General features: G+C 37.4%; 190 protein-coding genes, 2 tRNA genes and 4 pseudogenes (2 of these 196 cut by a window edge). 103 read left to right on the forward strand and 93 right to left on the reverse strand.

Annotated elements, in window-relative coordinates:
• From IPJ83_16610 to IPJ83_16745, 28 genes are all read left to right on the forward strand, one after another.
• Positions 1-131: the end of a hypothetical protein gene (locus tag IPJ83_16610; protein MBK7882156.1), read on the forward strand. The gene continues 520 nt to the left of window position 1, outside the view; the window shows 131 of its 651 coding nt (coding positions 521-651); its start codon lies off the left edge, out of view; the stop codon is at positions 129-131.
• Positions 128-757, forward strand: a complete 630-nt coding sequence (locus IPJ83_16615; GenBank protein ID MBK7882157.1) for an outer membrane beta-barrel protein — start codon at positions 128-130, stop codon at positions 755-757. The genes IPJ83_16610 and IPJ83_16615 overlap by 4 nt, the downstream gene beginning before the upstream one ends.
• An 81-nt stretch (positions 758-838) precedes the next feature.
• The gene (locus tag IPJ83_16620) at positions 839-1063 is read left to right on the forward strand and encodes a hypothetical protein (protein MBK7882158.1); all 225 of its coding nucleotides are present in this window, start codon (positions 839-841) and stop codon (positions 1061-1063) included.
• A gap of 18 nt (positions 1064-1081) precedes the next feature.
• Entirely contained in the window at positions 1082-1729 is a 648-nt protein-coding gene (locus IPJ83_16625) for a hypothetical protein (protein ID MBK7882159.1), read from the forward strand.
• Entirely contained in the window at positions 1726-2355 is a 630-nt protein-coding gene (locus IPJ83_16630; GenBank protein MBK7882160.1) for an outer membrane beta-barrel protein, read from the forward strand. The genes IPJ83_16625 and IPJ83_16630 overlap by 4 nt, the downstream gene beginning before the upstream one ends.
• A 402-nt stretch (positions 2356-2757) precedes the next feature.
• Positions 2758-3531, forward strand: a complete 774-nt coding sequence (locus IPJ83_16635; protein MBK7882161.1) for a DUF2711 family protein — start codon at positions 2758-2760, stop codon at positions 3529-3531.
• Positions 3532-3809: 278 nt separating this feature from the next.
• A complete protein-coding gene (locus IPJ83_16640; protein ID MBK7882162.1) occupies positions 3810-4004 on the forward strand; it encodes a hypothetical protein in 195 nt (64 codons plus the stop codon).
• Between the two features lie 245 nt (positions 4005-4249).
• Positions 4250-5179: a DJ-1/PfpI family protein gene (locus IPJ83_16645; GenBank protein ID MBK7882163.1), complete on the forward strand. Its 930-nt coding sequence runs from the start codon at positions 4250-4252 to the stop codon at positions 5177-5179.
• Complete coding sequence (locus IPJ83_16650) at positions 5176-7707, forward strand: hypothetical protein (GenBank protein ID MBK7882164.1); 2532 nt, start codon at positions 5176-5178, stop codon at positions 7705-7707. Before IPJ83_16645 ends, IPJ83_16650 begins: the two co-directional genes overlap by 4 nt.
• Positions 7704-8171, forward strand: a complete 468-nt coding sequence (locus tag IPJ83_16655) for a hypothetical protein (protein MBK7882165.1) — start codon at positions 7704-7706, stop codon at positions 8169-8171. Before IPJ83_16650 ends, IPJ83_16655 begins: the two co-directional genes overlap by 4 nt.
• A gap of 11 nt (positions 8172-8182) precedes the next feature.
• Complete coding sequence (locus IPJ83_16660; protein ID MBK7882166.1) at positions 8183-8710, forward strand: DinB family protein; 528 nt, start codon at positions 8183-8185, stop codon at positions 8708-8710.
• Positions 8711-8712: 2 nt separating this feature from the next.
• On the forward strand, positions 8713-8922 hold the full coding sequence (locus IPJ83_16665; protein ID MBK7882167.1) for a DUF1272 domain-containing protein: 210 nt from the start codon (positions 8713-8715) through the stop codon (positions 8920-8922).
• 716 nt (positions 8923-9638) lie between these two features.
• A complete protein-coding gene (locus IPJ83_16670; GenBank protein ID MBK7882168.1) occupies positions 9639-10112 on the forward strand; it encodes a DUF2589 domain-containing protein in 474 nt (157 codons plus the stop codon).
• Between the two features lie 34 nt (positions 10113-10146).
• Positions 10147-10965, forward strand: a complete 819-nt coding sequence (locus IPJ83_16675) for a hypothetical protein (protein ID MBK7882169.1) — start codon at positions 10147-10149, stop codon at positions 10963-10965.
• Between the two features lie 2 nt (positions 10966-10967).
• Positions 10968-11567 (forward strand): hypothetical protein, encoded by a 600-nt coding sequence (locus IPJ83_16680; protein ID MBK7882170.1) that lies wholly within the window; start codon positions 10968-10970, stop codon positions 11565-11567.
• On the forward strand, positions 11564-12034 hold the full coding sequence (locus tag IPJ83_16685) for a peptidase M15A (GenBank protein ID MBK7882171.1): 471 nt from the start codon (positions 11564-11566) through the stop codon (positions 12032-12034). The genes IPJ83_16680 and IPJ83_16685 overlap by 4 nt, the downstream gene beginning before the upstream one ends.
• Position 12035: 1 nt before the next feature.
• Positions 12036-12938, forward strand: a complete 903-nt coding sequence (locus IPJ83_16690; GenBank protein ID MBK7882172.1) for a C1 family peptidase — start codon at positions 12036-12038, stop codon at positions 12936-12938.
• Between the two features lie 9 nt (positions 12939-12947).
• A complete protein-coding gene (locus tag IPJ83_16695) occupies positions 12948-14702 on the forward strand; it encodes a S8/S53 family peptidase (GenBank protein MBK7882173.1) in 1755 nt (584 codons plus the stop codon).
• 10 nt (positions 14703-14712) lie between these two features.
• Positions 14713-15393 (forward strand): hypothetical protein, encoded by a 681-nt coding sequence (locus IPJ83_16700; GenBank protein ID MBK7882174.1) that lies wholly within the window; start codon positions 14713-14715, stop codon positions 15391-15393.
• Positions 15394-15408: 15 nt separating this feature from the next.
• Positions 15409-16236 (forward strand): caspase family protein, encoded by an 828-nt coding sequence (locus IPJ83_16705; protein ID MBK7882175.1) that lies wholly within the window; start codon positions 15409-15411, stop codon positions 16234-16236.
• A 2-nt stretch (positions 16237-16238) separates the two neighbouring features.
• Positions 16239-17180: a DNA/RNA non-specific endonuclease gene (locus tag IPJ83_16710; protein ID MBK7882176.1), complete on the forward strand. Its 942-nt coding sequence runs from the start codon at positions 16239-16241 to the stop codon at positions 17178-17180.
• A gap of 198 nt (positions 17181-17378) precedes the next feature.
• Entirely contained in the window at positions 17379-18023 is a 645-nt protein-coding gene (locus tag IPJ83_16715) for a hypothetical protein (GenBank protein ID MBK7882177.1), read from the forward strand.
• A gap of 21 nt (positions 18024-18044) precedes the next feature.
• Positions 18045-18689, forward strand: a complete 645-nt coding sequence (locus IPJ83_16720) for a hypothetical protein (protein MBK7882178.1) — start codon at positions 18045-18047, stop codon at positions 18687-18689.
• Positions 18671-19459 (forward strand): hypothetical protein, encoded by a 789-nt coding sequence (locus tag IPJ83_16725; GenBank protein MBK7882179.1) that lies wholly within the window; start codon positions 18671-18673, stop codon positions 19457-19459. Before IPJ83_16720 ends, IPJ83_16725 begins: the two co-directional genes overlap by 19 nt.
• The gene (locus tag IPJ83_16730; protein ID MBK7882180.1) at positions 19452-20105 is read left to right on the forward strand and encodes a response regulator transcription factor; all 654 of its coding nucleotides are present in this window, start codon (positions 19452-19454) and stop codon (positions 20103-20105) included. The genes IPJ83_16725 and IPJ83_16730 overlap by 8 nt, the downstream gene beginning before the upstream one ends.
• A gap of 230 nt (positions 20106-20335) precedes the next feature.
• Complete coding sequence (locus IPJ83_16735; GenBank protein MBK7882181.1) at positions 20336-21202, forward strand: caspase family protein; 867 nt, start codon at positions 20336-20338, stop codon at positions 21200-21202.
• 251 nt (positions 21203-21453) lie between these two features.
• Positions 21454-22923, forward strand: coding sequence for a sodium:solute symporter (locus IPJ83_16740; protein ID MBK7882182.1), 1470 nt, complete (start codon positions 21454-21456; stop codon positions 22921-22923).
• Position 22924: 1 nt separating this feature from the next.
• A complete protein-coding gene (locus IPJ83_16745) occupies positions 22925-23737 on the forward strand; it encodes an N-acetylmuramic acid 6-phosphate etherase (GenBank protein MBK7882183.1) in 813 nt (270 codons plus the stop codon).
• A 44-nt stretch (positions 23738-23781) separates the two neighbouring features.
• Here the strand turns inward: IPJ83_16745 and IPJ83_16750 are convergent, their stop codons facing one another.
• The 4 genes from IPJ83_16750 to rlmB form a co-directional block, all read right to left on the reverse strand.
• Positions 23782-27867: a gliding motility-associated C-terminal domain-containing protein gene (locus tag IPJ83_16750; GenBank protein MBK7882184.1), complete on the reverse strand. Its 4086-nt coding sequence runs from the start codon at positions 27865-27867 to the stop codon at positions 23782-23784.
• Positions 27868-28056: 189 nt separating this feature from the next.
• Positions 28057-28590 carry a gamma carbonic anhydrase family protein gene (locus IPJ83_16755; protein MBK7882185.1) on the reverse strand — a complete coding sequence of 178 codons (534 nt, stop codon included), beginning with the start codon at positions 28588-28590 and terminating at the stop codon, positions 28057-28059.
• Between the two features lie 2 nt (positions 28591-28592).
• Positions 28593-29480 (reverse strand): TraB/GumN family protein, encoded by an 888-nt coding sequence (locus IPJ83_16760; GenBank protein ID MBK7882186.1) that lies wholly within the window; start codon positions 29478-29480, stop codon positions 28593-28595.
• 97 nt (positions 29481-29577) lie between these two features.
• Complete coding sequence (gene rlmB / locus IPJ83_16765) at positions 29578-30318, reverse strand: 23S rRNA (guanosine(2251)-2'-O)-methyltransferase RlmB (GenBank protein MBK7882187.1); 741 nt, start codon at positions 30316-30318, stop codon at positions 29578-29580.
• A gap of 49 nt (positions 30319-30367) precedes the next feature.
• Between rlmB and IPJ83_16770 the strand changes: the two genes are divergently transcribed.
• Positions 30368-33934 carry a T9SS-dependent M36 family metallopeptidase gene (locus IPJ83_16770; protein ID MBK7882188.1) on the forward strand — a complete coding sequence of 1189 codons (3567 nt, stop codon included), beginning with the start codon at positions 30368-30370 and terminating at the stop codon, positions 33932-33934.
• Positions 33935-34052: 118 nt separating this feature from the next.
• Here IPJ83_16770 and IPJ83_16775 read toward each other — a convergent pair whose 3' ends face one another.
• A complete protein-coding gene (locus tag IPJ83_16775; protein ID MBK7882189.1) occupies positions 34053-35027 on the reverse strand; it encodes a Fic family protein in 975 nt (324 codons plus the stop codon).
• 442 nt (positions 35028-35469) lie between these two features.
• Between IPJ83_16775 and IPJ83_16780 the strand changes: the two genes are divergently transcribed.
• Entirely contained in the window at positions 35470-36747 is a 1278-nt protein-coding gene (locus IPJ83_16780; GenBank protein MBK7882190.1) for an aminotransferase class V-fold PLP-dependent enzyme, read from the forward strand.
• 7 nt (positions 36748-36754) lie between these two features.
• Here the strand turns inward: IPJ83_16780 and IPJ83_16785 are convergent, their stop codons facing one another.
• Complete coding sequence (locus IPJ83_16785; protein ID MBK7882191.1) at positions 36755-37123, reverse strand: VOC family protein; 369 nt, start codon at positions 37121-37123, stop codon at positions 36755-36757.
• A gap of 297 nt (positions 37124-37420) precedes the next feature.
• On the opposite strand from IPJ83_16785, the gene secDF reads away from it, so the two are divergent.
• On the forward strand, positions 37421-40516 hold the full coding sequence (gene secDF / locus IPJ83_16790; protein MBK7882192.1) for a protein translocase subunit SecDF: 3096 nt from the start codon (positions 37421-37423) through the stop codon (positions 40514-40516).
• 455 nt (positions 40517-40971) lie between these two features.
• Here secDF and IPJ83_16795 read toward each other — a convergent pair whose 3' ends face one another.
• The 11 genes from IPJ83_16795 to IPJ83_16845 all read right to left on the reverse strand — a co-directional run bounded on the left by IPJ83_16795 (position 40972) and on the right by IPJ83_16845 (position 58755).
• On the reverse strand, positions 40972-41844 hold the full coding sequence (locus IPJ83_16795; protein MBK7882193.1) for a hypothetical protein: 873 nt from the start codon (positions 41842-41844) through the stop codon (positions 40972-40974).
• A 2-nt stretch (positions 41845-41846) separates the two neighbouring features.
• The gene (locus tag IPJ83_16800; protein ID MBK7882194.1) at positions 41847-42485 is read right to left on the reverse strand and encodes a class I SAM-dependent methyltransferase; all 639 of its coding nucleotides are present in this window, start codon (positions 42483-42485) and stop codon (positions 41847-41849) included.
• A gap of 79 nt (positions 42486-42564) precedes the next feature.
• Positions 42565-46986, reverse strand: coding sequence for a gliding motility-associated C-terminal domain-containing protein (locus IPJ83_16805; protein MBK7882195.1), 4422 nt, complete (start codon positions 46984-46986; stop codon positions 42565-42567).
• Between the two features lie 14 nt (positions 46987-47000).
• A complete protein-coding gene (locus IPJ83_16810) occupies positions 47001-51398 on the reverse strand; it encodes a gliding motility-associated C-terminal domain-containing protein (GenBank protein MBK7882196.1) in 4398 nt (1465 codons plus the stop codon).
• A gap of 133 nt (positions 51399-51531) precedes the next feature.
• Complete coding sequence (locus tag IPJ83_16815) at positions 51532-52209, reverse strand: tetratricopeptide repeat protein (protein ID MBK7882197.1); 678 nt, start codon at positions 52207-52209, stop codon at positions 51532-51534.
• 5 nt (positions 52210-52214) lie between these two features.
• Complete coding sequence (locus IPJ83_16820) at positions 52215-53141, reverse strand: VWA domain-containing protein (GenBank protein MBK7882198.1); 927 nt, start codon at positions 53139-53141, stop codon at positions 52215-52217.
• A gap of 67 nt (positions 53142-53208) precedes the next feature.
• Positions 53209-54231 (reverse strand): VWA domain-containing protein, encoded by a 1023-nt coding sequence (locus IPJ83_16825; GenBank protein ID MBK7882199.1) that lies wholly within the window; start codon positions 54229-54231, stop codon positions 53209-53211.
• Positions 54228-55538, reverse strand: a complete 1311-nt coding sequence (locus IPJ83_16830; GenBank protein ID MBK7882200.1) for a hypothetical protein — start codon at positions 55536-55538, stop codon at positions 54228-54230. Before IPJ83_16830 ends, IPJ83_16825 begins: the two co-directional genes overlap by 4 nt.
• On the reverse strand, positions 55535-56404 hold the full coding sequence (locus IPJ83_16835; GenBank protein MBK7882201.1) for a DUF58 domain-containing protein: 870 nt from the start codon (positions 56402-56404) through the stop codon (positions 55535-55537). Before IPJ83_16835 ends, IPJ83_16830 begins: the two co-directional genes overlap by 4 nt.
• A 3-nt stretch (positions 56405-56407) precedes the next feature.
• Complete coding sequence (locus IPJ83_16840) at positions 56408-57730, reverse strand: hypothetical protein (GenBank protein MBK7882202.1); 1323 nt, start codon at positions 57728-57730, stop codon at positions 56408-56410.
• A 26-nt stretch (positions 57731-57756) separates the two neighbouring features.
• Complete coding sequence (locus tag IPJ83_16845) at positions 57757-58755, reverse strand: MoxR family ATPase (protein ID MBK7882203.1); 999 nt, start codon at positions 58753-58755, stop codon at positions 57757-57759.
• 69 nt (positions 58756-58824) lie between these two features.
• Between IPJ83_16845 and IPJ83_16850 the strand changes: the two genes are divergently transcribed.
• A complete protein-coding gene (locus IPJ83_16850; protein ID MBK7882204.1) occupies positions 58825-59523 on the forward strand; it encodes a hypothetical protein in 699 nt (232 codons plus the stop codon).
• 76 nt (positions 59524-59599) lie between these two features.
• Here IPJ83_16850 and IPJ83_16855 read toward each other — a convergent pair whose 3' ends face one another.
• From IPJ83_16855 to IPJ83_16865, 3 genes are all read right to left on the reverse strand, one after another.
• Entirely contained in the window at positions 59600-60163 is a 564-nt protein-coding gene (locus IPJ83_16855) for a GNAT family N-acetyltransferase (protein MBK7882205.1), read from the reverse strand.
• Positions 60164-60462: 299 nt separating this feature from the next.
• A complete protein-coding gene (locus IPJ83_16860) occupies positions 60463-61500 on the reverse strand; it encodes a hypothetical protein (protein ID MBK7882206.1) in 1038 nt (345 codons plus the stop codon).
• A gap of 2 nt (positions 61501-61502) precedes the next feature.
• The gene (locus tag IPJ83_16865) at positions 61503-62981 is read right to left on the reverse strand and encodes a vanadium-dependent haloperoxidase (protein MBK7882207.1); all 1479 of its coding nucleotides are present in this window, start codon (positions 62979-62981) and stop codon (positions 61503-61505) included.
• A 174-nt stretch (positions 62982-63155) separates the two neighbouring features.
• Between IPJ83_16865 and IPJ83_16870 the strand changes: the two genes are divergently transcribed.
• From IPJ83_16870 to IPJ83_16905, 8 genes are all read left to right on the forward strand, one after another.
• Positions 63156-63854, forward strand: coding sequence for a response regulator transcription factor (locus IPJ83_16870; protein ID MBK7882208.1), 699 nt, complete (start codon positions 63156-63158; stop codon positions 63852-63854).
• 114 nt (positions 63855-63968) lie between these two features.
• Entirely contained in the window at positions 63969-64235 is a 267-nt protein-coding gene (locus IPJ83_16875; GenBank protein ID MBK7882209.1) for a tyrosine-type recombinase/integrase, read from the forward strand.
• A 150-nt stretch (positions 64236-64385) separates the two neighbouring features.
• On the forward strand, positions 64386-64616 hold the full coding sequence (locus tag IPJ83_16880) for a hypothetical protein (protein ID MBK7882210.1): 231 nt from the start codon (positions 64386-64388) through the stop codon (positions 64614-64616).
• Between the two features lie 42 nt (positions 64617-64658).
• Positions 64659-64904 (forward strand): type II toxin-antitoxin system RelE/ParE family toxin, encoded by a 246-nt coding sequence (locus tag IPJ83_16885; GenBank protein MBK7882211.1) that lies wholly within the window; start codon positions 64659-64661, stop codon positions 64902-64904.
• 252 nt (positions 64905-65156) lie between these two features.
• Positions 65157-65498 (forward strand): type II toxin-antitoxin system RelE/ParE family toxin, encoded by a 342-nt coding sequence (locus IPJ83_16890; GenBank protein MBK7882212.1) that lies wholly within the window; start codon positions 65157-65159, stop codon positions 65496-65498.
• Between the two features lie 4 nt (positions 65499-65502).
• A complete protein-coding gene (locus IPJ83_16895; protein ID MBK7882213.1) occupies positions 65503-65829 on the forward strand; it encodes a helix-turn-helix transcriptional regulator in 327 nt (108 codons plus the stop codon).
• Positions 65830-66377: 548 nt separating this feature from the next.
• Positions 66378-66518: a hypothetical protein gene (locus IPJ83_16900; GenBank protein ID MBK7882214.1), complete on the forward strand. Its 141-nt coding sequence runs from the start codon at positions 66378-66380 to the stop codon at positions 66516-66518.
• Positions 66509-66766 (forward strand): Txe/YoeB family addiction module toxin, encoded by a 258-nt coding sequence (locus IPJ83_16905; GenBank protein MBK7882215.1) that lies wholly within the window; start codon positions 66509-66511, stop codon positions 66764-66766. The genes IPJ83_16900 and IPJ83_16905 overlap by 10 nt, the downstream gene beginning before the upstream one ends.
• Here the strand turns inward: IPJ83_16905 and IPJ83_16910 are convergent, their stop codons facing one another.
• The 7 genes and pseudogenes from IPJ83_16910 to IPJ83_16940 all read right to left on the reverse strand — a co-directional run bounded on the left by IPJ83_16910 (position 66767) and on the right by IPJ83_16940 (position 71517).
• Positions 66767-67186, reverse strand: coding sequence for a hypothetical protein (locus IPJ83_16910; GenBank protein ID MBK7882216.1), 420 nt, complete (start codon positions 67184-67186; stop codon positions 66767-66769). It lies immediately after the preceding gene.
• Between the two features lie 19 nt (positions 67187-67205).
• Positions 67206-67862 (reverse strand): hypothetical protein, encoded by a 657-nt coding sequence (locus IPJ83_16915; GenBank protein MBK7882217.1) that lies wholly within the window; start codon positions 67860-67862, stop codon positions 67206-67208.
• A gap of 238 nt (positions 67863-68100) precedes the next feature.
• Positions 68101-68565 (reverse strand): hypothetical protein, encoded by a 465-nt coding sequence (locus IPJ83_16920; GenBank protein MBK7882218.1) that lies wholly within the window; start codon positions 68563-68565, stop codon positions 68101-68103.
• A gap of 3 nt (positions 68566-68568) precedes the next feature.
• On the reverse strand, positions 68569-69261 hold the full coding sequence (locus tag IPJ83_16925) for a hypothetical protein (GenBank protein ID MBK7882219.1): 693 nt from the start codon (positions 69259-69261) through the stop codon (positions 68569-68571).
• Positions 69262-69466: 205 nt separating this feature from the next.
• Positions 69467-70069, reverse strand: a complete 603-nt coding sequence (locus IPJ83_16930) for a hypothetical protein (GenBank protein MBK7882220.1) — start codon at positions 70067-70069, stop codon at positions 69467-69469.
• A gap of 571 nt (positions 70070-70640) precedes the next feature.
• A pseudogene (locus tag IPJ83_16935) lies at positions 70641-70871 on the reverse strand (RHS repeat-associated core domain-containing protein).
• Between the two features lie 277 nt (positions 70872-71148).
• The gene (locus IPJ83_16940; protein ID MBK7882221.1) at positions 71149-71517 is read right to left on the reverse strand and encodes a hypothetical protein; all 369 of its coding nucleotides are present in this window, start codon (positions 71515-71517) and stop codon (positions 71149-71151) included.
• A 418-nt stretch (positions 71518-71935) separates the two neighbouring features.
• On the opposite strand from IPJ83_16940, the gene IPJ83_16945 reads away from it, so the two are divergent.
• Positions 71936-72085, forward strand: a complete 150-nt coding sequence (locus tag IPJ83_16945; GenBank protein ID MBK7882222.1) for a hypothetical protein — start codon at positions 71936-71938, stop codon at positions 72083-72085.
• Between the two features lie 216 nt (positions 72086-72301).
• On the forward strand, positions 72302-74395 hold the full coding sequence (locus IPJ83_16950; GenBank protein ID MBK7882223.1) for a T9SS type A sorting domain-containing protein: 2094 nt from the start codon (positions 72302-72304) through the stop codon (positions 74393-74395).
• Between the two features lie 393 nt (positions 74396-74788).
• On the opposite strand, the gene IPJ83_16955 is transcribed toward IPJ83_16950, so the two are convergent.
• The 5 genes from IPJ83_16955 to IPJ83_16975 form a co-directional block, all read right to left on the reverse strand.
• Positions 74789-77473, reverse strand: a complete 2685-nt coding sequence (locus IPJ83_16955; protein MBK7882224.1) for a response regulator — start codon at positions 77471-77473, stop codon at positions 74789-74791.
• Between the two features lie 33 nt (positions 77474-77506).
• Entirely contained in the window at positions 77507-78139 is a 633-nt protein-coding gene (locus tag IPJ83_16960; GenBank protein ID MBK7882225.1) for a ribonuclease H family protein, read from the reverse strand.
• Between the two features lie 21 nt (positions 78140-78160).
• The gene (locus IPJ83_16965) at positions 78161-78589 is read right to left on the reverse strand and encodes a phosphoheptose isomerase (protein ID MBK7882226.1); all 429 of its coding nucleotides are present in this window, start codon (positions 78587-78589) and stop codon (positions 78161-78163) included.
• A gap of 115 nt (positions 78590-78704) precedes the next feature.
• Positions 78705-80720 (reverse strand): S9 family peptidase, encoded by a 2016-nt coding sequence (locus IPJ83_16970; GenBank protein MBK7882227.1) that lies wholly within the window; start codon positions 80718-80720, stop codon positions 78705-78707.
• Positions 80721-80757: 37 nt separating this feature from the next.
• Positions 80758-81075 (reverse strand): DUF3467 domain-containing protein, encoded by a 318-nt coding sequence (locus IPJ83_16975; GenBank protein MBK7882228.1) that lies wholly within the window; start codon positions 81073-81075, stop codon positions 80758-80760.
• A gap of 591 nt (positions 81076-81666) precedes the next feature.
• On the opposite strand from IPJ83_16975, the gene IPJ83_16980 reads away from it, so the two are divergent.
• Complete coding sequence (locus IPJ83_16980) at positions 81667-83142, forward strand: hypothetical protein (GenBank protein MBK7882229.1); 1476 nt, start codon at positions 81667-81669, stop codon at positions 83140-83142.
• A 182-nt stretch (positions 83143-83324) separates the two neighbouring features.
• On the forward strand, positions 83325-84875 hold the full coding sequence (locus IPJ83_16985) for a SulP family inorganic anion transporter (protein ID MBK7882230.1): 1551 nt from the start codon (positions 83325-83327) through the stop codon (positions 84873-84875).
• Between the two features lie 59 nt (positions 84876-84934).
• On the opposite strand, the gene IPJ83_16990 is transcribed toward IPJ83_16985, so the two are convergent.
• Entirely contained in the window at positions 84935-85435 is a 501-nt protein-coding gene (locus IPJ83_16990; GenBank protein MBK7882231.1) for a peptidylprolyl isomerase, read from the reverse strand.
• Positions 85436-85682: 247 nt separating this feature from the next.
• On the opposite strand from IPJ83_16990, the gene IPJ83_16995 reads away from it, so the two are divergent.
• The 4 genes from IPJ83_16995 to IPJ83_17010 all read left to right on the forward strand — a co-directional run bounded on the left by IPJ83_16995 (position 85683) and on the right by IPJ83_17010 (position 93260).
• Positions 85683-86906 (forward strand): MFS transporter, encoded by a 1224-nt coding sequence (locus tag IPJ83_16995; protein MBK7882232.1) that lies wholly within the window; start codon positions 85683-85685, stop codon positions 86904-86906.
• Positions 86907-87045: 139 nt separating this feature from the next.
• The gene (locus IPJ83_17000) at positions 87046-89868 is read left to right on the forward strand and encodes a TonB-dependent receptor (GenBank protein ID MBK7882233.1); all 2823 of its coding nucleotides are present in this window, start codon (positions 87046-87048) and stop codon (positions 89866-89868) included.
• Between the two features lie 523 nt (positions 89869-90391).
• Positions 90392-92308, forward strand: coding sequence for an acetate--CoA ligase (acs, locus tag IPJ83_17005; GenBank protein ID MBK7882234.1), 1917 nt, complete (start codon positions 90392-90394; stop codon positions 92306-92308).
• Between the two features lie 463 nt (positions 92309-92771).
• Complete coding sequence (locus tag IPJ83_17010; GenBank protein ID MBK7882235.1) at positions 92772-93260, forward strand: YkgJ family cysteine cluster protein; 489 nt, start codon at positions 92772-92774, stop codon at positions 93258-93260.
• A gap of 401 nt (positions 93261-93661) precedes the next feature.
• Here IPJ83_17010 and IPJ83_17015 read toward each other — a convergent pair whose 3' ends face one another.
• The 7 genes from IPJ83_17015 to odhB all read right to left on the reverse strand — a co-directional run bounded on the left by IPJ83_17015 (position 93662) and on the right by odhB (position 102670).
• Positions 93662-95848: a radical SAM protein gene (locus IPJ83_17015; protein MBK7882236.1), complete on the reverse strand. Its 2187-nt coding sequence runs from the start codon at positions 95846-95848 to the stop codon at positions 93662-93664.
• Positions 95849-95937: 89 nt separating this feature from the next.
• The gene (locus IPJ83_17020; protein MBK7882237.1) at positions 95938-96609 is read right to left on the reverse strand and encodes an SdpI family protein; all 672 of its coding nucleotides are present in this window, start codon (positions 96607-96609) and stop codon (positions 95938-95940) included.
• Positions 96610-96613: 4 nt separating this feature from the next.
• Complete coding sequence (locus IPJ83_17025) at positions 96614-96868, reverse strand: winged helix-turn-helix transcriptional regulator (protein ID MBK7882238.1); 255 nt, start codon at positions 96866-96868, stop codon at positions 96614-96616.
• A 235-nt stretch (positions 96869-97103) separates the two neighbouring features.
• The gene (locus IPJ83_17030; protein MBK7882239.1) at positions 97104-98324 is read right to left on the reverse strand and encodes a PDZ domain-containing protein; all 1221 of its coding nucleotides are present in this window, start codon (positions 98322-98324) and stop codon (positions 97104-97106) included.
• Between the two features lie 149 nt (positions 98325-98473).
• Positions 98474-100822, reverse strand: coding sequence for a CotH kinase family protein (locus tag IPJ83_17035; GenBank protein MBK7882240.1), 2349 nt, complete (start codon positions 100820-100822; stop codon positions 98474-98476).
• A gap of 104 nt (positions 100823-100926) precedes the next feature.
• Positions 100927-101430: a hypothetical protein gene (locus IPJ83_17040; GenBank protein MBK7882241.1), complete on the reverse strand. Its 504-nt coding sequence runs from the start codon at positions 101428-101430 to the stop codon at positions 100927-100929.
• Between the two features lie 10 nt (positions 101431-101440).
• Positions 101441-102670 carry a 2-oxoglutarate dehydrogenase complex dihydrolipoyllysine-residue succinyltransferase gene (gene odhB, locus IPJ83_17045; GenBank protein ID MBK7882242.1) on the reverse strand — a complete coding sequence of 410 codons (1230 nt, stop codon included), beginning with the start codon at positions 102668-102670 and terminating at the stop codon, positions 101441-101443.
• A gap of 232 nt (positions 102671-102902) precedes the next feature.
• Here odhB and IPJ83_17050 point away from each other — a divergent pair, with 232 nt between their 5' ends.
• The 3 genes from IPJ83_17050 to IPJ83_17060 all read left to right on the forward strand — a co-directional run bounded on the left by IPJ83_17050 (position 102903) and on the right by IPJ83_17060 (position 105745).
• Positions 102903-103697, forward strand: a complete 795-nt coding sequence (locus IPJ83_17050) for a hypothetical protein (GenBank protein MBK7882243.1) — start codon at positions 102903-102905, stop codon at positions 103695-103697.
• Positions 103698-103755: 58 nt separating this feature from the next.
• The gene (locus tag IPJ83_17055; GenBank protein MBK7882244.1) at positions 103756-104934 is read left to right on the forward strand and encodes a T9SS type A sorting domain-containing protein; all 1179 of its coding nucleotides are present in this window, start codon (positions 103756-103758) and stop codon (positions 104932-104934) included.
• 247 nt (positions 104935-105181) lie between these two features.
• The gene (locus IPJ83_17060) at positions 105182-105745 is read left to right on the forward strand and encodes a TlpA family protein disulfide reductase (GenBank protein MBK7882245.1); all 564 of its coding nucleotides are present in this window, start codon (positions 105182-105184) and stop codon (positions 105743-105745) included.
• 146 nt (positions 105746-105891) lie between these two features.
• Here the strand turns inward: IPJ83_17060 and IPJ83_17065 are convergent, their stop codons facing one another.
• From IPJ83_17065 to IPJ83_17080, 4 genes are all read right to left on the reverse strand, one after another.
• A complete protein-coding gene (locus IPJ83_17065) occupies positions 105892-107250 on the reverse strand; it encodes a PQQ-binding-like beta-propeller repeat protein (GenBank protein MBK7882246.1) in 1359 nt (452 codons plus the stop codon).
• 129 nt (positions 107251-107379) lie between these two features.
• Positions 107380-108615, reverse strand: a complete 1236-nt coding sequence (locus IPJ83_17070) for a PQQ-binding-like beta-propeller repeat protein (protein ID MBK7882247.1) — start codon at positions 108613-108615, stop codon at positions 107380-107382.
• Positions 108616-108620: 5 nt separating this feature from the next.
• Positions 108621-110039, reverse strand: coding sequence for a hypothetical protein (locus IPJ83_17075; protein ID MBK7882248.1), 1419 nt, complete (start codon positions 110037-110039; stop codon positions 108621-108623).
• Between the two features lie 76 nt (positions 110040-110115).
• Positions 110116-111135: a T9SS type A sorting domain-containing protein gene (locus tag IPJ83_17080; GenBank protein MBK7882249.1), complete on the reverse strand. Its 1020-nt coding sequence runs from the start codon at positions 111133-111135 to the stop codon at positions 110116-110118.
• Positions 111136-111599: 464 nt separating this feature from the next.
• On the opposite strand from IPJ83_17080, the gene IPJ83_17085 reads away from it, so the two are divergent.
• The 5 genes from IPJ83_17085 (at position 111600) to IPJ83_17105 (ending at position 116081) form a co-directional block, all read left to right on the forward strand.
• Complete coding sequence (locus IPJ83_17085) at positions 111600-112877, forward strand: NAD(P)/FAD-dependent oxidoreductase (GenBank protein MBK7882250.1); 1278 nt, start codon at positions 111600-111602, stop codon at positions 112875-112877.
• 111 nt (positions 112878-112988) lie between these two features.
• Positions 112989-113987, forward strand: coding sequence for an energy transducer TonB (locus IPJ83_17090; protein MBK7882251.1), 999 nt, complete (start codon positions 112989-112991; stop codon positions 113985-113987).
• Between the two features lie 99 nt (positions 113988-114086).
• A complete protein-coding gene (gene rfbA, locus IPJ83_17095) occupies positions 114087-114965 on the forward strand; it encodes a glucose-1-phosphate thymidylyltransferase RfbA (GenBank protein MBK7882252.1) in 879 nt (292 codons plus the stop codon).
• Between the two features lie 78 nt (positions 114966-115043).
• Positions 115044-115460, forward strand: a complete 417-nt coding sequence (locus IPJ83_17100) for a BrxA/BrxB family bacilliredoxin (protein MBK7882253.1) — start codon at positions 115044-115046, stop codon at positions 115458-115460.
• Between the two features lie 9 nt (positions 115461-115469).
• Positions 115470-116081, forward strand: coding sequence for a hypothetical protein (locus IPJ83_17105; protein ID MBK7882254.1), 612 nt, complete (start codon positions 115470-115472; stop codon positions 116079-116081).
• 163 nt (positions 116082-116244) lie between these two features.
• On the opposite strand, the gene IPJ83_17110 is transcribed toward IPJ83_17105, so the two are convergent.
• Positions 116245-119238, reverse strand: coding sequence for a CHAT domain-containing protein (locus IPJ83_17110; GenBank protein ID MBK7882255.1), 2994 nt, complete (start codon positions 119236-119238; stop codon positions 116245-116247).
• 451 nt (positions 119239-119689) lie between these two features.
• On the opposite strand from IPJ83_17110, the gene IPJ83_17115 reads away from it, so the two are divergent.
• Positions 119690-121291 (forward strand): T9SS type A sorting domain-containing protein, encoded by a 1602-nt coding sequence (locus IPJ83_17115; protein MBK7882256.1) that lies wholly within the window; start codon positions 119690-119692, stop codon positions 121289-121291.
• A 12-nt stretch (positions 121292-121303) separates the two neighbouring features.
• On the opposite strand, the gene IPJ83_17120 is transcribed toward IPJ83_17115, so the two are convergent.
• On the reverse strand, positions 121304-121963 hold the full coding sequence (locus IPJ83_17120; protein MBK7882257.1) for an NAD(P)H-binding protein: 660 nt from the start codon (positions 121961-121963) through the stop codon (positions 121304-121306).
• Between the two features lie 99 nt (positions 121964-122062).
• Here IPJ83_17120 and IPJ83_17125 point away from each other — a divergent pair, with 99 nt between their 5' ends.
• From IPJ83_17125 to IPJ83_17135, 3 genes are read left to right on the forward strand one after another with little or no spacing between them, the layout of a single operon-like run.
• A complete protein-coding gene (locus IPJ83_17125) occupies positions 122063-122758 on the forward strand; it encodes an SDR family oxidoreductase (GenBank protein ID MBK7882258.1) in 696 nt (231 codons plus the stop codon).
• Between the two features lies 1 nt (position 122759).
• Positions 122760-123230, forward strand: coding sequence for a tryptophan-rich sensory protein (locus IPJ83_17130; protein ID MBK7882259.1), 471 nt, complete (start codon positions 122760-122762; stop codon positions 123228-123230).
• A gap of 3 nt (positions 123231-123233) precedes the next feature.
• The gene (locus IPJ83_17135) at positions 123234-123704 is read left to right on the forward strand and encodes an SRPBCC family protein (GenBank protein ID MBK7882260.1); all 471 of its coding nucleotides are present in this window, start codon (positions 123234-123236) and stop codon (positions 123702-123704) included.
• Between the two features lie 103 nt (positions 123705-123807).
• Here the strand turns inward: IPJ83_17135 and IPJ83_17140 are convergent, their stop codons facing one another.
• Positions 123808-124467, reverse strand: coding sequence for an NAD(P)-binding domain-containing protein (locus IPJ83_17140; protein MBK7882261.1), 660 nt, complete (start codon positions 124465-124467; stop codon positions 123808-123810).
• Positions 124468-124583: 116 nt separating this feature from the next.
• Positions 124584-125447: a hypothetical protein gene (locus IPJ83_17145; protein ID MBK7882262.1), complete on the reverse strand. Its 864-nt coding sequence runs from the start codon at positions 125445-125447 to the stop codon at positions 124584-124586.
• Between the two features lie 125 nt (positions 125448-125572).
• Here IPJ83_17145 and IPJ83_17150 point away from each other — a divergent pair, with 125 nt between their 5' ends.
• Entirely contained in the window at positions 125573-128884 is a 3312-nt protein-coding gene (locus IPJ83_17150) for a PD40 domain-containing protein (protein MBK7882263.1), read from the forward strand.
• Positions 128885-129383: 499 nt separating this feature from the next.
• On the opposite strand, the gene IPJ83_17155 is transcribed toward IPJ83_17150, so the two are convergent.
• Positions 129384-129866, reverse strand: a complete 483-nt coding sequence (locus IPJ83_17155) for a DUF456 domain-containing protein (protein ID MBK7882264.1) — start codon at positions 129864-129866, stop codon at positions 129384-129386.
• 992 nt (positions 129867-130858) lie between these two features.
• On the opposite strand from IPJ83_17155, the gene IPJ83_17160 reads away from it, so the two are divergent.
• Entirely contained in the window at positions 130859-132313 is a 1455-nt protein-coding gene (locus tag IPJ83_17160; protein MBK7882265.1) for an SDR family NAD(P)-dependent oxidoreductase, read from the forward strand.
• A 403-nt stretch (positions 132314-132716) separates the two neighbouring features.
• Here the strand turns inward: IPJ83_17160 and IPJ83_17165 are convergent, their stop codons facing one another.
• Both IPJ83_17165 and IPJ83_17170 read right to left on the reverse strand, forming a co-directional pair.
• The gene (locus tag IPJ83_17165) at positions 132717-133790 is read right to left on the reverse strand and encodes an IS110 family transposase (protein MBK7882266.1); all 1074 of its coding nucleotides are present in this window, start codon (positions 133788-133790) and stop codon (positions 132717-132719) included.
• A 387-nt stretch (positions 133791-134177) separates the two neighbouring features.
• Positions 134178-134651, reverse strand: a complete 474-nt coding sequence (locus tag IPJ83_17170) for an Lrp/AsnC family transcriptional regulator (protein MBK7882267.1) — start codon at positions 134649-134651, stop codon at positions 134178-134180.
• 134 nt (positions 134652-134785) lie between these two features.
• On the opposite strand from IPJ83_17170, the gene IPJ83_17175 reads away from it, so the two are divergent.
• The 15 genes from IPJ83_17175 (at position 134786) to IPJ83_17245 (ending at position 153613) form a co-directional block, all read left to right on the forward strand.
• Positions 134786-136102, forward strand: a complete 1317-nt coding sequence (locus IPJ83_17175) for a cystathionine gamma-synthase family protein (protein ID MBK7882268.1) — start codon at positions 134786-134788, stop codon at positions 136100-136102.
• 249 nt (positions 136103-136351) lie between these two features.
• The gene (locus tag IPJ83_17180) at positions 136352-137377 is read left to right on the forward strand and encodes a protein rep (GenBank protein ID MBK7882269.1); all 1026 of its coding nucleotides are present in this window, start codon (positions 136352-136354) and stop codon (positions 137375-137377) included.
• Positions 137378-137996: 619 nt separating this feature from the next.
• Positions 137997-139715 (forward strand): hypothetical protein, encoded by a 1719-nt coding sequence (locus IPJ83_17185; GenBank protein ID MBK7882270.1) that lies wholly within the window; start codon positions 137997-137999, stop codon positions 139713-139715.
• Between the two features lie 5 nt (positions 139716-139720).
• Entirely contained in the window at positions 139721-140281 is a 561-nt protein-coding gene (locus tag IPJ83_17190; protein MBK7882271.1) for a hypothetical protein, read from the forward strand.
• 202 nt (positions 140282-140483) lie between these two features.
• Positions 140484-140930: a hypothetical protein gene (locus IPJ83_17195; GenBank protein MBK7882272.1), complete on the forward strand. Its 447-nt coding sequence runs from the start codon at positions 140484-140486 to the stop codon at positions 140928-140930.
• 185 nt (positions 140931-141115) lie between these two features.
• Positions 141116-142324, forward strand: coding sequence for a site-specific integrase (locus IPJ83_17200; protein ID MBK7882273.1), 1209 nt, complete (start codon positions 141116-141118; stop codon positions 142322-142324).
• Between the two features lies 1 nt (position 142325).
• A complete protein-coding gene (locus IPJ83_17205; GenBank protein ID MBK7882274.1) occupies positions 142326-143192 on the forward strand; it encodes a hypothetical protein in 867 nt (288 codons plus the stop codon).
• Positions 143193-143393: 201 nt separating this feature from the next.
• Positions 143394-143621, forward strand: coding sequence for a helix-turn-helix domain-containing protein (locus IPJ83_17210; GenBank protein ID MBK7882275.1), 228 nt, complete (start codon positions 143394-143396; stop codon positions 143619-143621).
• 78 nt (positions 143622-143699) lie between these two features.
• A complete protein-coding gene (locus tag IPJ83_17215) occupies positions 143700-146015 on the forward strand; it encodes a DUF3987 domain-containing protein (protein MBK7882276.1) in 2316 nt (771 codons plus the stop codon).
• A gap of 12 nt (positions 146016-146027) precedes the next feature.
• On the forward strand, positions 146028-146336 hold the full coding sequence (locus IPJ83_17220) for a hypothetical protein (protein ID MBK7882277.1): 309 nt from the start codon (positions 146028-146030) through the stop codon (positions 146334-146336).
• Between the two features lie 174 nt (positions 146337-146510).
• The gene (locus IPJ83_17225; protein ID MBK7882278.1) at positions 146511-149297 is read left to right on the forward strand and encodes a DEAD/DEAH box helicase family protein; all 2787 of its coding nucleotides are present in this window, start codon (positions 146511-146513) and stop codon (positions 149295-149297) included.
• Complete coding sequence (locus IPJ83_17230; GenBank protein ID MBK7882279.1) at positions 149294-150610, forward strand: restriction endonuclease subunit S; 1317 nt, start codon at positions 149294-149296, stop codon at positions 150608-150610. The genes IPJ83_17225 and IPJ83_17230 overlap by 4 nt, the downstream gene beginning before the upstream one ends.
• A 43-nt stretch (positions 150611-150653) precedes the next feature.
• Positions 150654-151706 (forward strand): hypothetical protein, encoded by a 1053-nt coding sequence (locus tag IPJ83_17235; GenBank protein ID MBK7882280.1) that lies wholly within the window; start codon positions 150654-150656, stop codon positions 151704-151706.
• Positions 151707-153212, forward strand: a complete 1506-nt coding sequence (locus tag IPJ83_17240) for an SAM-dependent DNA methyltransferase (GenBank protein ID MBK7882281.1) — start codon at positions 151707-151709, stop codon at positions 153210-153212.
• Between the two features lie 161 nt (positions 153213-153373).
• Positions 153374-153613 (forward strand): hypothetical protein, encoded by a 240-nt coding sequence (locus IPJ83_17245; protein ID MBK7882282.1) that lies wholly within the window; start codon positions 153374-153376, stop codon positions 153611-153613.
• A gap of 615 nt (positions 153614-154228) precedes the next feature.
• On the opposite strand, the gene IPJ83_17250 is transcribed toward IPJ83_17245, so the two are convergent.
• The 10 genes from IPJ83_17250 to IPJ83_17295 all read right to left on the reverse strand — a co-directional run bounded on the left by IPJ83_17250 (position 154229) and on the right by IPJ83_17295 (position 160273).
• Complete coding sequence (locus tag IPJ83_17250; protein MBK7882283.1) at positions 154229-155389, reverse strand: DUF1566 domain-containing protein; 1161 nt, start codon at positions 155387-155389, stop codon at positions 154229-154231.
• A gap of 320 nt (positions 155390-155709) precedes the next feature.
• The gene (locus IPJ83_17255) at positions 155710-156195 is read right to left on the reverse strand and encodes a hypothetical protein (protein ID MBK7882284.1); all 486 of its coding nucleotides are present in this window, start codon (positions 156193-156195) and stop codon (positions 155710-155712) included.
• Between the two features lie 38 nt (positions 156196-156233).
• Entirely contained in the window at positions 156234-156572 is a 339-nt protein-coding gene (locus tag IPJ83_17260; GenBank protein ID MBK7882285.1) for a hypothetical protein, read from the reverse strand.
• 15 nt (positions 156573-156587) lie between these two features.
• Positions 156588-157733 (reverse strand): hypothetical protein, encoded by a 1146-nt coding sequence (locus IPJ83_17265; protein MBK7882286.1) that lies wholly within the window; start codon positions 157731-157733, stop codon positions 156588-156590.
• A gap of 12 nt (positions 157734-157745) precedes the next feature.
• A complete protein-coding gene (locus IPJ83_17270) occupies positions 157746-158081 on the reverse strand; it encodes a hypothetical protein (GenBank protein MBK7882287.1) in 336 nt (111 codons plus the stop codon).
• A gap of 299 nt (positions 158082-158380) precedes the next feature.
• Positions 158381-158770 (reverse strand): hypothetical protein, encoded by a 390-nt coding sequence (locus IPJ83_17275; GenBank protein ID MBK7882288.1) that lies wholly within the window; start codon positions 158768-158770, stop codon positions 158381-158383.
• A 117-nt stretch (positions 158771-158887) separates the two neighbouring features.
• Positions 158888-159064, reverse strand: a complete 177-nt coding sequence (locus tag IPJ83_17280; protein ID MBK7882289.1) for a hypothetical protein — start codon at positions 159062-159064, stop codon at positions 158888-158890.
• Positions 159043-159471 (reverse strand): hypothetical protein, encoded by a 429-nt coding sequence (locus tag IPJ83_17285; GenBank protein MBK7882290.1) that lies wholly within the window; start codon positions 159469-159471, stop codon positions 159043-159045. The genes IPJ83_17280 and IPJ83_17285 overlap by 22 nt, the downstream gene beginning before the upstream one ends.
• A 44-nt stretch (positions 159472-159515) precedes the next feature.
• Positions 159516-159785 carry a hypothetical protein gene (locus IPJ83_17290; protein ID MBK7882291.1) on the reverse strand — a complete coding sequence of 90 codons (270 nt, stop codon included), beginning with the start codon at positions 159783-159785 and terminating at the stop codon, positions 159516-159518.
• A 2-nt stretch (positions 159786-159787) separates the two neighbouring features.
• Positions 159788-160273 (reverse strand): hypothetical protein, encoded by a 486-nt coding sequence (locus IPJ83_17295; protein MBK7882292.1) that lies wholly within the window; start codon positions 160271-160273, stop codon positions 159788-159790.
• Positions 160274-160400: 127 nt separating this feature from the next.
• Here IPJ83_17295 and IPJ83_17300 point away from each other — a divergent pair, with 127 nt between their 5' ends.
• The 3 genes from IPJ83_17300 (at position 160401) to IPJ83_17310 (ending at position 162199) form a co-directional block, all read left to right on the forward strand.
• Positions 160401-160622, forward strand: coding sequence for a DUF4372 domain-containing protein (locus IPJ83_17300; protein ID MBK7882293.1), 222 nt, complete (start codon positions 160401-160403; stop codon positions 160620-160622).
• 20 nt (positions 160623-160642) lie between these two features.
• Positions 160643-160918 (forward strand): hypothetical protein, encoded by a 276-nt coding sequence (locus IPJ83_17305; GenBank protein ID MBK7882294.1) that lies wholly within the window; start codon positions 160643-160645, stop codon positions 160916-160918.
• Positions 160919-161386: 468 nt separating this feature from the next.
• Positions 161387-162199 (forward strand): hypothetical protein, encoded by an 813-nt coding sequence (locus IPJ83_17310; GenBank protein MBK7882295.1) that lies wholly within the window; start codon positions 161387-161389, stop codon positions 162197-162199.
• A gap of 502 nt (positions 162200-162701) precedes the next feature.
• Here IPJ83_17310 and IPJ83_17315 read toward each other — a convergent pair.
• The 11 genes and pseudogenes from IPJ83_17315 to IPJ83_17365 all read right to left on the reverse strand — a co-directional run bounded on the left by IPJ83_17315 (position 162702) and on the right by IPJ83_17365 (position 172224).
• The gene (locus IPJ83_17315; protein MBK7882296.1) at positions 162702-163190 is read right to left on the reverse strand and encodes a T9SS type A sorting domain-containing protein; all 489 of its coding nucleotides are present in this window, start codon (positions 163188-163190) and stop codon (positions 162702-162704) included.
• Positions 163160-165067 (reverse strand): hypothetical protein, encoded by a 1908-nt coding sequence (locus IPJ83_17320; GenBank protein MBK7882297.1) that lies wholly within the window; start codon positions 165065-165067, stop codon positions 163160-163162. Before IPJ83_17320 ends, IPJ83_17315 begins: the two co-directional genes overlap by 31 nt.
• A gap of 498 nt (positions 165068-165565) precedes the next feature.
• The gene (locus tag IPJ83_17325; protein MBK7882298.1) at positions 165566-165925 is read right to left on the reverse strand and encodes a hypothetical protein; all 360 of its coding nucleotides are present in this window, start codon (positions 165923-165925) and stop codon (positions 165566-165568) included.
• Positions 165904-167094, reverse strand: a complete 1191-nt coding sequence (locus tag IPJ83_17330) for a hypothetical protein (protein ID MBK7882299.1) — start codon at positions 167092-167094, stop codon at positions 165904-165906. The genes IPJ83_17325 and IPJ83_17330 overlap by 22 nt, the downstream gene beginning before the upstream one ends.
• 752 nt (positions 167095-167846) lie before the next feature.
• Entirely contained in the window at positions 167847-168128 is a 282-nt protein-coding gene (locus IPJ83_17335) for a DUF3871 family protein (GenBank protein MBK7882300.1), read from the reverse strand.
• The gene (locus IPJ83_17340) at positions 168121-168774 is read right to left on the reverse strand and encodes a DUF3871 family protein (protein MBK7882301.1); all 654 of its coding nucleotides are present in this window, start codon (positions 168772-168774) and stop codon (positions 168121-168123) included. Before IPJ83_17340 ends, IPJ83_17335 begins: the two co-directional genes overlap by 8 nt.
• Positions 168755-169589: pseudogene (locus IPJ83_17345) on the reverse strand (AAA family ATPase). The gene IPJ83_17340 and the pseudogene IPJ83_17345 overlap by 20 nt, the downstream one beginning before the upstream one ends.
• Before the next feature lie 157 nt (positions 169590-169746).
• The gene (locus IPJ83_17350; protein ID MBK7882302.1) at positions 169747-169962 is read right to left on the reverse strand and encodes a hypothetical protein; all 216 of its coding nucleotides are present in this window, start codon (positions 169960-169962) and stop codon (positions 169747-169749) included.
• A gap of 507 nt (positions 169963-170469) precedes the next feature.
• Positions 170470-170559, reverse strand: a tRNA-Arg gene (locus IPJ83_17355).
• 163 nt (positions 170560-170722) lie between these two features.
• Positions 170723-171649, reverse strand: a complete 927-nt coding sequence (locus tag IPJ83_17360) for a right-handed parallel beta-helix repeat-containing protein (GenBank protein MBK7882303.1) — start codon at positions 171647-171649, stop codon at positions 170723-170725.
• A 113-nt stretch (positions 171650-171762) separates the two neighbouring features.
• Positions 171763-172224, reverse strand: coding sequence for a hypothetical protein (locus IPJ83_17365; protein MBK7882304.1), 462 nt, complete (start codon positions 172222-172224; stop codon positions 171763-171765).
• Between the two features lie 270 nt (positions 172225-172494).
• Here IPJ83_17365 and IPJ83_17370 point away from each other — a divergent pair, with 270 nt between their 5' ends.
• The 3 genes from IPJ83_17370 to IPJ83_17380 all read left to right on the forward strand — a co-directional run bounded on the left by IPJ83_17370 (position 172495) and on the right by IPJ83_17380 (position 174424).
• Entirely contained in the window at positions 172495-172971 is a 477-nt protein-coding gene (locus IPJ83_17370) for a BatD family protein (protein ID MBK7882305.1), read from the forward strand.
• Positions 172972-173021: 50 nt separating this feature from the next.
• Positions 173022-173984: a BatD family protein gene (locus tag IPJ83_17375; protein ID MBK7882306.1), complete on the forward strand. Its 963-nt coding sequence runs from the start codon at positions 173022-173024 to the stop codon at positions 173982-173984.
• A gap of 254 nt (positions 173985-174238) precedes the next feature.
• Complete coding sequence (locus tag IPJ83_17380; GenBank protein MBK7882307.1) at positions 174239-174424, forward strand: hypothetical protein; 186 nt, start codon at positions 174239-174241, stop codon at positions 174422-174424.
• Between the two features lie 396 nt (positions 174425-174820).
• Here the strand turns inward: IPJ83_17380 and IPJ83_17385 are convergent.
• Positions 174821-176288, reverse strand: a pseudogene (locus IPJ83_17385) (amino acid permease).
• 109 nt (positions 176289-176397) lie between these two features.
• Between IPJ83_17385 and IPJ83_17390 the strand changes: the two are divergent.
• The 3 genes and pseudogenes from IPJ83_17390 to IPJ83_17400 all read left to right on the forward strand — a co-directional run bounded on the left by IPJ83_17390 (position 176398) and on the right by IPJ83_17400 (position 179234).
• Positions 176398-177866 (forward strand): annotated as a pseudogene (locus tag IPJ83_17390) (amino acid permease).
• A 205-nt stretch (positions 177867-178071) separates the two neighbouring features.
• Positions 178072-178710, forward strand: a complete 639-nt coding sequence (locus tag IPJ83_17395; GenBank protein MBK7882308.1) for an FAD-dependent monooxygenase — start codon at positions 178072-178074, stop codon at positions 178708-178710.
• Positions 178701-179234, forward strand: coding sequence for a hypothetical protein (locus tag IPJ83_17400; GenBank protein MBK7882309.1), 534 nt, complete (start codon positions 178701-178703; stop codon positions 179232-179234). The genes IPJ83_17395 and IPJ83_17400 overlap by 10 nt, the downstream gene beginning before the upstream one ends.
• 277 nt (positions 179235-179511) lie before the next feature.
• On the opposite strand, the gene IPJ83_17405 is transcribed toward IPJ83_17400, so the two are convergent.
• The 4 genes from IPJ83_17405 to IPJ83_17420 all read right to left on the reverse strand — a co-directional run bounded on the left by IPJ83_17405 (position 179512) and on the right by IPJ83_17420 (position 184062).
• Positions 179512-180180: a TerC family protein gene (locus IPJ83_17405; GenBank protein ID MBK7882310.1), complete on the reverse strand. Its 669-nt coding sequence runs from the start codon at positions 180178-180180 to the stop codon at positions 179512-179514.
• Between the two features lie 4 nt (positions 180181-180184).
• Positions 180185-180763 (reverse strand): DUF1684 domain-containing protein, encoded by a 579-nt coding sequence (locus IPJ83_17410; GenBank protein ID MBK7882311.1) that lies wholly within the window; start codon positions 180761-180763, stop codon positions 180185-180187.
• Positions 180764-181083: 320 nt separating this feature from the next.
• Positions 181084-182001 carry a hypothetical protein gene (locus IPJ83_17415; GenBank protein ID MBK7882312.1) on the reverse strand — a complete coding sequence of 306 codons (918 nt, stop codon included), beginning with the start codon at positions 181999-182001 and terminating at the stop codon, positions 181084-181086.
• A 306-nt stretch (positions 182002-182307) separates the two neighbouring features.
• Entirely contained in the window at positions 182308-184062 is a 1755-nt protein-coding gene (locus IPJ83_17420; protein ID MBK7882313.1) for a BamA/TamA family outer membrane protein, read from the reverse strand.
• Here IPJ83_17420 and hemW point away from each other — a divergent pair.
• Positions 184016-185191 (forward strand): radical SAM family heme chaperone HemW, encoded by a 1176-nt coding sequence (gene hemW / locus IPJ83_17425; GenBank protein MBK7882314.1) that lies wholly within the window; start codon positions 184016-184018, stop codon positions 185189-185191. The two genes, IPJ83_17420 and hemW, sit on opposite strands and share 47 nt — an antisense overlap.
• Before the next feature lie 209 nt (positions 185192-185400).
• Here hemW and IPJ83_17430 read toward each other — a convergent pair whose 3' ends face one another.
• The 9 genes from IPJ83_17430 to IPJ83_17470 all read right to left on the reverse strand — a co-directional run bounded on the left by IPJ83_17430 (position 185401) and on the right by IPJ83_17470 (position 195832).
• Complete coding sequence (locus tag IPJ83_17430; protein MBK7882315.1) at positions 185401-188067, reverse strand: T9SS type A sorting domain-containing protein; 2667 nt, start codon at positions 188065-188067, stop codon at positions 185401-185403.
• A gap of 155 nt (positions 188068-188222) precedes the next feature.
• Entirely contained in the window at positions 188223-189248 is a 1026-nt protein-coding gene (gene galE / locus IPJ83_17435; protein MBK7882316.1) for a UDP-glucose 4-epimerase GalE, read from the reverse strand.
• Positions 189249-189471: 223 nt separating this feature from the next.
• A complete protein-coding gene (locus IPJ83_17440) occupies positions 189472-190566 on the reverse strand; it encodes an aminopeptidase (GenBank protein ID MBK7882317.1) in 1095 nt (364 codons plus the stop codon).
• Between the two features lie 19 nt (positions 190567-190585).
• The gene (hflX, locus tag IPJ83_17445; GenBank protein MBK7882318.1) at positions 190586-191794 is read right to left on the reverse strand and encodes a GTPase HflX; all 1209 of its coding nucleotides are present in this window, start codon (positions 191792-191794) and stop codon (positions 190586-190588) included.
• 71 nt (positions 191795-191865) lie between these two features.
• Positions 191866-192219, reverse strand: a complete 354-nt coding sequence (locus tag IPJ83_17450) for a rhodanese-like domain-containing protein (GenBank protein MBK7882319.1) — start codon at positions 192217-192219, stop codon at positions 191866-191868.
• Between the two features lie 43 nt (positions 192220-192262).
• Positions 192263-192337: transfer RNA gene (locus tag IPJ83_17455), tRNA-Val, on the reverse strand.
• Positions 192338-192440: 103 nt separating this feature from the next.
• Entirely contained in the window at positions 192441-193481 is a 1041-nt protein-coding gene (locus IPJ83_17460) for a response regulator (protein ID MBK7882320.1), read from the reverse strand.
• Positions 193481-193855: a response regulator gene (locus IPJ83_17465; GenBank protein ID MBK7882321.1), complete on the reverse strand. Its 375-nt coding sequence runs from the start codon at positions 193853-193855 to the stop codon at positions 193481-193483. Before IPJ83_17465 ends, IPJ83_17460 begins: the two co-directional genes overlap by 1 nt.
• A 9-nt stretch (positions 193856-193864) precedes the next feature.
• Positions 193865-195832, reverse strand: coding sequence for a GHKL domain-containing protein (locus tag IPJ83_17470; protein MBK7882322.1), 1968 nt, complete (start codon positions 195830-195832; stop codon positions 193865-193867).
• A gap of 701 nt (positions 195833-196533) precedes the next feature.
• On the opposite strand from IPJ83_17470, the gene IPJ83_17475 reads away from it, so the two are divergent.
• From IPJ83_17475 to fabG, 5 genes are all read left to right on the forward strand, one after another.
• Complete coding sequence (locus IPJ83_17475; GenBank protein ID MBK7882323.1) at positions 196534-197379, forward strand: TerC family protein; 846 nt, start codon at positions 196534-196536, stop codon at positions 197377-197379.
• Positions 197380-197490: 111 nt separating this feature from the next.
• Positions 197491-197814 carry a hypothetical protein gene (locus IPJ83_17480; protein MBK7882324.1) on the forward strand — a complete coding sequence of 108 codons (324 nt, stop codon included), beginning with the start codon at positions 197491-197493 and terminating at the stop codon, positions 197812-197814.
• Positions 197811-198185, forward strand: a complete 375-nt coding sequence (locus tag IPJ83_17485) for a group III truncated hemoglobin (GenBank protein MBK7882325.1) — start codon at positions 197811-197813, stop codon at positions 198183-198185. The genes IPJ83_17480 and IPJ83_17485 overlap by 4 nt, the downstream gene beginning before the upstream one ends.
• A 125-nt stretch (positions 198186-198310) precedes the next feature.
• Positions 198311-198898, forward strand: a complete 588-nt coding sequence (locus IPJ83_17490) for a methyltransferase (protein MBK7882326.1) — start codon at positions 198311-198313, stop codon at positions 198896-198898.
• A gap of 198 nt (positions 198899-199096) precedes the next feature.
• Positions 199097-199840, forward strand: a complete 744-nt coding sequence (fabG, locus tag IPJ83_17495; GenBank protein ID MBK7882327.1) for a 3-oxoacyl-ACP reductase FabG — start codon at positions 199097-199099, stop codon at positions 199838-199840.
• Positions 199841-200004: 164 nt separating this feature from the next.
• On the opposite strand, the gene metH is transcribed toward fabG, so the two are convergent.
• The 3 genes from metH to IPJ83_17510 all read right to left on the reverse strand — a co-directional run bounded on the left by metH (position 200005) and on the right by IPJ83_17510 (position 206174).
• Entirely contained in the window at positions 200005-203709 is a 3705-nt protein-coding gene (gene metH / locus IPJ83_17500) for a methionine synthase (GenBank protein MBK7882328.1), read from the reverse strand.
• A gap of 275 nt (positions 203710-203984) precedes the next feature.
• On the reverse strand, positions 203985-204941 hold the full coding sequence (metF, locus tag IPJ83_17505; GenBank protein MBK7882329.1) for a methylenetetrahydrofolate reductase [NAD(P)H]: 957 nt from the start codon (positions 204939-204941) through the stop codon (positions 203985-203987).
• A gap of 78 nt (positions 204942-205019) precedes the next feature.
• The gene (locus IPJ83_17510; GenBank protein MBK7882330.1) at positions 205020-206174 is read right to left on the reverse strand and encodes a prolipoprotein diacylglyceryl transferase; all 1155 of its coding nucleotides are present in this window, start codon (positions 206172-206174) and stop codon (positions 205020-205022) included.
• Positions 206175-206273: 99 nt separating this feature from the next.
• Here IPJ83_17510 and IPJ83_17515 point away from each other — a divergent pair, with 99 nt between their 5' ends.
• The gene (locus IPJ83_17515) at positions 206274-206843 is read left to right on the forward strand and encodes an outer membrane beta-barrel protein (GenBank protein ID MBK7882331.1); all 570 of its coding nucleotides are present in this window, start codon (positions 206274-206276) and stop codon (positions 206841-206843) included.
• Here the strand turns inward: IPJ83_17515 and def are convergent.
• Complete coding sequence (def, locus tag IPJ83_17520; GenBank protein ID MBK7882332.1) at positions 206840-207388, reverse strand: peptide deformylase; 549 nt, start codon at positions 207386-207388, stop codon at positions 206840-206842. The genes IPJ83_17515 and def overlap by 4 nt on opposite strands.
• A gap of 563 nt (positions 207389-207951) precedes the next feature.
• Between def and IPJ83_17525 the strand changes: the two genes are divergently transcribed.
• The gene (locus IPJ83_17525) at positions 207952-210306 is read left to right on the forward strand and encodes a gliding motility-associated C-terminal domain-containing protein (GenBank protein ID MBK7882333.1); all 2355 of its coding nucleotides are present in this window, start codon (positions 207952-207954) and stop codon (positions 210304-210306) included.
• Position 210307: 1 nt separating this feature from the next.
• Here IPJ83_17525 and mnmG read toward each other — a convergent pair whose 3' ends face one another.
• Positions 210308-212173 carry a tRNA uridine-5-carboxymethylaminomethyl(34) synthesis enzyme MnmG gene (gene mnmG / locus IPJ83_17530; GenBank protein ID MBK7882334.1) on the reverse strand — a complete coding sequence of 622 codons (1866 nt, stop codon included), beginning with the start codon at positions 212171-212173 and terminating at the stop codon, positions 210308-210310.
• A gap of 158 nt (positions 212174-212331) precedes the next feature.
• On the opposite strand from mnmG, the gene IPJ83_17535 reads away from it, so the two are divergent.
• The gene (locus tag IPJ83_17535) at positions 212332-213327 is read left to right on the forward strand and encodes a cation transporter (GenBank protein ID MBK7882335.1); all 996 of its coding nucleotides are present in this window, start codon (positions 212332-212334) and stop codon (positions 213325-213327) included.
• An 18-nt stretch (positions 213328-213345) separates the two neighbouring features.
• On the opposite strand, the gene IPJ83_17540 is transcribed toward IPJ83_17535, so the two are convergent.
• Entirely contained in the window at positions 213346-214245 is a 900-nt protein-coding gene (locus tag IPJ83_17540; GenBank protein MBK7882336.1) for a M23 family metallopeptidase, read from the reverse strand.
• A 74-nt stretch (positions 214246-214319) separates the two neighbouring features.
• Here IPJ83_17540 and IPJ83_17545 point away from each other — a divergent pair, with 74 nt between their 5' ends.
• Positions 214320-217304, forward strand: a complete 2985-nt coding sequence (locus IPJ83_17545) for a hypothetical protein (GenBank protein ID MBK7882337.1) — start codon at positions 214320-214322, stop codon at positions 217302-217304.
• Positions 217305-217355: 51 nt separating this feature from the next.
• The gene (locus IPJ83_17550) at positions 217356-217967 is read left to right on the forward strand and encodes an alpha-ketoglutarate-dependent dioxygenase AlkB (GenBank protein MBK7882338.1); all 612 of its coding nucleotides are present in this window, start codon (positions 217356-217358) and stop codon (positions 217965-217967) included.
• A gap of 176 nt (positions 217968-218143) precedes the next feature.
• Here IPJ83_17550 and IPJ83_17555 read toward each other — a convergent pair whose 3' ends face one another.
• Entirely contained in the window at positions 218144-223498 is a 5355-nt protein-coding gene (locus tag IPJ83_17555; GenBank protein MBK7882339.1) for a T9SS type A sorting domain-containing protein, read from the reverse strand.
• 321 nt (positions 223499-223819) lie between these two features.
• On the opposite strand from IPJ83_17555, the gene IPJ83_17560 reads away from it, so the two are divergent.
• The 6 genes from IPJ83_17560 to IPJ83_17585 all read left to right on the forward strand — a co-directional run.
• Positions 223820-224488 (forward strand): PorT family protein, encoded by a 669-nt coding sequence (locus tag IPJ83_17560; protein MBK7882340.1) that lies wholly within the window; start codon positions 223820-223822, stop codon positions 224486-224488.
• 200 nt (positions 224489-224688) lie between these two features.
• Positions 224689-225399 carry a hypothetical protein gene (locus tag IPJ83_17565; protein ID MBK7882341.1) on the forward strand — a complete coding sequence of 237 codons (711 nt, stop codon included), beginning with the start codon at positions 224689-224691 and terminating at the stop codon, positions 225397-225399.
• Positions 225396-226421, forward strand: coding sequence for a c-type cytochrome (locus tag IPJ83_17570; GenBank protein ID MBK7882342.1), 1026 nt, complete (start codon positions 225396-225398; stop codon positions 226419-226421). The genes IPJ83_17565 and IPJ83_17570 overlap by 4 nt, the downstream gene beginning before the upstream one ends.
• Positions 226422-226886: 465 nt before the next feature.
• Positions 226887-228497 (forward strand): sulfatase-like hydrolase/transferase, encoded by a 1611-nt coding sequence (locus IPJ83_17575; GenBank protein MBK7882343.1) that lies wholly within the window; start codon positions 226887-226889, stop codon positions 228495-228497.
• Between the two features lie 38 nt (positions 228498-228535).
• Positions 228536-229897, forward strand: a complete 1362-nt coding sequence (locus tag IPJ83_17580) for a YHYH protein (GenBank protein ID MBK7882344.1) — start codon at positions 228536-228538, stop codon at positions 229895-229897.
• A 468-nt stretch (positions 229898-230365) separates the two neighbouring features.
• On the forward strand, positions 230366-230686 hold the 5' end (the start) of the coding sequence (locus IPJ83_17585) for a hydrogen peroxide-inducible genes activator (protein MBK7882345.1). It continues 624 nt past the right edge of the window; the window shows 321 of its 945 coding nt (coding positions 1-321); it begins with the start codon at positions 230366-230368; the stop codon falls past the right edge of the window.

Here is a 230686-nt window from a genome sequence, read left to right on the forward strand (position 1 = left end):
TTTTGGAGCCCCTGCTATTAATGAAAGACAGGAGTGAAATTGTACCTCTTGATCCTAATTTACCAAAAGTTATAAGGCAATTTAAGACTCATTCAGTGGAGTTGTATTTTATGTATAAATTCAAAATATGATGAATTCTAATATTGGATATGTATATCTTATGATTTGTTGCTTAAATGCATTGATCACTCCTGTGATGGCTCAGAGCGAGACTATTAGGTTTGGGTTTTCGGTAAATAAATATGCTTTTAATCGATTTAATTATGAAGTGAATGACTCAACAGACATAAATGGAACCGGATTTACTGTTGGATTTTCTTATGAGAAACCTATTCTGAATCGTACGTCAGTTCTAATTGGCTTCGGATTTTCACAAAGAAACAATGAAGTGAAGTATTTTAAATGGGATAATGCGGACAGGACCCATTGGGCATCTTTTCCAATAAGTATGAATTATTACTTATTTAAAAATTTGGCTGTGGAATTAGGATGCCAGTATGAACATTTAATATTTAAGCAAAAATTCGTAGAGTATTCGGATTCGTTACAACAAAAACCCGGTTACACGAAGTATGATATTGGATTGATAGCCGGGATACGGTTTCAAATCCACCATGTTGAATTGAATGGTTGCTTTAATTACGGTTTAAGAAACATATATAGCATTTATGGTTTTGACCCCGCAAGGGGAATTGGGATAAATGCATCAGCCAAAAGTTATTACATTAAAATTGGATTAAATTACCTGTTTCAATGATTTCAAAAAAATATGAACTATTAGTGTAAATTTTAGAATGATTAAGTTAATAGCTGGCACTAAAAGGTTAAAAACTCAGATTTGATAATCAGTAACCAACTCGACCAGATTAGGCTAACCGCGGAATTAATTTTAAATAATGGGTATTATTACAAATCTTATCCTAATGGACCTAACGGAGGAATTTGTCCTTATGGAGGCTCTTTTGATGGTGCCAATTGTTACTTGGGGCCTGTTCCATCAGGATATGAAGGCAAGGCCTTCGTTTACAACAATTGCTATTATGTAGCTCCAAAATGTCCTTAATATTAAAAAATAAATAGAATGGATTCTACACCAACGATAAAAACAATTTTAATTTTCGGCTTGCTCCTTTGGTCAATTAATTTATTTGGTCAAAAAACAAGAACTTTATTTGTATACGGAGGCCCCAGTATAACCAATGTTCAAGAAATAATAAACGGTGAAAAACATTTCTTTGCTTCGCCGGAAAGACCTTATTATTCTTTACGATATCATTTTGGAATTTGTGTTGAAGAAAATATTTTCTCAAAAGAATATTTAGGCGTCAAATACGGATTATACTTTGATAAAAGGGCTTCATCTCACACCTCCTTTAACAAATACAATGAGGATTTCTATGGGTTTATTGGCATTCCACTACAAATCACTTATAAGCCATTAAAGGATCGGGATATTCAGTTTGAGGCCGGGGTAAGTTTTCAGTATTTAGTATATTCGAAATATCTTTTTATGAAGCCATTTAAAAACTTTGAAATTGATTATACAGTAGGCATTCAAATCCATTTATTGAATAATCTGTATTTTGGAGCTCGACTTTTAGAACCACTTTTTCTTTTAAGAGAGAAAGGTAATGTTATAAATATAGATCCCAGTGTTCCCAAAGAGCGGCGACTGTATAAGACCCATGCCATGCAGTTTTCATTAAGTTACAAATTCACAATGAGATGAAAAAAAACATACTGTTCTGCATCATACTCATTTTATATTTTCTATTGAATAAAAACATATTATTTGCTCAATCAAATACTGTTTTGTTAAATTTTTCACTGAATAATTATAAGCTTGACAGATTCAACCTTCCTGAGCTAAATGCTGCTATTATATCTGGGAATGGCTTTAATCTTGGCTTTGCCTTTGAAAAACCTATATGCAAAAAATCTTCCATTTTGCTGGGATTTGAGTTTTCGAAGAGAAAATATGATTATTCCATTGGTCAAAGAAATAATAATTTTAATGATAAATATGCCTCATTCCCGATAAGTATAAACTACTACTTATTTAAATTCATAGCTATTCAAGCAGGAATGCAATTTGATCATTTAATATTCAAGCAAAAATTTATTTATTATAAAGATGCTCCAAATGATCAAGTATCAGGATACACTAAATACGACATTGGCTTAAATACTGGAATTCGAATTCAATGGTATAATTTTGAAATAAACGGCAGTTTCAATTATGGACTTAGAAATATTTATTGTGTGAAATTTCTTGATCCAGTTACAGGGAAATTACTTGATGACTTTGCAAAAAGCCATATATTTAAATTCGGAGTTAGCTATTTATTCAAATGAATATTATCATCTGATAACCGTTTAGCCAGTCCTGCCTGATTATAACTACATGTTGCACTTCATACATTGATCCACCCCAACAGGATGAAGATGGCACCTTTCTGCCAAAATAAAAGTTGTATGCCCATTGAAGCATTTTAAATCACCAATTAAAATTGTGTTGGTGGATAGATGAGTAACAGTTTTCTATCGCCCTTGCCATAAACTCAACAGTAAAAGTCAATATCTGTGATGTTCTTACAATACCTACTAAAACTTTACCAAATAGTTGTTTTAGGAAAGTTTACAGTTCCCACTAAATCATTCGAATTTCTATTTATCTTTACCCTTGTACAATAAACATTAACCTTTTAGAAATGATCCGGACATAAGACTTATAAGTTTTTAATACTAAATTTCGGTATGATATACAACACTCCTGAATTATCAGAAGAAATGATAAAAAGTCTAAGTACACAAAATTACAGAGACTGGCCCCTCATGAAGAGATACCCGGAATATGATGAATGTTTTGTTGCGTTCCATCCATTTTTAAAAATAAAAAATGGCCATGAAGAGTATATTAAGTTTGAATCCTACAGCAGACCAAATAAATTTGAAATTCAAAAACATTGTGAACCACTTAGTTGGTTAGAAATAATTAATTTAACCGGAATTATTGATATAAAAAGTCTTGACAGAGCCTTGGCATTTCTTCATAGAGCCTATAGTTTTGGTGAAAGAACAGAATATTACAAATTAATAAAACATTTGGTGAAAGACAGGTTGGATATTCTTCCGGCAGAAGTCGATGATCTTCCATTAATCATAGAAAATAAAATTCTGCATAAACTAAGATCTCTTGATTATGATTCAGTTCTAATATATTCTGACTTTAATGAACATAAAGAATTAATAAACATTGATAAGCTAATAGAAAATCCAATTGGTCTACCAACTCATGTAAGAATTGGAACTCCGGATGAAAAGATATTAATAGTTCAAGATTTTGATCAAAGATTTGCATATTTTTTCAGCAATAAGTCGACATTATACGACATTATTGAATCTACAAATTTGGAAGGTTTCTTTTGTAATGAACACACTCCTGAATCTTGGAACTACTACCCTATTTTGGAACCAGAAAAAATTGACTGGTCTGAAGATATGAAGAATTCCTATGAAAATAATTTTTAACCGTAAAAAAATAGGTACAACAAATTTATTTTCTTTACAATCTGTGCGAACAATGGAAACTCACTTACACCTTTAACTAGGATAGGGATGTAAATACCACGGACGATATTCGACCAAGCAACTATAAATGTATCCATTTATTAGAATGTTAAACTAATGATAGTACTTCAATAGACATATTCGGAATACCATCATAAATAAATCCGAACAATTATCTTCTACTTCAAAAAAACATTTATTAAATTGAAAATAAGGGTACAAAATAACGAATAGCGGAAATGATATACGCTCACACTCAATTTAGTATTGCTTCGCAATATAATTGCATTATGATGGTCGATGGATTAGAAACTGGAGATACAGGATCAAAAATGTCTAAATTAGAAGGAACCGCGATGTATGTTAATAATCTGAAAGTAAAATCATGTCAGACCTATAACAACAAGAGGGACATTAGACCGTTTCAAAGATAAAGAAATTTACTAAAATATCCATTTAGTATTTTTATTACACATTTCAATTTACACTTGGAACAAATTTGAGCATTATTCAGGTAAAGAGTTGATTCAGAATATAGAATCCAGGAACTAAAATACAGCTTTAGATTTTTAAGCATCATTACGCAAGATTATTATGGAATTTCCATGGCCGAAAATGTCTAAAAACCGTCCGGTACAATTAGTAATTTATTACGACTTTTGTGGAAAGATATGCTCCAATGGCAATAAAATTTACATTTCTTATACTCCCACAAATTCACTTGCTGGATTTGGCAGGTGCAGACCAGGCTATTCATGAAGCGATAGAATATAATGCCGATTTTAAAATAGAATATTGCGGCCTTAATGAAAACGCAAATGTAACTACCACAGGTGGATTAACCATTGGCAAGGTCAGGCATTTTTCAAAAGTAAAACTTAAAAAAGAAGATTTCTTGATTGTCCCTGGTTCATCTTATACATATCTCAATTCACAAGATTTTAAATCTAACAAGCAGCTTTTCAAATGGATTATAAAAGAATATAGAAAAGGTGTCAATATTTGTAGTGTCTGCATGGGAGCTTTTGTATTAGCAGAAGCAGGTATACTAGATGATAAAATCTGTACCACTCATTTTAAAAAAACTAAAGAATTGCAAAAACAATATCCAAAAATTAAAGTTCAAGAGAACATTTTGTATACCGAAGAGGACAATATTTATACCAGTGCCGGGATTGTAGCCGGAATAGACCTTACTTTACACATCTTAGAAAAAATAAAAGGAAGTTACTTCGCACACTTGGTTGCAAGAGAACTAGTTGTTTACAATAGAAGAAATGGTAACGATAGCCAGGAAAGCAACTTCCTTAAATTTAGAAATCACATTCATTCAGGAATACACAAAGTCCAAGATTATATCATAGCACATATTGAACAAAAGCATTCACTGAATAAGTTGGCTGTAATGGCCAACATGAGTGAACGAAATTTTACCAGAATTTTTAAAAAAGAAACAGGAATAACTGTAAATGAGTTCGCTACAAAAATAAGAATTGAAAAAGCCAGAGAGTTAGTAAAAAATCCTGACAGATCAAAAATTGAAATAGCCAATTTGGTAGGTTTGCAAAGTGAAAAACAATTGAGTAGAATATTAAAGATAACAAAATGAGAAAAATAATTGGAACAGTTATACTCTGTTTGGCAATACTGCAATTATCCTCCCAAAATATTGATACTAAACATATTCAACTTATTCTTGAATTTGATTGGGTAAAAAAACAAGCCTATGGAAGTGTAAATATAACCTGCTCACCATTAAAAGAAACCGATACCATAATTTTAGATGCAGGTGAATTGAGTATTCATAATGTATTGTTAAATAATTACAATTTGCCATTTATTTATAATCCAATTGAAAATTCCAAAAATTTAATAATTAAATTAAATCGGAACTATAAACCAAATGAAGAGCTAAAAATCAAAATTGATTACAACACAAACCATGAAAACAGATCAGACCCTAATGCAATCAGTGGTAGTTTTGGAAAAGGACTTCGATTTCAACAACCAACCAGTACTTCACCCAATAAACTCAGACAAATATATAGTGTTGGCGAACCAGAAGGCAACAAGTATTGGTTTCCATGCAATGAAGACATAGCAGATATTCATACCACAGAAATATATGCTACTATTGAAAAACCTTTTATGGTAATTAGCAATGGCATGCTACTGAATGTGAAAGACCACCCAAATGGTAAGCATACATTCCATTACCAATCCAATGTTGCTTTTCCCAATTATTTAGTTTCCATTGTGATTGGTGAATATTCCAATTATTTACAATTAAACGGATCAACACAGATATTGAATTACGGATATCCACATGAAATGGAGGCAGTAAAAGCTACCGTAGAATTGCTACCAGACATGATGAAATTTCTGGAAGCAAAAACTGATTATTCATTCCCATACTCAACCTATACTCAGGTCGTGGTACAGGACTACCCCTTCCCCGGGTTGGTTGGACAAAATGGAGTTGCCATACTTTCTGATAATTATATTGATGATTTTAAGGTTCACAAAGATTTTCAATATTTGTGGGATGGTGTTGCCATGCAAGCCCTCAGCAATCAATGGTTTGGCAATTTATTAATGCCCGTAAAATGGAATGATGTTTGGCTCAACAATGCATTTGCGCAATACTTTGCAGGACTGTATACCGAAAAATGTCATGGAAATGCTGAATACCAATTGTGGTATTATCCCTATGAAAAATGGAATGTAACTTCAGAATGGGAATCCGGCAATAAGCACCCTCTTGTTCCTGAAACGATACAGGATTTGAATAAATTTACTGCCGATGGTTATTCAAAGTACAAGGGTGCATTGGTTTTGCACATGTTACAAAATGAATTGGGAGAAGAAGATTGGTGGAATTCTATTCGCAGTTTCATACGTTTATATGCCCAAAAACAAATCAGTACGGAAGATTTTCAGAAGACAATTGAATCCATAAGTGGAAAAAACTATCAATGGTTTTTTGACCAATGGATTTATAAAATGGGAATGCCTAAATTTAAAGTATCAAAAAATTACAATGCCACTCAAAAAATTCTCTCTATAGTAGTGGAGCAAAATGAAAGTAAATCAGGCATCAATCAATATCAGCAGGTCAATTATTTTGAAGGTAAAATTTACATTGAAATAGATAACCAAATCGAAACTATTCTTTTAAAGCCGAAAAAGGTAAATACTTACAATTTTTCATTGCCAAATAAACCAGGATTTGTAAATTTTAATTATAAACAAACATACTTAAGTGAAACCGATTTCCCAAAATCAACAGAGGAATATCTGGACCAACTACTACATAGCAAGGATTTGTTGGCCAAGCAAGATGCTGCTAACAACTTAGTTGCTTATACAATAGACACTACTTTGCCCATTGCCCTTAAAAAGAAAATAAAAAATGCACTGATTCAGGAGGTACAATCAAATCAGTATTGGAGATATAGAATGTTCGTACTAGGTGCATTATCACAAATTACTCCACCTCCCTATGACTCAGCAATGATTACAGTTTTGAAATCAATTATTCGAAATGAAAAATCGTGGCTAAAAAGCACTGCAATAAGTATATTGGGTAATTCCAAAGACCCAAAGTTTGAAGATATATATATAAATGAATTAAGAGATGAAAGTGATAGAGTGATTAATTCAGCAGCCATATCATTAGGCAAAACCAAAAATCCAAAAGTTTTTGAAATATTAATGAATTTAGAAAACGAAAAATCGTGGAAAAATCAAAATAGAATAAGTGCATTAAACGGGTTGCAACATTTAAATTCTCCAAAAGCTCTAGAGTATGTGTTGACTTGTATCAAAGATATTCAATCGCCACGATGGTATTTGGCAACACCTACATGGGATTATCCCTTTGCTGCAGTAAATACGCTGATTGCGCTTGGTAAAGGAGATTTGGGATTTCCCATCTTGTTTGTGCGATTTAAAAAATCCTTGCAGGACAATGATCTCAATGACATTTTTCAAAATGTTCAGCTAATAAACTTACTGAAAGATGAAAGAACCAAAGAAATGTACATTTTACTAAAAGATAAATTTAAGAATGATTCCTTTGTCCTGGAATCGATCAATAATTATGAATTCCAATATTTGGAAAGTTTGAAATCATGAAAATTTCCAGCACTTACAAACCTCGTCCCATTCGTTGTTTGGGTCTCTTAAAACATGCCGAATGGATTTTAAAAGTCTACAGCATTTCTTATCAAAATGAGCGGATAAATAATGATGAATTAATTCTTGCAAAATCCCATCTGAATAACTGGTTGTCAAAAAGTCAAGCTTACCCCTTAGAGTCCTATCATTTGGCTACTCTGATCCTTCATGAAGCGAAAGAAGGTGTATTTGCTAATATTAACTGGTGGATCGGTGAAAATATGCTCCAAAATTTTGTTTACCTAAAAAAAATAAACGACCATAATTTTAAACTATATTCTGAAGGTGGAATGGCCACCTGCGTTTGGGAAATGGCAATATGGTGGCACGAGCGCAATTCCTGGGTAAAGTACATTTTGATGCAAAATGAAAAACCAAATGTGGACGAATATTTGAAAGATCAATTAAACATAGATATTTAAATTAATCTAAAATGAATAAATCTGATATCAAAAAAATGCCTGAATATTTCAACCGCTACATAAATTATGCGGAAGATGTCACTGTTGTGGATTCACTAAAAATTAGTTTACTCGAATTAGAAAACGCCCCAATAGAGACTTGGAAAAATATTGGAGAACTAACTTATGCTGTTGGAAAATGGACTATAAAAGATATTTTACAACATTTAATTGATACTGAAAGGGTGTTTATCTATCGCATTACGGCCATTGCCCGTGGCGATCAGCAGGTAATGATACCCTATGATGAAGAGGAGTTTGCCAAAAACGCTGAAGCCTATCGAAGAACAATTGAAGACCTCATGGACGAACTATTGCTGATTAGAAAAGCTACCATAAAACTCTTCCAATCTTTTACCCACTTAATGGTACTAAAACAGGGCAACGGCTACAATGGTATCCAATACTGCCCATTATCTCTGGGATTTATGTTAGCCGGTCATCAACGTTGGCATTTTAAAGTAATAGAGGAAAAATATTATCCCCTATTAAATAACTGATTATGTTAAGAATGAAAATGCAATGTGAAAATTGTGGCAAGGATCTTCCATTAGATAGCAAAGAAGCCATGATATGCAGTTTTGAATGCACCTTTTGCTGTCAATGTGCGCAGGGAATATTAAAGAATATCTGCCCCAATTGTGCCGGAAATTTAGAAAAGCGACCAAAAAGAATAGTGAAACCAATACCAAATGATCAGCTAAAAAATTAGGTTCCTATATAGAATTCGAACATATAAAATTATCCGTTTATAATATTTTTTACAGCTATTACTGTAAATTCAACAAGGCTAATAGCTTAATAAATAATGCGTATCTAATCCTTACTAATTTATTTGAAATAAAAATAATTAAAGTTGTATCTGAGTTCACTTTTGCGTGAGTTTACTAAAATGATTTCAATCGATTTCCAGCTGATATCAATTTCTTGAATTAAATAGTAAATTAAATCAATCAAGTTGATCCTATCTGGATGCCCACAGACCTAAAAATTGAATAAATTCAAAAAATCTAAGAAACAGTTCCAACAGATTAATCTTAATTTATCTTAAAATCCATTAATAAGGTGATTCTGCATCTGAATCCCGGAAAAAAACCCTTCACCTATCAGGAATTTTCCCCTTGTATTATGTAGTTCAGTTCATGCAATTTTGTAGCAATTATTACTCACCAGACTAAAATAATTGTCATGATCAAGAAAGCCAGTAAATCTGCCAACAAACCAATTCAGAAAAACGCATCTAAAAGGACTACTGTTAAATTACCTGTAGAAGGTAGAAGTCCACAAGCCAAAGATTTGGATCAAATCGTTCACAATTTATCCACTCATGCCATTGCACTCAATGATGGACTAAATAAAAAGTCCTCCTCTACCTCCCGTGATAATTCACAACTGGGTCAGGAGCTCAACAATATTGATTTCAAAGCTATGATAGGCGGGCCTCTTCAAGCCACAGTTGAGGCTCAGGTGGCATCCGCTGTTGCTACTATTGACTTTATCAAAAAAGTTGGATTTAGAGAAGACGATCCTTCACAATTGGTGATGGTAGATTTCAGTTACAAAAAACAAAATCCTGACGGCACCAAAGAAGATGTTTCCGTTATTGTACCATTAATATCCACTTTACCCATTCCATCGCTTCGTATTGATTTCGTAGAAATTGATTTTAATGCCCGTCTTAATTCCATCGACACATCCAATACTACCAACGATTTTAAACTGAATGTAAACGGAAGAGGCGGTTTTGGTCCGGTCAAAGTATCTGCAAGTGTATCTTACCAGCGATCATCTTCAACAGGTTCTAAAGTAGAAAGAGAATACAGCCTTAAAGTAAAAGTAAGGGCAGTACAGGATGAAATTCCAAAAGGACTTGAGAAAGTATTAGAACTGCTTTCAAAATAAGTTTACTGGAAAATACTTAAATCGTAAATAAAAGATGGTCACACTTTCCGATTACCTCGGCTACCTATTCATAGAAATCACCCGGGCGAGACACATGGCAGACCAATACTCAGTCAGTCTTGCTGAAGCAAACAGCAAAGACCCATTGCTAAAATATATGTCTGTACCCAGGTTTAAAATCCCGGAGATGGAACTGAATGTGCCGGTATTAATTAGTGGCGCCAAATTTAATCAGACCTTAAAATTTACAGATGGAATCAGCGAATTCAGTCAATTAATTAAAAATGAACTCAATAATTCTTATAGAAAATTTTTACTCAAAAAGAATAATTCCGTAAACACAATAGGTCTTGTGAGTAAAATTGATTTTAGCCACATCTTTTTACCCGGTAAAATAAACACATCTGGCAATTCAAAAAAGTCTGTAAAACGATCGAATGAAAGAGATGATGAAAACCTGAATCGGTTGATCACTGAATTCTATGATTCTTTAAAAGAAAATCTCGTCCATAAGGAAGATTTAATCCTCGCCTATTATGGAAAAATATTTTCGAGAATGCTTGAAATTCAGGCAGCAATGGACGCTTATAAAACACTTTATCCAAACAACGAACTATTTAAACAAAGTGCTGAAAATATTAACATCTACATCAATTCCAAAACAATTGTTGACAAGACAACCATTACCAATTTATTGGTGAGTCCGGAAACCAATCTCATCAAAAATGGAGCCTCTGACATTTCTGTTTTCAGTGTCAAAGCAAAAGTAAATGAAGAAGGGATATATGTGAAATCTGTAAGAGACGTGACTAATCACAATCATTTAGTTGAAGGCGAAATAATCTACGAATAGTTATGTTTAGAAAATTCCATTTTGCAGAAGTTAAAGAACTAGAACTCATTTATGAGTTACTTAAGAAGTGCTATACTATATACCAAAATAATGACAACAATCTACAGGATATCATCCAACAGTTATTGACAGCAGCTGAAAAATATTTCAGTCTCAGAGGACTGAAATCCGAAGAAGGAAAAGTAATGTCCCTAAAAGCAGAACTTTCTACTGCTGAAAGAGGCATTCATCCTTACAGCCTGACAATTATCATCACAGGTAAAAGAAAAATGAATGAGATGGTACAATACAAGGTGCTCCAGGAAATTGAAGAAATTTTAAGGACAAAATTGCAGGAACTCAATTTCCAATTACAAAACGCCTACCGGCTGTGCCAACAGATCATTACAAAAGCATTGGACTCGCAGTATTTGACGGAAAGCGAAATGATCGCAGCCATCAATATACACAAGACTGAAAATTTATGGCAAATTCTAATCCAACAAAATGATTTGCGTCCATCCTGTCGTCAATTGATGAATCAGGTGAGTGAACCTGACATACTTCTATTATTAAATGAATCCACTCAATATTTAATCCAACCAAATCCGCAGAACATATGATGCTAAGTGAACATTTTAGTCTGGATGAAATGCAGGCAAGTGAAACGGCTGCAAGATTGGGATTTAAAGAACAATACGCACCCTCATCTCTTATTCAAGAAAATTTAAAAAGCTTGTGCCATTTTATCCTCGAACCTATAAGATATGATATACATTCCAGACTGCATGTCAGCAGCGGCTATCGGTGTCCGCGACTGAACACCAAAATTGGCGGAGCTAAAAACAGTATGCACATATTTGGAATGGCCGCTGACATTGTTCCAACTGAAAATTTAAATGTCGACCAACTTTTCAAAGTGGTAGCATCAAGCAAATTGCCATTTGATCAGATCATCCATGAATTCGGCAGGTGGGTTCACATATCCTACGATCCCTATTTAGCAATCCCAAGACGGGAAATTCTGAAGGCTTACAAAAATAAAGCGGGTAAAACGGTCTACGAATTTGTCAAACCAAATAATATATAAAATGTATAAACAAACCTATGGGTGGCTTCCTGATTATCCCGACCTGCGTGATAAATATTTCGACACAACGGCCAAAAATGATAAATCTTACCTGCAAGCGTCAGATAAGCAATCAATTGTGCATTTAATAAAAGAAGTGGAAAATAAAAATAAGTCCAGGCAAAATAATATACCTAAAGTGGTAGATCATTTACACCGATATTTTCCTAAGATAGAAGACCAGGGTGACTTCAACAGTTGCACCGCTCATGCAGCTTGTGCTCTGGTAGATTATTTTGAAAAACGTATTTCCGGTGAATGTGATCCTAAATCAAGATTGTTCCTATATAAAGCTACACGTAATTTATTACAAATCAAAGAAGACGTAGGCGCATTTAACAGGATAACCATGAAAGCGATGGTATTGTTTGGGATACCTCCTGAAAGATACTGGCCATTTGAAAAACAAAATCTCAATCGTGAGCCAGATGCATTTTGTTATGCCTATGCTTCCAATTTTCAGGCGATCCAATATTATCGGTTGGATAAATATGCTATGACGCCGAGTTTGCTCATCATGGAGATTAAAAGGAATTTAACCTTAGGACTTCCACTAATGTTTGGCCTAACCTTATACTCTAATATAGAAGAATGCCAACAAGGAATCATATGCTACCCTTCTGAAAAGAGAAAAAGAATAGGAGGTCATGCTTTGGTTGCACTTGGATTTGATGATCACAAATCCATTGTAAATGACAATGGTATCAAAACAAAGGGTGCCTTTCATGTTCGCAATTGTTGGGGGACTTCATGGGGTGAAAATGGATATGGATGGCTTCCTTATGAATACGTCATTCAGGGCATGACGAAAGATTGGTGGAGTATCATAAAACATGAATGGATAAATAATAAACTTTTTGAATAAACTGATATAATGAAAAATAAATTCCAAAACATTGAGCTATTGGTCAACATGGGAACCAGCTCAAGATCATTGAACAGATCTTCATTTCTGAAGACATTGTCAGATGAAGGCATTGAATTTGAAACAAAAGATTTTCGTGCACATGAAAAAAAAATAAAACAAAAAAAAGAAATAAGATCTTCTAGAACAAAGGAAAATTTAGATCAATTTGAAAATAATCAAAGATTTATGTTTAAATCCAATGTTCAGGATCATGAAATAAATCCATGGGATTTAGCACATAAATTGAAACACTCCATGAAATCAGTCTCTTGCTTTGTGGAACCTGATACTGTTTCAGAATTCGTCATTCAAAGAAAAATAAACGACAATGAAGAACCATCCCACCGATCCATTGGAAAGCAGAATGATGGAAATTTTGATGCAGACTGGATGCCCCACGCGAATACCATCTGGCACTTGGATGATGCCCATTCACAACTCATGTCGGCTAGAAAAGAAGCAGAGGAATTAAATTCGGATAAATTAGTCAGGATTGGGCATCTGGACACAGGATATGATCCGGGTCATCCTCAACTTCCGCCAAGACTAAATACAAAACTGCAAAGAAACTTTATACCAGGAGAAACACCAACTTCAGCTGTAGATCCTTTGAATAAAGCAGTTTTATATATGCCTGGTCATGGTACAGGTACATTGGGAATTTTAGCCGGAGGTAAATTTGTGGGTAATGGATTTAACGATAAAATAGGAGGAGCACCCTTTGCCGAAATAATCCCATGCAGAATAAGCAACACTGTTGTGCTGATAAAAACCAGCGAATTTGCACAAGCCCTTAATTATTTATCAGCACTTCACAAATCAGGTGAAATGGTTCACATCGTTTCCATGAGCATGGGCGGTGCTCCAAGTCAGGCATGGGCAGATGCTGTAAATGAAGCCTACGAATCAGGTATCTTAATGGTCTCTGCAGCCGGTAACAATTACAATGGAATACCTATTAGAAAATTGGTTTATCCTGCTAGGTTTGAAAGAGTCATTGCTGCTTGCGGTGCAACTTTTGAAGATGCCCCATATTATCACAAGAAAATTGGGGAAATGCAAGGTAATTACGGTCCGTCAAAATCTATGAACTATGCATTGGCTGCCTATACACCAAACATGCCATGGGCTGTCTCGGAAAACAAATCACTTAGTTTCAGTGGTGCCGGAACTTCTTCTGCAACTCCCCAAATTGCAGCAGCTGCAGCATGCTATCTTAAGAAGTATTACGAAGAAATTACTGCTCTGCCGGAACCCTGGATGCGTGTTGAGGCAGTACGAAATGCATTGTACACATCAGCTGCTAAAAAAGTAAATTCTGTACTTGAAGAAAATGATTACCGCTCATATTTTGGCAATGGAATTTTAAGAGCTTCAGACGCATTAAAAATTACGGTACCAAAAAAAGGTAATAATTTAATCAAAGCAAAAGATGCAGATGTAGGCTGGTTCCCAATTTTGTCCACCATATTCAGATCCGTAGAATCCGCTACGGCTTCACCCGATGCCCAAGGACTCAATATGCTAAATATTGAACTGGCGCAAATTTCCTACCACAATACAGAATTGAACAAATTGATGAACAATGATGAAATTGAATTCCTTGGTTTGAGTAAAAAAAAGAAGGGGGAGATATTGGACTTCTTAATCTGCCTCCCTGAAACTTCAATGACCCTAAAATCATTTCTTAAAAATAATTATAAATCATTTATCTCTATGTAATTCCAATCATATGAAAAGTATATTCATCAAATTAATCGACGGACTACCGCTATTTGAAATAATACTCATGTTCTCAGGACTATTGGTGCTGATTGTCCTGTTGATTTTGCTAGTTTTTCTGATTTACAAAAACCGAAATTATACACCTATATTTTATGGGTTTGTTATTCCAATCATCATGATGGGCTGGTCAAGTATAAAATCCATTGAAATAAACGGAATTATTAAAGCAATGAAAACTCAGGTGGCAGAAACTATTCAACATCCAACAGAAGATAATTATCAAAAATTAGATTCTATCAATAAAATTTCCAACGAATACAAATTTAAATCTCCTGAAAACAATTTGCTATTGGCTAAAACCAATATTCTGTTGTCGAATCCACAAAAAGCAGAAGAAGAGTTGAATAAAATAAATCTTACAAAAATAGATCAAAAAGAATTGCAAGAATTAAAATCAAGTATTGAGAACATCAAAAATACAGAAGCGCTCATTTCTCAATCTACCGCCTCCCCGGATGACACTACACTCACAGCCGGATTAGAAAAGAATGTAAGCGAACTAAAAGACTCAAAATTACCAATTAGAAATTCAAAGATTATCATTCAAAGGGCAGAGCATAAAATAAAACAATTGGAGGCGCGAAAAATTGAACTCCAGACTTCCAAAAACAAAAAAACAGTAAAATAAATAATTCAAATCAATATGAACAAAGCACTGTTAGTAGGAATCAACCAATACGATTTACAACCATTAAAGGGATGTGTGAATGATATTCAGGACATGTCTGAATTCCTCATAAAAAAATGTGGCTTTCAACATAAAGAAATTCGCAAATTGACTGACTTCAGAGCTACCAAAGCAGCCATACTGAAGAGACTCAAATGGTTAATAAAAGGGACTTCCGCAGGAGATCGCATTTACTTTCATTACAGTGGACATGGCACGCAAATTGCCTCAAGATCTGAAGACGACGAAATAGATGGAATGGATGAATTAATATGTCCGGTAGATTTTAGTTTCAATGGAGAATCAGGTATAGAAAATGGAATTCTTGACAATGAATTGTATAAAATATTTAAAGAGATACCCAAAGGCGTACATTTCATATGGGTTTCTGACTGCTGTTGTTCAGGAACGCTCACAAGGGCCATCAGAAGAAATAATAATCGACAAAGTAGATACCTAGTCCCTCCGGAGGATCTTGCTTGGAGAAATGAGACCGCGATGATAACTGGAAAAAAAATTACAAAAATTGGCAAATCTGTAAACAAATTAAATGTGGCCTTTCTCTCTGCTTGTAAAGATCATCAGGAAGCAGATGACGATCTATTTGAAAATGGGTATAATGGAGCCCTCACATACTTTTTACTTAACATTTTAAAGACTCCAAAAGGGCATACACAGAATTTCAATCAAATACATTTGTCGGTACAAAAAAAATTGATAAAAGCAGGATACTCGCAAAACCCTATGGTGGATGGATCAAAAGATCTGCTGGAAAAAACTTTTTTCAATCAAAATCAAAAATAATTATGCCTCCAATTCTGGGCTATAGGCCAAACTTCATTTCATCTTTATTGCAAGTAAATTTACCAGTATTGAATGATGAACAAAAATCAGATTTAGTAAGTCATGATGATGAATGGGAATGGAAATACAAACACTATAGTTTAGCCATGTGCAAATCCCGCAAACTTGCATTCTATACTGCTTCAAATCTAAATGGTAAACTTTTCAAATCAGTTAAAAGAGCAAGTTTATTTCCTTCCGGAAATGATGAATGGAAAAATGATTCAAGATTTAAAAATCATCAATGGGGCATTGAATTGTATAAAGCACAAAAAAGTGATTTTGACAGGGGCCATCTGGTCAAAAGAGAAGATACGCAATGGGGCTACACCAAAAATGATGCAAAAAATGCTGCATTGGACACCTTCCATTATTCAAATTGCGCGCCTCAATTACCCGAGCTCAACCAGAAAAAATGGGAAAATTTAGAATTCTATATCTTAAAAAAAGAAACAGTACAATACAAATTAAAAGTAAACGTATTTACCGGCCCGGTTTTGAATTTGAGTGATCCACATTTTGTAACAATCGTTGACCAGCAACAAATAAAATTACCGGTTTTATTTTGGAAAGTAATCTATTATTCTGGTGATGGTAAACAGTTAAAAATTGCTGCCTTCCTGATGGGCCAGGAAACCTTGATGAGACAAAAAGGAATCATTGGAGAAGCACGCACAAGATTACTGAATGAACATTTTCAAAATTTTGAAGATGCGGAAACCTACCAGGTCAATATAAAAACAATAGAACAACTCACTGGTCTGACTTTCCAGAAAGCTTTCGAACCCTATGTTGATCCAAGACCCATGAAAATACTCCTCAGCGACATTCAGGTTAGGGACGGCTTCTCAATGGATGAAAATCCCATGATTGATGAATTTGAATATTCTGGAATAAGTCTCTAATGAATTGAAACGAAAATCCCGGAAGTCAGCTGATTAAGCTTACATCAGGCACAGGCAAAACACCCTTTTTGAATGGGTTTTATCCCCTATTTTAATAATTAATCATTTGATAATCAATATTACCTGTGCTATGAATCCATTTTTATTAAAAATTCATTATTTTTATAACTTAAGTTTGTCAAAACAAAAATCTAACAAATGAAAACTAAAATTCGAATCACCTTTTTCAAATGGAGCTCACTGATCATCTTTCCCCTCTTAATGCAATGTACCCCCTCATCTGATTCATTAAAACCACTGACTCCGATTCCTGCAAATGATGTTATTCAATTGATCAAGGAATACAAAACCAAAAGGAGTGATGTAATTAACGCACATTTCGATTCATTAAACAGCTATGGCGAGGGCTTCTCTGATTCCAGATTTATCACTTTTGATGCAGACACCTTAGAAAACTTTATCAGACAGATCAAATTAAAAATTGAAAAAAATCACCTGGATATCGAACTTGGAGGGGTGCGCTGTTTTTACACGGTCTATCCGGATATACTCCAAGGGCCTTATTTAGGAAGAGTAAACCCATCATATAAAAATCACCATGCAATATTAATGGTTCCGACTTTTATTAATGACGCCGGAGATCATCAGGAATTTGATATTGACCAATTTGAAGATGTAGGAGGTTTCAGAAAACCAAAGGACTTGAAATTGTTATTTTCCGGAGATGATAAAGTTCAAAATCCGGAAACAAATTTCTACTTTCTGAATATGGGAGGACTTTGTCCGCCACCATTTGCTGATTCATGCAAATCTACTTTATTGGGACTTGCTGATGGCCAATAGAAGAAAAATATATTCTAATCCATGTCCGCGATATTAAAAGACTGCGTATTTGTATTTGAGTTTCTGGCAGCTTTTGTTGGGATTATCACCTTTTTACGAATACGCAGTTCCATCTTACTCTATCTAAGTTTAATATTACTTTTTGTCTTTGTAAGTGACTACTACGGATTTCTAAACCAAAAATCAAGTGAATTCAGTAAATTTAAATATTACAACATCGTACTATTTCCACCTTTGGTTTTGTATATCGGCACGTATTACTATCTTTTGGCAAATCCTAAAGCAAAAATTTGGGCTTTGATTGGAAGCCTACTTTACATTGGAATATATGTAGTGAATATTAAATTTTTACAACCAATCCATGCAGAATTCCTGACATATTCCTATTGTTTTGGTTCGTTATTACTCTGTATAAATATTCTGGTCTATCTAAAAGAGTCTCTAGAAAAAGACAAACTGCCTATTTTGAAAGAATCGCCTTTCTTATGGATTTCCTTTGGACTCTTCACCTATTATGGAGTTAACCTCCCATTTATTGGATTTTACAATTATCTTGCTAAAGTTTCACAAGAATTTTTAACCATATACTTTAATTTGACATTTGTGCTATCCTGTATTATGAATTTGTTAATCTGCATAGGCTTTTTATGTTTCAAAATCAGGTAGAATTTGCAATTGTAATTGGCACCTTGATGCTTTTTATTTTATCTACCAGCCTTATTTTATTCTATTGGAAATATGTAAACAGCAGGAATCTCCTGATTAAAGAAAGAGAACACGAAATTTTTCTTCACAAACAGGCATTAATAACGGCCCAGCTGGAAATTAAAGAAGAGACACTTAGACAAGTTGGATATGAATTGCATGACAACATTGGCCAGCTAATGACTTTGGCTAAAATACATGCAAACAGTCTACACAAACTACAACCCAATGAGCATACACTACAAACCATTAACAGCATTTCAAAAGCACTCGAAGAACTCAGAAAACTTTCTAAGTCCCTGGACTCAAACGCGCTTAAAAATCTCAGTCTTGTTAATCTAATTTCTCAAATTCTTCAACAAATAGAAAAACTTGATGCAATACATTGTACAATTAATGTAGAAAATAGTGAATATGAAATAGATCATGGTGTTAAAATCATTTTATTCAGGACTACGCAGGAAATTCTTACGAACGCCCTGAAACATTCTAAAGCAGATCAAATTTGTATTAATTTAAAATTTGGAGAGCACGAACTTATTCTCGAAATTACAGACAATGGAATAGGTTTTGATCCAGCTTTAATGCCTACAGTTGAAGGAAATGGAACTGGTATAAATCATATCCAAAATAGAGTTGGCATCATTGGAGCCAAATTGCACATTGAATCTTATCCAAATAAAGGAACAAAATTCATCATCATTTACCCCACAAATCAACACCATGCATAAGATCATACTTGTTGAAGATCATTTTTTAATGGCGCAGGCCATAAGCCAGGTAATTGAAAAAAACAATCAGTATAAAGTATTGAAAATTTGTAGAAATGGGAAAGAATTAATGCAACTATTGACTGAGCAAAAAGTAAGTCCCGACCTTATCATGCTGGACATCAACATGCCCGTCATGAATGGATTTGAAACAGCTGAATGGCTTCAAGAAGAATTTCCCAAAATTAAATTTATCACACTTACCATGAATGATGATGAAGCATCTCTGATAAAAATGTTCACACTTGGTGCTAAAGGGTATATTTTGAAAGATGCGGATGAGGATCATTTATTGGACGCAATCCGAATTGTGATAAAAGATGGGTTCTATTTTAGTGAGCACGCTTCCCAGATACTCTTTGGTGCAATGAATTTCAAACAAAATAAATTGTCCTCTGCAAAACCAGAAATCCAACTTCGAGAAAAAGAGATTGAATTATTAAAATGGTCATGTACTGAGTTAACCTATAAGGAAATTGCAGCTAAAATGAACCTCAGCCCTAAAACAATAGATGGATATCGAGAATCAATATTTGAAAAATTAGAATTGCACTCTAGGGTAGGCATGGCTGTATATGCCATAAGACATGGGATATTTAAGATTTAATTTCATTTGTCCTAAGAAATATAATTTTTCTTGTCTCTATTCATATTATTGCCGAAGAAAATTCACCCTAAAAATGCAGGTAAAATCCTGTAACAATAGAAGAAATATCCCCTTGATAAAGGCCCTTACCTAATGACATCTTTGTAGTATCAATTATAATTTATTGTAGTTGTAGGGGATTCCGAAAACCTGTTAGAGTAGGAAATTAAATAACTATTTAAAAATAAATTATGGCAAAAAGAGCAGTAGTGGTCGGAATAAACGACTATGCACCAATTGGTGTCGGAGGACCGGATCTTCGAGGTTGTGTTAACGATGCCAGAGATATGGCTAACACTCTGGTAATTTGTGGTTTTCCTGTTCCTAACATCAGAATTCTTACAGATAGGAATGCAACTAAAGCTAACATTTTAAATTATTTACGTTGGCTGGTTAGCACTTCTGTTCGTGGAGATTCCATAGTATTTTATTATTCTGGACACGGGACAAGAGTCACAAATGTAGGTGCTGATCTTGAAATAGAAGGATTGGATGAAGCAATTTGCCCTCATGACTTCAATACAGCAGGATTTATTACTGATGATGTGTTTAAATCCATTTTTGATACATTGAAGCCTGGTGTGAATCTGGAAGTAATTTTTGATTGTTGTCATTCAGGAACCGGAACAAGAATTCTATTCGGACCAAACTTTGAATTAAATCGCATCGGTGTGGAGAATGACGAATATTCAGCAGTAAGAACTATTGAACCAATGTTGGAAGATGAATTTTATTATGCTTTTCATAGGGAATTCGAAACAGATGAAAACAAGAAGGCTTTACCACTTAAAAAAGCATTAGTGCCTGTTTCTACATTGAATCATACCTTGTGGGCAGCATGCAAAGATAATCAAGTGAGCATGGAAGGAAATATAGGCGGTTCTATAAGAGGATACTTCACTTACCACTTTTGCCGATGCCTTCGTGCAGTATCTGGAAACATTACAAGAAGATTACTGGATGCCCAGGTCGCAAATGCACTACATGCCATGGGTGCAGCACAAATCAACCAAACTGAATCAAAAAACACTGAATTTGCTCAAAGGATTTTTACTTAAAAATCCTGGTGTGGTAAATTAAAAATCTGATATCTATCACAACTGTTTAAAGTACTATGGAAAAGAATATATCATTCCATTAGTTTATATGGTGTTTTGTTTGTTTAATTAATGCCATGAAGATCTGATCCATGATTGGTTCATTCATGGCATTTGCCTGTTTACGTGAACCTGTGACAATTTTTCTAAACCAAATAGGATATTCTCTCAAGACTTCTCCAATTTCCCCTATTTTCGTCCAAAATTTCAACATGTCTCAGGCCTTGGTACTGCTTATTGTTTTGATTGGATATTTCTGTCTGTTGATTGCCATTTCTTTTTTAACAGGCAAGGACAACTCAAACGAAAGTTTCTTCAGTGCCAACCGCAATTCAAAGTGGTATCTGGTAGCGTTTGGGATGATAGGTGCTAGCTTGTCTGGGGTAACATTTATCAGCATCCCTGGTGTAGTAGGTGCAGGAGGCGTAAATCAGAATTTCAGTTACATGCAGATGGTTTGGGGGTATTTGATCGGATACATGATCATCGCAAACGTCCTCATGCCGATTTATTACCGATACAACGTTACTTCGATTTATGAATACCTCAATGAGCGACTGGGCATTCATGCCTACAAGACCGGAGCAGCGTTTTTTCTTTTATCCAGACTGATAGGCTCCTCCTTCAGGATGTACATTGTGGCCATGGTGATGCATCAATTTATTTTTTCACATTATCATTTGCCATTCTGGCTCACTGTTCTGGTATCCATTTTCCTGATCTGGGTTTATACTTTCAGAGGAGGAATAAAAACCATCGTAATTTCTGATACGTTTCAGACCTTTTGTATGATTGGTTCACTTATCCTCACCATTTATTTTTTGAGTGAAAAATTTGACACCAGTTTTTTAGGATATTTCAAAAAGGTTTTAGCATCTGATTATGGAAAAATATTTTATTTTGATGCGGGGTGGAGTGATTCAAACTACTTTTTCAAACAAGTCATTGGTGGCATGCTCATAGCACTGGTCATGACCGGTTTGGACCAGGACATGATGCAAAAAAATCTTACCTGCCGAAATCTCAAAGAGGCCCAGTTAAACATGTTTAGTTTTTCTATGCTGCTGTTTTTTGTGAATTTTGCATTCTTGTCCTTGGGCGCAGGACTTTATCTGTTTGCTGCTCAAGAAGGCATTGCTTTACCTGCTAAGTCTGATCAATTGTTTCCGATGATTGCATTCAACTACCTCACCGGATTTGGATCCATTTTATTTCTGCTTGGTCTAACAGCTTCCAATTACGCCAGCGCAGATTCTGCATTGGCATCTCTGACTACATCCTATTGTATTGATTTTTTAAATTTCCGGACGGTGAAATGGGATGAAAATAAAAAGAAAAAAATCCGAACTCTGGTGCATTTGTCTTTTTCACTCCTGATATTTCTGGTCATCATTATTTTTTATTGGTTGAACAATGATGCAGTTATCAATAAAGTGTTCCAGTTTGCAGGATATACCTACGGTCCGATCTTGGGTTTGTTCAGTTTTTCGATTCTCTCTAAAAGAAAAATTAAATTTAATTCCTGGCTACCGGTTGTTTGTATTGCAGCACCATTACTTACCTATTACATTAATGAGCATTCCAAATCCTGGTTTGATGGTTTTACATTTGGAAATTTATTGGTAGCAGTCAACGGAATAATTTGTTATTTAGGTTTGTATCTGATCTCTTCAAAAAAATAGCATGCAAGAATTTAAAAGAACTACAGAATCAGAATCAGGACATCACGATTTGGAAAATAAAACAGTTTCTGAATTGCTTAGAGGAATGAATGAAGAAGATCAAACCGTACCAAATCAGGTGGCACAATGCATTCCTCAAATAGAATCCCTAATCCATGAATTGGTACCCAGAATGAAAGAAGGTGGAAGATTATTTTATATTGGCGCAGGAACAAGTGGAAGGTTGGGCATTGTGGATGCATCAGAATGTCCTCCTACATTTGGAATTCCTCATGGATGGGTCATTGGCATTATGGCAGGTGGTGATGGTGCCATTAGAAAAGCAGTTGAATTTGCAGAGGACAGTGAGACCCAGGGATGGGATGATTTGCAAAGTTACGGAATTGATTCGCTAGATACCGTAATCGGCATTGCCGCAAGTGGAACAACACCCTATGTCATACACGCATTAAAAAAATGTCAGGAGAGAAATATTCTCACCGCTTGCATCACTTGCAATCCCGGTGCACCCATAATCCATTTTGCAGACTTCCCTGTAGTGTGTGAAGTAGGTCCTGAATTTCTGACAGGTAGCACCAGACTAAAATCCGGTACTTCACAAAAATTAATTCTTAACATGATCAGCACTGCAACCATGATTCGCCTTGGCAGAGTAAAAGGAAATAAAATGGTGGACATGCAACTTACCAACAACAAACTGATTGATCGTGGTGTACGTATGATTGTTGAATTAAAATCAATTCCTGAATCAGAAGCAAGAAAAATTTTATTGGAAACAGGGAGCGTCAGAGAAGCACTATCGAAATTAAAATAAAAGTATAATATTTTCTAAATTCAAAAAACGCTAAAAACCTTATATTATCTGATCAGACTTACCTCACCCGATAATTTTTTCTCTATCCCGGTTTTGAATTTTACCACAATATGATATACATACACACCAGGTATTAGATCTTGTCCCTTGAACTCCCCATTCCAACCGGTATGGTAATCGTTTACAGCAAAATTTGTTTTATTAAAAACCTGCGCTCCCCACCGGTCATAAATCTCCATTGATTTTACTTCAGTCACTTCATCCACATCCCCAAACACGGTGAACCCATCATTAATCCCATCCCCGTTTGGTGAAAAAACATTGGGTACATAAACATGATTCTTGCGCACAAAAATGATCAGATCGTCCACATCATAGCAGCCATATTTATTATATACTGTTGCCTTCAACCTTGCTTCTCCATCCGGCTTAAGACTTATAGATACACAAGTATCGCAGGAAATATTTGTATTTACATCCCAGTCAAGACGAACATAAGCTCCATTTATTTTTGCATCCACCAATACAATCTGTCCCAATTCAATTTCTCTGTCCACACCTAAATCAAGGTCTACACTTTCAGGTTTAATCAGCGTAATTAAAGTATCTATGGAACACAAATTTTTATCTCTGATAAATAATTTATGCTGACCCGGAGATAACGAACTGAAAACAGGATTGCCGGTAAAATTTATCCCATCCAATGAATATTCAAAAGGAGCTGTTCCGGATAAAATATTTTTTACTTCCAGTACACCTACACTGTCTACATCAGGACAAGGGATAGGGGTCACTTGCAATTCACTGATAAGGGGTAATGGTAGTTTGACTAAAGAAATCGAATCCAGATATACACAAGATCCATTAATGGTTTTTGCCTGATACACATATCGCCCCGGAGGCAGCTCCTTGAAATTGAGCTGATCTCCGATCAACTGTGGACCATTTAACACAATATTTCCTACACTATCTTGCAAGTAGGATCTTAGACGAATGAAATCTCTCTCATTGGCACAATAGTTAATGGTTGTATCGTAAAATAATTTTCTGGTAGGACACAACAGCGGACTACATTCCAAATCATCTCCTATACGCTCACTACATGGTCCTCCATCAATGGCAAAAAGTCTAAAAACAATGGTATCCTTTAATCCCTGCAAACTAATATGATAAGTAGTATCCGAAGTACGGTGTCCGTTTTTACCTTTTAATAATTGTACACGATAGTCCTTAGCCCGTGCAACTTTTTTCCAGCGGAAAGTAACTGAGGTGTCCGTTGAAAAACATTCTATTTCCGGTTTTTCAAGAGGCGGCAATACTTCCACATCTTTAGTGGTTTCGTCCAAACAACCCTCCTCATTCAATTTTAACTTTATAGTTTTTTTACCCGGTTTGTCCCATTTAATTTCAAAATCCGACTTGCTCAAAGTCCGGATAAATCCGTTGGCTAAATTCCATTCGAAAGAAGTAGTATCCTCCTTCCGCCCAAAAAATCGCAACAATAAAAATGAATCCTGACAAACAACACTGTCCAGATTAAACAATGCAATGGGATTTTCCCTGATCAAAATATTTTTTTGTGCAGGATATGTACATCCTGATTCAGAATATTGTGCAGAGATTCTGTGAATCCCTTTTCCGGCAAGGATCGGATCAAAAATGCCCTGCAAACTGTCCACAATTCCGGGACCGGAAAATACCCATTTTCCCTGTGCCGAAGGTCCGGAAATTTCTCCGGATATCATTACGGTATCCACACCGATATTTAAACAAATAATATCCGGAGCACTAATCTTAGGACTTCGGTTAGGACAATCGATCGCTTTGCAATTCAGTATAAAATACTGATCGCCACACACACTGTCGTGCTGCACCAAACGTATCCCAACTTCTTCTCCCCTGCCCAGGGAATTAAAAACAAAACTGGAATCTGAAATCCGGTTACCTGTATTCCCTTTTATAATCTCGGTGGTATAATGCACATTGGAAATGGAATCCCAAATAAAAACCACAGCAGTATCTGAGGTAATGCATTTTACAAATGGAGGTGGCAGCGGCTTTTTAACCAACAAATCATCGCAAAAATCACTGGCGCATCCCTTGCGAATGGCTCGCATACAAATTCGCTTAACGCCTTCACTGGAAACCAGATCCGAAAAATGATCCACGCCCTGTGGAAGCACACTGTCTTGTTGAAATAATCTGAGGATTCTTTGATCTCCGGATGGACTATTCCACCTTATCCTTACACTGTCCCCAACACACAATAATTTATCCTCTATAGCAAAATCTGCCGAAGGATATGGCAAAGCAATTAATCGAAAAGTAAAAGTCTGCGGACATTCCACACCATCGGGATAAACGAAAATGGTGGTATCTGAATTTACTACCCAGTAATCTTGAAAAACAGGACAAGTCAAATTATCGCAGGCGAAAAATGAAACTGAATCCGGCTTAGGTCCGGAGTATTGCACATTCAATTTACTGAATCGGATGGTATCTCCTGCGCAAACTTCTACATCAGCAATTTGTAATTTTGTTATAGGCTCGACGCGCACAGGAACTCTTAATAAATCCGTACAAATTCCATTACTGGCTTTGATAAATAATGCGGTATCCTGATCAAACAGGATAAAACTATCCTGAATCTGACTAAGGGAATCAATCGGCAGGCGGGAATAAAATTGAATAACTGCATTTGAATTTTGTACATCCATAATAGAAATGTCTGACAAATACAAAGTATCTCCTTTACACAATTTAACCGGTGCGTTGAGCCTTAACTCCGGCTTAAGTCTGGAACCTTTTACCTCTATTTGAACAAAATCTGCACAATTATTTTTTGGACCGGTTGGCACTTTTAATACTAATCTGTACACGCCCGGAAGATTAACTTTTGCATCCTGATTGCTAGCAATGGTGTCCCCTTTATCATTCAACCAACAATAATCATTTACAGGCAATCCATTAAAACTGGAAGAATCTGCATACAGGTACACAAGCGTATCTGTACAACTAAGATCTCCGGATTTATAAGCTTTTGCAACCAGCTTATTGATGGTCAGATCTAACCTTACAATGGAATCGCAATAAGGTGGGATTTTTGATTTTTTTAAAACAATATATTTACCTGTACTGTCAAAAGTTTGGTTGTCAATTTTTAAAACTCCGGGCCAGCAAATCGTAGTATCCAGCGATCCATCTTCTACATCCAACTCTTCAACCGTTACACTTACGATGCTGTCACAATTGAAACTGTTTTTCAAATTCAAGACCGTAATTCCGGGACCAAATGTTTCATTTCCGAGCGTATATAACCGTCCTTTACAAACATAAAAGGGACCTAAATCTGTAGGCGGAGAATCATCACCAATGAGCACATCCAGACATACCTCATTTCCGGTATGACACACATTCAATCCCTTTACACATATTTGTCCCTTTCCGGGAGTATCCCAAAGAACTTCCACTTCATTATCATTCTCCCGGAGGATGCTTCCATTCACCACACGCCATTGATATTCGCAGGCACCAAAAATTTCAGCAATTTTATACGTAGCAGACTTACCAACACAAAATCTGGTAAGACCCATAATTTTGCTGTTGGTATTTGGAACTGGAGCGGTTGCGCTGCCTGCCGTAACCGTAATATCTACATTACATTCATTGGGACCGTTACCATCCCACACGAGATAATAAATACAACCCGGTTTCAAAGGTGCGTTTGTAGAAAAAGCCCAGGTTTGATTGGCATACATGTTGGTGTTGCAATTGGACACCAGGGTGAAGCTGCTGCAATCCGGTGAGGAATAAATGCCCATCTCCACCCCATTTGCCTGATTACATGCCGAAACGGCTACATTGATGGAAAGATTTGGAGAACCTGCCACAAATGCCAACCATTGCATGCTGTGAACTACCATGGTACAAAACCCGGGAGGAGACTGTCCCATGATGGTGTTGGTAGTCCTTGCAGAAACCCCATTGAGATCACAGACGACGCAAGCTCCGGAACAATCATTAGATAGCGGTACAGGATTTGGTCCGCAAGGGGAATGCATCTGTCCAAAGCCTACGCTTTGAAACAAAATCCAGAGTACTACAAGTTGGCTTACCCGGCGTAGATGCATTTGCTAATTTAATCATTTTAGACCGGTAATAACTAACCGACCTGCCAGGTTAATTCCAAGATCATGCCACTTTATACCATCTTGGCTTCAACTTAAAAGAAAGCAACATATGTAAGTAAGTAACAGCTAGCTTATTCCTAAAATACCTGCTGTGAGGATACTTCCGGCTTAGCTTAAAAAAAAATAAAATTATTTTTCAAATTCTTCCTGTGCGTCAAACCAGGAAGCATACATCTGATAATTATCTGCGGTGCGCTGGATAAAAAACTTGAAATTATCCGCATCCAAAGGTTTAAGTTTACGGGCCGGAATTCCTGCATAGATAAATCCGGATTCCAACACTGCATGTTCCGGTACCAATGCACCCGCAGCAACAATAACGTGGGATTGAATTTCCGCATGATCCATTATGATTGCACCCATTCCAACCAATACTTCAGGATGAATTTTACACCCGTGTATAAGGGCTCGATGTCCGATACTTACGCGATCACCGATCTCTGTGATGGATTTTAAGTAAGTACAATGAATGATCACCCCATCCTGAATATTCACCTGTTCTCCTATTCTGATGGAGTTCACATCGCCTCTTACTACCGCCTGAAACCAGACACTACTGTTGGCACCTATGACGACATCTCCTATAATGCTTGCATTGTCTGCAAGGTAACAACTGGGATCAATAACAGGGGTGAACCCACGGACAGATTTTATGAGTGCCATAATTACTTTTTCAGAACTGGTTCCACCACAAAATTTTCTTTTCTCAACAAACTGATTACACCTTCCTTACCGCCGAGATGTCCTGCGCCTACTGCAAAAAAACAAGGTTCCTCTTTCATCACTTCAGCCATGATCGGAATCCATTTTTTATTCCTGTTGTTCAACATCATATCGAGATAAGGATTAAGCGCTGTTTCTTCGCTTGAGATGGATTCAGCAAGTTTGTTGAGATCCTGGGCGATATACGACTTGATCATCTCTTTTAACCCTGATGATTCCTCATCATTGGATTTCAAGGATTCTACAAGCATTTGCGCCTGTGCCTTGTATGGAATGCTATCAAATACGGACAACTGAAACGCAACGGTCTCTAAGCCTTTGACAGGAATAGATTGCTTCTTTGCCATTTCATTAAATTCCATTTCGTAAGACTTTATATGTCCTTCTTTGAAATTCTGTGGATTCATTTCCGGTGAGCCGAAGGCACTTAAGAACATTGGTTTCATGCGTTCAAAGAACATCATAGGCAATCCCATTTTTTCAAAATGCGCGGACACTAAATCGTATTCTGTTTTGGTCAACAAATCTGCCAATGAAGTATCGTTGGCCATAAACATCTGATCCATCACACCGGCAAGATTACTCATGTCCATCATTTCATCCATCGCAATCTCCAAATACAAATTACGCGTTTGACGGAAACATTCCTCTGTTCCCTTGGGTAAGAAATAATCTTCTGTAGGAATCATATGTATAGTACCAAACAGATAAGAGGGCTTTTCTAAGCCATTGCCGGATATTTTCCAAAGTAAAGCATTGGAAAGAGAATCCTGTGCATAAGTAAAGAGGTTCGATCCCAAAAGGGATAAGAGCAAAAATATTTTTTTCATTTAAATAAATTCATTGCGTGTACTTGCAATTTTTTTTTACAAATAAATTTTATAATAAAATATTATCCTATCAATGAAAATCAGAATAGCCGTCAGATTAATCCTGCTCGCTTCGCCATTGATAAAATATTATTCCTGCGGAAACGGAAACGTTCAGAGAATTGATGTGTCCTGCCTGAGGAATACTGATCGAATAATCCAGACAGTTTTTAACTTCAGGTGAAATCCCAAGATCCTCTGCCCCCAAAACAAAAACTACTGAAGTTTTCAAGTCTGCTTCACGAAGATGCAGATCAGCTTTCTCATCTGCACCGAGAATAACAAATCCCATCTTTTTTAGTTCGCGAAGGGTATGCACAGGATTGTTGACTTTACACACCGGGATCCTGAGGAGGGCTCCTGCCGACACCTTAATCGCTTCCTGGTTGACTGGTGCACTGTTGCGACTTCCTATAATGAGTCCGGTAATACCCATGACCTCAGCCGATCGGGCAATGGCTCCAAAATTATGCACATCCGTAACCCCGTCCAGCAAGGCAAAACAAGGATTTTGGCCTGCTTCAAATGCCATGTGGACCAAATCTTCCACTTTGTGGAATTCAATCGGGCTGATCATGGCCAGAACCCCTTGATGATTTCCTTTACACAGCTTATCCAACTTGGTACGCGGAACGGTCAATACGGACACTTTATGTTGTCTGGATAATTTTATTAACTCTTTTAATACCTGATTATCAAGGTAATCCCCGAGATAAACTTTTTGTAAGATTTTTCCGGCAGCGAAAGCTTCGTGTAAAGCGTTCTTACCGATTAACCAATCAAAATTTTGCTTTGCCATAAATTCTCGAAATATCGTAATTTAGCCACTTCTAATCAACTACCACATAATGAAAAAAATTATCTATTTTCTCCTTATTATTAACATTTTATACATTAATAATAGTTTATTCGCTCAAAATTTACAAGCCCTAAATCTGGGCAGACAATATCTGGAATCCTCAAAATCCGCTTGGAATTTGAATGCTACAGATTTGAAAGACTTGCTGGTGACGGACCAATATCAGTCTGACCACAATGGCATGACCCATATTTACTTCCAGCAAGCCTACAAAGGTATTCCGATTTACAATGCAGTTACCTCTGTCCATGTCTCCAAAGAAGGAAAAGTTTTTGACAGCCCCTGCCGCTTTATAGGTAACCTTGAATCTAAAGTCAATGCTACCCAGCCAAGACTCAATGCGCTTCAGGCTCTTGAAAAGCTGATCTATCATTATGACGTAAAAAATGCAGTCCTGCCGTTGGAAAAAAGACGTAGCAATGATAAGGAGCGCTATTTTGAAAAAACTAATTTTACCCATTCCGATATCCCTGCCAGATTGATGTATTTCCAAACTAAAGACGGAAAACTCCGTTTGACCTGGGATGTTTCCACAGATTTCGTGGACAGGGCTGATTACTGGAGCACAAGGGTAGATGCCATTACAGGTGAAATACTGGATCAACATAACTATACGGTGAAATGTAGTTTTGGCCATCAGCATCAGGAGAAATGCCTTGAACAGCATGCAAGCGCTGAACAACAAAAAAAGAACCAGCCTGTCATCAACGGAAATCAAGGACAAACCAATGTTTCGCTAGCTCCCAAACCTGCAGCAACGGTGTATAATGTTTTCCCGTTTCCTATAGAGAGTCCACTTCACGGAAACCGTCAGTTGGTTTCAGATCCAGCTTATCCGAATGCATCTCCTTTCGGATGGCACGATACCAATGGACAAGCAGGTCCTGAATTTACCCACACTCGTGGAAATAACGTAAGTGCCTATTTGGACAGAAATGGAGACAATGCGAACGATGGAGAAAGAGCAGATGGTGGAACATCCTTGAATTTTGATTTTCCTTTCGATCCTAAAAAAGAACCTGCTACTTACACTAAAGCAGCAGTAACGAATTTATTCTATGCAAACAACATGATGCACGATATTTTGTATCAGTTTGGATTTGATGAAAAAGCAGGAAATTTCCAACAAAATAACTACAACAAAGGTGGAACCGGAGCCGATCAAGTACTTGCTGAAGCACAGGATGGCAGTGGAACCAACAATGCAAATTTTGCTACTCCGCCGGACGGATCTTCAGGCAGAATGCAAATGTTTTTATGGACTGCTGCACCAGGTGAAGTAAGAGTGGATGCACCTTTGGAGATCGAAGGCTACCTTTCGGTCAATGGACCAACTGGCTGGGGAGGTAAGGTGACTACCACACCAATTACAGGAGAAGTTGTATGGTCTGATGACGGTGATCCGGGAAACGAAAAGAAAGGATGCAAAGACGCTCAGAAAAAATCCAAACTCGATGGCAAAATCGTCCTGATTGAAAGAGGACTTTGTGACTTCAGTGAAAAGACTTTCTATGCGCAAAAAGCTGGAGCAAAAGCAGTTATCATCTGTGGATTTGATGAACAAAATGTCGGCATGGCAGCAGGAGTAAATGCTGCATTGGTTACCATCCCAGCATATTATGCACGAAAGTCAGTATGTGATAAAATTGCACCATTTGTAGGCAAAGGCCTGGTCATTACGATAAAAACACCTGAAGATACCAATGCCGGACCGGATAGTCTGGATGGTGATTTTGACAACGGAATCATCACACATGAATATGGCCATGGTGTATCCAATAGACTCACCGGCGGGCCTGCACAAGCCAATTGCCTTAGTAATGCAGAACAAATGGGAGAAGGCTGGAGTGATTTTATGTCACTGATCATTACTGCAAAACCTGGCGACAGGCCCGAACAAGTAAGGGGTATCGGTAATTTTGCTACCTCCGCACCGATTGACGGAATTGGCATCCGAAGAAGACCTTATACTACCAATATGTCTATCAATGAATTCACCTACCACAATATCGACGCAGAAGAACATAATCTTGGTGAGGTGTGGACGGCTATGCTTTGGGATCTTTATTGGGCCATGGCAGATAAATATGGATTCGATCCAACTTTTTCCAATAAGAATGCAGGCAATAATCGCTGTATTCAATTGGTCATGGATGGGATGAAGTTGCAACCTTGCCGCCCTGGATTCGTGGATGGTCGAAATGCCATATTGAAGGCTGACTCTATTGCGTACAAAGGAGAAAATTCCTGCCTTATCTGGAGTGTGTTTGCACGAAGAGGTTTAGGATTTAATGCAAAACAAGGAGATTCTAATTTGGTCGGAGATGAAACCGAAGATTACGAATCTTATCCTACTTGTATAAACAAAACGGTCATCGCAAAATCAGCACCGTATGTAGTCAAAGCCGGTCAGGAAATTACCTACAATCTTAGCGTTAGAAATCTACGCGCAGGAGAAGTAAATAATGTAGAAATAGAAGACAACATTCCCGCCGGTTGTAGTTATGTAGCAGGATCCGCAAGTCTTAATCCAAAATCTGTAACGGCAGACAAGATTACCTGGGACATCAGCAATATGAAATCACTGGAAAATAAAACCATAACTTATAGAATTAAAACCGCTTCAGACAAATATTCCAATACCCGATTCTTTGATGATTTTGAAGACCCGAACACAGAATTCAATTATGATTTTTACCAACGCAAAGGAAACGGTATTTGGCTTTGGGCAGGAGGAGAAGGTTATCAAGGAAGTACAGCATGGATTTCAGAAAGTTCAGCTTCAGAAGAAAGAGATCACTCCTTCAACAACATAATACCAATTGATATGGGTGACGAAATAACTTCTTTATTGTTCTATCATAAAATCAATACCCAAAGCGGTATTGATGGAGGATTTGTAGAAATTTCTGAGGATGGTGGAAAAGTTTGGAACCTATTGAAAACAGATGATTTTCAAATCAACACATACGTAGGCGGAATATCTTATAATGCCATCGGAATTCCTTTAGTGCAGGGATTTTCCGGATACACTAAAGATTTCATTCCTTCTGTTGCAAGTCTTGAAAAATACAAAGGCAAAAAAATCAATGTGCGCTTTAGATTTGGAAATGACGACGCTACTGAATCCAGCAACCCTGGATTTAAAGGATGGATTGTGGATAATCTGGAGATCATCAATCCTTTTTTCTACAATACGGATTTTTGCATCAAGACAGGATTAGGCGAACAATACTGCGTAAATCTTCCAGGCAAAGGAACTTTGGTGGATTCTAAAAAAGTGGTGGGTACCAATAACCCAAGTGATGTAAACGGAACTGCAGCGATTTATCCAAATCCTGCAAAAGAAATATTAAACATAAAATTGGAAGCTAACCATGGCGTTAAACAAATCAATTTGTTGAATCTGAATGGCCAGGGATTAAGTTCCAAATATGTTTTTGGTCAGGAGAAACAATTGTTGCAATTCAACACGGACCATTTACCGAAGGGTGTAATTATCGTAGAGTTGATTCAAGAAAATAAAGTCAGCAGTTCTAAAATTATTCTGAAATAATATTTCTCTTAAAGATAATTAAAAGCCGTCCACCAATAAATGGGGACGGCTTTTTAATTCCCAAAACTATAATCAAACTCACTAACTGAAACTGTGAATTTTAATTCGAATATGGACACTAGCCGGAACGTAAAAGCTTTCTTTCCCGCTTGCGATTATTTATGTATTCTTTGATTGCTGCCGGCCGCGTATACCAAATGCGACCTTCCTTATAAGAATCTATTTTTCCCTGTCGTGCCAATAAACTAATATACTCTTGTCCATAAGGCAAAGCGGAATCTTCCACTAAATCTGCAATTGGAACATATTCATCCGCGTAATCTTCCAGATTACTGAGATAGATGCCCAGTGATCTGTCAGCAGCCCTGGCAATCAAACGAATCAACAAATCATAGTGGCCCTGATTTGCACGGTTAAGGGCCTGATAATATTTATTTCTGTCTACCTTAAGAATGATGACCGGTGGAAACGCCCATTTCATCAGCAACAAATTCATGATCAGCCTGACAGTCCTGCCATTCCCATCAAAAAAGGGATGTATCCACACAAACCGATGATGAAAAATACTGACCTTCACCAAAGGGTGCATGCTTTGATCGTCCCTACTCACCCAACCGATGAGATCTGACATGAGCTCGGGAACTTTCAGTGCATTGGGAGGAGTAAAATTAGCACCGAGAATGCGTACCCCCGAATTCCTATACCTGCCTGCAAATTCCTTCTCTATCTTACTCATGACCAATTCATGGATATCCAGAATATCCCGCTCCTTCAGCAGGTAATCGCCGGAAACCAATTCCTCCAGGTATTCTATTGCTTCCTGATGATTCACCACTTCAAAATGCTCGCGCAAACTCTTGCCTGCCACCGTCATCCCCTCTTCTATCACCATCCTGGTCTCCCGAAGATTTAAGGTATTGCCTTCTATACTGTTACTGTTGTAGGTCCATTCCAAATTAAGACTGCTCCTGATGGATTGTACCACCGCACGGGATAAAGGTCTGTGCCTGTCCAAACGCGTCTTTTTGAGGTCAATATTCAGCAATACTTCCTTCAAATCATCATAAGCATATTCTTTTACAGGCCATACCATACACAAATATACCTAAATATTTAATATCGTTTATATTTTTTATAATTTTTACCGATATTTAAATTTAAAATTTTTAATAAATGCATATATTTATTGACGCTTCTAATTATTTAAAATAGGTTAATTCTTACACCCTTCAAATCCTAAAAATTCAATATAAATGCTTTATTTTCAAAAATATATAATGATTTAGGATTATGGCATAATATCAACCAGAATTTGCCAGGGGGCTTCATCGCATCTGTAAATATGGGTCAAAAAATATCTACAAACCATTTTAATATCGGTTTAAAATATTTTATTATATTGCGATTATTAGTTATATGTTTTGATTTATTTAATGCTTTTGATGGACTTGCAGACCGTATTTCAGAACTTGATATATTTTAAAATAATGGTTCTTTCCGCTTATATTTGTTCGTAATCCACTAAACCTCCGTTCATGCAAAGACGAACCATTTTTAAATTATTGGCTGCCTCTTCAGCCGGTATTCTCTCTCCCTCCAGTTTACTGAAGGCTTCCGGGGATGAGTTCAAGCAAGCTGTTAATGACCTTAATCGACTCTCCCCATCAGACGATGAAACATTCTGGCATCAGATCCGGCTGGCCTATTCCGTATCGCCGACGTTAATTAATTTGAACAATGGAGGAGTTGCTCCCTCACCGAGGGTTGTGCAGGAAGCGGTGGAATATTACAGTCGAATGAGCAACGAGGCTCCTTCCTACTACATGTGGCGTATTCTTGACCAGGGCAGAGAACCTTTAAGACAAAAAATGGCTAACCTTGCTGGTTGCAGTGTTGAGGAATTAGCATTCAACCGCAACTCTTCTGAGGCTTTGGAGACCATCATTTTTGGGTTAAGACTGAAGGCAGGTGACGAAGTAGTACTGACCAAACAGGATTATCCGAACATGATCAATGCATGGAAACAGCGGGAAAAAAGAGAAGGTATTGTGCTTAAATGGATAAATTTTGAATTCCCGATTGAAGATCAAAGATTCATTGTGAAGAAATTCGAGGAGGCTTTCACTGATAAAACCAAAGTGGTTCATATTACCCACACCATCAACTGGAACGGACAATTATTGCCTGCCAAAGAAATTGCCCTGGCAGCTAAAAAAAGGAACATCGAAGTATTAGTAGACGCTGCCCATAGCTTTGCTCATTTCCAATACAAGATCAGTGATCTGGAGTGTGACTATTTTGGTACCAGTTTGCATAAATGGTTATCCGCACCTATTGGAAGTGGATTACTGTATGTACGCAAAGAAAAAATTAAAAACCTTTATCCAATGCTCGCCGCGGCAGATCCGGAAAGTGAGGACATCCGGAAGTTTGAAAGCCTTGGGACCCGCTCATTTGCCCTTGAACAAGCCATCGGGCAGGCGATTGATTTTTTCCATTTAATTGGCGCTGAAAGAAAATTCAACAGACTCCACGAACTTAAAATGTATTGGGTCAACAAAGTAAAATCACACCCGAAAGTCAAAATAATTTCTCCCCTTTCCAAAGAATTCAGCGGAGCCATTTGCTCGGTATTGGTTGAAGGTAAAACTGCAGGTCAGTTGTCTGAATTTCTTCAAAATGAATACAAAATCCACACGGTGGGCATTGATTGGGAAAACATCCACGGGGTAAGAGTTACCCCAAATGTTTACACCATGAAATCCGAACTCGATAAACTGGTGACCGGAATCTTAAAATTTGCAGACAGCTGATAAACTCCTAATGTTGGAACAAAGCACAGAAGGCTCCGGCCGGATCCTGTATCACGGCGTATTTGGAGGATCCCCCGTATGGTTTTGGGCCTGAAATAATTTTGCCACCGCTTTCCTGAACAGCCACCAGACTTAGCTCCAAATCTGCTACATTAAAATAAACCAACCACACCGGAGGAAGCCCTTCATTGGCACCTCTTGAATGGCAAACTCCGGCTTTTGTAAAACCATCTGTCGGACTGTTGAGACAGTAGTCCTCATAGTTACCCATGGATACTTCCTGCACCGAAAAGCCAATCACCCTGGCATAAAAATCTTTGATTTCCAATGCATTGGGTACTGTCAAATCCGCCCATTGGAAGGCTCCGATGTTAATTTTTTCACTCACTTGCTGATGGTTTTTTCAAAGATAGCTCTTTTACCCAATTGGAATAATTCTATCACTCAATGCATTATACCCACTCGCCGGACTGTTACTTCCTTCTCATTTTTTCCCTGGTTTTATCACATATTAAATAAATATAATATATTTATAACTATTAAAATTCAATTATTTATATATTATTAATTATCATCTATGTTATCTTCTTTTTTCTGATTTTTCATGCGGTAGTCTGCCGAATAGCTGTATATTTGCGGAGTTTTTTAAAATCTATTATAGAAATTACATATTATGAAGGAAAAGGGTATTGTTAAGTGGTTATTGATTGCCATGTTGGTCGTCTGTGTAGTACAGCTGATGTATTACCTTCCATCCATGAGGGTGGAAAGAGATGCAAATGATTATGCCAAGACTAAAAGCACAGGCATCACTGATGAAAATTTGGCTTACCAGGCCGAAAAACAAGCCAGAATAGAATATCTGGATTCCATGTCCGACAGGACCATTTTCAGTATTCCTTTACTCAAGGATTATTCTTACAACGACCTGAAAAAACAACAGTTGGCACTGGGTCTCGACCTCAAAGGTGGTTTGAGCACCATCCTTCAAATTGACTTGAGAGACTTTCTTGTTTCTCTTTCCGGCAACAATCAGGACCCGAATTTTAAAACTGCTCTGGACAATGCCAATGAGCGGTTGAAGAACAGTCAAGCCGATTTTATCAGCTTGTTTGTAGATGAGTATAAAAAAGTATCCGGTGGCAAAAATCTTGCTTCCATATTCTCCAGAAGTGCGACGCTTAAAGACCAGATCAACATCAACTCAAGCGATGCTGATGTGAACCGGGTAATCCGCCAGATGGCAGACGAAACGGTAGATCTTACCTTCAAAAGAATCAAGGATCGTATCGACAAGTTTGGTGCCATCCAGCCAAACATTTCCCTTGATAAAACAAGAGACATGATTTTGGTGGAGTTGCCGGGAATTGACAATCCTGAAAGAGCGCGCAGATATCTTCAGGCATCTGCCAAACTTGAGTTTTGGGATGTTTTCAGGGTGAACGACCCGGGGATCTTTGATGCTTTTGTAAATGCAGATACCAAATTAAAACAATTGGCTTCCGGAGATACCTCCAGTGTCGAGAAGAAAAATTTCAAACTACAAAACAGATACAATTACACCAGAGACTCTTTGGGTAATATATTAGACTCAACACTTGCCGGTGTAGACACCATTCCAGACAATCTAGACCCATTGGGTGATCGCGGACCATTGTTCGCTATATTCAGTCCCAATGGTGCTTCTCAGCAGGGTTTAAGTTATGCTCCTGCAGTCATGGGGGTTGTGGAAAAACAAAACAAGGAGAAATTTCTTGCCATGATCAACAGGGCTGAAATAAAATCTTTGTTTCCTACAGACCTTGAAATCAGGCTTGCCGCAAAAGCATCTAAAAACAGCACAACCAATGAAACTACCAATCAGTATGAGGTGTATGCCATCAAGAAGAGATTGGGCAGTGAAGGAGCAACTTTGGACGGAGAACGCGTTACAAGAGCATTTGCCCAACCGGACAACGTTACAGGAGGTACTGTCGTGAGCTTGTCTATGGACAGCAAAGGAGCTAAAATTTGGGGTGACATGACTACCCGTGCAGCTCAGGACAACAATCGTGAGATTGCCATCTCCCTCGATGATGAAGTGGTTTCCTGCCCTAGAGTAAATGAACCTATCCTGGGTGGAAGTTCTCAGATTTCCGGTAACTTCTCCATTGATGAAGCAAAAGATTTGGCCAACATTCTCCAGGTTGGAAAATTACCTGCAAAAACGAGAATAGTTCAGGAAGCATTGGTTGGACCATCCCTTGGAAAAGAAAATATTGAAAGGTCCCTTTGGTCCATCTTAGGTGGATTTTTCCTCGTATTGTTGTTCATGTTGATTTACTACACCGCAGGAGGTTTTGTGTCCATCATAGCGCTTTTCCTAAACATCGTCTTCATTCTCGCTGCATTGGCCTCCTTTGGTACCGTATTAACCTTACCGGGTATTGCAGGGGTGGTTTTGACAATGGGTATGGCCGTGGATGCCAACATCATCATTTACGAACGTATTAAAGAAGAGCTCTACGCAGGCAGAACTTATCTGCAATCCATTATAGAAGGTTTTAAACATTCTCTTTCTGCCATCATAGACTCGCACGTTACGGCCTTGCTATCTTCCATTGTACTCTTCTACTACGGATTAGGTCCGGTAAAAGGATTTGCCCTGGTTTTGATCATTGGTATCATATTCTCGGTATTTACCTCGGTATTGGTTTCGCGTTTGATCATCGACTGGTGGTCCGGCAAAGGAAGAACCATGTCTTTTGCCTCAAAAATGACTGCTCATGCTTTTAAGAATTTTAATTTTGACTGGGTAGGTAACAGAAAATATGCCTACATCTTTTCAGGAATTCTTACGGTCATTGGATTGGTTTCCTTCTTCACCAGAGGTTTTGAATTAGGTGTGGAATTTAAAGGAGGTTATTCCATCAATGTGCATTTTGACAAAGACGTTGATGTTGAAAAATTAAGAAACTCTTTGACTAAATCTTTTGAAGGAAATCCGATTGTTAAAAGTGTGGATACTAAAAATACTTTTAACATCACCACTTCCTACTTAATCAACGACAATTCCCCGGATGTAAACAACAAAGTAAAAGCAAAATTGCTGGAAGGTGTGAATGAAGCCATCGGGTCACAAATAACCACGGAAGAATTCAACAATCACGATGGAAAAGGAACTCATATCATCTCCTACAGTCAGGTAGGACCGGTTATTGCCGATGACATTAAGAATTCATCTTTGAAGGCCATCATATTCTCGTTGATGATCATATTCCTGTACATTTTTATTCGTTTTTACAAATGGCAATACAGTGCAGGTGCCATCATTGCATTGGCGCATGATACATTAGTGGTGTTGACTTTCTTCTCTTTGTTCCATGGCATTTTACCTTTCCCGATGGAAATTGATCAGGCGCTCATTGCAGCGATCCTCACGGTCATTGGTTATTCGATGAACGATACGGTAATCGTTTTTGACAGGATTAAAGAATACCTGAAAATGGATTCTGACAAATCCGAAAAAGAATTGATCAATGCCGCCATCAATACCACCTTGTCCAGGACCATCAATACTTCCCTCGTAACTTTGCTCACCATCGTAATCTTATTCTTCTTCGGTGGAAGCAGCATCAGAGGATTCTCATTTGCATTAATGGTAGGAATTATCATAGGAACCTATTCTTCCATTTTTGTGGCCACTCCAATTTTGGTAGACCTTTCAAAAAGTCTAAAAATCAAAGCGAGTAAAACACAAAAAATTGGAACCAAAGTAGCCAAAGTATAATTCACTAAGTTATATACGATCCAAAAACTCCCGATCTGAATAAGGTCGGGAGTTTTTTTTTCGATGATTTCACAAGGTCAATTTTTCTTTATTTGTATCCGTACAACAATTTCGCAATATTAAACTGGAGCTTTCCAAACACTATGTTAATTCTCATTATCTGATTATTCCGTTAGCCGCTTTCGCGCCTGCCTGCCGACGCAGTCAGGCAGGGTTCCATCACTTATCGTGCTGTCGCACGATACTCTGCTTAACGCAGAGATCGTTCAGTCATCCCAGCGTCAAACATTACGTTTATTTAAAGTAGTACCAATTAAAATGTACGTGAATTTCAAGCTAGGAAGCTCGAAATAACCACGGTTGTTTGATACCCTCCAGTTTCAAAGTAATTTCGCTTACAAAAGGTGAATTTTAAAAAAAAATGAATTCCATTTAGTTTAAAAATTTCTTCCATATCAGCTGAATAAACTCCAACTATGTTCATAATAAGGAATTCTTGCAGGACCAAAACCTTCAAAAAATCTTCGTACGCCCGGAATGTCCGAGCCCTCAAAATCAAGTATCTTATGGGTGGCAGAATACTTTTTAATGAGTTGATCAAACAAGGCATACATGGCTTTTTGCTTTTTGCCTGCTTCTGAATTAAATGAAATCAGATAACTGATTCTGCTTCCATCATCGGTAAACACCCCTATGCATAGAAGTTTATGATCTGCAGAGCGTACACCCAGCAACCATCCACTTCCATTCGAAATCAACCAATTCAAAAGTTTCTTAAATCTTATAAGATTGAATTTTTGAAGATAAGAAAATTCTTTTGCATGTACATCCAACCAAGTTTTCAATTCATCCACTGACACAGAATAATCAAAATAAAAATCACTGCTGTTTGCCTTTTCTATACTTCGCTTATGATGTGCAGAAAAACCATTGATTCCATTTTGTGCATAACTGTCCATATCAAGAATCAAATTGGTTCGCTCTCTAGCACCCTCAAAAAAAAATGGAGTTTGGACAGCACCAAAATAAAACCTTTTCTCTAAAGCAGATTTCCAACTCCTCCAATCAGATTCCGAAGGAATGTTTTTACCAATGATGTTTAACTGCTGACAAAAATCCTGCCGGTACACTTTTGCAAGACCAAAATACTTTCGGTTATAAGCTACAGGAATTCTTTGATTGGTTTGCTTGTTAAAAAATGCCCCCCAGTGATCACAACTAATGTCCAAATATTCTGAATGCCATTCTATTTTAGATTCAAAACTTTCTTGCAGGACCTCATTCCATTCAACAGTGTTAATTTGCTTACGCGATTTCCATTCCCACATGTTCACTTTTTAATTGCCAGTGTAAGCCCATCTCTCAAAGGTAAAATGAATGCATCCCAATCTCCGCTTTCACTTACCAAGGAATTAAAGTGATCCAGCACTGTAGTTTCCTGATCCTTATTTTCATCCAGTACTTTTCCATACCAAAGTACATTATCCGCAATCAACAAAGCACCCTTTTTCATCAGCGGAGAAACCAGCGCGAGATATTCCGGATATTGTTTCTTGGCTGCATCTATGAAAACTATATCAAATTCCAAATCAAGATTACTAATTCCTTTAAGGGCATCTTGTTTATGAAAAATTATTTTGGAGGCCAATGGAATTTCTTTTTTTACAAATTCAATGATGTGATCATAGGTATCCACAACCTCGAAGGTGTGCAACAGGCCATCCTCGTCTAATCCTTCCGCCAAACACAGCGCACTGTAGCCGGTAAATGTCCCAAGCTCTAAGATACATTTTGGTTTTTTTAGCTTTGACAACAGACTCAACAACCTACCCTGCGAACTGCTGCTCATCATCTGTGGTGACAAAGTTGATAAATGAGTTTTTCGTTCCAACATTTGGAGATAATCGGGTATTGGCGAACTTTTTTGATCGCAATATCGCATGAGTTCAATTCCTAAATCTGCTATCATTTATTACAAATTAAATTTCTTCAGTATGAAATTAATTCATGGAAATAGATTTAAGCTAGCTAACAAACCAGACAACATTTTATCTCACCACCGTGATGTCTCCATAATATTTCAGTATGGCATCTCCATTTTTAACTTCCAGGTAATAAACATAGACTCCGGGATTCACTTTTACATCCTTGAAAGTGCCGTTCCATCCCTGAGATGGATCATCTGATTTAAAATTGCTGTGATCAAAAACTGCTGCACCCCAACGATCCATGATCAACATGCGCTGCACCAAAACATCTCCTGTGTTACTCACCGGATAAAATACATCATTGGTCAAATCACCATTAGGACTGAAGACAGATGGAACAAAAACTTTTACATCTGTGGTCACTTTAATTTTAATCACTGCTTCATCCGTACAACCATTCTCATCCGTTACGACTACTTTGATTTCCTGATCTTTGTTGGCTGTGAGTATAGGATTTGGACAATCACTGCAACTCAGTTGATCAGCAGGAGACCAAACAATAGATTTGGGATTGCTACTGTTCTTAATGATTAGATTCAAGGTCTGTTGTGTACCGGCCTGTAATTGAATTTCCGGTATGAGATCCAATTCCACTCCGCTGGTAGTGATGATGTTGATGGTTTGATCAAACGTACAACCATTCCGATCCTTGATTTTAATCTGGTACATTCCTTGCGGAAGTCCGTTGAAATCCGGATTGGCCTGGAATGTTTTTCCATTGTCAAATGAATATTGGTACGCGGGCGATCCTCCATTTATTTGAGTCACCACAATTCTTCCATTGTCCAATCCGCAACTTGCATCCGTCCTGTCAATGAGTGCGGATCTTATTCTTGCAGTATCTTCTACCACTTCAACTGTTTTGGTAGTGGTGCATTTATTCCGGCTGAGTGTGACCACACAAGTGTACAATCCGGGTACGGTCACTGCAAATTGCGGTACACCGCTTCTGAAGCCATTTGGCCCAGTCCATTGGATGTTGAAGCCTTGAGGATTGATCTGCGCTCTAACAGGAGCTGATGACCTCAGACAAGTAATAGAATCTGCCAGCAAATCTACAGTAGGCGCCAAGGTATCAACACCAATACTTAGATTTAAAACACGCTCGCAATTTAAATTATTGGTAATGGTGACCTGATACGTACCACCACCGGATACGACCGGATTTTTATCCGTGCTAGAAAAATTATTTGGACCGGCCCAATTAAATCGCAAGGTATTGTCTAATGCGATCAGATTCAAATTGATCATTCTCCTGTTACAGGTGATGGTATCGTTTCGCAGTTGGGCATCGGGTAAAATTCTAAAATCAAAAACACGAATGGTATCGGTTCGCTCACATCCGAAAGCATTGGTAATTTTTACCGTATACAATCCTGCTTCGCGAACTTTTGCAGAATCTACATTACTGGTAAATCCATTTGGGCCGGTCCAGTTAATTGAACTGATATTCTGCATGCTGCTGACCAATAAAACGCCTTGATTATTTCTACAACTTAAAGAGTCTACCAATTTCAAATTGATATCCGGTAAGTCTCCAAATTTTGCAAGATACAATTGCGAGGTAGCTTCACATCCATTCGCATCAATCACTTTCAAGATATAAATTCCGGAATCCTGAACAACAGGATTTTGTTGCATGGAACTAAAATTATTTGGGCCGGTCCATTCATAACGGACCCCTTGGGTGCTGGATCCACCTTGCAGGTTGGTCTGAAGTTTATTGCAATTTAAAGTATCCCCTTTTGTAAATACATCCGGCAATACATCTTTTTGAAAAACATAAACATTTTCCACCGTTTTGCAACCGTTGGGGCCTGTAACTTCTATGAAATACCAACCTTCTTTTGTAACCGGCGTTATTGCCTGAGTGGACGTGAATCCTGAAGGCCCTATCCAAATGAAACTGGTATTTGCACTGATGGACTTGATGCTGATGTTCGCAGTGGTCTTACAAGTGATGGTGTCGGCAGCTATGGCAACGGTCGGTTTGACCAAATCTTCCAGAACTTGCACAGTATCTGAGTTCTCACAACCATTTTTTCCAATAATTTTTAAAATATAAATCCCTCCCCGATTAATCAGTGGAGCAGATTGAGATGAAGAAAAATTATTTGGACCGGTCCATGCAAAGGATGTTACCTGAGGATCTGCATTTACGCTTGGTACAATTCCATTGTTGAAACAATTGATGGTATCTGCATCCAGACTTAAAGCGGGTAAATTTTTATCTTCTGATAAGAGTATTGCTCCGGTTTTAGGACAACCATTTTTACCGGTTACGACCACTATGTATTCACCCGGATTGTTCACGACCGGATTTCTTAAATTGGACGTATAACCATTGGGGCCACTCCAACTGTACTTCAGTTGATCATCTGTAGACACCTCTAGTTGATGATTCAATTTGATGCAATCCAATGTGTCATTTATGAGCACTAATTGTGGAGTATCCAGATCTTTATAAATTTTGACCATGGCAGAATTCAGACAACCATTTGGCGCCTGAACGATGAGTATGTAATCTCCGGAATCAGTGACAGCATAACTGCTGTTATTTCCTAATATTCCCGTAGGTCCTAACCAGTCAAATCTGGCACCGGCGGTATTACTGGTAGCAGATATTTGCACAGATGTTTTTAAACAATTTAAAGTATCGCTGTTGGAAATTCCAAGATCCGGAATGGTCTTGTCCATGGCCACATAAACTGAATCAAAACCGGGACATCCTTCTTTTGTCAACAAACGCACAACATACCAGCCGGAATCGCTGACTGATATTTGCTTTTGTGAAGAAACAAAACCATTCGGTCCACTCCATTGCAAGGTACCTGTGGTGTCTGTATTTTTTAGTTTGACATCCACCATTGAATTTCTGCAATTAATGGTATCGGTTATAAAATCTACCGGAACGCTGGATTTAAAATTCACCACAAAAAAGGAATCTGTTTTTTCGCATCCGGTTGAATCTACGACACGCAGATAATGCCATCCTGTGTCTTTTACAAAAATGCTTTGCTTCGATATTTTATTTCCACCGGGATAGGTCCATTCAAAACTTGGTTTTGCACTGACGGAATATCCGGTGATCAAAACAGAGTCTTGTCCGCAACGGATGGTGTCACCATCAATGGATAAATCAACATCTGTCCTTAGGTCTTTGACAGTTACTTTTCCGGTGGCTTTACAACCGTAATCATCTGTGATGGTAATATCATAATCGCCCGGTTCTGTAATATTGAAATCCGTTGATTTGGTGTAGGTGTACCCGTTGGGGCCGGACCAATCAAAAGTAACTCCGGGAACTCGTGATTTCGCATCAATGGATCCTTTTGGATTTTTACAATCAATGTCTGTTGCTTTGAGTGTCAGATCAGGTGGCTTCACACTTCCTCCTACGGTAACGCTCACTTCTTTGGTGCAACCAAAAGGGCCGAGCACTTTCAATTTATAAGTTCCAGGTGCATCAATGACTGCTTTATTGGTTTTATCACCGCTTACAATTTTTCCATTGGTGGTCGTCCATTCGTAGGTGATTCCTGCTCCTGAAGAGGAACCTGAGCCATCCAGTGTAAGTGGTCTGTTATTGCAATCAATGTCATCCGGTTGTGCAATGTCCGCCATGAGTTCATAAACGGTGACCGTGACTTCATCTTTTTCTTCGCAACATTCGATAAATGAAATATCATCCAATCCACACAAACTGAACATTCCTGTACCTCCATAATTTGCGAAACAAATATTTGCGGAGGTAGAAGCCCCGGAATTCCAGGTAAAAGTTCCGTCATTCTCCAGACACAATCCGCTTAATGCATCCACCTGCCCAATTAAATTTCCATTGATCTTCACACCAATTGAGGGTGGAGAACCAAGCAAATAAAGGATTCCAAAAACCTTGAAGTAAATTTTATAAACTGTATTGGGATTTACGGTAACAGTTTGACAAAGTATATTTACTGCAGGTCCGGTAGGCGTAATGGCCATGGTAAATGCTCCGATGTTTGGGTTGCAACCAAATGCAGTGGCAATCTGCGGCACCGACATCACCATATAACCACCCGTGGACATCACAAAATTGTTGAGGTTGGTGTAAGGTGTATAGGAAGAAGTAGAGGGTGCGATGCTGCCATTTTCAAATCCGCCGTTGAGAAATTTGTTGCCTGACATGCCTCTTGCAGTCAAGGTGTAGGTCGTGGTGGACATCGGATTGGCAACCGGATTAAGAACATTCGGGTTGCTCAATCCATCAGGCGGTTCCCAGGTATAGGTACTAAATCCGCCGCTTATATTTGCGTTGAGCTGTTTTCCGACCCCTTCACAAATAGTGATGTCAGGGCCTGCATTGACCACAATATTACAACCATTTGGCATAGCGGTTTCCGATACAGGTTTTACAAACTGCTCACTCCTAAATTTTAATTGTGCTCCAGCCTGGAAAGAAAAAAATACTGCACACAGAATTAGTATCCAATTACACTTCATCAACTCTTCGTTTTTTATCTTAGTAATGTTATATCACCCTTAAGGGTCCATTTTTTACCATTCAATGCCTCAACTTCCACCCAGTATACATAAACTCCCGGGTTGCATTTCTGACCTTTAAAATTTCCATCCCATCCATGATCCGGAAGATTAGGAAAAGTATTTTTTATTTCGAATACTTTTTCTCCCCATCGGTCAAAGATTTGAAATACATTAATTTTTATTACTTCATTGTCGGGTCCGTACACAAAAACACGATCGTGGATATTGTCTCCATTCGGTGCAAACACATTCGGAACATAGACATCCGGTGTTTTAACTTTTACTTTAATGAGTGAAATGGATGCACATCCATTCTCATCGATAACTTTGACCGTGTAGTCTGTATTGACCAATGGTTTTGCAACAGGATTCAGACAATCGCTGCAACTCAATCCGACAACCGGTGACCACTCTACTGATTTAATTTTGGAAGGATCGATGTTAATGGTCAACAACAACCGTTCTTCAGATCCTAAATCCAACTGCAGCTCCGGTGGTAAATCAGTTGTGATAAATGGCGTCTGGATGATTTCAAAATTTTTGATAAATTCACATCCCGCATCATCTACTACAAGTAAATCATAAAAGCCTGGACTCAATTTACTGAAATCCGGTTTGTTGCTAAATGTCAGACCTTGATCCAGGGAGTACTTGTAATTACCGTGCCCACCTACCAAACTTAAAATACTGATCGAACCAAATAAATCTCCACAGATCGGGGAGATGGTCTTCAGATTGACATCTTTTATCAAATTGGCGTCTTCAATTACCCGAACCGGTTTAATAGTCTTGCAGCCATTCACAGGATTTTCAACACTCACCTGATAAATTCCTGCGGTGGAAACTTTGTGCACGGCCTGATTGGAAATATTTTTTCCCTGAGCATCTGTCCAGCTGATCCTATTGCCGGATAAATCTCCGAAAACATTTAAAGTGGATTCAAGATTTTTACAATTGATGCTGTCCGCATGCGCAGTAATCTGAGGGCGTGTTGTGTCGGCAAAAATATTTAACAATCCCTGGGTTGTACAACCATTTGCTGATGTGACACTGAGCTGATACAATCCCGGAATATTTGTTTTCTCAAACGGTAAATTACTTGTAAATCCTCCCGGTCCTGTCCATTTAATTTTGTCTTGTAGATTTTGTAGTCTAACCAAAAGATCTCCCTGCACATTACGACAGGAAATGGTATCGTCAACCGTTTGAATCACCGGCTTCAAAGTATCTACCAAAACATCCAATATTGCATCCTGGGTGCAAAAGTTATCGGCAGTCACCCGGACACTGAATCTACCACCTGCTGAAGTGGTTAAATTTCTGGTGTTTTGTTTCTGACCGGCAGGTGTAGTCCATTCGATCACAGAAGAGGCAGAAGAAGTTTGCGCTTGAAGAATTATATTTCTTTGGATGCAATTGATCGTATCTCCGGATACAATTAAATTAGGTTTCGCAGTATCCTGTACCACCAAAATGGAATCGGTATAAACACAAAGGTTTGGTGATTGCAAACTTAATATGTAGAAACCTCCTCTATTAACTTTGATTGCGTTAAGCGTGGAATTAAAATTTCCCGGACCAGTCCAAATAACGAGCGAATTCATGGACCCTGTTGCAAAAGAAAGATCTGCAATGGTTTTTTTACAATTCAAACTGTCGCCATTTAAAATAAATCTTGGCACAACGGTATCCTGTATCACTGTATAATCCAATTCCGAAGAACATCCCCTTGGATTGGTGACTTTAATTTTATAGACTCCGCCGAAAGATACATTAATGTTTGGCTGATTAGAATTAAAAGTACCTGGGCCGGACCATAAGTAGCTTAATGAATCCTTAGTTGAAATTGCCGATAAGCTGATATTTTTTATGGCACAATTGAGGGTATCGCCCTTAACAGAAAGATCGGGCTTGTCTCTGTCCACAATAATTTTTATCATCAAGGAATCTTTACATCCATTTTTATTACTGGCAATCAAAACGTAATCTCCCGGATTTTTTACAAAAGGATTTAGCGTTCCGGAAAAATAATTATTGTTCCATTTCCATTCCAATGTGCCATTATGATCCACTGCATTGGCAACAAGAGAGATGGAGTCCAGCAAACAATTCAACACATCATCTTTCCCTGTCAATTTAGGCCGGATAAAATCTTCCTGTACGGTAAAATCAATTTTACTTTCACAAAAATTAAGTGAATAGACTTTCAAAGTATAGTTACCAGACTTGGATATTCCCGGAAAAGTTTCTTTTGAAGAATAGCCACCCGGACCTGACCAATCAAATATCCACTGCGTGCTGTCTCCATTATGCTTTACTTTAAAATCCGGATGCAAACAATTCAAGGTATCTGTGGAAACATTCAATTTTGGTGCAATCGTATCCAAGGATACTTTTACAAGAATACTGTCGGCACATCCGTTTTTGGAAACCGCAGAAAAAATAAAATCACCGCCATAATCTACTGTCAAATCCTTTTGCTGGTAGCGATTACCAAATGGGTCTTTCCAATTCAACACTGCCCCCGGATCATTTGTTTGACCAGTTAATGTGGAAACACGTCGCAAGCAATTGATGGTATCATCTTTGGAAGAAAGCAAGGGCTTTTCCGTATCCTGTATGATGTCCACCTCCACGGAATCCTGACAGAAATTATTGGACTGCAGTGTGAACTTGTATTTTCCGGCTTTAAAAAATTTGTAGGTAAAGGAATCCTGTTGTAAGAATCCTCCTGACCCGGAAATAAAAAGATCTCTATACTTGCTGCTGCGATTGACCGTCAAGGTTGCCGAATCATGCAGACAATTTATGGTGTCCAGAAGAAAATCAATTTGTGGTTTATTTTTATCCACTGCCACATAGACAGAATCAAAACGAATACATCCTGAAGGTGTTGTGGTTTTCACATAGTAAAGGCCACTATCTGCGGTAGTCCAGTTGGGACCCATTTTTGTTTTACCTTTTGGACCGCTCCACTCGAAACTTGAATTAGGAATAGAAGAATTTACACTCAGAAAACTGCTGTCCGTTTTGCAATCGATGGAATTGGCATTCAACACAATTTTTGGATTATCCGCTCGCCCTATTATCTTGATTGAATCTACACGTTTGCAATTATAGGCATCTGTTACAGTAACGTAATAAGTACCTGCTTCAAAAACCAACGGATCTTTTACATCCGCATTGTAACCATTAGGGCCATTCCAGTCATAGGTAACATCCTGATCGCTGGTAGTTGTTTTGATCAGCGCAAAATTCTTTCCGCAACCAATGGTGTCTTTGGTAGAGAGATTTATCACAGGAGGAGTTTTATTTCCCATGACCTCTACTGTAACGGTTTTGCAACAATTTGGCAAAGGACTGCATACAGTCAGATTGTAAGTTCCGGGACCATCTATCGTAGGTTGCAAGGTTTTTTCACCGCTGAGAATTTTTCCGGGAGAAGCGGTCCACTGATAAGTCCAACCTGGACCTTTGGAAGATCCGTTTCCATTTAACTGAATAATATACTTGTCGCAAGTAATGATTTCAGGTTCTTCAATTTCCGCAATAATTTCCTGCACATCTACTTCTACTGTGTCTCTGATTTCACAAATTTTATTCAAAACAATGTCGTCAATGGCAAAATCATTTCCACCTGTGGCGGTATTTTGATTGACGATGCAAATTTCGATACTCGTATTTCCTCCGCTGTTAAACGTGGCAAAAAATTTCTCCCAGGCACACACGGCACCACTTGAATTAAAAATAGGGCCTACGGTACTTCCATTCACACTTACCTGGAGAATGGCAGGAGATGCAGGAGAAACAGAAGTACACCAAAAAGAAAATTCATAATCCATATCCGGTATCACCGGTACTTGTTGACACCAAACATTTTGCAAACTGGCGGCACCATTCAACACCATCATCAGGCCACCTCCGGAGGTATGATCCCCACAACTACCCCATGCAGAGTGTCCCAACTGAGGATTGGTTATTACATCATAAGTTCCCTCACAATCCAAATACCCAAAACCATAACATGGCGTAGAACCAACAGCATAATCTGTCGTATATCCTGTTCTTCCTGAACTAAATGTCCCGTTGATGATGAGATTCGTGGGGTCAAGACCTTTGGCAACCAAATAGTACGTCATGGGTCCGAATACGGTAACCTTAGGGGTTAGTGATTTCGGCCCACTTAGGTTGATGGTAGGCTCCCAAAAAAACTCCTTTGGGTTGCCTGTGATCTTCCCATTTAAAGTAACCATGTCCCCCGGACGACAGACGAGCATATCCTTTCCCGCATCGACTTTAAAGTTACACTGGGCTATAAGCCCACAAACCAACGAAGTATAAATAGAAAAAAGTAAGATTAATCTTTTCACATGGCTTCAATAAGGGTCTTAAAGTTAACCCTTTTCTTAAAATTCATGCCATGAAAAATAATTTCGAAAAGTGACTCAAATTTTCACAAAAATTATTCAAACGCTTCAACGCAACAATTGAAAAATGAAGAACCTACCAATCCTTTTCTCTTCTTTCCTTCTTGCGGTTCATCCGCTGTAACTTTTCCTTCACTTTTTTATCCTTATCGTCCACCATTTTAAGCAGTTGTTCTGCTTCATCTTTCTTTAAGTCACCATTACTCGGTGATTGATTTTCCTCTGTGGCAGATTTTTCTTCAGGACTTTTTTTATCTTGTTGTTGTTGCTGTTGTTGTTGCTGCTGTTGTTGCTGTTGTTGCTGCTGTTGTTGTTGCTGTTGCTTCTGTTGTTGTTGCTGTTGAATTCTTTGCTGCTGCAGGGCCTGAGCCAAATTAATTTTAGTCTCTTTGTCCTGAGGATTTAATTTTAAAGATTGTTTGTAGGCTTCCACACTTTTATCAAATTCCTTTTTGGCAAAGTAGGTGTTCCCAAGATTGTACAAAGCATGTGATTTTTTTACCTCATTACTACCCTCCTGACCAAGACTCTTCTCATAAGCAGATTTGGCTTCATCCAATCTTCCTTGTTGGTAAAGACTGTTGCCTATATTGAATTGCTGATCAAAATAAGGTCTGATTCCATTTACTTTCCGGTATTGTTCTTCCGCTTCCAGAAAATTAGAATCTCTGTATAATTTATCCGCCTTGCGAGATAACATATCCGGATTTTGAGCAAGTATCCATCCACTGTACAACCATATAAGAAAAATCATGCTTCTCATTTTGCAAAATCTTTTTTATAATTCAAAAATCCATCCAAAATCAATAATACTAAAGCGAGAAACAAAGGAAATTGATAATAGGATTCGTAATCATTAAAGGACTGATAACTCAAATCTTTCTTCATCATATTACCCATTTTCTTTCGAAGCTCTGTATACAGATTTTCACCTTGTTCAATTTCAAGAAGCATTCCACCCCCTGCTTCAGAAATTTCCTGCAACAATGCTCTGTTGGGTATGGTCTTGATCAATTCACCACTTTTATCGCGCTTATATGCTTCGACTGAACCAGGAGGATTTGGCACGTAGGACCCTTCTTCTGTGCCTATCGGAATACTTATTATAGTAATTCCTTCCTTTGCTGCTTGCTTTGCAATCTCTAATGACTCTCCTTCATGATCTTCACCATCACTGATCAGGATTAACATTTTATGAAAGCCATCCTTTTTTGGGAAAGACTTTATGGCCATTTTTAAGGCGCTGGAGATGGAAGTTCCCTGTGCAGGCATTGCGGATGGGGTCAACATATCCGATAAGAGTTGTATCGTTGCAATATCGGTGGTGAGTGGAGATTGGAGGTAGGCATCTCCGGCAAAACTGATCAACCCAATTTTATCTGCTGAAAACTTTTCGGTAATTTGTTTAATCAGCAATTTTGCTCGCGCAATGCGGGAAGGCTTGATGTCTGAAGCTTCCATACTTTGTGAAACATCCAGAGCTATAAATATTTCTGCGTTTTGTGATTTCATCTTTTCTCTCTTTTGACCAAATTGAGGATTGGCCAAAGTAATTACGATTAAAAATAAGGAGATACATAGAAAAATAAATTTTCTATACGCTACTTTACTGTCGGAAGATTCTGATTTTTTTAATTGAACCAGGTTACCGAGACTTGACCAAAGTTTCTGAGATCTACTCTGCATGTATATCTTTAACAGCAACATTAAAGGCAGTAAAATAATCAAGACACTATACCCGATCTCTTCAATCCTAAACATTTTTCAAGGGCATTAAAGGATTTAACAAATTTCCCAGAATCCACTGTAATAAAAGTAACGCAATGCCTAGAATTACAAATGGTCTGAATTCATCAGAATATCTACGGAATGTTTTGACTTCAATTTTTGTTTTTTCTAGCGCATCTATTTCACCATAAATTTCTTTTAATTGTTCTGTATTGGTTGCGCGATAATATTTTCCACCCGTATAGGTCGATATTTTTGATAAAAGTCCTTCATCAATATTTACCGGGGCCATCCCAAAAACAAACTCTCCATTTGCCTGTCGACCTATTGGCGAATAAGCCTCCCCTGTGCTTCCTACACCGATAGAATAAATTTTTATCTTATACACTTTCGCCAATTCTGCCGCGAGATCAGGACTAATCTCACCAGCATTATTTACTCCATCTGTGATCAAAATAATTACTTTACTGCTGGTAAGACTATCCTCTTTCAATCGATTTACCGCGGTCGATAATCCCATTCCAATCGCCGTCCCATCTTCCAGATAACCACATTCCAACTGGCCCAATAAATGATTTAAAACATTATGATCTACTGTTAAGGGACATTGGGTAAATCCTTCTCCTGAAAATCCTACCAATCCTATTCGGTCGTAAGATCTCTTGTCAATAAAATCCTTTGCTACCAGTTTACTCACTTCCAGTCTGTTGGGATTAAAATCCTGCGACAACATGCTTGATGACAAATCCATCACTAAAAAAATATCAATGCCATCTGCTTCAATTTTTTCTTCCCGCAATACCCATTGCGGTCTTGCCATGGCCAGGATAAAAAATGCAAGTGCCGCTATTTTGAAATAGGGTAAGATATTTAACAGGAATACTTTCCAGCTTTTCCTTGCCGAAAAATGCATCAAGGTAGGAAAGATCAATTCCACATCCTGACTCTGCTGATTTCTTATTCTGCGAAGCCACAAAAATGGTAATATACCCAAGAGTAATAACATCCAGGGATTTTGCCATTCCAATTGACTGAACCAGTTAATCATAATTCCTTATAATTCAGAATGAGTTTGTGTTGTTTACTTATACCGAATATCCCCGATTGAATGAGTCTTTCTTTTTTCCAGAACGCCATGATCAATAAGAAAGGTAAAAACACTACGATAAAAGGCAATGCCAGTAAAATGAGCATTACCCTCAGCGTAGGATGCTTCGTCTGATCTACTATACTTCTGTGCCATCTGGATAATTGGCCCACCTGCCTTTCATGCAACTGAACCCACTGTGCTGGCAAAGTGAAATAATTTTTCTGAACCATGTTTGAAATTAAAATTAAATCCCTTTGACCATAAGGACCAAATAATTCTAAAAGATTTGCAGGCACTTCTTCTTTCGGATTTTCGAATTGGGCTGACATCTCCACACCGAGGATTTTTTCAAAGGTATTTTTGTTTTGCATATCCAAAATTCTACCAAGAAAATCATTGGACTCTATAAACAATCGCACAAAATCCAGATGGTTTTGATGTTTATTTAATTCCAGATGGAGGTTTGCAAATTTAACCAAATCAATTTCTTTAAGAATAGTTTTAAATTCCTCCAGATGTTTAAAATCCAATTCTGAGTGTTGCATTTTTTCCATCAGCTCAGCTGTTGTAGATTCCATTGCCGGCAGATAGAAAGCTTCCGATACATACCTTCGCAAAATATCCGTCAAATGATCGTAATACAGTTTAACCTCGCCTCTTTGCCAAAGCTTTTGAGTACTTAGGTCTTCTAATTTTTTCAATGCTTTCTGGAGGGCTGTTTCTCGAACCCTGTACTCTATACTACCGGGTGTAATGCTGTCTGCTTTAAAAAATAAATACAACAGAAAAAGCATGCCCAACAAAACCAAAATACCTCCGATCAAATAATACGGTATATAATCCGGAGCCTCTGTTTCGATAATATCCTTAATGGGTCTTAATTGCTGCAAACTGTCCGGCACAAAGGAAACATCTAATTGAAGTGGATTACTTACGGCAGAATCATTTTTATAATAAACTCTGAAAGCCGGAATAAGGTATTGTCCACTGTCAAATACTGTAAACCTAATTCTTCGCTCATAGGATTTATCCGAAAGCTGTTCCCATCTGCCTTTCTCCAGAATTTCCATCCAGGAAATTGTATCCACGTAAGCCAGTGGATCTACTTGAAATTCAAGACTCGTACTTTTTTGTGTAAGTACTTGCTGATCTCCAATAAACATGGAAGTAGAATCAAGTGTCTGCTTAAAAATAAGCTGGGCAATCAGTGATTTACCCAATCCTGTCCACATAAAAATAAATACCAATAAAATCCTCATCCTCATTTACTCCTCCTTTTGAAAAATTGTAACAAAGTGGATATATATGAATACCGGATGTCGATCGCAAGAAAATCTGCCTTGCTTCGCACAAACGATGATTTTGTCTTCAACTGATGCTCCCTTTGTGTTTGTTCATGACTCCGTAGCCATTCTATGTCGGAGGTATCGAAAGAAATTCTCGCTCCGCTTTCCGAATCTATCAAATGAATGAGCCCAACTTTCTTCAATTGGATTTCCAATGGATCCAGAATTTGAATTCCAATCACATCATGTTTTTTGGCAACAATTCTGAGCGTGGTTTCTGGGATGGAAAGCTGGAAATCAGACAATAAAAAACAGATGCATCGTTTATGCAATACCCCATTCAGATATTGAAGAGGAACATCCAGATTACTTGCAGTTTGTTGATCCCGTGGAACAACAATCTCCCTTATGATTCTCAATATATGTTGTCTTCCTTTTTTTGGCGGAATATAGAGATGTACCTGATCACTAAATAAAATCAATCCTACTTTATCCTGATTTTGTGTAGCGGAGAAAGCCAATACTGCAGCAATTTCCGTAATCCATGCAGCCTTGGATTGTTCAGTCGAACCAAAGTAGGTGGATTTACTCACATCAATCATCAGCATGAGTGTAAGTTCTCTTTCCTCTTCGTACACTTTTACAAAGGTCTGTCCTGCTCTGGCAGTGACATTCCAATCTATATGACGCACATCATCTCCGGGAACATATTCCCTCACTTCAGAGAACGACATTCCTTTTCCTTTAAATACACTGTGATAGGCACCGGAAAAAATCTGCCTGCTCAAGCCCTTTGTCTTGATTTCAATCTGTCTTACTTTCTTTAAGAGTTCCTGTACTTCCATAAATTACCAAATTCTCTTCAAGGGTCCTGATCTTCTTAATTTGTCCTGCACCTTGCTGTAAGGCAGAAAAATCTTATACTCCCCCCACACCGGATTGCGTTGTGTGGAAAAGCATATTCCTGTGGGAAGCAAGGTCCAGTTGCTGAATGGATCCAGTAGAATAAAATGATTCAATTTATCATTATTTGCTTCCAAATATTGATTCTTGGTTTCTTCCAGAAAACCGTGCAGAATATTTTCAAACTCTTCGTCCTTATCAAAAATATCGGCAAGCGTAATTGCATCTCCATTTCTCCTATTGAAATTCAAGGAAGAAAATTGTATGCCTTTTTGACCGGGCCATAAAATCTGAAATGTACCACTGATAAAAAAGTCATTGACCCAATCTAACTGAATACCTAAAGAATATACTTTGTGCATTTCCTGTGCAGCAGATGCCTCAGCAAAAACTTTTGTCAGCCAGGTTTGTGTAAACGCGGTCAGCCATTTAGTAAATGCTTTATCCTCCAGTGCAATCTTCTTCATATTAGCCGAAGTTTTGTCCTGTGTCAAATTGCTGCAGGTAAAATTTACTGCATTGACTACATTAAAAACCATATTACCTGGCAATAATGTGCTGTCCGGAATTAATCTGAATTGACCCGGTTTATCAAATTTAATTTGTGCAAAAAATTTAGCAGCCTGATTGCATTGGTGTACACTCAATACCATCCATTCACAATTTACATCCTTGCAGTTTCCCTTAAACCAAAAAAGTGTAGAATCTGTGATGCAGCCAATATATCCTGAGACTCTTGCATCTTCGTAACATTGAAGATGTAAAAAATACTTACTGTCGGCGGTTCTATACTCACGGTAACTCAGACCAGGAGGACATTCAGAATTAATCATTGTGGTGCGTGGGGTTTGTTTCAACTGCAAGTGAAATCCCGAACTCTTATCTTGCTTCAACACGTCTGCCTGCAGTATACTGTCTTTGTAAACCCCGATCAATTGACCCCACTGAACACCGGAGGTATCAGACAAAATACATTTCAATTCTTCAGGGTTGTATTTTCCTTCCAAAATCAATTTTACTCCGGTATTCATGTTCTGTATGAACCCTTTCCATTCGTGCTGATCATTACCCAGCGTCAGAATGATTTTGTGGCCAAGATTGTTATCACCGATATATTGGTTAATCCAAACACCATAATCTTTTACGAGAAAAAGATTTTTAACTTCTTCAATGCGTTGATCCGCCTGTGCATGCATGGAATGGGAAAACATACCCATACCAATGATTAGGCTAATGGAAAAAAATAATCTTTTTAAAGAAGTGCTCATGATTTGCTAAGTAACTTTTGAGGATACTATGGCACTTCCACCTTAGAGAGAATGCGTGAAATTATATTTTCCTGATTGATATTCTCCGCTTCTGCTTCATAACTTAAGCCAATGCGATGTCTGAGTATGTCTTTGACCACATTCTGAATATCATCAGGAATGACAAATCCTCTCCGGTTAAGAAATGCATTTGCTTTGGCAGCTTGGGCGAGAAAAATACTTGCGCGCGGGGATGCACCATAATTGATCAAAGGAATCAGATCGGCCAACTTATAATCTCCCGGATTACGCGTGGCAAAAATTAAATTCAGTATATACTTTTCAATTCGCTCATCCAGATAAATTTTATTTACTGATTGCCTTGCTTTTAAGATATCAGAAACGTGAATCACCGGTTTAATTTCTTTGTGAATCTCTCCATTCAAATTCCTTCGCATGATTTCACGCTCCTCTTCCATGTTTGGATAGCCTACGACCACTTTCATCATAAAACGGTCCACCTGAGCTTCCGGCAATGGATAAGTGCCCTCCTGCTCGATTGGATTTTGAGTTGCCAACACCAAAAATGGCTCTTCCAGTTTGTAGCTCTCCTTTCCTATCGTGACCTGTCTTTCCTGCATGGCTTCCAACAATGCCGACTGAACTTTTGCCGGAGCCCTGTTTATCTCATCGGCAAGGACGAAATTGGCGAATACAGGGCCTCTGCGTACAGAGAAGTTATGATCCGCCGGATTGTATATCAAAGTCCCAATGATGTCCGCAGGAAGCAGATCGGGTGTGAACTGGATACGGCTAAAACTGGCGTCTATTGAACTGGCAAGGGTCTTTATGGCAAGAGTTTTTGCCAATCCCGGGAATCCTTCGAGCAAAATATGTCCGCGGGTCAGCAATCCCAGCATCATGCGGTTCATCATGTGCTTTTGTCCGACAATAACCGAACTGTGCATTTCCAACAAGCCATCCAAGAATCCGCTTTCTATACCAATTTGTTGATTAAGAGCTTCAATATCAATATATTGCGACATAAATATTAAATTTTTTATTAAATTAGTGTCCGATTTACAGACATTTGCGCCAGCAAACCGTTAATCAAGATGTTAAACAACGCAAAATTAGTTGTGTTTCGATATATCTACTTAAGCATTTTACTTAGTCTTAACATCTGGCAGCTACAAGGCCAACAAAAAGCCAATTTCATCAATGGATATGATCTGATTAATCAATTGCATGATGGACAATTACTGGTAAGACTAAAAAGTCACCACAACAAATTAACCGCTTTGCAAGGTGAATTGGATTCTACTTCCAAAAATATAAAATACCAACAAAGGGTTCAAAAAGAAATCCATTATTTAATGGCCGAAAGAGATTCATTCAATAAAAATTTAATCCTGGCCATGCAATCAAATTTTAAATTTTGTCCGGTATTTTATTTTTATGATAAAGATTTTCCGGAACTCAAGAAAAGCAATTTTACCTCCAGCCTTTATCTGGATTCTACCCTGGAAGCGAAACAAAATATTAATCTTGTCGGAGATGTGCAGGTTATTATGGCAGTTGGAGAAACCAAGGAACAGGGTTTAGAGGCCTTCATTTTTATGAATAAATATGGCAACAAATTACCCCCTCCTTTCCCCTCATATCTGCGTTTGAATTCATTGGTACCCGTTCTGAATGGATTGTTTTATGACAATCATTATGCATTGGACGCTGCATACTACAGTAAAAAATTACAAAAGAAATTTTCTAAACTTTATAAAAAAGCGAGCATCAGGGAAATTGAGGAGGAATGATAGTTTAGTATGCTTTAATAAAAATCTTCCTCGACAAAATATTCTACCTCACTTAAAAAAATTCAAGAGCGACACGCTAAACTATACGGATAAGTGAATAAATCTCTGAGTCCAGAAATTTTCCGTTGTAAAAATAGTTTTCACGAAAATAGGCTTCTTTTATAAAACCATTTTTGATCAATAAATTTCGTGAACGATCATTGAATGGATTGATGTTGGCTTCGATAGAGTGAACATGCATCTGATTAAATGCAAAATCCAGAACAGTCTGTAAAGCTTCTGATACCAAACCCTTACCCTGATGTTTGGTTTGCAGCATATAACCTACTTCCGTTCTGTAATTGGGTTTATCTATTCTCCAAAATCCAATCGTTCCAATTAATTTTAAATCTTCTTTTAAAGTGATGCCCCAATTGATACCATTTCCAAGCAACCGGTCTGCTTCGATCTGTCTGATCATTGCCTTTGCTTCGGCTGCACTTTTCATCATTGGTTTGTCAATGTATTTCATCACCTCCGGATCAGATCTCATTTGGAAAAAATATTTTGCGTCTGCGGGTAATATTTTCCTCAATCTTAAGCGGGAAGATTCCAGAACAGGAAAGGGTTCAAAATTTAGATTCAGTGATTTAACTTTCATTGGTTATTAAAGGTATTTAATATTTTTAAATCCAAGCATTACACTTTTTGAATACAAGAAAAAAGACTTAAATATGCGCATGAATTCTGTTGAACATCACAAAGTAAAATTTTGAAAGCGCATTTATTTTTATAGAGATTGACTTTTGGTAATACCCCAGTGCCCATTGCTCCATAATGACAAAAACCCTTCTATCATTATAGAAGGGTTTTAAATGTTAAGCTAAACTGACCAAGTTTAACCCGTACAAATTAGTTCATGGGGGTTAAAGGTCCTTTCGCTTAGGTGGGTGGGACATTTTATCGTTTGATGTCTTTCAATGAAAAACTGTAGTTTATCATGACAAATGGTTCTGTGTATTTGGCCGCTCCTCTTCCCCAAACCCAGTATCCGATTCCTCCGGTTATACTTAATTTGTTGTAAAATTTTAATTCGAGGTTGTAATAAGTCCTGAGCGTTTTACTGTTGTTGAAGTAGAAATTTTTTCTGCCATTGAAATAAAATCGATCCGTGAGATCCGGAGTTCCTCCATTTCCCATTCCGCCGATGTAATCCACAAATACGTTGGGACAAATTGAAAAATTCTTGGTAATCGGGAAAGTATATCCTCCTGCGACAGCAACAATTAATTGGTCTGCAAAAGCACCCTGTCTAAAGTTATACCCAACCTGTCCCCTGATAAAAGATCTGTATTTTTTATCCAGGTTACCCCCTATGTGGTAATTGATGCCAAAATCTCTTTTCAGCAATCCCCTCCACTCTCCGCTGGGTTCAACTACCGTATCCTGACCATTGATTTCATAGGTGAATCTGCTGTAATTGTCACCCTTTTCGTCATATAAATCCGGAAAGCGAGTGTTGACTTCCAAAGCCATTGGAATTTTTACAGGAAACTGATATTTAACCCTCAACCAGGAGTCTGTAAACCCACGGTTAATCTCCCATTCAGGTTCCGCCAATCGGATGGATGTTCCTGGAATTTTGCCAGGGTGAGAGGTGGTTCTCTCCCAACCATCCAACCAACAAATCAAGGCAGAAACTTCAAATCCCCAGCCCAATCCAATTCTTGGTTCGAAAAAAACATATCTGAAATCATGAAATTTACCATCAATCAATGGTGGTCCTTCCTGCAATGAATCTGCAGTCCAGGTATCGTCCTCGCCGGAAGCTGTACCCTTGGTATCAATGGATGTTGGGTACCAACGTTTACCGGCTGTCTTGCGGCTATAGCCCAAACCAAAATTGAATTCTCCTTTTGGCAAAGACCAGGGAGATTGTGCAAAACTGTCCTGAAGAAAAAGAAAGGCACAAATGATGATGAGAAATTTACATTTCATTTTTATGATTTGATTTTAATAGTTCCTTCGAAGTATTTTTTATACACATCCTTCCAAAGATATTGGGCGATGTCTCGACCCATCTTTAGACCGGCAACGTTGTCTGCTTGTATGTGGTATCCTCCCATAACCCTTGAAATACCCGCCATGTCTGCAGTGGCTGTAAACGTTTCCAATGGCAGTGACACCGGATCGCCCGGAGTCTCGGTAATAATTCCTGGTTTTCTGATTTCCTTTTCTCCAAATTTATCGCTACCGGTAAACAATTCCAGCATTTTGGCACAAGCTCCACTGACGGTGCTGTGGCCTGAAACGTAGGCAGGAAATGGCGGAGAAACAAAATTGGCCGGAGAATACGGATGCCATCTTTCTGCAGGCATTTCTATTGTTCCTTTGTCCGGTCCACCCCATCCTCTGATTTTTTCACCTTTGTGGTAATGTCTGACCAATGTCCATGGCCTGGAACTGTCGTAATATCTTTTGGTTTCCCAGCAGGCAATGAAAGCATCCATGGCGGTAGTTCCTACCACAAAAAACATCTTCACATCACGATCTAAATCGTTTTTATCTCTCTTAGAAACCATTTGAGCAAACTGCAACCAATGACCGGCTTGTCCGGTGGAACGCGGCCCGTCACGCATGAATTCTATGATGGCTTTTCTTTCAGGGGTAAGGTTGGAATTGAAATCAATGACTTCCTGAACTTCTTTTGCCAGTTGGTCAGATCCAACTTTAGGATATTCTGGAGCTCTGAACTGAGCAGAAGATTCTAGTCCGAATGGTTTTACCCGATACCAATGGGGGGTTAGGAAATTTACTAAAAAGGTGTCTCCTTTTGCATCCACAAAAGGCAGCGGGTGCCATCTGTCCGGGTTAATAACTTTTTTGTACGTATTTACCGGCTGGTAATAAGTATAATCAGAATAAGCTACCCGACTGCATCCTATCTCATCGCCATGTTGATTCGCGCCATCGTTTCTGCGGTAATCAATAAGCGCTTTAGCGACCTTATTGCCTACCCCCTCAGCCGTCTTAGGATCTGTGGAAGTATTTTTGGGATTGTATCCTGCCTTAGTAAATTCTTTGGTCAGGTAGTCTTTATCAGCAGGGTAAACATCCAGTAACACCCTGAAAATAGCATAAGCAATAGCCGTTTCTTTATTCTTTTTGGTACGTTCAGCCTTAGGGCGTCTTAAGCTGGTGCCAAATCTTGAACCGGCTGCTTTGTCGTCATAGGCTGCCCATGCATCGTACATGGCTGTAGTGGCAATCCCCAGTGACCTGGACTGGATGGTCGGACGGGCACCCACACGGTCCACATCATTGGCAGTAGCCTCCAGAGCCACACTTAACCATTTGTATGCAGCGGAGGGTTTGAATTCTTTGTCAAACTGACTGAAGCCGGTCTGAAGACAGATGGCAATCAGGAAAATCGGTAAGGTTTTTTTCAACAGCCCTAACAGGCTTGATTTAGTTTTCATGATATTAGTTTTTGAGTAAGCATATAATTTCAAGGGCCGAAAATAGCCATGCAAACAACGAAGGCTGTTGTACAATCCACCAAAATGGCTCGATAATTGATGAGTGAAGGTTTATAATGGACGAATAAAATCAAGCCGGCGTTTTTCCGGATTGGCTTTTCAAGATTAAAGCCCATGAAACTTAAGTGCCTGGTCATCGACGATGATCCTCTGATTTGCGATCTTATTAAACATTTCTGTGATAAAATCCCGGAGATCGAATACTGTATTTCTGCCGGAACCGGTATGGATGGTCTTCAGGTGTTGTCCGGACAGGAGATCAACCTCATCTTTCTGGATTTCAACCTCCCGGACATGAAGGGACAGTATTTGTTGGAAATTAAAAAAACCGATGTGCCGGTCATCATGGTAACATCCGAGGCAGAGTTTGCTGCAAAATCCTACGAGTATGAAGACGTCCAGGATTTTTTAGTGAAGCCCATTTCATTTGACCGATTTCAAAAAGCGGTACAGAGAATCCTGACAAAGCCACAGCAAAGCACTCCTATCAAACAAGACCAGGAGGTAATTTTTGTGAAGGACGGCACTAAATTCGTAAGACTCCCCTATCAGGACATATTGTACTTAAAATCAGAAGGTAACTACGTCTCCTTTGTAACCACCGACAAGACCATTCTCAGTCTGATCACCATCAAAGAGCTCGAAGAAAAACTACCCTCGTATTTTATGCGGGTCCACCGTTCCTACATTGTCAATCTGCAGCGAATGGAAAGCATCTCCACCGAAGAAATTGCCATCGGAAAACACCATATTCCCATCAGTCAAAAGTATCGACCGGATCTGATGCTGTATATCGGGAATGCGAATGAATAGGATTTTACATAATTAAATACAAAAATCTGAATTAAAGTGGCTCAGCGGAAATAGCTCCGTGATTTCATTGAAGTTACAATGTATAATAAAACAAGTAATCCCAATAGATAAAGGATTAAAAGCCAGACTAAATTCAAACCAAACAATGTAAGAAGTCTATCCAATGTTTTAAAACAAGCTATAGAAAAAGCAGGAATTAAGATAATTGTCACTTCACATTCCTTGAGACATAGTTGTGCTACATACCTCCTGGAAGCAAGAACAGATTTGAGATATATTCAAGAGTTGTTGGGGCACAACAGCAGCAAGACTACTGAAATTTACACGCAAGTCAGCACCAAGAACATACAAAAAATTACCAGTCCATTGGATACTTTCTAAGAAAATTTAATTAATTTTGGGAAAAGATATGCACACCTTTTGTTTCACCAATCCCTCCACCGATAGACAGACTTGTGCCACGAGGTGTTAGGTATATACGAGTTATACCTAACCGTACAAAATTATAAAAACAGAGTATATTTGCATAATATGACAAAAACAACAATAATAAAAAACATAAATAGTCTTTTGGAATCAATAGAAGATCAAGAAATGCTTGAATCCATTTATGATCTTCTTGAAAATTATAGGAATTCCAAGACTTTAAACACATGGGATAAATTAACAATCGAACAAAAAAATAAAATATTGCAAGCATATTCCGAATCGGAGAATGATGAAAACTTAATCCCAATGGATAAAGTAATAAAAATGAAATGACGATATTTTTTTACTAGCTCAGCAACTAAAGATCTTGAAAATATTAACTCTTATTTATCGCAGCATTGGGGAGAGAATTCACAATTAAAGTTTGAATCTAAACTTAGGCATTCATTAAATTTATTACCTTCTAATCCTAGACTGGGTATTTTAGAAAATGTTGCCAAAAATATTTATAGTATCCACGTGCATAAACATATCAGAGTTTATTATAGATTAACGCTTAAAAAGATAATAATCCTTTCACTTTTCGATGTTAGACAAAACCCAAATCTTCGCCCAACGTGACATGGCCGGTTGGGTATAACATGGCATAGACTCCACACCGCCAGCTAGAAGAAGTCTTTCATAATAAGCTGTATTTGTTTAGCAAGAGTTTAATTGTTATTTTTTGGTTTAAAGGGTTAGGTGGTGCAGCGTCTATGCCAAAACCGTTGTGCGACAGCTTAGAAAACCGACACCTGACAAAATCACGAGAAATATTGTTTCTAATTTTGGAAACTTTTATTATCTTTGTGACGTTTAACAAGACAGTATTGAATGAGATTTTTCGAGACAAAATTTTTAGAAGAAGCGGACGACTTTATTTCACAACTTGACCCGAAGACCATTAAGAAAATCTTTTACAATATTGACCTTGCTGAACAGACCAATGACCCAAAACTTTTTAAGAAACTTCAAAATGACATTTGGGAGTTTCGGACAATGTTCGCAGGACTTCAAATCAGACTTCTTGCATTTTGGGACAAGACAGATAATAAGGAAACTTTGGTAATAGCGACCCACGGTTTCGTAAAGAAAGTTGACAAGGTTCCGGCAAACGAAATTGACCGGGCAGTAAGACTGAGAGACAAATATTTTAAAAACAAACATAAAAAGTAATCATATGGCAACTAAAGAATTAAAGACTTACTCACTTGCCGAGATGAAAGATAAGTATATCGGCAAAGTCGGGACACAAGAGCGTGACGAGTACGAATATGAACTTCGTATGGACGTTTTAGGTAAAATGATTAAAGCCGCAAGACAAGAAAGAAACTTGACACAAGAAGAACTTGGACGACTTGTTGGGGTTCAGAAAGCTCAAATTTCAAAACTTGAAAGCAGTGCTAACAGTGCGACAATCGACACCATTATCAAAGTGTTTAGAGCATTAAAAGCAGAAATCAATTTTAACGTAAAACTTGAAGACAACTTTGTCAAAATCGCCTGACAGAAAAGAAAGCCGAACGTACAACACACGCTTTGCGCAACGGGGGCTGACATCGTTCATAGGAAGTTTCTGCCTCCATTGTAAATTCGTGCTGGCAGACAATTTAGTTTTCCAAAATCCCCCACTGCACCAAGCATGGAAACGTTTTGAGAAAACTAATTCAAAATAATTCGATAAACTCTTCTCTATATTTAACAACAAATAAATTTAAAAACATTTATTCCGTAATACAAGAATTCATGACTATTGGTTGCAATTTAAAGTAGAGCAACCAAAGCAACGGAAATCAAGTCCGGATGTCGTAAGGTTTTGTGATGGAAAAATCAGGGTGGATTATTAAGTTTCTTACTAAATTCGCTTTGTACTTTATGAATAAAGCCAAATCGATCAGTATGTATTAAATCCACTATGAGAAACTATATCCTTTCCTGCTTGATCCTCTCCCTTGTTTCCTGCACCCCGGAAAACAAGATAGACATCGTCAGAGAACCCCCTCCCGAACCAAAACCATCGAAGAGGTCGATGCTATAAAAGCTGCACTCCATGCCATGAAAATTGAATTTGAAGTTTCTAATGAAGAATACTATAATCCTGAATTTGTTGCTAAAATTGAGAAGAGCAGACAAGACTTTAAAGATGGCAAAGGCAAAGCATATACTACAGAACAACTTAATGCATTATGGAAGTAATTTTTCTTCCTAATGCTGAAGAAGATCTTAATTTGTGGGTATCGACTGGAAATAAATCCATCCTCAAAAAAATAGCTCAACTTGTCAAAGGCATTAAAGCCAATCCCTTTGATGGCATCGGCAAACCTGAACCACTAAAACAAAATCTATCAGGCGCTTGGTCTGGCAGAATCAACAAAGAACATCGACTTGTTTATGAAATTATTGACGATAAAATTTTAATTCTATCTGCTAAAGGGCATTATTGATCATATAATTTTAGTATAGAAATTATGTGCTTCTAAAAATTTCATAATATTCGCCCATTGCTCCTCATTGCAATCAAATTCCAACGTATATTTATTTTTATTCACTAAGTAAATATTTAGTACATAGTGATCATGCTTGCCTCGCTTTTCACGTGTCTTAATATATTCTATATTGCTATTATTAATATTTACATTTGATTTTTTAGGAAAAAAGTAAAAAGCTTTAATTTCCGTATCTGTAAAATGAAGCAAATAACATTTTTGGGCAGAAACAAATATAAAAAGGAAAATAACTAAACCTACTGCTAACTTACCTATTAGATGAATATTGCTACTAAAAATTACTAGGAATGCTATTATATAAACAGCTATCAATATATACTCTCTTCTTAATTGTTTTTGATTATCAATAATTAACATAAATGCTTAAGAGTATAAATTAATTTTTAAATAAATTTTGAATATCAAATAAATCCGAAATATTGGAATTTAATTGAATTAGACTTTTTTCAGAATTTATAGTTTTTAAATTAATTTGATTAAGAGAAGTATTAATCCCTCTAAGGCCAAATATTGCACTTCCATAATCTACTAATTTACTTTCTTTATTTGTGGCATCATTATATATATCGGCAGCAGAAAATCCAAAATTTAAAGCTTCAATTCCAGCAATTGCAATTTTTGCTCCTTGTATACCCTTTGCAGCAAGCCCAACCCCTGTCACAGTCGAAGCAATATTTGCCATTTGTAGATTAACACTAAGTGTTTTCTTTAAAGCAAATTTAAACCCATCTGGTCCCTTAAGTTTAACTTCATCAGATGGCTTATTATCAAATATGTTATTAATAACCCTATTCACATTGCCTACAAATCCTTCAGGATAACTATAAGTGTCTTCCTTTGGCTTATCACTTGGTTGAGGTGTTGGTGTTGGCGTGCAACTTGATGGAGGACATGTGGAAGTTTCTGGTGCTTTTTTCTTAGGATCACCTCCACCATCAGAATCTTCCTCACTCATTCCAGTTGGATCTATTATTCTTATTGGGTTATTAAATCCATATCGATATGGATTCCAACTAGGTGTTTTTTCTTCCATTGGATCGGCACTATATCAAATTTATGCTGCTAGTTCATACACCTAACATTTTAGGGTATACAAATATAACAATTCTTCTTCTGTCAGTGGGGCTGAAAAAAAATAAAAGTCTTTCAGTTAGTCTTCTTAATGGCAGAATTTATAATCAGATGCCGATGCAATCCTTGTCAAAATTATTAGGCACAAAGCACAGATTTCCGCCAATAGAAGGTAGAATACTTCAGTAAAAGAAATAATTCTATGGTAAACTTTTTATGTTTTCATTTGATAAATACGAGTCTATTCTATTAATATTTACTTTCAAATCTATTAATGTTCTAAATAATTTTTCAGAATTTTTTAAACTCATTGCAATAACATGTTTTACAATTTTTACATTATTTCTTTCTTTTATGTAAACCGTTGTGTAATGTCCCCGTTTATAAGAAAAGTAGATTTTAATTTCCTCAATCAGATCTAAATTGTAAAAATATTCCTTTTTAATAAAAAGCATAAAATACTTTAAAAAAAGGTCTTTATTTGTTACGACAATTTCAGCTTTAGATTTCATTGACCAATAAAAAAGGTAAGTTATTGCTACAATTGCTAGTGTCGAAAATAATTTTGCTGAATTCCAAAACCAAAACAGCATAATAAGGATAAATCCCAAAGGTAGATTTTCAATAATATTATGTTTAAAATAATATAATTTCCTTGCTGACATAAACTATTTAGGTTTTTTATTAATTTGATTAGATAACTCATATGCATCTTTTATATCACCAATATTTCCAACTCCTGGTTTTGCTTCAAAATGAGATTTCCAACCACCGAGTGTCGCATTAACTAATTTATTTAATTTTGCTCCATTTTCCCCTAAAGTAAATTCAGTGAAATTAAATCCAGTTAAATCATTTATTAAATCATTCGCATCATTACCCATTCCATACATTGTTATTCCATTTCCAAGAATAGAAGCCCCTTTTTTAAAATTTAAAGCAGCAAAACCTTCTCCTAATGAAAAAACATTTAAAATAACTGAAGCTTGTTTGCTGGCTATCTTTAGAACTGCAACCGTTCCACCTTCGCCTTTCAAATCTTGCTCTTTAACGCCATAGAAATTTTCTGTTGCGGACACTAATTTGTTATTCCATGATCTATTTTCTTTAACTTCAGGAGTCATGCTAGAATAAACTCCTTTATCCTTGCCCTCGTTATCTGTCCATTTATAATCCTGATTTTTATCAGTCCGATTAAAACATCCATCAGAATCACACCATGAATTTCCAGTAAAATTTTTAGGTGGAAATTTAGCTTCTTCTTCTCCCATTCCAGTTGGATCTATTATTCTTATTGGGTTATTAAACCCATAACGATAAGGATTCCAGTTGGGAGCTTTTTCTGCTAGTGGATCGACCACATACCACTTCTGTACTTAATAATCATAATCCTAACTTTTTAGGTCATACAAAGATAAAAGATATTTATTCTTCAAGCAATGGGGAGGCAAGAATAAAAAACTTGTTGGCAGATTACTTGATGATAGAACTTATGATCAAATGCCAATGCATTCCTTCTAATAATTATCAGCACAAGTTGAAAACCTGTGCCAAAATGGGGATTATTTAAATATCGCCATTCATCTTTAACATTAATTCAACATCTTTCTTTTCATTAATTGCATTAAGTCTTGTGACTATGGATTGAATACCTCTTTGTCGATTGATTAAGTGTTGTTCATAAAAAAATAATGACATTTTTAAATTATTATTTTCAAAATAAGAAAGAGCCAATAGATATCTTGCATCATTAATTATTGATTTATTAGTATTGTTCTTTATTTTTTCATTCTTTCCAACAATTTGATTAAGGCTGTTAATTGCCTCGATATGTAATTTATTTGCTCGTAATATTAATGCATAATTATATAAACAATAAGAATCATTAGGTGCTATTTTCATGTATTTTTTGGAAACTTTTAAAGCCTTTTCATATTCTCTTAATTCATAAAATGCTAGCCCATACTCGACAAGAATCCAATAGTCAAAATCAACTACATACTTTTCGTTTTTTAGAATTGATAGCAATTCGATTATTGTTACATATTTTTTATTATGATTTAATTTGATAATAATCTCATGTAATCGATCCAGATATTTTCGAATCAAAACTGGGTCTTTCTTATTTGAGTAATTTAAAATTTTACTAATCAATTGATGATTTGTCATTTTTTACTCTTTTATTAGGATTAGGGTCCTGTTTAAATTTTTTATTTTTATCTCCTTTATTAGAATTTCTTTGGTCACCAGTTCTTTCACCTGGTCTTACTTTAGTATGCTTGTCGTTACTTGATTTACTTTTACTTGTAGTGTGCTTAACTTCTTGTTGACGCTGTTTAATTGATTCAATTCTTTTATTAGTCTTCTCAGTAGGTGTTTTTCGGGCCTCAACTTTAGAAGGGCTAGCTAAATTGCTTAAGGCAGTTGTAGTTGTTGCTGCGCCATGAACTACAGCGGCTGTTGCTACTGGCGTTGCCAAAGCAGTAGCTCCTCCAGATGGTAATGCAAATGCAACAGCTGCAGCACCTCCAACAAACCCGACAGCAGTTTCAACAATTCCAACAGCTGCTGCAATTACGTCACCCGTTGTTTGCCCATATTCAGCTGCTTGTGCATAATTTCCAAATTGATTTGGGTCACCTCTTCCAGCACCAGCTAACATATTTGAAGAAACTGCATTTACAGCACCTGCAACAAAAGCAGTTGTATTTGCAGCGGCTTCTTTAAGCCAAGCAGGAGGGTCTGGCCACTTTCCATCAGGATCAGTATAAATTATTGGATTATTGAATGTATATATGTAAGGAGAATACTCTAATCCATCTTCTGTCAATGGATCGACACCATACCACACCGATATCCTAGGATCATAATACCTCGCCCCAAAATAATAAAGTCCGGTCTCCTCATCAACCTCCTTACCCGTGAACCTATACTTCGTAGAATAGCCCCCAGCTTTCTGTTCGGCCAGCAAGTTCCACTTTTAGACTTCACACTAAAGTAATCTTTATTTTTCAATCTTGGTTTTCATCAAGCCGATTGCAGGGGCAATCGGTTCCCTTCTTATCGAGTGATCTTTATCACTCGATTGGCGCAGTAGCGCCACCAGTCGGTCATCACCGAAAGGCAAATATAGGATAAATTGATAAGGATTTCCAGCCTCATCTGTTAAATATGTGCTTGATCCAATGTGATCTGGATGGAAGAAATATGTTACATTATTGGTGTTTATTACATGCCACTTTCGTGGTTCACTCCCTTGAAGCACTGTCGTGCTTCATTCCGACAAAATCGTCGGAAATCGGTCGCTCATCTTCACAGTCGTCTTCTTCTGGATCAGTATCTTCAATAATTAAGGTGTCGAATCCAAATTCAGTTCTGATTAATTCCAGATCTTCTGCTTGTCTATCAGGAAGTCCTGCTTTTTCTGATCCCGATAACTCTAGACTGTTGTCAACACTACTATCTACAGAACCAACTAATTTACAAGCTATTCTTTCAGTACCTGAATAATAATGATTCGTGACCATGTAATGTGGTCCCATAACCATGTAGCCACTGACATATTGAGCATAATTTCCTACAGTAGCATTGGTCTGGCTTTGTCCATTTAGATTCACTACAGCATAATTACAAATATTGAATTATATTTTTGTAATGAATAGAATGTTCATCTAAAAAACATTTTTTATGCATTACAATCCCAATACGGTGAGCGAGTATCGTGTGTTTATGATACTCAAGAATTTTTCATCCAAGACAATAAAAACATATCTCAAGATTGCCGACTAATTTTTGATATATTTTGACGCACGGTATCTCAATGAGTCAATGTGTGATGATCCGGTATGGAAATATCTGATAGATCGATTTGAAAAAGGTCTAGCATGGTCCCCTTAAGGGGAATTTAATTCCGATAATCCTCTATTCCAAAATTATTCAAGAATGTCTTATTTCTCCCCTGGAGCTTAACCAAGCTTCCTAGGCCAAAAAAAGAAACTAAACTTCGATCCATCCTTTCAAAGTAGGACGTGTAGCATGAATAATTCTTCTACCACATTTAAACATCAGTTCATCCTTTCACCAATTTATGCTAAAGGATGCAGGTTGAGCGAATTGAGAAACCATTGTCTGAATGATGTGGAAGGCAATCGAAATGAGATCCGCATCAATCCGAACATAGCTTAAACGAAGGTCAAGGGATTTAAAGTTACTATTAAAAGTGTCATTCCTTTGAATAATCTCATTGAATTCATAGGAAACCCCTTGTAGTTTAATTAATTAAACCGTATGTTTGTAGAGGATACGATATTTTATAGGGTCTATCTGACGAAAATTAGTCAGAAATGCATTATTTTGTCAAGCAAAGTATTAAATTAAAAGCAAGGATCTAAATGAATATATATGAAGTCTAGATATATTTTGGCAATAGCGATGTTTATTCAAGCTATTAATTGCCATGCGCAATGGAATCAAACCGACGGCCCATACGGCAATACGGATGTTTTGTCAATAATCCCAGATGACTCAATAATATTTACATTAACAAACTGTGGATTGTTTTCTAAAAAAACAATAAATAATGATTGGAATCTAAAAAATCCCCATTTATTTTTTTCTTCTTATACTAAAATAAAAGATAGCCTTTTTGTTGTCAACAATGGTATAAAACTAATTGATTTATTGAATCCTGAGAATTCGCCTACTAACATTTCCACTTTACCTTTTTCTACACTGACACATTCTGATTCCTGTATTTATGGAGGAGGAAGTCCTTTAGGATTTTATAAATCAAACAATTTTGGGAAAACGTGGATTAGGCATAACACTGGCTTGCCAATCGACACAGGTTCAAAGCCGGATCCCCCATATTATTATATTATTTATGATATAAAATCTGTAGAAATGACCTCAAAATATATCTTTTGCGGAACGACTAAAGGAGTTTACAGAAATTCTGAAATGCTAGCAACATGGACACCAGTTAATTCTGGATTACCTTTATCTACTGTTTCCTTTATAAAATCATTTAATGATACGCTTTTTGTTGCAATTGGAAATAGTTTATTTAAAAGTTTAGATTTTGGTAACAATTGGACCTTAATATTTAATTCCCCTTCTTCCATAACAACTGTCCTAAAAGTAAATAATCAATATTTAGTTGGAAGTTCCAATAATGGTATACACTATTCAATAGATAATGGTAAACGATGGAATACTTTAAATACTGGTTTACCAGATTTGAGTATCACGACTCTTGTTTACTATGATTCCATGATAATTTGTGGAACAAAATCCAAGGGTATTTTTTATAATCACAATGGCCAATGGATTACTAATAAATCTGGATTAATTTGTTCGAATATTAAATCATTGGCTAAAACAAAATCCGGATTGGTCGCAAATGATATAAATAACGTTTATGTTTCAAATAATGGAACCAACTGGGATTCAGTAAACACACCAAACATACCCAAGTATCCCAAACTAGGATCTGGAATTGGGTCTTTGGCAACTAATGGTGATACCATTTATATAAGTTATCACTACAGCACTCCTATTGCACCATTTTTTTACTCTTATATCAGATACACGAAAGACAATTGTAACACTTGGGACGAATTACTAACAAATCTTCCTTACACATTAAACGGCAAGCTTTATAAGATTTATCATGAAAATAATAGATTTTTTGCATATGTAGATAATAAAATATACTATACCGATAACTCAGGACTAAACTGGATAAATATAAGCCTTCCCTCTAAATATTGTAATCAAATTAAAGCATTTGTTAATTATAACTCCATCCCTTTTATAGCCACCTGTGGTGATGCACAACTTTTAAGGCTTGATAGTAACCAAAGTTGGGTCTTGTCAAATAATGGACTACCACCCAACGGAAAACCGATATCTTTAGTCAGTTGTGAAGGTGCGCTATTTGTGTATATTCAAAATTATGGGATGTTCGTTAGTTTTGACAACGGGAATTATTGGACTTTTGCAAATAATGGGCTGGTTACAAATATTTCAATCCGTGACTTTGCATACATCGGTAATAATTTATTTATATCTAGCAATTATGGCGTCTATTTCACAAATGATTTCGGCCAAAACTGGGTTTCCATTAATAATGGATTGATCAACTTAGACCTGAGTTCAATAAAAATAATGAATGATACTTTATATGTTGGCACATATGGAAATGGAATTTGGAAACGAAGCCTCCATGAAATTCCTGTGAATACACAAGACCCCCCACAATCAGATAAATCATTTATAATTTATCCTAACCCAGCTTCAGATTATATTCATGTTGCTAATAATTCTAATGCAGCAAGCTTCAAAATTATTGATATGATTGGGAAAGAAGTATTGTCTGGTAACTTAGAACCACAACATGAAATTAATATTTCGAAAATAATAGATGGTGCATATATATTCTTGATTCATTCAGGCACAAAAGTTCAGATGATGAAATTCTTAATTAATAAATGAAAAATTAAACCCCATAAAAGCTCTTTAGAAAATTGGTGTTTGTGCGGCTAAATGAACCTTCCAGACTTAAGCAGGACAAGTTGTGCTTACTATCAAGGTCTGCACTGAAGGACAATTTCTTGCTCCGAAATCCTGCACGAACGCAAAGCCGCAAAACGTTGTACGAAAACTAATTCAAAATAATTCGATAAACTCTTCTCTATATTTAACAACAAATAAATTTAAAAACATTTATTCCATAATACAAGAATTCATGACTATTGGATGCAATTTAAAGTAGATAAACCAAAGCAACGGAAATCAAGTCCGGATGTGGTAAGGTTTTGTGATGGAAAAATAAGGGTGGATTATTAGGTTTCTGATTAAATTCACTGTCAGCTATTCTAACAAGGTTCAATCCTTCTGAAACTTTAATCTTTCCTTCACAAAATAATTTAGATAAAATTCCATTTTCATTTGTACCAACTTCCACTTTTCATCCAACTCCTCAGAAGAGGTTTCAATGGGTAGACCATGAATTAACTGTTCCAGATCAAACAAACTGAATCGCCGCAGGCTGTTTACCAGCTTGTGTAGTATTCTATCTCTGAGCCCCGCATCATGCTGATCTACGGCGGTCTTAAAACCACTCATCGCATCTTGCCACTCAGCTATCAGGATTTCCAGTGCCCGCAACACTTTATCTTTTTGAAAATCATAATCCCGATACAACACTTCCACATCCGGTGCCGGATAAGTTTGCAGTGCTGCCAACTCATTAACGCGCTGAATTAATTTCTGAGGACTCACCGGTTTTTGTATTACGGCATCAAATATTTCCTCTCCTTCTGTGCTGACTCTCGAAATGTCGTGTGCACCTGTAACGCATACGATCGCGCCTCCATCCGGTTTAAATTTTCTGAGTTCACTCAGATGATCCACAATCTTAAAATCATCAAAATTATAATCCGTTAGTATGAGTTCAAACAAAAGACCGGGGGACAGTTCTTTAAGTTCATCGGGGTGATGAAGCTGTACATATTTTATTCCTGGCTTATCAAAAATATGCTTGTACAATAACTGAATCTGCGGATCATCATCGATCACCAAAATATTTTTATAACGATCATCAATACTCACAGGAAGTAAAGATTTGCTGACATTTGATTTTTGGTCCAGCACTTTCAGTTCCATTGCAAAAGAAAAATCAGATCCTTTGTTTAACTCCGATTTAATTTCCAGTTTGCTGCCAAACAAATCAAGCATCTGCACGACAATCGGCAAGCCTAATCCTACCCCATGAATGTTGCTGATGCCTTGACCGGAATCCATTTTCTGGAATCTTTGATGAATCAGATTTATCTGATCTGCCTGAATACCGATGCCCGTATCGGAAACTTCAAAAAATAATTTAAACTGTCCATCCTGAATTTGGCTGCCCTTTACTCTAAGCGTTATTTTGCCTTCGGCATGTGTAAACTTCAGTGCATTGGACAACAGGTTGTTGATGATCTGACTGAGTCTCAATCCATCAGTTTTAAAAACTTTTCCCTCTATGGTCTTGTCTAAAATTAATTCCAGCTCAATTTTTTTGGTCCTTGCTTCAAACAAGTATGCTTTGTGTATTTGTTGCAGCAACTGATCCAATTGAATCGGTTCACTTTGCAAAGTAATTTGCCCTTCTTTTAGTTTTGAATAATCGAGTACATCATTGACCAGCGCCAGTAAATTATCCGAACTGAATTTCAAGCTTTCTATTAAAGGCAATTGCTCAGACTTTGGATTGTTTTCAGCAAGCATTCTGGACATGCCGATGATGGTATGCAAGGGGTTGCGAATCTCATGACTCATGTTCTGCAGAAATTCTTCTTTTTGCCTGTTTGCTTCTTCTGCTTCATCTCTTGCTTTGGCAAGCGTATGAATATTTTGCTGGATAGTTTGTGACATGGAAGAAAAACTGCGCGCCAACATTCCTATTTCATCGTTCTGATGAATGGGTAGTTTTTCAGTAGAGAGATTTTGTCCAAAACTCGTCATGGATTTGGTGATGGACTCCAAACTCAAGGTCTGTTTTCTTAACCACCACAATGCTAAAAAAACAACTGCCAATACTATGAATAAAGTAATCAATAATATGGATCCCTGCCATCGGTAGAAAGGCACCAATAAAGTTTCCCTTGAGGCTTGCAAGCCCAGTATCAGGAAATAATCCTTCCGTGGATAATTAATTTTTTTATAGGCCAACAGATTTTTTTCTGTAGCAGAGGAGTGTATTTTCGATTGATCAGACTGCAAATTTTTGAGGTCAATTTTCAAATCCACAAATCCCGCAGGTTGTAAATTGTGTTCAAATCCAAATTCTTTTGCGGGATCAGGATGTGTAAGATAATATCCCTGATGGTTCATCAGATAGAGTTCAAATTCTTTTGGAACCGTCTTCTTTAATTCATCCAGAAAGGCATTCAGATTGGCATTGATGATGATGATTCCAAAAGTAGTATCCTGTATGAAAATCGGACAAGCCACTCTCAGTGTGCTCATCTGCGGATTACTTATTTTTCCATGCTCCTTGTTCAGGTCAATCACTGAAAAATAAACGGAATCTTCCGGGTAAGTCAAGGTCTCCTGAAAATAAGAACTGAATCCCTTTTGTTGCAATTGATCGCGCTGCACCAGATGGATTCCTTTTTCGAATTGATCAACGCGGATAATTTCCTGTCCTGCATTTTCCTTTCCAATGATTCGCAATTGTGCATAGTCAGGTCGGCTGGACATAAAACTGATGTAATCTTCTCCAAGTTTATTTCTCATCAATGGTACTCCTGACTGATACATGCTTTTGATGTAATCTTTCAGAAATGCGCTGCGCGAAAGAAAGAGAATGTCTTTTCGGATGTTGTTGATGTAAGAATTGATTTTCACATCCAGGATCTCAACGGTATGAGACAATTGTTGTTCAGAAGAAGAAATGACTATGTTGGAACTAATGCGGTAAAGGAAAAAACCTATTAGCGAACTACTCAACAAAATGAGCAGGATGTACACCACTGCATTTTTTACGGCCAGTGATACAAAACGATCTTTTCCAAATATATTCATTCACTCAAAGTTAATGGATCCTGAGCTGGTATTCTATTTTCTTCCAAAATCCGCCGGGATCTCTCCCCAGATTTCTGTTTCCCATTTGATGATGGGATTGGAATAAGTGTTTTGATTCAACCATTGAGTGGCCCGGTTCAGCAAATCCAAAATAGCCTTGTTGCTTGCATTAAATTCAATTTTGGTGTTTGGAATTTTTCTTTTTACCCAACTCATGGCTGTTTTAGAATCTGTATAGATCGGTGTCTGGGGTTTGTTTAATTTTTTAAGCAAGGCCAGAGCATGGACGAGTGCCAGAAATTCCCCAATATTGTTGGTACCGTGTACATAGGGCCCCTGATGAAACAGTTCGACACCGGTATAGGGATCCACTCCTCTGTATTCCATTTTGCCCGGATTGCCTTGACAGGCCGCATCCACCGTAATACTTCCTACAGGCACCACTTTTTTCCAATCCTGAGACCTCTGGGACGGCGCTTTGGCTTTTTGGCTGCCGGAGTAAGTATAGCCGGAGAGGTACGCATCATTGGCTTCATCCAGCGATTCAAAGGATTTGTATTTAGCGTCGGGGTATGCTTTGACTTGCTTCAGGCAATCTTCCCAGCTGTGGTACACGCCCGGAGTCTGCCCCTGCCAAACCACGTAAAATTTTTTCTTCGCTTTCAAGAATTTTCCAAATTGAGTAATTTAATCTTCAAAGACATCTGTCTCCTGAGTAGACTTGACCAAGGCGGTGAATTTGCCCATGTAACGGGTAGCTTTTACAATGTGGTTGTCGATCCAGTGGTAATTCCCTCCCCTTGGTTTTCCCATAATCAGACCATGATATCGAAATCCACATTCCTTCAACCATTGATCCGTAATGTCTCTAAGATCTTCCGTTCTGCTGGTAAAAAAATAAATGATGTGTCCCGCATCATACCATTTGTTCAACATCTCCAATGCATCCGGATAAGGAGCAACTGTTTTCATTCGCTCCGGCTCTTCGTTGGGTACATCATCACAAATGGTACCATCAATGTCAATCAAAAAATTCTTGATGCCTTCGCCAAGCATGGGACTCTTTCTTTGTCCGTTTTCATCCGTTTCAAAAATCAAATGATTGTTGTTCATCATGAAAAATATTTTATTTCCCTTGTTCCCATATATACCCTTGCAATATTAAATCTACAATTAAAATTAGCTCATTATCAAATTAACTCATTAGCTATTTAACTCATTAGCTAATTAACTAATTCTTCAACCATTTATCCAACCATCCAAAATATTCTTTCTGCCAGAGCAATCCATTTTGTGGCGTTTGAATCCAATGTCCTTCTTCAGGAAACAGAACCAATCTGCTTGGAATATTTTTCAATTGGGCAGCCTGGTAGGCTTGCAGTCCTTCGCTGACAGGTACCCGAAAATCTTTTTCTCCATGCATCACCATGATCGGAGTATCCCAATTTTGTACATACTTGTGCGGTGAAAATTTTTCATATTGCATGGCATGGGCTTTATCCCAGAAAGGACCTCCAAAATCATAATTTACAAACCACATTTCTTCGGTGGTTCCATACATAGACTCCAGATTAAACACACCACAATGTGAGATGAAACATTTAAATCGCTTGTTGTGATTTCCTGCTAGGTAGTAAACGGAATATCCGCCAAAACTTGCACCAACAGCTCCCAATCTATCTTTATCAACAAAAGGTTCCTTGGCTGCATCGTCGATGGCACTCAAATAGTCTTTCATGCATTGTCCTCCCCAATCTTTGGAGATGGCAAGATTCCACTCTTGACCAAAACCGGGCATCCCTCTGCGGCAAGGTGCCACAATCACATAACCCTTGGAGGCCATCAGTTGGAGATTCCAGCGATAAGAAAAAAACTGGCTCACAGTGGATTGCGGTCCACCCTGACAATACAATAAAGTGGGATATTTTTTCTTTGGATCAAAGTCCGGAGGCAGGATCGTCCACACCAGCATTTTTTTTCCATCTGTAGTCTGAATCCATTTTTGGCGGACCTCTGCTTTTTTAATTTTATCCCAGACGCTTTTATTTATCTGCGTCAACTGAACCGCTTCGCCAGTCATCCCGTGAATGGAATATATTTCAGCCGGATTGGTCATCGAAACTCTTGAGCCGATCAATCCTTTTGGACTTACGAGGATGCTTTGGTAATCATGAATTCCGGTAGTGAGTTGTTTTACTTTAGCCGTTGCAATGTCCTGCATCATGATTTGGTTGCAGGCATTGACAGCACTGATGAAATAAATAAATTTTCCATCCTTAGAAAAAGTGGCATGTTCGGCATTGTTGTCAAACTTAGCGCCCAACATCTTTTTTTCTCCGGATTTAAAATTGTAGAGGATGAGTTGATCTTTATCCGCTTCATAAGTTGGCGTCAACATGGCATTCCACAGCACCGAGTTGCCGTCAGGAGAGAAGATCGGAGATTTATCATATCCCTGATTGAATCCACTGATGTTGCGGGTAGATTTAGTTTGAATATCGTACAGAAAAATATCGGTATTGGTGTTGAGTGCATAGTCTTTGCCGCTGTATTTCTTACAACTGTAGGCTATCATTTTGCCATCGGGTGAAAAACTCACTTGCTCGATTCCATCATTCGGTTCCACAGGAGCTTCAAATGGTTCATTTACAATGTTCACAGGTTCCCCAACCAGCATCCCGTTTTTTAGTTCCACGGTAAAAACATTGCTGTCATGACCATCATCCCAGGTTTTCCAGTGACGATACATGAGATCATTGTACAAACGGGCGTTTGCAAGAGGCAGGCCGGGATAAGTTTCCGTAGTTGTTTTACGGTATTTCACATCCTGCAGGAAAGCTATTCTGTCGTTTGTAGGCGCAATCACAAATCCATTCATCTCCAGGTCAGCGAGTTTGTATTGGTCGCTTCCGTCTGGATTGCAGGAATAAAGGAGACCATTTGCAAGAAACAGGATTTTTTTCCCATCCGGCGTAAATCTGGCATTGTTTTCATGCCCTTCATAATTCGTTATTTTTACCGGAGGGGTAGTTCCATCGGTCTTGCAGACGTACAAGTCAGTATTCCCTTTATTGGCTACGATGTTGAAATAGGTAACTGAATACACTACGCTTCCGCCATCCGGAGAAACATCTTCCAATGCTACCCGCCCCAATTTCCAAAGGGTCTCTTCAGTGAGTAATTCTTTTTGGGCATGGAGGATATAGTTTGTTACAATAAAAATAAAAAGCAAGTTTAGGTACTTCATATTAGTAATATTCAATATCAAATAAATTGTAATGCGATCAGGCCTGGGCGGTAGGTGTGTTAAATGACATAGGAGGAAATTGCGGCGGCTCTGGATCCTGAATGGTTCCGAACTGATTTTCAAACTTACTTACATTGTCCGCCAGGGCCTTTAGGAGCCTCTTGGCATGTTGTGGTGTAAGGATTATTCTAGACTTCACTTTTGCCTTAGGTATGTTAGGCATAAGCCTTATAAAGTCGAGTACAAACTCAGAGTGGGAGTGTGAAATGATTGCCAGGTTTGAATAAACGCCTTCCGATACTTTTTCAGAAAGCTCGATGTTGATTTCATTGGGATTCTTTGGTTGATCAGCCATTTTTTAGATTTTAGTTGCAAATTTAAAGATTAAACAACAAAATTCCCAATCTGGTTTTCAAGAGGGACCATAGAAGCCGCATATTAAAAAGCCATGATCTTATTGAATCTCACGTATGGTGAAGCGTCTTTGTTAAAAGAATTAGGTAGCGGGATGCATTCAAAATGCTGTAATTATAATGCATCGCAGTTTAAAACTGCGACAAACAAAAGTGGTTAATTCTAGCCTCACGGCTTGAACTTTACGCAAGTTTTCAAGGCACAGATTTTAACGTAATGTTTGACGCTGGGAAGTATGACTGAACGATCTCTGCTTCAGCAGAGTATCGTGTGACAGCACGATAGGTGAAGGACTTGTCCGACCACTGGCGAAACTGCGAAAGCGGCTTCACGTACACTTTAATTGATACTGCTTTTATTCAATGTAATGTTTTATGCTGAGAAACATCAACCAACCTATTATTAATTTTCAAAGACTATAATTTTCAAATTAACTCATTAGCTCACTAACTGATTCTCACATTTTGTAATTTCTTGACTTGAAATACTTTAAAGTATTTAAAATTTTGTTAGATTTGTGAAAAATTCAATCATGAAAATACTTTTTAGCACAATTTTAGTACTCCAATTAAGTTTTTCTTATTCGCAAATTGATTTTAAAACAGTTGATGTAGATAAAATATCAAAGTCTTTTATCATAGATAAATTTTTAGGGTATAAAGATGGAATTTATTATTTCCAATACCTAATCATAAAAAATATAGTTCAATTTGATCGAAAAAAAACACAAGGACTTGGCGTAGTTATGTTTGACAAAGATTTAAAAGAAATACGAAGATTTGAAGTAAGTGGTAAAGAAAAAAAAGAAAATTTAATTGCAACTTACTTTAAGGATGGTAAATTACATTTAATAGCATCATATGACAATAAGGAAAATAAAATTATAAACCATTACTCATTTGATAATAGCGGCAATCGTATTGGTGCAATAGAATTACTGGTTACCGATGAAGATTCTAATATAGATGTAGATTTCTCATTGGATTCAAGTAAAATTTTAATAGTCAACAAATTTGATCCTAATACAAAAAATGAAAATTGTAAATTAGATGCTTGTGTAATAGATAAAGATGGGAATTTGCAATGGAAGAAGTCCAGTTCACTAGGAAATTCCAAGGAATTTGATTTCAAAGCATTCAAAATTAATAATGAAGGTAACCTTTATGTCATTATGCAAGCATTATCTAAAAATGATGCATATTCTTACAATCTTTTTAATTTGAATAAAAATGGTTCACATACCACAAAGTTGGTCACAAGTGGGTACATCGGAATTGTAAAAATGTATGAAACAGAAGACGGTTGTTACCTTACAGGATTCAATTATAATTTAAAAAAAGGAATTCATGTTAATCCATTTTTAGTTAGAATAAATGATAAAAAGACTGAATTAATAGTACCTAACGAATCAATTAATGAAGACTATTTAGCACCGTTAATAAAAAATAAATTTTACAAAGATAAAGATGGTTGGTCTGGATATACTTCATTAGTACATGCTTGGAAAAATGATAAATCTGAGCACAGAATTGTATGGGAAGCTTCATATTTAAGCATTGAAAAAGTTGGAGGAATCCAGTATAAATACAATGAGTGCAAACATTACTTTATGTTTATTTACGATGCAAATGAAACATTGAAAGACATAAAAATTTGCCCAAAGGAATTGGCAACTGACGCTGATTACTTTATCTATCCGGTACAAAGTTTTGTTCAAAACGATATAATGTATGCTGTGTTTAATGAGCAAGAGAATAACATTAATCTTACTTCGATTGATAAATGGAAAAACAAAGGAGATCAAATACCTATTTTAAGAAGATTTAAACCAGATGGAAGTATCAAAGATATTAAGTTAAATAAAAACCTAAATAATCAAGGTGTGATTCCAAATGCATCCGGTTTAACTTCTGAAGGCAATTTGATATTTTACTTTGGCGAATTTAAATTTTTAAAAATTAAGGACTTTAAGATAGGTTTGATAAATATTAATAATTTTGAAAAATAACAGGATGTGGTTAGCTGAATTCAATTCATTGAATTCGAAATTCTCCAAAATATTCTAAATATTACATTGCCAAGTTTGACGCTGTGAATTATGGCTGAACGATCTCTACTGAAGCATAGATCGTTCAGTTATCTCTTATTCTCACAATCCTCTATCTTTGTAGCTAACAGTTGAGAAATGAGATGAGGAAAAAAATCAAATACTACCGCCTTATCTGGCTTAAACATGATTTGCCCGCGGGTCTTGCGGTGTTTTTTGTGGCCCTGCCGTTGTGTCTGGGCATTGCACTGGCCTCGGGTGCACCCTTATATTCAGGTCTGATGGCCGGAATCATTGGCGGCGTAGTGGTGTCTTTAATCAGTGGCTCGCAGCTGGGTGTTTCCGGACCTGCAGCAGGGTTAACAACTGTGGTGGCTGCGAGTATAGTTTCATTAGGTGATTTTAGGATGTTCTTGCTGGCGGTGATAGTCGCCGGAATGTTTCAATTGATTTTGGGCTTACTTAAATTGGGAAGCATCGCCCATTATTTTCCATCCTCGGTCATCAAAGGAATGTTGGCAGCCATCGGAATTATCTTGATTTCAAAACAAATTCCAATTGCACTGGGATATGACGAACCTGACTTTTGGAACAGTGGATTCCTGGGATTATTCTCTGAACACAAGTTTTTATTGAACTTCATTTCGTTCAACAAAAGTCTCACCACCGGTACGATCGTGATCACCATGCTTTCCCTTGGATTACTGATATTTTTCCAGGGAAAATATGCACACAAATTTAAATTATTACCTGCACCACTAGCGGTAGTTGTATTGGGAATTATTTTTAATCAGATTTTTTATCAGGCAACTTCGGATTACTCTTTAAAACACACGCAACTTGTTCAAATCCCCCATAATGTTTTTACACATATTGTTTTTCCCGATTTGTCTAAAATTTTTACCACCCACATCATTTGGATACAGGGAATGATCATTGGATTACTTGCAACTTTGGAGACTTTGTTGTGTGTAGAGGCGGTGGATAAGTTGGATAAAAGAAATCGCATCACACCGGTTAACCGAGAGCTTCTTGCACAGGGAATAGGCAACATTCTTTGTGGTCTGCTTGGCGCCATTCCCATCACCGCTGTAGTAGTACGTGGTGCTGCCAATGCAGATGCAGGAGGGCGAACCAAACTCGCTTCTTTCACCCATGGCATTCTACTCCTTGCTGCCGTTCTGGCTATTCCATTTTTACTCAATTTAATTCCTTATGCGTCTCTTGCAGCCATACTTTTATTTACCGGTTACCGCCTTACACCACCCAAATTATACAGGAATATGTGGAGCCTTGGATGGAGACAATTTTTTCCATTCCTGATCACCATTGTGATAATTCTTGCAACAGATTTATTAATCGGTGTCAGCATCGGATTGCTGATTTCCATTTATTTTATCATACAGAATAATTTCAAGGCAGAATACCGCATCAGTAAAAAAATGGCCCACGATACAGAAATACATTACATCAAACTCAACAGCAATGTAACCTTCCTGAATAAAGTAAATTTGCGGAAAGCACTCGACCTTATTCCAGAATACAGTGTATTGACGATTGATGGAAGTGAATGTAATTTTATCGATTACGACATCCTGGAGATTATAAGCGAATACGCCAACAAAGCACATGATCGCCACATCGAATTACATTTACATGGGATTGAAAAAGTAAATGTTACCGCTTTGCATTAAAACAAAAAAAAGTCCCGCAGAATATCTGCAGGACTTTAAAAATTAAAATATAATTTTTTTTATTTCACTTCTCCGCTTTCAGAGATTTTTACTTTTACGGAAGTTGCTCCACTGCGTGATCCCACAGCCTCCATTTTACTCACCACGTCCATTCCTTCAACCACTTTACCAAACACCACATGTCTTCCATCTAACCAAGGGCAAGGTACTGTAGTAATAAAAAACTGCGAACCATTAGTGTTCGGACCAGCATTGGCCATAGATAGTAATCCGGGTTCTGTGTGCTTGATGATAAAATTCTCATCATTGAATTTTTCACCATAAATGGATTTTCCTCCGGTGCCGTTGTGATTGGTAAAATCACCTCCCTGACACATAAATTGTGGAATGATACGGTGGAATCCGCTTCCCTGGAAGCCGAAACCTTTTTCTCCGGTGCACAACGCCCTGAAATTTTCAGCAGTGATGGGCGCAACGTCTGCGTAAAGTTCAAAAACAATTCGCCCTGCAGGCTGATCGTTGATGGTAATGTCAAAAAATACTTTTGGATTGGTAGTCATTTTTTTAGAAGCTTTTTGATTTTGGGCAGCAAGGTAACTTGATCCACAGAAAAGACTGGCCAAAACCGGTAAAAAAATATAGAGAATCTTTTTCATGATAAAAATTTTCCCTTAAACGTAATCGGAATTATATTATTGCATACTTCCTAAAAAATGTTTTCTGAACCAGGACTGCCAGAAACTAAACCTCAGGCCTTTCTATTCATAAATTTAAAGCTAATTTGCAGGTTCAAAACTTGTTTAAGACATGTCCTTCTCTGCCTCTGACAAAGCTTTAATAAATTCACTGTTGGTGTCCACCCTGGGATACTTTGTCGATGTATACGATCTCTTACTGTTTAGCGTAGTGCGTAGTAAGAGCCTTCGCGAATTGGGTATACCGGAAGAAGCTCTGCTGGAATCAGGACTCAGCTTACTGAATTGGATGCTTATCGGGATGATGGCCGGTGGTGTCGTCTGGGGTATTTTGGGCGACAAGAAAGGTAGGCGCTCCGTTTTGTTTGGTTCCATCCTGATTTATTCTTTGGCCAATTTCCTGAATGCATATGTCACCGATGTAGGAACCTACAAAATACTTCGTTTGGTAGCAGGTTTTGGACTTGCCGGAGAATTAGGCGCCGGAATCACCCTGGTGTGCGAACTCATGAAGCCCGACAGAAGAGCTTATGGGACCTTGCTGATCACAGCCATTGGTCTATTGGGTGCTGTCTTTGCCGCATACATTGGTCAATATTACGATTGGCGGTTTGCGTACAAACTCGGCGGAATGATGGGCTTTGCCTTGCTTTTACTAAGGATAGGCTCCAGGGAAAGCACAATATTTGAAAAAAGTCAGGATCTAAACATTAGCCATGGGAATTTTCTACAGTTGATTACCCGGAAAGATTTGTTGCTGCGTTATCTGAAGTTAATTTTATTAGGCTTGCCGATATTTTTTGTCATTGGCATTTTGGTTACTGCAACGCCAGAATTTGCAAGGGCTTTTGGAATGAATGAGATTCCTGAAACCGGGTTCGCGATTATGATCAGTTATACCTTTATTTCTCTTGGCGATATTCTATGCACCTTTCTAAGTCAATTATTGAAAAGCAGAAAGAAGGCTCTGGCCATTTTTCTATGGATTAGTTTAGCTGGCATTTTGGTTTTTCTCTTGTTTCCAGGGCAAACCCCGCTGGCTTATTACTGGCATTGTGCCATCATGGGCATTGGCATAGGATACCTTTCCTTGTTGGTTACATTTGTTTCCGAACGATTTGGCACAAATTTGCGTGCAACCGCAACTATTTCTGCACCAAATTTTATCCGGGGATTGTTGCCTGTCTTCGTTGCTCCAATATTTCTGTACATAAAATCACAATCCGATCTCATTACTGCAGGAGTGGTGATGGGCATTCTCTGTACCATTATTCCTATGATATTGCTTTTATGGATTAAAGAAGATTATGGAAAATCTATGGATTGGGTAGAATAAATTTCTTTTTCTGGCCAATTAAAATCCATTCAACGAAACTAATTCCCGTTTGCTTATCCAAATTTTATTTCAGGAAATTAAAAGTAAATCAATTATTATTTTTAGTTTCGTAAATCAAACCATCTAAAACCATCTACACGTGAAAAATTTAAGTCTGATTTTACTCCTGTTTGCTTTTTGCTCAGGTTTTCAAAGTATTGCACAAACGAATGTGATTCGCGGTAAAGTGACCGATAAAATCAATGGAGAACCCTTACCAGGAGTCAATGTAGTGATTTGGTCAACCACCAAAGGGACAGTGACTGACCCGGATGGAATGTACACCATTGCTGCACCAGCCAATGGAAAACTTGAATTTACCTATCTGAGTTACGCAAGTCAAATTGTGGATATTGCAGGAAGAAATGACATCGACATCAGCCTCATGCCTACCAATTCAGAACTGGATCAGGTGGTTGTTGTAGGATCCCGAAGACCAGGAAGAATTCTTATGGAGTCCACTACACCGATTGATGTAGTGAATGTCAAACAATCCATTCAGACTACTGCACGTATGGATCTGACTTCTATGTTGAATTATGCTGCGCCTTCTATCAATTACAACAAACAATCAGGATCAGACGGAGCAGATCATATCGATTTGGCCACATTGAGAGGACTTGGACCTGACCAATCACTCGTACTGGTCAATGGCAAACGAAGACACCAGACTGCGTTTGTCTCTGTCTTTGGAACAAGAGGCAGAGGAAATTCAGGTACAGATTTGAATGCATTTCCCTTAGCGGCAATGGATCGTGTAGAAATTCTCCGTGATGGTGCATCCGCACAATATGGTTCTGACGCCATCGCAGGTGTGATGAATCTTATCCTTAAAAAAACTACAGGAGAACTTACTGCAAATATTGCATACTCCGGTTACTATGATAAAAAATTCAACCCTGCCTTTGAACCCGATCTCAACCAATACGTGTACGAAAACAAATTAGATGGAAACAGCATTTCTGCAGATTTGAATTATGGGGTCAAATTAGGCAAGCAGGGTGGTTTTGCCAACTTTACTTTAAATTATTTATCCCTCGGAAAAACCTATCGTCAATCCTTAGATCAGGATTTTTCTGCTGAATATGGATTACCGGTTAATGTGGTAAGACGAGCACATGGAGATGGTTCTCTGAATTCAGCAGGTGCGTTTTTGAATGCAGAACTTCCGTTAAATGAAGACTTGAAACTTTATGCATTTGGTGGTTACAATAATAAAGCTTCAGAGGCATACGCATTCAGCAGGAATTTTTCAGGCAAACCGAATCGTTTTATTACAACAGCTTCCGGACAGCTGGTAGACATTCCGGGAATCATAAAAAAATCCGGAGGCACCACCACTGCGGATGCAGATTCTTACTTTAATCCAATCATTGCTACAAACGTTAATGATTTTTCGGCAGCAATTGGCATTCGCAAAGAAAATCCTGAGGGTTGGAATTGGGATTTGAGCAATGTTACCGGACAAAATAATTTTCATTTCTATGGTGAAAAAACAGTGAACGCTTCATTGAGTGATGTTCAAAAAAATCATTTCGACGATGGCGGATTTAAATTTTTACAGAATACAACCAATTTAAATTTCAATAGAGAATTTACAGGATTTTTGGAAGGAATCGGATTTGCAGCGGGGGCTGAACTTAGATTGGAACAATACGAATTATACGCTGGAGAAGAAGCTTCTTATAAAAATTACGATCCCAATAAAACTGTGGTTACCGGAGGTGGCGACACCGTATTTGTAGCAGGTGGATCTCAGGGATTTCCGGGTTATCAACCTTCTGATGAAGTAAATGCACAGCGCATCGCAGCAGCTGCTTATGCAGATGCAGAGTTAGACATCACCAAAGATTTTTTGGTGAGTGCTGCAGTGAGACTGGAGAATTACAATGACTTTGGATTTACCCACAATTACAAATTGGCATCCAGATATCTGATCCATAAAAAATTGAATGTACGTGGTTCCTTATCTACTGGATTCCGCGCTCCTTCCCTTCAGCAAATAAATTTTTCTTCCACTTTTACGACCGTGCAGGGAGGAAATATCTCAGAAGTGAAAATTGCACCAAACGACAACAGCATTACAAAAGCTGCAGGTATTCCTGAACTCAAGCAGGAAGAATCACTGAACGCAAGTTTGGGTTTTGCATGGAAAGCAATGGATGAATTGAGTATAAGTTGTGATTTATACTGGGTTAATATTAAGGATCGCGTAGTATTGTCCGGACAATTTGATGCCTCTGACAATACCTTAGATCCCGTCTTTACTGCTGAGCTAAATAGATTACGTGTTGGGCTTGCACAGTTTTTTGCCAATGCTGTAAATACGACCAATAAAGGAATTGATTTGGTCTTTGATTACAACCGCAAATTCGGTAAAAACAGAGTGCGTTTACTGGCCATGGGTAATATTCAGGAAATGACCATAGATAAAATTAATGTACCAGAAAAACTCAACGATACAGAATCTCACAGAAAACAATTTCTGAGCGACAGAGAGCAGGCATTCATTTTAGCTTCTGCTCCACCGGTTAAATTAGGATTTAATCTGGAGTACGGTTATAAAAAATTTGGCATCGGAACAAGACTAACCTATTTTGGAAAAATAAAAATTCTTGGATATGGCGAAGATGGATTGGGTATTGCGCCACAAGTTCCAAATGACGACAACACCGCTTATCTACCCGATGAATATCTGTATAATGCAAAATGGGTAAACGACATTTATGCTTCTTACCAAATCACGAAAAATCTGAATGTCAACCTGGGCGTCGATAACCTGCTGAATGTACATCCTGATCTGGGTGCAGTAAATGGAGCCAAATGGTGGGCATTCAACAACGAAACCGGAGGCCCATGGGATGCAGTGCAAATGGGTGGTAATGGGATGAGGATGTTTGCCAGATTGGGATTTGTTTTTTAATTTGTGCAAGAAAGATTTTTTTAGCTATTCATGCAATTAGCTATTCAAGATTTATTATTTTTAAAAACAATCTCCATTGGTATTAAGAAGTTCACTTCTTAATACCAATGGAGATTCTGCCAAAAAAAAAACCGGATGTAAAAGGGTAATTACCTATTCATTCCATCTTTTAATCCAGAACAAACTGAAATCGCCTATTTTCCTTCCAATTGCAGACCGTACAATCACCTACTCAGAAACCAAATTAGAGAAATATTGAAAGTTGTGATTAGGAATGAAGTCATCTTTATAATAGGGTAATGTCCAATTGGTATGATGAGCAAATACAAAATTCCATATTTGCACAAAACGACTTAAGTGCAATAATAAAATATCTTATTTGCATTAAATGGCTTAAGTGCCAAAATAAATAACTTTAGAACCTTTATGCAAGTGGACTATGGGGATTTTCAAAATCACCAACGGATGCAAAACACACTGCATTCTTGAAGAAATTTTTAGTTTTACGATATAAAAACGAATGATGTCATATCCATCCCAAATCAAGAGTCTCGAAGAATACAAATCAGCCTATCAAAAAAGTGTCTCCGATCCGGAAGGTTATTGGGCTGACGTTGCAGCACATTTTCATTGGCGCAAAAGCTGGGACTCTATTCTGGAATGGAATTTCACCGAACCAAAAATAAATTGGTTTAATGGCGCACGGCTTAATATTACCGAAAACTGTCTCGACCGCCACCTCAGCAATTTGGGTAACAAACCGGCCATCATTTGGGAAGCCAATGACCCTGAAGAACATTATCGCGTCCTCACTTATCGCGATCTTCACCTAAAGGTCGTACAATTCAGCAATGTATTAAAAAACAATGGCATCACCAAAGGAGACCGCGTCTGTGTGTACATGGGAATGATCCCCGAACTGGCCATTGCAATTTTGGCTTGTGCACGAATCGGTGCCATCCACTCAGTTATATTTGGTGGTTTCAGCGCTCAAAGCATTTCCGATCGCCTGGAGGACGCTGGCGCCACTTGTATCATTACTTGTGATGGGGCTTACCGCGGAAGTAAAGACATTCCGTTAAAATCCATCATAGACGATGCCTTGATTGGAAATCATACCGTAAAAAAAGTAATCGTATGTACCAGAACCCGCACTCCGGTGAGCATGATCAAAGGACGCGATGTTTGGTGGGAAGACGAAATTAAAAAAGTTGAAACACAAGGCAATCCTGATTGTCCGGCAGAAGTAATGGATGCCAATGAAGAGTTATTCATATTATACACTTCAGGTTCTACCGGCAAACCCAAAGGGGTCGTGCATGCCTGCGGAGGATATATGGTCTGGGCTTATTACACATTCATCAATGTTTTCCAGTACAAACCCGGAGAAGTTCATTTTTGTACAGCAGATATTGGGTGGATTACCGGACACAGCTATATCGTGTATGGTCCATTGAGTGCCGGAGCTACTACCCTAATGTTTGAAGGAGTCCCTACCTGGCCTGATGCCGGAAGATTTTGGGACATTATCGACAAGCATAAAGTAAACATCTTGTATACTGCACCCACAGCCATCCGAAGTCTGATGGGATTTGGTGCAGCTCCTTTTGAAGGAAAGTCACTGGATTCTCTCAGAGTGCTTGGCACAGTTGGTGAGCCAATAAATGAAGAAGCTTGGCATTGGTATGATCAGCAGGTGGGCAAAGGTCGCTGCCCGATAGTAGACACCTGGTGGCAAACAGAGACGGGTGGCATTATGATCTCAAATCTTGCGGAAATTACCCCTGCAAAACCTTCTTTTGCAACACTACCTCTTCCCGGTGTCCAACCGATCTTAGTGGACGAACAAGGAAACGAAATTCACGGAAACGAAGTAAGCGGAAATCTATGCATTAAATTTCCATGGCCGGGTATGCTTCGCACTACTTACGGAGATCATGAACGTTGCAGGTTAAATTATTTTTCCACCTTCAAAGATTTTTATTTTACAGGTGATGGTTGTTTGCGGGACGCTCTAGGAAATTACCGGATAACCGGACGTGTCGATGATGTATTGAACGTCAGTGGGCACCGTCTCGGCACCGCTGAAATAGAAAATGCACTCAACATGCATCTCGGGGTTGTAGAGAGTGCCGTGGTTGCTTATCCTCATGACATCAAGGGTCAGGGTATTTATGCTTTTATTTGTTACAATGGACATTTTGAAAATGAAGAACACACGCGCCAGGATATTTTACAAACAGTTAACCGCATCATAGGTGCCATTGCACGACCTGATAAAATACAATTCGTTCCCGCACTTCCCAAAACCAGAAGCGGTAAAATCATGCGGAGAATTCTAAGAAAAATTGCGGAAGGAGAACTCGAACAACTGGGTGATACTTCTACATTATTGGATCCGGGGGTTGTGCAGGAAATTATTGAAGGTAGATTGCAATAAACCAAAAGTTCCATAGCCTTAAATGATTTATATTGCCATGCAAAATAATGCGAAAACCTACCTAAATCATGAGCAGCAAATGCTTGAAGCCAGTACCAACGAAATGTAAGTGATAACGGAGTCCAGCTCTAAAATACTACACAAATCTCTCCACATGTCTTGACCAAAAATGGACATATTCAAAAAATTAGACAGATCAGATTAGGCTGCTAAACATGAACTTTTTCATAAAAATCTTCTAATGGTGATTTTCTATTCAACCCATAATATGCATTATGGTTTCGATATTAAAGGCAAAAGATCTATAAAAACAAACGTTCCCATGAATGAACGGTCTTTGATTATCATCAAAGTAATGACCCACAGTCCATCAAGTTAACCATATTTTATTTTTCAACTAAATTTGGATATCCGTGATAAGATTAATTAGGTGAATGATTAATTTTACCAAAAATACCAACTGTTGAATATTAATAAATTCCTAGAACTGGTCAAAAGCAAAAAGAAGCAACATCAGCAAGTCATTAAAAAGTTAAAAGGTACTAACACAAAAGTACTTGACCAAAATTTTCACCAAGCACATCAGGAAGTATTCACAGAATTCAATTGTCTCGAGTGTGCCAACTGTTGTAAAACAACAAGTCCAAGACTTTATCCTATAGATATTGAAAGAATGGCACATGCATTACAAATGAGGCCATCAGAATTGATGGACAAGTATATTGTAATGGATGAAGATCAGGATTACGTTTTTCTTTCATCTCCTTGTCCTTTTTTGGAACAAGACAATACTTGCAGAATTTATGATTTCCGACCTAAAGCGTGTCGGGAGTATCCACACACTGACAGAAAGAATATGATTCAAATTCTTGATCTCACCTATAAGAATATTGCTGTCTGTCCTGCAGTGTTCATAATGATAGAAAGAATTAAGGATAAAATGAAATTGTAATACGATTTTTTCTATTTCTCAACTACATCTTGGCAGATTCAATTTATAATTTAACTTTGAAATATTTTTTGCCATTTGTAATTATCGTTGTATTTTATTATAAAGCCATGGATACACCGCAAAGTATATGCAAGCTACACCAAACATGGGTTAAAACTGATCACGAAAATTCTAGACATTTATTAAATCATTCCCCTTTCTTAAAAGATCGCTTCTTATTGAAGTTGGTTATCCCTTTTAGTCCTAACAATGAATATGATTTATAATTTATGAATACTAATCTATCTTAAATTAATCTCAAAATTATATGCTCACTCATAAAATGGTACTTTCTCTATTGGTGTGAAATGCCTTTTTAAAAAAATAATGTAACTATCTTTCTATCGCAAAATTTTAAATTTCTAAAAATTCAACAGACCAAATTCTTTCAGTTGTTGAATTTTGTCATTGAACCAAAATAAATCAAAATCGGAAAACTGATCATTGATGTGGGCTTTTAAAATGGAATATGTTTTTAATTCAGTTGACTTTTTTAATGAAATAAAATCCAGGGCATTTATCAAGCAATCTTTCTCTGAAGGGGTCAATACTAAATTAAGTGAAAGGTGCTTACTGTGAAATTCTAACACACTCAATTCTGATTTATTTCCCTTTAATCTTTTTTGTAGAGTCTTAACTTCAGGCGTTGTCCCCAGCCAAACCCATTTTGAATGAGGCTTTATAACAACCGGATCATCTTCAAATAAATTTTCTACAATAAATTTATCATCAATGGTGGTTCGCGGAATTTTAAAATCAAACCATTCCTGTAATGGATATTCCATGCCAACTCCATGCATGTAATTGTATAGAGATTTTTTAAGTCCAAAGCTGAATTTATCATGATCAATTTTGGTTTTATCCTTAAACTGAATATCGTTGTTGGCAAAAGTAATTTCTTGTTTCTCCGCAACCAAACCATATTCGTCCGGATTCATGCCTACCGGACTATGTGCAGTTAGGGCAAACTGGTGCCAAAAGCCTGAGCGGATGACTTCTGACCGAAATAGTTGGCGTACCATTTCAAGACTATCCACGGTTTCCTGAACGGTCTGTGTGGGAAAACCATACATGAGATAAGCATGGACCATGATTCCTGCTTCGGTCAGATTTCTGGCTACCCTTGCAACTTGTGTAACAGTTACACCTTTTTGGATCAGCGCCAGCAGACGATCTGAGGCGACCTCCAATCCACCCGAAACAGCCATGCAACCTGATGCACTTAATAACATACACAAATCAGCCGTAAAGCTTTTTTCAAATCTGATGTTGGTCCACCAACTCACAACCAAATCTCTTCGTAAAATTTCCAGGGCAAGCTCCCGCATCAGTGCCGGCGGTGCGGCTTCATCTACAAAATGAAATCCTCTTGTACCTGTAGCTACTATCAACTCTTCCATTCGATCCACTAATAATTTGGCGGCGATGGGTTCGTAAAGTTTGATATAATCTAAAGAGATGTCACAGAAAGTACACTTACCCCAGTAACATCCATGTGCCATGGTAAGTTTATTCCACCTACCATCGCTCCAGAGACTGTGCATAGGATTAGCAATCTCAATAACAGATATGTATCGATTAAGGAGTAAGTCACTGTAATCGGGGGTTCCAAGTTCACTTTGGTGATAATCTTTGCATTCAGGATGGTTGATGTATATTACTTTTCCTTCTTCTTTTAAAAAAGTTCGCTTAAGATTTTGTTTACTCAATGCGCCACTGATATATCGGTATAAACTTTCTAAGGGTAACTCGCCATCGTCCAGACAAATAAAATCAAAAAAATCAAAAACCCTAACATCTGATAATTCTCTCAATTCTGTATTTGCAAATCCTCCACCCATACAGATTTTAATGTGCGGAAATTGCTTCTTAACAAATTGTGCACAGCGAAATGCTGAATATAGATTACCAGGAAAAGGAACGGAAAAACAAAGTAGCTGAGGATTCATTTCCTCCAGCCGATCTGCCAAAATTCGAAGACTGATCTTGTCTATATAGCTATGACTGGATTGTAAACTCTGGTGCAATTCATCAAAGGAATTAGCGGATCTACCGAGTCGTTCTGCATAACGGCTGAAACCAAAATGTTCATCGACACATTCTCTGATAAAATCTGCAAGATCCTCAAGATATAATGTGGCAAAATGTTTTGCTTTATCCTGAATACCCATATGGCCAAAACCCCACTCTAAATCTACCAACTGGTCAAATTTTGAAGCTTCCGGGAGAAAATTGCCTTGAGCAATCAGTTGGGCTAGTGTTGGATTCTTACCCTGAAGAAATTCTATAGCAGAGTCTATGGTTTTTACATATTCTTCCCACAGCACATATATTCTTTGTGCATTCCCGGACCATGCTGACGAAGATTGTGCAGGTTTCAAATTGGTCAGACCATTTTTTGAAAAGATATCCAAAATCACCTCTATCCCAAGATCCATCTGGTAGGAGGAAATGCTTTTGGTATTCAAAAAACCCTTCAGATAGGCTGTTGCCGGATATGGCGTGTTCAGTTGGGTAAATGGTGGAGTTACAAGAAAAATGTTTTTCAAAAAAATCGAATTTCACAAAAGTACATGGAAATTCTTATTGCCCATTGCAAAGATTCTGTTTACCAGGGCAAGGCTTATTTTGATTTATACTATTCCTCCTGACTGGAATTTATGCTTACCCTCTCTTTTTTCAACATAAGATAAGAATAAACCACCGGTACAATCACCAGGATAGTTATGATGATAAAGAAAATTATAAAAACAATTTTATTATTGTGCAAAAGCAAACTAACCAAAACAATAATTATCCCACCAATCATCCAGACTTTACTGGCTAAACGATGAGTTTGTTTCCAAACAGTCTCACTTTCCAGTGTCCATGGGGTGCGAATTCCTACAAAATAATTTGGCCTCACCGTCTGCAAGTAATTACCCAATCCGGCGAACATGGCGCCTATGATTACAAGAAGAAGATTTGAATGTTCCATCCCGCCTTCTTTTGAGGAATTTAAAATTACCCAGGTAATTGCAGAGATAAATGATGTAATCAACAATCGGATGTTAAAAAAATTATCGCCCATTTCCTGTAGCTTTTTCTTGGGATCTATAGAAGGAATAACCAGCATCAAAAAATAAATGCCAAGACCAAGTATGGCAGGCAAATAAAGTAGTGTATTCTTGGAGGACCAACCGTCGGCCTTGCCTTCTATATTGAAGTGCGTGGCCACTGTCTCAGGCAACTGCTCCCAAATAAAGGCAAGGTAAACATAGGGCAGCAGCGCAATAAATATCAGTAACAATTCTTTGCTCAACTTATTCATAAATCTATTTTTTTAGTGAAAGGATATAATTTAAAAGATCGTCCACCATGGTAGTATTAATGGAATAAAACACATATTGTCCTTGTTTTACGGTTGTCACCAAACCTGCCCTCTTTAACTTATCCAGATGATGAGAAATGCTTGGTGCGGTCATGTCGAACTTTGCAGCAATATCACCTGAAGTCATATCCTTTTTCCGTAAAAGCTTTAGGATATCCCTCCTGGTTGGATCATTCAAGGCTTTAAAAACATCATTCATGACCTACAATATGCTATACTAATAATACATTTAGACAAATGTCTAAATATCTAATTACATTTCCAAATAAAAATATTTTTTTTTACAAAGGAATCCTAATAAGTCTCAAAGGCTAATATTCAACTGACTCTTCCGAGAATAAAAAACGGGGAAATAAGACTCTGTCTGAAACCCACCCTGCCAATTAGTAAGCAAATATCTTGAACTAAACATTTGCCACGCGGACCAACTCAATTTACAATAAATCCTTCAATGTAAACGTAAACTCCAACTTCTTCCCTTCTCTCAATACTTTTAATCGAATTCTCTTTCCCTCCTTGTTGGATAGGCGGCGTTGAATGGTATTGAGGTTCAGATAATCTGCACCAGTACTGTTCAACTTTAGGATGAGATCTCCTTCTTTAATTCCTGCGTTTGCAGCAGGACTATTGTCCACCAAATGGCTGACATAAAAATTTTTAAGTAGAGGACCTCCTGCAAGACATGTAATTCCGGATCTGTCGAATCTCAATTGTGCATTGTAATTTTTAATGGATTTAAAGTATACCACAGAATGATTGTAATCAAAAATTACCCTAAATCGCTCCAGTATCTGGTTACCAATAATTCCTTGTTTTCTGTCCTTCTCACGTTCCATTAACTCCGTATCTTGTTCTTGAAAATAAGTGAGCAATTCCGGAAACTGAAAAGCACAAAAATCAAATGATTTGGTTCTACCTACGTATCCATTAATCAGCCCACCTATTCCGGACCCTAATTTTCCAGGCACCAACTGAGCAGGTAATGTTACATTGGTTTGGTGACCGGTATAAATTAAAAGTGACAATCCTGCCCCTGTATCCACCAGAAGATTCAACTTCACTGCGGTATTGTCCTCCTGGGTTTTCATCTCTACAGTAATATAAGGCTTATTTCTGTACAAATGCATTGAACAGGATTCATATTTTTTCAATTTTTCTTCCTTCAATTTTTCATGCAAGAGGATGATGTGTGAAGAATAATTTATTTCAATGAAGTAATTTTTAAAATGCGCTGCGCTCAGAATCCCATGAATTTCTTCTCCGATAATTTCAGAAACACCTGTTACAGGTTTTTGCAATACGAGCAAGGGAAGGCTTACATCTCCCATTCCCTCGATAAACAAATTAAGTGGTTTGGTGACCCATGCATTCATTTCTTGTTGGAGATCAGATCCCAATACCTTTACTTCACGACTGTAGATATCTTTAAAAATGTCCGTGTACTTACTTTCAAAAAGCAGATGGTGCTCTGCACCGGTATCAAAGATGAGTTTGAGTGGAATTATACCCTCAAGATTAACTTCAAGTATTATAAATGACTGAACATACCGGAAGGGTATGCGAATGGACCTGGCACCAAAAACAGGACCTGAATTGGATAAAAAAAAGCAAAGGCAACAAGTATAAAAGATCGTTTTTTTTACCAAGAGGTTCATTAGTTTCTACAATAACCTCTGACAAGATAAGCAGAGTCCGTTAAATTACAAACAATCTGTCTTGTATATGGTCTTTTTATAGGTATCCTTCGTTTCTAAACCCACAAGGCATAAGGAAGGTCAGTAATTTAACGTATTTGAATTCAAGTCTAATCTTGTACAAATACCTTTGCAAGATAAATTCTGTCGCCGGAATGATACCTGAGCAAATAAAGACCTGGATTCAATTCCGGCAATTTGACCATGATTAATTTCTCCAGTTGGTTAGATGGGATAAAGTTTAATTCAACGGATTGACCGGAAAAATTGTAGAGGTTAAGAAAGTCTTCTCTCTTAGATGCATCAGGAAGGAGAAGATTTATATATTCTTTGGTGGGATTTGGGTAAACCACCATTTCTGATGCTTGATCATTTGGCTCATTTAGGCCGGTGGTGCAATCATTCGCAGAAGCAAAACTTGGCCTGGAAAATATTTTCCATTGTGCACTACACCTCCCAAAAGAATAATCATCCTGTTGTTCTAAATAAACTATAGAATCTACGATGCCGGTAGAATTGCTCAGATAAATTTGTTCTCCGGATTTTGAGAGTTTAAAATTAGCATGAAGCCCCGCACTCATCCCATCCTCATCAGCCCAGACACACAGGTAACTTTTTGGAAGAATGGTAGTATCCGGAAATGGCCATTTGATTAAATTATCAGGTTGATCAGAAAGAAAATTTCCAATCAGGGATATAGACCGATCTGTATTATTATACAATTCAATCCAGTCATCATAATCCCCTCTTTCATCTGACTGGTAGGTTTTGTTGGATGTCATGAATTCATTGATCAGAATTTCACCTGGCAGTATGGTTTCCAGCTTTAACGGTAGGGTATGAAATTCATATTCCGCTCTCGCTGGTGAAAGGCTGGCCAGGTTTGTGTTTTCAGCAAAAATATAATATTGGATTTCATTTGCGTTGGGAGCTTCTAAATGGTTGGCATAAACACCGTCATTTGCCGAACCATCCTCATGTTGACCATCATCAAAAAGCGTTATGGCGGAAAACAGAGATCTCCTCTGGTCTCGGTAATAAAGTACTACATTATTTGCTTGTTCAACCTGAACACTTAAAACAAACATTTTTCGTGGGTCAGGAACATCCGGCTGTGTATTTATTTTACCAATGACAGGTGCAGTCATGCTTAGTTCCGGCGTTGTGTTCAGGTAATTATATCTGGCTTGTGCAAAACTGATAAGTCCCGGATAAATTTTTCCTGATGGTGGGTTGATCTGAAAATCCGATTGAAGATTTGTATTAAAAGCTGCATCCGAAAAAAATTTGTTTTTATCCAAACTCACTGCTTCCCTGATTAAATCCTGAAGTTTAACCCCATGGGATTGATAATAATTGTTTTGTCGTGCCTCATCCATGATCGTACGTAAATGGGCGAGATATCTTTTTTTGTACGAGGGAATGGACAATAATTTGGAGATCAATGGTCTTTCTGCGTTGTTGACATGAAGCAATGGAGAAAGGCTGATCATTTGTTGCAAATTGAGTTGTCCTGAACCGGAATTGGTAAACGCGCCGTAGAATTCATTTAAATCCCACATAATGGGATTAAAACGACCATGTTCATCCTGGTAAATCAAATAATTATGACCTGAACCACTGTAGCTGTCCAGATTGACAAAAAAATTATTTAAAGCCAACATCCACAATGCACGATCTACATCCAGTATAGAAGAGATTCCTGCAGGATTTTGGCTAAGTCCTTTCAAAAATTTAACCAACTCATTCCACCCTGCTTCAGATTCAATTTCATAATTGTTTTGATAGCATGTCGAATCATCGGAAATAAATTTTAATGCTGAACCTGATCCTCCCATTGGACAATTACCCGGTAATTGTTTTTGCTTCTCTACACGATCACATTGAAAATACACACCATCTGAATTGTAAAAATGTTGTTCCAAAAAATCATTACCAGGATCTTGCACATTAGTGTATAATCCGAGGTAAACATCATTTACAAAAACTTTCATGAAATTTGCCTTTGAAGCAGGCATATATTGTCGCACTATTTGGTATCCTAAAGCCTCTCTTAAAAAGCTGGGATCCATGAATCCGTTCGAAAGTTTAATGGTATTTACACCTTCATAGGATTGATCACCATTGATAAAATCTAGCTTAATATTTAACGGATTTTTTACTCTGGTCGGATTGTACGTACTGTTCCCTTTATATCGTATACCTACACTGTCAAATTCAACACCATTAAGATTTACTTTGGTAGCGACCAAACGCAAATCCGGATCCACGGTATGCAAGGAGTCTAGCTTTTTATCCCAATCTAATGTAGGAAAAACAATTCTGATCTCCTGAACTTTCTCCATATCATACAAGGACTGAGCCAATATGAAATTTGAAGTAAAGGCAAGTACGATCAAAAAAATAAAATGTATTTTGATAACAGGATACATACAAAAAAGATTCTTCAAATTTTTCATATTCTATTTGATTGAAAGTTGCAAAACAAACTCAGCCTATCTTACCAATAAGGAAGCATTCCATTATTAAAATGTACTCAAACCAATAAACCTGGTATCGGGGATCAATGAATCAATTGCTTAAGTCCGTATCTTATCAACAGTATTCCACCAACGATCACCAGTAAAACAATATAAAAAGGCATGAAACTTATGGCGTAAATGTGGGTACGATCTAATACCCACATCAAAGTGAGTATGACTCCGATGATCAGAATAAATCCGGTGAGTTTATCGAAGCCGGGAACGTCATCCAGATTTACAAATCTGCGGATGATGGCTATAGTTGCCACCATGGAAAGTATGGGAAAAAACTGAATCATCATTTCAGTATCCATAATGCTTCTTCGTTCCCAAAAGAAAAAATAAATATTAAGGGTCACTGCAAATATTCCCGGAATGCAGATAGCATAAACCAATACAGCAAATAAATAATTCCAGGGACTTCGATAAGAATCGGGTTCGGAAATCCAACCTAATACCAAAGCTATTGCGGGAATACCCAGAAAAAAATAAAGGCTGAAATTTGGATTGGCCTGTATCATGTCAAAAAATTGCTGTAAAGTCATGTGGAGCTATTTATATTTCCAAAAACAATTTCATCGGATCTTCAATTATTTCCTTGACTTTTACCAGAAAACCAACGGAAGAACTTCCGTCGATAACCCGATGATCATAGGACAAAGCAAGATACATCATTGGTCGGATTACTACCTGCCCATTTATAGCCACCGGACGATCCTTGATGGCATGCAAGCCCAATATAGCAGATTGTGGCTCATTGATAATAGGCGTACTCATCAGTGAACCGAAAACGCCCCCATTGGTGATGGTGAAAGTCCCTCCTGTCATCTCCTCCAAACTGAGTTTTCCGCCTCGGGCCTTTTCAGCAAGTTCTTTAAGCTTAATTTCAAATTCATGAAGCTTAATTGACTCAACATTATGGATTGGTGGAACTACCAAGCCTGTCGGGGTCGAAATTGCCATAGAAATATCCACATAATCATGATAGATCAGATCTTCCCCATCAATAAACGCGTTGACTTCAGGCATTTCCATCAACACTTGCGCACAGGCTTTGGCAAATACAGACATGAATCCTAACTTAATTCCATATTTGGCTTGGAATTTTTCATTGTACGTCTGACGGAGTTCCATCAATTTGGACATGTCAGCCTCGTTAAAAGTGGTGAGCATGGCCGTTTCATTTTTAGCGGATACAAGACGTTTTGCAATGGTACGCCGCATTCTTGACATCTTCTCTCTTCTTTCAGGACGTGTTCCTGTCATCACCTTTGATGTGTCAGACGAGCTCAGGATGTTTGTTGCAGGATTTTCTAAAGGAGAGGTGGATTTCTCGCTTTTCGAGCTGATTGCTTCCAGCACATCGCCCTTGGTAATTCTTCCTTCTTTTCCACTACCTTGGACATCATCAACTTTTAGTTCATGTTCACGCATTAATTTGGCAGCGGCAGGCGCTGGATGCTGGACCAATTTATTTGTTGGGGCTTCGGAACCAATAATTTCTGATGGTTTGGAAGAAGTTTGAGGCGTTTCCATTTCTCCGGAAACAGACACATCAATTTGTGCTACCACTGCCCCTACGCTGAGATCATCTCCTTCATTGGCCAAACGCTTAATTCTTCCTGCTTTTTCGGCGGGTAGTTCAAATGTTGCCTTATCTGACTCAAATTCACAAAGGGCCTGATCCAGTTTTACCTTCGCGCCATCCTCTACAAGCCATTTGGCGAGGGTCACCTCTGTTACAGATTCTCCGATGGAGGGCACTTTTATCTCGATCACGTTCATATGGAATGATTTAGCTCAAAAGTAGACAAAGCTGACCAAAAAAGGTTTATGATTTAGGCCACCTTGATTGGAGATTTACCCAGTTTCAGAATTTGCCCACGAATCCTGGCTTATTTATTTTTTGTAAAAGACACGTTCTGACAAAGCTTTATTATCATTGCAAAATAAAAATTACCCGGACTTGCAACACTCCCCTATTGAAAGTAGACACTACCCTGCCAAAATTCTTTTGGTGGGTGAATATGGGCTGTTGTATGGAGGAGAGGCGCTGAGCATGCCTTATCCAAATCTTGGAGGCAGTTGGGATTCTGGACAAAATAATTTCCCCAGGTTGGACGATTTCTGTAATTACCTGGATGGAAAAGAAACATTGATAAAGTCATTGGATCTGAACCAGTTTCGTCAAGATCTGGAGAATGGATTGTATTTCAACAGCAACATTCCGCAATCTTATGGACTAGGGAGCAGCGGATGTCTTTGTGCAGCCGTTGCCGATCGGTATGGTAAAAATCTCAACGGCAATCCAGCACTCCTCAGAGATTTATTCATCCAGATGGAATCCTTCTTTCATGGATCTAGCTCCGGATTGGATCCTTTGGTTTCTTATCTGAACAAACCTCTTCATCTGATTCATGAAGGTGAGCCAAAGGTTTTGGATAACAACATAGTACTGGAAAACGAAGGATATCATATTAGCCTTGTCGACAGCGGAATTCCACGAAATACAAAGGAATGGGTCAAACTCTTTAAAGCACTGATGCAAGATCCGGAATACCACCGGGGATATTCTGAAAAAATGCTCCACGCAAATAAAAATCTGATTGAAGCATTCATCAGCCAAAACAATGACCACATTATTCAAAATTGGCAAGCCCTCAGTGAATTAAGTTTCTGTTATTTCTATAAATTTATTCCTGATGGGATTAAATACAAATGGGAAAAAGGGATACAGGACCGGACCCTATTTTACAAGCTCTGTGGTGCAGGCGGTGGTGGATTTTTTCTGGCACTTGAAATTAAAAAGTGAGAATAAAATTCCTTCTGATTGAATAACCTTATATTTACTCAGACAAGCATTCACAAACATGAAAAGCTGCCTACTTTTCCTCCTATTTTTTTTAAATATTCATAGATCATTTGCACAAAGCCTGATCGTGAATCATCATTCTGTAGCAGAGTTTGACAGCATTCCAGAGGTATATAAAATCCAGGCAGCAAAATTACGAATGTTGTTCATGGATCGTTCAGTTGGATTCAATATTTCCACTTATCTGGATTGTCTTTCTACGCCATGGTCGTCCTCACTTTCGTCCTGCAAAAGATATGAGCATAAAGACCCATTGTATAACTCGGACCCTAAGGAGGTACGATGGGAAAGGGTATGGGATAGAAGCAACTGGCGATATGAATTTTGGCCAACCGGCTGCTCGGAAGATGTCACTTGTTTTATAAATTTCATAGAGCCACGACTCGATTCTTTTGATGTGATAGGATGCCAGTTCAGTTATCTTGCAGTAACCCCTGGGGCAAGAATTGCAGATCCTACAACCGGTTTTTTTGGAAACCAGACAAGTGGTAATAAAGCAAACACATACGCCAACTTTGGCAGACTTCATCCGGATAAAAAACTCATTTGGTGGACAACTTCTCTTGCAAGAGGAATTGGAACTTTGGAATCTGAATCATTCAATGCACAAATGCGTGATTTTGCATCAAAAAATAATATTTACCTCTTTGATGTAGCGGACATCTTATCCCACGACCCGGATGGCAGACCTTGTTTTGATAATCGCGATGGAGTAAGTTACCAGACAGAAAACTATCCTGATGATGGTGTAGATCTGGCTGCAATTTGTCCTCATTATACAACAGAGACCGAAGGAGGACATTTGGGTTCTGCTTCTGCAGGAGGGGTACGGGTCGCAAAAGCCTTTTGGGTCCTGATGGCCAAACTAGCCGGTTGGAAAGGTATTTCCACAAAAACAAAAGAAATAAAAAATAGCGGCCTACTCATTTATCCAAATCCTGCTGCAAACTATTTTTATATAAGGAATTTATTTTCAGCAAGCAATGATCAAAAAATAACGTTGACCATTCAAACTCTTGAAGGAAAAACCCTAATGACAAAAGTATTGCAAAATCAGGATCAAAATAATGAAACAGAATATAGAATTCCTCTGCAGAATATCCCTAATGGATACTATTTAATCGATCTGTTAAAGGATGGAACCCATTATTTACACAAACAGGTAATCTGTCGGTAACTTAGCTAAACACCATTCTGGCAAGATTATTTGAACACAGAATAATGAAATTTATAAATTTACTTTTTTTTAAAAGGATGGGAAAGCCGACAATTTATTAAAATGATGCACCAGAAATCAACTTAAATCAACACGATGTTGACTTTTTAATTTTTAATTAACTAACTATTTATAGCAATTTTGACATTTTAAAGGATATTTGCATCAGAAAAATATCATTGCATTTAATCTTCGAACCAATTTTAATATGAAATTTATTGCTTTCTTGTTTTTAAGCGTTTTGACTGCACATTACTCTTTCTGTCAACCTCCTTCTCCTGCAAAACAAAGCCCAGTCTTATATACGGAAACTGCCAGACCGGAAGATAAAATTCAGAAATTTTTTCCATACGACATCAAACTTAAAAATGCCGAAGGAAAAGAATTCATGTCCTCCCAATTATTTAAGAAAAATGGAAAACCAACTGTTCTACTCTTTTGGCTGACCACCTGCGGACCTTGCAAAATGGAAATGGAAGCCATCAAAAATAAATACGAATCCTGGTCAAAAGAATCAAAATTCAACTTTTTTGCCATATCCACTGACTGGAGCCACAATACTGAAAAATTTGTGGAACGTGTAAAAACCTCCGGTTGGCCCTTTGCGGCTTACCATGATTTTAATCAGGAATTCAAGTATGTGATGCCAGGTGGTTTAAATGGACTTCCCCAGGTTTTTGTATTGAATAAAAAAGGTGAGGTTGTCTTTCATAAAAGAAAATACATGCCCGGTGATGAAGACAAACTGTTCGAAGAAATAAAGAAACTCTAAGCTGAATTACAAAAGAAATGATTTTAAATTATGCTGAAATTGCTCAGCAATTTTAATTAAAAAATGGAGTCTGAAAACAAATTGCAGACTCCATTTTTATATAACCCATTTAACCAATTCAACTGAAAAATATCATCTTGAATTTTTCACTCAATCAATTGAAAACACTGCAGAAAATAACCATCGCTGAAGTAAATTCGTTTGGTCACCGGATCATATGTTGGGTCACTAATATAAGTATCTGGAAATACTTTTCCTTGATTTAGTGAATTATACTCCAATAACTTTTTTCCACTTGAGGCTTCGAAAATGTAAAGCGTTCTGTTAGAAAAAATGATTTTACCTTCACTATAAATTATCCCGCCAATTGCTAGACCATTAATATCGGTTAACCAATTTTGATTACCAGTCCTTTTGTCGAGTGACACGAGGTTTCCATTGCCTACCATAAGATAAACATTGGTTTCATCAAAGACTAAATTCGACTCAGCTAAATAAAGCCCTCCGGATTTATCAGAAAATACTTTTTTCCAAATCAATTTACCTGTATTCTTGTCCACACAGAACAAAGTCTTCATACTTGTAAAAAATATTAAATTGTCCTGGATGTAAGGAGGAAATGCACTTCCAAAAATTTTCGGATCCATATCAAGAATTTCCCAATTTGTTGTTTTTGCAGATAAATTATAACATACCAAATTGATACTTTGTCTACTTCCCCACGTTCCCGTCTTAAATATTAAAATAGTATCTCCTCTTGAATCAAACCACATTACTGGAGCCGATATATTTGGATATATACCTTTTTCATTTGGCAGGTCAATTTTATAAATTTGATTTTGATCACCATTCGCGACATTTAAAATATCTATATTAACTGATCGATCATTATTTATAATAGTCGAAAGACATAGTGGATTGTAATTCGTAAAATAATTGATACCATAGGCTGAGTTATTCTGCTTAGACCATATAGTTTTGCCAGAACTTAAATCAATTCCATACAAGTAAAAATCCTTGAATAGATAAAATTTCCCAAAAGCCAATTGATGATAAGTATCTAGAAATCCTACATCTCCCTTCTCAAATCTTCCCGGATGATGATCTGACCAATTCCATAAAAATTTACCCGAATCCTGAGAAAAGGCAACTAATTCCTCATTATACTTACTAAATAATATTGCTTTAGAGGCAATTACCTTATATTCAAATAGAATTGGTGAAATAGAAAATGTTGATTTTATTGAATCATTCAGAAAACTTTGCCAAACCAATTTCATTTCAAGTTTTCCAGATCCTCCCGGGGGAGGATCTGGATATGATGACTCTTCATGGTCACAAGCATATATTGCTAAAATAATAAATAAGTATAGAAATTTCATCATTTTAATGCTTCTGGGTAATAAAAAATGTTCCGTATGTATTTGTTTCAAGTAACTTTGCCATCTCCTTCTTCGTATTTCCATCATTCCGCATTTGTTGATGATTACTGTATAATAGTTCATTTGAAATCGAATTTGGAAAATCAATTGCGGAGCTCACAAGAACTAATCCCATTACTGTTTAATGATTTTCATACATTACTACCATTCAGTTAGACTTGATTTCAATGAACAATAATAATTTAATATTACTTACTCAATCAATTGAAAACACTGCAGAAAATAACCATCGCTGAAGTAAATTCGTTTGGTCAATGGATCATAAGTTGGGTCACTGATGTAGGTGTCAAAATATTCTTTACTTTCATTTGATGAATCATATTCAATTAGCTTCTTACCATTGGATGCATCAAATATGTAAAGCCTTCTGTTGGAAAAAATGATTTTGCCGCCAATGCATCTGATTCCACCCAAAGCAACTCCCGGCACATCCGTCTTCCAATTTTCTTTTCCTGTCTTTTGATTCAAAGAAAATATATTGCCATTCCCTATTATAAAATATACATTTTGATCATCAAATTCAAGATTTGAATTCGCCATGTACAAGCCGCCTTGTTTGTCTGAAAAGTCCCGTTTCCAGACGATCTCTCCATTTTCACTGTTAAAACAAAAAATGGATCTTGAGCTGCAGGTAAATACAAGTCCATCTTTTATAAAGGTGGCCAATGAGTTGGGTTCTGTGTTTGGTTCCAGGTCTTCCTTAAACCAAACCATTTCTGATTTGGTTAAATTGTAGCAAGCCATACTCATTACTTTCGGACTACTCCAATAGCCCGTCTTAAAATACAACAAGGTGTCCCCTACTTGATTAATTTGAATGGCCGGTGGAAGCACCAGTGGATAAAAACCAGGTTTATCTTCAGAGAAATCGGCGTGGTAAATTTTCCTTTCAGAACCATTCTTCATGTTGACGATGACTAAACTTTCTGTTTCGTCATTTTCCACATATCTAAAAAAGGCCAGCTCTTCCATTCGTGTGTATTCTAAGTAATGTCCACCCCGGCTGTGTACATCAATGGACCAAATGGACTTACCAGTATTCATATCTATCCCATGTAAATTGCTGCCTGTATACATAAATATATTTTGATAAACTGGCATTATGGTTTGGGACAAATTCATCATTTCTCCCTTTCTATCCGGGTAATGATCATCCCAACTCCAGCATGATTGACCGGAATCTTGTTTAAATGCCATAATATGATCATTAAGCAAACTCAACAAAATAGCATCACTTACCAATACTTTATCCTTATACAAAACTGGTGGAATGGACAGGCTTGTTTCCGGCCTTTTTGGAAGTAGAGTCTGCCAAACTAATTTAAGTTTGGTGGTTTCGGATCCTCCTGATGGAGGATCCGAAATAGTAGCTGGATCATCATCGCACGACATGGTCAACAACATCAATGCCATCCAAATATTTTTCATATACCTTATTTTTGCTTTGTTTTAAAAAAATGACCATATTTCCCTACAAACATCAAATCTGTTGTGGATCTTTTTGTATTTCTATCATTCCTCATTTGTTGGTGATTACTGTACAATAGTTGATCTTTATATGAATTTGGAAAATCAATTGCAGAGCTCACAGGCACTACTCCATCTGATTCTTCTATCTCTTCAAATTCATAGTGATAGATTTCTTGATGGGAACAAAAATAATCCCAACTATTATTCTTCTTGTCACATTCCTCGAAATCAATCCCATAATACATGTCCTTTCTTCGTTCTGATCCATTTGCGTCATATTCAACACACATACAATAACTTTCCGTAACCACTTTATAATTTATACCTGAACCTATGATGATCTTCCATTTATTGTCAACGGTTTTAAACCAATCAAAGACCGCCCTGTTAGCATCAGCTTTCTTTTGGTAATCATTTTTAACTCCCCAGGCACCAAACCATCCCCCTGGATGCCACCACACTCCATCTAAAAATTCAACCCATTTCGTTTGGTTAACATATTTAATGTAATACTCATCTGAAATCTGATTAACCTTATCCACCATATCCTGATCTTCATTTGCAGTGTACACAGGTACTGTCTCTGCTGAAGTTTTTAACCATTTCAACAAACGAAAAAATACAGGATCCTCTTCCACACCATAAAAGGCTACATTGTTTTTTATTTTTGAATTAAACTCATTAAAAAATACCGGCTTTTGTTTATACTCATCGGTAATCGGTGACAAAAAATCAGCGGCAAATGTTGGTGCCACGCCCGACACAAATTCGCAGGCGGGTTTGATGATCTTTTCTTTAATTTTTTCCGGATTGATCAGCAAATCGAGTAGAAAGTTGGATTCCACAAATTCGGTCAGTTTCGAATTGGCAATATGCACACAACCCTCTTCCATTAGATCTACCATGTCATCCACATGCTGTAAAATAGGTGCTCCTCCATGTGGTGTTCCATAGGTAACAATACCTCCAAAGTAAGGATCTCCCTTTTGTGTATTTGTACGCTCCAAATCAGCCGCCCTCACTGCCAATCCCCCCTGTGAATGTGCAATCACAAAAGGTTTTAAGTGATCTTCTAATGGTCTGTTAACTCCTTCTGAATTCTTAATCGCATCCAACAATCCCTGTCCGGCGGATTTAAGACTGATCTGAGGATATTCCGGAAATTCTGAATCTACCCAGTATTTAGTTTCAATATCGGGTCCCACCTTTTGCCAGGCCTTCAAGGCATCTCCTCCCAAACCATGTACCCAAAAAATAGTGCGACAAGGATCTCCGGTACTTGGATTGTAGCAAGATTTTGGTCCCCCGGTTGGATTGTTAGGGTCATAAGGAACAGCTGACTCAGCTATCCCATAAACAGGTTGTGCTGTCAAAGTGCTCATCAGTAGGATGTTGATGCAAACAAATATACAAAAACAAATAAAAGTTCTCATAACTATTATATTTTTTTTAAGTGATTTAAAATTTTAAAACTTTCCTGCTGGTCTTATAACCGTTAAGGCTCAATTGAAGATAATAGAGTCCTGGAACCAAGTTTCCGGAATAAATTTTTTCCTGATTTGTTCTGATTTCATACTCCTTGATCAGTTTCCCTGCCTGATTTAACAATTGCATTTTATAACTGAATTCCGGTTTATAATCAACAATTGAAACATTCCAATTTCTGTTCAACTCATCATTGAATACCACAAAATCCAGTCCTTTCCCGCTCGATACGGATGTTCTTTGCAAAGCATTCTTAAGCTCACGGTTATTATAAAATTCATACGCATAACGTTTGATGATTTTATTCCAAAATCCCTTGTCGCCACTGTGAAATAAATATGGCTTAATGTTCTGAATTTCACAATCCACATATGCATTCCCAAGCTGGTAAAACTGGTGTTTTTCTGAGATCACTTCAACCCCATTTTCCTTAACCACATCGTAATAGTATAATTGATTTTCATCCACCAATCGCGTCTGTTGCTCTCGGCCTATACGGTGCACGCCATCTGATATTTTATCGACACGGAAACCCTGAGCAATTAAATCATCTAAATTCTCTTTGGTTAGAAAAAGAAAATTACTCAAAAGTGTATTATCCGTTGGCAAGGTTTCCGCAGGTGGAATAATCTCAGACGTAATAAAATGCCCATTCAAGTCAAAAATATAAATCCTATTTTTTGTAACGATGGTAGTACCTATCTTGCTTAAATAGGAAACTGATTTTCTCTTTAAATGCGTAACAATTTTAACCTCGGAATAATCTTCCAGTAAATAAAGCTCTACAAAGTTTTCTTCATCCACTCCTTCCAAATTCTGTTTATCCAGAATTGTAAGGTTGGCATCCTTTGGAACGGTATAAAACTCCCGATGTTTTTCCTTGTAGCTTAGTTTTTCAAGATACAGATTTGGCCTAAGTTCTTCAATAGTTTGGGTAAAAGTGGCTGTACAAAATAGTTGTACCAGCCAGAATAAAAAAATGTTCTTTTTCATGTGTTAAAAAATTAAAATAAGCCGGTGATCGGCACCGGTATCCGTCATAGTCGCTTCTTTTGCGTGGTGCGTTCTGAATTACCCACAGAACATAAAATGTCCATGTCGGATGAATTCCAACAAATATTTTTACCAAAAGGTGGTGTCCTAGATTATCCTAAATCATGTTTTAATTTTATGTTCTCAAATAGTGTCATGTTTGATCAAACATTTGGTGTTATAATTTCAAAGATAGTGAGAAAAATAAAACTGTCAAGTTTTTTGCAAAATATTTTTATTGCGTTTAAAATATTTTTTGTGATGATTCGAAGTTTGAAAATAAGGATAGGACAAACAACACCTGCTTTATTTTCCAGAATGCCTTATATTATTATTCATTAAGCGTTGATTTTGTGAGGAGACAATTATTTATGATTGAACATTCTTACTAGTTTTCTCATTGATAAGTTAAATCATTTACTACCGTGCCACTCAACATTCCACAAAGTACCAAACCAAGACTCGTCATCATCGGTGCCGGATTCGCCGGATTCACCTTAGCACGAAAACTTGCCGGTAAAGACTATCAGATTGTTCTGCTGGACAAAAATAATTACCATCAATTTCAACCGCTTTATTACCAGGTGGCCATGTCCGGTCTGGAACCCAGTTCGATTTGCTTCCCACTGAGAAGAAGTTTTCAGGATGAAAAGGACTTTTATGTAAGAGTCGCCGAAGTAAATAAAATACTTCCGGAGGAAAATAAAATAGAAACCTCCATGGGCATTATCCGATACGACCTACTTGTATTGGGCATGGGTGCCAAAACAAATTACTACGGTAATGCAGAATTTGAAGCCAACAGCATTCCTTTGAAATCTGTTTCTGAATCTCTATTTCTCAGAAATCAAATACTATCTGATCTTGAAAAAGCAGTAATGAGTCCCGAAGGCACCGATCTTTCGCCTTTGTTGGACATTGTCATTGTGGGCGGGGGACCAACCGGAGTTGAACTCGCAGGTGCATTAGCAGAAATGAAGCAACACGTGATTCCGAAAGATTATCCGGATCTGGATGCAAAAAAAATGCATATCCATTTGATTCAGGGCGCGGACAGGCTTTTGCCGGGAATGTCTTTAAAGTCTTCTGACAAAGCCAAGAGTGATTTGGAGCAACTTGGTGTCATACTTTATTTAGACCAACAGGTAAAAAATATTTCTGATGGTAAGGTTATTTTGGATAATGGCTTTTGCATAAACGCGAATAAAGTGATTTGGGCTGCTGGCGTAAGCGCATCTGCTATACCCGGTCTGCCTGAATCCTCAATTTCCCGGAGTGGCAGAATTCTTACCGATGAATATTGCAGAGTTAGGGATACGAAAGATATTTTCGCAATAGGTGATCTCGCACTGGTTAAAGCACAAAAATTTCCGAACGGACATCCTCAGGTAGCCCCCGCAGCCTTACAGCAAGCCAAATGGCTGGCCGGCTACTTGAGCAAAAAAATATCCACACCTTTCGAATATTTCGACAAAGGTAGTATGGCAACCATTGGGCGACATAAAGCGGTTGTGGACGTTGCAGGAAGACACATTAGTGGTTTCTTTGCCTGGATAATATGGTTGTTTGTCCATATCTACTATTTGATTGGTGTCAAAAATAAAATTATCGTATTGCTCAATTGGATCTGGGGATATATTTTCTATGATCAGGCTTTACGCTTGCTGATCAAACCAAAAACTACGAAAAAAGAATTGGTTTAGTTTGATTTCATTTCTCTCTACCATAATACCAAGAATTAATTAGTCAGATTCTTTCCGATATTGTGCATTGGTAAAAACCAAAGCTTATATTTGTATCAAACTCCACATCTGATGAGATACTTTATTTTCGCTCTACTATGCATCCTCTTACAATCTGCCGCTTTCACATTTAATCCATTGTACGCCCAATCCCAAAATGAAGACAGTGTAGGCTACCTCGCAGATACTCTTGTGGTTACCAATCCAAAAAGTGGTCTGGAGGAAACACTGATTTCCAAAACCATCATTTACAATAAAGGAGGTGTGCCACCTGTTTTTAAAAGTTGTCTAAAGGATCCTAATCCAAGGGAATGCAATAAAAAAATTCTAAAGGAATGGAAATACAATAGGATGAATTATCCGGAAGCTGCAAAAGCTCAGAAAATACAGGGTTTTGTTTATGCCAAGTATGTCGTGGATGCAAGTGGAAACATCGTCCGACCTGAAATACTTCAAGGCCTTGGAGGGGGTTGTAATGAGGAAGTGCTCAAATTTATTTCTTCCCTGCCACCCTATGCACCCGGCAAAAGAAATGGATTTGCGGTAGCTTATGAACTTAAGCTTGAAGTGAATTTTGAAAACCTGAATTCGATATCTGTAAATCCTGATTTTTCTGATCAAAATATGGTTAAAGAAAATCAGGATAGTGTGGGATTTATCATAGACACTATATATTCAATGGACAGTATTACCGGATATGAAGAAGTACGAATTGTATATGAAGATGTATACAACAAAGCGGATGTGGAACCAATTTTTAAATCCTGCGGAAATGACCCTGATCCAAAAGAGTGCAGTAAAAAACTATTGCTGGATTCCATGTACAGGATCATTAAATATCCGGATACAGCCAGAGCACAAAAAATTCAAGGGGTGGTTTATGTAAAATACATTGTAAATACCCAGGGAAAAATAGTTTCACCAAGAATAACCCGGGGACTTGGTGGAGGCTGTGATGAAGAGGTCCTGCGTTTTCTCGCGATGCTGCCTCCATACATTCCAGCTAAAAGAAAAGGGATAAATGTTGCCTATGAAATCAACCTCCCGATCAAGTTTATTCTAAAAAAATAAATGTTCAATTGCTTTTTCGCATTTGTAATCTGGCATTTATTTGAGATTGTTCAATATCCCTTACCTTTGCGGGCCTTTATTGGCCCAATATAAATAAATATGAAAGGAATTATACTTGCAGGCGGACAAGGAACCCGGCTTTATCCACTTACCCTTGCAATGAGCAAACAGTTGATGCCTGTTTACGACAAACCAATGATCTACTACCCCCTGTCCACACTAATGTTGGCAGGAATTCGTGAGATTTTAATTATTTCAACACCCCGGGATCTTCCACAATTCAAATCCCTGCTTGGAGACGGTTCGCATCTCGGAATTCGGTTAGAATACCAGGAGCAATTGGTTCCAAATGGTCTTGCACAAGCTTTTGTATTGGGAAAAGATTTCATCGGCAAGGATTCTGTCTGTCTTATTCTTGGAGACAATATATTTTATGGTCATAAACTTCCTGAATTACTTCGAGAAAGTACAACTCCCGATGGAGGAATTGTTTTTGCCTATCCGGTAGCAGATCCTGAACGCTATGGTGTGGTTGAATTTGATGAAAATCTACACGCCATCAGCATTGAAGAAAAACCTTTAGTGCCAAAATCCAATTACGCGGTTCCTGGAATCTACTTTTATGACAATGAGGTGATCCACATCGCCGAAAACCTAAAACCCTCTGCCCGGGGTGAGTTCGAAATTACCGACGTCAATAAAACCTATCTAGAAAGAAACAAACTTAAAGTCGGGGTTTTGGGCCGTGGGGTTGCATGGTTGGACACAGGTACACATGAATCCCTGATGCAGGCTTCTCAGTTTATTCAGGTAATCGAAGAACGCCAGGGTCTTAAAATCGGATGTTTGGAAGAAGTAGCTTACTTGATGAATTATATAGACCGTGTGGGTCTTGCCAGGGAAGCGGAAAAATTAAAAAAAAGTATCTATGGCGAATATCTGCTTAAATTGCTCAAACTGACAGATCCAAAAGTCTGATCCCAAGATAGAACTTTTAATTTTTTTTGAAACAAAGAATGGCTTTCAAGCGTTAACTAAGCCAAAAATAATAAGATCATGTACCCAATAGAACTAGTTAGGCCAATGGCTCAGGAATTAAATCAGGTTGGATTTGAAAGTCTTAACAGCCCTGAAGAAGTAGCTCAAAAATTACAAGGTAATCAAGGCACCACCTTGCTTGTAGTTAATTCAGTATGCGGATGCGCAGCAGCAAATGCTCGTCCTGGGGTCAGAATAGCGCTTGGCCAGGAAAAGAAACCAGATCATCTGGTTACTGTTTTTGCAGGTGTGGATACTGCAGCTACAGCTAAAGCTCGCGAATTCTTATTGCCTTATCCTCCATCCTCTCCTGCGATTGCATTGATAAAAGATGGAAAATTGGTTCATATGTTGGAGCGTCACCACATCGAAGGTAGGTCTGCACAAATGATAGCCGACAACCTTGTTTCTGCTTTTAATATGTATTGCAATTAATTCTACCCGATGCACATAAAATTTATATTGGTTTTAGTTGGTTTTATATTCTGTATATCGACTGCAAGGTCTTCAGTACTTACAGATTCCATAATCAAGTATAAGCCCCTTTATACCAAAAAAGAACTCAAAAAGGAAGCGAAAGACATTAAAGAATTTGGAAAATTGGTCAAGGACTTTTCCAAGACTTCAAAGTCGGATAATATCGATTACCTCAATTCCAAATTGGAAAAGCTCAAAGTTCGAATGAATGAAGAACATCAGGAATTGAATGCCCGTATTTCTGCACGAACTCGACGCATTAAGCCTGCTAAAATAAACCGGGACAGTCTAAGTGAAACAGAATTACCCAAAGGTTATAATACCAATATTGGTGGCCAGATTGTAAACGCGAACAAATCTGAAATTATGGAAAAAAGGTCTGAGACTGAAATTCTTCTGAAATACAGTAAGATCCTTAGTAAAGAAAATGCCATCGTTCGCAAATTGAAAAACGTTACAGAATTAACCAAGGACACACCATCAAGAACCATAGAAGAAATAATTTCAGACAGCAATGATTTCGTAGCCTCCATGAAAGAAGAACTTGCCTTGATGACCAAAGAAAAAGGTAAAAAATAAGCCCAAGTTATACGCAAGATTTAACCCATTTTTTTCTTTCCCAATTTTGCAATTTGCAAAATCAAGTTGCTTTTTGAAGGAAATATAAGTTCTGATAAGAACTTTAAACGCGCATTGAGAATATCCCACTAAAGATAACAATGCATTTTCATCCATCCAATTTTTATTTAACCAAAACAAATCCAGCCCAATTGTAAGGATCAAGCCCATTATCTCTGAGTTGCTTTTGTGCTGCCCGAAATGCATCAGGTATGGTCATTTTTTCTTCCAGCCACTTTTTATAAAATGTGGTCATCAGCAAAGAAGTCTGTTTGTCCGGTACTTGCCATAGGGACATGATTAAATATTTTACCCCAGCAATTTTGAAGGCTCTTTGCAATCCATAAACCCCTTCATGACCTTGTATATCCCCCAGGCCGGTTTCACAAGCAGATAAAACGACCAGCTCGGTGTTCGACAAATTCATTTGACTAATTTCATAGGCGGTGAGAACCCCATCCTCTTGACCTGGGTTTGGCTGCTTACCCTCCCATGCAGCATTTCCGCCAGACATTATTAATCCTGAACGCAACATTGGTTGATCTGATTTTTTAAATTCAGATTCAATCTGATCATGGCTTGTAGACTCTTGACCATGCTTTCTTTGATCACTATAAAAATATCCATGGGTTGCAATGTGAAGTATTCTAGGAGAAATTGCACCAATCTTTCCTATATTTTTAAAAGATTCTTCTGTGCCATCATAAGCCTTTTTAGTAAGTACTTCCATTCCTGCAGTGCGCATTATTCTCTCCAGCGAATTTATTTCTCTTTCAGTACCCAATAGATAGTTCCAACTTCCTGATCTATTGATACTCATAGAATCAGACTTGTTAAGGGACACAGCATTTCTAGAAGAAGTGGCATAAACTATATCGTTATTCATCGTGGTACTGTCAAAATCAAAAATTAGACCCCCATAAAGAACAGCGAGATTGTTTTTAACTTCATTTGAATTTGGAATGACTAACTGACGTGTACTGTTTAACTCACTTAAATCATATCTGTCTGAAAGTATAACATCCTGATCTATAGGAATTGCATCTAAATTAATCCTATGAAGTAAACCGCTTGGTGAATAGTATACTTTATTAACTCCTGCCATTTCTTTCTCCATCGGTTTCCAAATCAAATCATACAATGTCTGATCTGAACCTTTTTTAACAAAAGCTCCTCTGTTAGAGATGTTATAAAGTCCATTTACATAGTCTGCCTTTTTGTCTGAAAGGGATAGCATCAAAGCGCTTAACTCTCTTTCTTCAAAAAGCTTAATAAAAATAGGTTTTTTATCCCCCTTTTTCAAAAGCAAAGCTCCATAATATATACTATCCGTTAATTCTGGTAAGTAATAATTATAATGTACAAACTCAACTGCTGCTTCTCCTGCATTCAACTTATTACATACCTGATCCCAGCTAACCTGACTAATTGCATCCGAATATTGCCGATTGGCTCTAATCAGTAACTTTTCAATAGAATTTGCTTTTTCTTCCAATTCTGATACATTTCTGCGAATCGCAATAGGCTTGCTGTACTCAGCTGCTAACTGACGATGAACAGCTCTGAGTTGATTGAAATTTTCGGAAGAAGCTGCATCTGAATTAGCATAATTTTTCAATTGAGATCCAGAATTCAATAAAAATCCTTTAAAAAAAAGTATGTCATTATAACATTCTGCAGTCATTTCTTCGCTGTTCGGGATGTAGGAAAAAGCATAGTTTATTCGCCTGGAAAAATCAGATATAAATGAACTCAATTCTCTTTCAGAGAGGTATGTACTCGCTGAAGAAAGAGAATTGACATCATTATGAAGTGTTTGAATCAAATAAGGTGTTGCAGCCTGGTATTTTCGAAATTTCCAATAAAATTGGAACAGCTCAATCAGATTATGTGTAAAATATTCATTATTTACGCCAATACTGGCTTCTACAATATCTCTTGCTTGAAGTAAAAAATTTTCAGCTTTTGCAAAATTATTATTATGAACCATTTCAATATGCCCTAAATAGGATAATACACTTGCATAATCCGGATGAGATTTACCAATAACATTTTCATAAATTGGCAAAGCTATTTTTAAGAATGAATCAGCTAGTGTATAGTTTCTTTTTCCTACGTAATAGGCCCCCAAATTTTTTAAAACTGTGGCATACCTTGCACTTTCTTGTCCACCCATTTCTTCCCAAATCGATTTCGCTTCTAAAAAATACTTTTCTAAATTACTGTCTTTCCCCATTTGTTTGTACAACAATCCAAGATTATTCAAATCTGTCCCATATTGTTCACTCTTTTTTCCAAATATCTTTTCCCTTATTTGCAATGACTTAAGCATTAGTTTTTCTGCCTCATCATAGTTCCGCATAAAAGCATATAAGGTGGCCAAATTGGACAAACTTACCGCATAATCCGGATGTGTCTCTCCCAACATTTTTTTTCTTACCTCTATAGCCTGAAGATAAAGTAATTCAGCTTTATTGTAATCTCCTGTATTAGTATACAAAACAGCCAATGAATTTATACTTATCGCAAAATTTGGATGATCAGGAGCTTTTGACTCCCATATTTCCTTACTCTTTTTAAAATAGGTTTCCGCTTTTTCATAATAACCTGCTTCATTATAAACTCCTGCCAAATTATTCATGCATTTAGCATAATCCAGATTATCGGTACCTACTGTCTTTTCGTAATTCAGTTTAGCTTCGAGAAAATAAGGTTCGGATTGTGAAAACTTTCCCTGAACATAAAAAAGTACACCTATTGACATAATGCATTTTGTGTAATCGGGGTGTATCTTGCCCAGTAATTTTTCCCTAACGTGTTTACATTCATTGTAATACACTTCAGCCTGCGAAAAGTCTCTTTTAAGATAAGAAACCCTACCTTGAAGAAACCTTAAATTGCCAAATTGTATAGATTCACTTGGTATCTCACTTTGAAATAACTTTTCTGCAATCGATAATTGAATCAAAGCATTGGGATAATCCTTCTTTTCCATCATACCCTGAGCTGCGGTCATTAAGCTATCAAAACTCCTAATTGAAGTGGAATCAGGACTTTGTGAGAATAAACAAAATGGTAACACAATGAAAAAAACAAAAAATAAATATCTCTTAATCATAAGGGCAAAAGTAGGCTATAGAAATTATTTAAACCGTAAATAGTCTTATAAAAACATCAAATTTAAAAATAAACAAAGCCAACGTCTGAAATTACAGTGGATATACCAAAATGGATCGAAGCCAAATATCATGGCAAAATTAAAAAGACTAGACTTCTGAGATTATTTCAAAAAATGCTTACTCCCCCATTATCAATGTCAATAAAGTAAAATATAACCATTTTACCAACTATACTATTAAACTTTAATAATCATTATTGGCTTATTACAAATATTAATTAAAACCTTTTGAATTGATTTAGAAATGTCTTTAAAATTTATAAAACTAAATACAAAGTAAAAATGCAATCTTCGAATAATACATATATCATGACTTTTATTTATCTTCACACAATTCCATTTTTAGAATTTTGCCACAAAAATAATTTCTTTTAAAATGAATTTTTTTTAAATGTTTTATATCATTGACCAAAATAAATTGAAATATTTTTTGTATATTTCTCTGTTCTCAATTTCAGGATATGCCAGGGAAATTATAGTTACCCCTAAGGATTATTTAGCATTTCTAACCCAACTCAATCCAGGAGACACATTGGTTCTTTCCAAAGGTAATTACCTAAGCAATCTTACCCTAAAAGATATTCAGGGTACAATAGCGGAACCTATTGTCATCATAGGAGAAGGTTTGGGCACCATTTTTGAAGCGCAGTCCTGTTGTAATACCGTAAGTCTTACCCGTTGTGCGCATCTGATCTTGAGCAATTTTCAATTGAACGGCAATAATAAATTTGTAGATGCGGTGAAAGCTGAAGGCACCTCAGGAAATTGGGCACACCACATCACTATAGAAAAACTACACATCATTAATTATGGATATGACCAACAGGCTGTCGGGATCAGCACCAAATGCCCTGCATGGAACTGGATCATAAGAAGCAATAAGATCATTGGCGCAGGAACCGGAATGTATCTGGGTAATTCACCGGGAAATATGCCTTTTGTGAATGGAATTATTGAAAATAACCTGATTCAAAACACTGTGGGTTATAATATTGAAATTAAACATCAGTTGGATGGAGCTCGTGATGCATTTCCTGAAACTCAGGTACATGGCAAAACCATTATTCGCTATAATGTTTTTACCAAGGACAAAAGTTCTTCAACCGGAGGAAATGCAAGACCCAATTTATTGGTAGGTGGATTTCCATCTTCCGGATGGGGATCTTTGGATTATTATGAAATTTATGGAAATTTCTTTTACAACAATCCGGTGGAAGCGCTTTTTCAAGGCACAGGAAATATAAATTTGTATGCAAATATTTTCATCAATCACTTTGACCCATCCGGATTTCGCACTGTGTATATCACCCCACAGAATGGGGTTAATCCACAGGACATAAAAGTATTTCACAACACAATCTGGTCAGCTACCAGTACAGGAGGATTAAGATTATTCAATCCAAATCCAAATTATAAACAATATTGCTATGCCAATGCGGTCTTGTCCACACAAGCCATAAGTAATTTTACAAGTCTTATGGACAATGTGACGGATAATTATGATAATGCCAACAAATATTTCCTGAGTGCATCCACAAATTTATCCGATTTAGATTTATATCCTCGTGCAGGTCAATTAACAGGAAATATAACTGCAAACGATTTTTTTATCCATCAAATGGATTGGCAAAAAGATTTTAATCAGGAAAATTATGATTGGAATTTTCGGGGTGCCTACTCAGGATGCTGTATAAATAAAGGATGGAAATTATCTCTAGACACCATCCCCACACAAAAAAGAAATCCTACCATATCTTTCCATCCGGATCAAATAAAGTTTTTACTGTATCCAAACCCCTTCAACAACAACATTTCCATTGATTCAGAATCTGAGGGATTTGCATTCGTCTATGATCAAAATGGAAAAATAATTTCTTCCTTTAAAATTTCAAAAGGTCTTCATACAATAAACCTTGAACATCTATCACCAGGAATATACACCCTTTCCCTACAATCTGACAAAGGCACAATCCATAGAAAAATAATTAAGTAATTTTGAAAAGCACTAAGAATGTGTATCCCCATTCTTAATTTCCTTCCACATCCATCTTCTGATTCCTGATTCATTAATTTTGGAAGCTCTGATCATGGCAGAAGCCAAATCTCTGACATGCACGGGCTTATATTTGGTTAATAGACCAAAAAACAATTTGCTTATTGCTGGCATTATCCACATGGCCATTCGTTCTCCTAACCTATTCTCTTTTCTTGGCCCCATTAAAAGACTTGGCTGCATAAAGTGAATGCTAGTAAAAGGAAGCTTTTCCAAATCCTGCTCTAATCTTCCCTTTGTATTCAAATAAAAATTACCTGAATTTGGATTTGCGCCAACAGATGAAATAATGACCAATTTTTTTACATTTTTACCGGATGCGATTTTTGCACAATGCAAAGGAAGTTCATAATCTACCTTAAGAAAAGCATCCTTAGAACCCGCCTTTTTAATGGTGGTACCACTTGCACAAAATAAAACATCGCCTTCCATATGAGACTGGATACTCTCTTTATTGCTAAAATCTACTATGCACTCCGTGATTTTAGGATGGGTAATGCCAAGGGACTTGCGCAACAATAATTTAACCGATACATATGTCGGATCATCACATAATGCCTTACATAAAAATCCACCAGTCAACCCGGAAGCGCCTACCACAATTGCTTTCATATTATTTGTTTTATCCAAAAATTATTTGACGCATATACTAAAAAATATAATAGCCCACCAAATTAAACCATTGCTGTGTCTTTATTGTTTAACCCTCTGATGAAAAACTATTTTGTTTTGGGAGCTTCGACTGGAATAGGGAGAGCAATTGCTCTTCAGTTAAGCAACCAGGGGCATAAGGTTTATGGCAGCTACTTTAATCACAAACAATCGGACAGTGATAATATTCATTATCACATGGTGGATGTAAAAGATGCGCCTTCATCATTTAGCTTTCTTCCGGAAGTATTGGATGGTTTTGTGTACTGTCCGGGGACTATAAAATTAAAACCTTTTGAAAGAATAAGCCCTGCTGAATTCAATGAGGATTTTAACTTTCAGGTCACCTTTGCAATCGAAAGTCTCCAGAAGATTCTTCCAAAGCTAAAAAAATCATCGAATGCTTCAGTGGTCTTTTTCTCGACCGTCGCGGTTAGTAAAGGTTTTAATTACCACAGCCTTGTCTCTTCATCCAAAGGAGCGATTGAAGGCCTAACAAAATCCCTGGCGTCTGAATTTGCACCTAAGATTAGATTTAATTGCATAGCACCATCCCTTACAAATACACCTCTGGCTTCCGGAATATTAAATTCAGAAGAAAAGATAGAAGCGAATGCTAAAAGGCATCCATTGAAGAGAATTGGACAGCCGGATGACATAGCATCTGTTGCTGCTTTTCTACTTTCTGAAAATGCTTCATGGATGACAGGGCAGATAATTCATGTGGATGGCGGACTTTCATCAATCAATCTGTGATATGCAAAAAATAATTCTTTTATTGCTCTGCATGGTAATTACAATGTTGGTCGGTGCAACCTCCGGATTACTTACTATGGAGGGAATCAAGGAATGGTACCCCTCACTACTCAAACCATTTTTTAATCCTCCAAATTATATTTTTGGACCGGTTTGGACGGTGTTGTATCTGATTATGGGGATTTCCCTATTCCTGATTTGGGATAGCGAATATTCAAAACAACGCACCAATGCCTTGTGGATTTTTTCCATACAATTGACCTTGAATTTTTTATGGTCCTTTTTGTTTTTCTATCTCCGGAATCCATTTTTTGCATTAGTTGATATCATGTTGCTGTGGTGGCTGATCAGTACAATGATTTCGCTTTTTGTTAAAATCAATAAAACGGCAGGATACATTCAGATTCCTTACCTGCTGTGGGTAAGTTTTGCCACCGTGTTGAATGCATCCATTTGGTTTCTCAATAAATAACTGATGTCCATTTTCACTTTACGTAAAACCCAAAAAATTCCTGCATCACTTGAAGACATCTGGAATTTCATCTCCTCACCCAAAAATCTCAAAACCATAACTCCTCCGTATATGGGTTTTGACATCCTCACCGAAAATTTACCTGAAAAAGTATATCCGGGCATGTTGATTGAATATCATGTGAGTCCGCTATTGGGCATTAAAATGAAATGGCTTACAGAGATCACCCACATTGAAGAGGGGAAATATTTTGTGGACGAACAAAGATCCGGACCATACAAAATATGGCACCATGAACATCATCTGGAGGCCATTCCAAATGGTGTTTTGATGAGCGACCTCATTAGTTATGTACCACCTTTTGGATTTTTAGGAGACATCGCCCAAAGCCTCTTCATTAAAAATCAGTTGGATGGAATATTTAATTTCAGATACAAAAAACTGATCGAAATGTATGGCGCGTTTCCAGAATAATATATTTTGCTAATTTATCACACTAGAAGGCACTTTAGAAATAGCCATTGTGGTCTATGCAATTTAATTCATTGGTTCAATTTCACTTCGAAACGGAAAGAGCTCAACTTACTACATTGAAATTGAAAGCACCGCTTTTTTTAGCGCCATAAATTCTTAACCATACCGGTAAAACTGCTTCTGTCCCTCGAGCCGAACTGATGTCACCAAGATCAAGTATATGCTCATCTTTCCAGCCAAATTCATTTAGTAATGTCCTAATTATAGATTTAGCATCTCCATCATTACCACAAATAAAATTAGTGTGGTTCCCGTCATTGATCATGGCAGGATTTACCATAATACCAGACCACATCGTGTTCAATGTTTTTACTACTTTAAGCTTTGGAAATCTAGTTTGAATTTCTTCACCAAGGGAATGTGTGTTGGACAAAGAAGGGATGAGTCCCGGTGGCATGCCCTTGCTAAAATCAAGCGGATTGGCCACATCTACCAATATTTTTCCTGCTATTCCCGGACCAGCAGCAAGTATTGCATCGACAGAAACTTCACCTTTGGTACAATTGAATAAAATTTCTCCGAAGTCTGCTGCTTCTGCAAATGTACCGGCACTTGCCAATGATTGACTATGTTTTTGCGCAAATGCCTCCGCTTTTTCATTATTGGAAGTACGTGATCCCATCATGACTTCATGACCCAATTCAACTAAACGAGATCCAATGGTATCCCCAACCGTACCTGTACCAAAAATTCCAATTTTCATATCTTAATTTTTATGTTGATCAAAAATAAAATCACCCAACAATTGCAAATAAAACAACAGGCTCCTAAAGTTGTTTTGAAAATAATTTCATCCAACAAATTCACTGCACAATCAGGCTAATCCAAAATATCGTGCAAATCCCTTTTGATAATAGCATAGATCTGATCGGTCGGTAAATCATTGGGCTCTGTACCGAAAGGATCTTCAATCTCCTCTGCCAAAAGTTCGATACTGGCAAAAATGTAAAAAATCAAAGCCACGATAGGCATGGCCCAATAACCAAACTCCCGCACAAAACCTATGGGCATAGTAAAAATGTACAAAAAGATAATCTTCTTTAAAAACAAACTATAGGAATAAGGTATAGGCGTGTTTTTAATGCGTTCGCATGCACCAATATTATCAGAAAAAGACTGCAGTTCGTTGTTGATAAAAAGTATTTGCTCTGCGGAGATTATTTGATTTTTTAACAAATGGTTGATCTCTGTATAAATCGCTTGCATGATTCGACTTGGCAAATGATGGTGCGATTCATAGTATGCAATTGGATAATTTTCGGTAAAAACAAGGTTTTTCAGATGTAATTTACCACGCAGGGATTCCTTTGCAGCATAAACATAATTGGTAAGCAAAATCTTAAATGTATTTTTGCTGTTTGGGTCCAGATCAAGACTGTTTAATTTAAGTGCAAGATTTCTTGAATTGTTTACAAAACTGCCCCAAAGCTTTCTACCCTCCCACCATCTTTCGTAGGCTGTGTTTGTGCGGAATACCAGCAACAAAGACAATACAAATCCAACCAATGAATGAATGGCCGTAGTGTTTTTAAAGGAAGCATGAAATACTTCATTCTCCAGAAAGGCAATAATTCCGGTGTATATGGCTACACCAAGAATACCAGGCCACATCATACGGAAAGTATCGCTTTTGTGAAAATTAAAAATGAGTTTCCACCAGTCTTTTGGGTTGTAAATTACCATATATCGAATTTATTTGTAAAATATAAATTTCATTTTTTAAATTAAGTATTGCTAGATATCAGACTTATTCGGACCGGAAAGTTAGCTATCTTCGCCATTCCTTTTATCATTTAAACAAACAAAGTATGTCATTCAAAATTCATCTAAACAGAATACTTCTTGTTTTAACAGCTGCTGTAATGATTAGCAATCCAACAAAAGCACAAAAAGAAGAAGCGAAATGGGATGTAGCCAAACCGGATCTGCCAATCAAAACTTTTACTTTAAATACAGAGGAAGGTACCTGGATGAATCTGGACATAAGTCCGGATGGCAAAATTATTGTTTTTGATCTGATGGGAGATATTTTTACCATTCCTGCAACAGGCGGTAGCGCACGCATTCTCCGCAGTGGTCTACCATACGAAGTGCAGCCCAGATTTAGTCCGGACGGAAAGAAAATCAGCTTCACCAGTGATGCCGGAGGAGGGGACAACATTTGGATCATGAATGCCGATGGCAGTCATGCACATCAGGTCACTAAAGAAAATTTCAGATTGCTCAACAATGCAGTTTGGATGCCCGATGGTGAGTATCTGGTTGCAAGAAAACATTTTACCAGTCAGCGATCTCTTGGCGCTGGCGAAATGTGGATGTATCATCATTCAGGAGGAAGTGGAATCCAGCTGACAGAAAGAAAAAATGATCAGCAGGATGTAAATGAGCCATTCTGCAGTCCGGATGGGAGGTATGTTTATTTCAGTGAAGATATGTATGAAGGAGGATCCTTTCAATATAACAAAGATCCCAACAATCAAATCTTCATCATCAGAAGATACGACCGCAAAGAAGGCAAGATAGAAAATGTTATTGGTGGTCCGGGATCAGCTTTTCGTCCTACCGTTTCCAGAGATGGAAAAAAAATTGCTTATATACGCCGTGATCGCACCAAAACTACTTTGATCGTACACGACCTGGCTACTGGTGAAGAAAAAATGATCTGCTCTGAACTCAGTAAAGACCAACAAGAAGCCTGGACTGTGTTTGGAATTTATACCGGATTCAATTGGACTCCGGATGATAAATCCATCATCATTTGGGCGCATGGAAAAATTAAAAAAATTGATGTCGCTACTTCAGAAATTACAACCATACCATTCAAAGTTGAAGTAGAACATAAATTGGTAGAACCTTGTCAAAGCAAACAAATTTGTTATGATCCGGAAGTAAAAATTCATGCCTTGAGACAAGCCAAAACCAGCCCGGATGGAAAGTTATTAATTTTCAATGCAGTGGGACAATTGTATCAAATGCAATTACCAAAAGGCAAACCAAAAAGACTAACAAACGATACCCATTTTGAATTTGAACCTTCCTTTTCTCCGGATGGAAAAGAAATTGTTTATGTAAGTTGGGCTGATGATAAAATGGGATCCATCATCAGGTTAAATCTTGCCTCAGGTGCAAAAACAGTTCTCACTGCTGAAAAAGGAATTTATCGTACACCATCTTTCTCTCCGGATGGAAAAATGATTGTTTACCGAAAAGAATCAGGTAATGATCATCAGGGATATCAACATGTCAAAAATCCTGGTATTTATTTTATCCCTTCTTCAGGAGGAAAGGCCACGTTAATTACTGCTGCAGGTGAATATCCTTATTTTTCTAAAGACAATGACCGCATTTTCTTTCAGACCGGTGGTTACCTATTTGGAAGTTTAAGTAAGTCATTAAAATCCATTGCCCTGGATGGCAAAGATGAAAAAAATATTTTCACAAGTACCTATGCTAATCAATTTGTTCCAAGTCCGGATAACAAATGGGTGGCCTTCACCGAATTATACAAAGTTTATATTGCGGCCATGCCATTGCCCGGCAAATCAATTGTACTCAATAAAGAAACCAATGCTATTCCAATGGCACAGGTCACGGATAAAGCAGGTGTGAGTTTGCATTGGTCCTCTGACAGTAAACAATTACACTGGACGCAAGGCAACGAATATTACACAGAAGAACTCAGGGATCGATTCAAATTCCTGCGGGAAGAAACTGACTCATTGCCTCCCTACGACAGCAATTTTGTTGAAATAAATTTAACGATCCCTGCAGATGTACCGAAAGGAAATATCGCCTTGACCAATGCACGCATCATTACCATGGAAGGGAATCAGGTTATCGAAAATGGTTGTATCCTGATTGAGAATAATAAAATAAAAGAAGTAGGAACTTATGAATCACTTCAATCCAAAATTCCAACCAATGCAAAAATTATAGATTTAAGTGGCAAGACCATTATGCCTGGAATGGTAGATGTACATGCTCATGTCGGTGCATTCCGGTATGGATTAAGTCCTCAGAAACATTGGCAATATTGGACCAATCTTGCCTATGGTGTAACTACCACACACGATCCTTCCACCAACAGCGAAATGGCATTCTCACAATCTGAAATGGTAAAAACAGGTGCAATGGTAGGACCTCGCATTTTTAGTACCGGAACCATACTTTATGGAGCAGATGGAGATTTTAAAGCCACCATCGATAAATACGAGGATGCCGTATTTGCATTAAAACGTACTAAATCATGGGGTGCTTTTTCCGTTAAATCATACAACCAACCACGAAGAGATCAAAGACAAATGGTAATCAAAGCTGCCAAACAATTGGGCATGTTGGTTGTCCCTGAAGGTGGTTCATTTTTTTACCACAACATGAGTCAGGTTGCAGACGGACATACAGGGGTCGAACACAACATTCCGGTTGCTCCTCTTTACAAAGATGTACTTAATTTTTGGAAAGCTTCCGGCTCACACAACACACCTACACTCATCGTAAATTACGGCTCAGTCAATGGTGAATATTACTGGTATCAAAACACGGAAGTTTGGAACAACAAAAAACTTTTACAATTTACACCCAGACATTTAATCGATGGCCGCGCCCGACACCGTACCATGATTCCGCAGGAAGAATATGACAATGGACACATCCTTACTTCCAAGTCTTGCAAAGCGCTCCAGGATAATGGCGTAAACATCAACCTTGGTTCGCACGGTCAGATTCAAGGTATTGGTGCACATTGGGAATTGTGGATGTTTGTACAGGGTGGAATGAGTCCGATGCAGGCATTGCGGTCGGCCACTTTAAACGGTGCAAAATACATCGGAATGGATCAGGAAATCGGATCCATCAAAGCCGGTAAACTTGCTGACCTCGTGATTATGGAAAAAAATCCTCTGGATGACATCAGAAATTCAGAATCAATTACACATACCATGATCAATGGTCGCTTATACAATACAGAAGACATGGAGCAAATTTATCCAGAGAATAAAAAACGAACTAAATTTTATTGGGAATTGCCAGGTGCAGTTTTTCCATTTGATGTAAACGGTCAGAGCAATACCAGCCATGGCGTGAATTGCAGTTGCCAGGGATTGATGATGGAAGGGCAATAAGAAAATGTGAAAATTTGAAAATTAGCTAATGTGGAAATTGGATTGGACTGAACGATCTCTGCGCCAAGCATTTTAGCGTGCGACAGCAAGATAAGTGAAAGAACCCTGCTTGACTGCATCGGAAGGCAGGCGCGAAAGCGGTAACAAAAATAAATTAGCTAATTAGTTAATTTGAAAATTGGCTTGTGGTTGTTTGATGCTTCCTAGCGTCAAACTAACGTAGGGAATTTGAAAATTTGAACATTAGCTAATTAGTTAATTTGAAAATTGGCTTGTGGTTGTTTGATGCTTCCTAGCGTCAAACTAACGTAGGGAATTTGAAAATTTGAACATTAGCTAATTAGTTAATTTGAAAATTGGCTTGTGGTTGTTTGATGCTTCCTAGCGTCAAACTAACGTAGGGAATTTGAAAATTTGAGAATTAGCTAATTAGTAAATTTGAAAATGTGAGCATTAGAATTCCACACAAAAGCCTTTTGGAAAAATTAAAATATTTTTTTTACATCCATACTTTTATCAACTCAAAAACAATCATTGAGCTCATTAGTACCGACAGGATAACTTTAAATCCAATGCTGAGTAAAGTACCGAACAAAGTGCCCACTCCTGAACTGGTTGCATCCGGAACATTGCGTCCGGCAATCATATCTCCCAATACTGCACCAAGAAAAGTCCCCAGTATCATACCTATCGGAGTAAAGAACATTCCTGCTACCATTCCTATAATACTTCCTGTTATGCCTTGCTTGGTGGCACCATATTTTTTAGCAGTCCATGCAGGAATTAAATAATCCAAAAAAAATATCACAACAGTCGCAACGCCCAGAAGAATAACAGTCCAGAAATCAAAAGGCTTATAAAAATACTGGACAATCAAAACAGCGACGTAATTCAACGGGTGACCCGGAAGTCCCGGAACAATACTACCGATGATTCCTACCACAGACAATATTAAAGCCAAAGTAATCCAGACAAATTCCATGTAAATAATTTTAATTTTATAAACCCAGCTATTTCATTTAAGTTCCGCTCCCTGCCTTGCAAAATTTTCTACTCAACAATCAAAATTAAAATCAAATAACCGCCAACCAAACCCAGTAGGGATGATATTTTTCTAACGGCAACTCCTGTCAGATAAATCCCGTAGGGGTGACATCTTCAAAAAAAAATATCAAGCCCCGTAGGGGTGACATCTTAATAACAAAACAGCCTAACCTAACCAAGCACCTTAGGGGTGACATCTTAATGACGAAACAACCTAACCAAATCAAGCCCCATAGGGGTGACATCTTAATAACGACAACTCGTGTCAAATAAGCCCCGTAGGGGTGACATCTTAATAACGAAACAACCTATCCTAATCAAGCCCCATAGGGGTGACATCTTAATAACAAAACAGCCTAACCTAACCAAGCCCCGTAGGGGTGACATCTTAATAAAAAAAACAACCTAACTATATCAAGCCCCGTAGGGGTGAAATCTTAATAACGAAACAACCTAACCAAATCAAGCCCCGTAGGGGTGACATCTTAATGACGAAACAACCTAACCAAATCAAGCCCCGTAGGGGTGACATCTTAATAAAAAAAACAACCTAACCAAATCAAGCCCCGTAGGGGTGACATCTTAATAACGAAACAACCTAACCAAATCAAGCCCCATAGGGGTGACATCTTAATAACGACAACTCGTGTAAAATAAGCCCCATAGGGGTGACATCTTAATAACGAAACAACCTAACCAAATCAAGCCCCGTAGGGGTGACATCTTAATAACAAAACAACCTAATCAAGCCCCATAGGGGTGACATCTTAATCCGCCGGCAACGTAAAGCTCAATCACCAAACCTAAAGCATATCTTTGCAAAAAATATGATCAGCCTTGAGCTCAGATAACCAAAACTCCCCTCAAATCACAGATTCAGAGATAGAACAAAGCCTGCGCCTCCTGGGATTGTTAAATCAACACCCCGAGATGCTTGCTGCCTTGGAAGAAGACCAAAGAATTGCTTTGCTTAAAGCCGCCGGCCAACTCTCCAGACCCGACAGAGTTGAATTGAAAAGCCGTAACAAAACCATCAAAAAAGAACAAGCTAAAAAAGCCCGAACCAAAGACAAACACGCCCGTGCGGCGACGGGAATTCGCAAGGCCCGGACAGAAAGCGTTTTCATCGCACCAAAAGAACTACCGGAAAGCTTTTCCGAAAATAAAGAAAAAAAAATCCTGACTTCGCCCCGCAATTGCTACATCTGCAAAGCAGAGTATACAGAGGTGCATCACTTCTACGATGCCATGTGCACCCCCTGCGGTGATTTCAATTATGCCAAACGCTTCCAAATCTGCGACCTGAGCGGCCAGGTGGCTCTTATAACAGGTTCTAGGTTAAAGATCGGCTACCAGGCTACCTTAAAAATGCTGCGTTCGGGAGCGCGCGTAATCGCCACCACGCGATTTCCTGTAGACTCTGCAATCAGATTCAGCAAAGAGGAAGACTTCTCATCCTGGGGGGACAGGCTGGACATTTACGGTTTGGACTTGAGACATTTACCCAGTGTAGAGTTGTTCGCAAGGTATGTGGAGAGCCATTACGATCGATTGGATATTTTGATCAACAACGCTGCGCAGACCGTCAGGCGCCCACCCGGATTTTACGCACATCTGATGGACACCGAGCACAGGTCATTTGATAGTTTGCCCGAAGGTGCACGGCAACTGTTGAAGAAAATGAAAACGCTTGAAAGTGAACTTCAACAAGGTATACCCGCCTTAGGTGAGATAAGCAATCTGCCACTTTCCTGGCATGGCCCGGACAACAGTGTAGGGATCAGATCTTCAGCCGACTTGTCTCAGATCCCCTACCGCTTTGACCAGAGTTTGCAGAGCCATGAAGTATTTCCGGAAGGTAAGCTGGACGCAGACCTCCAGCAGGTAGATTTACGGACGACCAACAGCTGGCGATACAAACTCGGAGAAATTGAAACTGCAGAGATGATTGAAGTCCAACTGGTAAACGCCATGGCCCCTTTCATTCTCAACAACCGCCTACTCCATCTGATGAAAAAAGAGTTGACAGGTTACAAACACATTGTCAACGTTACTGCGATGGAAGGTAAATTTTATCGATTTACCAAAGCAGCCAGACATCCTCATACCAACATGGCAAAGGCAGCCTTGAACATGATGACGCACACAGCTGCAGCTGAACTGGCAAAAGACGGAATTTACATGAATGCGGTGGATACCGGATGGGTTACCGATGAAGACCCTGCCGAACTGGCAAAATTCAAAACAGAAACCCACGATTTTCAGCCACCATTGGACATTGTGGATGGGGCAGCGCGAATCTGTGATCCATTTATTGATGGAATACTTACCGGCGAACACTGGTGCGGAAAATTTTTAAAAGATTACAGGCCGATTGATTGGTAATTCCGTGGTTGTTTGATGATTCCAAGAGTCAAACATAACTGTGATTAAAGTAGTAACATTTAAAATGTAGGTTAAGCCGCTTTCGCGGTTCCTTCCTATGAATTGAATTTCTGCCGAACTAAGTCATGAGGCCCTTAAACCAATTTCTTTTGAAAGCAGAGTGGAATTAACCACCCTACCTTCGCAAGATTTTTTGCTCTTTCAAATATACAACTTTTCTTTACTTATATATCCTCCTATCGGTGGTCAATTTTTAGTTGCCACAAGTATTTATCAATATAGCAAAGTATAATTGATAGCCACACACTCACTTATAGTATTTTGGATACAAGGAACGCGGAAGTGGTCTATTCAACTTTTGCTCGTTTTTAATTTATATAGTAAGAAAAGAGTATAATTTTATTTATTTCAATATTCCGATTTCATAATCTATTTTATTTAACCAAATTGACCTTATACGATTTAATAGTTTTCGTGAAACTTTAATGATAGCTCTTTTACCTCCTACTTTTAGTTTTGTATTATTATAATATTGGGTCATAGCAGGATCACGTCTTATTCCTATCCAGGCGGCTTCTAGGATTAAGCTACGCAATCGCTTATGATGTCTACTTATTATATGTCCTGTACGAATATGTTCCCCACTGGAAAACTCCGAGGGATAAAAACCAACGAATGCATTTAGTTTTTCGAAACTCTTGAAGCGATTCATGTCTTCTATTTCCGTTATTAAAGTAATGGCAGTTATTGTGCCCACACCAGGTACCGTTTTTAATCTAGAAGCAATGGGGGCATACTTTTCACTAACTGCTAGTTTGCGAATATCTTTAAGTACCAGGTTTTTTTCTACCCTTATATTTTCCATCATTTTTATTTGATGGTTTAAAGCAGTTCGTAATGTTCCAAATGAGATAGGTAGGTCTTTTAACCAGTTTATGAATATATTGCTCCAATTTCCGCTTCCAAACCGTTCGGGAATCTCTATACCTACTTGATATAGCATTCCTTTGATTCTATTTTTTGATCTGGTCAGGTCTCGTGTTAATTTTTCATTGGTCCGAACTAGTTGACGATCAGCTTCTGTCTCTTGCGATGGGATGTAGATCGGACACAACATTCCTGCTTGAAGTGAAGATCCAATACGTTTAGAATCGTTTCTATCTGTTTTTGATTTATTTCCTTTGTCGGTCTGGGGTATGTCTGCTGGATTAACAACAATGCAGCTTACACCTTGTCTATCAAATGCTCTCTTTATCCAATAACCGCTAAAACCAGCTTCATAGGCACAACTGTAATTTGCTCCAGGAAATTCACGCTGTAAAAATGAAACTAAAATATCTGGATGAGGTGATTGATGAAAACTTCGCAGGTATTGGCTCCCATAATAAAGTGAAACATTCCAACTCTTCAAATGGACATCTATGCCAACGTAAATGGTTTCTCCTACAAATCCAGCCTTTTGTAATACTTTTGTCATAAGGTTTAGTTTTTAGTTATTTAATTTAAATTGTGGCCTTTGGACCACTTAACTAAAGCTAAACCTTTTTTCAATTACATGGATACTCACTTATCGTGCTGTCGCACGATACTCTGCTCGAAGCAGAGATCGTTCAGTCATCCTCCATTCTCTAATTCTCTAATTCTCTAATTCTTCCGTTAGCCGCTTTCGCGGTTCCTTCTCTTATCGTGCTGTCGCACGATACTCTGCCAAAGCAGAGATCGTTCAGTCATGCTTCCCAGCATCAAACTGACGTAGGAAAATTAGACAATTTGAGAATGTGAAAATTAGAAAATTAGAGTATTTGAAAATTGTTTTTTGGTTGTCGGATTTGTCATAACGTCAAACTTAATGCAAATCAAATAACTATATCGGCAAGGCTGTGCTATTTTTGATTTCGCTCATGACGAAGTGGCTTTCTACCCTTCCGATGTGGTCAATTCCGGCTAATTTCTCTTTTATAAAATGTTGGTATTTGTCCATGGAGCTGACCACTATTTTTAAGAGATAATCAAATGCCCCGGTCACATGATGGCATTCCATCACTTCCGGCAAGTCTTTCACTTCCTTCTCAAATTTTTTCAAGTATTGCTTGTTGTGTTCTTTTATGGAAACTTCACAAAAAACCAGCAATTCAAACCCATTCTTCCTGCGATCCAACATCGCAACATATTTACGTATGAACCCTTCCCTGTTTAATTTTTTGACCCTTTCAAAAACAGGTGTTACCGTCAGGTCGAGCCTGGCCGCGAGCTGCTTATTGGTTAAGGTAGCATCTTCCTGGAGCAACCTTAAAATCTTTAGGTCAACTGCATCCAAAAAATCAGAATTTTTTTCCATAGAAGGATAATCATTATAAAATCTAAAGCATTTAATTCTACAATTATATACATTATTAGGAATATTTTCTAAATTATTAAAATAATTTAGAATTATGTTAATACCTGGCTGAAATTTGTGTGAAAGAAAACGATATGAAAAAGCAACTTCATCCGGAAACACAAATGATGTCCTACGGCTACCATCCTGAGTGGTCCGAAGGGGCAGTAAAATGTCCTATCTTCCAAACTTCTACCTTTGCCTTCCGATCTGCCGAAGATGGAAAAGCGTTTTTTGAAGTTGCCTATGGTTTGAGGGAAAAAGGGTTAAAGGAAAAGACAGGGCTCATCTACAGCAGACTGAACAATCCCGACATGCAAATCCTGGAAGAGAGGCTATGTCTTTGGGATGAAGCAGAGGCATGTGCGGTTTTTGAAAGTGGGATGTCGGCCATCACTACAGCGTTATTTGAATTCCTCAAACCTGGTGACCTGCTTCTTTACAGCAATCCGTTGTACGGCGGCACCAGTCATTTCATACATCAGGTGCTGACTAAATTCGGGATTGAGGTGGTTGGATTCCCTGCACATGCCGATAAAGATGAGATGATGCGTTTGCTCGAAAAAAATAACAGTAAAGGCAGGCTTGCCATGATTTTTTTGGAGACCCCTGCCAACCCGACCAATGAATTGGTAGACATTCAGCTTTGCAAGGAAATAGCAAATTTCTTCGGGCATCCTGAAAGACCTGCTCTGGTAGCTGTGGACAATACCTATATGGGACCATTGTGGCAACATCCGTTAAAGCTTGGTGCTGATCTGGTTTTTTATTCTGCAACCAAATACATCGGTGGTCACAGCGATGTCATTGCAGGTGCCTGCCTCGGCAACTCCGAACTTATCAGCAGAGTAAAAAACCTGCGTACTTTTCTGGGCAACATGATCGCGCCCCATACCGGTTGGTTGCTGATGCGCAGTTTAGAAACACTAAAACTTCGCATGGACAAACAAGCCGAAAATGCTGCTGAATTGGCACTACGACTAAAGGATCATCCTAATGTAAAAAAGGTTCTTTATTTGGGTCTGCTCGACAAACAAGATGAAAAGCAGTATGCAATTTTCCAAAAACAATGTCTGTCCCCGGGAGCTATGATTTCGTTAATTCTGCTTGGAGGTGAAAAAGAAGCGTTCATGTTTCTGAATCATTTGAAAATTGTAAAATTGGCGGTGAGTCTTGGCAGTACTGAATCACTTGCTCAACATCCGGCTACCATGACGCATGCCGGAATTTCCCCTGAAGAAAAAATTGAATTTGGCATTACGGCTAACCTCATCCGACTTTCTGTTGGTGTCGAACATGTAGAGGATCTGTGGTGGGATTTAAATGCTGCATTAAATACTATTGATACGAAAGAAGTAAATTCAATTGAACATCATAGCTCAGCACGTACAACTGCACTGGTGGTGATGTAGTAATTTTAGTAGATAAAAATCTTTTGATAAAAAATATTTGAATCGTATAATGTCCTCTACAAAACAAAAAATGATTTCAAAATTTAAGCTAATGCAGTCGGCGATTCATCAAGAAATCATTAATACAATAATAAAAAAATGCAGATCTGAATTTAGATCCCACCAGTAAACCTAAGTTTAATATATCAGTCCAAGCTGTAGCAAACTCCAAAGTGATTGCTCCATTTCAAATACAAATACTATTTAATTTTGATCAACTTACTAACGCTGGATACATTAGGACATAGCGGGACAAAACCAAAGATATTAGTTCAAGGAAATGGAACCGATATGAGTGATATACAGGCTTTGAGAGGCCGAGCCAAAAGAAAATTAATCACCAATAAAGTAGTTTTGGCCCTCATTGATTTAGCCAATAAAAAAGGTGATCAAATTCGCTTAGGATCATTCTGGAACACTTATCATTGTCAAAATAAATTAATAAGTTCCGAGGATAGACTATATGGAGTTTATTGCAAAAACCGGTTTTGCACCCTTTGTTGCAGTATTAGAAAAGCAGAAATTATCAATACTTATCTGCCAATTCTAAGAAAATGGGAAGATCCATATTTTGTGACCCTAACCGTCAAATCTCCACCTTTAAAGCACTTGACGAAAATGATGGCAAAAGTTGTGGAAGGATTTGGGCAAATTATTGAGAAACATAAAAAGAGATCCCAAAGAAATAAAGGAAATAAATTGGTTGGAATTAAGTCATTGGAATGCAATTTTAATCCAATAAAACGCACCTATAATCCTCACCTGCATCTCATCGTTCAAAATGAAGAAATGGCAAAACTCATTATTGAAGAGTGGTTAATTAAATGGACTCCAAGATTTTCAAATGCCAAAGCCCAACATATGAGAAAAGTTGAAAACAAAGAAAGAGACTTAATTGAAATTGTAAAATATGGCAGTAAGATTTTCACTGACCCAGATATCAAATATAAGCCTAAATCCATTAAAGACCACAAAGTGTATATCAGTGCTTTATACAATATTTATTGTGCAATGGAGAACCATAGGATTTTTGATCGCTTCGGTTTCAATTTGCCCAAGACTGAAAAATCAATAATTGAAAATTCCATTACATTGGATGAATATCAAGAATGGGTTTTTGATGATAAAGCAACAGATTGGAAAAATACTGATAACGAGCTATCCTTAACGCAGTATCACATGCCGCCAAACTTAATTGAATTATTAAATTATAATATGGATATAGTATTGGAATAAAGCAATTTATTGAATCTGTTTCTTTTATATCATTGTTTGTCTGTCTTTAAAACAATTTAATAACGCTTAGCAGCATTTTTCGTTTTTTAACGTGAACTAGGAGAGAGAGGTTGAGCAACTTTTAGAAACAAGTCTATTGGATTAACCAAAAACATAAAGAAATTGAACTTGGTCCAAGAGACAGTATCGTCTCTATTTTAAACTGGTACTGTAAGCTTCAATCCAAGTATATATCCTTCAAAATCAACTTTGCCTACCATCTTTTTAACTGTACGATTCCTGCCAATTGAATTATTTCCTTAAAATAAACTCGAATTTATATTCCATTTTATTTATAACCATTAATTTAATAAAATTATCATTTTCTTATAATAAAAGATGCATATACTATTGATAAACAATCTATTATGAAATTTTATTTCTATTACTAGCTTCTTTGAATTATTTCTTTCATGTAAATTAATCGTTCAATCTTGAAAAAGTAAATGAAAAAAATTTGGAATTTCGGTTGAACAAATTAAATTTACAATTAAATAACAAAATATAATCTCCAAATATTCAATTTAAATAAATTGTTAATTAATTTAAACTTCAAATTATTACCTTAAAAATTATCATTTTGAAAATTATTACAATTCACCAAACAAAAGATTTAATCTGGTCTTTACTAGTCCTAGTGTTGTTTATGGTTTTACTTACTGGATGTAAAACTGAAGATGAACTTAACGAAACTTTAGATACTAAACAAACAGGATTTTCAAAACATAAAATTACAATTGGAGAAGCAAAGGCATATTATTTAAACAAATATAATTCTAATACCAAAACAGGTGCAGTAAAAAGAACCACAAATTTTAGTCCAATAGAAGATTTTGATTTAGAGCTATTATGGGAATTATCTTATTACCCTTCGAATTATTCGGGAAATATACTTATGGTACCAATAATGGATTCTGCCCTAATTTCAGAAAAATGGACTGATGCATTTATGGTATTTTATCATGACACTTCTAACCAAGTTGTCGAAGAGCTTATGATATTTACAATGGACGAAGATTATTATGTCAATTTGGGCGAAGAGCCTTCAGTTGAAAATTATACTGGATTCACTTTTCATGTTAATAGTCAAGGTGACCCAAGTGGTTTTTGTTATTATTTAAACGGCAGCATCATAGGATATACTGATTATATATTGATCAATTCAGATGGTACTATTGGTAGTTTTAATCAACTTAGTACAAGGACATGGTGGGAAGAGTTTTGGAGCTGGCTTTGTGGGAATGATATTGAATGTCCAACTTTTGGCGGAGGTGGAGGCACAGGTGGTAGATTTTGGAAAAGAGTAGGAAGTTGGTTTAACAGTCTTGGTAACGGACTTGGAGGAAGTGGAGGTTCAGGTGGGAGCGGATCTGGAGCATTTAATGGTTACGGTGGGTTTGGTGGATACGGTGGATTTACAGGAGGTGGAGGTTTTGGATCTGGTGGAAATTGGGGTTATGGAGATAGTAATAATAGTGGTAGTGGCGGTAATCCTAGTAGAAATTTGAGAGATTATTTTAGCGAACTCCAAATAAAACAACTGACAAAAGCAGTAGATAGATTAAATGAATATTTTGGGTGGAATAAAGAATTGATAGATTATTTTATTGATTTTAATTTAAATGCTGATTGTCTTGCAGAAATTGCAGCTTTACAAGAACCTTTAGTAGACGGTTTAGAAAGCTTACCTTGTTTGCAAAAATTAATAAAATATACTACACTGAAGGATCAATATGATTTGGACCTTTCTTATGAAGAATTCGAGAATTTCACTTTAAACTGCGAAATAACTTCTCCTGATTTCGAATCATGCTATATGGAAAATGTTATAAGTTTTTGTATGGAAAATATAAACACTTATGGAGATTGGGACGTAGAAGATGGTATAACCAATTTGTGCTGGCAATCATTAACATTACAAAAAATTGACCAAGGATATTATGTATTGCTTCCAAATATTCAATATAAATTCCATCATCAACAAACAAATACATGGATTAATATGAACCTTGGCAATATTTGTATTGAAGTTAATGGAATCGATAATAATGGACAACCGCTTAGTAACAACGACATAAAAATAAACATAGCAAATGCTTTAGAAAAAGCTAGATTAGGAGTTTGGTCCGCATTGAATCTAAAATTGGCAATACCTTTTTCAGCAACACTTAACATACAATATAAAATTGCAGTATTTGCAAATTTGCAAATTTTATTTAGTGGCCTTCCAACTATTGCTACAGGTCCATCTGTGTGCCCTGGAGTAACACCATCAATTCCAACTTGGAATTGTAATTAGTAATAATGTATAAATTTGTATTTAAAACCACTATTGCTGGTGCAATAATTTTTTATAAAATCGTATTTACTTCACCAACAGAAATTTTTGTTAAGTATAATACAATAAACAAAGAGTATTCAGATGCTTATGATAAATATATTTATCATAAAATAGGCAATGATACTGTTAAGGTATTTTGGAATGGTGAATATTTAGAAGAAAGTAGCAAATGGAAGGGTGGATTTATATTAGACTCAAGCATTAAAAATGAAATTCTTAAGGAAACAGAATTCCAACAATCATATTTAATTTGGAATGATGCAAAATATATACAACAAGAATATGAAGAGTTTAGTATGGAGCTTGTTATTGGTTCATTAGAAAATTTTAATTTCGAAAAATATTGGACTACTGAATGTTTTACTGAATATAAATCCAATAATTATATTCTCCTAAAAAGTATTGGTAAATTTAATGGAGCACATATTTTTCATGAAGAAGAACTTATTTCAATTGACACTACATATAGTGAATCTGATCCCGACTTAGTAGAAATTAAACAAATATTTCAAATTCAAGATTGACAAATTTAAGTAAAATAATCTTTCCTTACTAAATTAGTTTGAGGTGGTCCAAAATAATGGTTTACATATCTAGCTTAAATTTGTTATATGGTTCAATCAAAGTCAACTAACTATAGTAAGAAGTATGAATCCGATTTTAAGCTTCAAGCCATTAAATTGCTGGAGTTTACGAGGGATATAAAGGAATTAGCTGATTTTCTGGGTGTTAGAAATAACTTTAGATTTAGAAAATCAAAAATTTAAACACCAAAAAGAAATAAACAACAATGGAATATATACATTAGGACAAAGCGGGACAAAACCAAAGATATTAGTTCAAGGAAATGGAACCGATATGAGTGATATACAGGCTTTGAGAGGCCGAGCCAAAAGAAAATTAATCACCAATAAAGTAGTTTTGGCCCTCATTGATTTAGCCAATAAAAAAGGTGATCAAATTCGCTTAGGATCATTCTGGAACACTTATCATTGTCAAAATAAATTAATAAGTTCCGAGGATAGACTATATGGAGTTTATTGCAAAAACCGGTTCAAATTTACCATCTCAATTCTGTCAAAATTGACTTTACAAGCATGTTATAAAAAATTTATATGCAAATTGTATGCAAATAAAAAAAAGAGTCATGAATATAAATTCATAACTCTTTAACTATCATGTGATCCCGTCAGGATTCGAACCTGAGACCCTCTACAAACAATTACAAACATTAATAAACTAACTATCAATTATTTACATATTATATCGAACTTTATGTATTTATTTAAGGTTATATATGTTTGCCATTTTAATTAAAAAAAGGAGGCAAATAAGGAGGCAAATTAATAATTGTGAATATGAAAGTTAGAGCAGTAATCAATAAATCGAAGAAAGACAAAGGTGGGCTGTGTCCTATTAAATTAAGGGTAAGTGGGTATGGTACAAGGAAAGAAATATACCTTCCCGGTGTTAAGATTGATCCGAAATTATGGGATGCAAGCAAACAGAGCGTAAAAAATGATAAAATGCTTACGTTGAGAATTCAAAATCAGATTAACAAGTATAAGGAACAAATCAACAAACAGGAAGCTTTAGATTCTCCTATCGCTCCTGAAGAAGTTCATAGCTTAATTCAAAATAAATCGAGTAAAATTAATGGACAAGATCTGAATGCTGTTGAGTATTGTAAGAACCACTTTGTAATTGATCTGAATTTAAGTTATGGTACTAGGAAAGGATATAGCAGCTTTGCCAAAATCCTTAAAGAATATGATGCTAAAATCTCCCTGGACCGAATAGATTTAAATTGGATTGCTGGCTTTAAAGAGTATCTAGTTAAAAAACATAAAATAAATCCTTACACTATGTCATGTAGATTGAAAACGGTCAGAAGACTTGTAAGGCATGCTTATGAGGCCGGGAAACTCTCAAAGTATCCTTTGGAAGGCCTTAAAATAGCACAGGCTAAAGCATATAGACAATTCTTATCAATAACACAGCTTAGGCAGTTATTAGCTTACACTCCTAAATTGAACCTTCAAAACACCTATAACGCATTTGTATTCTCATGTTATACCGGTTTGCGATTTGGAGATCTGGCTACGATAAAATATTCCAACCTATCTATTGACAACAGTTCCGGAGAAGATGAAATTGTTCTTTTTTTTACAATGGGAAAAACAAAGCGACAAGTTAGAATTCACCTAAACAAAAGTATTTCGAATCTTATAGATAGAAATAAAATAGCTTTAGATGAGCCAATTTTTAGCTTTCTTAAAACAACGGATTTTGACTTAAGTTCTGATAAGTTAGCTATGAAGATTGAATCTGCCAATGCCTTAGCTAATAAGCGCTTAAAAGAGATCATGAAGGATGCTGATCTTCCAGAAGGATATTCCTTTCATTGTGCGCGACATACATTTGCATGCGTAGCCTTGCAGTTAGGAGTGGACTTAATGAGCCTCAGAGATCTAATTGGTCATACGGATTTAAAAGTTACTCAAGAGTATCTTAAGGTAATCGATTCTCAAAAGAAAAACGCAATTGAAAAATTTAATAGTATTTGATATGAATAATTTTGAAATCCAAAATTTGTATTTGAAGATAACTCAAAGTCATTTAGACCCTTTAATAAATAAATGTAAAGATGAAAAAATATTTGACATTGGAATAGTTTCTCTTTCAGAATTAAAAGACGATATTAATATCTTAATACGTGAATTGAATAATAACGATTTATTGTCTAGAGCATTTGCTCAATCTAAAATAAATTCTAAAGAAATTTACAAAACAATTTATTCTCAATTAGAAGAAATTCCAAATTTACGAGAACTATATAAATTACATTTAAAAAGAGCTGAACATAAATATAAATCAATAAATCCTATGAAATTATATATGTTAAATGAGGATGAAAGAAATATCTGTGATAAAGCCTGTTCTTTTACATATGATAAGCCACATGCCATATATGATAATTGCCAAGACATTATTGACGATATAAAATCAAACAATGTCTTTTCTGAATTTAACAAAAGCAAACAAAAACTAATATTCAAGATAAGACCTGACAAAGCAGGTGTAAATAATGCATACATAAAAAACTTTGTGAAAAAATTAATGGAAAATAATCATATTGATAATGATGGAGAATCGGAATTAATCGCTCTGCTAAGTGGTGAAAAACCAAAATCATTGATAAACTGGAAGGGAACAAAAGGAAGTAAAAATGCTAAAGCAGAACTATGTAGAATATTTTATACTATTGCAGATAATAAATTATTGTTTAACCCAAGTGTACCTTGGGAAAATATACAGTCCAAATTTATAATAAACGAAGAGATTGTTACAAATTTAAAAGTAGCAGCCGGTAATAAAAAAATTGATGATTATTCAGAAGAAATAGTCAAATCAGCATTTAAACTAAAAATATGATTATCCCATCGAATCTATTACAAAGACAATGGGTCAAATATTAATTCAATATTAAATTACTAAGAGAATTTCCATAACCAATTAAAACCTACTTACCTACTCTTGCCTTCTAAATTAACGAGTAGGTAAAATCTGATATTATGTTTGCAGCGCACTAATCAAAGTGTGCACTACTCGTGCGTCAGAGTAAAATTTAAAAAAATGAATTTTTTAACTTTATTATCCCCGGAACAAAAGTGGTTAAGTCAGGAAGACGCTATGGCCAAGACCGGTCTCAAGAGGACTACCCTCTACAAATTAAGAAATCTCCATAAAGTAAAATGGAGTCAGATAGGACGGAAAGTGTTCTATTTAAACAAAAGCCTGGATGAATTGCTAGATAATAATTCTAGTGAATTTGACTTTAAAACAAAACATACCAATAAATAAAACAATTAGTGATTGGGAGCAACTGGCTATTGCAACCCATAATCCACTAAAAAATAATTCAATTTTAAAATAAATTATATGATTAAAAATATTAAAATTTCTACCGTGAGTAGTCACGTAAAAATAGGTAATCCAATTACATTAGAAGAATATGTTAATGCAATAGTTGATGGTACTTTTAAAACCAAAATCGACCAACTAAGAATGAGTTCTAAAATGGGGAAGTTACAAGAGGTTGAGAATATAAAAAGAAATCTCCCAGCAATAACACCTCATGGAGTTTTCGAAACAAGATCTGGGAATATACCACCTGTTAAATACAGTCAGATTTTGGCAGTCGACATTGATCACCTAAGTGCGCAGAAGATAGATCCAATACAATTCAAGAAACAACTTAGAAATAATCCACATGTGGTATGCGCTCATCTAAGCTGTTCAGGTGATGGCATGGTAATTTTTATAAAACACTCAGGGGATGTGATAGAACATCAGGAAGCGGTTGAACAAATATGTAATTATATTGAATACAATTTAAATGTTAAAGTAGATAAAAAAGTAAGTAAAGGCATTAATAATCAGAGATTCTGCTCATACGATCCCGACGCTATTGTCAATTGGAATGCTAAAGAATTTGAACTAATACCAAAGGCAGAAATTGAAGTGATAGAAGATCAAATTGAATACACAAACCAAAAGGAGGAATTCAAAAAAGGCAGTCGCAACAATTGGTTTTTCTTATTTGCATGTAACTGTAATAGATCTGGTGTTCCCAAAGAGGATTTAAAAACATATGCAAGTCGGTACTTGCAACGTCCAGATTTTAATATGGCAGAAATAATACAAACAGTAAATTCAGCTTATAAAATTGAATTAATTGATCACGATGGAGATGAATTAGATCATGATGCAATAGATCACCTAGAAGAAACGGCAAACGGCACTGACGGCACTGACGGCACTGACGGCAATGGAGTTAATCCTGGGCCATCAGGTACACCACCCTCAACAGGAAGGAGAAAACAAGTGCTTGACTTCAGACAAGCTCCAGTATTCCCGCCTCACTTGTACAAAAAACTCCCCAAACTTCTGCAAAACATTACTAATACAGGAGAAAACGATGTTGAAAAGGATCTTGCGTTGTTGACAGCATTAACAGGTATATCGAGTTTGTTCCCAAATGTGATTCTGTTTTACGGCCATAACCATAGCCCCAACTTATTTACGATTATCGTGGCAAATGCAGGTGAAGGGAAGTCAAAGGTTAATAATGTTATTAAAATACTCGATCCTCTGAATACCAAAATGGTTAAAGAATGTGGAATTAAAAAAGCAAAATATAAAAAACTTAAAAAGGCCTCCAAAGATAGTACAGACTGTGATGAAACTCCAGAACAGCCAGATTGTAAAGGGTTAATGATTCCAGATGATATTACGCATGCCTCATTGCTTGATAAGCTTGCTTCCAATTCTACTTGGAACTTGCTTTACAGCTCAGAAACAGATAGTGTGAATCGTACAATGGCCAACGAGCAATTCAACAAGTCTGACGTATTTCGAAAGTGCTTCCATCATGAACGAATTAGCCATTCAAGGAGGGGGGATGATATAGAAATCCATATTGAAGAACCTAAACTGTCGATTCTGCTAACCGGCACCCCTGCATCATTACAGGGCTTGGTTAAAGGGGTTGAAGATGGGACTTCATCCAGGTTCATTTATTACGGGTTTGCTTCAGAAAAATTTGAATGGAAATCTCAACAATCGGAAGCAAAACACAAATCTGATGAAGAGATAACAATTCTATCTGAAACTGTTATTGAAATTTTTGATTTTTTTAAAGATAGACCCATAGAATTTGATTTTACTAAATCCCAAACAAAGGAATTTGACGAGTATTTTAAAACAATAACTGACTCCCTTGACAACGAAAAGGATGGATTTTATTATGCAAGTATTAAGCGTCTTGCACTTACTTTTAAACGCATCGCAGCCATTTTTACAGCAGTTGAGGCATTTGAAAATAAGGACTATAGTACCCAATTAACCTGCACCGACGATGCCTTTAGTGCTTGTAAAGACATTATTGGAACATTATTAGAACATGCAAAAATTGTTTATTCAAGTCTTGAAAACAGGCCTTATGAAGCAGTAATTGATCAAGCAGATAAAGTTTATCAAGCATTGCCAGACATTTTTAGCGCTCGGACTGGGTATGATACAATAAAAAAATCCATAGGATTATCAGAAAGGACCGTACGAAACTATTACAAAAAATTACTCAAAGATAATAGGTTGATAAAAACAGGAGACACCTATAAAAAAGTAAAAAATACCGTGGATGCCGCGGATGCCGCCGTTGCCATTGAAAATAATAATCTATTAAATAACAATTAAAACAAAATGAAAATGAAAAGAACTTTAAATAGCGGTGAAATAACAATTCGGGAATTTGCAAAACAAGTTGGGTCTACACCAAATAAAATTAGAGATTATTTAAGAGAAAAAGAAGTTATAGATATAAACAACTGGCCAGTTCCAGGATTTGAATATTGGTTTGATTTTACTCCCCGGTACAGAAACGATTTGTCAGGTGATGGAGCAGCTATTATAAAAGAAATGATAAATGAAGATGGCATTGATTATGTCAACAATCGTAAAGTAAATAAAGCCAACCGGAAGGGAATAACGATGCTTTGGCAGATACCCTCCAAATAAGTCCTTATTATTCCTTAAGGTTTATGAAAAATTATCGGATCATCCAAAGACTTGAAAATCAGTATAATTTATTCATATTATTGTATTTAAATATTATACATATTATAAATTAATTAATGTTTATAATTTAGAGCTTTTGGCTTACTTTAAGCCCTTGAAACCACCCATCACAATATGCCCAATCAAAATCCGGAACAAAAGGCAAGAGATCAGATTGATGCCCTCCTGACAGCCAGCGGTTGGTTTATCCAGGATTTTAATAGTATAAATCTTGCTGCAGGTCTGGGCATTGCGATCCGTGAATACCAAACAGATGTTGGCCCTGCTGATTATGTCCTGTTTGTAGAAGGCAAGGCTGCAGGTGTGGTAGAAGCCAAGCGCGTGGAGGATGGTGGCAAAATGTCTGTGCATGAATCACAGGTCGAGGAGTATTCCAGGGCCAAATTGAAATACATCAACAACGAACCCTTGCCCTTCATTTACCTCAGCACAGGTGAAATAAATCGTTTTGCGGATGCAAGAGACCCAAAGCCCAGATTCAGGGAAGTTTTCAGCTTTCATCGTCCTGAGACACTGGCCAGGTGGTTGCGCAAGGGAAAATCCCTGCGTAAAGCTCTTCATGAGGATCTGCCAGCCCTCATCACAGAAGGTCTCAGAGATTGTCAAATAGAGGCCATTACCAACCTGGAAAAATCTTTTGCATCTGCCAGGCCCAAGGCTTTGGTGCAGATGGCCACAGGCTCAGGAAAGACCTTTACGGCCATTACCACAGTCTATCGTCTGCTCAAACATGCAAAAGCAGAAAAGGTCTTATTTCTGGTGGACACCAAAAACCTGGGTCAACAGGCTGAAGGGGAGTTTAGAAAATACCAGCCACAGGATGACAACCGCCTGTTTCCTGAATTGTATGGGCTCACCCGCCTGAACAGCTCTTACATCCCACAGGATAGCCAGGTGTATATCAGCACCATCCAGCGCTTATACAGCATCTTAAAAGGCTCTGAACTGGATGAATCAGCCGAAGAAGAAAATCCAGGTGAATACTCCTCTCAGGCCAAAGAACCCATGGCAGTGGTGTACAACGAAAAATTGCCTGTTGAGTTTTTTGATTTTATATTCATCGATGAATGCCACCGCAGCATCTACAACCTTTGGAAGCAGGTATTGGACTATTTTGATGCCATGCAGGTGGGACTCACCGCCACCCCTGACAACAGAACCTTTGGATACTTCAATCAAAACATTGTATCAGACTATGGCTACGAGAAAGCGGTCATCGATGGAGTGCTGGTCCCTTACAATGTGTACACCATAGAAACCCAAATCACGCAAAAAGGAGCCAGCATCAAGATGGGTGAGATGGTGGATAAGCGCGAGCGTCTTACCCGCAAGAGATTCTGGGAGACAGTGGATGAGGACGTGGAGTACAGTGGCAAACAACTGGACAAAGACATTGTAAATCCCAGCACCATAAGGACCATCATAAGGGAAGTAAAAGACAAATTACCTCTGATGTTCCCTGACCGTTTTGACAGCAAGGGGGAGTTTGAAGTGCCAAAGATGCTCATTTTTGCAAAGACGGACAGCCATGCAGAGGACATCATAGAGATCGTCAGGGAGGAGTTTAACGAAGGCAATGATTTCTGCAAAAAGATCACCTATCAGAGCAAGGAAGATCCCAAGACCATCCTCTCCCAGTTTAGAAATGACTATTATCCACGCATCACAGTCACCGTGGATATGATAGCCACAGGTACGGACATACGCCCCCTGGAGGTGCTTCTTTTTATGAGGGATGTGAAAAGCCGCAGTTACTACGAGCAAATGAAAGGTCGTGGTACACGCATCTGCTCATTGGAAGAATTGAAAAACAAGGGTACGCCCAGTGCCAGGTTTTCCAAGGACCACTTTGTGATCATTGATGCCATAGGGGTGGAACAATCCCAAAAGACAGACAGCCGTCCTCTGGAAAAAGCTCCAGGAGTATCCCTCAAGGAAGTGCTGCAACGCATAGCAGTGGGAGATCGCTCTGAGGAAATGATGAGCACTCTGGCCAATCGCCTCTTGCGTCTGGATAAACAAATCAACGAGCATGAAAAACATGAATTCGAGCAAAAAGCCCAAGGTCGCAACATCCCTCAGGTAGTCAGGATGCTCCTGAATGCCCATGACCCTGATACCAAAGAAAACATCAAACAGGAGGTACACAGGGAAATGCGTGGACAGGCTCCTGCTGAGATAGAAAAGGAGGTTGAAAGAAGGACTCATAAGGTATTGGAGGAAGCCATCCAGTGCTTCCACAATCCAGAATTGAGGGATTACCTGGTGGATGTCAGAAAAAAGTATGACCAGATCATCGATGTGGTGAACATGGACAGCCTGACTAAAAGTGGCTGGGAGAAAGACCAGAAAGCCCATGCAGAGGAGCTGGTCACACACTTCAGAAACTGGATAGAGGAACATAAAAATGAAATCACAGCCCTGCAGATATTCTACGACCAGCCTTACAGGCGCAGAGAGCTCACCTATCAGATGATCAGGGACCTGAGTGAGAAAATACTCCTGGAGCGTCCTACGCTCGCTCCAATGAAAGTTTGGAATGCCTATGCAGAACTGGAGAAAGCAGTGGGCTCTCCCAAAAATGAACTGGTAGCCCTGGTAGCCCTCATACGCAGGGTGGCAGGCATAGATGAGGCCCTAACCAGCTATGACAAAACAGTGGACCGCAACTTCCAGCAATGGCTGTTTAAAAAGCAGGCGGGCACCCTGAAATTTACCAAGGAACAGATGGAATGGCTGCATATGCTCAAGGAGCAGATTGCCACCTCCATCCATATAGAGGCTGATGACCTGGACTACACCCCTTTTGACTCTAAGGGTGGCAAGGGCAAAATGTGGCAGCTCTTTGGCGCAGAGATGGAGACGATCATTGATGAATTAAATGAGGTACTTGCGGCATGATGGAAATATCAATTAATCAAAATGGCTGGGCTATTGCAAGGCTTGAAGATATAGCAACGAGAATAACCAAGGGCGGAACACCAACAACCTACGGTTATTCCTTTCAAAAATCAGGTATAAATTTCATAAAAGTTGAAAATATTTCTGACGGTCGAGTAATTATTAAATCAATTACTGACTTTATAGGTCAAGATGCTCACGATTTTCAATCAAAATCTCAATTAAGTGTTAATGATATTTTGTTCTCGATTGCAGGAACCATCGGTGAAACTTGTGTAATAAGACAAGAATATTTACCAGCAAATACAAATCAAGCCCTAGCAATTATCAAAGGAACAGATGTAGCCATCATTCCCCAACTTTTACAATTACAACTTGAGACCTTTGTTGCAAAAGTAAAATTGAAGGCAAGAGGTGGAGCAATGAATAATGTTTCACTTGAAGACTTAAAAAATCTACTTGTTTACATCCCCCCCCTCGCTGAGCAGCACCGCATAGTGGCCAGGATAGAGGAGCTGTTCAGCAGTCTGGACAAAGGCATCGAGGCTCTTAAAACTGCGCAACAGCAGCTCAAGGTTTACAGGCAGGCAGTGTTGAAATATGCGTTTGAGGGTCGCCTGACTAACCCCAACCTCCAGGAAGGGGAATTGCCTGAGGGGTGGGTGGTGAAAACGTTTGGTGAATGCACTATTAATTATGATGGTAAAAGAGTTCCTCTAAGCAAGGAAGTTAGGTCAAAAAGAAAAGGAGATTATAGATACTATGGTGCAACTGAAATTGTTGATTATATTGATGATTTTCTATTTGAAGGCGTATACCTGTTAATCGGGGAAGACGGCGCTAACCTTCTATCTAAATCTAAGCCTCTAGCACAAATAGTTGAAGGGCAGTTTTGGGTAAATAATCATGCTCACATTGTACAAGCCAATACAAATATTTCAATAAAATATCTCTGTAACTTTTTTAATTCATTATATCTTGACCAATATGTTACTGGAACAGCTCAGCCTAAACTGACACAGACAAATATGAATAAAATTCCTGTGCTATTACCAGAGTCATTTGAAGAGCAAAACCAAATTGTCCAAGAAATTCAATCCCGCCTCTCCGTTTGCGACAAGATCGAAGAAAGCATAACGCAAAGCCTACAACAAGCTGAGGCCCTCAGGCAGAGCATCTTGAAAAAAGCATTTGAGGGTAAGCTGGTCCCTCAAGACCCTAGTGATGAGCCTGCGAGTGTTCTGCTGGAGAAGATTAAGGCAAATAAGGAAAAGATTAAACCGGAGAATGCAGTGAGAAAGAAAAAAGTCTAAGTGAAAAAATAATATTTGCAACCTTGAAATATTAATAAATTAAATGGACAAAAAAAAGGTATTCACCAGGCTTACATCAAATGATAACAATTGGGAGGTGCCATCTCCCCATAGGTGGAAAAAATCAAATCAGGGAAATAATAAAATTGCCTATGAAAATCAATATGGCTTTGGTCACGAAGAATGGTTGTTTCATCCCAGGTTTAATATAGGTGGCTATCAATATGGGTACATTCGGGGACTTGAAAAAGTCGGCGTCAATGAAAATAATTATGATGAAGTACACCTTTACACTGTCCGAAAAGAAAATAGAAAAAATAACGTATACTATTTAGGCTATATTGAAAATGTAAGAATTATTAAAAATGATCCAGTCGAGAGAAATTTATTTTCAAGTATTGCCAGCAAATACGATAACGAGATAATTAGTGAAATAAAAGATGTAAATGGAGATATTACTGGATTCACTGAAAACCCAATAAAGGCTATTGTAAAATTTAAATTAAGTGACGTTCGTTTTTTAGATCAACCAATTTATCAGCCAAACTTTGATTTAAAGAAACACCCTCGTTTCCAACCCTATGAATTAAATGGAGGTGTTGAATTATTTTTTCATGTGGATCCTGACATCTCCAATACTATTTTCACATCAGGCAAAGCAAGCCAACTCAGTGTCTATAATAGATCTGGCAACAGCATATCCAAAACCATTGTAAAGTTGCATTCTGAAATAATTGAAGCATTAGAAGATTATTTGAAACCTAATTTCAGTGTTGAAAAATATAATCTCGCAATTGAAACAATGAGATTTCATGGCAATATAGCTGACATGGTTACACTTGATTCAATGAATCAAATAAGCATCTATGAAGTCAAAACCTCTTCATCAGGTCGAAGAAATATCAGAGAAGCCATTAGTCAACTATTAGATTATGCTTCACACGCAGGAAAATATAGCATTTTAAAACTTGTAATCGTATCTCCGGTAACGCTAAATAAGTCAGAGCAAATGTTTCTAGAAAGCTTACGAAATGTCATAAAGTATGAAATTTCATATCTGGCCTATAATGCATCTTCAACAATAAAATTTGAATAAATGAGCACAGAGCAAAATAACACTTCCAGCATCATATCGAAGGTATGGAGCTTTGCCACTGTCCTGAGGGATGATGGCGTAGGATACGGAGACTACCTGGAGCAACTGACCTATCTGCTTTTTTTAAAAATGGCAGATGAGTTCAGCAAGCCTCCCTACAACAGGGATCTGAAAATCCCGCCTAAATGCAACTGGCAAAATCTGACCGACAAAAAGGGGGCTGAGCTGTTTGATCATTACGTGCATACCCTGCATGAGCTGTCCAATGCCAAGGGATTTTTAGGTCAGATTTTCACCAAGAGCCAAAACAAGATCAACGACCCCTCCAAGCTGGCAAGGCTCATAGCCATGATTGACTATGAAAACTGGAGCACCATGGGTGCTGACCTCAAGGGCAAGATCTACGAAGGGCTGCTGGAGAAAAATGCTGAAGACACCAAAAGTGGTGCAGGGCAATATTTCACACCTAGGGCACTCATCAGAGCCATGGTGGTCTGCGTAAGGCCTGAGCCTACGAAAACCATAGCGGACCCTGCTTGTGGCACAGGAGGGTTCTTTCTGGCTGCCTATGACTTTATAGCTGATCCCAAAAACTACAGTCTCGACAAGAAGCAAAAGGAGTTTCTGAAGCTGAAGACCTTTTATGGCAATGAAATAGTGGCCAATACCCGCAGGATGGCCCTGATGAATCTTTTCCTGCACAACATTGGTGATTTTGAAAGCGACACCTTCATATCCCCTGCAGATGCTCTGATATCAGACAATGGACTGCGGGTGGACTATGTGCTGGCCAATCCTCCCTTTGGCAAAAAGAGTAGCATGACCTTTACCAATGAGGAGGGAGAGCAGGATTCTGAAGACCTCACGTACAACCGTCAGGACTTTTATGTGACCACCAGCAACAAACAGCTCAATTTTGTACAACACATCAAAACCATGCTGAAAAGCGATGGAAAGGCTGCTGTGGTATTGCCAGACAACGTATTATTTGAAGGGGGCGCAGGTGAGACCATCCGCAAAAAATTACTGGAGGGAACCAACCTGCATACCATCTTACGCCTGCCGACTGGAATTTTCTATAAACAAGGAGTAAAAGCCAATGTGCTGTTCTTTGATAACAAGCCTACCTCCAAAACTGCCTGGACCAGGGAGGTATGGTTTTATGATTTCAGGACCAACATACACTTCACCCTCAAAAAGAATCCCCTCAAGTTTGAAGACCTTGCAGATTTTATAAAATGCTACAACACTGAAAATATCCACAAGCGCAAGGAGACCTTTGATCCAGATAAAAACACTGAAGGACGCTGGCGAAAATTCAGCTACGAGGAGATTATTACCAGGGATAAGACAAGCCTGGATATCACCTGGATCAAGGATAAAAGCCTCACTGACTTGGACAATCTGCCAGACCCTGATGTTTTGGCTGAAGAGATCATCGAAAATCTGGAAGCCAGTATTATAAGCCTAAAAGAGTTGTCAGCAGTTTTAAAAACCGGTGCTTAGAGACTTGTTTTTTTGTTATATAATTGTTAATCTTTCATTTATTACATCGTTTTATTTTTCCCTAGGATATTTATTGTTGTATGACCATATACAAATTGGAAAACCCATCTTGAAAAATTAAATTAAAATTAATTATTCGACAATTAAATTAGTATACTCTTATGAATAAAATAAATACACTTATCGAAAGATGTTTTGGAATATCGGATCTTGTTTTCTGTCTTCATCCTATTGAAGTTCAAAATGGAATTGAATTATTTTCATATGCCAAAGAAAACAATATGGACAGAGAGGAATTGCTTAATTCGATTATTAATTATTTAAAGCTTAAAGACGTTGGAAAAGATCACCTCGAACAACAAAAACTGAAAGTAAATCAATGGCTGGACAATTATTTCTAATCTTAATTAATTAGATACAGCTCTTACAAAAGTTAAAAAAGATTGGCATTCTAGTGAATTATCATTTTGGAAAATTAATATAAAAACTACCATCCTTTAAATTCAATCGGTGCCAATCAAAATATTACTAACATAATGTATAGTACAGTAATCCTGTACTCTCCCACCCTAATCCTGCTTAAATCTATTTTAAAGTCACAATTCCAGTATTGATCAGCTTAATTGATAAACCTGTAAATTTTTTTTTGTCTCCAGACAAACCCAAACCAGATATTGTCCTCAGTTTCAACTTTTAAATTCTCTATAAAAGATGCTCAAACAGGTGACAAGTCCATGATTGAATTAAATTAGAATCACAAAAATCCGGCTCCGATAAACATGAATTAAATTCCGATAAATTGATTCTAATTCAAAATAAGGCATTTTGGTTAATAAAATAGAAAGGACATTCTAAACAACAATCATCAGTTTTGGTTTCTTTGCCCGGAATATTAACACCGAAAAGCGCAAATGCCCTATATAAATACTTGCGTTGTTGAAGATTGTGTTATCTTGGAATGTATTGTATTTTGCAAAAATTGACTGCTTAGTATTAATTTATAAAAAGCTAAATTGTTAAAAAGTTCGAACTGCACGAACATATTTTTTGTTATCTATATGGGAATAACCCACTTCTCCGCTTTTATAATTATCATTCTTCCATTTGCCAAAGCATTTAAACTTGTAAAAATTCGTGTCACCGCCATTTGGGGTTGAACTCCAATAATTTGCATTGTAAAAACCACCTATACCTTTCTGCTGTAAATTAACATACATTAAATTTAATTCTTCGATTGTTGGAAGACGCCAATCACTGTAACCGTTTAATATAAGCTCATCACAACCATTTTGTGCTTCACTCCAACTTAGTTCCCCCGCAAATGTTATTCTGAATCCCTCACTTACAACGTTTCTTTTTGTAAGCCGAAAGTTTGATCTTTCTAAATCAAATATTGCAGCAACTAATCCATGCCCATTTTCTTCAAATATCACATAGCCACCATGTTTAAATTTTGAACGAATTTCCGATGGCATTACAGTATAACCTGTCATTTGTTCTATCTGTTGAAGCGTCCGTTTATCCTCCCAAGAATATGTAGCAGCTATCTTTCCTGAAGATAAATAATTGATGGACTTCCCATCAAAAAGACCATCTTCATTATCATAATTAGCAGGAGTCCATATAATCTCGCCAAATTCATGAATATTCCCTTTTCCATTACCTATAGTTTCATCCATGCCTGATTTTATTATAAATGACCTCGTGTAAAATTCCCAATTATTTATTAAAACATTCAGTGCAATGATAGAATTGTTTTTTCTCAAATAGAAACGCTTTGATTTACCATTAAAACTAATGTTGATGTGGAAAATCTGTTTTTGCAAGGATTTGTAATTTTCTACTTCTAAATCAGTTAGACTCAAAGCACTTAAAGTCTTAATACAATAGTCAGCACAAAAATCCATATTTTTATTGGCCGTAGCGTTAACTTGCAACGGAATAGCCCAAATTTTACTTTCCGAATCTAAGGATTTTGGTTCGCCACTTTTAATTTCATAGTCAAAAGCAATCTGCATGGTTTCGTGCAACAAAACAACCATTTCACATACGGCTTTGATTTCACTTTGTTCATTCAATAATTGCTGTTTTATATTCACGGCAAACAACCCACCTTTTATTTCAATGGAAATGCCTTTAGCTTGTACAAAATTTTTTAATTTACCTATCGAAACCATTGTTTTTAGGGTAACACCCCAACTTCCATTTGGAAATTGCGATTCATTCAACACTTCAAAGGATTGAATATTCCCATTGGCCAAAGAAGTAATTTGGTCTGCAACAACTTGATCATTAAGCACGTCAGTCCTTGAAGAGATAAAAACACCAAACGCCTGTTCAATAGCTGAACGTAAGCCGCTTTGTTTAGCTTCATCAAGTGTTTTGCCATTTCCACTAACAGTTATAGTAACTGCTTTGTCGTCATCTTGTGCATGCAGATTATGCGAGAATAATAAGACAAATAGTATAGTTGTTGTTGAAAGTAATTTTATCATGCTCATTGTTTTGATTCCGTTTCTTTCTTTATTTCTCTGTAATAAATAAACACCATTCGTTTGCCACTCAAATCGTCAAAATTTATAAGCAACTCCATTCCTTGAGTAAAACCCAATGCATTTTCTTTAATAGATTCAATAGTTTCAACTACAGCGCTGTTTGAGTCATTGTTTTTTTGTTCGGTAGTTTTAATAATTAAATCTGATGAAATAACGGAACCATTAAAAAAAACATTAGCCTGCGCTTGCGACTTAACTTGAGCCACTCTGTTCATGATTGAAGGATTGCTGTATTTGGCAGTTTCTAGCGATATCACCGATATAAAATACTGATGGTCGTAATCATCTATCAATTTAACTCCTTCAAAAGGTTTAGCGTTATACATGCGCTTAACAAAATTAGTAAAGGTGGTTTTGTCTTCGTTGAAGGATTGGCCAAAAGTTGAAAACGAGTTTATTAAAAATAAAATTGAAAAGATTTGTTTCATTTCCATGGTTAAATTATTGAGATGTTTTTTTAAGTTCTTCAATTATTTTTTTGTATTATTTTGTACTCTGTAATTTTATTTATTTCATCTATGCCTCTCATATCATCATAGTAAAATCTAACCAATTCAGTTTTTTCATTAATTCCTATAAAAGAAATAACTACACCAACCTTTTGAATTTTGACAATTCCATTTAGCTTCGACCCATTACCACCACCTCGAATTTTATGATAATCTTCAAGTAAACTAAATTTATGTAATTTCTCAACAAATAAAAATTGCTTATTAAAAAAACTTGCTTGCTTTTTGAAAATTCTCAGAGTTCTCCAATCTGCCGAATTCCCATCCAAAGGTTCGACAGGTAAATTACAAGGCAATTCTGTATAAAAATCTCAAATATTTAATCCTGTTAGGTTTTCCCCTTGTACCCCATTCCATCTGCTTTCTGTTACCAGCCATTTTGAGTAATTCAATATCGGACTAACATTTTTAGCCAAATCACAATTATAGTATCCATTTACATTTACTTCTAATATTTCTTTTGCCATGCCAACATTGCAATTATCTCTAGGAGAACAAAACTTATAAAATACGCTGGCCTTACAATAAGGATGTTCCTCAATCCCATCAGAAAAGGGGTAAATCTTAATGAATAATCTAAACGCATAATCATAAATATATTTAATATTAGTTGGATATTCTGCAATTGCCCATTCTTGTAATCCATTGGAGATTTTAAAATTTAAAAGTGCATGATTGAAATAATACATTGTACTTAAAATATTTTGAACGCTCTGTTCATTTCTGAGTAAAATATAATTGTAATCTTTTTCTGAGGCGGCAAAAGATATCGGAAAAACTTTCTTTCCTAAATTCATATAGTTATTTGCATCAATATTTGAAAGCGAAATGCCTTTTAATGTGGTATTCATGTATTTTGAAATGTTGTAAATATTACTGTTAGCATAAACGCTAATATACATTGGTATTTTCCATTGTTCATTGCTTCCATCAATAGAAATAGGATTACTCGTATGGAGTGTATAATTGAACGAATTATCTGCAAGTGTTCGGATAACTTCACACAGATCTTCAATCGCCTTGACTTCGTTTTTTTCATTCAATTTTTGTTGACTAATATTGAAGGCGAATAAACTGCCCTTAAATTCGACTTCAACACCTTTACTTGTTACAAAAGATGTCAATTTGGTTACAGAAACTGTTGTTTTTAATGTCGTTGCATATCTACCTTCCGATATTTGAACTTCAGAAATAACTTCAACGCTATGGATGTTACCATTGGATATTGAAACAATCTCATCTTTAACTAAATCATCATTAAGAATTTCAGTTTTAGATGAAATAAATGCTCCAAAAGCTTGTTCAATAGCATTTCTTAAAGCTGAATGTTTAGCCTCTTCCAAGGTTTTTCCTTGTCCACTGACTGTCAGGGATACCATTCTTTCCTCTTGTGCCATTAATAACTGAAAGTTTAATACTCCAAGGAACAGAAGTAAAAATGCAATCTTGCTTTTCATAATTCATTACATTTATCTCCAGAATATATTATTGTAAGTTACTTTTTTGGGTTGATTTTTAGCAAATTCAACTGCCACTTCACGATAAGCAATCACACGAATTTTATCCAATTCAAAGTTTCTGGATGATTGTTTTTCCTGTAAAACAATTTCTCGCTGTGATTGATTTTCTTTGTATGTATCATCGCTAATTGATTTTTGTTCGGCTATTCTAATTTGTTCTTTTTGCATTGCTATTTTATCAACATATTGTTGCATTCTGAATTGCCACCTCGCTTTTTCATCTGCTTTAAGTTTGCCTTCTACAACTCTAATAAATGCATTTACCTCCGTTTGGCAAGTTGCCATTGGGTTTATAGTACTCAATATATCCCCTACCATTTCTGCACCTTTAGGATTCTGCTCTGCTGCCCATTTAGTTTTAGCCCTATTTAACTTAGATTTGCAATCTGTATTTATTTTTTGCTGAAAGATTATGGCTAGAGTGTCTAAACATTTAAAATAGCATTCTTGACAAACCTCAGGAATGAGTGATAGTTTATAGATTGCATCATCGTATTTTTCTTGCCTTGATAAGGTTTGAGCATCTTTAATAATAAAATCACATTGGGTTAAATAGTAAGCAATGATTCTTTTCTTCCCTTCTTCTAAAAAATTAAAATTTCTTTGTTTTTTGGATTTATATTTTTAAATGCTTCAATGAAGGCTTTATTTTCGTTTGTTCCTACTCCTTTTAAATTGAGGGTTATATTAGAGAAGATTGTATTAGTTAATGCATCACCCACAAACATTGTGATGTCTAAATTTTGGGCAATCAATTGTGGTGGTCCGGCTATAATATCTTTTGTACCCAAATTAACAGCTGCCGTTATTATAAACCTAGGGCTCGTCTCACTGCCTCCCATGCCATTATTGCTTGTAATTTGATTTAGTTTGGTTAGTAATAATCCTTTTGCTTCGGTTGGGATTGGAATCCTATCAGGTAAAAAGGCATTAAGAACAATTCTTCCAAAATCGTCTAATTTTATTTTGCGCATTACTTCTAGAAGCTATAATAGAAATAAAAACTATTAGTATTAATATATTTTCATAATAATTATTTTTCACCCAAAACTAAAATTGCTTCCCCTAGTCCTCGAGTCATTAGCTTCACTTCAAAATTGAGTGGCGCTGATTTTAAATATTTTTTGTAAACCTCTGGCAAATTGGCGGGAATCAATTGCATTGTTATTATCATCAAATAGTGGTATGTGTACTTGCTCAAAACGAATGTTATTTTCTGTGGCATCAATCATATTAAATTTGCCTTTTACAGTATTTTCTGCATCCATTCATTAATATAATCTGTTATTTCCTTACCATCGATTTCGGTTTCCATATTCTTATCCCAACTATTCCATTTTCTTACTGTGAGAAGAATTTCTCTTCCATTATTGAACATATAGTCAAAATGTGATTGCAATTGAGCAGCAAAAGGGTCCATATTAGCAAGTATCGCATTTTGCAATAATACCGGAACAATATCTGTACTATTTGGAGCGCCATTACCAGTAGATGATGCAATTCTTTTGCTAGTATATGCATCAAAGGCTTCCAATACAAATGAAACAATTTTGCCTTGCTCAGTTTTATTCACCTTCCACCATATCTGTATAATAATATCTGCTTTAGCTTTATTTTTCAACTTATCCAATGGACTCTCAGAGATAGATGAACCGGAATTATTGCTGGAAGTCATATTATCTTCTGCATTTCTTGACTCTATGGCCTTTAATTCTTGTTCTACATCTTTGAGAGGAAACCACGGTCAATCATTAACGAGCCTATTTTGCTAATTACTTGTCCAATTTCAGTGTCCTCCTGAAAAGCTTGTTTATAGTTAGGTACTTTTTGTTTAATGCCTTGGTTATCAAACTCAGTCCTGAAGTAACGTTGATCACACCAGTTATCGCTCGGCAGAATCATTAGGGTTGGCTTTTTTGCTTGCCCTAACAGCGTTGAATTTGAACTACAAATGGCGATTGCCATAATTAGTAATTGAATTCTTTTCATAATTAAAATTTGTTATTTAATGATTTGATAATTTTTTGTTCCTCCAAGTATTTTCTGAGCTCGTGTTTAGAAACCGAGATTTGATAAACCTTCCAATTTTTTAATCCAATATACGCTGGCAAAGTTGTAGTTACAGTTGAACTTCTTGTAAACATAGTCCATTTGCCACGGCATGCAAAGAATTGTCTTTCAATTGACTTAAATTGTTCAAGTTCTTCTGTTTTATTAAGAATTGGAGGTTGAGTAATGCAACCGTTACCGCCAGCAATACCGGAGTATAATATGGCATGCAGAGCATCTTTTCTTGCTTGTTTCGATTTGTACCTATTACCTTTTTTTGTATCCCAAATTTTAATGGTTACATAACCATCAGTTTCAATGGCTACACATTCGGTTTGATAATTTATATTGTTTGCCGTGAATGAAAACAAAAATAAACTGCAGAATATTGTAGCTAAAAATAGGATGATTTTAAATTTACTTTCCATATGTATAATCTTGGTTTGAAGTCTCATCTGTCCAAAATAAAAGTTGAGCGGATAGTTTAATTCCCTATCTTAGGGTTGAACAAAAAAACACACCGCTCATGGTAAATGTAAGGTTTTTTCTCAAATAATGGAAGAATTACCTAGAAATTTATTTCAAAATTTGGTCAATAAGCATGAATCTAATAAACACATCAAGGGGATTGACAGTTGGACCCACTTGGTGTCTCTTTTATTTTGTCATTTTGGCCAAATAAGTTCCTTAAGAGATATAAACAATGGACTTAGGAGTATCACTGGAAATATTAATCCAAAATTATCATTACAAAATGTTTCTAATGACCGACAATAGAAATATACAGATACACATTATTGAAAAATTCAAATTACTTTAACAACACACAGAATATTTCCGATGCTGTAAATAAACTGGCATTGGTTTTTAATGCAGAGATAGATGACGAGTATGATGCAGGTTGCACAATACGGACAGTTGAGATAGTTGAAAAGAAATCTAAATCACGTTTGTTTAATGAAAAAGAAATCCATTTAAAACCATATAGCAAAACAAAAGAATCAATAGTGGTAGCTAATGCAATCTCAGGGCAGGAAGTAGAAATTATTGCAATTGAATACAAGGAATCATAACAACTTGAATTTCTTTGCTGATAAAAATATTTGTGAGATGGATCAAGAAAATGTCACCACGTCAAATTCTATTTATTGAGTGCTGTGAAAGAGTATAAGGTTGTTGAGTATCAAAAAACTGTGCATTCTATTATTTAAAAGAAAAAATACAAGTAATTGTATATCAGCGCAGTAAAATCGAAATTTATTAAGGTTTACAAAAAATGTCTAGCATTAATTATTAAAGTTAGACAACCGACAGACATTTTAGATTTAGCTTTTGAATGGTATTTTACAGCGCACAAGATTGGCCCGGACAGAAGCAAGGCGGTATAGCGTCGAAATGAATGAATGAATAAATGAATGAATGAATGAAGCACCGTACTGCCATTTTAATTGGTCGTTAGCTCCGCCATGTATTTAGTCTTGACTAAATACAGACTTCGGTTTATCTTTGCATTTATAGGGCATGGCTATAAACTAAATTAAATGGGATACAATGAGTTTCGCAAGATTTTTCCAGTAAATAATTCTTATGATGAAGAAGTTCAAATATTTATTAACCGAGTTTCTGATTCAATATTTGATCACTTTGATAATTGGTTTGAATTTGAAACTAAGAAAGATGTCATTTCAAAAATTTGTCTTAATTTGGGCTTAAGAAAGCATACATATATAACCGAAGGTGGTATGTACGATGAGGTTAGTACGAGTCCATTAGCCTATATTCCAAATGGTGATTTTATTAAAGTACTTGGTGTAATTGTAATGCTCAGACAGTATTTTTTGGGATATGAGTCGTTTGTAAGTTATATTGATGAAAATGTAGAAAATTTCATTGAATTAAGTAATGGTAAATTGAATATTAAATGGACTAATGGAGTTTTTTATCCGGCTGGTGATACTTTATTAGATAAAGTTTTGATAGAAGAAACATTGAGTTATCTGACTGATTTTAAAAATGAAAAAATGGATTTAACTAATGCTTTATCAAACTATCAAGCTGGACGATTTCCTGATGTTGGACCTAATTGTTTTAAATGTATTGAAGGTTTAGGGAGAGAAATTTTATTAAACAATAATAATCTGGACAATAATAAGGCTGATATTTTTAAATATATGGAATTTTCAAGTAGATGGAATTCTATGTTTTCTAATTTTATTCCCTATATTCATGAACATAGGCATGCTTCTGAAGGACGTCATGATCTTAAAAATATCGAATTGGAGTCAATGTTATATATGACTTGCTTATTTGTAAGAGCAATTTGTTTAATTTATATTGAAAAGAAAATTGCTTAGTCTAATTATATTACATCATATGATAGAAATGCAATGAAAATATTAATTGGCGGTTCCCATCGAGCTCCATGGATAGGGTTATCTGAAAAGAGCACGGATTTATCTGTGCTTTTTTTTGACACAATTCCACGAAGTAAGTAAATCAAATAGTTTATAGTAAAAATTGGAGTAAGACTTCAAAACCCTACTCTAATATATTACTAACATATTGTTAAACTAAAGTAAACCTACTTTCAAGATGTTCTTGAGTTACTGATAAAGTTAAATACAATGTGCCTTAGATGGTAAATCGCCTTTAGAAACTTTTAAAAAAAAGTTCATTTTAAGCGGACTGATCATATTACTCATGTCTACTATAATGAGTAGGACCAAGTAAACTACTTTGAATCAAGTAATGATTGATTTAATCAATTTATAAATTGGTTTATCATTATTAATCTTACGAGACTTATACCTTTTCTATAATTATTAAATTCTTGAAGTGATGCTATATAATTAGTTGTTATAAAATTAAAAATTTCTTCGTTTCAACATATCCACCTTTTAGATAGAATTTAATAACATACAATCCTGGAGAAAAGGACTCGACATCTAACGCACTTCTATTAAAGTCTGTATTATCTTCGAAATAGCTTGAGATCAATTTAGAATCTGAATTGAATATTTTAATAGCTATAAGGGAATTAGTATCTTCGTTTACAAAAAACAATTTACTTCTAGTAGGATTTGGAAATAGCTTGATGTTATTAGTTTTAATAATTTCTTTAGTATCAGTTAAACAAGGCAATTTTATGTCATTTAAATACCTAAGATTTGCACATCCCCGTTTAAGATTGTCTGAATAAGATTTACTCCACAAAAGGCAATTTTTCTTATTTAGATGACTTATGAGTGTGTCTGTATTTCCTTGTCCATAATAAAAAATATTGTTACTTCCTTCTCCAATTATGGAATCATAAATTACATTATTTCTACAACAGGTAATTCCCACTGGAAATAACGATTGGAAGCCATTCCATTGTATATTAACATGGATTGATTAGATCCCTTTAATAATTGAAGTTTATTACTGTCAAAAACATCATGAGATTCATCATCTATCCTGATGGTAGTATCTGATTTGCAATTATTTGCATCGATGAAGCTCACTAAATAATCACCCGGATAAAGATTGCAATTTGAGAAGTTCACATCATATATTATGGTATCTTTAGTATTGGAAGGGCCTTTAATAGTGATAATATAGGGGAATTTTGTTTTAGACAAACTTATATTTAAACAACCATTTTGTTGATAGCAAATAGCAGGACGGGTGATAACACCTTTGTATGTGGGCCCTCCAATAACTTTTGCATCAACTTTAATTAGTTTTGAACAACCATTTTGATCTACAACATTGATGTAGTAGAAACCTTCCAATAATGTCGGAATAAAAATGGATTGAATTGATTTGTAATTAGTTTCACTCTCATGTCGATAATTGAGCTTGTATGGTGGCTTTCCATTTTTAATTTGAAATTCAATATAACCACCTTCAGCATTTGCACAATTGATAGGCCTTTGACTTACAACTTCAATTTCAGGACCATCAGAAGGCACCTCAACTTCATATTCTTTTTTACATGTTCCACTTTCAATTATAACCTTATATAACCCTCCTCCAAGACCGGATAATACTTGAGGGGTTGTACTAGTTGATTTTAGAACTGAACCATCAGGATTAAAGATTGTCATTTTGGTAAAGTTATATCCCGAGATTGTAAAACTTCCTGATTTGGAGCAATTATCTCTTTGAAGTGATTCGAAATTGACCCATGGAAACCCATTATCTACAATAGCCAATTTTTCAATATTGCAACCTCTTGAATCAGTAATTTTGATAGAATACTGCCCCGCTTTTAATCCAGGGATATATACAGGATTTTGGCTTGTATTAGATATTAATTTATTTATAACTCCTGGCCCAGAATATTCAATATTGTAGGGAGTGAAAACACCGGAATGCAGAATTGTTAAGGCCCCATTATTTCCATCACAGTCTGTCTTGGTATTGTTTATAGATGGGCGAATATTATCGATGGTCTCAATTGTAATATTATAAGTTTGAGAGCATCCGTTTCGATCTCTAAAGATAAATGTGTAATTACCTGCAGGTAGCTGGTAAATTGGTAAATTATTATTGGAGTAACTGGGAATATTGCCAGATTTTGCTCCAAAATATTCAATAGAATAAGGGTAGCTTATTCCTGAAACATTAAAAGTTACATCCCCATTTTCCATTTTACATGATGCATTTCGAACTGTACTAGTGACCGAATATGATTGATTGATTATATCGAAGCTTATATTTTTTTCACAGCCATTAACATCTCTAATCTTGAGAATGTATGCGCCAGTAGTAAGATCGGAAATGGGGATTTGAGGACCATACCTTTCGATTTGATTTTCATAGCTTTCCGTTGTCTTTCTATAGCTGATATAAAACTTACTGGAATTAGAAGTATTAAGAGTTATACCTCCAAAAGCGCTTGAGCAATTGACGTTGGTTGTATTGTATGAGACATTAAGAGCTCCAGAACTGAGTTGAACATAAATTCTTGCAAAACAACCACAAGCATCGTAAATATCTAGTAAATAAGTTTTTGCACATAAGCCTTTTAGTGTAAGACTTGAGCCATAGAATGGACCACTTCTAGAACCCCTCGAAGATCCTTGCTCATATAAATATGCATAATATGGAGCATAATAACCTGACAAAGAAAGTGTTACTTCACCATTGCATTGATTACATGATGGATTGTACCTATATGATTCAAAAAATGAATTTGTCCAAAACAATAAGAATTCAATAAAAAACAAATGAAGCATAGAAATGGGCGTTTCATATTAAAAATTTGGCTAAATTTATTAAATTCATTTCAATTAATGAAATTTATTGATTGAATTAAAATTTTGATCACCCATTAGAAACTTGGAAAACTTTATTAAGTAATAATTTACTAGTACAATTCATTGTATATCTGCATATTAAAGTGACATCAAACTATTTATATTTTTATAATAAATTGTTTAGTTTTCCACATTATACAGGTACAAATCCTAAAATTCAAAAAAGCTAGTGTTGTGAAAATCTTAAAAACTCCAAACAAAGTCCTATTAAATATAGAATTCATTTTATGTCTTATACAGAATTTTAAATTCTATATTTAGAAAAATAGAGTAAATCAATATTTAGCTGTCTTACAAATTATAATTTTATAATTTTTTTAATTAAGACTTTATTTCCAGCATTTATATATAAAAATAAATTCCCAAATGGACCAATAATTTCTAATTTAACATTTGGGTTATTATGAAATTTTTCAGTTAATATGTTAGTTCCATCAAAATGAAAAGCTTAATTTCTGTTGTTGTAATTTCAGCTCTAGTGTTTATATATAATTCTCCTGTCGTGGGATTTGGCGATACAATGATATCTTCTAATTCAGTATTATTTGTGTTGCTCTTAATTACATTCACATATTCGCTACAAATCTTGTCACCGCATTTAATATCTACTGAATATAATCCATCACCATAAAATGTTGGAATTTCCTGATACTCATCATACGCATCAATCTTATAAGCTTTACCCATAGACCAAAAATACCAAATATACTTGCATCCAGAGGGGTATGCTTTAATAATTGGTGGATTGCCAGGTATTAACTCGGTGTGAGAATCCAATATATTGTTGGCCTGCTTTTCAAAATAAATTGACAATTATTAACATCTGTTACAGTTACAAAATAGTTACTATTGGTGCTAATGATAATGTCACTTTTAGTTTCACCAGTATTCCATAAATATGATTTAAAGCCATTTCCTAATTTAATTCTGCATGATGTATCATACTTACATAGAATTGAGTCACATGTATATGTGAATTTTGGAGGATTTGATGATTTGTTATTTAAAACTATTTCACGTGTTATCTGATTATCAAATTTATCTGTAATAGTTACTGTGTACTTACCAGCTGAAAGATTAGTAATGCTATCTTTCCCTGTTACTCCATTATTCCATTTTATACTTTTATATCCTAAGTTTGAGGTAAGCTTTATTGTACCATTTGATTTCGTACAATCTGGTTCTTTAATAATGGTGGTAATATTGGCATATGGATCGATTAAAAGAACCTTGTAATCAAATGATTTCATTACTCCGGCAACTAAAACGTTTTTAATACTTATACTAAATAAATAATCCCTACCGAAATTAATAGTTCCAATTTGTGGAATAAATACAATAGTATTATCTACTGGTAAAAATTTATCATCTGCTTCAAGTGTAAAAGGTATTATTCTGTTACTTTCATCTAAAATCTCTATTTTAACTTTACTAAAATCCGCATCTTTTTTGGAGAAAGACCACCTTAAATTGTTAAATATTAAAGATTTTGGGAAATATCCTGGACTAGGATAAGATATAAAGTCAGGATATGGTATAGGATCTTTATATGAACCGTCATGCATCAATACCATAGACCTATCAGTACTTCCAACTGCAAATCCTTCTAGTGAGGGATATAAGATCCATCTTCTATGTCCAACTCCATAATTATTTGCTCCGAAATCTTTGATCTGATTATCAATAGAATTGCTACCAAAAGATCCTAAAGATAAATTGGATTGTCTTGCGGCTATTGCTCCACCATCTGTGTAGCATTTTGAATTAGAAGGTGGATAATGATTTAATGAATTATTGGCCTTCATAATAAGAGCAGCTTCTTGGCACCAACTTGACCATGAATCAATTAAATCAATTTTACTATCAATTCCGACTAATTTTCTAAAATAATAAACCCTTTTAATAATTTTTCTTTTGCTTGAGTAGAAATTATACCTGCTTGACAATTACTAACATTTCCTGTCCAATGCAATTCCTGAGTATCTTAATTTCTGAACCCAGATAATAAGTTTCATAATTAAAATAAAATGTATCTCTATTAAAATTGCTCGATTGAGAAAGGTAAATGACAAGGAAAATCCTAAAAAAATATAGAATTAAAGAATAACCTTCTTTGTCTATTTCTATTTTTAATAAATAGCCTACTAATGGATGGCTCCTTTGATTGAGACATATTTTTTAAAATTTTATAAGATAACTATTTATTATGTTTTGGAACAGGATCAAAATTTACTTTTCAAAATTATTGATTCTTTTTATAAACACACAATATAAAGGTAATTTTTATTTTCAAATAACAAATATTTATTTTCTTATGTCGCCAGCAACATCTAATTTTACACCTGTTATTCAATATTTTCCTCTAAATAAAAAGCTAATTGATACAGAAACCTAGAGAACTCTGCATTTTCAATATATTACGATACTTCCTTTATTATTATTTTCAACTTTTCCTTGGCAATTCCTTAACCCAGACATAGAGCTGGCTACAAGAGCTGGTGGAGCCTTCAGTAAAGGCTTAAATCTCTTCTACTGAAGAGAGAAAGAACTGGCCACTGTGATCGGCAACATACCTTTCAAGACATACCACCAGAAGTGGTTAAATAGATAAGTTTATGCACAGAGGATGGCTCTCAGCAGCCAGCTCCAAATTAAGAGCGCAACTACCCTATTTAGATAATTGCGCTGCGCTAATATCCTATAAAAACCAACTCTGATTACTCTCTAAACCATGTATAAGCTCATTACTGATCCGCTGAGCATTTACTCCTCTATCTAGAAAGCCATCTATATAAGAACTTTTATTTGCTTCTGTCAGGAGGTTATAAAGATTCCACAGACTAATGTTCCCATGATTATTGGAGAAGTGAGGATCTGAATAATAACCCTTTGTTACAGAAGATAACTGAGAGTCAGTAATCAAGATTTCAGGAATTTCCTCTTTATAAAGATGATGTTGATACATCCTGCATTTACCCAAAAAGTGAGCAAATTGGCCTTCGGTCCAAGGTATAATTACTTAAAGATTCCATCCAGGATAAATGCTGTTCGGACTGTAACCTTCCACCATAAGCCTTATTTTGCTTCCCCAGAAGGTCTATAGAACTTGTTTTAAATTCCAGTATTGCCCCATCTGTAGAAATACATAAATTAGAACACACTTTGACCTGAAAGCCTATAAAGAACTTAAAATGTTGGGATGCTCTTTGGTCTTTCCCTAAATTATCCCAGGAGTATGATTTAACGCCTCCTATTACTAAAGACAATTCCTTCCCTTCTATTAAAGACCTGATGTTAGGTATCTTTATAAGAAACATCATTCTTTCAAAATAAAGAGTAGTTTCATGAGGAAGTAATTCAAATGCCTTTTTGGTCCTTGCTTCCGGAATTCTACCCATAATAGGATGTGACACTCTGATCTGTGGATCCAGTGGTTTGAGATCCTTAAACCCAGAGAGTACATCCATCATGGTTTCAATAATTTGAAATTGAGCAATAAGTGGATGGTTGTCTTTAGAAAATACAGGAATGATATGCTCCTCTTTTAATGCTTGGTAAGTAGAGCTTTGGGTGTTAGCGATAATAAAAGGGGTTTCAGTAATTTGATCAACGGTTAAAAGTTCCATTTTGAGAAGATTTAAGGTTTGATAATAAGAAGGATTTTCTCTCTAGAAGTGGAGCTGAGATTTCAGGATGTTGCTGTATATGATCTCTATAAATGGCAGTTAACTCTTGTATGGAAGTTGCCCGGCTTATCCTTTCTTTTAGATTTTCTTCACCTTGATTGCACCAGGATTTGATAAGCCTTCCTGTTTCCTCTGAAATAACAAATTCAGTTTTGTTTATAAAGACTCCTGTTCTGTCTTTTGAGCAGGAAACATGATGCCTTATATCAACATCAAAAACAATTGTAAACTCATAATCCACCCCATCTCTTTGAATGGCTTTAAGGCCTACTTTTTCAGGGACCATCTTTCCATTCTTATCTGCAAGTACATAATCCTGTTTTACCCTAAGAGTAGAAATTATGTGTACCGGCGAATTAAGGATTTTAGTAAATAAGGCATTTTGTCTTGGGGTAATTTTGGCCCAATTGGTAAAAGAATTACCTGCCATTCCTGCATGAGACTCTACCAAGTGTTCCCAACCATGAGATAAGGAATCAATGATGATTAATTCCATCCCTTCTGACTCTGCAAGTTCAATGGCTTGGATATACTTCTCTGGAGTGTAAGGAGAAGAAATAGCTATAATATTATATGTACCTAGATGTGCATATAGATTTGATGACCATTTTCAGTGTCGATGACACATACTTTGTTAAAATCCCCCACTAATCCTTTAGCCAAAAGGAGAGAAGAATATGTCTTTCTGATCCGGCGGGACCTTGTAATACCATTTTAATTTTGGCTTGTTGACGTTCAGCTTTATGAATATTCATTTTTTATTGTTTTGTTATATGAAAGAATACGATTTTAAAGAAAAAAGTAAGGGATGTATACAAAAAGTATACACCCCTTTACCAAGGCAACAGTTAAGCTTCAACTGCAATGCCATTGGAACTAAAAGTCTTGATGTCTGCCTTGACTTTTCTTTCCTCACCCCTCCGGAACATAAGTCCATCTGTGAGACATCTCTACAATTTCTCCTGTTTCTGGAACTAAATAGTCATAAGCTTCCACAATCCTCCTTACAATTCTGCGGAGAGTTTGCTTTCCTACCATTTCCGCAGCAAATTGTTTACTAAGAGTTGACGTAATGGTACACTTCTTTGCTGTTGCATAGAAATTACCTGTTTCCTGAGACCTGACCATTTCAGATCTCCTTGCAGAATAAGTACTAAATTCCTCACCCTGCTGATTTTGCCTTACGGCATAGCCACTAATTATTTACCATTTTAAAAAATTAATAAATTAAAAAATCCCCATTTAGATGGGGAGGATATTTACCCTGCCAAGGACAAAACCAAAGATATTAGTTCAAGGAAATGGAACCGATATGAGTGATATACAGGCTTTGAGAGGCCGAAGCAAAAGAAAATTAATCACCAATAAAGTAGTTTTGGCCCTCATTGATTTAGCCAATAAAAAAGGTGATCAAATTCGCTTAGGATCATTCTGGAACACTTATCATTGTCAAAATAAATTAATAAGTTCCGAGGATAGACTATATGGAGTTTATTGCAAAAACCGGTTCAAATTTACCATCTCAATTCTGTCAAAATTGACTTTACAAGCATGTTATAAAAAATTTATATGCAAATTGTATGCAAATAAAAAAAAGAGTCATGAATATAAATTCATAACTCTTTAACTATCATGTGATCCCGTCAGGATTCGAACCTGAGACCCTCTGCTTAGAAGGCAGGAGAAGAAGTTCCTATTCCAAAATTTATTCCTCCATCCTGGACCAACAAAGGATTTCGTTGAATCAAGCCATTACTTTCTACAACAGGTAGTTGTGGCCCACGCCAACTTGCATTCGCATCATGATACCATAAGTTATTCGAAAACTTAAAACTTCCAGGTAAGGTGTTGGGACCAATGTTGACATCTGTGGACAAACTATTGTTGACTACGACCAAATTATTCGCGAAAACATTGTACCCACAACTGAAAAAAAACTAGTGTCTGCACTCTCTTGTAAAATTCTCATGATCCATCTTTCAGGATGATAAATGGTATTGTTGACTACCTGAACATTACGACATCCAACGTAAGCAATAGGCGTTACAGCTCCTTCAAAAATATTGCCACTGACCAAAATATCTTTTGCTTCATAATTGGCGCCCGGAGGTCTAAAAAAGCAAGCCCGGTACTGCCACCCAAATTCAGACTGCGCTGTCCTCCATTGATAAAATAATTTTTTTTCGATGTGTAAATTACTGCTCCCACCCTTTGCCTGTATGCTGTTGCTGCCTTGTTGTACAAATCGGCATTGACGTATATTACCATAATGACAACCGACCATGTCGATGCCTGATCCACCGGTAGAACCATTTTCAAACTGACAATTGATAATTTCAAAAGAGTCCAGCCCGGAAAGTTTGAGCATGTCGTTGTTACCTGTAGCTGCCATGTCGCGGAAGACAATATTCTCCATCACCACTTTTTTTGCGGCACTCTCGAAAGTTCCACCATCGTCCAGATTCATTCCATTTCCACTCTGTCCTCTTACGGTAAAGTTTGATAAATGCACATACTGCAAATCTGTAAAATGCATGGATTCGGATCCACCGCTGAACACCACACGCGCAGCATCCGTACCGCGCATGAAAATCCATTTGGACGGCGTACCTTTTAAATTTTCAATAAAAAAAGGTCCCGAATAATTAGCAGGATAAATCAAGATGGTATCTCCCGGGATGGCCACTCTCGCTGCCAGGCCAGGATTGCTGTAAGCCTTTCCCGGACCAACTTCAAGAACCCTTTGTCCGAAGGCTACCGGAATGAGCAAACTGTTCAAAAAAATAAATAGACCCAAAAAAATAAATTTCTTCATTTTTTATGCTTTATTCAATTGGAGAAAAAATATGCACAACGAGATATCTACAAGATACCCTGCACTATGATGTTATTTCAATTTTAAAACTGAATATTGAAAAATGCTCTTTCTTACATTCTGAACATCGGCCGCTCCACATTCCAGATGCCAAAAGGAATCATCAGAATAATGATCAGGATCGCGATGGTAAAACCACATAAATCCGGTTTTGAATTTTTGTGCATCGGTGGATTGTTTTTTGCTTTGGAAGCTCCTATTTGCGCAACGATGATACCAATCACCATTCCCATCATGTGCTCTACACTCCAAAATCTTTGTGCGGAATCCTTCATAGATCCACCAAAATTAGCCATGATGTCTTTCATCATAGGTGAAACTCCAAAATACAAGGCAAGTCCTATGACCAGCTGACTGTGCAACAAGAGCATCAAATAGGTATTGAGTTTTTTGTCCTTATCCGAATACACCAGTCCGGATTTCCAACCATTGTAATTGTTATAAATGACCACAACAGCCATGCCAAGGACCAACCATCTCAGCCAGGAATGTAAGTTTAAAAGGATTTCGTACATGATTTTTAAGTTTTGTTTGTGTTGACCAAAAGATATATTCATTTCTTTCATCGAATACTGTGCGAATCTAAGTGGAAAAAATGAAATTTTTAGATTAGTTTTTAATAACACTCCCGGTTGTAAAAGCTAAAAACCAATGCATGATTGAACTTTCGGCAAAAGTATCCTTTGATCTGGCTTGAAATAAATGAATTCAAAAAATTTCACAAAAATTTACAATCCAAATTAAGCAATTTCGTTCCATCCTTGTTCTCATCCAAAATGATGCATATGAAAATTCTGTACTTGATTTGTTTTGGCCTGTCAGGCCTGATCATCCGGGCCCAGGATCCTCATTTTAAAGTGGAGGTAAGTTCTGATACCATTCTCCTGGGTAATTATTTTGAACTCAAATACACCATTGAAAACACACAAGGGGATTTTACACCACCTGAGTTCAGCGGACTTAAACTGGTAGCCGGACCCAACCACGCTTCTTCCTATTCCATTATGAATGGGAAAGTCAAACAAAGTACCAGCTACATCTATTTTTTAAAACCTGAAGCAGAAGGACAATACATCATAGAAGCAGCTCAACTCAAAACTGAGGAGGGTATTCTCAAAACTCCCGTTGTAAAGATCCATGTGGTATCCAATCCAAATGGAGTACGCCAAAACCCGGGGCGATCCATGGAATTTGAAGATCCGGATGTACAAATCATCACGCCAAAAGATACAAAGAAGAAAAAGAAAGTATATAAACTCTGATGCCCGCTAAGCAATTTTTTTTAGTTATTTTCTGTTTGCTGTCAAATACGTTGTTTGCGCAGTTCCCTTCTTTTGTAGCAGAAGTGGAAACCCGTCAGGCTTTGGTCGGCAGTCCTTTTAACATCGAATTCAGCCTTAAAAATGCAGAGGGTACCGGATTTACCGCACCTGATTTTGGTGGGCTGCAGGTAGTAGCAGGTCCAAGCAGATCCATGCAGACAACAGTCATCAATGGAAGGATGAGCTCCTCCATTGGATATGTATATTCTTTGGTCGGAACAAAACCTGGAACTTACATCATCAGTCCGGCGAAAATTAGAACCGGAAGTAAAGTACTTAATACGCAGCCCATCACTATTCAAATCATCCAGGCCAGCAAATCTGCACAAACAGGTAAAAACTACTACATCGAAGCCACCCTCAGCAACGAAAAAGCGTACATCGGTCAGCAGGTAATCCTTACCTACAAACTTTATACCCGGGAAAGCATCCGCAACATTGAGGTGGTCTCCTCCCCTAAACTCGAAGACTTCTACAAAGAATACATCGCCAATGGGGATGGCAATCCTAAAAGAGAAATTATCCACGGACAGGATTATACCACCAAAGTTCTTGGCAGGATCGCACTTTTTCCGATCAAGAAGGGTCAGATAAAAATCGAACCTACTACGTATCGCCTCATTCTTGGAGAGGACGACCCCTGGGGCTTTTCTATCCCCTCGATGATGGGTGGAAGAGCAGAAGTTATTCAGACCAATTCACTCCTCCTAAACATCCTTGATTATCCACAACCTGTACCCGATGGATTCAGCGGAGCAGTAGGATCTTATAGGGCAGAATTCAAAGACATCAATAAAGACTACAACCGCAGCGATGCCATCAACATCAGTGTGCTGATCGCAGGAGATGGTAACATGAACAACATTCAACCTAAACTTTTCCACAAGACAGTCTTTTTACCATCTCAGATGCCCGTCAGGCAGAACCTCAAAAACTATCAGAAGAACCCGTAATATTAAAAAGCAGACTGTACGATTATCTGCTTACGCCGAAGAAACCCGGCAAGGCCTTCATCAAAACTGAGTTTTGTTACCTTGATCCGGAAACCAATCAATATAAATTCATCCGTGACAGCTTTGAAGTACAAATCACTTCCGGGAAGCCGCGCGCCTCTGTACACATTGACGAACTTAAACCCATATCAGGAGTCGTTAAACTTAGTAAGTCTTCTCCATTTTTTCTCGATCAGCCGGTTAATTTGTTCATCATGTCTTTTCCATTTTTTTTATTGGCTTATTTTCTGTTTTTCAAAAAAGGAAAGGAATATTTTAGACATCTAAAATCCATTGAACATGAAAAAGCACACATCCCAACATTACACGGACCATCATTTACTTTAAATGATCTTGAAAAATATGTTTTGGCTGGTTTGACAAAAAATATCCTGAATTAAAAGAACACCAGACGCTTTATGCCATAAAAAATTATCTAAGTAAAGATCGCACAGATCTTCAAAAAGAAAATTTCTTTGTTTTGATTTCAAAATTGGAAATGCTCAAATTTTCAAACAACAACGATCCCACAGAATTAAATTCAATCAAGGTTCAAATGGATACCTTGATAGGTAAAATTTCCTGATCAATAAATCAGATATTTCCTACAAATTCTAATTCTCCTTATGTGCGTCGCGGTATGCATTCGCGATGAATTACGCTATAAGCATTTTAAAGGCGACCCGTCAACTAAATCTTTCATGTTCGTCGCGGTTTGCAACAGCGATGTAATATGCTCTAAGCATTTTAAATGCGGCCTGTCAACAAAATCTTTACTTCAACTTGAATTCCAAAATTTATTGAGGTGGATTCCTAAGCTTACTGTGCTTCTGACTGTAAAAGAAATAAATCACAAATCCTATTCCCAACCAAATGATCAATCTCAGCCAGGTATCTCCCGGTAGAAAGACCATCATGAACAGGCAGGTCAAAATGCCCATAATCGGAACGAAAGGAACCCAAGGAGTCCTGAAAGCTCTTGGCGCATCAGGCAAGGTCTTTCTCATCACCAGGACGCCCAGACATACAAGTATAAATGCAAATAGAGTACCTATACTGGTCATCTCGCCCACAACTCGGGCAGGAATAAATGCTGCAAACAAACTCACGAATATCATGAACAAGAAACTGCTCTTTGCCGGAGTCCTGAATTCAGGATGTACCTCTGAAAATATTTTTGGAATCAAGCCATCCTGGGACATACTGAAAAATACTCTGGACTGACCCATTAACATCACCAGAATTACGGAAGCATATCCTCCAAGAATGGCCACGATAATTGCGCGGTTCAACCAAGGATAATCGGGCACCATAACCCCACTGGCATTAGGAGAACCCATATGGTCAATGGCAACTGCAACCGGCGCTATTCCGTCCCTTCCTGCAAAAGGAGGTATAATTGGTTACACCGGTCATCACATGCGCAAAAAGGATATACAGTATGGTACAAATAAGTAATGACCCAAGAATACCAATAGGCATATCTTTTTTGGGATTTATCGCTTCCTGCGCAGCAGTACTGACTGCATCAAATCCAATGTATGCAAAAAACACAATCGCCGCTGCACGGATGATACCACTGAATCCAAACTCACCAAATGTTCCTGTATTCTCAGGGATGTATGGATTGTAATTGGAATAATTGATATAACCCCAGCCCAGAATAATAAAGATCAAAACGACCATTACTTTCAAAGCCACGATAAAGCCATTAAATTTGGCCGATTCACTGGTTCCTTTAATCAGCAACAAACTGACCAACACTACAATGATCACCGCCGGAAGATTGATGTATCCGCCATCCCAAGGCCCTGCCATATATTCTACCGGCAAATGCACCCCGAATCCTTCTAGGAATTTTCCGAAATATCTGCTCCAGCTTATACTTACTGTGGCTGCTCCGACTGCGTATTCAAGTACAAGGTCCCAGCCGATGATCCATGCTATAAACTCACCCATAGTTGCATAAGAATAAGTATAAGCACTTCCTGCAACTGGTATCATGGATGAAAATTCAGCATAGCATAAACCTGCAAATGCGCATCCTAAACCTGCAACGATAAATGAAATGGTAATGGCTGGTCCTGCATTGGCTGCCGCAGCACCACCGGTAATTGAAAAAAGTCCTGCTCCAATAATGGCCCCAATACCCAAAAGAATCAAATTAGTCGGTCCAAGGGTACGCTTCAAAGTGTGCCCCTCATGATCAGCTTGTGATATCAGGTCTTTCATAGGCTTCCTGATAAAGAGCGTGGTTTTTGCCATAGAATTTGGTTTTGTTTTGTCTTGTTTGAAAAAACCAAAGGTATATAAATTTCGATAATCTGCTCTTTTGAAAGATTTTCAGGGCCGGGAAGAAAAATCTTCCAATTATATGGAATCTCTTACCTTAGGCCCTCAAACTTTTCGAAAAATGAATACCAGAAAGCTCACACTCACCGACGGTGTCATGTTGGTCTCAGGATCTATGATTGGTTCGGGAATTTTTTATCGTCAGCGCCGACATCTCCCGTAATCTTGGAGGTGGAGGTTGGATGATGCTAACCTGGCTCCTCGCCGGTCTGATGACCATATTAGCGGCTCTCAGTTATGGCGAACTGGCAGCTATGATGCCTTCAGCAGGAGGGCAGTATGTGTATCTGAAGAGGGCCTATGGGCCAAGAACGGCTTTTCTTTATGGCTGGACTTTGTTTGCTGTTATACAGACAGGAACAATTGCTGCCGTAGGGGTCGCTTTTGCGAAATTCAGCGGGGTCATCTTCCCTTTCTTTAGCGAAAAAATATTTTACTGGATCTTGGGTTTTAAAAATAAGTGCGGCACAGATTCTTGCCATCCTTTCCATTGTTTTCCTGAGTTGGCTCAATTCCAGAGGTATCCGCAATGGAAGCCTGCTCCAGCGCACATTTACATTTGCAAAACTGGCAGCATTGTTTGGCCTGATCATAGCCGGCTTGCTTTACTTTGATGGCAATACTTGGGAACTCAACTGGAATTCTTTCTGGTCAGCAGCATCTACTACCCAAGATAAATCAACCGGACAATGGAGTATAGTGAGCCTTAGTGGGTTGACCCTGCTTAGTGCCTTTGGCGTATCTATGGTGGGATCTTTGTTCTCGAGTGATGCATGGAATAACGTCACTTTTGTGTCCGGAGAGATGGAAAATCCAGCTAAAAATGTAGCGAAAAGTATGGTGTTGGGAACTATTGTGGTAACTGGGATATACTTATTGGCAAATGTTGTCTTTCTTGGATTACTACCTGCAATAGGTTCTCCGGATGGTTACGGCGTCATGGAGCGCGGCATCCAATTTGCAACCAACGATCGCGTCGGCACTGCAGCTGCTTACCAGATCTTTGGAGATGCTTCCTTGTACATCATGGCAATTCTCATTATGGTTTCGACCTTTGGCTGCAACAACGGACTTATACTTTCAGGTGCAAGAGTGTATCAGGTCATGGCCAAAGATGGCTTATTCTTCAAACAAGCCGCTGAAATCAACGACGCACAAGTACCCGGAAAAGCGCTTTGGTTTCAATGTCTGTGGACGAGTCTTTTATGTTTATCCGGTACTTACGGTGACCTGTTGGATTACGTTGTTTTCGCTGTTTTGGTTTTTTATATTCTCACGGTAGGTGGTGTATTCATTTTAAGAAAAAAAAATCCTGAAGAACCACGCCCATACATGACCCCTGGCTATCCTTTTGTACCAGCATTATATATTTTCCTGGCCATTGCTGTATGCATACTTTTACTCATCTACAAACCCAATTACACCTGGCCTGGATTAGGCATCGTCTTGGCAGGTTTTCCTATTTATTTTCTGATCAACAAGAAGAAATGAGGAAATGAGGAAATGAGGAAATGAGCAAATTAGCTAATGAGTTAATTTGAAAATTGGTAAGAAAAGTGCAAATTTAAAATTGGTCATTTGACGTTTACCAGCATCAAGTGATCCACGTGCTTTTGAACCAACGTTCCATTATAAAATCATAATAAATTCTTTGAGTAAAATAAATTTACATACCTAGATCTATGCACACGACCGGATGAAAAAGAAATATGATGTGATCATAATTGGTGGGGGACCTTCGGGATCATCAGCAGGTATTACAGCATTGAAAAAAGGTTTGAGTTGTTGCATCATTGATAAAAGTAGTTTTCCTAGAAAAAAATTGTGCGGTGGATTGCTTACTCAAAAAACAATTGACTTGCTAAAGCAAATCAGTTGTGATTTAAATATTAATTCGCTGTACAATTTGATATCTAATAATGTGGAATTGCGGTTCAATAAAGAAGAAATAGTTTCTTTCAACACCAATATTCCATTGTATTTTACTTACAGAGAAGATTTTGACCATCACCTACATCAACATTTTATCAATAAAGGTGGAGACGTTTATCATCACAGTATTTCCACTCAAAACTTTCATCCCGAAAATAACAGCATAATTTTCGGCGAACAAACTTTGGAATACAATTACCTCATCGGAGCAGATGGTGCCAACAGCGTTACCAGAAAGCTTATTGACAAAAATTATAAACCGGATGGCTTGTGTATGGAAATGGAGATAGACTATGATCTTCTCAAATCACGAGAAAAAATCTTACCTCTGTATATTTTGGTGTGGTGCCAAATGGCTATGCCTGGATTTTTCCAAAGCAAAACGGCTATACGGTGGGCGTAGGTTGTCCGGCAAATTCAAAGACAGACATCAAAAAAATATTCCATCATTTTATGCAGGTAATAGGTGTTGACTTTGGATCTGCTGCTGTAAAAGGAGCCTTCATTCCTTATGGCAGACAACCTTCTGCTCTTGCAAACGGCAACATCTTACTCGTTGGAGATTCGGCAGGGCTGGTGGATCCGGTAAATGGAGAGGGTATCTATTTTGCTCTTTTGTCTGGGAAGATGGCTATAGAATCCATTATGGACGTTAAGCCTTACCTAAATTTATCCACAGCTTATCATGAAAAATCCAAATCTATGATTCAGATTATTCGTGAAGGCACATTAATACATAAATTATTATTCAACAAATACATAGGTCCACTGTTTTTTAGAATTATGAAAGGACACCATCTCTCCGGAAAATATTTTGTCGACAAAATGGTTTCTAATTATACTTACAGCTACATGCAAATAATTAAACTAATTTTTGATTACAAAAAAGAAAGAAAATTGGTAAGTAAGAGAGATGGTATAAGTTAACTTGAACATTTAATTTTAGAAAACTTGTTCTTCAAGAGAATGTGAAAATTTGAAAATGTGTTATTCAGCTAATAAAAAACACATGTATGTTTGTCGCGGTTTGCAACTACAATGCTATATTAAATAAGCATTTTAAATACGGCCTGCTAACTAAATCATGTAATACAATCAATGTCTTTGCAACAATGCCAATCCATTGCATTAATAAATCTTAAAACAAATTAAAAAACATCTTTTGGCAAATCTTCTTCTGCTTCGGTGTAATGCTCGTGTAATTCTACCGGCTTAGTTTTTGTTTTTTGCTGGTGCGCATTTGAATTAAATTAACCAAAAATGCAAATCCCATAGAGAAATAAATGTATCCTTTTGGAATATGGATATCAAATCCTTCGGCCACCAATGCAAAGCCTATTAATAATAAAAAGCTCAGGGCAAGAATTTTAAAAGCAGGATGTCTGTCAACAAAATCAGCCACCGGAGTGGCAGCCCACATCATAATCCCAACTGAAATAATAACAGCCGTACACATCACCCACAGATGTTCAGCCAGTCCTACTGCCGTAATAATGCTATCCAGTGAAAATACCAGATCCATGATCATGATCTGCACAATTACTGCATTAAAACTTAATCTGTTGAATTCTTTGGACTCGTCCCCTTCTTCCCCTTCAGTTTTATGATAGATTTCTGTAGAGCTTTTGTACACTAAAAACAAACCACCTGCTATCAGGATGAGATCTTTTCCGGAAATTCCGTTATCCAGAATGGTGAAGAGGTCATTCTTAAGTTTCATGATCCAGGTAATTACCGTCAGCAATCCAAGTCGCATGAACATAGCAAGAAACAAACCTAACTGTCTTGCCCTTTTTTGCAACTCCTGGGCAAATATAAGGCATTCCCTGAAATGGGCCATTTGATAAGCCAAATATGGAACCAACAACAGCATCAAACTATGATTTGGATCCTTTCCTGTGCTTACCCGTATAAGCTTTCTCACCGGCACGGATGGAGACCTTCAGACGGTTTTCCTCAGGTGGTATTGGACAATTAAAGCCACTGCTGTAGGCACACCAGGGATTATAAGCATAATTAAAATCCAATGGTAGTTTTCCTTCTTTCAACAGGGAATGGTCTATATCCATGAATCTTCCCCCTCCATAAGTCTCTACCCCATTGGTTTCATCATAAAAAGGAATAAAAAAGTGATCCGATCCGGGACCGATTCTGGTACTTAAGTAAGCGGTTAAGGTATGCGCCCTTCCTTCAAGGGTAAAATTCAATAGACCGTACCGAATAAACAATTTTTGTTTACCTGAACTGGTTGGTATGGAAACAGTATCTTTTTTTTCAAATTCCGCAAAATCTGCCATCAGGGAATGCTTTTCTGATGGCACAAAGTAATGAAGATGTCTTATGTCTTTCTTTGTTATGGGTGATCTGGAATCCGCAAGATGATCTTTGGCAGTCTGGGCTCTATACTCTTTTAGCTTGTTATCCAAATCCTGTCCTACGCATACCCCTATACACAAAAGGAAAAACAGATCATACGAAATTTGATGTATGGTTCTTTCCTAATTGCAATGCTAATTCTTTCCTTATAATTCATGGTACAAAGTTGATGGTTCTCTGGTGAAAAACAAGTCAAGTACGTAAATTATAAAAGACTTCAGAATTTATATTTTAATTTAAAATTCTCTTAAATATTATGTGAAAAAATAAATCCCCAACATTGAAGGTTTATTAAGGTACAACCATTCCATCCTAAAAAGAAGTGCCGCACTACATCAGCAATACGGCACTTTATAAATACAAAATGTCAGAACATTAAAATCAGTTTCTTAAAATATTATTATTGTGGCAAAGCTTTAACATGCGCTTTTACCTTCACGCCATTCACCATCACATTATCGTCCTGATCAATACCCTTCACATCATACATCTGACCGGAGGGTGATATTGCTTTTACCCCATAAAACACATCTCCCCCTGCTACTACTTTTATGTTGTAAATGTTGCCGGTTAAGTTTACTCCTTTTACATCCAGCCTTCGCTTGTCTTCTGTCACCGCTTTAACGTCATAAATTTTACCATCCAGTCCTATTGCCTTCAGTGGGGCGTATTTATCTGTAGATGCCAGAATCTTTACCGGGAGCTTGGTACTTCCAACAAATGCTTTTATGTCCATAATATGACCGTTGCCATTTTCTGCTAAAGCTTTAACATCATAAATTTTTCCATTCTCATCAATTGCTTTAACGTCAATCAATTTTCCGTCGGGGTGTACAGCTTTCACATGCCATAAAAAATCTGTTATACAATCCTGTGACTGAGGAATGGCTTTAACATGTGCTGCGAAGCTTATTCCATTGACATTTCCTTCTATAGCTTGATCAGAATATTTAATGCCTTTTACATCTTCCAGCAATCCTTCAGGAGAAAGTGCCTTGATTCCATAAAATTCACCAATATCTGATACTGCCTTTATGTGGTATAAGTTTCCTGCACGGCTTACTCCTTTTACATCAAGTTTTCTTCCATCGGAGGTGATGGCTTTAATATCCAGGATTTCTCCATTGGCGCCGATAGCCTTTACCGGAGCAAAAATGTCTATACTCACCATAATTTTAAGCGGATACTTCACCCCCTGTCGAATGGCCTTGATGTCCATATATTGATGGCCACCGGTCTCTCCCATTGCCTTCACATCATACATGTTGCCAGCCTGGTCAAATGCTTTTACATCCAACAATTTTCCAGCCGGATCCACTGCCTTAATGTGCCAGATTTCCTGCGCATGGATAAAGTTAAAAACCAGAAATGCACAGGTTAAAACGAAAAGTTTTTCATAAAATAAAATTATTTGTTTTAAAAAAGATTAGTCAAATCAAACGTTCTGAACTCAGTCAGACAGCCTATAAAGCATCTGCTTTACATCATAAAATAAAACAAGTTAATAAGATTTTGGCTTGTCAGTCAGTTAATGACCCAATAACCACCTGGTCGGTGCTCAACGTACAAATAACATTCATTGAATTAAAATAGTTCAAATATGGCATGCATATTTTGATTTGATCTAGAATAAGCTCGAATACCCAAAATGAACCTTTGCTGCTCCAAAATCAAACCGATCATCCGGTCTTCTCCCAACCGCAAGTTGTAATATAAAAGCTCCGGCTTTTGTTTGGAATTGAATTCCTGCTCCGATTCCAAAATAGTGATCCCAGTCGGTCGCAATATTTTGACTGATAGTCCGCATATAAGCATGATCTGCAAACATCTGCAAAAAACTATTACGGTCCAATAAAAATCGGTATTCAAGGGTATTGATCCAATATGCACTCGAACTGTACCCATCATCATCAAAACCACGAAGGTTTTTAAAACCGCCGATTCGAAACAATTCATTCTGCAATACTTTTCCCTCTGTAAAAATCATAAATCCCTGAATGCCAATTTTGATAACCTGCCTTTTGGCCATGTTCCAATAGTATGCAGATTTAAAATTGGTGTTAAGTTGTAATCCCGAATTGTTCAAACTGTCATATTGCATCTTCAATTGCCCTTCCGGAGTATCGTATTTAAGTACATTGTTGCGCGCGAGGTATTGCTTACTGCCTCCCCTTATTTGCACTTCCAATGACCAACCCCTTGTGGGACTGATTCGATAATCAAGCTGATTGAGGTGGTAATAAAACCCATAGGAATTAAAACTAAAATCCAATGACGCCGGTAGCTTTAAATTATTCTTGATAAAATTGGAATCTGTCTGTAACACATAGGATTGATTTAAGTGCATCAGAACACCTGCTTCCTGACTTGCATTGAGTAGATATTTTATCCGTAGCTGAGATTGAAGATTGACAAATTCATCTCTGAATTTAACCAAATCGAAACTGCCATAAAATCCAACTGGTAAAAAACGGAGATAAGGAAAATCGGCAAGAAAATTCAAACGAGGGGATTGCTCTATAAGATTCTCGTAATGCAAAAGTATTCGTTCCCCTATCTTAAATGAATTCCATAATTCTACTGTTGCCTCACCGGTAATCCGGTACTTTTGCGAACTGCCCGGATTGGACGAATTCAATCCCAGTAAAAAATCAAATTTGTTAGCGGGTTTTTTTTTCAAAAAGAACCACACCATGGCCTTATCCCCTAAAAAATGAACCATCGGTGGATATTGCATTTCTAAAAAAGGCAACTGACTAAGTCGGTCTCCTGCATCCTCTATGTATTTTTGATTGTATGGGTACCCCATGCGTACATTACTCATGCGCTCAAGATATCTGGGTGCTAATAATTTACCTTTGCGCTGATCTGAAGGACCAAATTGGATAAAAGGTCCAGGCTCGTAAACTATATCGGCATACAATGAATCATTACTCACCACCGGGTGGATTAATTTTATCTTACTGAACGGAAATCCATTGGAAACATCAGCCATAATTTTTTCATCCTGCCAATGGTTCCATTCTTCTATATTTTTACTTTCATATTTTACCGCAGAAAGTTTGTTACTTGCCCGAAAAGAAATCCAGGTAAATTTTGGTCCTTTATAAATATGATAATTCCTCGTCAAACTGTCTCTTACCAAACTATCGAGCTGTGCCAGCAGGTATCCACCAGATTTAAAAGTGTTCAGTAGTTTTTCTACTTTGTGCTGAACCTGTATAGAATCTGATTCCTTCCAATTTTCCACCACAACTGAATCATGTCGGGCATATAGATGTATAAAATATTTTACCTGCTGCTGTGCATCAAGATGAACGCTTTGAAAAAAAATGCCGAGAAAGAAAAAGAAGATTATACTTTTGGGTTCCTGCATCATGAAAGAAATCGGATTATACCTGCACATTCCCTATTGCAAACGCAAATGTACCTATTGTAATTTTCATTTCTCCACACAATTTTCTACCCGAAAGGAATTATTGGATGCTTTACATCTCGAAATCCGTTCACGATCCACAGAAGTGCAGGATGCCCGGGTAAGTACTATTTATTTTGGCGGAGGAACACCATCGGTCCTCAGCCCTTCTGAATTGCACGAGATCCTTCTCATAATCAAAACACATTACGACTGTCTGTCGGTTCAGGAAACTACATTGGAAGCCAATCCAGATGATCTAAATCCATTCTATCTGGACCAATTACTGATTTTAGGAATTGACAGACTGAGCATTGGAATTCAATCTTTTTACGACCATCATCTGGAATGGATGAACCGTTCCCATAATGCCACCCAGGGTCTCAATGCTATCCAACAAGCAAAAATTGCAGGATTCACTAAGTTAAGTGCCGATCTGATTTTTGGAATTCCCTTATGCACTGATGAAGAGTGGTTGCAGAATCTGGAATTAATGAAAGCCAATGAGTTGCCACATCTTTCCTGTTATGCACTCACTGTAGAAGAAAAAACGGAATTGCACCACCGAATAGAAAAAAATAAAATGCCGCCACTGATGGATGAACACACCATCCGACAGATGAGTCTGATGCTTGATTTTATGCAGCGCAATGACTATGAAGCATACGAAATTTCCAACTTTAGCCAGACGGGACATCGCGCAATACACAACAGCAACTACTGGAATGGATTGCCCTATTTGGGTTTTGGTCCATCAGCACATTCATACCTTGGAAATTCACGCAGATGGAATATAGCCAACAATAATCTTTATTTAAAAAATGTGCTGCAAGATCAATCTTATTTTGAATCTGAAACTTTGAGTAAAAAAGATCAGTACAATGAATTTATCATGCTTCAACTTAGAAGATGCGAAGGACTTGATTTGGACAAACTGACTGGTTTTGAATTTTCCTGGATATCGGAAACAAAAAAAACACTGGAAGGATATGTTGAATCGGGACATCTAAAATGTTCCGGAAATACATACACCCTCACCAGAGAAGGGATTTATATCTGTGACAAAATTTCTTCTGAAGCTTTTGCTGAATAATTCTTTTTTATTAAAGTAGCATTTAGTAACATACAAAATCTATAAAAGCAATTCGCCCCATTGTAAATCAATTTAACCAAATTGTATCGTTATCTTTTCTCAATTAATTTTTCCCAAGCACATTGCCTATTTCAGCTAATGAAAATAAATTGAATCAAATTTCATTATAAAAATATTTCGAAATCACACTTTGAAGGAATAAGTTTCTATTAGACTTTTAACCATTTTTTAAGTATCATTTCTGTACCAATTTGGAACATGATAAAATACACTCCGGGTTTTAAATTTTCTGTTTTCACAAGATATTTATGATCTACATTTCTTATCCAAACATCCATCTTTCTTCCCTGAAGGTCGAATACATTTATGCGTGAAGGATTGGAAACTTGCGTGCCTTCCAAAATCAATTCATCATGCACTGGATTTGGATAAAGCAGGTAACTCTCATTACCTTCTGGATTTTGTACATCGCTTAGACAATCGTTCCATTTTGGATCTTCCCTAAGCAAACATTGTCCACAAGAGTCCACCCGGAATGGGCCATAAGCCTTTCCCTTGCAATCGCATATTTCTTTAAACCTAGAAGGAGGGATAATACTGCCAATCACTTCTATTTCACCCAGCGTGGCTGCATTCCAATGATAAATTCCACCGGTTACTTCTTTAAATTCAATTCTCAGCGATTGCATCTTCTGAACTTTAGATAACAGAATTTCGGTTCCCTGCGGCGATAGAGGATTGTCGATGTCAAACTGTTCCAGAAGAGTACTGCCAGCTGAATCTTCATAAACACGCACGGTACAAGATTTGACTTGAGCACGATTTGGATCTGGTATGTTGTGAAGAATAATTTTCTGTGCATAGAAAGGTACAATCCAACTTAAATTTATCCACTGCCCGGCCGGAGAAATACCTTCCGGAGTAAACCAATGTTGAGAAGCTTTATAATTCTTCTTGTCTATAAGATAACCAGGATCATTCATTTTACTGGATACATATACACGCGCTCCGGGGGCAAGATTACAAACCAATAATTCTTCCGGATCTTCTGGTACCGGTATAATAGAATGTCCTGCATGGCAACCCACACATGTCACTTTCTGACCTGGTCGTCCATAATTAAATCCTGTGACATGTGCCGCACCATCCATGATACCACCGCCTGTTCTACTTACTTTATACCCTCTTGATCGAGCGGATCGACCTTGTTCAAAAAGTGGCACGTCTGCAGGTGCATCCCGCTCTATCACTCTGCCGAAATCATCTACCGGCAACTCATTATACAACAAAGGAAAATTCAGAGCTTCAATAGATCCGTATTGTTCAGACATCAAAGGATCTGCAAAGAATCTTACGGTGGATAAATCACCTATAGCAGGAGCAGCAAGAATTCCATCGTCCACTTTCCCATTAAAAAATATATTGCGGCAATCAAATTCAAAACTTCCATCCTGCCTCAAATCAGAGAGCCCTTTTGGTGGCAAATTAGAAACCGGAGCAAATATTTTGTCCAAAACCAAAGGTGGCGTCTTCCTTTTTTCAACATATTGTGCGGATAGTTCTGTAGTACCGGGATGATCCAACACCAATTCCTTAGAAGATCCATCTTCATTCATCAGATAAATTCCATAATCCTGCAAAGGATCTGCAGCAACCGAATGTAAAATTTTACCATCCAGTGTTACCGAAGGTTCTGCTGCGTAACTGCCTTTGAAAATTCCATAAGAAGGAGGATCACTAATGTAATAATCAAAATTTCCATAACTCGTCACTCCCGTAATGCCAATTGGTTTTTTTGCTGTGCCACGATAATATTTTTTAATGCCGCCAAAGCCAGAGGATTCAGACTGATGTTCAATAGGAAACCAATTCCCAATAAAATCTCCATCCGCATTAAAAGATCCTCCATAGGCGCTGTTTTGAGAAACATCCCTGTAATGTGCGGAAAAAAGTTTGAGCCCACTACCATCCGGATTAATTTCAGAAAGCAAAAATGCATTGTTGTTGAACATAAAAGATTGTCCGTCGATAACCTCATCCAGATGACTGGTAAGACCATCTTTATAACTCCAACCATTGGTGTATTGAGGATGTGCTTTTGTAGTCATGGGATCATAGGGCCAGTAAAAATTGCGCCACCATCTGGCGAAAACTATTTTACCGGTAAGCGGATCGACAACAGGTCTGTCTGCACCGTTTTTTTCTGAAGTAATTCTATGCAAACCAGATCCGTCTTCATTCACTACATAAAGATTGCTTGTGCGTGTGACGTTGTACATTCCAATGTCGCGGTATCTCGTTGAACTGAAACAAATTCTACCATCAGGCAACCATATTGGATGAGTATCATCATACCCCTGAAGTACACCACGCGCAGCAGGATTAAATTGACTTAAGTCCAACATAGGATCTTCAAATGTAATTTGTTTTAATCCAGAGCCGTCTGTATGAATGACATAAATTCTCCAGGCATTGTGTTCCCTTGGAACTAAGTTGTTGTTGCCCAATACATAATTCCCATCTCTCAATCCTGCAAAAACAATTTTATCCGCTTCCCAATTTAACAAAGGGTTGCTGATGTCAATTAAATTCAAAGAATTTGGACCAGGTTTTGCTCCATTAATCAGGGTATCCATCCGACCATCCGGGTTTAAAATACATAAATAAGCAGGCGCAGCAACCTGAAATCTGGAAAAACCACCGACACCGGGAAGCGCATTGGCTGATTTCATGTACACCGAACCACAACAAGGAATAGCTCTTGAAACAAATAATACAGGCTTCTTAATTGTGGACGGTTGGTAAAGTGCAAGCATAAGAAATACACTAATACCGACACTAAAAAATATAAGACCCCTGAGTATGTAAATCTTCATGGCCACAAATAAATTAAATTAGAAAAAACAGAATTCCAATTTGCTTTGGTGAATATAAACTAAGTTGATCAAACATTTAAGATTACAATCTTATTAGAGTAAAAAATCAGGGTTTACCCTTATGGAATAAAGCAATTAAATTGAGCAAAATTGGATTAGTACAAATTTCTTTTTTGTTCCCAGGTCCATGCATCCGACATGATATCCTCAATGGACTTTTGAGGATGCCAATTCAACAATTTTGCGGCCTTATCTATGTTGGCATAAACTGCAGGGAGATCTCCGGCCCTTCGAGAACCTAATTTGTAAGAGAGCCGAATGTTATTTACTTCTTCAAAGGCTTTGATGGCTTCCAAAACACTTACCCCATCCCCAATGCCAAGGTTAAACGCATCTACAGGTTCAGTTTGATTTCCTGCTTTTAAATAATCTAATGCCAGTGTATGGGCTCTTGCCAGATCCATCACATGAATATAATCCCGAATACAGGATCCGTCCCGGGTAGGATAATCCGTTCCAAAGACCGTAAAGAAGGGCCTTTTACCAAAAGCTGTTTCTGTAATAATAGGAACCAGATTCTGGGGATCATTTATAGGTGACTCTCCTATGAGGTACGATTCATGTGCACCTGCAGGATTGAAATAGCGTAGGGAAATAGCTTTTTGATCAGTTCCAAAGGTATGGTAGACATCTGCAAGGATGAGTTCACACATTTGCTTGGTACGGCCATATGGTGATCCGGCGGGTAAAAAGGGTAGATCTTCCACCACAGGTAATCGATCTGTATCACCATAAACGGTGCATGAAGAGGAAAAAATAAACCAAGGAATTTTCCTCTCCTTTACCCAATATAAAATATTGATTAATCCGTCTACATTGTTGCGGTAATATTCGAGTGGATTTCGGGTCGAATCTCCCACAGATTTTAAGGCAGCAAAATGTATTACGCCATCAAAATTCCCTTCCAATGCCCTTAACTCGTGGATTGCATCGGAAGATTTCAGATCTATCCTGACATTGTCGATTCTTTTCCCTGTAATTGCTTCAATACCGGACAATACGTTTTCATCACTATTCACGAGGCTATCCAGACTTAAGACCTCGTATCCTGAGCGGATAAGATCCACAATGGTATGGCTCCCTATATAGCCACAGCCTCCGGTCACCAGTATTCTGCTCATCTGTTTAAAAGATTGTCCAAATGTATTCAGATTAACCGACCAAAAAAAAATAATTCCTCTGGAACTTTTTAAACCATGTATTTGTATTACATACATTAGGGTGTTCTCATAGTGTTATTAAAAGGGTTTTTGGTCGCTCGGCCAAAAGCCCTTTTTTGTTCACTACAAATACCCTGGACCGGGGATTGGATTTGGAGATTTAATCAAAAGGGGGCAATTCCCTTTAAATCAAGAATCGGCCATTTTCATAAATCATTTTTCCGTCGGCAAATATTTTACCTCCGTCGCGCATATCGGTTATCAAATCCCAATGAATGGCAGATTGGTTTTTGCCACCACATTGATAGTAGGATTGTCCAACAGCCATATGCACGGTTCCTCCAATTTTCTCGTCAAATAAAATATTGCGGGTGGCGCGGCTGATATTGGTATTGGTGCCAATTGCAACTTCCCCAAATTTTCTGGCACCCTCGATGGCAAATACTTTATCCAGAATATCCTGACCTTGTTCTGCGGACCATTCTGAAATCACGCCATCGGAAACATGAAGCTTTACCCCTTTCACATCCTTTCCCATCATAAAAGAGGGGTAGTCAAAAAATATTTCACCGGAGACGCTGTCTTCATGAGGACTGGTAAAAACTTCTCCCGATGGCATGTTGGATTTACCATCTGAATTTATCCAGGTACGTCCCGCTACCCTGAAATTAATTTTCCAATTGCGATGCTCATAACTCATATGATCACAAGAATTCAGTACATCCACATATTTCTGCTGAATGTTACTCAGTGTTTTCCAGTGTTCAGCAGGCAATTCGCGATCCAGAAAACAAGCTTTGAGAATAAATTGTGTGTATTCCTCCAAGGTCATCTCCGCCTGCTTCGCGCCAAATTCTGTGGGATATTGGCATAAACTTCTCTTAAGACTCCCATCGCCCAAACGCTTGAAATAAATCTCACTGAATTCAGCCTGGGCTTTCGTCCGCAACTTCACTTTCTCAGCATCCGGCTCAGGCATATTCATGGGTATATAGGGTGCTCTGATCAGTAAATACGCATTGCAATTTTTGATCAATTCAATTGAATTTTGATTGATACGTTTTAACTGCTCTTCTTGACCATATTGTAATAGCAATTCTTCCTGACCTTCGAAACCAAGCTCTACTTCCACATGTGCACCACGACTGACCGCTTCTTTATAAAATGCCTTTATCAATGGCTCGGCAAGAGTATTACTTCGCACATAAACTAATTCACCGGGTTTTAGATACAAGGAATAATCTGCAAGCAGCTTTCCGTATTTTTCAATCCAACTCATATCAAATTTTATTCAATGACTACCATTGTTTGCTTCGGTAAGGATAGCGGATCAGGTATTGTTTGGAAATAAGTTCTTTGAGTAGTTTTCTCAGGAGTTCAATATTCTCCATGGACTTCGCAGAAATAAATTCCATAGGAACAGGAAATTTATTTTTAAGGGATTGTTTCAATTCCTCCTCCAGTTCATTTTTAGTTTGTCGGTCAAGCATTGAATCATAATTCATTTCCCGGTAAGCATCCATTTTATTAAAAACCATCACTACAGGTTTGTCTTCAAGTCCAAGACTTTTAAGCGTTTCATTGACAGTCTTGATCTGATCCAAATAGACAGGATGGGAAATATCAATTACATGGACCATGATGTCACTTTCTCTGACTTCATCCAAGGTAGATTTAAAACTTTCGATAAGGTGATGGGGTAATTTTCGAATAAATCCCACAGTATCCGACAACAAAAATGGCATGGAATCCCAAACCACTTTTCTTACTGTGGTGTCCAAGGTAGCAAATAATTTATTTTCCGCAAATACATCTGACTTTGAGATGAGGTTCATCAAAGTAGATTTCCCAACATTGGTATAACCGATGAGAGACACTCGAATCATCTCGTCACGATTCTTGCGTTGGGTCACATTCTGCAAATCAATTTTCTCCAGTTTCTTTTTGAGTAAAGCGATTTTTTCTTTTACTATCCTTCGGTCAGTTTCAATTTCCTGCTCTCCCGGACCACGCATCCCGATCCCCCCGCGCTGACGCTCAAGATGCGTCCACATCCCTCGGAGTTTTGGATAAATATACTGAAGCTGTGCCAACTCAACCTGTGTTTTGGCTTGCGCTGTTTGCGCCCTGCTGGCAAAAATGTCCAGGATTAAAAAACTTCTGTCGATGATTTTTACTTTCAGGATTTCTTCCAGAATATTCTGTTGCTTTCCACTCAGGTCATCATCAAAAATAACCATGTCTGCCGGGAAAATCTCCATGTATTTTAGAATTTCCTCTACCTTTCCTTTACCAATATACGTCCTTGAATCCGGACCGTTCAGTTTCTGCACAAATCGCTTTATGGTCACGGCACCTGCAGTGCTTGCTAAAAACTCGAGTTCGTCAAGATGTTCCTTGATCAGCGCTTCGTTCTGATCAGGTAAGATGATGCCTACCAGAATAGCCTTTTCAGGTTCTGTAGGATTTACTTTCTTTTTAGATTCTGTATTCCAACTGGAATTCATGCGATAGTTTGAACAGATGACATTTTCCTAAACAGGAAAAAATAGTATGGATCACTTAAAAAATAGATGGTCTATTTTAGGTTATTGTAACCACCTAGATTTACAACATTCTTAAAACCTGATTTCTTTAAAAATTCTGCCGCCTGACCGCTCCTGCCACCGGAGGCACAATAGAGATAATATGTTTTGTTCTTATCAAAATCCGCAGAGGCCTTTTTAAATTCACCATTATTCCAATCCAGATGCCGAGCAAGTTCATGATGACCACCATTCCATTCCTCCATGGTGCGAACATCGATAAGAATGCCAGGTTTTTTGGCCATTAAATCTTTAACTTTAACAGGGCCTGACTGGCTGCTCAGGCATGAAATCCCTGCAAACATCAACATCACAAACAATAAATATATGCGGTGCAAGTGCTTCATATTAACTTATTTACAATTTATAAGAAAGGTTTAATGAAGAATGTGGGTGTTGGCAGGCTCGAACTGCCGACCTCCGCCCTGTCAAGGCGGCGCTCTGAACCAACTGAGCTAAACACCCAAGGAGGGCAAAGGTAATTAATTTGCTTAGGACTAATGGGTAGATTTGAAAAATTTAGGATAACTATCGGGATGATCCATTTTTGTCAAATCAAAAGAGAAAATTAATTAACAACTTCATACAACACCATTTCCCTTGAAATATTTTTCAATTGGAAGCTACCTAATTTGTTGCAATGAAAAGATTGCTTGACCATTTTATAACAGTCTTCATGAATGATAATCTGATTGACACCGGCTACACTTTGTAACCGTTGTGCGGTATTGACCGTATCACCTATCACAGTATAATCCAGTCTACGTAAAGTAGCCGACCCAATATTTCCCGAAACCATCTCCCCGGAATTAATTCCTATCGAAACTTTTGGTATAAAATCTCCGGCTATTCCGGCATGAGGCAACTCATCCACTTTATTTCTAATTTCCAGACATGCATCTATTGCACGATCCAAATGGAATGGACCTTTGAAAACCGCCATCACACAATCCCCCATAAACTTATCCACAATTCCGCCTTGTGCTATAATTTCAGCCACCATTAAATCAAAATAATTATTCAACAGTTTGACGACTACATCAGGCTTTTCCTGCTCACTAATGGCAGTAAATCCACAAATGTCAATAAATGCAACTGAGGCCTCAATGTTTTCACTTTTTAAAAGACTTCCTTCAAATTCTTTGCCTCCCATAAAATTCAAAACATTTTCATCCACATACATCCTTAAGATGTTATTCTCTTTGATGGCTTTGACGGTGTCCCTTAATTGATGCACATGCTGAATAGTTTTCTCCATGGTTAATTCCAAATCTTCAAAATTGATAGGTTTGGTTATAAAGTCAAATGCCCCTCTGTTCATTGCGGTACGGATGTTATCCATATCTCCGTAAGCAGACACGATCACAGACTTAAGCAAATTATTCTGCTCATTCAATCTAGACAACAAGGTGAGTCCATCCATCTCAGGCATGTTGATGTCGCTTAACACAATATCTACATCTGGATGTACTGCCAATTGTTCCAAGGCATGAACACCATTTAATGCAAATACAAACTCATATTTTTGTTCACGAATCTTTTGCCGGAATTTTTGTTTGATCAAAACTTCCAAATCCGATTCATCATCAACTACTAAAATCTTCGCCATTATTTCACTTCTTTTAGCTTATCCTTCAATAATACAAAATCCAAAGGCTTGGTCAGGAAGCCATCTGCTCCTAATGACATCGCAATATTATAATTTTCATCATCGCCATAAGCAGTAATCATCATAACAACTGGTGGGGATTCATGGTGTTTTTGTTTGATGTGCTTCAACAAGTCCAGACCGCTCATTCCAGGCATGTTGATATCTGACAATATTAATACTGCTTCATGTGTATGCGAATTTAAATAACCTACAGCCTCTTCACTTGAAAACGCAAATAAGAATTCAATTTCATTATTCTTTATTTCCTTACGAAATTTTTGTTCGAATAAAACTTGAACATCTCTTTCATCGTCCACTACAAGTATCTTCATTTAGGTACATTAAACTATGGGTAAAATTATTATAAATTCTGTATATTCCCCTTCTTTAGTATGCACGCTAAGTTCTCCCCCATGTGCCTTCACAATATCATAACTTAAAGATAATCCCAACCCAGTGCCTTGACCGGTTGGTTTGGTAGTAAAGAAAGGCTGAAATATTTTATCTAAAATTTTGGAAGGAATACCAGAACCATTATCACTCACTACTATTTCGACTTTATTGTTCTGAATCCGGGTGGAAACAGTAACTATTGGAATATACCCATTTAAACCTTTCTTCTTCTTTTCTTCCGTTGCATAAAATGCGTTGGTAATTAAATTCAAAACGACTCTTCCTATTTCCTGCGGAACTATATTTATCTTATCAAGATTGGTATCAAAGTTAGTACGCAAAGTTACGTTGAAAGATTTATCCTTTGCCCTCAATCCATGATATGCTAATCTCAAATACTCATCTACCAATGCATTTATATCCACCAATTCCTTTTGTGAATTGCTGCTTCGACTGTGTTGCAACATCCCCTTTACTATGGCATCGGCTCGCTTACTATGAAAATGTATTTTTTCTTCATTCTCAAAAACATCCTGAGCAATAGATTTTGCATTTTTCAGATTTCCCTGATCGATTTCTTCCTTCATTTCGGTAAGTAACTCTTTGTTGATCTCTGCAAAATTTTTTACAAAATTCAAGGGATTTTGGATTTCATGCGCAATGCCCGCCATAAGCTCACCGAGGCTTGCCATCTTTTCAGATTGAATTAGTTGGGATTGGGTGGATCTAAGTTCATTATGCGCTTTTTCCAGAGCAATAAATGCCTGTTTCAATTCTTCTGCTTTTTGCAATTCCAACTCCTTTTTGGAGTTTTCAAATTCAAGTTTTAAATTATTAACTAATTGGTATTCCAGATCCCGGTTTGTATTTGCAACTTGCCTGGACAAATATACAGACATCGAAATAAGTACAGGTAAAATGCCGGTAAGATAAATCAGGATATACCACAGACTAAGACTAAAATAACTAGAACCAACAAGGAGTGCAACACTTATCAGACTCAAACTGAATAATCCAAATCCAAAACCTATTATCCAGAAGTCATTTATTCTTTTACGAATACCAACTATTACTATTCGAATCATTTCAAGAATAAGCACTAAAAATATGACCAATGATAGCCAAAGAATATATCCAAACCAGAAAATAATGGAAGCTACCAGGGTGATGAAAAATATATACCAAAACCGTTTGGGTAAGGATTTGTAAAATAATGAATATAGAAAAGCTACACCGGTCAAAGGAACTAATGCAAAATAAGGGATCCATAATCTTTTGCACAATATTACCACCGAAGCAATTTCGTTTCCAACTGACTCATGCTCCAGGACACCCCAACACGAAAGTGTAATGGTAAATATTGCAAAAAAAAGATTACTCTTCTGATTCCTGTAAAAAAGAAACAATATCAGATGAATTAAAGCAAAGGTTAATGGTATGGCAATAACAAGTGATTCTAAAGGTCGAAAAAATTTTGCATTGCTCATGACAATCGGATGTACGATTTCTGGCTTTCCGATGGCCATTGAAAATCCCAGATTACGGATTAGAAAATTTTTATTTTTTAAAAGATAACTACCTGAATATCGAACAGCAATTACATGTTGGGTTTTAGTAAAAACAATAAATTTAGGTATTAAGGTGGTAGCATTAAAACCTTTTTCCATCTCTGGGTTTTCGCTTATTTCGCCATACTTCAAAAATAATTTTCCATCCAAATATACTTCAGAAGCGCCGAGGTGAAAAATATTTAAGACCAATGGTTTTCCAATCAGCATGGAATCAACTTGTAGATGTAATCGAAATAAACCGATTCCATCCCATCCGGTTTTTGGCAAAGAATCAAGATAAAACAATGAATTTACTGTTTCCCAATGATTATCGTTAAAATAATCATTGGTCCAATCATTACCCATTAAATCAGATTCTCCGGAATGGTATTTCCATTTATGCTCAATCTTGAGGTAGCCCCTTTCAGTTCTGGAGACTGAAGCATTTGACAGCAAACTATCAGAAATATAAAAAACATCATGGTTCGATTGAGCGAACAAATAAAAATTAAAAAAAGAGAAGGCAAAAAATGTTAAAATATTTCTCATTTCAAAATTTTAAAAATACCATTGCAATCATTCTATGCTTCACCGATTGTCAAAAAAAATCTTCCATCCTTGGAACAATTCACTTTTTAATTTTATTCCGCGAATCAGCCTTTTTGCAGCACAACTGTAAATATAACATAATTCACATTGACGATATGTCCGCTTTTTGAGGAAGTAAAACCCCTCTCTCAACTAAAAAGAATCCAATAAAACCCTCTAACTTACTAAAACAGATGCCCTTAAGGTCAGGTAAATTATCAGACTGATTCTTGCTATTGTATCCATGCAAAAAATTCAATAGGAAAAAATCAAATACGATCACCCAAAAAAATAAAGTTAAAAATTTTAACCCATTGAATTTTAAGACTAATTACATTATAATTATTTATAATATATTTTTAAAACTCCTCAATCGCGAAAACTATGCATTGCAAAATTGAATCATTCGCAGGAATCCATTTGTATCCATGCTCCATTATCCCATGAAATGACTAATATTGCCACCATAAAAATCAAATATGTACGATTTTCCAAATTTCGCCAGTGGTGAAGTCATCATGAGTTTTCTCACATTGACTTTTCTTGAAATAGTCCTTGGGGTGGACAACATCATTTTTATTTCCATAACTTCAGGAAAATTACCAATTGAAGACCGGAGAAAAGCTACTAACCTTGGGCTCATCATGGCCATGGTTTTAAGAATTATTCTGTTGTTTGGATTGGTGTTTCTTGCTTCCCTCCAAGAACCTTTATTCCACATTTCGGGTAGCTGGATCGAGGGTGGATTTTCCATTCAAAGTCTGATCCTCATAATAGGAGGTCTATTTTTACTTTACAAATCCGTGACCGAAATTCATCATAAACTAGAGCAGGATGATCTCGAACAAAGCAATAAATCTTCTAAACAAGGTAATCTGTTCAAAGCTATTTTGCAAATTACCTTAATCAATCTCATTTTTAGTCTGGATTCTATACTAACTGCAGTAGGCATGACAAATGGTTTGCACGGAGCGCTTTGGATCATGATTCTTGCAGTTGTAGTTTCCATTATTATCATGGTTGCTTTTGCTCACCCGGTAGGCAGATTCGTCAATGAACATCCTACGATCCAAATGCTCGGACTTGCATTTCTTCTATTGATAGGGTTTATGCTGATTACAGAAGGTGCACACCTAAGTCACTTCAAAGTATATGGTCAGGAAGTTGGCGCCGTTCCTAAAGGTTATCTTTACTTTGCCATTGCATTTGGCTTACTCGTAGAAATGCTCAATATGGGTACCAGAAAAAATAAAAAACCTGTACAACTCCATGGCATCTCCGAAGAAGCAAAAACAGCCGGATATTTTAAAAAAGAAAATGAATGATTTGCCACAATTAGATAAAAACCAATTTTGCACTTGCTTGTTAAGTAATTAGTTGTCAGTCCTACATTTTAAACCAACTCTGGTTTAAAAAATCTACAGCTTTGAAAAATTATGCAACATCCGACGCTCGATTCCATTTTAGAAGAACTCAACCATGCCACTAACCCAATTGCGAAAGTAATTCTTCAGGGGAAAGCTTGCAAGGTTTTAGTTCTGGCCATGAAAAAAGGCATGAAGCTAAAAGAGCATACCGCCAAAATGCCATCAGATCTGCTTATACTTTATGGAAGCGTGCAATACATGGCGAATGATGAAATTATAAAATTAAAGACTTTAGAACATGTTTCCATTCCTGTCGGATTAAAACATGAACTTTATGCAGCGGAGAGTGATTGTGTCTGCATACTTTCCCAATCAGAAAAAAATAATTCATGAAAAAAATAATATCATCCCGTGATGACATCGAAGTTCTTGTCAGGAATTTTTACAAAAAATTATTGCCCAATCCGGTCGTTGGGCATTACTTTACACAAGTAGTATCCCTGGATTTAGAAACGCATTTTCCAAAATTAATTGACTTCTGGGAATCTGTACTGTTCGGTCAATCCGCATACAGAGGAAATCCGATGATTGTACATTTTGCATTACATGACAAATCTCCTTTTGAAAAAAAACATTTTGATGAATGGTTGAAACTTTGGAAAGAAAGTCTGGATGAACTATATGAAGGGGAAGCCGCTGAAGTTGCCTTGACACGTGCAGAAAGTATAGCAGGATTAATGAAATACAAAATGGGCATATCCTGACATTTAACACACCAATTGAAAAATAAAATTATCGATCACAAAAAAATCTATTTTCTTATTTTATTAAAATAAAATGAACCGCACAATTTTAAATTAAAAAATAACTAAGCTAACAAATCATCATTATGGATCAGAATTTCTGGGAATCAAGATGGGAACAAAATCAGACAGGATGGGACATTGGACACGATTCTCCAGCGCTTATAAAATACATGCTTCAAGTACCGGATAAAACCATCAAAGTTCTCATACCGGGATGTGGGAGCGCTCATGAAACTAATATTCTCCTTAATCTGGGATTTAAAGATATACACCTGATGGATATTGCAAAAATTCCTGCCGAAAAACTCCGAAAGAAATTTGAAAATAACCCGGAAGTCTCGGTGCATTGTGAAGATTTTTTTAAACATAATGGATCTTATGATCTAATTCTGGAACAAACTTTTTTTTGTGCCATTGATCCCACACTCCGCAAAAATTATGCAGAGCATTGTCACAAATTATTAAAACCGGGTGGCAAACTGGTAGGTGTGCTTTTTAATAAAATATTTGATGCTCCCGGACCACCATTCGGGGGAACAGAAAAGGAGTATCGAGTCATTTTTAAAGAATTATTCAACATCCACACCATGGAACCCTGCCGGAACAGCATACTGCCACGACAAAATTCAGAGCTATTTTTCATTTTGACAAAAAAAGAAATTAATCTGTGATTACAAATTTTTAAATAATATTATTGGCATTTTATTACTTATTTGAAATAATGATTTGAAATTATTGTCCAACAACATATATTATAACTTTCCATTGCAACCACTACTTTCCTTAATCACATAATTCCTTTCAATTATCCTCCGAATTAAATTTCTCTCCTCATCATTTGTTATAGATTTGCAGCAAATATTTTGAATATGCAATTATTACAAGGAAAAACTGCAGTAATCACAGGTGGTGCTGCGGGAATTGGAAAAGCAGCGTCGATAAAATTTTTAGAGGAAGGTGCCAATGTAGCGGTATGGGATTTTGATGAAACCAAAGCAATGGCGTGGATGGAAAACCACCCGGCATATAATTCTTCCCTCATATTTTGTAAAGTGGATACTTCCAACGTCCAAATGGTAGAAGCAGCAACGGCAGATACCATGTCAAAATTTGGCAGCATTGAAATTCTATTGAACAATGCGGGAATAACTCGTGATTCTACACTACTCAAAATGAGTTTTGAACAATGGCAACAAGTCATCAATGTAAATCTGACTGGGGTGTACAATTGTGCAAGAATCATCGCACCCATCATGGCGGAAAAAGGTTATGGACGAATCATATCTGCTGCTTCAGTAGTGGCTCTTTACGGAAATTTTGGTCAAACAAATTATGCTGCTGCAAAAGCAGGTGTAGTGGGCATGACAAAAACCTGGGCGAAAGAACTTGGCAAAAAAGGAATCACCGCCAATGCCATTGCCCCAGGCTTCATCATGACTGAAATGGTGGCCGGAATGCCGGAAGAAAGAATACAAGCGGTTCGTGAAAAAGTACCGGTGGCAAGATTAGGCAAGGTGGAAGAAGTTGCAGATTTGTATGCATTTCTTGCCAGTGACAAAGCTGCCTACATCAATGGTGCGACCATCAGCATAGATGGAGGTGTTATGCTTTAAGAGTAGATCGTTGGTTTAATTTTTCAAAAATGTTTTTGTTAATCTGAAAGCATTTAAATTTCTGGCATCTACTTGCTGCCTGCTATTCCCTATTGTAATAGAGTAATTATTTTTTTTAAAAAAGGCACCAAATACAAATCGGTACATCGATAAACAAAATTCATCTATTGCAGAATTGGACCCAACCATTTTTTTCCTACACTTAATTCCCAGTTTTTTCTTGCACAATAATCTGTCAATTGATCTTCATGAATTTCCGAAATGCCAAAATATTTGGATTCCGGATGTGCAAAATACCATCCACTGACTGAGGCTGCAGGATACATGGCCATACTTTCCGTAAGCCGGATTCCAATTCTATTCCCTACATCCAGCAAGGACCATAATATTTCTTTTTCGGTATGGTCAGGACATGCAGGATATCCGGGAGCAGGTCGGATTCCTACGTATTTTTCTTTTATGAGCGAATCATTGTCCAGCATTTCACCGGATACATAGCCCCAGATTTCTTTTCTGACTTTAGCGTGCATATACTCAGCAGCCGCTTCTGCAAAACGATCTGCCAAGGCTTTTACCATGATGGCATGATAATCATCGTGCGCACTTTCATACGCAGCCACCAATTCATCCACACCAAATCCTGCCGAAACTGCAAAGGCCCCAACAAAATCTTTCTTTCCGGATTCTACCGGTGCAACAAAATCGGATAAACACAAATTGGCTTGACCACTTGCCTTCTTTACCTGCTGACGCAAATGATGCAATCTATGATGTTCTATTTCTCGCTTATCGGAAGTATATAAAATTAAATCATCGCCTTCTGCATTTGCAGGAAAAATACCTACGATTGCCTTAGCTTGAAATAATTTTTCTGATACTATTTTATTCAACAGTGCTTTTGCATCATTGAATAGTTTTTGGGCCTCCGCACCTACGATTTCATCCTGTAAAATAGTCGGGTATTTTCCTGCTAGTTCCCAGGATTGAAAAAATGGGGTCCAATCAATATAGGTTTGTAATATTTCCAGATCCAAATCATAACTATTTATTCCTTGCTGCACAGGTGGACATGGATCATATTTATTCCAATCAATTTTAAATTTATTTTTCCTTGCTTCCTCTATACTTATTTTCTCTTTCTCTGCATTTCTTTTTAATCGTTGCTGACGAACGGCTTCATAATCTTTCCTGATGTCCTCCAGGTATTTCGATTTGAAGGTAAGATCATCAGATAATAAATTGGATACCACCGTCACCGCCCTTGAAGCATCTAGTACGTGCACCACAGGAGCATCATATTCAGGTTCTATTCTTAATGCTGTATGCAGTTTGGAAGTAGTAGCTCCACCAATCAATAAAGGAATATTCATATTCCTCTTTTTCATTTCAGAAGCTACATATACCATTTCATCCAGTGAGGGTGTTATCAATCCACTTAATCCGATTGCGTCTGCCCCAATTTCAATCGCTTTGTCAAGTATTTTATTACATGGAACCATTACCCCAAGATCATGTATCTCGTATGAGTTACAAGCCAACACTACACCCACAATATTTTTACCAATATCATGTACATCTCCTTTCACCGTAGCCATCAGAATCTTGCCCTTTGCCTTTTGGGCATCCTCTTTATCTTGTTCCATATAGGGCGTGAGGTAAGCAACTGCCTGCTTCATCACCCTTGCACTTTTTACCACTTGCGGCAGAAACATTTTTCCAGCTCCAAACAAATCTCCAACCTCATTCATACCATCCATCAAAGGACCTTCAATGACAAATAAAGGTCTCCTTAATTTTATTCTGGCTTCTTCGGCATCCTGGACTACAAATTCAGAAATTCCTTTTACTAAAGCATATTTCAATCTTTCTTCAACACTCCTTTGCCTCCACTCTTCCTCCGCTTTTTGTATTCGCTTGTCTCCCTTTTTTAAAGTCTCTGCATATTGTGTCAATCTCTCCGTTGCATCTGGTCTTCTGTTAAAAAGTACATCTTCTACCAGTACGAGCAAATCCTTTGGGATCTCATCATACACATCAATCATCCCCGCATTTACAATACCCATATCCATGCCTGCCTGAATCGCATGATACAGGAATGCTGAGTGCATGGCCTGCCTGATAATTTCATTTCCCCGATAAGAAAAAGAAAGATTACTAACCCCTCCACTTATTTTTGATCCGGGACATTGCTCCTTGATCTGCCTCGTCGCTTCAATATAATTTATTGCATACTCATTATGCTCGTCTATTCCGGTTGCAACTGCAAAAATGTTGGGATCAAAAATGATGTCCTCAGGTGGAAAACCCACACGCTGAATCAAGAGATCATAAGCCCTTTTACAAATGGACACTTTACGTTCAATGGTATCTGCCTGTCCCTCTTCATCAAATGCCATCACCACTACGGCAGCTCCGTAATTCCTAACTTTTTGTGCCTGATACAAAAAGGATTCTTCGCCTTCCTTCAGGGAAATGGAGTTGACTACTGATTTACCTTGCAGACATTTTAATCCTGCTTCGATCACCTTCCACTTGGAGGAATCTACCATCACGGGAACTTTGACTATATCTGGTTCTGATCCTATTAAATGAAGAAACTCAACCATGGCTTTTTCTCCATCCAAAAGTCCTTCATCCATGTTCACATCTATGATCTGAGCACCCGCCTCTACTTGCTGATAGGCCACACTGATTGCCTCTTCCATTTTATTCCCCAAAATCATTTTGGCAAATGCTTTGGAGCCTGTTACATTGGTGCGCTCTCCAATGTTTACAAAATTTAGTTCGGGCCTAAAAATTAAGGGCTCTAAACCTGACAATGTTGTATACCTTTCTCTCTTCTCAGGAATTACTCTTGGCGCCATACCCTTCATGGCTTCTGCCATTTGTCGGATGTGATCAGGGGTAGTACCACAACATCCTCCAACAATGTTTACCAAACCTTCGTTTGCAAAATTTCTCAAAAAGTCTTTCATCTCTTCCGGACTCTGATCATATCCCCCTAATTCATTAGGCAGTCCCGCATTGGGATATGAACTAATTCTGCAATTGGCAATTTTACTTAATGCTGCAAGATGAGGTTTCATTTCTTTTGCTCCGAGTGCGCAGTTTAATCCAATGGCAAACATGTCCACATGTGACATTGAAATGTAAAATGCTTCCACCGTTTGACCGCTTAAAGTACGGCCACTTGCATCGGTTATGGTACCGGACACGATTACCGGCCATTTTCTTTTTTTGAATTCAAATAATTCACTCAAAGCAAATAATGCTGCTTTTGCATTAAGGGTATCAAAAATGGTTTCCACCATCAGGATATCCGCACCTCCATCCACCAATCCTAAAGCCTGCTCGTAATATGCCTCCTTCAATTCGTCAAAACCTATGGCTCTGAATCCAGGTCTGTTGACATCTGGGGAAAGACTTGCTGTTCGATTGGTAGGCCCAAAGGCTCCCGCCACAAAACGCGGACCTGGGTCATTTCCTTTTTGCTTCTCATCCTCTAAAAATTCTACTATTGCCTGTTTGGCAATTTTGGCAGAAGCTACATTTAGTTCATAGGAATATTCAGACAGGTGATAGTCCGCTTGCGAAATCGCATTGGCACTAAAAGTATTGGTCTCAATGATATCTGCTCCGGCTTCAAGATATGCTTTGTGAATTTCAACAATAACATCCGGCCTGGTAATGGATAATAATTCATTATTCCCCTTTAAGTCAAGTCCATGATTTTTGAATTTCTCCCCTCTAAAATCTTCTTCCGTCAATGGATATCGCTGAATCATAGTCCCCATGGCGCCATCCAATATCAATATTCTCTTGGAAGCCTCCTGGTTTAGTAAATGAATTGTTTCTTCGTATGTTGTCATCACATGCAAAAATAGAACATATCAGGAAGATAATAATCAAACTTCGTGTTGAATGCTGAAATCTATCATCCCGCATATAATTTAGAAAGAAATGAGAATTATAAATTCAACCGGAATGAAGTATTAATAGATCTATGCTTAGGATTGTTCAATTTTAATTTCCAAAGTTTAACATAAATAAATTCCAGAAACCATAATATCTTAAATCTTAAGAGAAAACATCTGCTCAGTTAAGAACTTTGCAAATAAGTATATAAACTTACTTAAGAAATCATCTATTGGATTTGGCTTACGATGCGTCTCACTACATCGCTGTCCCCCATAGTGTAATAATGAATGCAGGGCACACCGGCCTTTTTTAATTCGCGGGATTGTTCCACACACCATTCTATACCAACTTCTATAACAGCTTCATCCGTTTTTGCTTTTTGTATCGCACGCACTAACTCATAAGGAAGATCTATATAAAAATTCCTCGGAATGGAATTGAGCTGATATTTTTTAGTAAGCGGTTTGATGCCCGGCACAATAGGAACCTCTATACCTTCTTTTTTACATTGTTCTGCATAGTTGAAAAATTTGGCGTTGTCAAAAAACATCTGTGTCACAATGTAATCCGCCCCTGCTTCAATTTTCTTTTTGGTAAATCGCATATCTGACTTTAGACTCGGCGCTTCAAAATGTTTTTCCGGATAACCCGCTACACCAATACAGAAATCCATCGGACTGCCATTTTCTATATTACTATCCTGATAAATTCCATGATTCAATCCATCAATTTGCTTAACCAAATCCAATGCATTGTCATGTCCCCCAGGTTCCGGAATAAATTTTTCATCAAACTTCCTGGCATCACCCCTCAGTGCCAATACATTTTTAATTTGTAAAAAATGCAAATCAATCAATGCGTTTTCTGTGTCCTCCTTTGTAAATCCTCCACAAATTAAATGTGGAACCGCTTCAATTTTATATCTGTTCATTAAAGCCGCACAAATACCTACAGTTCCCGGTCGCTTCCTGATGGCAGTTTTTTCATAATATCCACTGGGTTTTTGATTATATATAAATTCTTCCCGGTGATACGTAACATCAATAAATGGAGGATTGAATTCCATCAATGGATCTAATTGCTCAAACAATGAATGTATACTTCCACCTTTGAGTGGAGGCAAGACTTCAAAAGATACAAAAGTATTTTCCGGATGCTGTGTGAAGTATTCTGTAACCTTCATAAATTTTTACACTAATATTTGATCAAACTCTGATGACCTTGGAATTTATTTAAACCCAATGATCAGAGATAATTGACATCAGATTATTTTTTTCTTCCAAAAATAAGTAATTCCAACAATCCCTGTCAAAATCAATAACAAGGCAATAAATTGAGAAAGCGATGGATGAAATCCCATCACATCGTACCGCGGATTCACACGAATGGTTTCAATAAAAAACCGCTCTATTCCATTCAATAAACAATAAATAAAAAACAGAACACCTCCGTATGGTATTTTCTTGCGCAAGAACCAAAGTATCCCTGCAATCATAAATGCAAGTATGGATTCATATAATGGGGTTGGAAATACTTTTGGTATGAGCTGCTTGCAGTGTATCCAACTACAATTCTCTAATTGAATTCCTTCGTTCAGCACATTGTGCGGATAACTGTACGCCCACCAGTTGTCCGGAAAAATAAACCATGAAGGTTTTGCCATTTCGTTGATTATGCCCCAATCTCCATCACCAGATAAATGACAGCCCATTCTTCCAACAGCATAACCAATCATAAGGGTGGGTGCAATGGCATCAATCATGTGGATAGGACGCAATTCTTTTGCGGATAGATAACGATAGACCACGATAAATGCAAGGATTAATCCACCGTATATCGTTAAGCCGCTACCGGAAAAAAAACTTCCAATCGGATCTCTTACAAAATCACCAAAGTTTTCTAAAACGGAAAATAGTTTTGAGCCCACTATCCCTGACAAAGCCGCGAGCCCGGTAATGTCATATAGTCTCGACACAGGTCTCACGAATACTTCTGCAGTACGAGCTTCTTTATCCGTCTGCTGGGTCATTTTATAATACCAATAAGCCATGGTCAACAAACCGAAACCAAGTCCAAAATATAGATTTCCCTGTTGGGAGAATACTGCTGCGGCAGGATCTGCCTGAAAGGTCTTAAAATCTAAAATGGCAAAACCAAGTTTATAGCCTAAAATAAAATTGATCAAACTTTGAATAAAAATCTCCTTCCATTCTATTGGTTGATAAACTACCACTTTTTCTAAGCGACCTTTTATTTGCCCATTGGCTTCTTTTCGGATCAACTCGTAGTAAAGCATCCACCCACTGCATACAATTGCAATGCCCAATAAAAGTCCAAAAGTCTTTACAATGGAAAATACATTGTCTGGATCAGTCCCAAAGAGGGCATGTAAAATATATGATAAATCCGGATACATTTCTGCCTGTGTATTAAAAGGGCTAAGGTAGAGATTTTTAGGCTTTAGGCTGCATAAAACTGGCTACCCGGATAAGATAAAATTGCTTTACTTTGTCATATGAAAAATCTAATCACGCTTTTCCTTTTAGCCTTCACACTTTCAGGATTCAATGTTCAGGCCCAAAGTGGAGCTGTTGCCTCAATAGGTCTCAGCCTGATGCAAACCGATAATCCGGATGTGTCCAGTGATGGAAATTTTAATCATGGCTTCCATTTAAGCCTTACTACGCGTTTGGGTAAAGATTTTTGGTATCTCCGTACCGGTGCAGAAGTCCATAAAATTGAACTAAAAGCCAATTCAAAGGTGGTCCTGTTTCCGCAGGATCCAAGTGCATTTTTCTTAAAGATACCTGCACAAATAGGTGCAAGAATTCTCAATACCTCTCTGCTTAAAATTAGGCTCTTAGCTGGGGGACAACTGACTTATTTACTTCATGTGGAAGACAATAATTTCGATTTAAACTATGATACCATGACTGACTTTCAGGGTGGATTGTTGTTTGGAGGGGGAATTGATCTTGGACCTTTTACCTTTGATGTTAATTATGAAAGAGCCCTTACAAAACTGTACAAGCCTCGAAGTAATAAGGCCGATTTTATCATTTTTTCAGCCGGATTTTTCTTTTAAGCCTTAACAGGATATTTGGCATCGTATTGCCCTTTTTGGATTTTTGCCAGCTTTCGCATGAGCAATTGTCTCCTTACCGGGGCTACCCTTTCCACAAACAATATGCCGTCAATATGGTCATATTCATGCTGAATTACCCTGGCGTTGATTTCATCAAAGACTTCTTCGTGGGGAACAAAATTTTCATCCAGATATTTGATTCTTACATGTGTGGGGCGCTTAACCTCTGCGTGGATTTTTGGAATACTTAGACAGCCTTCTTCAAAAGCCCACTCTTGTCCGAATTCTTCTAATATTTCTGCATTGATGAAGACTTTTTTGATGCCCTTTTGCTCTGGTTTATCCTCGTAATATGGAGTCGAGTCTACTACAAATAATCTTATGGGAAGACCTATTTGAGGTGCTGCAATCCCCACACCACTGGCGTAATACATGGTTTCCCACATATCTTCAATCAGCTTGTTCAGTGCAGGAAAATCAGGATCAATATCCTTGCCCTTCTGCTTGAGAACCTTATTTCCGTATAGGTAAATGGGTAAAACCATGAATTATTTTATTGTAGAAAACCCTTTAATGGTCATTTTGTTCCTGCAAAAGTAAGCGTTTAAATGCTCTTTCCGTACCCCGGCAAAACCTAAGTAATGCTATATTTTGTGAATAAATTCAAAATATAGATTCCCCTGCATAGTATTGTGATGTGGAAATTCTGGGTTATATCTGCATTCTGCTGATGGGCACACTCCTCAGTATGCTCAGGGCCGGTGGAGCTATCCTGACCCTACATAGCCTGTTTTAATTATAAAATCTTAGGGGACACTGCCCTTGCTTGTTACATGGTTATTGGTGGGGAATCCCGCAGCTTTGGGATTTCTTGATATATCGAAAAAAAATCAATAGCTTTCTTCACCTTTCATTTTTGACGAATCGCATTCTTACTAAAACTTTTATTGGCCGGAAAGTGATAATAACATTAATTCCTGATTCATACTTTTTATGAATTTTTTGATTTTGATTTCAAAAAGAGAGTACATTAGAACTTGATTACGCTTTTTAGTGTTTTCTGCTTCCAAATAATTGTCTTTATGGACAAACATATAAAACATAAATTGTGGGATTAGAATCTGCAGGTATTCGGTGGTTAGCCATTACGTTAGCTTACCTTTTCCATTGTTTGTACCTTGGCGCACAGAATTTACCAAAAATTTGCCCTACTCCCTCTTACATGACACCTACCTGTATAGAAGCATGTCTGATTTGTGATATCCATGGTTTCACCGGTAGGAATACAAGTACCCTACCCGGTGAACTCCCTCCCGATTTTTGTACTACAGTCAAACACAATGGCCAATGGATCGCATTTATGGCCAGTTCCTCAAATTTGAAACTTAATCTCGCAGTGACTAATTGTGTAAGATCCGATGGATTGGAAGTGGGATTATATGAAAGCACAGATTGCAAAAAATTCACCCGTATCTCCAATTGTGACGGGGATGTTTTGGAAAACACATCCACTACATTAACCATCACCAAAAATCTGGTTATCGGAAATTATTATTATCTGGTCATTGATGGTAACAGAGGGGATATCTGTGATTATAAAGTCACCATTATTGAAGGAAGTACGAAGGTTTCTCCGCTGAGTTTCTCAGGAGACATCACGGGGCCTTTAGAAATTTGTCAGGGGGAGAATCTCGATTATCAGGTGAGTCCTGTAAGCGGAGCCGCATGGCAACAATGGACATTGGATGGCGTTGCGCTGGGAACCGGTTCTACGAAAAAAATATTTTGGGACATTGCCGGAACTTTTGAGTTGTGTGTAAAAGCCATCAATGCATGTGATGAAGGTGATCCCACCTGCGTAAAAGTAAAAGTAAATCCCAAAAAAGATACCTTACTTAACCAGTCTGTTTGTGACGGGGATTCCCTTACCATAAACGGCATCACCTATGCAAAAGCCGGACTATACGATATTTTGTTATCCTCTAAATCAGGATGTGACAGCACTGTCCATCTGGCATTGAAAGTGAACCCAATACAAGAACATCATGCAGATTTTTCGATATGCGAAGGAGACACCTTAAAGCTGAATGGAAAATCTTATTGGGCAGCCGGAATATTCACGGATCTCCTGACAAATATTTATGGTTGTGACAGTTTGCTACACGTAAATGTAAAATTGATTCAATGCAATATTCAGGGAGAACTCTTTGCAAAAAATGTACTCTGTCATGGTGGTAATAACGGTGGTTTGGATTTCTTAATCGCCCGGGGCACTCCTCCATTTACTTTTAATTACCATAAAATTTCCGATCCCACTATCAACGGTATGGGCTTCATCCAGAACATTGGAGACAGCATCCACCTTAACAATTTATCCGCCGGAGATTACATCATTACGGTCACCGATAACTATGGCAATCAAAGGGTTTTCTTTGGAAATGTAAATGAACCTGAAGTTGTTCAAATAGAAACTGCATGGTCAAATTACCAAGGATTTCAGATATCCTGTAATGGAAATTCAACAGGCTGGTTAGAAGCTAAAGGAATTGGGGGAAACAGCCCATATAACTTCCTTTGGAGCACTAAAGACACTACTGCCAAAATTACCAATTTAAAAGCAGGCAACTATCAGCTTACGATTACAGATCGCAATGGTTGTATCCAAATTGCAAATTATGAATTAAAGGAACCACCACCTTTAAATCTAACCACCAGTTTCCAAAACCCAAGCTGTGAAGATAGTTTCAGTGGAAAAATAGAAATTACGCAATTGAGTGGAGGTACTGAACCCTACAAAAAGTACCTTGATGGTGGAAATGCAACGGACAAAAATGTTTATACAGGCCTGGATGGAGGAAAACATTTTCTAATTGTCGAAGATGCCAACAATTGCAGGGACTCCATGGAAATCAACCTGCATAATCCCGAGCACAACAACATCCAGTCAAAATCAGAATTCACCATTGAGTTGGGAGATTCTGTCCAACTTTTTGTAAATCGAGATCACGAACCATCAAGGTGGAATTGGTCTCCTGACGAATACCTTTCGTGTAAGGATTGTCCGGATCCCTTTGCCAAACCCATTAACGACATTAATTATCAATTGAAGACTGTGTCTGTGGATGGATGTGAGGACAGTCTTACCATTAGAATAAAAGTATTAAAAAATAGAAATGTGTTCGCCCCAAATGTTTTCAGTCCAAATGATGATCAGATAAATGATTGGTTCAAGCTATTTGGTTCGGGGCAAATCAAGATGGTAGACTATCTTAAAATTTTTGATCGATGGGGAGGGATGGTTTTCCAAAATAAGCATTTCGATTTTTACCAGGAATCACAATGGTGGAATGGCAAGGTCAATGAGCAGGCTGTTTTACCTGGTGTCTATGTGTGGATCGCAGAGGTGGAATTTCTAGATGGGGAGCATCTGATTTTGAGCGGAGATCTCTCCCTTGTTAAATAATTTACCTTCCTAAGTAAACCAACAAAACAGAAATATCTGCCGGAGAAACGCCACTGATTCTGCTTGCCTGACCAATGGTGACAGGTTTGATTTTGCTTAGTTTGGTTTTTGCTTCATTGGAAAGCGCGCTGATTCCATGATAATCATATTCGGGATTTATTTTGAGTGACTCAAGCCTGGACATTTTATCAACCATTTCCTGTTCTTTCCTGATATAACCTTCGTACTTCAAATTGATCTGGATACTTTCCAACGATTCTTCATCCATTCCCGAAGTCGCCTCTTTCAATATGGCATGATGAGATATGAGATCTATTAAGGTTACATTTGGGCGTGTCAACAACAAACCTAATTTTGATTTTTGCTCGATTTTTGCAGATCCTATACTTTCCAAATAAGGATTTATTTCTTCCGGAAGTGCACTTAATTCTTGCAACAATTTGTTCACCCTCACAAAAAAATCAGTTTTCTCTGCGAGCCTAATCATTCTCTCTTCTAAATTCTGCATCCCTTTCTGAGCAGCAATTGGGGTCAAGCGTTGATCTGCATTATCCTGTCGGAGCAAGATTCTGTATTCTGCCCGTGAAGTAAACATCCTGTAAGGTTCTTCCGTACCCTTGTTGACCAAATCATCGATTAACACACCGATGTAAGCCTCTGATCGTTTAAGGATGAGGGGTTCACTTTCCTTTACGCGCAATGCTGCATTCATTCCTGCCATGAATCCCTGACACGCTGCTTCTTCATAACCGGTGGTACCGTTTATTTGACCGGCAAAAAATAAATTGCTTATCACATGGGTCTCCAAACTTAAGCCAAGTTGCGTAGGAGGGAAATAATCGTATTCAATAGCATATCCGGGTCTGAACATCCTTACATTCTCTAAACCCGGAATTTTTGTCAAGGCTTTATATTGTACCTCTTCGGGTAGGGAAGAAGAAAATCCGTTTAAATAAATTTCATGCGTCTCCCATCCTTCCGGTTCTACAAACAACTGATGTCTGTCCCGTTCTGCAAAACGATCTATCTTATCTTCTATAGACGGACAATACCTGGGACCAAGACCTTTTATCCTTCCCGCAAACATAGGACTCTGGTCAAATCCTGTCCTGAGAATATCGTGGACTTCCTGATTGGTATAAGTGATGTGACAACATAGTTGTTTTTCCGGAGTAGGCGTGTCGGTATAGGAAAACTTACCCGGAATTTGATCGCCTTCCTGAACTTCCATCTTACTGTAATCCAAAGACCTTCCGTCCAATCTGGGTGGTGTACCTGTTTTCATGCGGCCTGCTTCAAAACCTAATGCAACCAATTGTTCTGTAATCCCCTTGGCCGGACTCTCTCCTGCACGTCCGCCACCAAATTGTTTTTCGCCAATATGGATGATTCCATTGAGAAATGTCCCATTGGTCAGTACCACACAAGTAGACTCAATCTCCAACCCCATGCCGGTAATGACTCCTTTGACCCTTTTGTCTTTAATCAAAAGTCCTGCGACCATATCCTGCCAAAAATCTACCAAAGGATGATCTTCCAGCATTTGCCGCCATTTCTTGGCAAACAACATGCGGTCACTTTGTGCTCTGGGGCTCCACATCGCCGGCCCTTTCGACCTGTTCAACATTCTGAATTGAACCATGGTATGATCTGTCACAATGCCACTGTATCCACCCATAGCATCAATCTCTCGTACGATTTGGCCTTTGGCCACACCACCCATGGCAGGATTGCAGGACATTTGTGCTATGGTCTGCATATTCATCGTTACCAACAAAACTTTACATCCCATATTGGCTGCAGCTGCTGCTGCCTCACAACCAGCATGACCGGCACCGACCACAATCACATCGTACTTAGGAAACATAGACATAAGTGGTGCAAAGTTATAGAAATGTAATCGAACGGATTACTTTAGCACTACTTCTAGGACAAAATGCCTGATTTAGGGGGAATGATCTACATTTGTTTTTGATTTATATTGGCCAATTGTTATTGAATACCGTATTTAAAATTTAACCTGACTTGAACTCCTCCAAGATAAATTCCTACCAGACCCAAAAGCTGTTACTTGCGGTTTCCTTCGCTTTATTGGTAATAAAATTGACTGCATACTACCTTACGGGCTCTGTCGCAGTGTTGACAGACGCATTGGAAAGCATCGTAAACGTGATCGCTGCAATGATCGGCTTGTATAGTTTAAGCTTATCCGCCTTGCCAAAGGATGCAAACCACCCTTATGGCCATGGCAAAGTGGAATTTCTCTCCGCAGGAATAGAAGGCAGTCTGATTATCCTTGCAGGCTTGTGGATCATTTATGAATGTGTACACAGAATATTTCATTTTACCCCCTTACAACACCTGGACAACGGGATGATCCTATTGGGGATTTCTGCCGTCATTAATTTGGCAGTTGGACAATACAGTGTCAAAAATGGGAAAAAAAATAATTCATTGGCCCTTATTTCCAGTGGCACACATTTAAAAACTGATGCACTCACCACTTTTGGTTTGATTTTAGGACTTGCCATGGTATGGGTAACTGAATGGCAATTTTTAGATTCGTTAGTGGCGATAGTTTTTGCATTGGTGATCATATATTCAGGATTCAGAATTGTACGCAGCGCACTTTCCGGAATTATGGATGAGGCAGACGAACAACTTATCAATCAAATCCTGCAAGTACTTAAAGATCATCGGACAGAAAACTGGCTGGACATCCATAACCTTCGAGTCGTTAATTACGCCGGATTTTTCCATATTGACGGACACATCACGGTGCCCAGATATTTTACGGTGGACGAAGCACATACCGAATTGGATCGAATCACCGCAGTTCTGGCAGCGCATTTTGAGGAACGGGTAGAATTTTCTATCCATACAGATGGTTGCATTCCTGTCCAATGTAGTTTATGCAACAAACAATCTTGTCAGGTCAGATCAGAGCCTTTTATCCGTACATTGGATTGGAATTATGAATTGGTCATCCAAAATAAGAAACATCGACTTCCCCTGGAATAACCTACGCCCAATAGGGTGCTAAAAATCTACATAATTTAACGGATTCACCGGATTGCCCATGTACCATAATTCAAAATGCAAATGCGGCCCTTCCGTTAGGGTACCGGTATTACCAATTATAGCTATCGCTTCCCCTGCTTTAACATGCGTACCCGTTTTTTTCAGCAAGGCTGAATTGTGTTTATAGACAGAGATCAGATTGTTGGAGTGTTGGATAGAAATGGTGTGTCCATTTTCCAGGGTCCAGTCGGATTGGATTACAGAACCGCTCAAAACCGCCCGGATAGGTGTATTCTCCGGCGCAATAATATCAATCCCGAAATGATCTTTTTCCGGTTTGTAGTTGGCGCCCATTGTTCCTCGCAAAGGTGGAAGAAAGCGCATCTCCGATAAATCCACATTAGTTACAGGCTGGGATCTAACACTTCGCAGAGGACTGGATTGAGATCGGATTACTGTGGATTTGTTGTCTTCATACGCCACCCTGAGAAGAGAATCTTCCTTTACTCTAGGTATAGGCACTGCAGCCTCCTGTTTTATACTGACATCTTTAGTGACATCTGAACTGGTCTGAGGGTTACCGGTCAACACCCTTTGGATGCTGTTGATGTACACTTCCCTGGCTGAAATTTCCTGCTCCAGAGCTTCGATTTTCTTCTCCAAATAAATGTATTCCGCCGTAGAGCGTACATTGCCGTAGCCGGGGATAAAAGTCTTTAAAGGCGTTGCAATGAGCAACATGAGCAATAGAAATCCTACCGCAAAAACTACTGTACTCAACAACAGATAAACATTCAGGAGGGTAAGCTTATAGCTGGCCACCTCTTCGAAAGTGTCTTCCTCCCGCAGAATAAACAGAAACCTCTTGGCTAAGTGAGCCTTTACCTGTTGTTTGGTCTTTTTATAGTCAAAAGCCATTTATTAAGCTTTTTTAAAATAAATTTGCGCGAATTATAGTTATATACCGTCTAATTGAGGAAGATCTACCATTAATGAAATTTATCCACAAATACCTTTTCTACAGTTTTCTACTGGTTTTAGCCTTAAGCGCCTGCGTCAGCCGGAAGAAAAAAGGAGAAACTTCAGCTTTGGGAAGATTCTACCACAACACCACGGCCAAATATAACGGTTACTTCAATGCTAACGAAATATTACAAAACAGTATTTCAAATCTTGAACGCGCTCACAAAGATAATTACTCCGAGATATTGCCTATTTTTCCTTACAATGCAGTTGCCAACGCAGACCCTGAAAAAGCGAATCTGGATAAAGCCATTCAAAAAGTTTCTGTAGACATCAGCTTACACCGTCCCAGTCACTGGATGGATGATTGCTACTTAATTCTAGCCAAAGCGCAATACCTCAAAAAAGATTTTGAAACAGCAGAAAATTCTTTCAAGTTTATACTGGATGAATTCAAACCTGCCAACCTCATAAAAAACAACAAACGACTCAGAGAAAAATCGGTAAAGGAAAAGACCAAAGAAAAAGAAAAAGTCAAAGAAGAAAAAAAACAAACCGCAGAAGAAAAAAAGAAGCTGGCAAAAAAAACAGCAAAGGAAAAAGCAAAGGCCAAAGAAAGGGCTAAGAAAAATGCGAAAAAGAAAAAAGGATCTTCCTCTAAGTCCGCTCCAAAAAAATCTGTAGAAAAAACAAAGGAGCCTAGTAATGGGGAAATAAAAACCAATCCATCCGGACCTGAAGTTTATGTGCCGGTCGTTGCACCAAAAAAAACCAAAACACCTAATGTTACCAATGTAGGCTCAAAGTTAGTTCCGCACAGACCCGCATTTTGGGAAGCAAGCATCTGGTCTGCTAAAAATCTTACCGAAAGGGGTAAATATTATGAAGCAAGGGATATTCTCAAATCCCTTCTTGAGGATCCCAATACGCCGGAAAAACTTAAAGGAGATTTATACGCAACCTACGCGCATATTTATCTTCGGGAAAAAAATTATGACAATGCAATCGTTGCATTAAAAAGTGCTGTAGAGGGCACCAAAAATAAAAAGAAAAGAGCGCGGTATGCATACATACTTGCTCAACTCTATCAAAAACAAAATCGCCCGGCAAGTTCTGATGAATATTATACCCAGGTTGTTAAATTAAAACCTTCTTATGATTTGAGTTTTCATGCTAAAATGAACATGCTCATCAATAAAGGCATCAGTGGGGAAGAACCTGCCCAGGTGGAAAAAGATCTGAGCAAATTGCTGAAGGATCCGAAAAATGCTGAATACGCTCCTGAACTATATTTTGCATTGGCACAAATAGCCATTAAAGATAATCGCAAGGAAGAAGGAATACATTACCTCGAATTATGTGTCTGGGATAAAACTCCGGAGAATAATCAAAAAGCATCGGCCTACCATATGCTTGCGGATTTGTTTTTTGAAGATCAGAAATATCAAAAATCAAAATACTACTTTGACAGTACGTTAATGTCCCTGTCAAAAAATGATGAGCGCAGGAATTATGTTACCAAAATGGTATCCAACCTAAAAGACATTGCAGAACAATTGGAAATTATTGCGCTTCAAGACAGCCTGATCAAAATTTCAAAATTAAGCGTTAAAGAAAAACGTGCCTTGGCCATCCAAATCAAAAACAGAGATAAGGCCAAATTAGTACAACCGGAAATAGACAGGCAGGCCATGGGAATGGATCGTCTTCAAATGGGATCCAACAGTCCTTTTGACCGCAGCATGGTGCAGAATCAAGATAACCTGCCAAGTGTTGGGGGAGATAAATCTTCTGGTGGTAAACCAAGTGGTTTTTTTGCTTACGATCAGAAAAATATGAATCGTGGTAAAAGTGGTTATGAACAAATTTGGGGTAACCGGATTTTAGAAGACAACTGGAGAAGATCCAACAAAACTTCATTCACTTTTCAGGAAGAAAAAACAGCGGACCAAAAAGAAAATGAAACAGACAATCTGGAAGAAGATCTTGCCGCTATCCTGAAGGGAATTCCAAGCAACGATAAAGAAATTCTTGAGGCCCACCTGAAGATTCAGGACGCCATGTTTTATTTAGGTGTTTACTACAGAGAAAAAATCGAACAATACCAAAAATCCAAGGAATCGCACATTGCTTTACTGGATCGTTATCCGGATTATGAGCGCAGGGCAGATGCTTTATATTACTTATATCTCAATTGCCTTGACCTGAATGATCAAGGTTGTGCCGCCAGTTACAGTGATCAGCTGAAAGACCGTTTTCCGGATTCCAAATATGCAAAAGTCATCAATGACCCGGAATATGCAAAATCACTGGTCGTAAAACAAGATGAAGTAACGGTGGCTTATACCAAAGCTTATGAACTGTACAGTGCAAAAAATTTCACTTTGGCGAATGAAGTTTTGCAAGCAACAAAAACAAAAGCCGTGAACAATCACCCACTGCAGGCCAAAATTGCCATGCTAAGTGCAATGTGCTCTGCACAGACAGGTGGCAAAGAAATGTACATGAATGCGCTGAGAGACCTTGTGGCGAATTTTCCTGGCACTCCGGAAGAAAGTAAGGCTAAAGAAATTTTACGCTTTCTTAAAGGCGATAATGAAGCCTTTACCGAAATCACCACACAGCAGATTGAAGAATTTCAATTCAAACTCGAGGACGATAAAAACCATTATGCCATCGTGGTGTTTTTTGATCCTCCGGAAAAACAATTGGACAAAGCAAAAATTGCCATCTCCGATTATCATGCAAAATATCACCGCACCGAAAACTTAAAAATGTCCAGTGTGGTTCTGGACATCGATAAAAACATCTCGATCATTCTCATCCGTAAATTTGATGACCGAAACAGAGCCATGAAATATTATGAAGGCGTACAACGCAACATCAGCGAATACATTCCAGGATTTCAGAATTATGAGACCTATCCACTTACACCAAACAATTATCGAAAAATTCTCGAACTAAAATCAGTAAAAGAATACCAGGCTTTCTTTAAAGCAAATTACTTCAAATAGTTTTGATATTATTCTAACTAAAACTGGATTGATAACAACCATGACTTAAAAATGGAATTGTTTGAAAAACTTCATGAACCTAAAGAGAATTTATTGCCTTTTGACGGAACGGTCCACAACCTGGGCATTTTATTCAATGAAGAGGAAAGTCAACACTATTTCAATCGTCTGTTGAATGAAGTCGACTGGAAACACGATGAAGCCATTATTTTTGGTAAACACATCCTCACCAAAAGAAAAGTGGCGTGGTATGGTGATAAAAATTTCAGCTACACATATTCAAAAATCACTAAGTCCGCATTATTGTGGAACGAAACTTTGCTGGAATTAAAAAATCTGGTAGAAAAAAATTCAGGCGAGACTTTTAATTCCTGTTTGCTCAATTTATACCATGATGGGAACGAAGGAGTTTCCTGGCACAGTGATGACGAGACTGCCTTAAAAAAAAATGGAGCCATTGCCTCCCTGAGTCTAGGTGCTTCCAGAAAATTTTCATTCAGACACAAACAGACTAAAGAAGAAGTACATTGCATCCTTCATCCCGGAAGCCTGCTGGTCATGAAAAATAATACCCAGACGTACTGGCTGCACGCCCTTCCTAAAACTAAAAAATGTACACAAGCCAGAATCAGCTTGACCTTCAGAACCATTGTAGACATTTAATTGAGTTATTGGAAAAATCCAATCCGGATTAATAATTTTTCCACCTCCTGATCTCATCCATCCCATGCATCCCAAAAATCATGGTTCAGACAGTTGGGCTAAAAATCATCGTAACTTTTTAGGCATTGGAAATATCAATATGATTTCCTCTTTATAAATGTAGTGATTAGAACCATTTACAATTTTAAAAATTCTTTGATCTCAGCACCTTTGGAGGTAGTTACCTTGACAAAATACGCTCCCGGAAGAAGCCCTGCAACATTTATTTTCTGAACTCCATTTTTAATATAGCCTGACGCTATGATGTTTCCTTGAATATTTAAGATTTCATAATTACCCTCCCTGTCTATTGAATTAAATTTTACCTCCACAAACTCGCTCGCAGGATTTGGGCTTAACATGAGTTCAGCACTTTTCTTGTTCTGAAATGCAACTACATTGCTTTCTATCAATTCAGTTTCATTCAAATAAACAACTTTATAATAAATCAAATCTGACTTGTTTACTTCTACATCCTCAAACCAAAATTCATTTTTATTTTCATCAATTACTGGGTGATGGATTGCTGACCAATTACCATCATATTTCAATAATTTCATCAGACCCTTGTTAAAATCGCCATTTATCTTCCAATGCAATTTGCACACACCGCCATGCTCAATTTCTGATTCCAATTTAATTTCCTGTATGGACAATACTGAACTCAACACCAATCCTGCATCCAGATCTGACAATACATCACCTTCGAAGAGCTGCACCACATCGGTAGTACCGTAGCCATGACTGTGATTCACATCACTGTTTACATCTTGGGCTACAAATCCATTCATACTCGTATACCCATAAAATGGAGGTGCTTCAAATTTTAGATAATATGAACCGGTATGTGCACGCAGATTAAAATGTCCTTCTTCATCACTATATACCTCATCCACCATTACATCTTGCTCATTGTATAATTTCACCTTGACCTCAGGTATGCCCCCTTCTCCGGCATCCTGAATTCCATCCCTATCTACGTCCAGCCAAATAAAATTACCCACAGTCGATTTCTTCAAGATCCCCAAATCCAGATCGTCTCTTTGAGCATTTGATTTTACCTCAAAATCAACGGTCCTAAATTGACTACCTACCTTGTCAAAATCTGAATCAAGCAAGCTATCAATACCGGATCTATATGCAGTAATGGAAACGGAATCCGGAAAGCCTACACTCAAATAATGCATTCCTTCCGGAGCATGATCAAATCTATAATAACCTGGATTACCCAGTGAATCCAACTTACTGATAGTACTTCTAATTAACCTGCCTGTACTGGCCTCAATCAAATCTATAGCAATTCCGTTAACTCCTATCTCATTGCCTTGCTGGATTCCATCACCATTACTGTCCTCCCATACATAATCCCCAATCATACCATAAGGTCTTATCATTCCGGCATCTACAACAGTGATCATTTTTCCGGGAAATACACTAAAATATAATTCACCCATTTGATTTACATCGCTGTCCAGATCTTCATCAACTCCCTGATCTTGGGGACTAAAACTAAAATTCTTGTCTTCGTTCACAAATTTAATCTGATAGTCTCCCGGAGCAAATTGAAGAAATTCATATTGACCAATTGTATCTGTCATCACACTGTCCAAAAGGTTGTTCTGATCATCATACAAAAACACTTTGACCCTTTCTATTTCCGTCTCACCGGAATTGCGAATTCCGTTTTTATCAAAATCTTCCCAAACAATTCCCTCGATTTTTCTACAGTTGTATAATTCAAAGAATGCAGGACGCTCACTAAGAGCATGACATTTAGCCGTTGATTTTAAATATTGCAATACTTCATTTAAGTGGGTACCCAAAGTAAGAAAGCTGGTTGCATCAAAATAATCCGGACTCAGCGGATCATTTTGATAGACCAACTCATAAACATAAAATCTTCCGGATCTCATTATGTCAGTATAAAGACTGTCACTTGTCTTCAAAATTTCTTGTCCGGAATCTGATATTAAAATAAACTTTCTGCTAAAGCCTGGAGGTAGAAACTCAATACCATTCAAGGCATATCTGACGCGAACCGGATTTCCTGTGTAACACGGAGAAGACATAGATAAATCATATAAATCAGGAGCTTTTGCCAAACACTCTTCATAAATTCCTGCATCAATTTTTGCCTGCCCTCCTCCCGGCAAACTCAACAATTCACTCCAACCGGAAGAATCAACATCACTGTCAACATCCGGCATATTCCCACTTCCCTTTTTTGAAAAAACATATCCTGCCATTGGCGACAAAAATATCCTGTACTCCAATGCAGGCGTTTTCTTTTCAAAAAAATAATGTCCGTTAAAATCTGTCTTTATCGAATCAATTATTTTTCTTGATTTATCTGTGAGGTAAATCAAATAATCCTTAAATCCTTGTTCTCCCAAATCCTGAATGCCATTTTTATTGGCATCCCGCCAAACCAAACCACGCATGCCGATACATTCATCCACGACAAAAGATACGCCTTTTGCAGAAATAGAAGCACATTTTTGCTCCCGCAAAATCAAATTCCCTAGATCCACTAAAGTGGTAGTTCCCGGAATCAGTATAGTCAGATCTAAAAAATTAAACCCATCTTGCTTTTCTTCAAAACACAAAATATAAATACTGTACACACCCGGCTTATCAATCTTGAATTCAGGACTGTCGGAAATTTCTGAAATTTTTTGTGTTACACCTGTAACCAATAAATATTTCACAACATAGTCGACCGGATACTGATGCGTGCCAATGGTCGTTGCACGGATGCTCTGAACTCCTCCTGAATAACATTCAAATTCCATTGGCAAGGTTTTTAAACTTGCTAAAGAAATATTGCAATTCAAAAACAATCCTGCATCTACATGCATATTATTTCCCATCGCGGGTGTAAATATATCTGTCTCTCCGGTTTTATTTACATCGGAGTCGGTTTGCTCAAAACCGGAAGCATCTTTCAGAGTATAACTATAATCCTGTAAATATTTGAATGCAACACTATACTTATGGGTAGGATTCAATTTTACAAATGCATATTTACCCATAGAATCTGTTCTCACAGAATCTATTGCAATTCCAAATTCATCCTTTAAACAAACCAATACATCCGGAATACTTCTGTCCTTCTGATCCTGAATACCATCTTGCCCGTAATCATACCATGCCCTTCCACTTATACTACTGCACTCCCTGATCGTCACCACTGTGGAAGCTGCTGATATATTGTAACATAATTGCAGTGAATCCAAGTCATTGATAAGCCTCAGCACATAGGTGATCCCTACCTGTATAGTGTTAACATCAAAATAATTAAACGACCCCTTTGTTCCATCATAAATCATAGATCTGCAATAATAATTGCCCGGCTGATCCACCTGAAAAAATGGAAATGAATTGATGGAAACAATTACACCATCCGAAGCTCGAACAAGAAAATATGTTTTCTCAAATCCGGGATTGAGCGGAGGAGTAGAGGCGGGGGCAAACAAAATTTGAATGGGTTCTTGATCCAAACATTCTGGACTGGATTGAATAAAAATTAATTCTGGAGCCTGATCCTTGCAATCAATTAAAAATCCGGCATCCAATTTGGTACTTTGCCCTTGTGCTAATGTAAAATAATCTGTAAAATGATCTAAGTTAAAATCATTGTCCGTACTATCCGGACCTGAATCCTTTTTACTCAGTATGAATTCATCTGATAAAAATATTCTCAAGCGATATTTTCCTGAAGATTGTGAAATATTCAAACAATAATTTCCATTATCAGCACTCCTGGTAGAATCTAAAATCTGTGAAACAGAATCAAGTAAATAAATCAACGCATCCTTTACCAAAGTTTCCTTCACATCACGTTGACCATCCTGATTGCGGTCATACCAAATCTTACCACACACTGAGGAGGATTTGGTCAAACCTAAATCAACATCGCTTCGCATTTGTTGGAATCCTACACTAAAAATTTCAGATGTAAAATTTCCCAAAAAATCATTGTCTTTGGCAGCATTATTTCCCGCACGAAATTGAGTGACTGCATACGGATCTGATGAATAAACCCGTATGTAATAATCCCCCGGCAAAACCTTGCTGAAAGAATACCTACCATTCAAATCACTCACTACCGAATCCAATAGGACTCCTGAAGTATTAAGCAAATAAAATTTAATTCCTGATATGCCACGCTCATGAGCATCCTGAATGCCATCAGCATCCACATCTTCCCAAACAAAATCTCCTATGGATGAATATTGAAAAAAACCTGCATCTACATCCGTTTTTCGTTGCCCGGGTGCCAGAAAAAACATGGGCGTACTGCCTGTTCCAAAAACATTTTCCAAATCACTGTCAAGAGAGGAATTGTTTCCTTTGAAAGACGAAGTGGAAATTAAATTTCCAGGCGTAATAAATTTTAAATAATAATATCCGGAGACTAAACTATCAAATTTAAAATATCCGGAAATATCTGTCAGCACCGATCTAATATACTTTTTTGTCTGTCCGTCATAAAGTAGAACTTGAGTGGATGAAATTCCGGGTTCATTAGGATCCTGAATTCCATTTGCATTATCATCTCGCCACACCCTGTCGCCAACAGATGCTGTTGAACAGTCGCTGTTTAAAAAACTAAGACAACAAAGTTCAGAAAGCCCTGCAGCGGATTCTGTTTGCACACACACTTCGTGTATTCCGTATGGTAACCTTCCGATGTTCAATCCTATAAAAGACTGATTGACTTCATTCGAAATCACCTCTGCACCTGTAGGAATTTTCCAGTGATATTGGGTAGCATTCTTAACCGGATCTACATAAAAAAAACTACAATCTTTCATACACATGGCTGGCATGGCCTGATAATAAATGACCAGACGCACACGATCCAGATTAAGTTTGACCTCTGTGTTCCCAACGTTTTTTACCTGCAACTTAAAACCAAAATTAGAGGAATTTACATCCTGAAGTGATGGTTTAAGATTCCACACATCATTCACTCCACCATGTTTCCATAAGGAATCTGCATTTGGCCTTGTAGCATTCCATTGCAGGGCCGGTAAAATAGCAGCCTTGTTTTCTCCATAGTTTTTACCATTGCGGTCAGTAAGTTGAAGTTGTACAAGATTCAATTTTCCTCCTGTTACATTTCCTTCAAACTCAATTGCTATTCCATAAATTTTTGATCCTTCCGGCAGGTTAAGATTAAAATCCCTAAACCATAAACTAGAAGACAGCTCACCACTCTTTAATATCAGTTGACAATATTCCTGGTCATTATAAGCCACATTTGATGCTTGACTGAAACCCACCTGGCCTGTGAAAGGATTGGATTCTACAACCTGCGGTCGAAGAACAATACTGCCGGTAGTGGTTTGGTGTCCATTTTTCACCGGGCATGCTTTTGGAAGTCCGGGGTTTTGTGCGGTAAGTGGAAGGAATAAGGAGGTCAGTACTGTTGTAAATACACTGCACAACAATAACTTATGTCCAAAATTTAGGCATTTGGAGAGCATGAATTCGGTTTTGGCTTTTAAATTAAATCTTTTTTTAAGATATTAAAGATTGATTTTAATGCAAATATATATATTTTATAATCATTATATATATTTTAATTTAGAATAATATCACATATTTAATAAAATGTATATCAATTATTTAAATTAATTTGATAGACAATTTTGGATTATTTCTAATCCTTTTTTATTCCATAAAACACTTTTATACCTGGCTTTTTGTATAATCCATACCCACATGGACCCATACTTTTCACTTGTAGAATGCACTATTTGCTCATATTAGGATCAGGAAAATCAAAAATGAATTACATTCAACCCATGAAAAAATTAAAGCACACTATTTGTATAGGTTTGTTATCTCTCCTCCATTTTACACCTAACCTATTCAGTCAAGTTTCTGCAGGCATTCGATCAGGAATTCACATCTCCCGATTCAGTTTTAACAGTGAGGAGGAGGATGCAGTTAAATATTTAAGCACACCCTATGTTTCTTTGTCTGGAGAGGTATTTATTACGGAATCTTTTTCCTTGCAAACTGAACTGATCTATCTTCAAAAAGCGGTACGTCTATATTCACAGGATGCCATAGATTACAGTGACTTTAGAATGCGTTTGAATGCATTGGAAATACCCTTGCTTGCCAAAAAGAATTTCGTGGATTGGTCTACTAAATTGTGTTTATATGCTGGTCCTTCTGTAGCCTATGCATTTGGTGGGAAGATCAATCAGGATTTCACCGAACAAAAAGTAAAATACACCATAAAAGAAAGCATCGATTTTGAAGATATGCAGTTAAAAAAATGGGACGTTTGTCTACACTTAGGAGGCAACCTTGGCATACCGGCTGGTAATGGAGAATTTATACTCGACGCCCGCTACATTTTTGGCTTATTGGACATCGATGGTTTTGCAGAAGAAAGTACGAAAAAAGTACATACCAGAGGAATTGGACTTTCTATAGGTTATGCATTTCATTTATCTGAATAAACTTTTTCGAACACAACCATTCTTCGTTTTATCGGGAGTATTCATAACTAAAGTCAATTTAATAATTATTAATATTTTAAGCCCCCATTCAACATAAATAATTCTTAACCCGCGGACCTCAACTTCACGATTTTTATTTATGACCTTGCTAACTTTTCTATGAATCAGAACTCAATTTTATTTCTAACAAAATCAAATAAATGAACGGGCTTAAAAATAAATTAAGTTATTTTAACCCATTTATGCTTTGTGCATTTTCTTTTTTGAATGCTCAGGATTATAAATCAATTTCACTCAATTTTATTCCGGTTTTTGACAATCATAAAATCTCTCTTCATAAAAATGTATACGGTGAAAAATCTGCAGATACCTTGATTTTTGAAACCATCAAATTCTATCTTTCTTCATTTAAATTGTGGGATGGTAACACGCTTGCTTGGGAAGAAAGTAACAGCTTCCATTTATTGGATTTAGCTAAAGAAAACACATTATCTCTTTCCATAAACATCCCTCAAGAAACAAACTACAAAACCCTATGCTTTAATTTGGGTATTGACAGCATGACCAATATTTCGGGAGTCTTTGGTGGAGATTTAGACCCCACCACCGGAATGTATTGGACCTGGCAAAGTGGATACATCAACATCAAAATGGAGGGTAAATCTCAACGTTGTACAACACGCAATCACGAATTTCAATTTCATTTGGGTGGGTACCAATCACCCTTCAATGCGTGTCAGAATATTTGTCTGGATTTGCAAAAGAATGATGCGCACAACATCTTAATCAATTTCCAGAATTTATTTGATAAAATTGATCTCGCCAAACTGAATCAGATCATGTCACCGGGTAAAAATGCTTATACTTTGAGTCAATACTTTAGTGAAATTTTTTCTGTAATTCCCAAATGAAATATATCATCATTTCATATTGCCTCCTTTTGCTAATGCTGTTAACCTCTGGCGGCATTCCGGAACCTTTCTTTAAGGTCCCCAAAGGATGGCCAAAACCCAATTATTCATTTACTCAAAACCAACTCTCGCAAACAAAAATTGATTTAGGAAGAGCTTTGTTTTACGATCCCATTTTATCCAAAGACAGTACAATCTCTTGTGCAAGCTGCCACAATCCCTACACTTCCTTTGCCCATACAGATCACGCACTTAGCCATGGAATCCATGATTCGATTGGCAATCGGAACGCACCTGCATTATTAAACTTAGCTTGGCAAAAATCATTTATGTGGGATGGCGCCATCCATCATTTGGACATGCAGGCACTTTCCCCCATTACCAATCCAATAGAAATGAATGAGGACTTCGCTCACGTCATTGGGAAACTCCAAAAAAAACATTTATACCCTGGATTATTTTACACTGCATTTGGTGATAGTTTGATTACCGGAGCAAACACCTTGAAAGCTTTTTCTGCTTTTTTGTTAACTCTGGTAAGTGACAATACAAAATACGACAGCGTGTATCGCAAACAGTCTACATTTACTGATCAGGAAAAAAACGGCCTGAAACTCTTCAGAAAACATTGCGCACAATGTCATACTGAACCATTGTTCTCCAACCAAGCTTTTGAAAATAATGGTTTACTACAGGATTCTACGCTAAATGACATTGGAAGGATGAAAATCACAGGGCTTACATCCGATTCACTAAAATTCAAAGTGCCTACTTTAAGAAATATTGAATTTACCGCTCCATACATGCACGATGGTCGCTTCAAAAATCTAAGTGAGGTTCTAAAACACTATACCTCCGGGATTCACCAAAGTAAAACATTGTCCGAAAAATTGAAAAATTCAATTGCACTAAAATCAAATGAAAAAGTTGATCTGATTGCATTTCTTTTGACCCTCTCCGATAAATCCTTTTTATTTGATCCCAAAAATTCATTTCCAAAATTTATATTTTTCAAAAAATAAGGAATTTTATTTATTGACTTTGGTTTGATCAGAAGTAGATATAAACCATGCATCCTTAATCAAATTAAATCTTAGGAATGGTCCCGCACAGACTACCTGAACATTAGGTTATGAGAGATCACATTGCCCGGTTAAAGAATCCACTCAAATGACAACCTACATAAACGACACAAGCATTAAGCCATCCATAATTTTTCTTAGACTACAGTACAGAGTTAGTTTTTCTCCCTTCTACACGTGGACTTGGTCGTTTTTTTTCAGATGGTACTCAATTTAAAGGGCATTCCTTAAAACAATGGCATTAGATTGATTAACTTTGATTGATTTATTTACCTCAACTTAGTAAATATTTTTTTAACCATTAAATTTTTCTTTTCCTCATTCATGTATTAAATAGTTAAAAATATTAATCGCCGGATAAGAGAAGATGATAACAAATCAGGTCAAAATTTAAAAATTCTATTATTGTCATTCATAATGCCTCATTTTAAAATATTACTCACTGCGCTTCTGTCCATTTGGACCATCCACCTATGCCAGGCACAAAGGAATGTGCTGGTTATTATTGCAGATGATTTAGGCACTGATTATCTTGGTTTTTACAAAGATCACAAAGACACAGTAGAAGTTCCCAATCTCCGAAAACTGGTAAGCCGTGGTGTGCTTTTTCAGAATGCAGCTTCTAATCCGGTATGCTCCTCCACCAGATCAGGTATTTTAACAGGAAGATACAGTTTCAGAACAGGAGTAGGCGGCATTGTGGGTGGAGCAGGTGGATCCATGCCTCTGGATACTGCTGAAAATACCATACCGAGAATACTAAAAATTTTGAATCCCGAAATTGCAACAGCCAACATTGGTAAATGGCATCTTCAACAAGCCATGCCTGTCAGCAATTTGAAATTCCCAAACATCATGGGTTATGATCATTTTGAAGGGCCCTTTATCGGACAATTGTCAAGTTTTACCAATTGGACAAAATACATCAATGGTGTAGCCACCAACGTAACCAACTATGCCACTTCTGAAAATGTCAACAATGCGGTAGCCTGGCTTAAAAATCAAAATAAAAAACCATTCTTTTTGTGGCTCGCATTTAATGCTCCTCATGAACCACTGCATTTGCCACCTGCCGATTTACATCATTACAAAAACTTAAGCGGCACCGCACAGGATATTAGGGCTAATCCAAAAAGCTATTTTAAAGCGATGATCCAGGCCTTAGATCATGAAATGGGTCGACTGTTTGATTCTCTGCAAGTAATGGGCAAATTAGACAATACAGACATTATTTTTATTGGAGACAACGGAAATACTCAAAAGACTGATCAGAGCACCGATACCGCGAGAGCAAAAGGCACTGTTTACCAAAATGGAATTCATGTACCGTTTATGATTGCAGGACCCTCTGTCAAAAACCCGGGCCAAATAACGGACGCATTAGTGAATACAACAGATATCTTTGCCAGCGTTTTTGAATTATTTGGATTTACCAATTGGTCATCTCTGATTGATCCGAAAAAACCGGTGGACAGCAAAAGTATTTTGCCTTTTATCAGGGAAGAAAGTAATCAGATCAGACCCTGGTCATTTAGTGAAATATTTAAATTAACCCCGGATGCCAGCGAAGCCAAATCAATTCGTAATCCGGATTTTAAACTGATTAAATTCAATTCCGGAAAAGAAGAATTCTATAATCTTAAAACAGACCCTGAAGAAAAAGTAAATTTACTCGAGTCCAACATGACAACAGAAGAGATCACCCAATACTACTATTTGTGTAATGAAATGGAAAATCTTCTGGGTGTTGGAAATATTTGTCTTACAACTGTTGATTCCAAAGATCACGCTGGATCGTATTCGACTTCGATAGTTTACCCAAATCCATTTAATTCAAAAATAAAAATCAAGCAATTTTCCAATTCAACCATTGCAGAACTCTACAACATAATGGGCGAAAGAATTTACGCAGGATCCCAAATCGAAAACATGGATTTCTCTTTCTTACCTTCCGGCACCTACGTACTTAAAATTTTAGTTAAACCTGTACAAATAATTAGAATCACCAAAGAATAAATCTTCGCACCTTTATGTACAAATCAATATCCGGTCACATGAAATTAATTATTTATTGTTTACTACTCATTACCTGTCACCTAAACTTGCAGGCACAATTAAATCCTTCTATAACTTCCTGGTTACAAAATACAACAAACATCATGGGAAGGCATTATGTAAAAGGAAATCCTACACCCATAATGGATGCCGTTCCCGCCAATGTCCAAAGTGTAAAATATTCCAATGATTGGGTATACATCAATGCGACCGGAATTCCCGCATACATCACAGGCCCTTTTCTGGATGGAAATCCTTCCATCGCCACCAATCAAAACGCACTGTTCCGATTTTCCCTCCATCCAACAAAGAATACCGGAACACCAACCAGTACGACCGGAGGAAACATTGGACTCTTTATCAATGGAGTGGCCCTGTTTGACTATCGGGATGGAGTATCCTGGTCAAATGCTTCCAATTCCCTCAAGGGAGGACCCTTGGGTGGTATGGGTGACATGAAATGGAACAGAGATGCCGTAGTTGCCGAAAGGGTTGGTTTCGATTGTTCCAAAGCACACCCTGCCATGGGCAACTATCATCACCATCAAAATCCAAGTGCTTTTAAATTAGACCTGAATGTTATTTCAACAATTTGCAATCTGTACGATTCTGACGGACTGTATGTAATAGACAGTACTAAACATTCACCTTTGTTGGGATTTGCTTATGACGGTTTCCCCATTTATGGCGCTTATGCATTTAGAAATACAGATGGTACAGGTGGAATTGTCCGGATGAATTCCAGCTACAAACTAAGAGACATTTCTATACGCACCACTTATGCAGATGGCTCAACAGTTACCCCGGGTCCACCTGTAAATGCCAATTACCCTTTAGGTTATTTCAGAGAGGATTATATGTACCAGCCAACATCTTCTGCCACCCCTGATTATTTAGACGAACACAATGGAAGATTTTGCATTACCCCGGAATATCCCATAGGTATCTACTGCTATTTTGCAACTGTCGACAAACAATGGAATTCCGCCTATCCATATGTGGTTGGACCAACCTTCTATGGCGTGAGAAATGCCATGAAAGTTCAGGGAATCAACGAACCGGTCACTACTTATGTACCTACATCAACAGCTACCCAAAATGGTCCATCAACTTTTCAAGATGTACTTGTATTTCCGAATCCTGCCAATGATCTGATCGCCATTCAATGTAATGATCTGAACAGGGAAGATATAAAAGTAGAACTGCTGAATGAATCCGGCGTAACCATCAAGACTACAACAATGCACCAGGGAAGCACCATAGTCTATTTTGAAACAAGTACGCTGTACAGCGGAACCTACTTTATCAAAATTTCAAGTGCCAATTTCCATACGGTCAGAAAAATTGTGCTGATTAAATAAAGTGAATGCTGATTTATTTAAAATGCTGAAAATAAAAACTACTGCTTAGTAACTTATTTTAACTCTTCGAACAGTACAAATGATACGTCGAATTCCTCATTGAAACATGAAGTAAATATTTCTAAAAAAATAAAGTTGCATTAATTTTTCTATAAATAAAAAACGCAGGCCCTGACCGACCTGCGTATAAAAAAATACATATAAATTCAACAATAATAAATCCTCGGTAATTATTTAATTTCCAAAAGGCTTAGAAAATAACTTCTATCCAAACGCTCTCCAAAATGGGGTTCTATTGACTCTTTCAGCAATTAATGAATCCAGATGTATTCTGTTCCAATTTAGCCCCATTGCATACTTTTGAACATCGTGTCGCAGAACTTCCCTGCAACTAAACACAAATTTAATGGGTCAGGCACTATCAATCAAACTGATATTTTATATATTCGCATAGATTTTATCTATATTATGAATTTAAATCAACTTGAATACATCATTGCCGTCGATACCCACCGCCACTTTGTAAAGGCTGCGGAAAAATGCTACATCACCCAGGCCACCCTAAGCATGATGATTAAGAAATTGGAAGAGGAGTTGGACCTGGTTATTTTTGACCGGAGTAAAAAACCCGTAGTACCCACTCAATTGGGAAAAAAGATCATTGCGCAAGCAAAAATAATCGTCCAGGAAAGCCAAAAACTAAAAGAAATTGTGTCCGCTGAACATGATTCACTGAGCGGAGAATTGCACATCGGAATTATTCCAACGCTTGCACCATATCTGCTACCA

Origin of the sequence: Candidatus Vicinibacter proximus, from assembly GCA_016713905.1 — a bacterium.
GTDB classification, from domain to species: domain Bacteria; phylum Bacteroidota; class Bacteroidia; order Chitinophagales; family Saprospiraceae; genus Vicinibacter; species Vicinibacter proximus.

Excerpts from the sequence above, each read along its gene's own strand:
- IPJ83_16615 (MBK7882157.1), top strand. The coding sequence starts at position 128 with ATGATGAATTCTAATATTGGATATGTATATCTTATGATTTGTTGCTTA.
- IPJ83_16625 (MBK7882159.1), top strand. The coding sequence starts at position 1,082 with ATGGATTCTACACCAACGATAAAAACAATTTTAATTTTCGGCTTGCTC.
- IPJ83_16630 (MBK7882160.1), top strand. The coding sequence starts at position 1,726 with ATGAAAAAAAACATACTGTTCTGCATCATACTCATTTTATATTTTCTA.
- IPJ83_16635 (MBK7882161.1), top strand. The coding sequence starts at position 2,758 with ATGATATACAACACTCCTGAATTATCAGAAGAAATGATAAAAAGTCTA.
- IPJ83_16640 (MBK7882162.1), top strand. The coding sequence starts at position 3,810 with ATGATATACGCTCACACTCAATTTAGTATTGCTTCGCAATATAATTGC.
- IPJ83_16645 (MBK7882163.1), top strand. The coding sequence starts at position 4,250 with ATGGCAATAAAATTTACATTTCTTATACTCCCACAAATTCACTTGCTG.
- IPJ83_16650 (MBK7882164.1), top strand. The coding sequence starts at position 5,176 with ATGAGAAAAATAATTGGAACAGTTATACTCTGTTTGGCAATACTGCAA.
- IPJ83_16655 (MBK7882165.1), top strand. The coding sequence starts at position 7,704 with ATGAAAATTTCCAGCACTTACAAACCTCGTCCCATTCGTTGTTTGGGT.
- IPJ83_16660 (MBK7882166.1), top strand. The coding sequence starts at position 8,183 with ATGAATAAATCTGATATCAAAAAAATGCCTGAATATTTCAACCGCTAC.
- IPJ83_16665 (MBK7882167.1), top strand. The coding sequence starts at position 8,713 with ATGTTAAGAATGAAAATGCAATGTGAAAATTGTGGCAAGGATCTTCCA.
- IPJ83_16670 (MBK7882168.1), top strand. The coding sequence starts at position 9,639 with ATGATAGGCGGGCCTCTTCAAGCCACAGTTGAGGCTCAGGTGGCATCC.
- IPJ83_16675 (MBK7882169.1), top strand. The coding sequence starts at position 10,147 with ATGGTCACACTTTCCGATTACCTCGGCTACCTATTCATAGAAATCACC.
- IPJ83_16680 (MBK7882170.1), top strand. The coding sequence starts at position 10,968 with ATGTTTAGAAAATTCCATTTTGCAGAAGTTAAAGAACTAGAACTCATT.
- IPJ83_16685 (MBK7882171.1), top strand. The coding sequence starts at position 11,564 with ATGATGCTAAGTGAACATTTTAGTCTGGATGAAATGCAGGCAAGTGAA.
- IPJ83_16690 (MBK7882172.1), top strand. The coding sequence starts at position 12,036 with ATGTATAAACAAACCTATGGGTGGCTTCCTGATTATCCCGACCTGCGT.
- IPJ83_16695 (MBK7882173.1), top strand. The coding sequence starts at position 12,948 with ATGAAAAATAAATTCCAAAACATTGAGCTATTGGTCAACATGGGAACC.
- IPJ83_16700 (MBK7882174.1), top strand. The coding sequence starts at position 14,713 with ATGAAAAGTATATTCATCAAATTAATCGACGGACTACCGCTATTTGAA.
- IPJ83_16705 (MBK7882175.1), top strand. The coding sequence starts at position 15,409 with ATGAACAAAGCACTGTTAGTAGGAATCAACCAATACGATTTACAACCA.
- IPJ83_16710 (MBK7882176.1), top strand. The coding sequence starts at position 16,239 with ATGCCTCCAATTCTGGGCTATAGGCCAAACTTCATTTCATCTTTATTG.
- IPJ83_16715 (MBK7882177.1), top strand. The coding sequence starts at position 17,379 with ATGAAAACTAAAATTCGAATCACCTTTTTCAAATGGAGCTCACTGATC.
- IPJ83_16720 (MBK7882178.1), top strand. The coding sequence starts at position 18,045 with ATGTCCGCGATATTAAAAGACTGCGTATTTGTATTTGAGTTTCTGGCA.
- IPJ83_16725 (MBK7882179.1), top strand. The coding sequence starts at position 18,671 with ATGTTTCAAAATCAGGTAGAATTTGCAATTGTAATTGGCACCTTGATG.
- IPJ83_16730 (MBK7882180.1), top strand. The coding sequence starts at position 19,452 with ATGCATAAGATCATACTTGTTGAAGATCATTTTTTAATGGCGCAGGCC.
- IPJ83_16735 (MBK7882181.1), top strand. The coding sequence starts at position 20,336 with ATGGCAAAAAGAGCAGTAGTGGTCGGAATAAACGACTATGCACCAATT.
- IPJ83_16740 (MBK7882182.1), top strand. The coding sequence starts at position 21,454 with ATGTCTCAGGCCTTGGTACTGCTTATTGTTTTGATTGGATATTTCTGT.
- IPJ83_16745 (MBK7882183.1), top strand. The coding sequence starts at position 22,925 with ATGCAAGAATTTAAAAGAACTACAGAATCAGAATCAGGACATCACGAT.
- IPJ83_16750 (MBK7882184.1), bottom strand. The coding sequence starts at position 27,867 with ATGCATCTACGCCGGGTAAGCCAACTTGTAGTACTCTGGATTTTGTTT.
- IPJ83_16755 (MBK7882185.1), bottom strand. The coding sequence starts at position 28,590 with ATGGCACTCATAAAATCTGTCCGTGGGTTCACCCCTGTTATTGATCCC.
- IPJ83_16760 (MBK7882186.1), bottom strand. The coding sequence starts at position 29,480 with ATGAAAAAAATATTTTTGCTCTTATCCCTTTTGGGATCGAACCTCTTT.
- rlmB (MBK7882187.1), bottom strand. The coding sequence starts at position 30,318 with ATGGCAAAGCAAAATTTTGATTGGTTAATCGGTAAGAACGCTTTACAC.
- IPJ83_16770 (MBK7882188.1), top strand. The coding sequence starts at position 30,368 with ATGAAAAAAATTATCTATTTTCTCCTTATTATTAACATTTTATACATT.
- IPJ83_16775 (MBK7882189.1), bottom strand. The coding sequence starts at position 35,027 with ATGGTATGGCCTGTAAAAGAATATGCTTATGATGATTTGAAGGAAGTA.
- IPJ83_16780 (MBK7882190.1), top strand. The coding sequence starts at position 35,470 with ATGCAAAGACGAACCATTTTTAAATTATTGGCTGCCTCTTCAGCCGGT.
- secDF (MBK7882192.1), top strand. The coding sequence starts at position 37,421 with ATGAAGGAAAAGGGTATTGTTAAGTGGTTATTGATTGCCATGTTGGTC.
- IPJ83_16795 (MBK7882193.1), bottom strand. The coding sequence starts at position 41,844 with ATGTGGGAATGGAAATCGCGTAAGCAAATTAACACTGTTGAATGGAAT.
- IPJ83_16800 (MBK7882194.1), bottom strand. The coding sequence starts at position 42,485 with ATGATAGCAGATTTAGGAATTGAACTCATGCGATATTGCGATCAAAAA.
- IPJ83_16805 (MBK7882195.1), bottom strand. The coding sequence starts at position 46,986 with ATGAAGTGTAATTGGATACTAATTCTGTGTGCAGTATTTTTTTCTTTC.
- IPJ83_16815 (MBK7882197.1), bottom strand. The coding sequence starts at position 52,209 with ATGATTTTTCTTATATGGTTGTACAGTGGATGGATACTTGCTCAAAAT.
- IPJ83_16820 (MBK7882198.1), bottom strand. The coding sequence starts at position 53,141 with ATGCAGAGTAGATCTCAGAAACTTTGGTCAAGTCTCGGTAACCTGGTT.
- IPJ83_16825 (MBK7882199.1), bottom strand. The coding sequence starts at position 54,231 with ATGATTAACTGGTTCAGTCAATTGGAATGGCAAAATCCCTGGATGTTA.
- IPJ83_16830 (MBK7882200.1), bottom strand. The coding sequence starts at position 55,538 with ATGAGGATGAGGATTTTATTGGTATTTATTTTTATGTGGACAGGATTG.
- IPJ83_16835 (MBK7882201.1), bottom strand. The coding sequence starts at position 56,404 with ATGGAAGTACAGGAACTCTTAAAGAAAGTAAGACAGATTGAAATCAAG.
- IPJ83_16840 (MBK7882202.1), bottom strand. The coding sequence starts at position 57,730 with ATGAGCACTTCTTTAAAAAGATTATTTTTTTCCATTAGCCTAATCATT.
- IPJ83_16845 (MBK7882203.1), bottom strand. The coding sequence starts at position 58,755 with ATGTCGCAATATATTGATATTGAAGCTCTTAATCAACAAATTGGTATA.
- IPJ83_16850 (MBK7882204.1), top strand. The coding sequence starts at position 58,825 with ATGTTAAACAACGCAAAATTAGTTGTGTTTCGATATATCTACTTAAGC.
- IPJ83_16855 (MBK7882205.1), bottom strand. The coding sequence starts at position 60,163 with ATGAAAGTTAAATCACTGAATCTAAATTTTGAACCCTTTCCTGTTCTG.
- IPJ83_16860 (MBK7882206.1), bottom strand. The coding sequence starts at position 61,500 with ATGAAATGTAAATTTCTCATCATCATTTGTGCCTTTCTTTTTCTTCAG.
- IPJ83_16865 (MBK7882207.1), bottom strand. The coding sequence starts at position 62,981 with ATGAAAACTAAATCAAGCCTGTTAGGGCTGTTGAAAAAAACCTTACCG.
- IPJ83_16870 (MBK7882208.1), top strand. The coding sequence starts at position 63,156 with ATGAAACTTAAGTGCCTGGTCATCGACGATGATCCTCTGATTTGCGAT.
- IPJ83_16880 (MBK7882210.1), top strand. The coding sequence starts at position 64,386 with ATGACAAAAACAACAATAATAAAAAACATAAATAGTCTTTTGGAATCA.
- IPJ83_16890 (MBK7882212.1), top strand. The coding sequence starts at position 65,157 with ATGAGATTTTTCGAGACAAAATTTTTAGAAGAAGCGGACGACTTTATT.
- IPJ83_16895 (MBK7882213.1), top strand. The coding sequence starts at position 65,503 with ATGGCAACTAAAGAATTAAAGACTTACTCACTTGCCGAGATGAAAGAT.
- IPJ83_16900 (MBK7882214.1), top strand. The coding sequence starts at position 66,378 with ATGAAAATTGAATTTGAAGTTTCTAATGAAGAATACTATAATCCTGAA.
- IPJ83_16905 (MBK7882215.1), top strand. The coding sequence starts at position 66,509 with ATGGAAGTAATTTTTCTTCCTAATGCTGAAGAAGATCTTAATTTGTGG.
- IPJ83_16910 (MBK7882216.1), bottom strand. The coding sequence starts at position 67,186 with ATGTTAATTATTGATAATCAAAAACAATTAAGAAGAGAGTATATATTG.
- IPJ83_16915 (MBK7882217.1), bottom strand. The coding sequence starts at position 67,862 with ATGGAAGAAAAAACACCTAGTTGGAATCCATATCGATATGGATTTAAT.
- IPJ83_16920 (MBK7882218.1), bottom strand. The coding sequence starts at position 68,565 with ATGTCAGCAAGGAAATTATATTATTTTAAACATAATATTATTGAAAAT.
- IPJ83_16930 (MBK7882220.1), bottom strand. The coding sequence starts at position 70,069 with ATGACAAATCATCAATTGATTAGTAAAATTTTAAATTACTCAAATAAG.
- IPJ83_16945 (MBK7882222.1), top strand. The coding sequence starts at position 71,936 with ATGAATAATTCTTCTACCACATTTAAACATCAGTTCATCCTTTCACCA.
- IPJ83_16950 (MBK7882223.1), top strand. The coding sequence starts at position 72,302 with ATGAAGTCTAGATATATTTTGGCAATAGCGATGTTTATTCAAGCTATT.
- IPJ83_16955 (MBK7882224.1), bottom strand. The coding sequence starts at position 77,473 with ATGAATATATTTGGAAAAGATCGTTTTGTATCACTGGCCGTAAAAAAT.
- IPJ83_16965 (MBK7882226.1), bottom strand. The coding sequence starts at position 78,589 with ATGATGAACAACAATCATTTGATTTTTGAAACGGATGAAAACGGACAA.
- IPJ83_16970 (MBK7882227.1), bottom strand. The coding sequence starts at position 80,720 with ATGAAGTACCTAAACTTGCTTTTTATTTTTATTGTAACAAACTATATC.
- IPJ83_16975 (MBK7882228.1), bottom strand. The coding sequence starts at position 81,075 with ATGGCTGATCAACCAAAGAATCCCAATGAAATCAACATCGAGCTTTCT.
- IPJ83_16980 (MBK7882229.1), top strand. The coding sequence starts at position 81,667 with ATGAAAATACTTTTTAGCACAATTTTAGTACTCCAATTAAGTTTTTCT.
- IPJ83_16985 (MBK7882230.1), top strand. The coding sequence starts at position 83,325 with ATGAGGAAAAAAATCAAATACTACCGCCTTATCTGGCTTAAACATGAT.
- IPJ83_16990 (MBK7882231.1), bottom strand. The coding sequence starts at position 85,435 with ATGACTACCAATCCAAAAGTATTTTTTGACATTACCATCAACGATCAG.
- IPJ83_16995 (MBK7882232.1), top strand. The coding sequence starts at position 85,683 with ATGTCCTTCTCTGCCTCTGACAAAGCTTTAATAAATTCACTGTTGGTG.
- acs (MBK7882234.1), top strand. The coding sequence starts at position 90,392 with ATGTCATATCCATCCCAAATCAAGAGTCTCGAAGAATACAAATCAGCC.
- IPJ83_17020 (MBK7882237.1), bottom strand. The coding sequence starts at position 96,609 with ATGAATAAGTTGAGCAAAGAATTGTTACTGATATTTATTGCGCTGCTG.
- IPJ83_17025 (MBK7882238.1), bottom strand. The coding sequence starts at position 96,868 with ATGAATGATGTTTTTAAAGCCTTGAATGATCCAACCAGGAGGGATATC.
- IPJ83_17030 (MBK7882239.1), bottom strand. The coding sequence starts at position 98,324 with ATGAACCTCTTGGTAAAAAAAACGATCTTTTATACTTGTTGCCTTTGC.
- IPJ83_17035 (MBK7882240.1), bottom strand. The coding sequence starts at position 100,822 with ATGAAAAATTTGAAGAATCTTTTTTGTATGTATCCTGTTATCAAAATA.
- IPJ83_17040 (MBK7882241.1), bottom strand. The coding sequence starts at position 101,430 with ATGACTTTACAGCAATTTTTTGACATGATACAGGCCAATCCAAATTTC.
- odhB (MBK7882242.1), bottom strand. The coding sequence starts at position 102,670 with ATGAACGTGATCGAGATAAAAGTGCCCTCCATCGGAGAATCTGTAACA.
- IPJ83_17055 (MBK7882244.1), top strand. The coding sequence starts at position 103,756 with ATGAAAAGCTGCCTACTTTTCCTCCTATTTTTTTTAAATATTCATAGA.
- IPJ83_17060 (MBK7882245.1), top strand. The coding sequence starts at position 105,182 with ATGAAATTTATTGCTTTCTTGTTTTTAAGCGTTTTGACTGCACATTAC.
- IPJ83_17065 (MBK7882246.1), bottom strand. The coding sequence starts at position 107,250 with ATGAACTATTATACAGTAATCATCAACAAATGCGGAATGATGGAAATA.
- IPJ83_17070 (MBK7882247.1), bottom strand. The coding sequence starts at position 108,615 with ATGAAAAATATTTGGATGGCATTGATGTTGTTGACCATGTCGTGCGAT.
- IPJ83_17075 (MBK7882248.1), bottom strand. The coding sequence starts at position 110,039 with ATGAGCACTTTGACAGCACAACCTGTTTATGGGATAGCTGAGTCAGCT.
- IPJ83_17080 (MBK7882249.1), bottom strand. The coding sequence starts at position 111,135 with ATGAAAAAGAACATTTTTTTATTCTGGCTGGTACAACTATTTTGTACA.
- IPJ83_17090 (MBK7882251.1), top strand. The coding sequence starts at position 112,989 with ATGAGATACTTTATTTTCGCTCTACTATGCATCCTCTTACAATCTGCC.
- rfbA (MBK7882252.1), top strand. The coding sequence starts at position 114,087 with ATGAAAGGAATTATACTTGCAGGCGGACAAGGAACCCGGCTTTATCCA.
- IPJ83_17100 (MBK7882253.1), top strand. The coding sequence starts at position 115,044 with ATGTACCCAATAGAACTAGTTAGGCCAATGGCTCAGGAATTAAATCAG.
- IPJ83_17105 (MBK7882254.1), top strand. The coding sequence starts at position 115,470 with ATGCACATAAAATTTATATTGGTTTTAGTTGGTTTTATATTCTGTATA.
- IPJ83_17110 (MBK7882255.1), bottom strand. The coding sequence starts at position 119,238 with ATGATTAAGAGATATTTATTTTTTGTTTTTTTCATTGTGTTACCATTT.
- IPJ83_17115 (MBK7882256.1), top strand. The coding sequence starts at position 119,690 with ATGTTTTATATCATTGACCAAAATAAATTGAAATATTTTTTGTATATT.
- IPJ83_17120 (MBK7882257.1), bottom strand. The coding sequence starts at position 121,963 with ATGAAAGCAATTGTGGTAGGCGCTTCCGGGTTGACTGGTGGATTTTTA.
- IPJ83_17125 (MBK7882258.1), top strand. The coding sequence starts at position 122,063 with ATGAAAAACTATTTTGTTTTGGGAGCTTCGACTGGAATAGGGAGAGCA.
- IPJ83_17130 (MBK7882259.1), top strand. The coding sequence starts at position 122,760 with ATGCAAAAAATAATTCTTTTATTGCTCTGCATGGTAATTACAATGTTG.
- IPJ83_17135 (MBK7882260.1), top strand. The coding sequence starts at position 123,234 with ATGTCCATTTTCACTTTACGTAAAACCCAAAAAATTCCTGCATCACTT.
- IPJ83_17140 (MBK7882261.1), bottom strand. The coding sequence starts at position 124,467 with ATGAAAATTGGAATTTTTGGTACAGGTACGGTTGGGGATACCATTGGA.
- IPJ83_17145 (MBK7882262.1), bottom strand. The coding sequence starts at position 125,447 with ATGGTAATTTACAACCCAAAAGACTGGTGGAAACTCATTTTTAATTTT.
- IPJ83_17150 (MBK7882263.1), top strand. The coding sequence starts at position 125,573 with ATGTCATTCAAAATTCATCTAAACAGAATACTTCTTGTTTTAACAGCT.
- IPJ83_17155 (MBK7882264.1), bottom strand. The coding sequence starts at position 129,866 with ATGGAATTTGTCTGGATTACTTTGGCTTTAATATTGTCTGTGGTAGGA.
- IPJ83_17160 (MBK7882265.1), top strand. The coding sequence starts at position 130,859 with ATGCTTGCTGCCTTGGAAGAAGACCAAAGAATTGCTTTGCTTAAAGCC.
- IPJ83_17165 (MBK7882266.1), bottom strand. The coding sequence starts at position 133,790 with ATGACAAAAGTATTACAAAAGGCTGGATTTGTAGGAGAAACCATTTAC.
- IPJ83_17170 (MBK7882267.1), bottom strand. The coding sequence starts at position 134,651 with ATGGAAAAAAATTCTGATTTTTTGGATGCAGTTGACCTAAAGATTTTA.
- IPJ83_17175 (MBK7882268.1), top strand. The coding sequence starts at position 134,786 with ATGAAAAAGCAACTTCATCCGGAAACACAAATGATGTCCTACGGCTAC.
- IPJ83_17190 (MBK7882271.1), top strand. The coding sequence starts at position 139,721 with ATGTATAAATTTGTATTTAAAACCACTATTGCTGGTGCAATAATTTTT.
- IPJ83_17200 (MBK7882273.1), top strand. The coding sequence starts at position 141,116 with ATGAAAGTTAGAGCAGTAATCAATAAATCGAAGAAAGACAAAGGTGGG.
- IPJ83_17205 (MBK7882274.1), top strand. The coding sequence starts at position 142,326 with ATGAATAATTTTGAAATCCAAAATTTGTATTTGAAGATAACTCAAAGT.
- IPJ83_17210 (MBK7882275.1), top strand. The coding sequence starts at position 143,394 with ATGAATTTTTTAACTTTATTATCCCCGGAACAAAAGTGGTTAAGTCAG.
- IPJ83_17215 (MBK7882276.1), top strand. The coding sequence starts at position 143,700 with ATGATTAAAAATATTAAAATTTCTACCGTGAGTAGTCACGTAAAAATA.
- IPJ83_17220 (MBK7882277.1), top strand. The coding sequence starts at position 146,028 with ATGAAAAGAACTTTAAATAGCGGTGAAATAACAATTCGGGAATTTGCA.
- IPJ83_17225 (MBK7882278.1), top strand. The coding sequence starts at position 146,511 with ATGCCCAATCAAAATCCGGAACAAAAGGCAAGAGATCAGATTGATGCC.
- IPJ83_17230 (MBK7882279.1), top strand. The coding sequence starts at position 149,294 with ATGATGGAAATATCAATTAATCAAAATGGCTGGGCTATTGCAAGGCTT.
- IPJ83_17235 (MBK7882280.1), top strand. The coding sequence starts at position 150,654 with ATGGACAAAAAAAAGGTATTCACCAGGCTTACATCAAATGATAACAAT.
- IPJ83_17240 (MBK7882281.1), top strand. The coding sequence starts at position 151,707 with ATGAGCACAGAGCAAAATAACACTTCCAGCATCATATCGAAGGTATGG.
- IPJ83_17245 (MBK7882282.1), top strand. The coding sequence starts at position 153,374 with ATGAATAAAATAAATACACTTATCGAAAGATGTTTTGGAATATCGGAT.
- IPJ83_17250 (MBK7882283.1), bottom strand. The coding sequence starts at position 155,389 with ATGGTTTCGATAGGTAAATTAAAAAATTTTGTACAAGCTAAAGGCATT.
- IPJ83_17255 (MBK7882284.1), bottom strand. The coding sequence starts at position 156,195 with ATGAAACAAATCTTTTCAATTTTATTTTTAATAAACTCGTTTTCAACT.
- IPJ83_17265 (MBK7882286.1), bottom strand. The coding sequence starts at position 157,733 with ATGAAAAGCAAGATTGCATTTTTACTTCTGTTCCTTGGAGTATTAAAC.
- IPJ83_17270 (MBK7882287.1), bottom strand. The coding sequence starts at position 158,081 with ATGGCAACTTGCCAAACGGAGGTAAATGCATTTATTAGAGTTGTAGAA.
- IPJ83_17275 (MBK7882288.1), bottom strand. The coding sequence starts at position 158,770 with ATGCGCAAAATAAAATTAGACGATTTTGGAAGAATTGTTCTTAATGCC.
- IPJ83_17280 (MBK7882289.1), bottom strand. The coding sequence starts at position 159,064 with ATGGATGCAGAAAATACTGTAAAAGGCAAATTTAATATGATTGATGCC.
- IPJ83_17285 (MBK7882290.1), bottom strand. The coding sequence starts at position 159,471 with ATGACTTCCAGCAATAATTCCGGTTCATCTATCTCTGAGAGTCCATTG.
- IPJ83_17290 (MBK7882291.1), bottom strand. The coding sequence starts at position 159,785 with ATGAAAAGAATTCAATTACTAATTATGGCAATCGCCATTTGTAGTTCA.
- IPJ83_17295 (MBK7882292.1), bottom strand. The coding sequence starts at position 160,273 with ATGGAAAGTAAATTTAAAATCATCCTATTTTTAGCTACAATATTCTGC.
- IPJ83_17300 (MBK7882293.1), top strand. The coding sequence starts at position 160,401 with ATGGAAGAATTACCTAGAAATTTATTTCAAAATTTGGTCAATAAGCAT.
- IPJ83_17310 (MBK7882295.1), top strand. The coding sequence starts at position 161,387 with ATGGGATACAATGAGTTTCGCAAGATTTTTCCAGTAAATAATTCTTAT.
- IPJ83_17320 (MBK7882297.1), bottom strand. The coding sequence starts at position 165,067 with ATGCTTCATTTGTTTTTTATTGAATTCTTATTGTTTTGGACAAATTCA.
- IPJ83_17340 (MBK7882301.1), bottom strand. The coding sequence starts at position 168,774 with ATGGAACTTTTAACCGTTGATCAAATTACTGAAACCCCTTTTATTATC.
- IPJ83_17350 (MBK7882302.1), bottom strand. The coding sequence starts at position 169,962 with ATGGTCAGGTCTCAGGAAACAGGTAATTTCTATGCAACAGCAAAGAAG.
- IPJ83_17360 (MBK7882303.1), bottom strand. The coding sequence starts at position 171,649 with ATGAAGAAATTTATTTTTTTGGGTCTATTTATTTTTTTGAACAGTTTG.
- IPJ83_17365 (MBK7882304.1), bottom strand. The coding sequence starts at position 172,224 with ATGTACGAAATCCTTTTAAACTTACATTCCTGGCTGAGATGGTTGGTC.
- IPJ83_17370 (MBK7882305.1), top strand. The coding sequence starts at position 172,495 with ATGAAAATTCTGTACTTGATTTGTTTTGGCCTGTCAGGCCTGATCATC.
- IPJ83_17380 (MBK7882307.1), top strand. The coding sequence starts at position 174,239 with ATGTCTTTTCCATTTTTTTTATTGGCTTATTTTCTGTTTTTCAAAAAA.
- IPJ83_17395 (MBK7882308.1), top strand. The coding sequence starts at position 178,072 with ATGAAAAAGAAATATGATGTGATCATAATTGGTGGGGGACCTTCGGGA.
- IPJ83_17405 (MBK7882310.1), bottom strand. The coding sequence starts at position 180,180 with ATGCTGTTGTTGGTTCCATATTTGGCTTATCAAATGGCCCATTTCAGG.
- hemW (MBK7882314.1), top strand. The coding sequence starts at position 184,016 with ATGCCGAGAAAGAAAAAGAAGATTATACTTTTGGGTTCCTGCATCATG.
- IPJ83_17420 (MBK7882313.1), bottom strand. The coding sequence starts at position 184,062 with ATGATGCAGGAACCCAAAAGTATAATCTTCTTTTTCTTTCTCGGCATT.
- IPJ83_17430 (MBK7882315.1), bottom strand. The coding sequence starts at position 188,067 with ATGAAGATTTACATACTCAGGGGTCTTATATTTTTTAGTGTCGGTATT.
- galE (MBK7882316.1), bottom strand. The coding sequence starts at position 189,248 with ATGAGCAGAATACTGGTGACCGGAGGCTGTGGCTATATAGGGAGCCAT.
- IPJ83_17440 (MBK7882317.1), bottom strand. The coding sequence starts at position 190,566 with ATGAGTTGGATTGAAAAATACGGAAAGCTGCTTGCAGATTATTCCTTG.
- hflX (MBK7882318.1), bottom strand. The coding sequence starts at position 191,794 with ATGAATTCCAGTTGGAATACAGAATCTAAAAAGAAAGTAAATCCTACA.
- IPJ83_17450 (MBK7882319.1), bottom strand. The coding sequence starts at position 192,219 with ATGAAGCACTTGCACCGCATATATTTATTGTTTGTGATGTTGATGTTT.
- IPJ83_17460 (MBK7882320.1), bottom strand. The coding sequence starts at position 193,481 with ATGGCGAAGATTTTAGTAGTTGATGATGAATCGGATTTGGAAGTTTTG.
- IPJ83_17465 (MBK7882321.1), bottom strand. The coding sequence starts at position 193,855 with ATGAAGATACTTGTAGTGGACGATGAAAGAGATGTTCAAGTTTTATTC.
- IPJ83_17470 (MBK7882322.1), bottom strand. The coding sequence starts at position 195,832 with ATGGGTAATGATTGGACCAATGATTATTTTAACGATAATCATTGGGAA.
- IPJ83_17475 (MBK7882323.1), top strand. The coding sequence starts at position 196,534 with ATGTACGATTTTCCAAATTTCGCCAGTGGTGAAGTCATCATGAGTTTT.
- IPJ83_17480 (MBK7882324.1), top strand. The coding sequence starts at position 197,491 with ATGCAACATCCGACGCTCGATTCCATTTTAGAAGAACTCAACCATGCC.
- IPJ83_17485 (MBK7882325.1), top strand. The coding sequence starts at position 197,811 with ATGAAAAAAATAATATCATCCCGTGATGACATCGAAGTTCTTGTCAGG.
- IPJ83_17490 (MBK7882326.1), top strand. The coding sequence starts at position 198,311 with ATGGATCAGAATTTCTGGGAATCAAGATGGGAACAAAATCAGACAGGA.
- fabG (MBK7882327.1), top strand. The coding sequence starts at position 199,097 with ATGCAATTATTACAAGGAAAAACTGCAGTAATCACAGGTGGTGCTGCG.
- metH (MBK7882328.1), bottom strand. The coding sequence starts at position 203,709 with ATGACAACATACGAAGAAACAATTCATTTACTAAACCAGGAGGCTTCC.
- metF (MBK7882329.1), bottom strand. The coding sequence starts at position 204,941 with ATGAAGGTTACAGAATACTTCACACAGCATCCGGAAAATACTTTTGTA.
- IPJ83_17510 (MBK7882330.1), bottom strand. The coding sequence starts at position 206,174 with ATGTATCCGGATTTATCATATATTTTACATGCCCTCTTTGGGACTGAT.
- IPJ83_17515 (MBK7882331.1), top strand. The coding sequence starts at position 206,274 with ATGAAAAATCTAATCACGCTTTTCCTTTTAGCCTTCACACTTTCAGGA.
- def (MBK7882332.1), bottom strand. The coding sequence starts at position 207,388 with ATGGTTTTACCCATTTACCTATACGGAAATAAGGTTCTCAAGCAGAAG.
- mnmG (MBK7882334.1), bottom strand. The coding sequence starts at position 212,173 with ATGTTTCCTAAGTACGATGTGATTGTGGTCGGTGCCGGTCATGCTGGT.
- IPJ83_17540 (MBK7882336.1), bottom strand. The coding sequence starts at position 214,245 with ATGGCTTTTGACTATAAAAAGACCAAACAACAGGTAAAGGCTCACTTA.
- IPJ83_17545 (MBK7882337.1), top strand. The coding sequence starts at position 214,320 with ATGAAATTTATCCACAAATACCTTTTCTACAGTTTTCTACTGGTTTTA.
- IPJ83_17550 (MBK7882338.1), top strand. The coding sequence starts at position 217,356 with ATGGAATTGTTTGAAAAACTTCATGAACCTAAAGAGAATTTATTGCCT.
- IPJ83_17555 (MBK7882339.1), bottom strand. The coding sequence starts at position 223,498 with ATGCTCTCCAAATGCCTAAATTTTGGACATAAGTTATTGTTGTGCAGT.
- IPJ83_17560 (MBK7882340.1), top strand. The coding sequence starts at position 223,820 with ATGAAAAAATTAAAGCACACTATTTGTATAGGTTTGTTATCTCTCCTC.
- IPJ83_17565 (MBK7882341.1), top strand. The coding sequence starts at position 224,689 with ATGAACGGGCTTAAAAATAAATTAAGTTATTTTAACCCATTTATGCTT.
- IPJ83_17570 (MBK7882342.1), top strand. The coding sequence starts at position 225,396 with ATGAAATATATCATCATTTCATATTGCCTCCTTTTGCTAATGCTGTTA.
- IPJ83_17580 (MBK7882344.1), top strand. The coding sequence starts at position 228,536 with ATGAAATTAATTATTTATTGTTTACTACTCATTACCTGTCACCTAAAC.